The sequence below is a fragment of the Pseudomonas sp. SWRI18 genome (genome assembly GCF_014268345.1).
In the GTDB taxonomy this organism is placed as follows: domain Bacteria; phylum Pseudomonadota; class Gammaproteobacteria; order Pseudomonadales; family Pseudomonadaceae; genus Aquipseudomonas; species Aquipseudomonas cedrina.
Window position 1 is genome coordinate 112,191 of record NZ_JACCQQ010000003.1, and the last position, 227,027, is coordinate 339,217.

General features: G+C 60.8%; 211 protein-coding genes, 1 other RNA gene, 1 pseudogene and 1 riboswitch (1 of these 214 only partly in view). Of the genes and pseudogenes, 108 read left to right on the top strand and 105 right to left on the bottom strand.

All coding sequences use genetic code 11. The features are described 5' to 3' along the window. Positions 1-397 precede the first annotated feature (397 nt). A complete protein-coding gene (locus H0Z09_RS05355) occupies positions 398-2,428 on the top strand; it encodes a methyl-accepting chemotaxis protein (RefSeq protein ID WP_186688197.1) in 2,031 nt (676 codons plus the stop codon). A 26-nt stretch (positions 2,429-2,454) separates the two neighbouring features. Here the strand turns inward: H0Z09_RS05355 and H0Z09_RS05360 are convergent, their stop codons facing one another. Together H0Z09_RS05360 and cra are read right to left on the bottom strand one after the other, a co-directional pair. Further along, complete coding sequence (locus H0Z09_RS05360) at positions 2,455-3,231, bottom strand: TatD family hydrolase (RefSeq protein WP_186688199.1); 777 nt, start codon at positions 3,229-3,231, stop codon at positions 2,455-2,457. A gap of 2 nt (positions 3,232-3,233) precedes the next feature. Beyond that, positions 3,234-4,229, bottom strand: a complete 996-nt coding sequence (gene cra, locus H0Z09_RS05365) for a catabolite repressor/activator (protein ID WP_186688201.1) — start codon at positions 4,227-4,229, stop codon at positions 3,234-3,236. Positions 4,230-4,521: 292 nt separating this feature from the next. Between cra and ptsP the strand changes: the two genes are divergently transcribed. From ptsP to H0Z09_RS05385, 4 genes are all read left to right on the top strand, one after another. Beyond that, complete coding sequence (gene ptsP / locus H0Z09_RS05370; protein ID WP_186688203.1) at positions 4,522-7,380, top strand: phosphoenolpyruvate--protein phosphotransferase; 2,859 nt, start codon at positions 4,522-4,524, stop codon at positions 7,378-7,380. Next, on the top strand, positions 7,381-8,301 hold the full coding sequence (gene pfkB, locus H0Z09_RS05375; protein ID WP_186688206.1) for a 1-phosphofructokinase: 921 nt from the start codon (positions 7,381-7,383) through the stop codon (positions 8,299-8,301). A gap of 11 nt (positions 8,302-8,312) precedes the next feature. Further along, on the top strand, positions 8,313-10,019 hold the full coding sequence (locus H0Z09_RS05380) for a PTS fructose-like transporter subunit IIB (protein ID WP_186688208.1): 1,707 nt from the start codon (positions 8,313-8,315) through the stop codon (positions 10,017-10,019). 162 nt (positions 10,020-10,181) lie between these two features. Continuing rightward, complete coding sequence (locus H0Z09_RS05385) at positions 10,182-11,723, top strand: alkaline phosphatase D family protein (protein ID WP_186688210.1); 1,542 nt, start codon at positions 10,182-10,184, stop codon at positions 11,721-11,723. Positions 11,724-11,857: 134 nt separating this feature from the next. Here H0Z09_RS05385 and H0Z09_RS05390 read toward each other — a convergent pair whose 3' ends face one another. The 6 genes from H0Z09_RS05390 to H0Z09_RS05415 all read right to left on the bottom strand — a co-directional run bounded on the left by H0Z09_RS05390 (position 11,858) and on the right by H0Z09_RS05415 (position 19,575). After that, positions 11,858-14,383 carry a PepSY domain-containing protein gene (locus tag H0Z09_RS05390; protein WP_186688212.1) on the bottom strand — a complete coding sequence of 842 codons (2,526 nt, stop codon included), beginning with the start codon at positions 14,381-14,383 and terminating at the stop codon, positions 11,858-11,860. Between the two features lie 127 nt (positions 14,384-14,510). Then, positions 14,511-15,674: a type III PLP-dependent enzyme gene (locus H0Z09_RS05395; RefSeq protein ID WP_186688214.1), complete on the bottom strand. Its 1,164-nt coding sequence runs from the start codon at positions 15,672-15,674 to the stop codon at positions 14,511-14,513. Positions 15,675-16,149: 475 nt separating this feature from the next. Beyond that, positions 16,150-17,307 carry an ABC transporter ATP-binding protein gene (locus H0Z09_RS05400; protein ID WP_181080583.1) on the bottom strand — a complete coding sequence of 386 codons (1,158 nt, stop codon included), beginning with the start codon at positions 17,305-17,307 and terminating at the stop codon, positions 16,150-16,152. Continuing rightward, positions 17,304-17,957 carry an ABC transporter permease gene (locus H0Z09_RS05405; RefSeq protein WP_038443408.1) on the bottom strand — a complete coding sequence of 218 codons (654 nt, stop codon included), beginning with the start codon at positions 17,955-17,957 and terminating at the stop codon, positions 17,304-17,306. The genes H0Z09_RS05400 and H0Z09_RS05405 overlap by 4 nt, the downstream gene beginning before the upstream one ends. 11 nt (positions 17,958-17,968) lie before the next feature. Further along, positions 17,969-18,865, bottom strand: a complete 897-nt coding sequence (locus H0Z09_RS05410) for a glycine betaine ABC transporter substrate-binding protein (RefSeq protein ID WP_186688216.1) — start codon at positions 18,863-18,865, stop codon at positions 17,969-17,971. A gap of 20 nt (positions 18,866-18,885) precedes the next feature. Continuing rightward, positions 18,886-19,575 carry an ABC transporter permease gene (locus H0Z09_RS05415; protein ID WP_178114967.1) on the bottom strand — a complete coding sequence of 230 codons (690 nt, stop codon included), beginning with the start codon at positions 19,573-19,575 and terminating at the stop codon, positions 18,886-18,888. 359 nt (positions 19,576-19,934) lie between these two features. Here H0Z09_RS05415 and H0Z09_RS05420 point away from each other — a divergent pair, with 359 nt between their 5' ends. The 3 genes from H0Z09_RS05420 (at position 19,935) to H0Z09_RS05430 (ending at position 22,834) form a co-directional block, all read left to right on the top strand. Then, the gene (locus tag H0Z09_RS05420) at positions 19,935-21,518 is read left to right on the top strand and encodes a peptide chain release factor 3 (protein WP_049710031.1); all 1,584 of its coding nucleotides are present in this window, start codon (positions 19,935-19,937) and stop codon (positions 21,516-21,518) included. A 255-nt stretch (positions 21,519-21,773) separates the two neighbouring features. Continuing rightward, positions 21,774-22,193: a hypothetical protein gene (locus H0Z09_RS05425; RefSeq protein WP_186688218.1), complete on the top strand. Its 420-nt coding sequence runs from the start codon at positions 21,774-21,776 to the stop codon at positions 22,191-22,193. Between the two features lie 395 nt (positions 22,194-22,588). After that, complete coding sequence (locus H0Z09_RS05430; protein ID WP_186688221.1) at positions 22,589-22,834, top strand: hypothetical protein; 246 nt, start codon at positions 22,589-22,591, stop codon at positions 22,832-22,834. A gap of 112 nt (positions 22,835-22,946) precedes the next feature. Here the strand turns inward: H0Z09_RS05430 and H0Z09_RS05435 are convergent, their stop codons facing one another. The 12 genes from H0Z09_RS05435 to H0Z09_RS05490 form a co-directional block, all read right to left on the bottom strand. Continuing rightward, positions 22,947-23,918, bottom strand: coding sequence for a peptide ABC transporter ATP-binding protein (locus tag H0Z09_RS05435; protein WP_186688223.1), 972 nt, complete (start codon positions 23,916-23,918; stop codon positions 22,947-22,949). Then, positions 23,918-24,886 carry an oligopeptide/dipeptide ABC transporter ATP-binding protein gene (locus tag H0Z09_RS05440; RefSeq protein ID WP_186688232.1) on the bottom strand — a complete coding sequence of 323 codons (969 nt, stop codon included), beginning with the start codon at positions 24,884-24,886 and terminating at the stop codon, positions 23,918-23,920. The genes H0Z09_RS05435 and H0Z09_RS05440 overlap by 1 nt, the downstream gene beginning before the upstream one ends. Before the next feature lie 10 nt (positions 24,887-24,896). Continuing rightward, positions 24,897-25,808, bottom strand: coding sequence for an ABC transporter permease subunit (locus tag H0Z09_RS05445; RefSeq protein WP_099494034.1), 912 nt, complete (start codon positions 25,806-25,808; stop codon positions 24,897-24,899). A gap of 10 nt (positions 25,809-25,818) precedes the next feature. After that, a complete protein-coding gene (locus H0Z09_RS05450) occupies positions 25,819-26,829 on the bottom strand; it encodes an ABC transporter permease subunit (protein WP_003171721.1) in 1,011 nt (336 codons plus the stop codon). 76 nt (positions 26,830-26,905) lie between these two features. Continuing rightward, positions 26,906-28,504, bottom strand: coding sequence for an ABC transporter substrate-binding protein (locus tag H0Z09_RS05455; RefSeq protein WP_076951132.1), 1,599 nt, complete (start codon positions 28,502-28,504; stop codon positions 26,906-26,908). An 81-nt stretch (positions 28,505-28,585) separates the two neighbouring features. Beyond that, entirely contained in the window at positions 28,586-29,983 is a 1,398-nt protein-coding gene (locus tag H0Z09_RS05460) for an OprD family porin (RefSeq protein WP_186688235.1), read from the bottom strand. Positions 29,984-30,154: 171 nt separating this feature from the next. Beyond that, a complete protein-coding gene (locus H0Z09_RS05465; protein WP_186688237.1) occupies positions 30,155-31,759 on the bottom strand; it encodes an ABC transporter substrate-binding protein in 1,605 nt (534 codons plus the stop codon). A gap of 305 nt (positions 31,760-32,064) precedes the next feature. After that, complete coding sequence (locus H0Z09_RS05470; protein ID WP_186688239.1) at positions 32,065-33,693, bottom strand: ABC transporter substrate-binding protein; 1,629 nt, start codon at positions 33,691-33,693, stop codon at positions 32,065-32,067. Between the two features lie 258 nt (positions 33,694-33,951). Beyond that, a complete protein-coding gene (locus tag H0Z09_RS05475; RefSeq protein WP_186688241.1) occupies positions 33,952-35,553 on the bottom strand; it encodes an ABC transporter substrate-binding protein in 1,602 nt (533 codons plus the stop codon). Between the two features lie 141 nt (positions 35,554-35,694). Continuing rightward, on the bottom strand, positions 35,695-38,817 hold the full coding sequence (locus H0Z09_RS05480) for a DUF6543 domain-containing protein (protein WP_186688243.1): 3,123 nt from the start codon (positions 38,815-38,817) through the stop codon (positions 35,695-35,697). Between the two features lie 187 nt (positions 38,818-39,004). Beyond that, positions 39,005-39,271, bottom strand: coding sequence for a hypothetical protein (locus tag H0Z09_RS05485; protein ID WP_186688245.1), 267 nt, complete (start codon positions 39,269-39,271; stop codon positions 39,005-39,007). Positions 39,272-39,439: 168 nt separating this feature from the next. After that, entirely contained in the window at positions 39,440-40,153 is a 714-nt protein-coding gene (locus tag H0Z09_RS05490; RefSeq protein ID WP_186688259.1) for an SIMPL domain-containing protein, read from the bottom strand. A 205-nt stretch (positions 40,154-40,358) separates the two neighbouring features. Here H0Z09_RS05490 and H0Z09_RS05495 point away from each other — a divergent pair, with 205 nt between their 5' ends. The 3 genes from H0Z09_RS05495 (at position 40,359) to H0Z09_RS05505 (ending at position 43,997) form a co-directional block, all read left to right on the top strand. Next, on the top strand, positions 40,359-41,621 hold the full coding sequence (locus H0Z09_RS05495; protein WP_186688262.1) for an ATP-binding protein: 1,263 nt from the start codon (positions 40,359-40,361) through the stop codon (positions 41,619-41,621). Beyond that, entirely contained in the window at positions 41,614-42,174 is a 561-nt protein-coding gene (locus tag H0Z09_RS05500) for a response regulator transcription factor (RefSeq protein WP_003171731.1), read from the top strand. Before H0Z09_RS05495 ends, H0Z09_RS05500 begins: the two co-directional genes overlap by 8 nt. Positions 42,175-42,272: 98 nt before the next feature. Then, on the top strand, positions 42,273-43,997 hold the full coding sequence (locus tag H0Z09_RS05505) for an ABC transporter ATP-binding protein/permease (RefSeq protein ID WP_186688265.1): 1,725 nt from the start codon (positions 42,273-42,275) through the stop codon (positions 43,995-43,997). A gap of 194 nt (positions 43,998-44,191) precedes the next feature. Here the strand turns inward: H0Z09_RS05505 and H0Z09_RS05510 are convergent, their stop codons facing one another. Further along, entirely contained in the window at positions 44,192-44,629 is a 438-nt protein-coding gene (locus H0Z09_RS05510; protein WP_017138275.1) for a DUF1043 family protein, read from the bottom strand. Between the two features lie 147 nt (positions 44,630-44,776). Here H0Z09_RS05510 and H0Z09_RS05515 point away from each other — a divergent pair, with 147 nt between their 5' ends. From H0Z09_RS05515 to zapE, 3 genes are all read left to right on the top strand, one after another. Continuing rightward, positions 44,777-45,406: an alpha/beta fold hydrolase gene (locus H0Z09_RS05515; RefSeq protein WP_186688268.1), complete on the top strand. Its 630-nt coding sequence runs from the start codon at positions 44,777-44,779 to the stop codon at positions 45,404-45,406. A gap of 24 nt (positions 45,407-45,430) precedes the next feature. Continuing rightward, positions 45,431-46,783: a tryptophan--tRNA ligase gene (locus tag H0Z09_RS05520; protein WP_186688271.1), complete on the top strand. Its 1,353-nt coding sequence runs from the start codon at positions 45,431-45,433 to the stop codon at positions 46,781-46,783. A 79-nt stretch (positions 46,784-46,862) separates the two neighbouring features. Continuing rightward, a complete protein-coding gene (gene zapE, locus H0Z09_RS05525) occupies positions 46,863-47,957 on the top strand; it encodes a cell division protein ZapE (protein WP_095014702.1) in 1,095 nt (364 codons plus the stop codon). A 60-nt stretch (positions 47,958-48,017) separates the two neighbouring features. Here the strand turns inward: zapE and H0Z09_RS05530 are convergent, their stop codons facing one another. Beyond that, positions 48,018-48,227, bottom strand: a complete 210-nt coding sequence (locus tag H0Z09_RS05530) for a hypothetical protein (RefSeq protein WP_186688274.1) — start codon at positions 48,225-48,227, stop codon at positions 48,018-48,020. 254 nt (positions 48,228-48,481) lie between these two features. Then, positions 48,482-49,402, bottom strand: a complete 921-nt coding sequence (locus H0Z09_RS05535) for a GlxA family transcriptional regulator (protein ID WP_178114970.1) — start codon at positions 49,400-49,402, stop codon at positions 48,482-48,484. Positions 49,403-49,622: 220 nt separating this feature from the next. On the opposite strand from H0Z09_RS05535, the gene H0Z09_RS05540 reads away from it, so the two are divergent. Beyond that, entirely contained in the window at positions 49,623-50,759 is a 1,137-nt protein-coding gene (locus H0Z09_RS05540) for an acyl-CoA dehydrogenase family protein (RefSeq protein WP_186688277.1), read from the top strand. Between the two features lie 113 nt (positions 50,760-50,872). Here H0Z09_RS05540 and H0Z09_RS05545 read toward each other — a convergent pair whose 3' ends face one another. Then, positions 50,873-51,913 (bottom strand): NADP(H)-dependent aldo-keto reductase, encoded by a 1,041-nt coding sequence (locus H0Z09_RS05545; protein WP_186688287.1) that lies wholly within the window; start codon positions 51,911-51,913, stop codon positions 50,873-50,875. A gap of 249 nt (positions 51,914-52,162) precedes the next feature. On the opposite strand from H0Z09_RS05545, the gene rplM reads away from it, so the two are divergent. From rplM to H0Z09_RS05585, 8 genes are all read left to right on the top strand, one after another. Then, complete coding sequence (rplM, locus tag H0Z09_RS05550) at positions 52,163-52,591, top strand: 50S ribosomal protein L13 (protein ID WP_003171742.1); 429 nt, start codon at positions 52,163-52,165, stop codon at positions 52,589-52,591. A 14-nt stretch (positions 52,592-52,605) separates the two neighbouring features. Beyond that, a complete protein-coding gene (gene rpsI, locus H0Z09_RS05555) occupies positions 52,606-52,998 on the top strand; it encodes a 30S ribosomal protein S9 (RefSeq protein WP_003171743.1) in 393 nt (130 codons plus the stop codon). Positions 52,999-53,264: 266 nt separating this feature from the next. After that, complete coding sequence (gene petA / locus H0Z09_RS05560) at positions 53,265-53,858, top strand: ubiquinol-cytochrome c reductase iron-sulfur subunit (protein WP_003188524.1); 594 nt, start codon at positions 53,265-53,267, stop codon at positions 53,856-53,858. Further along, positions 53,858-55,069: a cytochrome bc complex cytochrome b subunit gene (locus H0Z09_RS05565; protein ID WP_003171746.1), complete on the top strand. Its 1,212-nt coding sequence runs from the start codon at positions 53,858-53,860 to the stop codon at positions 55,067-55,069. The genes petA and H0Z09_RS05565 overlap by 1 nt, the downstream gene beginning before the upstream one ends. Then, complete coding sequence (locus H0Z09_RS05570) at positions 55,069-55,845, top strand: cytochrome c1 (protein ID WP_186688290.1); 777 nt, start codon at positions 55,069-55,071, stop codon at positions 55,843-55,845. Before H0Z09_RS05565 ends, H0Z09_RS05570 begins: the two co-directional genes overlap by 1 nt. A 149-nt stretch (positions 55,846-55,994) precedes the next feature. Next, positions 55,995-56,612: a glutathione S-transferase N-terminal domain-containing protein gene (locus H0Z09_RS05575; RefSeq protein WP_027604841.1), complete on the top strand. Its 618-nt coding sequence runs from the start codon at positions 55,995-55,997 to the stop codon at positions 56,610-56,612. A 17-nt stretch (positions 56,613-56,629) separates the two neighbouring features. Continuing rightward, positions 56,630-57,049, top strand: a complete 420-nt coding sequence (locus H0Z09_RS05580; RefSeq protein ID WP_076951148.1) for a ClpXP protease specificity-enhancing factor — start codon at positions 56,630-56,632, stop codon at positions 57,047-57,049. A gap of 158 nt (positions 57,050-57,207) precedes the next feature. Beyond that, the gene (locus tag H0Z09_RS05585; RefSeq protein WP_186688293.1) at positions 57,208-57,957 is read left to right on the top strand and encodes a FadR/GntR family transcriptional regulator; all 750 of its coding nucleotides are present in this window, start codon (positions 57,208-57,210) and stop codon (positions 57,955-57,957) included. A 10-nt stretch (positions 57,958-57,967) separates the two neighbouring features. On the opposite strand, the gene H0Z09_RS05590 is transcribed toward H0Z09_RS05585, so the two are convergent. Further along, complete coding sequence (locus H0Z09_RS05590) at positions 57,968-58,171, bottom strand: hypothetical protein (protein WP_186688296.1); 204 nt, start codon at positions 58,169-58,171, stop codon at positions 57,968-57,970. Between the two features lie 454 nt (positions 58,172-58,625). Between H0Z09_RS05590 and kdgD the strand changes: the two genes are divergently transcribed. The 4 genes from kdgD (at position 58,626) to garD (ending at position 64,149) form a co-directional block, all read left to right on the top strand. Then, positions 58,626-59,537: a 5-dehydro-4-deoxyglucarate dehydratase gene (gene kdgD / locus H0Z09_RS05595; RefSeq protein ID WP_186688299.1), complete on the top strand. Its 912-nt coding sequence runs from the start codon at positions 58,626-58,628 to the stop codon at positions 59,535-59,537. A 53-nt stretch (positions 59,538-59,590) separates the two neighbouring features. Next, positions 59,591-61,036, top strand: a complete 1,446-nt coding sequence (locus H0Z09_RS05600; RefSeq protein ID WP_186688302.1) for an aldehyde dehydrogenase family protein — start codon at positions 59,591-59,593, stop codon at positions 61,034-61,036. A gap of 183 nt (positions 61,037-61,219) precedes the next feature. Then, entirely contained in the window at positions 61,220-62,584 is a 1,365-nt protein-coding gene (locus tag H0Z09_RS05605; protein ID WP_186688306.1) for an MFS transporter, read from the top strand. Positions 62,585-62,595: 11 nt separating this feature from the next. Then, positions 62,596-64,149 carry a galactarate dehydratase gene (gene garD / locus H0Z09_RS05610; RefSeq protein ID WP_186688618.1) on the top strand — a complete coding sequence of 518 codons (1,554 nt, stop codon included), beginning with the start codon at positions 62,596-62,598 and terminating at the stop codon, positions 64,147-64,149. Here garD and H0Z09_RS05615 read toward each other — a convergent pair. From H0Z09_RS05615 to H0Z09_RS05625, 3 genes are all read right to left on the bottom strand, one after another. Continuing rightward, positions 64,142-64,867, bottom strand: coding sequence for an HAD-IB family phosphatase (locus H0Z09_RS05615; RefSeq protein WP_186688307.1), 726 nt, complete (start codon positions 64,865-64,867; stop codon positions 64,142-64,144). The genes garD and H0Z09_RS05615 overlap by 8 nt on opposite strands. After that, positions 64,864-65,628, bottom strand: a complete 765-nt coding sequence (locus tag H0Z09_RS05620) for a 1-acyl-sn-glycerol-3-phosphate acyltransferase (RefSeq protein WP_076951155.1) — start codon at positions 65,626-65,628, stop codon at positions 64,864-64,866. The genes H0Z09_RS05615 and H0Z09_RS05620 overlap by 4 nt, the downstream gene beginning before the upstream one ends. A 127-nt stretch (positions 65,629-65,755) precedes the next feature. Beyond that, positions 65,756-66,355 (bottom strand): GNAT family N-acetyltransferase, encoded by a 600-nt coding sequence (locus H0Z09_RS05625; protein WP_186688309.1) that lies wholly within the window; start codon positions 66,353-66,355, stop codon positions 65,756-65,758. A gap of 307 nt (positions 66,356-66,662) precedes the next feature. On the opposite strand from H0Z09_RS05625, the gene H0Z09_RS05630 reads away from it, so the two are divergent. Next, positions 66,663-67,604 carry an AEC family transporter gene (locus H0Z09_RS05630; protein WP_186688311.1) on the top strand — a complete coding sequence of 314 codons (942 nt, stop codon included), beginning with the start codon at positions 66,663-66,665 and terminating at the stop codon, positions 67,602-67,604. Positions 67,605-67,713: 109 nt separating this feature from the next. On the opposite strand, the gene H0Z09_RS05635 is transcribed toward H0Z09_RS05630, so the two are convergent. The 6 genes from H0Z09_RS05635 to gatC form a co-directional block, all read right to left on the bottom strand. After that, the gene (locus tag H0Z09_RS05635) at positions 67,714-68,097 is read right to left on the bottom strand and encodes a carboxymuconolactone decarboxylase family protein (RefSeq protein ID WP_076951158.1); all 384 of its coding nucleotides are present in this window, start codon (positions 68,095-68,097) and stop codon (positions 67,714-67,716) included. Continuing rightward, entirely contained in the window at positions 68,094-69,140 is a 1,047-nt protein-coding gene (locus H0Z09_RS05640; protein ID WP_186688635.1) for a calcium/sodium antiporter, read from the bottom strand. Before H0Z09_RS05640 ends, H0Z09_RS05635 begins: the two co-directional genes overlap by 4 nt. A gap of 58 nt (positions 69,141-69,198) precedes the next feature. Continuing rightward, positions 69,199-69,570 carry a septal ring lytic transglycosylase RlpA family protein gene (locus H0Z09_RS05645; RefSeq protein ID WP_186688638.1) on the bottom strand — a complete coding sequence of 124 codons (372 nt, stop codon included), beginning with the start codon at positions 69,568-69,570 and terminating at the stop codon, positions 69,199-69,201. Positions 69,571-69,730: 160 nt separating this feature from the next. Beyond that, complete coding sequence (gene gatB, locus H0Z09_RS05650; RefSeq protein ID WP_186688312.1) at positions 69,731-71,176, bottom strand: Asp-tRNA(Asn)/Glu-tRNA(Gln) amidotransferase subunit GatB; 1,446 nt, start codon at positions 71,174-71,176, stop codon at positions 69,731-69,733. Between the two features lie 10 nt (positions 71,177-71,186). After that, on the bottom strand, positions 71,187-72,638 hold the full coding sequence (gatA, locus tag H0Z09_RS05655; RefSeq protein ID WP_186688313.1) for an Asp-tRNA(Asn)/Glu-tRNA(Gln) amidotransferase subunit GatA: 1,452 nt from the start codon (positions 72,636-72,638) through the stop codon (positions 71,187-71,189). 16 nt (positions 72,639-72,654) lie between these two features. Continuing rightward, positions 72,655-72,942 (bottom strand): Asp-tRNA(Asn)/Glu-tRNA(Gln) amidotransferase subunit GatC, encoded by a 288-nt coding sequence (gene gatC / locus H0Z09_RS05660; protein WP_010213142.1) that lies wholly within the window; start codon positions 72,940-72,942, stop codon positions 72,655-72,657. A gap of 210 nt (positions 72,943-73,152) precedes the next feature. On the opposite strand from gatC, the gene mreB reads away from it, so the two are divergent. The 8 genes from mreB to tldD all read left to right on the top strand — a co-directional run bounded on the left by mreB (position 73,153) and on the right by tldD (position 84,381). Beyond that, positions 73,153-74,190, top strand: a complete 1,038-nt coding sequence (mreB, locus tag H0Z09_RS05665; RefSeq protein WP_002555108.1) for a rod shape-determining protein MreB — start codon at positions 73,153-73,155, stop codon at positions 74,188-74,190. A gap of 140 nt (positions 74,191-74,330) precedes the next feature. Then, positions 74,331-75,467 (top strand): rod shape-determining protein MreC, encoded by a 1,137-nt coding sequence (gene mreC / locus H0Z09_RS05670; protein ID WP_186688641.1) that lies wholly within the window; start codon positions 74,331-74,333, stop codon positions 75,465-75,467. Continuing rightward, positions 75,467-75,955 (top strand): rod shape-determining protein MreD, encoded by a 489-nt coding sequence (gene mreD / locus H0Z09_RS05675; RefSeq protein WP_186688315.1) that lies wholly within the window; start codon positions 75,467-75,469, stop codon positions 75,953-75,955. The genes mreC and mreD overlap by 1 nt, the downstream gene beginning before the upstream one ends. Before the next feature lie 51 nt (positions 75,956-76,006). Continuing rightward, positions 76,007-76,603 carry a Maf family protein gene (locus tag H0Z09_RS05680; RefSeq protein ID WP_186688317.1) on the top strand — a complete coding sequence of 199 codons (597 nt, stop codon included), beginning with the start codon at positions 76,007-76,009 and terminating at the stop codon, positions 76,601-76,603. Positions 76,604-76,674: 71 nt separating this feature from the next. After that, positions 76,675-78,132, top strand: a complete 1,458-nt coding sequence (gene rng, locus H0Z09_RS05685; RefSeq protein ID WP_076951166.1) for a ribonuclease G — start codon at positions 76,675-76,677, stop codon at positions 78,130-78,132. A 77-nt stretch (positions 78,133-78,209) separates the two neighbouring features. Further along, on the top strand, positions 78,210-82,025 hold the full coding sequence (locus H0Z09_RS05690; RefSeq protein WP_186688319.1) for a YhdP family protein: 3,816 nt from the start codon (positions 78,210-78,212) through the stop codon (positions 82,023-82,025). Positions 82,026-82,073: 48 nt separating this feature from the next. Beyond that, entirely contained in the window at positions 82,074-82,922 is an 849-nt protein-coding gene (locus H0Z09_RS05695; protein WP_186688322.1) for a carbon-nitrogen hydrolase family protein, read from the top strand. Between the two features lie 16 nt (positions 82,923-82,938). Then, positions 82,939-84,381: a metalloprotease TldD gene (tldD, locus tag H0Z09_RS05700; RefSeq protein WP_186688325.1), complete on the top strand. Its 1,443-nt coding sequence runs from the start codon at positions 82,939-82,941 to the stop codon at positions 84,379-84,381. A 45-nt stretch (positions 84,382-84,426) separates the two neighbouring features. Here the strand turns inward: tldD and yjgA are convergent, their stop codons facing one another. Then, positions 84,427-84,948 (bottom strand): ribosome biogenesis factor YjgA, encoded by a 522-nt coding sequence (yjgA, locus tag H0Z09_RS05705; protein ID WP_076951170.1) that lies wholly within the window; start codon positions 84,946-84,948, stop codon positions 84,427-84,429. A 108-nt stretch (positions 84,949-85,056) separates the two neighbouring features. Between yjgA and pmbA the strand changes: the two genes are divergently transcribed. From pmbA to H0Z09_RS05735, 6 genes are all read left to right on the top strand, one after another. Further along, the gene (gene pmbA, locus H0Z09_RS05710; RefSeq protein WP_186688328.1) at positions 85,057-86,403 is read left to right on the top strand and encodes a metalloprotease PmbA; all 1,347 of its coding nucleotides are present in this window, start codon (positions 85,057-85,059) and stop codon (positions 86,401-86,403) included. 145 nt (positions 86,404-86,548) lie between these two features. Continuing rightward, on the top strand, positions 86,549-86,944 hold the full coding sequence (locus H0Z09_RS05715; protein WP_186688331.1) for a FagA protein: 396 nt from the start codon (positions 86,549-86,551) through the stop codon (positions 86,942-86,944). Further along, positions 86,937-88,313 (top strand): class II fumarate hydratase, encoded by a 1,377-nt coding sequence (locus H0Z09_RS05720; RefSeq protein WP_076951173.1) that lies wholly within the window; start codon positions 86,937-86,939, stop codon positions 88,311-88,313. The genes H0Z09_RS05715 and H0Z09_RS05720 overlap by 8 nt, the downstream gene beginning before the upstream one ends. 27 nt (positions 88,314-88,340) lie before the next feature. Then, on the top strand, positions 88,341-88,769 hold the full coding sequence (locus H0Z09_RS05725) for a hypothetical protein (protein WP_076951174.1): 429 nt from the start codon (positions 88,341-88,343) through the stop codon (positions 88,767-88,769). A 1-nt stretch (position 88,770) separates the two neighbouring features. Then, complete coding sequence (locus tag H0Z09_RS05730; protein ID WP_076951175.1) at positions 88,771-89,382, top strand: superoxide dismutase; 612 nt, start codon at positions 88,771-88,773, stop codon at positions 89,380-89,382. 32 nt (positions 89,383-89,414) lie between these two features. Continuing rightward, positions 89,415-90,308 (top strand): ZIP family metal transporter, encoded by an 894-nt coding sequence (locus tag H0Z09_RS05735; protein WP_186688333.1) that lies wholly within the window; start codon positions 89,415-89,417, stop codon positions 90,306-90,308. 37 nt (positions 90,309-90,345) lie between these two features. Here the strand turns inward: H0Z09_RS05735 and H0Z09_RS05740 are convergent, their stop codons facing one another. The 10 genes from H0Z09_RS05740 to H0Z09_RS05785 form a co-directional block, all read right to left on the bottom strand. Next, on the bottom strand, positions 90,346-90,618 hold the full coding sequence (locus tag H0Z09_RS05740; protein WP_186688335.1) for an HPr family phosphocarrier protein: 273 nt from the start codon (positions 90,616-90,618) through the stop codon (positions 90,346-90,348). A 16-nt stretch (positions 90,619-90,634) separates the two neighbouring features. Then, positions 90,635-91,492, bottom strand: coding sequence for an RNase adapter RapZ (gene rapZ / locus H0Z09_RS05745; protein WP_076951178.1), 858 nt, complete (start codon positions 91,490-91,492; stop codon positions 90,635-90,637). A gap of 2 nt (positions 91,493-91,494) precedes the next feature. Beyond that, positions 91,495-91,959 (bottom strand): PTS IIA-like nitrogen regulatory protein PtsN, encoded by a 465-nt coding sequence (gene ptsN / locus H0Z09_RS05750; RefSeq protein WP_076951179.1) that lies wholly within the window; start codon positions 91,957-91,959, stop codon positions 91,495-91,497. A gap of 10 nt (positions 91,960-91,969) precedes the next feature. Continuing rightward, a complete protein-coding gene (raiA, locus tag H0Z09_RS05755) occupies positions 91,970-92,275 on the bottom strand; it encodes a ribosome-associated translation inhibitor RaiA (RefSeq protein ID WP_057724572.1) in 306 nt (101 codons plus the stop codon). A 76-nt stretch (positions 92,276-92,351) separates the two neighbouring features. Further along, a complete protein-coding gene (locus H0Z09_RS05760; protein ID WP_076951180.1) occupies positions 92,352-93,845 on the bottom strand; it encodes an RNA polymerase factor sigma-54 in 1,494 nt (497 codons plus the stop codon). 198 nt (positions 93,846-94,043) lie between these two features. Beyond that, positions 94,044-94,769, bottom strand: a complete 726-nt coding sequence (lptB, locus tag H0Z09_RS05765; protein WP_003171806.1) for an LPS export ABC transporter ATP-binding protein — start codon at positions 94,767-94,769, stop codon at positions 94,044-94,046. Then, positions 94,769-95,302 carry a lipopolysaccharide transport periplasmic protein LptA gene (gene lptA, locus H0Z09_RS05770; protein ID WP_076951181.1) on the bottom strand — a complete coding sequence of 178 codons (534 nt, stop codon included), beginning with the start codon at positions 95,300-95,302 and terminating at the stop codon, positions 94,769-94,771. The genes lptB and lptA overlap by 1 nt, the downstream gene beginning before the upstream one ends. Then, positions 95,289-95,861, bottom strand: a complete 573-nt coding sequence (gene lptC, locus H0Z09_RS05775; RefSeq protein WP_076951182.1) for an LPS export ABC transporter periplasmic protein LptC — start codon at positions 95,859-95,861, stop codon at positions 95,289-95,291. The genes lptA and lptC overlap by 14 nt, the downstream gene beginning before the upstream one ends. Positions 95,862-95,869: 8 nt before the next feature. Further along, positions 95,870-96,394: an HAD family hydrolase gene (locus tag H0Z09_RS05780; protein ID WP_076951183.1), complete on the bottom strand. Its 525-nt coding sequence runs from the start codon at positions 96,392-96,394 to the stop codon at positions 95,870-95,872. Continuing rightward, positions 96,395-97,369 carry a KpsF/GutQ family sugar-phosphate isomerase gene (locus H0Z09_RS05785; RefSeq protein ID WP_076951184.1) on the bottom strand — a complete coding sequence of 325 codons (975 nt, stop codon included), beginning with the start codon at positions 97,367-97,369 and terminating at the stop codon, positions 96,395-96,397. A gap of 308 nt (positions 97,370-97,677) precedes the next feature. On the opposite strand from H0Z09_RS05785, the gene H0Z09_RS05790 reads away from it, so the two are divergent. From H0Z09_RS05790 to hisC, 10 genes are all read left to right on the top strand, one after another. Continuing rightward, a complete protein-coding gene (locus H0Z09_RS05790) occupies positions 97,678-98,487 on the top strand; it encodes an ATP-binding cassette domain-containing protein (protein WP_076951185.1) in 810 nt (269 codons plus the stop codon). Then, positions 98,487-99,284 carry a lipid asymmetry maintenance ABC transporter permease subunit MlaE gene (gene mlaE / locus H0Z09_RS05795; RefSeq protein WP_076951186.1) on the top strand — a complete coding sequence of 266 codons (798 nt, stop codon included), beginning with the start codon at positions 98,487-98,489 and terminating at the stop codon, positions 99,282-99,284. The genes H0Z09_RS05790 and mlaE overlap by 1 nt, the downstream gene beginning before the upstream one ends. Continuing rightward, a complete protein-coding gene (gene mlaD, locus H0Z09_RS05800; protein WP_003171814.1) occupies positions 99,284-99,751 on the top strand; it encodes an outer membrane lipid asymmetry maintenance protein MlaD in 468 nt (155 codons plus the stop codon). Before mlaE ends, mlaD begins: the two co-directional genes overlap by 1 nt. An 11-nt stretch (positions 99,752-99,762) precedes the next feature. Further along, positions 99,763-100,410 (top strand): ABC transporter substrate-binding protein, encoded by a 648-nt coding sequence (locus tag H0Z09_RS05805; protein WP_076951188.1) that lies wholly within the window; start codon positions 99,763-99,765, stop codon positions 100,408-100,410. Then, a complete protein-coding gene (locus H0Z09_RS05810) occupies positions 100,407-100,712 on the top strand; it encodes an STAS domain-containing protein (RefSeq protein ID WP_186688337.1) in 306 nt (101 codons plus the stop codon). The genes H0Z09_RS05805 and H0Z09_RS05810 overlap by 4 nt, the downstream gene beginning before the upstream one ends. Before the next feature lie 114 nt (positions 100,713-100,826). Next, a complete protein-coding gene (locus H0Z09_RS05815; protein ID WP_003188597.1) occupies positions 100,827-101,066 on the top strand; it encodes a BolA family protein in 240 nt (79 codons plus the stop codon). 24 nt (positions 101,067-101,090) lie between these two features. Further along, positions 101,091-102,356, top strand: coding sequence for a UDP-N-acetylglucosamine 1-carboxyvinyltransferase (gene murA, locus H0Z09_RS05820; RefSeq protein WP_186688339.1), 1,266 nt, complete (start codon positions 101,091-101,093; stop codon positions 102,354-102,356). Positions 102,357-102,498: 142 nt separating this feature from the next. Beyond that, positions 102,499-103,134: an ATP phosphoribosyltransferase gene (hisG, locus tag H0Z09_RS05825; RefSeq protein WP_003171824.1), complete on the top strand. Its 636-nt coding sequence runs from the start codon at positions 102,499-102,501 to the stop codon at positions 103,132-103,134. Positions 103,135-103,259: 125 nt separating this feature from the next. Beyond that, the gene (gene hisD, locus H0Z09_RS05830; RefSeq protein WP_186688341.1) at positions 103,260-104,579 is read left to right on the top strand and encodes a histidinol dehydrogenase; all 1,320 of its coding nucleotides are present in this window, start codon (positions 103,260-103,262) and stop codon (positions 104,577-104,579) included. Positions 104,580-104,582: 3 nt separating this feature from the next. After that, positions 104,583-105,635 carry a histidinol-phosphate transaminase gene (gene hisC / locus H0Z09_RS05835; protein WP_186688344.1) on the top strand — a complete coding sequence of 351 codons (1,053 nt, stop codon included), beginning with the start codon at positions 104,583-104,585 and terminating at the stop codon, positions 105,633-105,635. Between the two features lie 128 nt (positions 105,636-105,763). On the opposite strand, the gene H0Z09_RS05840 is transcribed toward hisC, so the two are convergent. Together H0Z09_RS05840 and upp are read right to left on the bottom strand one after the other, a co-directional pair. Further along, positions 105,764-107,038 carry a uracil-xanthine permease family protein gene (locus H0Z09_RS05840; RefSeq protein ID WP_076951194.1) on the bottom strand — a complete coding sequence of 425 codons (1,275 nt, stop codon included), beginning with the start codon at positions 107,036-107,038 and terminating at the stop codon, positions 105,764-105,766. 2 nt (positions 107,039-107,040) lie between these two features. Then, entirely contained in the window at positions 107,041-107,679 is a 639-nt protein-coding gene (upp, locus tag H0Z09_RS05845; protein WP_076951195.1) for a uracil phosphoribosyltransferase, read from the bottom strand. A gap of 163 nt (positions 107,680-107,842) precedes the next feature. Between upp and H0Z09_RS05850 the strand changes: the two genes are divergently transcribed. The 4 genes from H0Z09_RS05850 to H0Z09_RS05865 all read left to right on the top strand — a co-directional run bounded on the left by H0Z09_RS05850 (position 107,843) and on the right by H0Z09_RS05865 (position 109,874). Then, entirely contained in the window at positions 107,843-108,400 is a 558-nt protein-coding gene (locus H0Z09_RS05850; protein WP_034102221.1) for a hypoxanthine-guanine phosphoribosyltransferase, read from the top strand. A gap of 3 nt (positions 108,401-108,403) precedes the next feature. Further along, positions 108,404-108,871 carry a WbuC family cupin fold metalloprotein gene (locus H0Z09_RS05855; RefSeq protein ID WP_186688346.1) on the top strand — a complete coding sequence of 156 codons (468 nt, stop codon included), beginning with the start codon at positions 108,404-108,406 and terminating at the stop codon, positions 108,869-108,871. 35 nt (positions 108,872-108,906) lie between these two features. After that, positions 108,907-109,395, top strand: coding sequence for a hypothetical protein (locus H0Z09_RS05860; RefSeq protein WP_186688350.1), 489 nt, complete (start codon positions 108,907-108,909; stop codon positions 109,393-109,395). Positions 109,396-109,586: 191 nt separating this feature from the next. After that, positions 109,587-109,874: a PA4642 family protein gene (locus H0Z09_RS05865; protein ID WP_076951198.1), complete on the top strand. Its 288-nt coding sequence runs from the start codon at positions 109,587-109,589 to the stop codon at positions 109,872-109,874. Positions 109,875-109,970: 96 nt separating this feature from the next. On the opposite strand, the gene mqo is transcribed toward H0Z09_RS05865, so the two are convergent. Then, positions 109,971-111,479 (bottom strand): malate dehydrogenase (quinone), encoded by a 1,509-nt coding sequence (mqo, locus tag H0Z09_RS05870; RefSeq protein ID WP_186688352.1) that lies wholly within the window; start codon positions 111,477-111,479, stop codon positions 109,971-109,973. A gap of 724 nt (positions 111,480-112,203) precedes the next feature. After that, positions 112,204-112,437, bottom strand: coding sequence for a hypothetical protein (locus tag H0Z09_RS05875; RefSeq protein ID WP_076951200.1), 234 nt, complete (start codon positions 112,435-112,437; stop codon positions 112,204-112,206). Positions 112,438-112,631: 194 nt separating this feature from the next. Between H0Z09_RS05875 and H0Z09_RS05880 the strand changes: the two genes are divergently transcribed. Next, complete coding sequence (locus tag H0Z09_RS05880; protein ID WP_076951201.1) at positions 112,632-113,219, top strand: YajG family lipoprotein; 588 nt, start codon at positions 112,632-112,634, stop codon at positions 113,217-113,219. 58 nt (positions 113,220-113,277) lie between these two features. Here the strand turns inward: H0Z09_RS05880 and H0Z09_RS05885 are convergent, their stop codons facing one another. Continuing rightward, positions 113,278-113,487, bottom strand: a complete 210-nt coding sequence (locus tag H0Z09_RS05885; RefSeq protein ID WP_076951202.1) for a hypothetical protein — start codon at positions 113,485-113,487, stop codon at positions 113,278-113,280. A gap of 182 nt (positions 113,488-113,669) precedes the next feature. Between H0Z09_RS05885 and H0Z09_RS05890 the strand changes: the two genes are divergently transcribed. Next, on the top strand, positions 113,670-113,927 hold the full coding sequence (locus H0Z09_RS05890) for a hypothetical protein (RefSeq protein ID WP_186688355.1): 258 nt from the start codon (positions 113,670-113,672) through the stop codon (positions 113,925-113,927). Positions 113,928-113,995: 68 nt separating this feature from the next. On the opposite strand, the gene H0Z09_RS05895 is transcribed toward H0Z09_RS05890, so the two are convergent. Continuing rightward, positions 113,996-115,159: a 1-acyl-sn-glycerol-3-phosphate acyltransferase gene (locus H0Z09_RS05895; RefSeq protein WP_186688358.1), complete on the bottom strand. Its 1,164-nt coding sequence runs from the start codon at positions 115,157-115,159 to the stop codon at positions 113,996-113,998. Positions 115,160-115,292: 133 nt separating this feature from the next. Here H0Z09_RS05895 and H0Z09_RS05900 point away from each other — a divergent pair, with 133 nt between their 5' ends. The 4 genes from H0Z09_RS05900 (at position 115,293) to H0Z09_RS05915 (ending at position 117,425) form a co-directional block, all read left to right on the top strand. After that, positions 115,293-115,475: a CPXCG motif-containing cysteine-rich protein gene (locus H0Z09_RS05900; protein WP_186688360.1), complete on the top strand. Its 183-nt coding sequence runs from the start codon at positions 115,293-115,295 to the stop codon at positions 115,473-115,475. 11 nt (positions 115,476-115,486) lie between these two features. Then, positions 115,487-115,747: a DUF2007 domain-containing protein gene (locus tag H0Z09_RS05905; protein WP_076951206.1), complete on the top strand. Its 261-nt coding sequence runs from the start codon at positions 115,487-115,489 to the stop codon at positions 115,745-115,747. Positions 115,748-115,783: 36 nt separating this feature from the next. Beyond that, positions 115,784-116,404, top strand: a complete 621-nt coding sequence (locus H0Z09_RS05910) for an SOS response-associated peptidase (RefSeq protein ID WP_186688363.1) — start codon at positions 115,784-115,786, stop codon at positions 116,402-116,404. 202 nt (positions 116,405-116,606) lie between these two features. Further along, positions 116,607-117,425 carry a M48 family metallopeptidase gene (locus H0Z09_RS05915; RefSeq protein WP_076951208.1) on the top strand — a complete coding sequence of 273 codons (819 nt, stop codon included), beginning with the start codon at positions 116,607-116,609 and terminating at the stop codon, positions 117,423-117,425. A 94-nt stretch (positions 117,426-117,519) separates the two neighbouring features. Here H0Z09_RS05915 and H0Z09_RS05920 read toward each other — a convergent pair whose 3' ends face one another. The 3 genes from H0Z09_RS05920 to H0Z09_RS05930 form a co-directional block, all read right to left on the bottom strand. Next, positions 117,520-118,104 carry a TMEM165/GDT1 family protein gene (locus H0Z09_RS05920; RefSeq protein WP_076951209.1) on the bottom strand — a complete coding sequence of 195 codons (585 nt, stop codon included), beginning with the start codon at positions 118,102-118,104 and terminating at the stop codon, positions 117,520-117,522. Positions 118,105-118,193: 89 nt separating this feature from the next. Then, positions 118,194-118,313, bottom strand: a riboswitch (yybP-ykoY riboswitch). Positions 118,314-118,364: 51 nt separating this feature from the next. Next, a complete protein-coding gene (locus tag H0Z09_RS05925; RefSeq protein ID WP_186688364.1) occupies positions 118,365-119,363 on the bottom strand; it encodes a class I SAM-dependent methyltransferase in 999 nt (332 codons plus the stop codon). 30 nt (positions 119,364-119,393) lie between these two features. Further along, positions 119,394-120,359, bottom strand: coding sequence for a 2-hydroxyacid dehydrogenase (locus tag H0Z09_RS05930; protein WP_186688365.1), 966 nt, complete (start codon positions 120,357-120,359; stop codon positions 119,394-119,396). Between the two features lie 85 nt (positions 120,360-120,444). Between H0Z09_RS05930 and H0Z09_RS05935 the strand changes: the two genes are divergently transcribed. From H0Z09_RS05935 to H0Z09_RS05955, 5 genes are all read left to right on the top strand, one after another. Further along, positions 120,445-121,077, top strand: coding sequence for a LysE family transporter (locus tag H0Z09_RS05935; protein WP_010213066.1), 633 nt, complete (start codon positions 120,445-120,447; stop codon positions 121,075-121,077). A gap of 246 nt (positions 121,078-121,323) precedes the next feature. After that, on the top strand, positions 121,324-123,006 hold the full coding sequence (locus tag H0Z09_RS05940) for a fatty acid--CoA ligase (protein WP_186688366.1): 1,683 nt from the start codon (positions 121,324-121,326) through the stop codon (positions 123,004-123,006). A gap of 330 nt (positions 123,007-123,336) precedes the next feature. Beyond that, complete coding sequence (locus H0Z09_RS05945) at positions 123,337-125,196, top strand: DUF1302 domain-containing protein (RefSeq protein WP_186688367.1); 1,860 nt, start codon at positions 123,337-123,339, stop codon at positions 125,194-125,196. A 43-nt stretch (positions 125,197-125,239) separates the two neighbouring features. Beyond that, positions 125,240-126,604, top strand: coding sequence for a DUF1329 domain-containing protein (locus H0Z09_RS05950; protein ID WP_186688368.1), 1,365 nt, complete (start codon positions 125,240-125,242; stop codon positions 126,602-126,604). Between the two features lie 455 nt (positions 126,605-127,059). Further along, positions 127,060-129,789, top strand: coding sequence for a LuxR C-terminal-related transcriptional regulator (locus H0Z09_RS05955; protein ID WP_186688369.1), 2,730 nt, complete (start codon positions 127,060-127,062; stop codon positions 129,787-129,789). A 9-nt stretch (positions 129,790-129,798) separates the two neighbouring features. Here the strand turns inward: H0Z09_RS05955 and H0Z09_RS05960 are convergent, their stop codons facing one another. Genes H0Z09_RS05960 through H0Z09_RS05975 form a run of 4 tightly spaced genes read right to left on the bottom strand, consistent with a single transcriptional unit; the run spans position 129,799 to position 133,244 of the window. After that, the gene (locus tag H0Z09_RS05960; RefSeq protein WP_186688370.1) at positions 129,799-130,359 is read right to left on the bottom strand and encodes a PqiC family protein; all 561 of its coding nucleotides are present in this window, start codon (positions 130,357-130,359) and stop codon (positions 129,799-129,801) included. A gap of 17 nt (positions 130,360-130,376) precedes the next feature. Then, complete coding sequence (locus tag H0Z09_RS05965; RefSeq protein ID WP_186688377.1) at positions 130,377-132,032, bottom strand: MlaD family protein; 1,656 nt, start codon at positions 132,030-132,032, stop codon at positions 130,377-130,379. Further along, positions 132,013-132,657 carry a paraquat-inducible protein A gene (locus H0Z09_RS05970; protein WP_186688379.1) on the bottom strand — a complete coding sequence of 215 codons (645 nt, stop codon included), beginning with the start codon at positions 132,655-132,657 and terminating at the stop codon, positions 132,013-132,015. The genes H0Z09_RS05965 and H0Z09_RS05970 overlap by 20 nt, the downstream gene beginning before the upstream one ends. Next, positions 132,654-133,244 carry a paraquat-inducible protein A gene (locus tag H0Z09_RS05975; RefSeq protein ID WP_186688381.1) on the bottom strand — a complete coding sequence of 197 codons (591 nt, stop codon included), beginning with the start codon at positions 133,242-133,244 and terminating at the stop codon, positions 132,654-132,656. Before H0Z09_RS05975 ends, H0Z09_RS05970 begins: the two co-directional genes overlap by 4 nt. Before the next feature lie 162 nt (positions 133,245-133,406). Between H0Z09_RS05975 and H0Z09_RS05980 the strand changes: the two genes are divergently transcribed. Beyond that, positions 133,407-134,051 (top strand): MBL fold metallo-hydrolase, encoded by a 645-nt coding sequence (locus H0Z09_RS05980; RefSeq protein ID WP_186688383.1) that lies wholly within the window; start codon positions 133,407-133,409, stop codon positions 134,049-134,051. A 193-nt stretch (positions 134,052-134,244) separates the two neighbouring features. Beyond that, positions 134,245-135,018 (top strand): OmpA family protein, encoded by a 774-nt coding sequence (locus H0Z09_RS05985; protein WP_076951223.1) that lies wholly within the window; start codon positions 134,245-134,247, stop codon positions 135,016-135,018. A 67-nt stretch (positions 135,019-135,085) separates the two neighbouring features. On the opposite strand, the gene H0Z09_RS05990 is transcribed toward H0Z09_RS05985, so the two are convergent. The 4 genes from H0Z09_RS05990 to H0Z09_RS06005 form a co-directional block, all read right to left on the bottom strand. Next, positions 135,086-135,667 (bottom strand): BON domain-containing protein, encoded by a 582-nt coding sequence (locus H0Z09_RS05990; protein ID WP_012722284.1) that lies wholly within the window; start codon positions 135,665-135,667, stop codon positions 135,086-135,088. After that, positions 135,664-136,257, bottom strand: a complete 594-nt coding sequence (locus H0Z09_RS05995) for a phosphoheptose isomerase (RefSeq protein WP_003171862.1) — start codon at positions 136,255-136,257, stop codon at positions 135,664-135,666. Before H0Z09_RS05995 ends, H0Z09_RS05990 begins: the two co-directional genes overlap by 4 nt. A 92-nt stretch (positions 136,258-136,349) precedes the next feature. After that, a complete protein-coding gene (locus tag H0Z09_RS06000; RefSeq protein ID WP_076951224.1) occupies positions 136,350-136,721 on the bottom strand; it encodes a YraN family protein in 372 nt (123 codons plus the stop codon). Further along, on the bottom strand, positions 136,721-138,532 hold the full coding sequence (locus H0Z09_RS06005) for a penicillin-binding protein activator (RefSeq protein WP_186688386.1): 1,812 nt from the start codon (positions 138,530-138,532) through the stop codon (positions 136,721-136,723). The genes H0Z09_RS06000 and H0Z09_RS06005 overlap by 1 nt, the downstream gene beginning before the upstream one ends. Positions 138,533-138,741: 209 nt before the next feature. Between H0Z09_RS06005 and rsmI the strand changes: the two genes are divergently transcribed. The 18 genes from rsmI to lpxC all read left to right on the top strand — a co-directional run bounded on the left by rsmI (position 138,742) and on the right by lpxC (position 158,247). After that, complete coding sequence (gene rsmI, locus H0Z09_RS06010; RefSeq protein ID WP_186688390.1) at positions 138,742-139,614, top strand: 16S rRNA (cytidine(1402)-2'-O)-methyltransferase; 873 nt, start codon at positions 138,742-138,744, stop codon at positions 139,612-139,614. A gap of 96 nt (positions 139,615-139,710) precedes the next feature. Then, positions 139,711-140,065: RNase P RNA component class A (rnpB, locus tag H0Z09_RS06015), an RNA gene on the top strand. A 354-nt stretch (positions 140,066-140,419) separates the two neighbouring features. Next, positions 140,420-140,875, top strand: coding sequence for a division/cell wall cluster transcriptional repressor MraZ (gene mraZ / locus H0Z09_RS06020; protein ID WP_003171868.1), 456 nt, complete (start codon positions 140,420-140,422; stop codon positions 140,873-140,875). A 2-nt stretch (positions 140,876-140,877) separates the two neighbouring features. Further along, positions 140,878-141,819: a 16S rRNA (cytosine(1402)-N(4))-methyltransferase RsmH gene (rsmH, locus tag H0Z09_RS06025; protein ID WP_090220122.1), complete on the top strand. Its 942-nt coding sequence runs from the start codon at positions 140,878-140,880 to the stop codon at positions 141,817-141,819. Further along, positions 141,816-142,109, top strand: coding sequence for a cell division protein FtsL (gene ftsL / locus H0Z09_RS06030; RefSeq protein ID WP_076951227.1), 294 nt, complete (start codon positions 141,816-141,818; stop codon positions 142,107-142,109). Before rsmH ends, ftsL begins: the two co-directional genes overlap by 4 nt. Then, a complete protein-coding gene (locus H0Z09_RS06035; RefSeq protein WP_186688644.1) occupies positions 142,109-143,851 on the top strand; it encodes a penicillin-binding protein 2 in 1,743 nt (580 codons plus the stop codon). Before ftsL ends, H0Z09_RS06035 begins: the two co-directional genes overlap by 1 nt. Continuing rightward, on the top strand, positions 143,851-145,314 hold the full coding sequence (locus tag H0Z09_RS06040; protein ID WP_186688392.1) for a UDP-N-acetylmuramoyl-L-alanyl-D-glutamate--2,6-diaminopimelate ligase: 1,464 nt from the start codon (positions 143,851-143,853) through the stop codon (positions 145,312-145,314). The genes H0Z09_RS06035 and H0Z09_RS06040 overlap by 1 nt, the downstream gene beginning before the upstream one ends. Beyond that, on the top strand, positions 145,307-146,677 hold the full coding sequence (murF, locus tag H0Z09_RS06045) for a UDP-N-acetylmuramoyl-tripeptide--D-alanyl-D-alanine ligase (protein WP_186688394.1): 1,371 nt from the start codon (positions 145,307-145,309) through the stop codon (positions 146,675-146,677). Before H0Z09_RS06040 ends, murF begins: the two co-directional genes overlap by 8 nt. After that, positions 146,677-147,759 (top strand): phospho-N-acetylmuramoyl-pentapeptide-transferase, encoded by a 1,083-nt coding sequence (gene mraY, locus H0Z09_RS06050; RefSeq protein WP_076951231.1) that lies wholly within the window; start codon positions 146,677-146,679, stop codon positions 147,757-147,759. Before murF ends, mraY begins: the two co-directional genes overlap by 1 nt. A 6-nt stretch (positions 147,760-147,765) precedes the next feature. After that, on the top strand, positions 147,766-149,112 hold the full coding sequence (gene murD, locus H0Z09_RS06055; protein WP_186688396.1) for a UDP-N-acetylmuramoyl-L-alanine--D-glutamate ligase: 1,347 nt from the start codon (positions 147,766-147,768) through the stop codon (positions 149,110-149,112). Then, the gene (gene ftsW / locus H0Z09_RS06060) at positions 149,109-150,332 is read left to right on the top strand and encodes a putative lipid II flippase FtsW (RefSeq protein ID WP_186688397.1); all 1,224 of its coding nucleotides are present in this window, start codon (positions 149,109-149,111) and stop codon (positions 150,330-150,332) included. Before murD ends, ftsW begins: the two co-directional genes overlap by 4 nt. Further along, the gene (gene murG / locus H0Z09_RS06065) at positions 150,322-151,392 is read left to right on the top strand and encodes an undecaprenyldiphospho-muramoylpentapeptide beta-N-acetylglucosaminyltransferase (RefSeq protein WP_186688398.1); all 1,071 of its coding nucleotides are present in this window, start codon (positions 150,322-150,324) and stop codon (positions 151,390-151,392) included. The genes ftsW and murG overlap by 11 nt, the downstream gene beginning before the upstream one ends. Continuing rightward, positions 151,385-152,830 carry a UDP-N-acetylmuramate--L-alanine ligase gene (gene murC, locus H0Z09_RS06070; RefSeq protein ID WP_076951235.1) on the top strand — a complete coding sequence of 482 codons (1,446 nt, stop codon included), beginning with the start codon at positions 151,385-151,387 and terminating at the stop codon, positions 152,828-152,830. The genes murG and murC overlap by 8 nt, the downstream gene beginning before the upstream one ends. Further along, positions 152,827-153,792, top strand: coding sequence for a D-alanine--D-alanine ligase (locus tag H0Z09_RS06075; protein ID WP_186688399.1), 966 nt, complete (start codon positions 152,827-152,829; stop codon positions 153,790-153,792). The genes murC and H0Z09_RS06075 overlap by 4 nt, the downstream gene beginning before the upstream one ends. Positions 153,793-153,795: 3 nt before the next feature. After that, positions 153,796-154,665, top strand: a complete 870-nt coding sequence (locus H0Z09_RS06080) for a cell division protein FtsQ/DivIB (protein ID WP_186688400.1) — start codon at positions 153,796-153,798, stop codon at positions 154,663-154,665. A 15-nt stretch (positions 154,666-154,680) separates the two neighbouring features. Then, entirely contained in the window at positions 154,681-155,943 is a 1,263-nt protein-coding gene (ftsA, locus tag H0Z09_RS06085; RefSeq protein WP_025855584.1) for a cell division protein FtsA, read from the top strand. 74 nt (positions 155,944-156,017) lie between these two features. Beyond that, complete coding sequence (ftsZ, locus tag H0Z09_RS06090) at positions 156,018-157,223, top strand: cell division protein FtsZ (RefSeq protein WP_017526184.1); 1,206 nt, start codon at positions 156,018-156,020, stop codon at positions 157,221-157,223. A 112-nt stretch (positions 157,224-157,335) separates the two neighbouring features. Next, positions 157,336-158,247, top strand: coding sequence for a UDP-3-O-acyl-N-acetylglucosamine deacetylase (gene lpxC, locus H0Z09_RS06095; RefSeq protein WP_003171886.1), 912 nt, complete (start codon positions 157,336-157,338; stop codon positions 158,245-158,247). A gap of 129 nt (positions 158,248-158,376) precedes the next feature. Here lpxC and H0Z09_RS06100 read toward each other — a convergent pair whose 3' ends face one another. The 6 genes from H0Z09_RS06100 to H0Z09_RS06125 all read right to left on the bottom strand — a co-directional run bounded on the left by H0Z09_RS06100 (position 158,377) and on the right by H0Z09_RS06125 (position 167,916). Next, positions 158,377-159,879, bottom strand: coding sequence for a sensor domain-containing diguanylate cyclase (locus H0Z09_RS06100; protein ID WP_186688402.1), 1,503 nt, complete (start codon positions 159,877-159,879; stop codon positions 158,377-158,379). Positions 159,880-159,965: 86 nt separating this feature from the next. Then, positions 159,966-161,288 (bottom strand): OprD family outer membrane porin, encoded by a 1,323-nt coding sequence (locus tag H0Z09_RS06105; protein WP_186688404.1) that lies wholly within the window; start codon positions 161,286-161,288, stop codon positions 159,966-159,968. A gap of 289 nt (positions 161,289-161,577) precedes the next feature. Then, positions 161,578-162,942 carry a heavy metal sensor histidine kinase gene (locus H0Z09_RS06110; protein WP_186688406.1) on the bottom strand — a complete coding sequence of 455 codons (1,365 nt, stop codon included), beginning with the start codon at positions 162,940-162,942 and terminating at the stop codon, positions 161,578-161,580. After that, positions 162,932-163,624: a heavy metal response regulator transcription factor gene (locus H0Z09_RS06115; RefSeq protein WP_076951240.1), complete on the bottom strand. Its 693-nt coding sequence runs from the start codon at positions 163,622-163,624 to the stop codon at positions 162,932-162,934. The genes H0Z09_RS06110 and H0Z09_RS06115 overlap by 11 nt, the downstream gene beginning before the upstream one ends. Positions 163,625-163,654: 30 nt before the next feature. Then, positions 163,655-166,753 carry a multidrug efflux RND transporter permease subunit gene (locus H0Z09_RS06120; protein WP_186688408.1) on the bottom strand — a complete coding sequence of 1,033 codons (3,099 nt, stop codon included), beginning with the start codon at positions 166,751-166,753 and terminating at the stop codon, positions 163,655-163,657. Continuing rightward, a complete protein-coding gene (locus H0Z09_RS06125) occupies positions 166,750-167,916 on the bottom strand; it encodes an efflux RND transporter periplasmic adaptor subunit (protein WP_186688411.1) in 1,167 nt (388 codons plus the stop codon). Before H0Z09_RS06125 ends, H0Z09_RS06120 begins: the two co-directional genes overlap by 4 nt. Positions 167,917-168,131: 215 nt before the next feature. On the opposite strand from H0Z09_RS06125, the gene H0Z09_RS06130 reads away from it, so the two are divergent. Beyond that, complete coding sequence (locus H0Z09_RS06130; RefSeq protein ID WP_186688413.1) at positions 168,132-168,365, top strand: hypothetical protein; 234 nt, start codon at positions 168,132-168,134, stop codon at positions 168,363-168,365. A gap of 163 nt (positions 168,366-168,528) precedes the next feature. Further along, positions 168,529-169,299: a transporter substrate-binding domain-containing protein gene (locus tag H0Z09_RS06135; protein ID WP_186688415.1), complete on the top strand. Its 771-nt coding sequence runs from the start codon at positions 168,529-168,531 to the stop codon at positions 169,297-169,299. Between the two features lie 173 nt (positions 169,300-169,472). On the opposite strand, the gene H0Z09_RS06140 is transcribed toward H0Z09_RS06135, so the two are convergent. The 5 genes from H0Z09_RS06140 to H0Z09_RS06160 all read right to left on the bottom strand — a co-directional run bounded on the left by H0Z09_RS06140 (position 169,473) and on the right by H0Z09_RS06160 (position 174,011). Beyond that, entirely contained in the window at positions 169,473-170,216 is a 744-nt protein-coding gene (locus H0Z09_RS06140; protein WP_186688416.1) for a YkgJ family cysteine cluster protein, read from the bottom strand. Between the two features lie 109 nt (positions 170,217-170,325). Continuing rightward, a complete protein-coding gene (locus tag H0Z09_RS06145; protein ID WP_186688418.1) occupies positions 170,326-170,808 on the bottom strand; it encodes a GNAT family N-acetyltransferase in 483 nt (160 codons plus the stop codon). Positions 170,809-170,811: 3 nt separating this feature from the next. Next, positions 170,812-171,714: a chemotaxis protein gene (locus H0Z09_RS06150; RefSeq protein ID WP_186688420.1), complete on the bottom strand. Its 903-nt coding sequence runs from the start codon at positions 171,712-171,714 to the stop codon at positions 170,812-170,814. 228 nt (positions 171,715-171,942) lie between these two features. Further along, positions 171,943-172,917, bottom strand: a complete 975-nt coding sequence (locus tag H0Z09_RS06155; RefSeq protein ID WP_186688422.1) for a D-glycerate dehydrogenase — start codon at positions 172,915-172,917, stop codon at positions 171,943-171,945. A gap of 125 nt (positions 172,918-173,042) precedes the next feature. After that, positions 173,043-174,011 (bottom strand): LysR family transcriptional regulator, encoded by a 969-nt coding sequence (locus H0Z09_RS06160; RefSeq protein WP_186688424.1) that lies wholly within the window; start codon positions 174,009-174,011, stop codon positions 173,043-173,045. 181 nt (positions 174,012-174,192) lie between these two features. On the opposite strand from H0Z09_RS06160, the gene H0Z09_RS06165 reads away from it, so the two are divergent. Genes H0Z09_RS06165 through H0Z09_RS06180 form a run of 4 tightly spaced genes read left to right on the top strand, consistent with a single transcriptional unit; the run spans position 174,193 to position 178,977 of the window. Further along, positions 174,193-175,728 (top strand): efflux transporter outer membrane subunit, encoded by a 1,536-nt coding sequence (locus H0Z09_RS06165; RefSeq protein ID WP_186688438.1) that lies wholly within the window; start codon positions 174,193-174,195, stop codon positions 175,726-175,728. A 10-nt stretch (positions 175,729-175,738) separates the two neighbouring features. Further along, positions 175,739-177,916, top strand: a complete 2,178-nt coding sequence (locus tag H0Z09_RS06170; protein ID WP_186688441.1) for an FUSC family protein — start codon at positions 175,739-175,741, stop codon at positions 177,914-177,916. After that, positions 177,906-178,106 (top strand): DUF1656 domain-containing protein, encoded by a 201-nt coding sequence (locus H0Z09_RS06175; RefSeq protein WP_186688444.1) that lies wholly within the window; start codon positions 177,906-177,908, stop codon positions 178,104-178,106. Before H0Z09_RS06170 ends, H0Z09_RS06175 begins: the two co-directional genes overlap by 11 nt. Positions 178,107-178,116: 10 nt before the next feature. Continuing rightward, a complete protein-coding gene (locus H0Z09_RS06180; protein WP_186688447.1) occupies positions 178,117-178,977 on the top strand; it encodes an HlyD family secretion protein in 861 nt (286 codons plus the stop codon). Between the two features lie 103 nt (positions 178,978-179,080). On the opposite strand, the gene H0Z09_RS06185 is transcribed toward H0Z09_RS06180, so the two are convergent. Genes H0Z09_RS06185 through H0Z09_RS06195 form a run of 3 tightly spaced genes read right to left on the bottom strand, consistent with a single transcriptional unit; the run spans position 179,081 to position 180,773 of the window. Continuing rightward, on the bottom strand, positions 179,081-179,482 hold the full coding sequence (locus H0Z09_RS06185) for a DUF4440 domain-containing protein (RefSeq protein WP_186688450.1): 402 nt from the start codon (positions 179,480-179,482) through the stop codon (positions 179,081-179,083). Beyond that, positions 179,483-180,295: an SDR family oxidoreductase gene (locus H0Z09_RS06190; RefSeq protein WP_186688453.1), complete on the bottom strand. Its 813-nt coding sequence runs from the start codon at positions 180,293-180,295 to the stop codon at positions 179,483-179,485. A 13-nt stretch (positions 180,296-180,308) separates the two neighbouring features. After that, positions 180,309-180,773: a multidrug transporter gene (locus H0Z09_RS06195; protein ID WP_186688456.1), complete on the bottom strand. Its 465-nt coding sequence runs from the start codon at positions 180,771-180,773 to the stop codon at positions 180,309-180,311. A gap of 180 nt (positions 180,774-180,953) precedes the next feature. Between H0Z09_RS06195 and H0Z09_RS06200 the strand changes: the two genes are divergently transcribed. Beyond that, positions 180,954-181,367, top strand: a complete 414-nt coding sequence (locus tag H0Z09_RS06200; RefSeq protein ID WP_076951258.1) for a hypothetical protein — start codon at positions 180,954-180,956, stop codon at positions 181,365-181,367. Positions 181,368-181,671: 304 nt separating this feature from the next. Further along, positions 181,672-181,974: a hypothetical protein gene (locus tag H0Z09_RS06205; RefSeq protein WP_186688459.1), complete on the top strand. Its 303-nt coding sequence runs from the start codon at positions 181,672-181,674 to the stop codon at positions 181,972-181,974. 96 nt (positions 181,975-182,070) lie between these two features. On the opposite strand, the gene H0Z09_RS06210 is transcribed toward H0Z09_RS06205, so the two are convergent. The 13 genes from H0Z09_RS06210 to yaaA form a co-directional block, all read right to left on the bottom strand. Next, complete coding sequence (locus H0Z09_RS06210) at positions 182,071-183,522, bottom strand: mannose-1-phosphate guanylyltransferase/mannose-6-phosphate isomerase (RefSeq protein WP_186688474.1); 1,452 nt, start codon at positions 183,520-183,522, stop codon at positions 182,071-182,073. 195 nt (positions 183,523-183,717) lie between these two features. Further along, on the bottom strand, positions 183,718-184,374 hold the full coding sequence (locus H0Z09_RS06215) for an alginate O-acetyltransferase AlgF (protein WP_076951261.1): 657 nt from the start codon (positions 184,372-184,374) through the stop codon (positions 183,718-183,720). A gap of 16 nt (positions 184,375-184,390) precedes the next feature. Continuing rightward, positions 184,391-185,560, bottom strand: a complete 1,170-nt coding sequence (locus tag H0Z09_RS06220; protein ID WP_186688477.1) for an alginate O-acetyltransferase — start codon at positions 185,558-185,560, stop codon at positions 184,391-184,393. Positions 185,561-185,571: 11 nt separating this feature from the next. Beyond that, positions 185,572-187,104, bottom strand: a complete 1,533-nt coding sequence (locus H0Z09_RS06225) for an MBOAT family protein (RefSeq protein ID WP_076951263.1) — start codon at positions 187,102-187,104, stop codon at positions 185,572-185,574. A gap of 226 nt (positions 187,105-187,330) precedes the next feature. Next, positions 187,331-188,440, bottom strand: coding sequence for a mannuronate-specific alginate lyase (locus tag H0Z09_RS06230; RefSeq protein ID WP_186688480.1), 1,110 nt, complete (start codon positions 188,438-188,440; stop codon positions 187,331-187,333). 8 nt (positions 188,441-188,448) lie between these two features. Next, positions 188,449-189,897, bottom strand: coding sequence for an alginate O-acetyltransferase (locus H0Z09_RS06235; protein ID WP_186688482.1), 1,449 nt, complete (start codon positions 189,895-189,897; stop codon positions 188,449-188,451). Positions 189,898-189,908: 11 nt separating this feature from the next. Further along, positions 189,909-191,498, bottom strand: coding sequence for a mannuronan 5-epimerase AlgG (gene algG / locus H0Z09_RS06240; RefSeq protein ID WP_186688485.1), 1,590 nt, complete (start codon positions 191,496-191,498; stop codon positions 189,909-189,911). Next, positions 191,498-192,985: an alginate export family protein gene (locus H0Z09_RS06245; RefSeq protein ID WP_186688487.1), complete on the bottom strand. Its 1,488-nt coding sequence runs from the start codon at positions 192,983-192,985 to the stop codon at positions 191,498-191,500. The genes algG and H0Z09_RS06245 overlap by 1 nt, the downstream gene beginning before the upstream one ends. Beyond that, positions 192,982-194,499, bottom strand: a complete 1,518-nt coding sequence (gene algK / locus H0Z09_RS06250) for an alginate biosynthesis TPR repeat lipoprotein AlgK (RefSeq protein ID WP_189672075.1) — start codon at positions 194,497-194,499, stop codon at positions 192,982-192,984. Before algK ends, H0Z09_RS06245 begins: the two co-directional genes overlap by 4 nt. Positions 194,500-194,516: 17 nt before the next feature. Continuing rightward, on the bottom strand, positions 194,517-195,683 hold the full coding sequence (locus H0Z09_RS06255) for an alginate biosynthesis protein Alg44 (RefSeq protein ID WP_076951267.1): 1,167 nt from the start codon (positions 195,681-195,683) through the stop codon (positions 194,517-194,519). Between the two features lie 38 nt (positions 195,684-195,721). Continuing rightward, complete coding sequence (gene alg8, locus H0Z09_RS06260) at positions 195,722-197,203, bottom strand: mannuronan synthase (protein ID WP_186688489.1); 1,482 nt, start codon at positions 197,201-197,203, stop codon at positions 195,722-195,724. A gap of 83 nt (positions 197,204-197,286) precedes the next feature. Beyond that, positions 197,287-198,603 (bottom strand): nucleotide sugar dehydrogenase, encoded by a 1,317-nt coding sequence (locus tag H0Z09_RS06265; RefSeq protein ID WP_186688491.1) that lies wholly within the window; start codon positions 198,601-198,603, stop codon positions 197,287-197,289. Between the two features lie 897 nt (positions 198,604-199,500). Then, a complete protein-coding gene (yaaA, locus tag H0Z09_RS06270) occupies positions 199,501-200,280 on the bottom strand; it encodes a peroxide stress protein YaaA (RefSeq protein ID WP_186688493.1) in 780 nt (259 codons plus the stop codon). Positions 200,281-200,412: 132 nt separating this feature from the next. Between yaaA and H0Z09_RS06275 the strand changes: the two genes are divergently transcribed. The 5 genes from H0Z09_RS06275 (at position 200,413) to moaE (ending at position 204,604) form a co-directional block, all read left to right on the top strand. Further along, positions 200,413-201,537: a polysaccharide deacetylase family protein gene (locus H0Z09_RS06275; protein ID WP_186688495.1), complete on the top strand. Its 1,125-nt coding sequence runs from the start codon at positions 200,413-200,415 to the stop codon at positions 201,535-201,537. Positions 201,538-201,876: 339 nt separating this feature from the next. Beyond that, positions 201,877-203,271, top strand: coding sequence for a PhoH family protein (locus H0Z09_RS06280; protein ID WP_012722339.1), 1,395 nt, complete (start codon positions 201,877-201,879; stop codon positions 203,269-203,271). A 168-nt stretch (positions 203,272-203,439) separates the two neighbouring features. Then, positions 203,440-203,913, top strand: a complete 474-nt coding sequence (gene moaC / locus H0Z09_RS06285; protein ID WP_186688497.1) for a cyclic pyranopterin monophosphate synthase MoaC — start codon at positions 203,440-203,442, stop codon at positions 203,911-203,913. Then, entirely contained in the window at positions 203,910-204,152 is a 243-nt protein-coding gene (gene moaD / locus H0Z09_RS06290; protein WP_186688508.1) for a molybdopterin converting factor subunit 1, read from the top strand. Before moaC ends, moaD begins: the two co-directional genes overlap by 4 nt. Positions 204,153-204,154: 2 nt before the next feature. Then, positions 204,155-204,604: a molybdopterin synthase catalytic subunit MoaE gene (moaE, locus tag H0Z09_RS06295; protein ID WP_186688511.1), complete on the top strand. Its 450-nt coding sequence runs from the start codon at positions 204,155-204,157 to the stop codon at positions 204,602-204,604. A gap of 131 nt (positions 204,605-204,735) precedes the next feature. Here moaE and rhlB read toward each other — a convergent pair whose 3' ends face one another. Then, positions 204,736-206,196, bottom strand: coding sequence for an ATP-dependent RNA helicase RhlB (gene rhlB, locus H0Z09_RS06300; RefSeq protein WP_186688514.1), 1,461 nt, complete (start codon positions 206,194-206,196; stop codon positions 204,736-204,738). 95 nt (positions 206,197-206,291) lie between these two features. Further along, positions 206,292-206,948: an alpha/beta hydrolase gene (locus H0Z09_RS06305; protein WP_186688516.1), complete on the bottom strand. Its 657-nt coding sequence runs from the start codon at positions 206,946-206,948 to the stop codon at positions 206,292-206,294. 344 nt (positions 206,949-207,292) lie between these two features. On the opposite strand from H0Z09_RS06305, the gene H0Z09_RS06310 reads away from it, so the two are divergent. The 4 genes from H0Z09_RS06310 to H0Z09_RS06325 all read left to right on the top strand — a co-directional run bounded on the left by H0Z09_RS06310 (position 207,293) and on the right by H0Z09_RS06325 (position 211,462). After that, positions 207,293-208,324, top strand: a complete 1,032-nt coding sequence (locus tag H0Z09_RS06310; protein WP_016978213.1) for an amino acid ABC transporter substrate-binding protein — start codon at positions 207,293-207,295, stop codon at positions 208,322-208,324. A 72-nt stretch (positions 208,325-208,396) separates the two neighbouring features. Next, positions 208,397-209,578 carry an amino acid ABC transporter permease gene (locus H0Z09_RS06315; RefSeq protein WP_186688519.1) on the top strand — a complete coding sequence of 394 codons (1,182 nt, stop codon included), beginning with the start codon at positions 208,397-208,399 and terminating at the stop codon, positions 209,576-209,578. A gap of 10 nt (positions 209,579-209,588) precedes the next feature. After that, positions 209,589-210,686, top strand: coding sequence for an amino acid ABC transporter permease (locus H0Z09_RS06320; protein WP_016978216.1), 1,098 nt, complete (start codon positions 209,589-209,591; stop codon positions 210,684-210,686). A gap of 11 nt (positions 210,687-210,697) precedes the next feature. Further along, positions 210,698-211,462: an amino acid ABC transporter ATP-binding protein gene (locus tag H0Z09_RS06325; RefSeq protein ID WP_003171943.1), complete on the top strand. Its 765-nt coding sequence runs from the start codon at positions 210,698-210,700 to the stop codon at positions 211,460-211,462. 51 nt (positions 211,463-211,513) lie between these two features. On the opposite strand, the gene H0Z09_RS06330 is transcribed toward H0Z09_RS06325, so the two are convergent. Both H0Z09_RS06330 and H0Z09_RS27255 read right to left on the bottom strand, forming a co-directional pair. Further along, positions 211,514-211,996, bottom strand: a complete 483-nt coding sequence (locus H0Z09_RS06330) for a type II toxin-antitoxin system MqsA family antitoxin (RefSeq protein ID WP_186688522.1) — start codon at positions 211,994-211,996, stop codon at positions 211,514-211,516. Next, positions 211,993-212,085: pseudogene (locus H0Z09_RS27255) on the bottom strand (type II toxin-antitoxin system MqsR family toxin); the annotation flags it as partial. The gene H0Z09_RS06330 and the pseudogene H0Z09_RS27255, both read right to left, overlap by 4 nt. A 175-nt stretch (positions 212,086-212,260) precedes the next feature. On the opposite strand from H0Z09_RS27255, the gene H0Z09_RS06335 reads away from it, so the two are divergent. After that, on the top strand, positions 212,261-213,514 hold the full coding sequence (locus H0Z09_RS06335) for a CynX/NimT family MFS transporter (protein ID WP_186688525.1): 1,254 nt from the start codon (positions 212,261-212,263) through the stop codon (positions 213,512-213,514). A gap of 358 nt (positions 213,515-213,872) precedes the next feature. On the opposite strand, the gene H0Z09_RS06340 is transcribed toward H0Z09_RS06335, so the two are convergent. From H0Z09_RS06340 to H0Z09_RS06395, 12 genes are all read right to left on the bottom strand, one after another. Then, positions 213,873-214,493, bottom strand: coding sequence for a DUF1120 domain-containing protein (locus H0Z09_RS06340; RefSeq protein WP_186688528.1), 621 nt, complete (start codon positions 214,491-214,493; stop codon positions 213,873-213,875). 39 nt (positions 214,494-214,532) lie between these two features. Then, entirely contained in the window at positions 214,533-215,156 is a 624-nt protein-coding gene (locus H0Z09_RS06345) for a DUF1120 domain-containing protein (RefSeq protein WP_186688531.1), read from the bottom strand. Positions 215,157-215,195: 39 nt separating this feature from the next. Continuing rightward, positions 215,196-215,846 (bottom strand): DUF1120 domain-containing protein, encoded by a 651-nt coding sequence (locus H0Z09_RS06350; protein ID WP_186688534.1) that lies wholly within the window; start codon positions 215,844-215,846, stop codon positions 215,196-215,198. A gap of 10 nt (positions 215,847-215,856) precedes the next feature. Beyond that, positions 215,857-216,984 carry a DUF1120 domain-containing protein gene (locus H0Z09_RS06355; RefSeq protein WP_186688537.1) on the bottom strand — a complete coding sequence of 376 codons (1,128 nt, stop codon included), beginning with the start codon at positions 216,982-216,984 and terminating at the stop codon, positions 215,857-215,859. Between the two features lie 11 nt (positions 216,985-216,995). After that, positions 216,996-219,431 (bottom strand): fimbria/pilus outer membrane usher protein, encoded by a 2,436-nt coding sequence (locus tag H0Z09_RS06360; RefSeq protein WP_186688551.1) that lies wholly within the window; start codon positions 219,429-219,431, stop codon positions 216,996-216,998. A 134-nt stretch (positions 219,432-219,565) separates the two neighbouring features. After that, positions 219,566-220,312 carry a fimbria/pilus chaperone family protein gene (locus H0Z09_RS06365; RefSeq protein WP_186688554.1) on the bottom strand — a complete coding sequence of 249 codons (747 nt, stop codon included), beginning with the start codon at positions 220,310-220,312 and terminating at the stop codon, positions 219,566-219,568. A gap of 2 nt (positions 220,313-220,314) precedes the next feature. Continuing rightward, positions 220,315-220,944, bottom strand: coding sequence for a DUF1120 domain-containing protein (locus H0Z09_RS06370; protein ID WP_186688558.1), 630 nt, complete (start codon positions 220,942-220,944; stop codon positions 220,315-220,317). 79 nt (positions 220,945-221,023) lie between these two features. Next, a complete protein-coding gene (locus H0Z09_RS06375; protein ID WP_186688561.1) occupies positions 221,024-221,647 on the bottom strand; it encodes a DUF1120 domain-containing protein in 624 nt (207 codons plus the stop codon). A gap of 36 nt (positions 221,648-221,683) precedes the next feature. Further along, the gene (locus H0Z09_RS06380) at positions 221,684-222,307 is read right to left on the bottom strand and encodes a DUF1120 domain-containing protein (RefSeq protein ID WP_186688564.1); all 624 of its coding nucleotides are present in this window, start codon (positions 222,305-222,307) and stop codon (positions 221,684-221,686) included. Positions 222,308-222,514: 207 nt separating this feature from the next. Beyond that, the gene (locus H0Z09_RS06385) at positions 222,515-222,703 is read right to left on the bottom strand and encodes a hypothetical protein (RefSeq protein WP_186688567.1); all 189 of its coding nucleotides are present in this window, start codon (positions 222,701-222,703) and stop codon (positions 222,515-222,517) included. A gap of 112 nt (positions 222,704-222,815) precedes the next feature. After that, entirely contained in the window at positions 222,816-223,451 is a 636-nt protein-coding gene (locus H0Z09_RS06390; protein ID WP_186688569.1) for a DUF1120 domain-containing protein, read from the bottom strand. Between the two features lie 11 nt (positions 223,452-223,462). Beyond that, a complete protein-coding gene (locus H0Z09_RS06395; RefSeq protein ID WP_186688571.1) occupies positions 223,463-224,089 on the bottom strand; it encodes a DUF1120 domain-containing protein in 627 nt (208 codons plus the stop codon). A gap of 421 nt (positions 224,090-224,510) precedes the next feature. Here H0Z09_RS06395 and H0Z09_RS06400 point away from each other — a divergent pair, with 421 nt between their 5' ends. The 3 genes from H0Z09_RS06400 to H0Z09_RS06410 all read left to right on the top strand — a co-directional run. Then, positions 224,511-225,341, top strand: coding sequence for a response regulator (locus tag H0Z09_RS06400; RefSeq protein WP_186688573.1), 831 nt, complete (start codon positions 224,511-224,513; stop codon positions 225,339-225,341). Between the two features lie 197 nt (positions 225,342-225,538). Next, on the top strand, positions 225,539-226,174 hold the full coding sequence (locus H0Z09_RS06405; protein ID WP_076951468.1) for a response regulator transcription factor: 636 nt from the start codon (positions 225,539-225,541) through the stop codon (positions 226,172-226,174). Between the two features lie 408 nt (positions 226,175-226,582). After that, positions 226,583-227,027 carry the 5' portion of a nuclear transport factor 2 family protein gene (locus H0Z09_RS06410; protein ID WP_186688575.1) on the top strand. 26 nt of this gene lie beyond the right edge of the window, so the window shows 445 of its 471 coding nt (coding positions 1-445); its start codon is at positions 226,583-226,585; its stop codon lies off the right edge, out of view.

A 227,027-nucleotide genomic window follows, 5' to 3' on the forward strand; every position in this document is an offset into this window, starting at 1 on the left:
CGCGGGGCGGCTAAACCGGCGTCCTGCCGGTTTACCCCCCAAATCAATATCGAATTACGGCCAGCGTGGTTGACGGGGCGCCTCAGATCAAGATCAAAAACAAAGCGCGGCGGCCTTAGAGCCGACCGGTATTGATGTCGAACTCGGTTCAAAATGTGGGAGCTGTCGAGCCCCAGCGAGGCTGCGAAGGCGGCGGCACTGCTGGCATTTTTTTCGCCTGACCCACCGCTTTCGCAGCCTCGCTAAAGCTCGACAGCTCCCACAAAAAAGCAGATCTGCAGAGTTCCCCCACCCATTAACCTTAAATTACAAAACTCCCCCTCAAAGTGAGCTATACAGATGCTGGCTAACTGCCGCCCTGTGCCTCAATAAAAATAAAAGAAAAGGGAGTTCACCTGTGAAGCGCTTGCTCTATCCCGCCGTCGCGCTGATGAATCGCCTGAGTTTCGGCATGAAGTTCAGCTTGATCAGTGTGCTGTTCCTTCTGCCGATGCTGGCGACCAACTATTATCTGGTGCGCGATTCCTGGCGTGAATTCCAGGGCACCCGTGTGGAATTGCAAAGCCTCGACCTGCTCGGCAGCAGCCTGGCCCTGCGTCGCGACCTGGAAACCCTAAACAACCAAGTACAAATCAACGCCACCCTCGGCCAGTCCGGCAAGGCCGGCGACCTTGAGGGGCAGATCAACGCGTTGGAGCAGAGTGTGCTGAACCGCCTGCAAGGCCTCAACGCCATGGCCAGCGACCCTGAGCAAATGGCTGCGTTTGACGACAAGCGCGATGAGTTGATCGCGGCCTTCAAGGCCCAGCAACAGGAAACCTCGCTGCTGAGCAAAAGTGCGCTGATCGGCAAGTTGCTCAACAAGGCGCAGATGCTCAGCCAGATCATCGCCAGCCAATCCGGTTTGAGCCGCGACCCCCAGGGCGATCTGCGCCAGCTCACCGAACTGATCACCAGCGTCACCCCGCAGGTCACCCAGACCCTGGGTGAAGGTCGGGCAATGGGTGCTTATTCGCTTGGCCAGGGGTTTCTCAATTCTTCAGCCAGCACGCGCTTTGATGAGCTGTTGCAGCAATTGGAAAAACTCCAGGCGGAATATGGCTTGAAGTTGCAGGATGCCTTGGGCTCCAGCAACGCCGCGCTCACTGCCCTGGAGAGCTTGGCCACGGCCAGCAACGCCAGCTTGAAGCAAGGCAGTGTGCTGTTTGAAGATCAGGTGGTGATGGCGCAAACCCTGGATGCGCCGTGGCAGGGGTTCTACGACAGCGTCAGCCAGTTGATGGCCAAGACCTACGCGCTGGATGACGCCACCCTGGCCTTTCTCGCACAGCAATTGGAGCAACGCCTGGCGCAGAATCGCACGCATATGCTGGTGCTGGTCTCCGCGCTGACGATGGTGTTCTTGCTGATCTTCTATTTATACGCAGGCTTCTACGCCTCCACCCGCACCACGCTGCGCCGCTTGGGCGCCATGATGGACAAGGTGGCGGCCGGCGACATGACGGTCACCTTTGTGGCCGACAGTCGCGATGAGTTGGGCGATCTGGGCCAGGTGTTCAACGGCACCGTGGCGAAGATCCATGACCTGATCGAACGTGTCGGCCACACCGTCAGCCAGGTGGAGCGCCAGGCCGGCCAGGTGGAAACGGTCTCGGCCCAGAGCAATCAGGCGGTATCCGGGCAGCGTTTCCAGATCGAGCAAGTCGCCACGGCCATGAACCAGATGTCGGCCACTGCCCAGGAAGTCGCACGCAGCGCGGCGGCGGCGGTCAGCAGTGCCCGTAGCGTCAACGACGAAACCGTCGGCGGTCGTGGCCTGGTGCAGTCCCAGCAAGTCAGCATCGCACGGCTGGCTTCGGAGATTGATCAATCGGCGGGGGTGATCAACCAGTTGGCCACGGACAGCCAGTCCATCAGCAGTGTGTTGGAGGTGATCAAGAGCATTGCCGAGCAAACCAACCTGCTGGCACTCAATGCCGCCATCGAGGCGGCGCGGGCGGGTGAGCAGGGCCGTGGTTTTGCGGTGGTCGCCGATGAGGTGCGGACCCTGGCCCGGCGCACCCAGGACTCCACAGAGGAAATCGAGCAGATGATCAGCCGCTTGCACAGCGGCGTGGCAGCGGCGGTGAAGGCCATGGGCAGCAGCCATGAAATGGCGAACGGCACGGTTGGGCAGTCGGAAAAGGTGCAGCAGGCCCTGGAAAATATCCTTGGTGCTGTAGGAATGATCCTCGATCAGAACCAACAGATCGCTGCCGCGGTGGAGCAGCAAACCGCTGTCGCCCACGACATCGACCAGAATATCGTCGCGATCAATCGCGCCGGTGAGCATGCGGCGCAAGGCGCGCAGCAGACCGAAGCGGCGAGCCGGCAACTGTCTGCGCAGGTGATCGAGTTGAAGCAATTGATCGGTGCGTTTCGCGTATAGCGCAGGTGTCGGCACTCAGGCAGGCTTCACCAGCCGAACAGCTCGCAGGCGTTGCGTGTACTCGCCTCTGCCAGCGCTGGCGGGCTGATGCCCATGCGTTCGGCCAGCGCCGCGCAGATAGCCGGCAGATGCTCGGGGCTGTTGCGTTGGCCCGGGTACATGGCGGGCGCCATATCGGGTGAGTCGGTTTCCAGCACCACCGCGTCCAGCGGCAGCTGTGCCAGCACCTTGTGCATGCGCAGCGCCTGGGGCCAGGTGGCGGCGCCGCCCAGGCCCAGTTTGAAGCCGAGCTTGATGTATTCGCGGGCTTCTTCGCGGCTGCCGGCAAACGCATGGATGATGCCGCCGCGGGGCAGGCGAATGCGCTTGAGGGTCGCGATCACCGCCGCGTGGCTGCGCCGCACATGCAGCAACGCAGGCAGTTGGAAATCCAGCGCCAGCTTGAGCTGGGCTTCAAACAGGCTTTGCTGGCGTTCGCGGTCCGGTTGCTCGACAAAGTAATCCAGGCCGATTTCACCGACCGCACACAGTTGCCGATGGCCGTGCAGGCGAGTCAGCCAATCGCCCAGTTCACTCAGGTCAGCGGGGCGATGCTCATCGAGGTACACCGGGTGCAGGCCAAAGGCGGCGAACAATCCCGCGTCCGTTTGCACCAGGTCCCACAACCGTTGCCAGTTCCGCTGATACACCCCCAACACCACCATGCGCCGCACGCCCAACGCACGGCTGTGGGCGAGGACTTCGCGGCGGTCGCTGTCGAAATCCGCGAAGTCCAGGTGGGTATGGGTGTCGATCAGCTCCACGCTCAGGCCTCGTGAATACGCTGTTTGAATGTGCGGCCGATGGCGTGTACGCCGGGTTGGTAGTGTTCTTCTTCAATAGCGGCCAGGGCCAGGCGCAGAGCGGTATCGGCGATCAACTGATGCTGCTGGGCCATGGCGTTGACCGGCAGTGGCAGGAAATCCAGCAACTGGGTATCACCAAAGGTGCCCAGGCGCAGCGGGCGCGATTTGAGCGGGAAGTCATGCAGCGCATCGAACACACCCTGCAACAGCACGTAGGAAGTGGTGACCAGCGCGTCAGGCAAATGCCCCAATTGATGCAGAAGCTGCTCCATCAATTGTCGGCCGCAGTCCCGGCTGAAGGCTTCGCCGTGTTCGACGATCACCTCGCCGATGAAACCCTGGAGTGCTTCACGGAAACCGGCGGCACGCGCCTGGCTGATGCTCAGCTCGGGCCGTGCGCCGATCAGCACGATCTGCTTGGGCACCGGTTGCAGCAGGCTGCTGGTCAATTGCTGGCACGCTTGGCGGTCGTCGCTGACCACCGAGCAAAACTGATCCGACGCCATCTCCCGGTCGATCGCAATCACCGGCAAACCCTTGGCTTGCAGTTCGCGGTAACTGTCATCGCTGGCCGGCAGGCAACTGGCCACAAACAACGCATCGCAGCGCCGGGCGCGGAACAGTTGCAGCAATTGGCGCTCGCTGCCGGCGTCGTCATCCGAACTGGCGATCAGCAACTGATAGCCGCGCGCCCGTGCGCCTTGCTCCAGGAGCTTGGCGATGCGTGCGTAACTGGGGTTTTCCAGGTCGGGCAGGATAAACCCCAAGGTGCGCGTATGCCGACTGCGCAGCCCGGCGGCCTGGGGATTGGGGGTAAAGCCATGGGCTTGGACGACAGCGCGCACCCGTTCGACGGTGGCATTGCTGATGCGTTGCTGTTCGGCCTTGCCATTGATGACGTAGCTGGCGGTGGTCACGGACACACCGGCCAGACGTGCGATATCACTGAGTTTCAAACCGGGATTTCCTTGTTTTCTGGAGCTCGCCCCGACATTTTGTCCAATCGTAACCGATTCCTGTACGCGACTTATGTCCTGGCTCAATCGCCGAGTGGTCCTTCAAGGATGCGCAATTAACGCGTAGTCTTCCATAAAATCTAGATTAAACGTTTCAGCCAGCGTATTTTTACGACGTTCGCGACTGAGTGGCTACTGCCCATCGACTGCTCGGTCAGTTATTTTGAACACCCCTTACACTGTTTGTTTAAAACAATACCTAGTGCACGACCGCACTAACTAGGAGAACGGCATGCTTGAGCTCACTGTAGAGCAGATTTCCATGGGCCAGGTGGCTGTGGATAAATCTGCTGCCTTGCACCTGCTCGCTGAAAAACTGGTGGCCGACGGCCTGGTCGCCGAGGGTTACCTGAGCGGTTTGCAAGCCCGTGAAGCCCAAGGCTCGACCTTTCTCGGCCAAGGTATCGCCATCCCCCACGGCACCCCCGAAACCCGCGACCAGGTATTCTCCACCGGCGTGCGCCTGCTGCAGTTCCCCGAAGGGGTGGACTGGGGCGACGGCCAGATCGTGTACCTGGCCATTGGCATTGCCGCCAAATCCGACGAGCACCTGCGCCTGCTGCAACTGCTCACCCGTGCCCTCGGCGAAACCGATCTGGGCCAGGCTCTGCGCCGTGCCGGAACGGCCGAAGCGCTGTTGAAGCTGCTGCAGGGCGCGCCGCAGGAACTGGCGCTGGATGCGCAGATGATCAGCCTTGGCGTGTCCGCCGATGACTTCGAAGAGTTGGTATGGCGCGGCGCACGGCTGTTGCGTCAGGCCGATTGTGTAAGCAATGGTTTCGCCGCCGTGTTGCAGCAGGTCGACGCGCTACCCCTGGGCGATGGCCTGTGGTGGCTGCACAGCGAGCAAACGGTCAAGCGTCCGGGCCTGGCGTTCGTCACCCCGGACAAGCCCATGCGCTACCTCGGCCAGCCGCTCAATGGCCTGTTCTGCCTGGCTAGCCTCGGTGAGGCCCACCAGACGCTGCTGGAACGCCTGTGCGCCTTGCTGATTGAAGGTCGCGGCCAGGAACTCGGCCGCGCCACCAGCAGCCGCGCGGTGCTCGAAGTGCTGGGCGGCGAACTGCCGTCGGACTGGCCCAGCGCGCGCATCACCCTGGCCAACGCCCACGGCCTGCATGCGCGCCCGGCGAAGATCCTGGCGCAATTGGCGAAAAGCTTTGACGGCGATATCCGCGTGCGCATCGTCGATGGCCCGGTGGGCGCGGTGTCGGTCAAAAGCCTGAGCAAGCTGCTGAGCCTCGGCGCGCGGCGTGGCCAGGTGCTGGAATTCGTCGCCGAGCCGACCATTGCCGATGACGCGCTGCCCGCGTTGCTGGCCGCGGTGCAAGAAGGCCTCGGTGAAGACGTCGAGCCGCTGCCGACCCTGAGCGAACAGCCGCAAGTGCTCGATATCGAGCCGCTGCTCAGTGCGCCGCAGGCCGGCAGCCAGGTCCAGGCCATCGCCGCCGCGCCGGGCATTGCCATCGGCCCTGCGCATATCCAGGTTCAGCAAGTCTTCGAATACCCGCTGCGTGGCGAGTCCTCCGCGATTGAACGCCAGCGCCTGCAAAGCGCCCTGGCCGAGGTGCGTCGGGATATCCAGGGCCTGATCGAACGCAACCCTGCCAAGGCCATCCGCGAGATTTTCATCACCCACCAGGAAATGCTCGACGACCCGGAACTCACCGATGAAGTCGACACCCGCCTCAAGCAGGGCGAGAGCGCGCAAGCGGCGTGGATGAGTGTGATCGAAGCGGCCGCCAAGCAGCAGGAGTCGTTGCAGGATGCCTTGCTCGCCGAGCGCGCCGCTGACCTGCGGGATATCGGCCGCCGGGTACTGGCGCAACTGTGCGGTGTTGAAACCGCCCCGGAACCCGGCGAGCCTTACATCCTGGTCATGGACGAAGTCGGCCCGTCCGACGTTGCGCGGCTTGATCCCGCGCGCGTGGCCGGCATTCTCACCGCCCGTGGTGGCGCTACCGCCCACAGTGCCATCGTCGCCCGTGCCCTTGGCATTCCGGCCCTGGTCGGCGCCGGCCCGGCGGTCTTGCTGCTGGCCTCCGGCACGCCACTGCTGCTCGACGGCCAGCGCGGCCGCCTGCATGTGGACCCCGACGCCGCCACCCTGCAACGCGCCACGGTCGAGCGCGATACCCGCGAACAACGCCTGCAGGCCGCCGCCAAGCAGCGCCATGAACCGGCGCTGACCCGTGACGGCCACGCCGTGGAAGTGTTCGCCAACATCGGTGAAAGCGCCGGTGTCGCCGGCGCGGTGGAGCAGGGGGCCGAAGGCATTGGCTTGCTGCGCACCGAACTGATTTTCATGGCTCACCCGCAAGCGCCGGACGAAGCCACACAGGAAGCCGAGTACCGCCGCGTTCTTGACGGCCTTGGCGGGCGCCCGCTGGTGGTGCGCACCCTCGATGTAGGCGGTGATAAACCGCTGCCTTACTGGCCAATTGCCGAGGAGGAAAACCCCTTCCTCGGCGTGCGCGGCATTCGCCTCACCTTGCAACGCCCGCAGATCATGGAAGCGCAATTGCGCGCACTGCTGCGTTCGGCGGACAACCGTCCGCTGCGCATCATGTTCCCCATGGTCGGCAGCGTTGATGAATGGCGTGCGGCCCGCGACATGACCGAGCGCCTGCGCCTGGAAATCCCGGTGGCGGACCTGCAGCTGGGCATTATGATCGAGGTACCATCGGCCGCCTTGCTTGCGCCGGTGCTGGCCAAGGAGGTGGACTTCTTCAGCGTCGGCACCAACGACCTGACCCAGTACACCCTGGCTATCGACCGTGGTCACCCGACCTTGTCCGCCCAAGCGGATGGCTTGCACCCGGCGGTCCTGCAACTGATCGACATCACGGTGCGCGCTGCCCACGCCCATGGCAAATGGGTCGGTGTGTGCGGCGAGTTGGCGGCGGACCCGCTGGCGGTGCCGGTGCTGATCGGCCTGGGCGTGGATGAGTTGAGCGTGTCGGCCCGCAGCATTCCCGAAGTGAAGGCGCGCGTGCGCGAATTCAGTCTGAGCGAGGCCCAGAGCCTGGCGCAAAAAGCACTCGCGGTGGGCTCGCCTGCCGAAGTGCGTGCCCTAGTGGAGGCCGTGTAGATGGCACATATCCTGACCCTGACGCTGAACCCGGCGTTGGACCTGACCGTGCGCCTGCCGCGCCTGGAGCCGGGTGCAGTCAATCGCAGCGAAACCCTGCTGACCCATGCCGCCGGCAAGGGTGTGAACGTGGCGCAGGTCTTGGCGGACCTCGGCCATCAACTGAGCGTGGGCGGTTTTCTCGGTGCGGCGAACCCCGAGGCGTTCGATGCGCTGATCGCCCGTCGCGGCTTTGGCGACGCGTTCATCCGCGTGCCCGGCGAAACCCGCAGCAATATCAAGATTGCCGAACAGGATGGCCGGGTCACCGATATCAATGCGCCCGGGCCGCTGGTGAGTGAGCAGGCACAAAAGGACTTGCTCAAGATGATCGCGATCATCGGCCCCGGGTTCGACGCGGTGGTGGTCGCCGGCAGCTTGCCGCGCGGCGTCAGCCCGCAGTGGTTTCAAGCAATGCTGCAACAGTTGAAAGACCTCGGCTTGAAAGTCGCCCTGGACACCAGCGGCGAAGCGTTGCGCGCGGGTTTGCAGGCCGGCCCGTGGCTGGTCAAACCCAACACCGAAGAGCTGGCCGAAGTCCTTGGTAATCCCACCGATGCAATCAGCCAACTGCATCAACAGGGCGTGGAACATGTGGTGGTGTCCGACGGTGCGGCGGGCGTGACCTGGTACAGCTCGGGTGCAACGCTGCATGCCACGCCGCCCAAGGTGGAGGTGGCCAGTACCGTAGGCGCCGGCGACTCGCTGCTGGCCGGGATGCTGCACGGTTTGCTCAGTGGCGATACACCGGAGCACACCCTGCGCCGCGCCACGGCGATTGCCGCAATGGCGGTGACGCAGATTGGCTTTGGTATCAGCGATGACGCGCAATTGGCGCGCCTCGAAAGCGGCGTCCAAATACGCACGCTCACAGAACAATAAGAGGGTTTGTGATGAAGTTAGCCATTGTTACCGCCTGCCCGAACGGCATGGTCACCAGTGTGCTGTGCGCCCGCTTGCTGGACGCCGCCGCACAGCGCATGGGCCTGCACACCAGTGTTGAGGTGGTGGATGTGCAGCGCCCGGAACGCCAGCTGTCCCAGGCCACCCTCGACGACGCCGAATGGGTGCTGCTGGTCAGCAGCACGCCGGTGGATATGCAGCGGTTTGTCGGCAAGCGCGTGTTCCAGATCACTCCGGCCCAGGCGTTGGCGGACGTTGACGCGGTATTGCGTCGCGGCGCCGAAGAGGCGCAGGTGTATGTCGCACCGCAGGGGGCGGCCAAACAGGCGCCGCGCATCGTTGCGATTACCGCATGCCCTACCGGTGTGGCCCACACGTTCATGGCCGCCGAAGCCTTGCAGCAGACGGCCAAGCGCTTGGGCTACGACTTGCAGGTCGAGACCCAGGGCTCGGTGGGCGCACGTACGCCCTTGAGCCCGCAAGCCATCGCCGACGCCGACGTGGTGTTGCTGGCGGCCGATATCGAAGTCGCCACCGAGCGCTTTGCCGGCAAGAAGATCTACCGTTGCGGCACCGGCATTGCCCTCAAGCAATCCGAAGCCACGCTCAACAAGGCCCTCGCCGAAGGTGCGGTGGAGAGCGCAGCCGGCGGTGCGGTGGCCAAAAAAGAAAAGACCGGCGTGTACAAGCATTTGCTTACGGGCGTGTCGTTCATGTTGCCGATGGTGGTGGCGGGCGGGTTGTTGATTGCCCTGTCGTTCGTGTTCGGCATTCACGCGTTTGAACAGGAAGGCACCCTGGCGGCGGCGCTGAAAACCGTGGGTGACCGTGCATTCATGTTGATGGTGCCATTGCTGGCGGGTTACATCGCCTACTCGATTGCCGACCGTCCCGGCATTGCGCCCGGCATGATCGGCGGCTTGCTGGCCGGCACCTTGGGCGCGGGGTTTATTGGCGGGATCTTCGCCGGTTTCCTCGCCGGCTACTGCGTCAAGCTGATCACGCGCGCGGTGAAGTTGCCCCAGAGCCTGGAGGCGCTCAAGCCGATCCTGATCATTCCGTTGCTGGCGAGCCTGTTCACGGGCCTGGCGATGATCTACCTGGTGGGCCCGCCTGTGGCGCGCATGCTGACCGGCCTCACCGACTTCCTTGCCACCATGGGCACCACCAACGCAGTGCTGCTGGGTGTTCTGTTGGGCGGCATGATGTGTGTCGACCTGGGCGGGCCGATCAACAAGGCGGCGTATGCGTTTTCCGTCGGGTTGCTGGCGGCGTCCAGTGGCGCGCCGATGGCGGCGACCATGGCGGCCGGCATGGTGCCGCCGATCGGCATGGGCATCGCCACGTTCCTGGCGCGACGCAAGTTCGCCCAGACTGAGCGTGAGGCGGGCAAGGCGGCGATGATCCTCGGCATGTGCTTTATCTCAGAGGGCGCGATTCCGTTTGCCGCCAAGGACCCGCTGCGCGTGATTCCGGCCAGCATTGCCGGCGGCGCCTTGACCGGTGCCCTGTCGATGTACTTCGGCTGCAAACTGGCAGCGCCCCATGGCGGCTTGTTTGTACTGGTGATTCCGAATGCGATGAACCACGCGCTGTTGTATCTGCTGGCGATTGTCGCCGGTAGCCTGCTGACCGGGCTGGTGTATGCGTTGATCAAGCGGCCGGAAGCGGTGGAGCTGGCGGTCACACCAGCGTAAAAAATGTGGGAGCTGGCTTGCCTGCGATAGCGGTGGGTCAGCTTGCACATTTGTTACTGATACACCGCTATCGCAGGCAAGCCAGCTCCCACAGGGTAGTGTCATCTCTGATTCATCCGCACATGCTTAAGTCTCCCTTTTGATACTCAAGAGGGCACCCGCATGAGCCACTTCGATCTTGGCCGTCGCCGCGTGATGCAAGCTGTCGGCGCCGGTCTGTTACTGCCGGGCCTGGCGCCGGCGGTGATCGCCTCGGTCAAGGACCGGCCGCATCTCACCGACGGCGTGCAGTCCGGTGACCTGCTTGGCGACCGCGCCATGATCTGGAGCCGCAGCGACCGCCCGGCGCGCATGGTGGTGGAGTGGGACACCCGCAGCGTGTTCAGCAACCCCCGCCGATTCGTCTCGCCCCTGGCTGACAACCGCACCGACTTTACCGCCCGCGTCGAACTCACCGGGCTGCCCACCGACCAGGCGATTTTCTACCGCGTGCACTTTGAAGATGCCCAGACCGGCGTCCCCAGCGAACCCTGGTTCGGCCACTTGCGCAGCGTGCCGCAACAGCGCCGCGACATCCGTTTTGTGTGGAGCGGCGACACGGTCGGCCAAGGCTTCGGCATCAACCCGGACATCGGCGGCATGCGCATCTACGAAGCCATGCGCCTGCGCCTGCCGGACTTTTTTATCCACAGCGGCGACACCATCTACGCCGACGGCCCGGTGCCGGCGCAACTGGCCACCGAAGGCGGGCGCATCTGGCGCAATATCACCACCGAAGCCAAGAGCAAAGTCGCGCAAACCCTCGACGACTATCGCGGCAACTATCGCTACAACCTGATGGACGAAAATGTGCGCCGCTTCAACGCCGAAGTGCCGCAGATCTGGCAGTGGGACGACCATGAAGTGGTGAACAATTGGTCGCCGAGCAAGCAGCTCGATGAGCGCTACCAGGTCAAGGACATCAACACCTTGGTGGGCCGTGCGCGCCAGGCCTGGCTGGAATATTCACCGATGCGCCGGCAGGCCGCCGACGGCGGCGGGCGGATTTATCGCAAGCTTGGTTATGGTCCGTTGCTGGATGTGTTCGTGCTCGACATGCGCAGCTATCGCGGGCCCAACGATGACAACCTGGGCGCTGAAAAAGCCTTCCTCGGTCGTGAGCAACTGGACTGGCTCAAGCGTGAACTCAAAGCCTCCCAGGCGCAGTGGAAAATCATCGCCGCCGACATGCCCATCGGCCTTGGCGTGCCCGACGGCGAAGTAAGCCCCGGCGTGCCGCGCTGGGAGGCGATCGCCAACGGCGAGCCGGGTGCGCCGCAAGGCCGTGAGGTGGAAATCGCCGAGTTGTTGGGGTTTCTAAGGGCACAACAGGTGCGCAACCATGTGTGGCTGACGGCGGATGTGCACTACTGCGCGGCGCATCATTACCATCCGGACCGCGCGGCCTTCCAGGATTTCGAGCCGTTCTGGGAATTTGTCGCCGGGCCGCTGAACGCGGGCAGTTTCGGGCCCAATCCGCTGGATAAGACCTTCGGGCCGCACGTGGTGTTCGAAAAAGCGCCGCCGGCGCAGAACACTTCACCGTTTGCCGGGTTTCAATTTTTTGGCGAGGTGCAGATTGATGGGCAGACGGCGGAGTTGACCGTGATTTTGCGCGACTTGGATGGAGTCTCGGTGTTCGAGCAAAAGCTGCAACCCACCTGATTTGGAATGCGATCAAAACTGTGGGAGCGGGCTTGCTCGCGAATGCGATGGGTAAGTTACATCACAAGTGACTGACACGCCGCATTCGCGAGCAAGCCCGCTCCCACATGGGGTCTTCAGCGCTAACAAAAGTATCAATACACATCCCGACGATAGCGACCTTGTTCGATCAGCCGCTCCACGGCCTCGCTCCCCACTATATCCACCAGCGCCTGATCCACCCCGGCCGCCATCCCCTGCAAACTCCCGCACACGTAAATCGCCGCGCCTTCGTTGAGCCACTTGCGCAACACCTCGGCTGATTCGCGCAGGCGGTCCTGCACGTAGATTTTCTCCGCCTGATCGCGGGAAAACGCCAGGTCCAGCAACGCCAGATCACCGCTGGCCAACCAGCCTTGCAGCTCGTCCTGGCACAGGAAGTCATGGGCGATATTGCGTTCGCCAAACAGCAGCCAGTTGCGCTGCTGGCCGTCGGCAATGCGTGCCTTGAGCAAACTGCGCAGGCCGGCCAGGCCGGTGCCGTTGCCCACCAGGATCAGCGGCACCGGGGCGTCCGGCAGGTGGAAACCACTGTTGCGGCGCAGGCGCAGGCTGATGCTCGAACCCAGGGCGGCGTGCTCGGTGAGCCAGCCGCTGGCCACACCCAGGCGGCCGTCGGGGTGGTGTTCCTGGCGTACGATCAGCTCCAGCGCACCTTCGCTAGCAATCGAGGCGATGGAGTATTCGCGCATGCCCAGGGGCACCAGCGCGTTTGCCAGGGCCTGAGCGTGCAGACCCACCAGATGGGCGCGGTTGTCCGGCAGTTGGCGCGTGGCCAGGGCCTGGTCGAGCGTCTGCGGCATGCCGTCGATCAGTACACCGTCGCTGCCGGCCAGGCCCAGGCCTTCGAGGAAGTGTTCGATGGCCCAGGAGCAGTTGCGTGGCAGCACTTCCACCAGGTCGCCAGCGTGCCAACGGTGTGGCGATGGCGAGCTGAGGCCGAGCAGATAGACTGGCGAGCCGCTGCTGCCGGGGTTGAGCAGGCGGCGTTGGCTCAGTGTCCAGTTTTCATACTGTGCAGTCGGCCAGGCCGTTGCGGGTGCGTGGCCGGTCAGTTGCCCGAGCTGCTGTTGCCAGTGCAGCAGCGCCGTGGTGTCGCCGCTGTCCACTTCCACGGGGGCGAACAACGGGTTGCCACCCTGGTTGGTCAACCAGAAATGCAGGCGTCGGGCAAAGCCGCAGAAGTGTTCGTATTGGCGATCGCCCAGGGCCAGCACCGAGTAGTTCAGGCCCTTGAGCGACAGGTCCTGCCCCAGCACGCTGCGCTCGAAACCACGGGCGTTGTCCGGGGCTTCGCCGTCGCCGAAGGTGCTGACCACAAACAGTGCATTTTCCGACTGGCGCAGGTCGTCCTGGCTGACGCTGCCCAAAGGCTGCACCTTCACCGGCAAACCGGCCGCCTGCAATTGGCCGGCGGTCTGCCAGGCCAATTGCTCGGCAAAACCGCTCTGGCTGGCAAAACCGATCAGCCAGGCCGGGGCATCGCTGGTGTGGGGCGCGAGGCCTTTACGCGCATCACGCACCTGGCGCTTTTTGCGCCGACGGTCCAGGTACAGCAACCAGCCGGTGATGAAGAACAAGGGCATCAGCACCGAGCTGAGCGTGAGGATGATCCGCCCCGCGAGGCCAAAGTAACTGCCAGTGTGCAGCGCGTACACGCTGGTCAGCAGCCGAGAACCGAGTGACTTGCTGGCATACCTGTCGTGGGCAGTGACCTCGCCGGTGGCCGGATCCAGGTTAATCTGGTTCACGGCGCGATCGTGGGGCGAGTCTTTCAGCAGGTAGTAGACGGTGGCCGGTTGCCCGGCGACGGCGGGCATGCGGATGGTATAGGCGCTCAAACCTGGGCCGGCGTTGCTGTAGATGCTGCTCCAGATCGCGTCGTAGTTGGCCACTTGCGCCGCGCCCTCCGGCGTCGGGCCGCGCTTGCGCACCCGTTCGTTCTGGGGCGCGTCGGAGAGCAATCGGATCAGGCCCTGGCTGTACCAATCGTAGGACCAGGTCAGGCCGGTCAGTGCCGACAGCAGGTAGGCCAGCAGGCACCAGGTGCCGAACACCGAGTGCAGGTCCCAGTTGAAGCTGCGGCCCTTTTTGCGCCAGTCCACGGCCAACCAGGCTCGCCAACTCGCCACTTGGCGTGGCCAGCGCAGGTACAAGCCGGACAGACAGAAGAACACCAGGATCAGCGTGCAGGCGCCGGTGATCTGCCGGCCGGTTTCGCCCATGACCAGGAAACGGTGAAACTGCAGGATAAACTCGAACAGGTCCTGGCCGACGACGTCGCCCACGAAGTTGCCGGTGTAGGGGTCGAAGTAGCGCAACTGGGCGCGCGGCTCACCCGCCGCTGAGGTGAAGAGCACCCGCGCGGCGTTGCCGCTTTCGCTTTCCACCCAGAGCCGTGAGACGGTCTGGCCTGCGCTGGCCTCCAGCTTGCGCACCAGTTCGGCGGGCGGCAGTACCCCGGCTTCACGTTTCTCCACGCTCAGCACGCTCGGGTTCAGCGCTCGCAGTATTTCATCCTGAAACGAGACCGCAGCCCCGGTGATCCCCATCAAGGCCAGCACCAGCCCGGCGGTAATGCCGAAGAACCAGTGCAACTGGAACAGGGTTTTCTTCAACACGTCTGACGGCCTCGTCTATCTGAATATGTAGGACAGGGCGCGCATTATGCCGTGCCTTGTCGAGAAACATTCCTTTTAAGCACAAAAAAGCCCACGACAGGTCGTGGGCTTTTGCTTGCCGCTGCGTTTATACGTAAAACGATTTCAATGGCGGAAAGCCATTGAACTCAACCGCGCTGTAGCTGGTGGTGTACGCGCCGGTCGACAGCCAGTACAAGCGGTCACCGATCGCCAGGTTCAGCGGCAGGCCGTACTTGTAGTTTTCGTACATGATGTCGGCGCTGTCGCAGGTAGGACCGGCGATGACCACTTCTTCCATCTCGCCTTTCTTCTCGGTCCAGATCGGGAACTTGATGGCTTCGTCCATGGTTTCGATCAGGCCGGAGAACTTGCCCACGTCCGTGTATACCCAACGCTCGACGGCGGTACGCGACTTGCGCGCCACCAGCACCACTTCGCTGACCAGGATGCCGGCGTTGGCGATCAACGAACGGCCCGGCTCCAGGATGATTTCCGGCAGGTCGTCGCCGAAGTCTTCCTTGAGGAAACGAATGATTTCTTGCGCGTAGGTTTCCAGGCTGTTGGTGCGGGTGATGTAGTTGGCCGGGAAGCCGCCGCCCATGTTGATCAGCTTGAGGTGGATGTTGTCTTCTTCCTTCAAGCGTTCGAAGATCACTTTGACCTTGGCGATCGCCGCGTCCCACACGCTGATGTCGCGCTGTTGCGAACCGACGTGGAACGAGATGCCGTAAGGCACCAGGCCCAGGTCACGGGCCAGGATCAGCAGGTCCATGGCCATGTCGGTCTGGCAGCCGAACTTGCGCGACAGCGGCCAATCAGCCGTGGTCGAGCCTTCGGTGAGGATGCGCACATACACTTTCGAACCCGGCGCGGCCTTGGCGATATTGCGCAGGTCGGCTTCGGAATCGGTGGAGAACAGGCGCACGCCTTTCTCGTAGAAGTAGCGGATGTCCTTGGATTTTTTGATGGTGTTGCCGTAGCTGATACGGTCGGCGCTGACGCCACGGTCTATGACCTTGTCCAGCTCGTAGATCGAGGCGATGTCGAAGCTCGAGCCTTTATCCTTGAGCAGGTCGATGATCTCGACGGCAGGGTTGGCCTTGACCGCGTAGTAGACTTTGGCGAATTCGAAACCGGCGCGCAGGTCATCGTAGGCCTGGCTGATCATCGCGGTGTCGATCACCACGAACGGGGTTTCCTGTTTGTCGGCGAACGCCTTCATTTTGTCAAAGGTGGCGCGCGCGAAATAATCTTCGACGTTGATCGACATGCTGGAGACTCCTAAGGGCAAACTGAAATTAGCAATGGGTGCAAATGAACGTCCTCCGTATCCCCACTTTGGTTCGCCTACTTCCCAAGGCATGTCGCCGAAAGCAAAAAGGCCATGGGAATGACTGCTTCCCTTGGCCTTGCTGTCTCGTCGTCAGTACTTGAGCCGGATGGATCGTTTCCAGCATGGACGTTCGGCGCGAACTTTAGGGCTTGATGGGCGTGGGATCAACTAAAAATGTCGCGTTTTTGCACGCGTTCGTCGCGCGACCGCGTGCAGCTACTTATGTAACCGACCGGTGTGACGGAATGATGTTCCCCGGATGGGGAGATTTGAGGTGTTTCAGACCCAGTGAAGATCCAATGTGGGAGCGGGCTTGCTCGCGAATGCGGTGCACCAGTCAACCTATCTGGCGACTGACACTCTGCATTCGCGAGCAAGCCCGCTCCCACAGTTTTAACCGAGTGGTGTCATATCAAGCCAGGGCCGTCTCGGCAGGGGAGACAATGCTGGTCTTGCCCCCACGGGACTTACCAGAGCTCAAGTACTCGGCAATCGACTCCTGAGTCACCTCACCCAAAAACACCCGCTCCGCATCCATCACCGGCAACCACGAACGGTTGAACTCATACATGCGCGACAGCAGGATGCGCAAATGTTCGTCATACGCCGCCGTGGCGTTGAACTCGCGCAGGTACTGGCCGCACGTACCGGTCTGACGGTGCAGGTCGCGACGTCGTACGTAACCCAGCGCCTTGTTCTCGGCACAGGTGACCACCACGTAGCGACGGTCCAGTTCGTCCATCAGTTCCAGCGCTTCGGCCACCGGGGTTTCCGGGCTCACCGACGGCGCATTGTCCGCCGCGTCTTCGGCCTTCACCAGCAACAGGCGCTTGAGGGTGCTGTCCTGGCCCACGAAGTTGCTGACGAATTCATCGGCCGGATGCGCCAGCAGGGTGTCCGGATGATCGATCTGCAGCAGCTTGCCGGCGCGGAAGATCGCGATCTTGTCACCCAGCTTGATGGCTTCGTCGATGTCGTGGCTGACCATGATCACGGTCTTGTTCAGCGCGCGTTGCATCTCAAAGAACTCGTTCTGGATCATTTCGCGGTTGATCGGGTCGACCGCGCCGAACGGTTCGTCCATCAGCAGCAGCGGTGCATCCGCCGCCAGCGCACGGATCACGCCGATCCGCTGCTGCTGGCCGCCGGACAATTCACGCGGATAGCGATGCAGGTACTGCTTGGGTTCCAGCTTGATCATGCTCATCAACTCGCGGGCGCGGTCGTGGCATTTCTGCTTGTCCCAGCCCAGCAACTTGGGCACGACCACGATGTTTTCCTCGATGGTCATGTTGGGGAACAGGCCGATCTGCTGGATCACGTAGCCGATGTTGCGACGCAGGGTCACTTCGTCGAGGTCGGTGGTGTCTTCGCCGTTGATCAGGATCTTGCCCGAGGTCGGCTTGATCAGGCGGTTGATCATTTTCAGCGTGGTGCTCTTGCCGCAGCCCGAAGGCCCCAGGAATACGCAAATTTCGCCTTCGTTGACGGTCAGGCTTACGTCGTTGACGGCGGACACAGTCTTGCCGTTGCTTTGAAACGTCTTGGTCAGGTTTTGAAGTTCGATCATTTGAGCAATCCTTTTGGAGTCAGCGAGCGTTGTAGCCATTGCAAGAGCAGGTCGGCGAAGATGGCCAGGAGACTGACCAGCACGGCGCCGACGATCAGCATCGACATGTCGCTGCGGCTGATGGAAGCCAGAATAAGTACACCCAGGCCACCGGCACCGATGGTGGCGGCGATGGTCATTACACCAATGTTCATCACCACGGCGGTGCGCACACCGGCAAGGATCACCGGCACCGCAATCGGCAGCTCGACCATGCGCAGGCGCTGGCCGAAGGTCATGCCGATGCCTTTGGCGGCTTCGCGAATACCCGGCTCCACGCCGGTGAGGGCCAGGTAGGTGTTACGCATGATCGGCAGCAGCGAGTAGAGGAACACGGCGGTGATCGCCGGCATCGGCCCCAGGCCCTGGCCGAACTTGGAGTAGAACGGCAGCAGCAGGCCGAACAGGGCGATGGAGGGTACCGTCAGCAACACCGTGGCGCTGGCTTGCAGCGGGCCGGCCAGAGTCGGGAAGCGGGTCATCAACACGCCCAGGGGCACGCCTGCGACGATTGCCAGGATGACCGCAATGCCGACCAGCGTAATGTGCTGCCAGGTCAGGTGCAGGACTTGGGCCCAATCAAGATGGGAAAAGGCGTTCAGAAATTCCATGTCTTTTCCTCTTATTGATTGATCGGATGCTGGCGCAGGAAATCGGCGGCAACAGCGGACGGGCTTTCGTGGTTGACGTCGACCCGCGCATTCAGCTCGCGCATGGTGGTGTCGTCGAACAGATCGGCCAGCGGCTTGAGTTCAGCCGCCAGTTGCGGATGCTGGTCGAGATACGCCTGGCGGATCACCGGCGCGGCGGTGTAGTCCGGGAAGTAGTGCTTGTCGTCTTCCAGCAGCTTCAGTTTGAAGGCGTTCAGGCGACCGTCGGTGGTGTAGACCAGGCCGGCAAACACCTGGCCGTTACGCAGCGCGGTGTAGACCAGCCCCGCGTCCATCTGCCGGGTGTTTTTGCGGGTCAGGTTCATGTCGTACAGCTTGACCATGCCGCCCATGCCGTCGGAACGGTTGGCGAACTCGGTGTCCAGGGCGACCAGGCGCGTGCCCTTGGTTTTTTCCGCCAGGGCTTGGGTCAGGTCGCTGATGCTGTTGATGTGCGGAAATTCCTTGGCCACGTTGTCGGGCAAGGCCAGGGCGTAGGTGTTGCTGAAGCGCGACGGCGAGAGCCAGACCAGGCCTTTTTTCGCATCGAGTTCTTTCACCCGTGCGTAGGACTGTTCGCTGTCGAGTTTCTCGTCGATATGGTTGTAGGCCACCAGAGAAACCCCGGTGTATTCCCACAGCAGGTCCAATTGCCCGCTTTCCTGGGCGCTACGCGCCAGGTTGCTGCCCAGGCCGCCGGTTATCTGGGCGTCATAGCCCTTGGTGCGCAGGTACTGGGACGTGATCTCGGCCAGCAGGGTCTGTTCGGTGAACACCCGCGCGCCGATGCGGATCACCGGTTTTTCAGCGGCGTGCGCGATGCCTGCAAACAGCAGGACGCAGCCTAATATCAAACTTAATTTTTTCATGTGAATTCCTTTGCAGGGCGTTAAGACGCACGCAACCCGCGTTCCAGCCAGAGGCGGCTGGCCAGGGTCACCAGACCGTCAAGCAACAAGGCGAGCAGCGCGGTGCACGCGGCGCCGAGCAGCAATTGCGGCTGGTTGTTCAGGGCGATGCCGGGGAAGATCAGGCTGCCCAGGCTGTTGGCGCCAATCAGGAACGCCAGCGGCGCGGTCCCGACGTTGATCGCCAGGGCCACGCGCACGCCGCCGATGATGATCGGCACGGCGTTGGGCAGTTCCACGCGCAACAGCACCTGGCGCGGCGTCATGCCGATGCCGGTGGCGGCTTCTTTCAGGGAACCCTGGACGTTTTTCAGGCCTTCGTAGGTGTTACGTACGATGGGCAGGAGGGAAGCGAGGAACAGCGCGAAGATCGCCGGGCCGCTGCCGATGCCGAGGACACCGAGGGCAATGGCCAGTACGGCCAGGGGAGGAATCGTGTTGCCGATGTTGAAGATCTGCATGAAGCGTTCTGCGCGTCCGACCATGTTCGGCCGGCTGAGCAGGATACCGGCGGGGATGCCCACAACGAGGGCCGCCAGCATGGAGACAAGAACGAGGATCAGATGAGCTTGCAGGTAAAACACTAAATCGTCGCGGTACAGTTCGATCGTATTGATGCCGATCCAGTGGACCAGCAGGGCCAGGAGCGCGACGACAACCGCGCCTCCCATAAGCCCTTTGCCATAGCGAATAGCCACAGGCGGACTCCTTTTTTCTTCTGTCGACGAACACATTCGCGCGTGGCATGCCATGGCTGGCTGTCAGCGGAATAGGGTCGCGAAATGCAGCTCGCCAATGCCGTCAAAAGCGGCATGAGTTCGAGCCATAAGCGCTGCCTCGTCAGGCTAACTTGCTGATTTTTCAGCCCCTGGTACGAGTGCGTTGGCAGGGGAATGGACGTCTCCACCTTTTAAAAGGTTCCACACTTGGCCGCATTTAGCCACCCCCAAACGGGTGAACGGTGGTCCGGCACGCCCGGTTTGCGCTATACTCGCCGCCCTTTTTTGACTCACCTGCCAGGCGATTTCCCATGACCCACCAGGCCGCCGAAGTCGCGAAACGCCGCACTTTCGCCATTATTTCCCACCCCGATGCCGGTAAAACCACCATCACCGAGAAGCTGTTGCTGATGGGCAAGGCGATCGCGGTGGCCGGCACGGTGAAGTCGCGCAAATCCGACCGCCATGCCACCTCCGACTGGATGGAGATGGAAAAACAACGGGGTATTTCCATTACCACGTCGGTCATGCAGTTCCCGTATCGCGACCACATGGTCAACCTGCTCGACACCCCGGGCCACGAAGACTTCTCCGAAGACACCTACCGCACCCTGACCGCGGTGGACTCGGCGCTGATGGTTCTGGACGGCGGTAAAGGCGTCGAGCCACGCACCATCGCCTTGATGGACGTGTGCCGGCTGCGTGACACGCCCATCGTCAGTTTCATCAACAAACTCGACCGCGACATCCGCGACCCGATCGAGCTGCTGGATGAAATCGAAGCCGTCCTGAAGATCAAGGCCGCGCCGATCACCTGGCCGATCGGTTGCTACCGCGATTTCAAGGGCGTGTACCACCTGGCCGACGACTACATCATTGTCTACACCGCCGGCCATGGCCACGAACGCACCGATGTGAAAATCATCGAAAAGCTCGACTCCGACGAAGCCCGCGCCCACCTGGGTGACGAGTACGACCGCTTCGTCGACCAGTTGGAACTGGTGCAGGGTGCCTGCCATGAATTCAACCAGCAGGAATTCCTCGACGGTCAGTTGACCCCGGTGTTCTTCGGCACTGCATTGGGCAACTTCGGCGTCGACCACGTGCTCGACGCCGTGGTGGATTGGGCACCCAAGCCCTTGGCCCGTGTGGCCAACGAGCGCACCGTCGAGCCGGTTGAAGAGAAATTCACCGGTTTTGTGTTCAAGATCCAGGCGAACATGGACCCCAAGCACCGCGACCGCATCGCTTTCATGCGCATCTGCTCCGGCCGCTACGAAAAAGGCATGAAGATGCGCCATGTGCGCACCGGCAAGGACGTGCGCATCGGCGACGCCCTGACGTTCTTCTCCTCCGAGCGTGAACAACTCGAAGAGGCCTACGCCGGCGACATCATCGGCCTGCACAACCACGGCACCATCCAGATCGGCGACACCTTCACCGAAGGCGAAGCGCTGGGCTTCACCGGTATCCCGCACTTCGCCCCGGAACTGTTCCGCCGCGTGCGCCTGCGTGACCCGCTCAAGTCCAAGCAACTGCGCCAAGGCTTACAGCAACTGGCGGAGGAGGGCGCTACCCAGGTGTTCTTCCCCGAGCGCAGCAACGACATCATCCTCGGCGCCGTCGGCGTGCTGCAGTTCGATGTGGTCGCCAGCCGCCTGAAAGAGGAATACAAGGTCGAATGCTCCTACGAGCCCATCACCGTGTACTCCGCGCGCTGGATCGATTGCAGCGATAAGAAGAAGCTGGAAGAGTTCTCCAACAAGGCCGTGGAAAACCTGGCGATCGACGGCGGTGGGCACCTGACCTACCTGGCGCCGACGCGGGTGAACCTGGCGCTGATGGAAGAGCGTTGGCCGGATGTGAAATTCCGCGCGACGCGTGAGCACCATTGATTAGGCCTCTAATCTTGAGCAACTAACTAAAAACCCTAAAGATTTATCTTTAGGGTTTTTTTTTGACTTCGTAAGCGGCTAAAAATCAACTGTGAAGTTTGACAGTAGATTTTTATGGTGTTCGGCCGTTAGATAGGCAGGAAGGTCGTGAGGCCTACCGCCAGTGCTTATAAGTAGAAGTCCAATAGCATGTTTTGGTTTGGGATTTGAAGGTGCGGATCTTTATATCAGGTTACCTAGCATGGAGATGGGATCATGGTTAGTCATGAGGACGAACAGGTACAGAATGCTATTGGGCATTTTGAATATCGTTTTGAAGACGGGGGGCTTGTAACCCCGCCGTATATGTACGTATATCTTGAAGAGGGGCCGCAACCGATCCCACCGATTTTTAAAGGTCGGGACACTCAAAGCGGTATTCGTGAAACGGGCTTTACCTTTGTATTCGACTCGAATGATTTTTGGGGTGTCAATATTCCTGTCGGTCAGGGATTTCGTGTGCAGCATTTTGTGATGGGGGGCAGTACTGAAATTACCTTCGGTTTTGTTACTGGAATGATAAATCCTTCAGAGAAAGCCGGATTTTTTAAGTTTGATCTCAATGTGGATGTTCAGGGATCGATGAGACGCGTCGAAGGGTTCTTCATATTGAAGCAAAACATTACCGCATTATAGTCTCTAAAGGTTCTCTCGCCTGGCTCCAGCATTGTGCAATCAGTGATAATAAAAGGTGAGCATCATTAAGATCTTAGCGATTGAGAGAAGGGCGAAGCTGTGATGGCTTCGCCCTTTTTGTTGGCTTTGAAATAATGTGGGAGGGGGCTTGCCCTAATGCTGATCAGTTAAGCGAACGCAATGCTTAAAGCAACGAAGATCAAATGTGGGAGCGGGCTTAACTGACTGGCATTAGGGCTTGCCCCCGATGGCGGTCTATCAGTGACATGTAACGTCCTGACCCACTGCTATCGGGGGCAAGCCCCCTCCCACATTCTGATCTCTGTAAGGCTGGGAATTGGCGAGAACCCTGCATCGGGTCTAGCTTTCACACACTGACTGCGAAGGAGTCCACCGTGCGAAATGTTCGATACGTTATTTGTTTGATGCTATTGGCAGGCCCAGGGCTGACAACGCTGCCGGCACTGGCCGGCGATGGCACCCCCCAATGGAAGGACACCGGCCCCGTCACCAAAAAAAAGGCCAACGAAGTCAACTCCGGCAGTTGGAAACCACAGCCCCAGCCCACAGATGTCAGGGATCCGGAAAACCCCGTCAACGAAGGGGAAGACAGTGAGACCTTTGACGACGGCGAAACCTGAGACGCGGCGCGCACCCAAAAAAGAAGCCCCTCCCGCCAGGCTGATGCGCAACCTGACGGGAAGGGCTGTAGAACGCTGTATTACGCAATGCCCCTGTGGGAACAGTGTTGCTTCAGGCGACGAATTGCTCCGCGTAGTGGCACGCCACCTGGCGGTTATCCAACGGCCGCAACTGCGGTTCCTCGGTGCTGCACCGCGCCGTCGCATACGGGCAGCGCTTATGAAACGCGCAACCCGATGGCGGGTTCAATGGGTTGGGCAGTTCGCCGACGATTTTGATCTTCGGCTTGTTCGGATCCGGATGAATGGTCGGGGTGGCCGACAGCAGCGCCTGGGTGTACGGGTGCAGCGGGCGGGCGTAGATGTCTGCCTTGGGGCCGACTTCCACCGGGCGGCCGAGGTACATCACCATCACGTCATCGGCCACATGCTGCACCACGGCCAGGTTGTGGGAGATGAACACGTAGGCGGTGTTGAACTCCTGCTGCAGGTCCATGAACAGGTTGAGTACCTGGGCCTGGATCGATACGTCGAGCGCCGAGGTCGGTTCATCGGCCACCAGCACCTTGGGTTGCAGCATCATCGCGCGGGCCAGGGCGATACGCTGGCGCTGGCCGCCGGAGAACATGTGCGGGTAGCGCTGGTAATGCTCGGGGCGCAGGCCCACTTGCTTCATCATCGCCTGCACTTTCTCGCGGCGCTCGGCGGCGGACAGGTTGGTGTTGATCAGCAGCGGCTCGCCGAGCTGGTCACCGACTTTCTGCCGTGGGTTCAACGAGGCATACGGGCTCTGGAACACCATCTGCACGTCTTTGCGCAATTGCTTGCGCTGGGCCTTGTCGGCGCCGGCGACTTCCTGGCCGGCGATTTTCAGCGAGCCCGAAGACGGCTCTTCGATCAGCGTCAGCGCACGGGCCAGGGTGGACTTGCCGCAACCCGACTCGCCGACCACGGCGAGGGTCTTGCCGGCTTCCAGTTCAAACGACACACCATTGAGCGCGCGTACCAGCGCATGGCCCTTGAACAGGCCACGGGACACTTCGTAGTGCCGGGTCAGGTCGCGGGCGGTAAGAACGACGGCCATTACGCCACCTCCTGGTTCAAGGGGTAGAAGCAGCGCGCCAGGCTGTTGGTTTTCGGATCAAGCGCTGGGCGCTCGCTGCGGCAGTTGTCGCGTACGTACGGGCAACGCGGCGACAGCAGGCAGCCTTGCGGGCGGTCGTAACGGCCGGGCACGATGCCCGGCAGCGTGGCCAGGCGTGTGGCGCCGAGGCTGTGCTCGGGAATCGCCTTGAGCAACGCTTCGCTGTACGGGTGCGCCGGGATGTCGAACAACTGCGGCACCTGGCCGACTTCCACCGCTTGGCCGGCGTACATCACGCACACGCGCTGGGCAGTTTCCGCCACGACTGCGAGGTCGTGGGTGATCAGCACCAGGCCCATGTTCTGTTCTTTCTGCAGGGCCAGCAGCAGTTCCATGATCTGCGCCTGGATGGTCACGTCCAGGGCGGTGGTCGGTTCGTCGGCGATCAGCAGCTTCGGCTCGCCGGCAATCGCCATGGCGATTGCCACACGCTGGCTCATACCGCCGGACAGTTGATGCGGATAAGCGTCCATACGGCTGGCAGCGCCCGGGATCTCGACTTTTTCCAGCAACTCGATGGCACGCTTGCGCGCTTGCTTGCCGGACATTTTCAGGTGCAGGCGCAGCACTTCTTCGATCTGGAAACCCACGGTGTAGCTGGGGTTCAGCGCGGTCATCGGGTCCTGGAACACCATTGCCAGGTCTTTGCCGACGATCTGGCGGCGCTGGCGGTTACTCAGCTTGAGCATGTCCTTGCCGTCGAAGTTCAGCGCGTCGGCGGTGACGATGCCGGGGTGCTCGATCAGGCCCATCAGCGCCATCATGGTCACGGATTTACCCGAGCCCGACTCGCCAACGATCGCCAGGACTTCGCCTTTGTCGACCGAAATGTCGAGGCCATCGACCACCGGCACGGCAGTCTTGTCGCCGAAGCGCACGTTGAGATTCTTGATTTCTAACAGTGACATGGGAATCTCCTCAGGCGGCGTTCTTGAGTTTCGGGTCGAGCGCATCGCGCAAGCCGTCGCCCATCAAGTTGATTGCCAGCACGCTGAGCAAAATGGTCAGACCCGGCAGGCTCACCACCCACCAGGCGCGTTCGATGTAGTCACGGGCCGAAGCCAGCATGGTGCCCCACTCAGGGGTTGGCGGTTGTACGCCAAGGCCCAGGAAGCCCAGGGCCGCGGCGTCGAGGATCGCCGAAGAGAAACTCAGGGTGGCCTGGACGATCAGCGGCGCCATGCAGTTAGGCAGCACGGTGATGAACATCAGGCGCGGCAACCCGGCGCCGGCAAGGCGGGCGGCGGTCACGTAGTCACGATTCAGTTCGCCCATCACCGCGGCGCGGGTCAGGCGCACGTAGGACGGCAACGACACGATGGCGATGGCGATCACGGTGTTGATCAGGCCAGGGCCGAGAATCGCGACAATGGCCACGGCCAGCAGCAGCGAGGGCAGGGCCAGCATGATGTCCATCAAACGCATGATGGTCGGGCCGAGCAAACGCGGGAAGAACCCGGCGAACAGGCCCAGCAGGATGCCCGGGATCAGCGACATCACCACCGACGACAAACCGATCAGCAGCGACAGGCGCGAACCCTGGATCAGGCGCGAGAGCAAGTCACGGCCCAGTTCGTCGGTACCCAACAGGAACTGGATCTGCCCGCCCTCCAGCCAGGCCGGCGGGGTCAGCAGGAAGTCGCGGTACTGCTCGCTCGGGTTATGCGGTGCAACCCACGGCGCGAAGATCGCGCAGAACACGATCAGCAACATGAACAACAGGCCGGCAACCGCGCCTTTGTTCTTGGAGAAGGCTTGCCAGAATTCTTTGTACGGGGACGGGTACAGCAGGCTTTGATCGACTGCTGACACTTGAGTAGGTGTGGTCATGGTCATGATCTCAGCGCTGGTGACGGATGCGTGGGTTGGCGAAGCCGTAGAGGATATCCACCACGAAATTCACCAGGATCACCAGGCAGGCGATCAGCAGGATGCCGTTCTGCACCACCGGGTAGTCCCGCGCGCCAATGGCTTCGATCAGCCATTTGCCGATGCCGGGCCAGGAGAAGATGGTCTCGGTCAATACCGCACCGGCCAGCAGCGTGCCGACTTGCAGGCCGACCACGGTCAGTACCGGAATCAGCGCGTTACGCAGGCCGTGCACGAACACCACGCGTGCCGGCGACAGGCCCTTGGCCTTGGCGGTGCGGATGTAGTCTTCGCGCAGCACTTCGAGCATCGACGAGCGGGTCATCCGCGCGATCACCGCCAGCGGGATGGTGCCGAGCACGATGGCCGGCAGGATCAGGTGGTGCAGTGCGTCCCAGAACGCGTCCGGCTCGTCAGCCAGCAGCGTGTCGATCAGCATGAAGCCGGTGCGCGGCTCAATGTCGTAGAGCAGGTCGATGCGCCCGGACACCGGGGTCCAGCCCAGGCTGACCGAGAAGAACATGATCAGGATCAGGCCCCACCAGAAGATCGGCATCGAATAGCCCGCGAGGGAGATGCCCATCACCCCGTGGTCGAACAGGGATCCTCGCTTCAAGGCCGCGATCACCCCGGCCAGCAGGCCCAGGATACCGGCGAACAACAGGGCGGCCATGGACAGTTCCAGGGTCGCCGGGAAGAGGGCGGTGAATTCGGTCCACACGCTGGTACGGGTACGCAGCGATTCGCCAAGGTCGCCCTGGGCGAGCTTGCCGACATAATCCAGGTATTGCGCATACAGCGGCTTGTTAAGGCCAAGGCGCTCCATTGCCTGTGCGTGCATCTCGGGGTCGACGCGGCGTTCGCCCATCATGACTTCTACGGGGTCGCCTGGAATCATGCGTATCAACGCAAACGTCAGCAACGTGATGCCGAAGAACGTGGGGATCAATAACCCCAGTCGGCGGGCAATAAAACTAAACATCTTGTGGTGTACCTCAATCAGCCGGTTAGGCAGGTCCGGCGCCGTCAATAGCGACGGCGCCGAGCGTTTTTCTTATTTACTTCACCTGGGTGGTGGCGAAGTTATTTGTACCCAGAGGGCTTTGGGTGAAGCCTTCTACGTTCTTGCGCATGGCGGTGAACAGTTTCGGGTAAGCCATGGGAAGCCATGGTTGGTCCTTGTCGAAAACGTCCTGTGCCTGTTCATAGAGTGCGGCGCGCTGGCCGGGTTCAGCGATGGCGCGAGCCTTGTCGATCAAGTCTTGAAACTCTTTGTTACACCAGCGTGCGTAGTTTTCGCCGTTTTTCGCTGCATCGCAACTCAGGTTTGGCGTGAGGAAGTTATCCGGGTCGCCGTTATCACCTACCCAGCCGGCCGAAACCATGTCGTGCTCACCGTTTTTAGCACGCTTGAGCATCTCGCCCCATTCCATGACTTTGATATTCACTTTCAGGCCAATCTGCGCCAGATCCGCCTGCATGCGCTGGGCGCCGAGCATCGGGTTCGGGTTGGTCGGGCCGCCGCCGTTACGGGTGAACAGGGTGAACTCGGTGCCTTCCGGTACGCCGGCTTCCTTGAGCAGGGCGCGGGCCTTGTCCAGGTCGCGGGGCGGGTTTTTCAGTTTGTCATTGAAACCCAGCAGGGTCGGCGGATAAGGGCCGGTACCGACCACTGCATTGCCTTTGCCGAACAGGGCTTCGGTATAACCGGCCTTGTCGAACGCGATGTTGATCGCGTGGCGTACCCGCGCATCGCTCATGTATTTGTGGGTGGTGTTCAACGCGGTGTAACTGGTGGTCATCGCCGCCAGTTCATCGACTTTCAGGTTCGGGTCTTTCTTGATGCTTGGAATGTCATCCGGCTTGGGGAACAACGCGATCTGGCATTCGTTGGCCTTGAGCTTCTGCAGGCGCACGTTGTTATCGGTGCTGATCGCCAGGATCAGCGGGTCAACTGCCGGTTTGCCGCGGAAGTAGTCAGGGTTGGCCTTGAACCGAGCCTGGGCGTCTTTTTGATAACGGATGAAGATGAACGGGCCCGTGCCGATGGGCTTGGCGTTGAGGTCATCGGTCTTGCCGGACTTGAGCAACTGGTCGGCGTATTCCTTCGAATGGATTGAAGAAAATGCCATGCCCAGGTCGGCCAGGAACGGTGCTTCAGGACGGGTCAGGGTGAAAACGACGGTGTGATCGTCAGTCTTTTCTACGCTCTTGAGCAGTTCCTTGAAGCCCATGCTTTCGAAGTACGGGTAGCCCACGAGGGACTTTTTATGCCACGGGTGATTCGGGTCCAGCTGGCGCTGGAAACTCCAAAGCACGTCGTCGGCGTTCAGGTTGCGCGTGGGTTTGAAGTAGTCGGTGGTGTGGAACTTGATGTCGTCACGCAGGTGAAAGGTGTAAGTCAGGCCATCGGCGCTGATCTCGGGCAGGGCCTTGGCCAGCGCGGGAACGACTTCGGTGGTGCCGGGCTTGAAGTCCACCAGGCGGTTGAACATGGTTTCAGCAGCGGCGTCAGCGGTCACGGCCGTGGTGTACAGGACCGGGTCAAAACCTTCCGGGCTGGCTTCGGTGCAGACCACCAGTGGTTTGGCCGAAACGCCGATCGCCACGCTCAACAGCGCGGCAGCCATGGCGGCTTGTAGCGGGAGCATTTTCATTCGGAACCCTCTGCAATCGATGGGACCAGTAAAAACGTAGACGGCGGGCTCGTCCTGAGCCCGCCGTTTACCTGGCGCTAATTAAAGAATGTTGAACGGGATGGTGGTGACCAGACGGAACTCTTTGATGTTGCCGTCAGCTTGTTGCGCGCTGGCGCGGTGAGTCACGTAGGTGCCACGGATGGTAGTGGCCTTGAGTGGGCCGCTCTGAATCGCGTAGGACGTACCAACGCCGTATTCCTGGTGTTTCTCGCCGTCCATCAGGCGCAGGTCGCTGCGGCTTTCACCCGCGGTACCGTAGGCGGTACCGTTGTAGTGAGTACCGTCGATGCCCCAGCCGCGAGCCGAGTAAACGTTGAACTTCAGGCCTGGCACACCGTATTCGGCCATGTTGATGCCGTAGGCGATCTGGAAGGACTTCTCGTTCGGGCTGTTGAAGTCAGAGGTCAGGGAGTTGGCCAGGTAGATGCCGTTGGTTTCGTGCAGGTAGTCGAAGTACTCGTCACCGTTCACTTCCTGGTACGAGAAGGTCAGGCTATGAGCCTGGTGGGTCAGACCCAGGGACAACGAGTAAGTATCGTTGTCGATGTTGCCCATCTTCTTGCTGCCGGTGTCGGTGGTCTTGTAGTAGTTCAGGCCAGTGGTCAGTGCCAGGGTCTGTGCATCACCCAATTCGTGGGTGGCACCGAAGTAGTACTGGTTCCAGAAGTCTTCGACGTTAGCCGCGAACACGCTGGTCTTCAGGCTCTTGAACGGCTGGTAGTTGAAGCCCAGGGTTTTGACCTTGTCGGTTTCCTGGCCATTGCCGTACTCGGAACGGAATTTCGACAGGCTTTGTTCGGTACGCGGCGAAACGCGATCGAAGATACCGCCCTGGAACGACAGGTTGCTCAGCTCTTCGCTGTTGAAGCTCACACCCTCGAAGCTCGAAGGCAGGGCACGGTTGCCGATGGTGTCGACGATGCCGCTGCTGAAGTTCTGGCGACCGGCGGTCAAGGTGGTGTTCGAGACACGGAACTTGACGTTGGCCAGGCCAAGCTTGCTCCACTGGTTAACGGCATCGCCGTCGGAGTCGGCCAGGGTACGGTTGGAGCCGTTCTTGATGTCACGCCGGCTGGCATCCAGCACGATGGCGTTGTAGGCGGCAACTTCGGTCGCAACGCCAACGGTGCCTTGGGTAAAGCCTGAGGAATAGTTCAGGATGGTGCCTTGCACCCAGTTCTCGCGGCGCGAGTCCTGAAGGGTTTGATTATGTTTTGTATAGCTGAATTTTTGACCACGGAACCGTTGTTCGCTGGAGTACCAGTTACGCGTGGTACCGCCCAGGCTTTGACCGTCGATAAAGCCCTTGGCCTCGCTTTGCGCGCTGGTGCCGGCCAGTGTGGTCGGAACGAAGTCCTGGCTGGCGGGTTCAGCGTAGGCGGTGGCCGTGATGCTGCTGATGGCCAGGGCCAGAAGCGCTTTGCTGCTCAGTTTCATGTGTGAAGCTCCTTTGGTTCTCTTTTTAATGCCGGTCTTTTTTGGTGATCCGGCTATTGGGTGTGTAACTCTTTTCAAGCTATGCAAACGTTTGCCGTAGGAAAAATCCTAATAAGTGGCTGCACGTTTGCTGGAGAGCCAACGTCGCTCTCCTGCAATCCGGTTATTTTCTTATGGGGTAATGCTGACGCCCGAGAACACGTTGCGGCCGAAGGGGCTTACTTTGAAGCCTTCGACTTTGGCGCTTAACGGCTGGTTGACCGTCGAGTGGGCGACCGGCGTGATCGGCACCTGCTGCTTGAGCAGTTGCTGCGCCTGTTTGTACAGAACGGTCCGTTGTTCGCGGTCGGTGACGACCTTGGCTTGCTTGATCAGCTTGTCGTACGCCGGGTCACACCACATGGAGTAGTTGTTCCCGCCGATGGCGTCGCAGCTGTAGAGGGTGCCCAGCCAGTTGTCCGGGTCGCCATTGTCGCCGGTCCAGCCGATCAGGCTGATATCGTGCTCACCGTTCTTGGTGCGCTTGATGTATTCGCCCCACTCGTAGCTGACGATCTTGACCTTGAGGCCGATCTTGGCCCAGTCGCTTTGCAGCATCTCGGCCATCAGCTTGGCGTTGGGGTTGTACGGACGTTGCACCGGCATCGCCCACAGGGTGATTTCGGTGCCTTCCTTTACGCCGGCAGCCTTGAGCAATTCCTTGGCTTTCTCCGGGTTATAGGCGGCGTCCTTGATGCTGTCGTCATAGGACCACTGCGTCGGCGGCATGGCGTTGACCGCCAGTTGCCCCGCGCCCTGGTACACGGCATTCAGGATGCTCTGCTTGTTCACCGCCATGTCCAGCGCCTGGCGCACTTCGAGCTGGTCGAACGGCTTGTGGCGCACGTTGTAAGCGATATAGCCGAGGTTGAAGCCCGGCTTGGTCAGCAGTTGCAGTTTAGGGTCGGCCTTGAGCGCATCGACGTCAGCCGGGCGCGGATGCAGGGTCACCTGGCATTCGCCGGCCTTGAGTTTTTGCACGCGCACCGATGCGTCGGTGTTGATCGCGAAGATCAACTGGTCGAGCTTGACCCGGCTCGGGTCCCAGTACTGTTTGTTGCCCACGTAACGGATCTGCGAATCTTTCTGATAGCGCTGGAACACGAACGGGCCAGTGCCGATCGGCTTCTGGTTGATGTCGCTCGGCCTGCCGGCCTTGAGCAGCTGCTCGGCGTATTCGGCCGACAGGATCGCAGCAAAGCTCATGGCAATGTTCTGCACGAACGCGGCGTCGACCGTGTTCAGGGTCATGACCACGGTGAGCGGGTCGGTTTTCTCGACCCTGGCGATGTTCTTGTTCAGGCTCATCCCGTTGAAGTACGGAAACTCGGTGGGGTAGGCCTTGCGAAACGGATGGTCGGGGTCAAGCATGCGGTTGAAGGTGAACAGCACATCGTCGGCATTGAAATCCCGCGTTGGCTTGAATTCCTTGTTGCTGTGGAATTTCACCCCTTCGCGCAGGTGAAAGGTGTAGGTCAGGCCGTCGTCGGAAATATCCCATTTGGTTGCCAACCCAGGCACCACATTGGTTGCACCTTTTTCAAACTCGACCAGACGGTTGTACAGCGGCTCGGCCGCATCGTTATCGGTGGCGGTGGTGTATTGCGCCGTATCAAAACCGGCCGGGCTGCCTTCGGAGCAGAACACCAGGCTCTGCTTGTCGGCGGCTTGGCCCATCGTGGCCACAGCCAGCAGGCTGGTGCCGAAAATTGCGGATAGAACGGTGGTATGGCGCATGACGATCCCGATCCTTGTTTGTAGTTGTCATCAGCGAGCAACCGCCCTGGCAAATCGGCCAGGGCGACATCACTGATCCCACACGCAGCAAGTGCCTTTCCGTAGTAGGTGCATCTGCTGTCCTACGACGTTAGGGGTCGAGGACCTGGCAGTAAATGCACTAAATCGGATTGACCTTGTAGGCAACGGAGACACGGATCGCAGTTCGTTGCTGTAGGACGCAACTATTACGAGCGTGGTCTGTTTCCTACGGGCCAGGCGGATGCAATAACGGCGACGTTATGAAACGCCGCCGCCAGGGCTTCTTACTTGCCGCTTACGCTCACGCCGTAAAAGGAGTTCAAGCCAAACGGGCTGATCTTGAAGTCCTGCACGGTAGAGCGCATGGGTTGATACACCGTCGAGTGCGCGATAGGTGTCATCGGGACAGCATCTTTGAGGATATGTTGCGCCTGCTTATACAGCTCGGTGCGTTTGGCGACATCCGATGTGGCCTTGGCTTCTTTCACGATGCCGTCGAATTTCTTGTCGCACCATTTGGAGAAGTTGTTACCCTGCAGCGAGTCGCAGCCGAACAGCACGTTCAGCCAGTTGTCCGGATCACCATTGTCGCCGCTCCAGCCAATGATCATGGCCTGGTTCTCGCCACCTTTGGAGCGCTTGATGTACTCGCCCCACTCGTAGCTGGTGATTTTTACGTTCAGACCGATCTTCTTCCAGTCGTTCTGCAGCATTTCAGCCATCAGCTTGGCGTTCGGGTTGTACGGACGCTGAACCGGCATGGCCCACAGAACGATTTCGGTGCCTTCCTTGATGCCGGCTTCCTTGAGCAGCGCCTTGGCTTTCTCAGGGTCGTACTTGGCATCCTTGATGGTGGTGTCGTACGACCATTGGGTCGGCGGCATGGCGTTGACGGCCAACTGACCGGCGCCCTGGTACACGGAGTCGATGATCTGCTGCTTGTTCACCGACATGTCCAGCGCCTGGCGCACGCGCAGGTCGGCCAGCGGGTTTGGCTGGTCGCTGCCCTTGACCTTGTCCATCACGTTGTAGGCGATGTAGCCCAGGTTGAAACCGGCCTGGTGCGGCAGTTTCAGGTCCTTGTCTTCGCCCAGCGCCTTGAGGTCGGCCGGGCGCGGGAACAGGGTGATCTGGCATTCGTTTTTCTTGAGCTTCTGGATACGCACCGACGGGTCGGTGGTGATGGCGAAGATCAGGTTGTCGATCTTCACGTCCTCAGGTTTCCAGTAGTCCTTGTTGCCGGTGTAGCGAATATTGGAATCTTTCTGGTAGCTCTTGAACACGAACGGACCAGTGCCGATTGGCTTCTGGTTGATGTCGGCAGGTTTGCCTTCCTTCAACAGTTGCGCGGCATATTCAGCCGACTGGATCGACGCGAAGCTCATCGCCAGGTTCTGGATGAAAGCGGCGTCCACGGTGCCAAGGGTGAACTTGACCGTGTTGGCGTCGACTTTCTCGATGTTCTTGATGTTGGTGTCCATCCCCATGTCCGTGAAGTACGGGAACTCGGTGGGGTAGGCTTTGCGGAACGGATCGTCCTTGTTGATCATGCGGTTGAACGTGAACAGCACGTCATCGGCATTGAAGGTACGGGTCGGCTTGAAGTACGGCGTGGTGTGGAACTTGACGCCATCACGCAGGTGGAAGGTGTAGGTCAAGCCATCCGGGGACACGTCCCAGCTGGTGGCCAACCCAGGAATCACGGCGGTGCCGCCGCGCTCGAACTGGGTCAGGCGGTTGAACATGGTTTCGGCCGAGGCATCGAAGTCTGTTCCGGTGGTGTACTGGCCTGGGTCAAAACCGGCCGGGCTCCCTTCGGAGCAGAACACCAGGTTAGTCGCCGCATGGGCGAAAGGGGCTGCGGCCATAAGGCCAGCGCTAACTAAGAGCGGAAGGACTGCGTGTTTAAGCATGTTGGCCTCATGATTTGTTGTCATTTTTGGTGGTGAGGGCGACCTCGTGAGTCGGCCTGCGGATACTTATGCAGGCGCCATACCCATTGCAAGATCTTGAACCGTTGCCGGGGGCAAACAGTGGTACGAACGTACAGGAATGTCGCAATTATGAAAGTTTTGACATATTTGCGCATATTTCGAGGGTTTTTTCGGTGCACGCTTCGCACCAAAAAGTCCCAGCCGAGGCGTCTAGCGCACTCGGTTGGGGCGCGGCTGTTACTTATCTAGACTCACGCCGTAGAACGGCGTCAGCCCAAACGGACTGATCTTGAAGTCCTTGACTTCCTTGCGCAGCGGCTGGAAAACCGTCGAGTTCGCAATAGGCGTTATAGGTACTTGTTCTTTAAGGATTTGCTGCGCCTGTTGATACCACTTGATGCGCTGCTCGCGGTCGTTGCTGACTTTGGCTTGCTGTACGAGCTTGTCGTAGGCCGGGTTACACCATTTAGCGTAATTGCTGCCCTTGACGGCGGCACAACTGTAGAGCACGCCCAGCCAGTTATCCGGGTCGCCGTTGTCGCCGGTCCAGCCGTAAATCATCGCATCGTGCTCGCCGTTTTTGGCGCGCTTGATGTATTCGCCCCACTCATAGCTGACGATGTTGGCCTTGATGCCAATTTTTTCCCAATCCTGCTGGATCATTTGCGCGGACATGCGCGCGTTCGGGTTGGACGCGCGTTGTACCGTCATCGCCCACAGGTTGATGGCGGTACCGGGTGCAACCCCTGCTTCTTTTAGTAGCGCCCGAGCCTTGGTCGGGTCGTGCGGCGCGTCCTTGATGGTCGGGTCATAAGACCACTGCGCAGGCGGCAGGGCGTTCTGCGCCAATTGCCCGGCGCCCTGGTACACGGCCTTGATGATCGCCGGCTTGTCGATCGCCATGTCCAGCGCCTGGCGCACCTTGAGTTGGTCCAGCGGCGGGTGGGTCACGTTGTAGGCCAGAAAGCCCAGGTTGAAACCGGCTTGCTGCAGCACGCGCAGATTCGGGTCCTGCTTCATCACCTCGATATCGGCGGGGCGCGGGTAGCCGCTGACTTGGCATTCGCCGGCCTTGAGCTTCTGCAGGCGCGACGCGGCATCCGGGGTAATGGCGAACACCAGGTTGTCGAGCTTCACATCCTCGGGTTTCCAGTAGCTTTTATTGGCCACGTAGCGGATCTGCGCATCCTTCTGGTAGCGCTTGAACACGAACGGACCGGTGCCCACCGGCTTCTGGTTGATGTCGGCCGCGGTGCCTTGCTTGAGCAATTGCGCGGCGTATTCGGCCGATTGCACCGAGGCGAAGCTCATGGCCAGGTTTTGCACGAATGACGCATCGACGTTATTGAGGTTGAAGCGCACGGTGCGATCGTCGAGTTTGTCGACGCGCTTGATCGTGGTGTTCAAGCCCATGTCGGTGAAATACGGCGACTCGGAGGGGTAGGCCTTGCGAAACGGGCTTTGCGCATCGAGCAGGCGATTGAAGGTGAACAGCACGTCATCGGCGTTGAAATCGCGGGTAGGGGTGAAGTACTCGGTGGTGTGGAACTTGACGCCCTGACGTAGGTGGAACGTATACGCCAGGCCGTCCTCGGACACTTCCCAGCGCGTCGCCAGGCCAGGTTCGACTTCGGTGCCACCGCGCTTGAACTGGGTCAGGCGGTTGAACACGGTTTCGGCGGACGCATCAAAATCGGTGCCGCTGGTGTACTGGCTGGGGTCGAACCCGGCGGGGCTGGCTTCGGAGCAGTAGACCAGGGTGCTGGCCGCCTGGGACAGCGGCATGAAGGCCAGGAGGCCGGCGGCGAGGAGGAGCGGTTTTAAGGCGATTCTTTCCATGGAGACCTCTGTAGTGGCAGGCATATGCAACTGCGCAAACGAAAACGACGGTAACCGAGGTTACCGTCGTTCAAGGGCCTCAGGTAAGAGGCGATTGATCATGACGTGTTGATACAGACGTGTTGCGCATCGCCTGGATGTTTATAGCTCTTGCGTGAATAAGCTCCTCATGGTGGGCGCAAGGCTATTGCCAGCGTAGTCCCGACTCGTGAACTCACTGATCGTGTATTCCGGCACCGCCGGGTCGCTGCCAAGTGCTCGATGCCTGAAAGGGCTTGTGCCCCTGTTCAGGACGCGTTCCATCCCACGCTCGAAGGCCTGCGGACTGTCGAATGTCGCCAGGCCGAAGTTGGGGTCAAAGTAAAACCATTTTGGGGTTTCGCCTTCCATCTTTACACCGGCCAGAACGGCATGGTCCGTCGAAGTGATTCGCAGGGCCTTTGAGTCGGCGGCGTTGGCCAAGTCTGCAATGATTTCGCTATACGCTACCTGCTTGATGGGGGCCGCGTGGAAGTCTTCCAGTTCCGTCATCGCCTCTTGAAGCGTACTCAGGTTTTTTATGAAGTTGGCGCTGGCGGCATCATTGGGGCTGGCCGCCGCTTTGAATAAATTAGCCAGGAAGGTCCTTTCCTGTCCGGACTCAAGCGCCATCCCCATGGTATTGCTCATTGCAGCACATTCTCCCTGGGAGGCCAGGTTAGCCTGGCTCAGGTAAAACTCTTGAGGCATTGGCGTCACACTGCCGCCAGCGCTTTGTATATCGCGTTGAAAAGCGGGATAGGCTTCTTGAATCAATTTTATTTTCAGGCGTTCGATGGCTCGCGACAAGGTGCCGACTTCTTCGGCCGACCGCCAAGGTTCAGAGGCCATTTTCATGAGGTCGGGGAGGGTCATGGAGGGGCTGTACCCGGGCACATTGTTCAAATTGCCTGAATTATAGCCGTTATCAAAGTTTGCCCGGTTCTTCGGCGTGCGTGAGGCGTTGTACTTGTTTTGAAACTCCTTGAACTCATTTTTCGTGAGGCCGGGTTGCGCGTCCCCTTTGTTCAACCAGTTGTAAAGCCGATCGGTAAAGCCATTGATGGATTTTTGGCTCCTGGGGCTGACCGGTAACTTTTGCTCCGGCGATGCAAAAGGATCTTCAGCCTCCCCGGCGAAACCACCGACTGAAAACAGTGTATTGAGGACGCCATCGAAAGTCTTGGACGCTCCGTCCTTACGTTCTGCCTCGGTGTCGCCGGACGAGGCTTTTTCCGCGCCCAAGGCTACTTCGGCCAGGCCGGTGACGACCGCGATGGCCGCTGCCGGCGCCGCGATGGGTGCCAGCTTCGCCAATAAACCTGCGGCCACAGTAATGTCGTTGAGCCAAGTGTCCCGAATCACCTCGCTGTTGGACTTGATCACAACGTCGGCGTCGCTTTTCATGCGCTCTTTGGCAGACGTTGCCAGTGTGGAAAATACGTCCTCTTCGATTGCCGAGTGACTGTTATTGACCGCCGGGTCTTTCAATGTGCCGTTGGCCATCTTTTCAAAGTGGGTGTCCAGGCCTTCTGTCTTGTCGCCTACGTGGGTGAACCACAGAACGGGCATCAACACTTTTGCCGCGCGGGCAGCAAAGCCGGCTTCATGGTCCTGGCGATAAATCAACGGGAAATGCGCGGCCAACGCTTCGCGCTTTTTTGGATCCTGGGTCTGCTCAACGATCCATTGGTTCAGTTTTTCCAGAGAGTCGAACCTCAGAAAGGCCGGCTCGGCGCCTGGTATGTAGAGCACCTGGCGGCCATCGTCGGGCGCGCTGAACCGCAGAATGTCACTGGAAGTGAAACCGTGGATGTTAAGGGCATGTACCTGGACCTGGTCTTTTGCCGGTGCCTTGGCCTTGAGTTGTTCGACGGTCAGTGGCGTTTTTTCATCAATTGGCAGGTTGGAGGCTGCACCCATCACCAGGCGGTAATCTTCGTGGCTGAATTTATGCTCGGGGGCTTGCAGTGTCCGCTCGGAGGTTGGCCTGGCTTCATTGGCCTTGAGTTGCTTGCGGGCCTGGTTGACGAATTCGCCTTTGATAACGGTCTCATAGTCGCTGGTCTGAGTATTCCAGAAATGGTCGATTTTCTGAGTCATTTGCGCCTGGAAGTCAGTTTTCCAGCTCGCGTGCATGAGCGCGGACGGCGCGAGGGGGAATTGATTGTGGGCCCCATATCCGTCCATCGCGCCTTGGCCGGGACCGTTCATGTATAAGCCGGCTTCCTGATCCAGATTGCCGGGAACACCATCATGCTCGTTGAAGTTTTTCAGCAAGGCGTCCGGCAAGCGCTGCGAGGAGGCCAGGTCGTCATCACTGTGTTCCCAGCCTGTCACGGTGGCGGTGTCAGATGAGAGTGGCGTGTTGGCGCCTCTGAAGCGATTCAAGTAGATCGTGTCCGCATCCACCTGTTTACCGGTCAATTGGAAAATAATCTGTTCTGCCCATTTTTTCGCTTCCGCCCGTGTATTGGGCAGGTGGGTGCCGACGTTGACGGCCAGGCGCTTATATTCCAATGCCTGCGGGGCATTGCGGTAGTAGATGGCGGCTTGTTGTTTTTGTATGTCCAACGCTTGCGGCGAGCGGCTGCCGGCAGGGCGCGCGCGGTCGTCGGCGGCAATAGGGTCAAAGGCATCCTTGTCTTGCAACTGCCTGATTTGCGCGTTGGCCTGGGAGGGGTTGGCGGGTAGCGGTATGCCCTGAAACTTCGCCACCACCTTTGCACTGACCTCAGTGAAACCATCGCGTAATCGTACGCGTAAAACGCCCTTGTCCTCTGGCCAGATGACTTTCGCTGCGGCTAAGATCGGGCCTGACACTTGCCCCCAGCCTGATGCATCAGAGAGTGAAAAGGTTTTCACTGTGCCACCCGCATCGGCAGACAGGGTGCCTTTGAACGGATCGATAGAAAGCAGGCTAGTGGGGTCGATTTTCTGCTCGCGCAACCAATTTTGAACAACCGGATGCTCCAATTGCGCGCGGTACAGTTCAAGCCACTGGCCCAGGGTGCTCTGGGGCGGGACCTTTACCAGCCCCGCATTGCCGTGAAGCGCTTTGCTTTGCACGGCCTTGAGGTAGGCATCGAGCAGCGCTTTCTCGTGAGGGGATACGGATGCCGCCGCGCCCGTTTCTGTTTGCGTTACCTGTATAGGGGGTGATTTGGTTTCCCTTTTCGACCGGGTCGATACATCGCTGATGTGCTGTGACGGTAAAGAGGTCGCGTAGTGGGAAGTGATAGACATGTTGGGGCCTCGTAAACTAAACAAACGTATGTGCAGTACTCCCTGTCGCTGCGGCATGGTTTGAGTAACGAGGGCCGGGTTGTGGGTTCCGATGAATACGCTGCGATATATGACGTGGCCGACTCGGAAAAAATCCGTCCTCTTTGTCCGCACAACTGTAGAGCACGCCAGCCAGAGGGGGCTGTTTTCAAATCTTCATCCGGTGTCGGTGATGGAGGTTATTTTTGCCATGGCCACTGGCGAGTGCCTCGTGGGCCGATGCCTCGTGCCACTCACCATCGGCGTTGGAATGCAGGGTCATCACCGGCTTACGGGTGTGTGGGTCGATGACCTGTACGTAGTCGTCGCGCAGTTTGAAGTCGCTTCGGATCTTATAGACTTTGGGTGTGCCTGTGGCGTCGGTGTAGCGAATGAACCACCGGTCCGCGCCGGAAGTACCTTTGACCTGATACATGTTATTTGAATTGCGTGTGGCCCCTGCAATGGGACGCAATGGGCGTCTTTCAGGGTTCGCTATGTGCGTGGGAAATCTACCGGTAAGCGTTCCGCCGTCCTGGGGGCGAACAAGTTGCATAAAAAAACGGCGCATACCCGAGGCAGCGCCGCCTTTTCCTATTGCATGTTATTGCAGGACTTCAATCACTCCCTCGGCACTCATGCCAACCTGGCTGGTGCCGGCTTCCACTTGCGGCGCCGGAGCTGAATCCATGGCCTGGGCTTTCATCATCATCGCCCCGCCTCGGGCAAACGGCTGTGGGTAACCATTAGTGTTGAAGTTCAGATTCACGATTTTGTACCCCTTGCCGCCCAACGCATCGGTGGCCAGTTGCGCGCGGGCCTTGAACGCGGCGACTGCGTCCTTGAGCAGGGCATCTTCGCTGCTCTTGCGCGTTTCGTCGGCGATGGCAAAGTCCATGCTGTCCATTTTCAAGGTGTTGAGGAGTTCACCGGTCAGTTTCGAGAGTGCCGGGAAATCGGCGCTTTCCAGGCGCAGTTCGGCGCGCTCACGCCAGCCGGTGATCTTCTGGTTCTTATTGTCGTAGATCGGGTAGCTGTTGCGGCTGCCCTGGCGCAGAGTCACGTCCTTGACTGCGCGGGCCTGGTCCAATGCCTGGTTCATGGCGGTGGTGATTTCGGCGGCGAGCTTGGCCGGGTCGCTGTTCTGGGATTCGGTGTACAGCGTGACGATCATCTTGTCGCGCGCCACTTCCTGGCTGGCCTCGGCGCGCAGGGCAATCTGGTTGTAATGCAGCTCATCGGCGGCCACGGCTGGAAGGCTGGCCAGGACGCTGGTGCTGAGGGCGATGACGGCTGCGCTGCAAATGAAACGAGGCATGAGAGCTCCTTGGGGTATGAGTGCTGGTTAAGACTGTAGACGGTGGCGTCGGGTTCTTCGGGTTTACACATTACCTACAGGTTGTAGCGTCGCCGACGAACGGTCGTTCGCCGGGCCTGCGGCAAAGAGCCACACGGGCCGTGCCAGCAGGCCGGCTTCGTTTATACTCCTGCCGATCCGCCTGCAGCGCTCACCGGGAGAGCACATGCTCGCCGCCGTAAAATTGACTTCCGCCACCCGCCAGAACCTCTGGCGCCTGACGTTCATTCGAACCCTGGTCCTGGCCGCACAGGCCGGCTCCGTCGGGCTCGCCTATTGGTTCGACCTGCTGCCCCTGCCGTGGCTGCAACTGGGCGTGACCCTCGGTTTCTCCATTGTGCTCTGCGTATTCACCGCCATCCGGTTGCGCACCACCTGGCCGGTCACCGAACTGGAATACGCCCTGCAATTGGCCTGCGACCTGTTTATCCACAGTGTGTTGCTGTATTTCTCCGGCGGTTCCACCAATCCGTTTGTTTCTTATTATCTGGTGCCGCTGACCATCGCCGCCGTGACCTTGCCGTGGCGTTATTCGGTGGTGCTCTCGGGCATCGCCCTGACCCTGTATACCCTGCTGCTGGCGCAGTTCTATCCGCTGCAAACCTTCCCGATCGCCCGGGAAAACCTGCAGATCTACGGCATGTGGTTGAGCTTTGCGCTGTCTGCCGCCGTGATCACCTTCTTCGCCGCGCGCATGGCCGAAGAGCTGCGCCGCCAGGAAGAACTGCGCGCCATTCGCCGTGAAGAGGGCCTGCGCGACCAACAACTGCTGGCCGTCGCCACCCAGGCCGCCGGCGCCGCCCATGAATTGGGGACGCCGTTGGCCACCATGAGCGTGCTGCTCAAGGAAATGACCCAGGACCATCACGACCCGGCCCTGCAGGATGACCTGGGCGTGTTGCAGGAACAGGTCAAGCAGTGCAAGCAGACCTTGCAGCAACTGGTACGCGCTGCCGAGGCCAATCGCCGCCTGGCCGTCGAGATGCAGGACGTGACCCAGTGGCTCGACGAAGCGCTGAACCGTTGGCACTTGATGCGCCCCGAAGCCAGTTACCGTTTTCATCTGCTGGGCCAGGGCAGCGTGCCGCGCATGGCGCCGCCACCGGATCTGACCCAGGCCCTGCTCAATCTGCTGAACAATGCCGCCGACGCCTGCCCCGAGGGCCTTGGCGTAGAGTTGGATTGGGATGCCGAGGACGTGACCATCAGTATTCGTGACCACGGCGCGGGCGTGCCGTTGGCCATCGCCGAGCAGATCGGCAAACCTTTTTTTACCACCAAGGGCAAGGGCTTCGGCCTCGGCCTGTTTTTGAGCAAGGCCAGCGTGACCCGCGCGGGCGGCTCAGTGAAGCTCTATAGTCATGAGGAAGGTGGCACGCTCACCGAGCTGCGCCTGCCCCGTGTCGCACGAGGAGATATCGATGAGTGACGAGATCCAAGTCGAAGGCGAAGAACTGCCGCACCTGTTGCTGGTAGATGACGACGCCACCTTTACCCGCGTGATGGCCCGCGCCATGAGCCGTCGCGGTTTTCGCGTGAGCACCGCAGGGTCTGCCGAGGAAGGCCTGACCATCGCCCAGGCCGACCTGCCGGACTACGCCGCGCTCGACCTGAAGATGGACGGCGACTCCGGCCTGGTGCTGCTGCCCAAGCTGCTGGAACTCGATCCGGAAATGCGCGTGGTCATCCTCACCGGGTACTCGAGCATTGCCACCGCCGTCGAAGCCATTAAGCGGGGCGCCTGCAACTATTTGTGCAAACCGGCGGACGCCGACGACGTACTGGCTGCCTTGCTCTCCGAGCACGCCGACCTCGACACCCTGGTGCCGGAAAACCCGATGTCGGTGGACCGCCTGCAGTGGGAACACATCCAGCGCGTGCTGACCGAGCACGAAGGCAATATCTCCGCCACCGCCCGCGCCCTGGGCATGCACCGCCGCACCTTGCAGCGCAAACTGCAAAAGCGTCCGGTACGACGCTGAACCTAAGCTGAACAGTCTGCTTCAGGCCGTACGGCGCCATGAACCGATCCCCTATGATCGGTTCGAACGCCTGTAAGTTTTCCTACCGAGCCTGAACGATGAATCAGAACGCTGAGTACTCCGCGGTCAACGATGCTGTGCGTGGGCGGTTTTTCCGCCGAACCTGGGCGATGATCACACCGTATTGGCGCAGTGAAGAGAAGGGCAAGGCCTGGTTGTTGCTTGGCACAGTGATCGCCCTGTCGCTGTTCAGCGTGGCGATTTCGGTGTGGCTCAACCACTGGTACAAGGATTTCTACAACGCCCTGGAGAAGAAGGACACGGCGGCCTTCTGGCAATTGATCGGCTATTTCTGCGGTATCGCGGCGGTGGCCATTCTTGGCGCGGTGTACCGCCTGTACCTGACGCAGATGCTGACCATTCGCTGGCGCGCCTGGCTCACCGAGAAGCATTTTGCGCGTTGGCTCGACCACAAGAACTTCTACCAGCTGGAGCAGGGCGGTTACACCGATAACCCGGACCAGCGCATTTCCGAAGACCTCAACAGCTTCACCTCAAACACCTTGGGGCTGGGCCTCGGGCTGCTGCGCAATGTCGTCAGCCTGGTGTCGTTCTCCGTGATCCTGTGGGGCGTGTCGGGCAGCATTGACGTATTCGGCATCACCATTCCCGGCTACATGTTCTGGTGCGCATTGCTCTACGCCGGTGTCGGCAGTTGGCTGACCCATTTGATCGGCCGTCGTTTGATCGGGCTGAGCAACCAGCAGCAGCGGTTTGAGGCGGATCTGCGCTTTTCCATGGTACGGGTGCGGGAGAATGCCGAAAGCATCGCGCTGTACAACGGTGAACCGAACGAAAAGCAGCGTTTGAGCGCGCGGTTCGGCAGGGTCTGGCATAACTACTGGGACATCATGAAAGTGACCAAGCGCCTGACGTTCTTTACCGCCGGCTACGAACAGATTGCGATCGTCTTCGCCTTTGTCGTGGCGGCGCCGCGCTATTTCGCGGGCAGGATCGAATTGGGCGAGCTGATGCAAATCAACTCGGCGTTCGGCAATGTGCAGGGCAACTTCAGTTGGTTCATCAGTGCCTACACCGACCTGGCCGCCTGGCGCGCAACCAGTGATCGCCTGCTCAGCTTCCAGCAGGCCATGAACGACAACGAGCAACGTCCGGCGACTATCGATGTGCACGCGCAGGGCGATCGCCTCGTGGTGCAGGGGCTGGGCTTGAACGTGGCCGATGGTCGTCACCTGCTGACGGACGCCAACATGTGTGTGGAGCCGGGTGAGCGCCTGATGCTCAGTGGGCGTTCCGGCAGCGGTAAAAGCACCTTATTGCGCGCGATGGGCCATTTATGGCCTGCGGGGCACGGCAGTATCCGCTTGCCGGCGGCGCGCTATCTGTTCCTGCCGCAGAAGCCGTATTTGCCGATTGGCACGCTGAAGGCGGTGTTGAGTTATCCACAGGACGAAGACGTCTATCCGGCAGAACGTTATGCACAGGTCCTGCAAACTTGCCGCCTGCCGCATCTGGCGGGTCGGCTGGATGAAGCCAATCACTGGCAGCGCATGCTCTCGCCGGGTGAACAGCAACGCCTGGCCTTCGCCCGCGCCTTGCTGTTTGCGCCGCAGTGGCTGTACATGGACGAAGCGACGTCGGCGATGGATGAAGAGGATGAAGCGACGCTGTACCAGGCGCTGATCGATGAGTTGCCGGGGCTGAGCATTGTCAGCGTCGGGCATCGCAGCAGCCTCAAGCGCTTTCATGGGCGGCATGTGCGCATTGAAGGCGGGTGGTTGCAGGAACAACCCGTATCCTGAGGCAGGAGCGCGGTCAAACTGTGGGAGCGGGCTTGCTCGCGAATGCGGTATGTCAGTCAAACCATCTGTGACTGGCCCACCGCATTCGCGAGCAAGCCCGCTCCCACATTTGGATCTCCACAAGGCTTGAGGTCATCCAACAAAAAGCCCGGCTGATCATCGATCAGCCGGGCTTTTTGTGTGCTTGAAGCGCCTTACTTCTTCAAGCCGTAATGCTCATCCAGCATGCCCGGGGCGTTCGGCGTCTTTGGCGCGTAGTCCCGTGGAGGCTCCTGGTTTTCCCGGGGTGGGGTCAGGCGTTCCCGTGGCGCTTGCGGTGCATCGGAATGCAGCGCGGCCAGCAGACGCTGGCGGGTAATGTCGTCGAGGGCCAGGCGGTTGGCGCCATCGGCGAGGTGATCCTGTACTTCCTGGTAGCTCTGGGTGAGCTTCTTGACCAGGGTCGCGGTGCTGTTGAAGTGGGTAACAACCTCGTTCTGATAACTGTCAAAACGTTCCTGAATGTCATCCAGCTGACGCTGCGTGCGGTTAGGCGCGGCATTCGGCAGCAGGCGAGCAACCAGGAATCCAATGGCGACACCGGCAACCAGGGCAAGAGTCGGCAACAACCAAACTAAGAGCGAGTGTTCCACGAGTCCTTCCTCTATAAACGGCTTTGCTTTACGTTAACGGCTCGGACCTGCGCTGTATACCGCGATTAACCTCGCAATGATGCCATGCACAGACTTTTAGCTAGACGAGTCGACCCTTTGAGAGGTCACGGAGTTCATCTCTTGCTCATGCGTGAAGCCCCTGTTTTGATCGATGGCCCGGTGGGCCAATTGGAAGCCCTGTACCTGGATCACCCCGAGCCACGTGGCCTGGCGCTGATCTGTCATCCTAACCCGGTGCAGGGTGGGACCATGCTCAATAAAGTGGTCTCGACCCTGCAACGCACCGCCCGCGATGCCGGATTGATTACTTTGCGTTTCAATTATCGTGGCGTCGGCGCGAGTGCCGGTACGCATGACATGAGTACCGGTGAAGTCGACGATGCCGAAGCCGCCGCCGCCTGGCTGCGGGCAAAACATCCCGACCTGCCGATCACCTTGCTCGGCTTTTCATTTGGCGGTTACGTGGCCGCAAGCCTCGGTGGCCGTCTGGAAGCCAAGGGCGAAAAATTGTCCCATTTGTTCATGATTGCGGCAGCTGTGATGCGTCTGCGCGATACCGACGTGCTTCCCCAGGGCTGTCCCTTGACGCTGATCCAGCCGGAAACCGACGAAGTGGTCGACCCGCAGCTGGTCTACGACTGGTCCGCGGCCTTGAATCGCCCCCATGAGCTGCTGAAAGTGGCAGAATGCGGGCACTTTTTCCATGGCAAGCTCACCGATCTCAAGGATCTGGTGCTGCCGCGCCTCTCGAATTGACAGCAGTCTGATAAGCGATTACCCATGACGACGCGTACCCGTATCCTCACCGGCATCACCACCACCGGCACGCCCCACCTGGGCAACTACGCCGGTGCGATCCGCCCGGCGATCCTTGCAAGCGAAGACGCCAATGCCGACTCCTTCTACTTCCTGGCCGACTACCACGCCCTGATCAAATGCGATGACCCGCAGCGCATCCAGCGCTCGCGCATGGAAATCGCCGCGACCTGGCTGGCCGGTGGCCTGGATGTGAACCGGGTGACGTTCTATCGCCAGTCGGACATCCCCGAGATCCCCGAGCTGACCTGGCTGCTGACCTGTGTGGCCGCCAAGGGCCTGCTCAACCGTGCCCACGCCTACAAGGCCTCGGTGGACAAGAACGTCGAAACCGGCGAAGACCCGGATGCGGGCATCACTATGGGCCTGTACAGCTACCCGGTGCTGATGGCGGCGGACATCCTGATGTTCAACGCGCACAAGGTGCCGGTCGGCCGCGACCAGATCCAGCACGTGGAAATGGCCCGCGACATCGGCCAGCGTTTCAACCACCTGTTCGGCAACGGTAAAGAATTCTTCACCATGCCCGAGGCGTTGATCGAAGAAAGCGTCGCCACCTTGCCGGGCCTGGATGGCCGCAAGATGTCCAAGAGCTACGACAACACCATCCCGTTGTTCACCAGCGCCAAGGACATGAAAGAGGCGATCTCGCGGATCGTCACCGACTCGCGCGCGCCTGGCGAAGCCAAGGACCCGGACAATTCGCACCTGTTCACCCTGTACCAGGCGTTTGCCAGCAAGGCCCAGGAAGAAGAATTCCGTGGCGAACTGCTGCAAGGTTTGGGCTGGGGCGAGGCGAAGAATCGCCTGTTCCAGCTGCTTGATGGCCAGTTGGGCGAAGCCCGCGAGCGTTATCACCAACTGATGTCGCGCCCGTCGGACATGGAAGATCTGCTGCTGGTCGGCGCGAAAAAAGCCCGTGCGGTTGCGGCACCGTTCCTGGCCGAGCTGCGTGAAGCCGTGGGCCTGCGTTCGTTCGTCAACGAGACTGCGGCGCCGGTCGCTACCAAGAAGAAAGCCGCGAAAGCTGCGCGCTTCGTGAGCTTCCGTGAAGACGACGGCAGCTTCCGCTTCCGCCTGTTGGCTGCTGACGGCGAGCAATTGCTGCTGTCGCGCAACTTCGCCGACGGCAAAGCGGCGGGCGCGGTGACCAAGCAATTGCAAAGCGGTCATTTGGACATACGCACCCAAGCCCAGAGCTTCAATGTGTGGCTGGACGATGCCGTTGTGGCCGACAGCGCCGAGTTCGCCGACAGCGCCTCCCGCGATGCCGCCATCGCGGCCTTGCGTATCGCGTTGGCCCGTTCCGAGGATTAACCCGACCAAGGGTTGATTGCCATTATCCGGGGCCGTCGTTACAGTGACGGCCCGTTTTTGTTGCCTTGCTAACGAAATTATGACGCCCCTAGAACGATATCAAGCTGATCTGAAACGCCCTGAATTCTTCCATGACGCTGCCCAGGAAAACGCGGTGCGTCATTTGCAGCGCCTGTACGACGACCTGGTCGCGGCCTCGCAAAGCAAGCCGGGGATGTTCAGCAAGCTGTTTGGCAAGAAAGACCACACGCCGGTCAAGGGCCTGTACTTCTGGGGCGGCGTCGGCCGTGGCAAGACTTACCTGGTCGACACCTTCTTCGAAGCGCTGCCGTTCAAGGAAAAGGTCCGCACCCACTTCCACCGCTTCATGAAGCGCGTGCACGAAGAGATGAAGACCCTGCCGGGCGAGAAGAACCCGCTGACGATCATCGCCAAGCGTTTCTCCGAAGAAGCGCGAGTGATCTGCTTCGATGAGTTCTTCGTCTCCGACATCACCGATGCCATGATCCTTGGCACCCTGATGGAAGAGCTGTTCAAGAACGGTGTGACCCTGGTTGCTACCTCGAACATCGTGCCGGACGGCTTGTACAAGGACGGCCTGCAGCGCGCGCGCTTCCTGCCGGCGATTGCGCTGATCAAGCAGAACACCGAGATCGTCAACGTCGACAGCGGCGTCGACTACCGCCTGCGTCACCTGGAACAAGCGGAGCTTTTCCACTTCCCGCTCAACGAAGCGGCCCACGAAAGCCTGAAGAAGAGCTTCCGCGCCTTGACGCCCGAATGCACCCAGGCCGTGGAAAACGACAAATTGATGATCGAGAATCGCGAAATCATCGCGCTGCGCACCTGCGATGACGTGGCCTGGTTCGAATTCCGCCAACTGTGCGACGGCCCGCGTAGCCAGAACGACTACATCGAACTGGGCAAGATCTTCCACGCGGTGATCCTCAGCGGCGTGGAGCAGATGAGCGTCACCACCGACGACATCGCGCGACGCTTTATCAACATGGTCGACGAGTTCTACGACCGCAACGTCAAGCTGATCATCTCGGCTGAAGTCGAACTCAAGGATCTCTACACGGGGGGGCGTTTGAACTTCGAGTTCCAGCGTACGTTGAGCCGCTTGCTGGAAATGCAGTCCCACGAGTTCCTGTCCCGTGGGCATAAGCCTTAGTCCTGCTGCAGATGAAAAGCCTGCAAATTTGCAGGCTTTTCATCGGGTATTGATCAGTTGCTACTCGAATTTTTTTTTGGTGGGGCCAGATACTTGTCGCCACTCTGGTCCTTTGCGCTTATACACGGCTCCCTCCTCGTCAGTCATGTAGGTATTGTCTTCTCTTTCTTCCTCTTCTCCTTTTTTCTTCTTCTTTTTGTCTTTTTCGTCCATGGGCGTCTGGTCCATGCTTGGGTATACAGGGGATGTATTGCCGGTGATGGAAAGCATAATGAGTATCCAGTAAAGAAGTGGATTTGAACGGGCCTTTTTTAAAGCCTATGGGCACTTAGGAGATCTTCTCCTGTGGGTAATGTGCCCGCTCCCTGCATGGAGTGAATTCATTTTTCTCTTGGTTTGCTGTAGGCATTGCACGTCATAACGGGTCTGAATACGCGAGTGCGCTTGTAGGAGTGTGTCGGACTTTGCGCTAAACCCCGCGCCATTGCGGTTTCGCGGGGTCTTCGTATGCCTGTAGGGCGTGGCTAGGCAGCCTGCTGGAACTGCTGCCGATACTGGTTCGGCGACAACTCCGTGTGCTGCCTGAACAGCCGCGCAAAAAAGCTCGCGTCGTCGTAACCCACTTCGTAGCTGATGGTCTTGATGCTCTTGCGGCTGCCCGAAAGCAGTCCTTTGGCCGTCTCGATGCGCAGCCGTTGCAGGTAATGCAGTGGCTTGTCGCCGGTGGCGGTCTGGAAGCGGCGCATGAAGTTGCGGATGCTCATGCCGTGTTCCCGGGCGACATCTTCGAAGCGGAATTTGTCGGCGAAATGCTCTTCGAGCCAATGCTGGATCTGCAGGATGATCACATCCTGGTGCAGCTTCTGCCCGCCAAAACCGATGCGCCCCGGTGAATAGCTGCGCTGCACTTCGTAGAGAATGTCGCGGGCCACGGCCTGGGCGATGTTGGCGCCGCAGAAGCGCTCGATCAGGTAGATATAGAGGTCGCAGGCCGAGGTGGTGCCGCCGGCGCAATACAGGTTGTCGGCGTCGGTGAGGTGTTTGTCCTGGTTGAGCTGCACCTTGGGGAAGCGTTCGCTGAAGGCGTTGAAGAAGCGCCAATAGGTGGTCGCCTCCTTGCCGTCGAGCAGACCAGCTTCGGCCAGCCAGAACACCCCGGTGGCTTCGCCGCATAACACGGCGCCACGTGCATGCTGTTCACGCAGCCACGGCAGCACTTGCGGGTAGTGTGTGCACAAGGCATCGAAGTCATCCCAGAACGCCGGCAACACGATGATGTCGGCGTCTTCCAGGCCGCCATCCACCGGCATGATCACATCGCTGAAACTGCGCACCGACTTTCCGTCGGGGCTGACCAGGCGCGTTTCAAACGCAGGGGTCAGGCCCAGGCCTTGTTGCTTGCCGTAACGCAGGCTGGCGAGGTGGAAGAAATCCTTGGCTTGCATGAGGGTCGAAGCGAATACCCGATCAATGGCCAAAATGCTGACGCGCCGCAGGGGCGTGGAGATTTGGTTAGACATAATTTCATTTATTCTTATAGGGGAAAGTGGTCACCAGACGGCTGGATCGTCTTATTTTTTGTCGCATGTGTCCAGTGTCCTGTGATGCCCTCAGGGCATAGTCTCTGTGGGCTGGTTTTTGTCCGACAATCCACGCAGGTGACCCATGATTCCCAGAACCTTGTTCAGCCCGGAACACGAACTTTTCCGCGAAAGCGTGCGTACCTTTCTCGAAAAAGACGCCGCGCCGTTCCATGCTCAATGGGAGAAACAAGGCCATATCGACCGCAGCTTGTGGAGCAAGGCGGGGGAGGCGGGGATGCTGTGCTCCCACCTGCCGGAAGAGTATGGCGGGCTGGGCGCGGACTTTCTGTACAGCGCGGTAGTGATCGAAGAGATCAGCCGGCTGGGCCTGACCGGCATCGGTTTTTCCCTGCACTCGGATATTGTCGCGCCTTATATCCTGCATTACGGCAGCGAGGCGCTGAAGCACCACTACCTGCCCAAGTTGATCTCCGGCGAGATGGTCACGGCCATTGCAATGACCGAACCGGGGGCGGGTTCCGACCTGCAAGGGGTCAAGACGACTGCCGTGCTGGACGGCGATGAGTATGTGATCAACGGCTCCAAGACGTTTATCACCAATGGCTACCTGGCCGACCTGGTGATCGTCGTCGCCAAGACCGATCCCAAGGCGGGCGCGAAGGGCATCAGCCTTTTCCTGGTGGAAGCCGACACGCCCGGCTTCGCCAAGGGCAAGCGCCTGGAGAAGGTGGGCATGAAGGCCCAGGACACGTCGGAGCTGTTCTTCCAGGACGTGCGTGTGCCCAGGGAAAACCTGTTGGGCCAGGCGGGCATGGGCTTCGCGTATCTGATGCAGGAGTTGCCTCAGGAACGTTTGACGGTGGCGATTGGCGCCTTGTCATCCGCCGAGGCGGCGTTGCAATGGACCTTGGAATACACCCGTGAGCGCAAGGCGTTTGGCAAGGCGATTGCCGACTTCCAGAACACGCGCTTCAAGTTGGCGGAGATGGCCACCGAGATCCAGATCGGCCGTGTATTCGTCGACCAGTGCATGGCGTTGCATCTGGACGGCAAGCTGGACGTGCCCACGGCGGCGATGGCCAAGTACTGGGCCACCGACCTGCAATGCAAGGTCCTCGATGAGTGCGTGCAGCTGCACGGCGGCTACGGTTTCATGTGGGAATACCCGATTGCCCGGGCCTGGGCGGATGCGCGGGTGCAGCGCATTTATGCGGGGACCAATGAGATCATGAAGGAGATCATTGCGCGGGCGCTTTGATCTTGTGTGGTTGCTGAGGGCCTCATCGCGGGCAAGCCCGCTCCCACATTTGCCCGTATTCACACATCACAATGTGGGAGCTGGCTTGCCTGCGATAGCAATCTAAAAATCAATCAAGGCGCAGGATTCGGGTGATCCTTCTGAATCGCCTCAATCCCTTCCAGCACCTCTTTCGACAATTTCAGCTCAGCACTGGCAATGTTGCTGTCCAACTGCTCCAGACTTGTCGCCCCGATGATGTTGCTGGTCACAAACGGTTGCTGCGTCACAAACGCCAGCGCCATCTGCGCCGGGTCCAGGCCATGTTCGCGTGCCAGCGCCACGTAACGACTGCACGCCTCTTCCGACTGCGGGTTGAAGTAGCGGCTGAAGCGGCTGTACTCCGTCAGGCGTGCCTTGGCTGGGCGCGCGCCGCCTTCGTACTTGCCACTGAGCATGCCGAACGCCAGCGGCGAATAGGCCAGCAGACCGCATTGTTCACGTATGGCGACCTCCGCCAGGCCCACTTCGAAACTGCGGTTGAGCAGGTTGTAGGGGTTCTGGATCGACACCGCGCGTGGCCAGCCACGGGCTTCGGCCAGGGCCAGGAACTTCATGGTGCCCCACGGCGTTTCGTTAGACAGGCCGATATGGCGGATCTTGCCGGCCTTGACCTGCTCATCCAGCGCCTCGAGGGTTTCCTCCAGCGGGGTGAGGTCGTCTTCGTCCTTGTGCTTGTAGCTCAGTTGGCCGAAGAAGTTGGTGCTGCGCTCCGGCCAGTGCAGCTGGTAGAGGTCGATCCAGTCGGTCTGCAGGCGCGTGAGGCTGGCGTCGAGTGCCTGGGCGATGTGCTTGCGGTTGTGGCGCAGGTAGCCGTCGCGGATGTAGTCGATGGTGTTGCCGGGGCCGGCGATCTTGCTGGCGAGGATCCAGTCGGCGCGGTCGCCACGGCTCTTGAAGTAATTGCCGATGTAGCGCTCGGTGGTGGCATAGGTGTCGGCCTTGGGCGGCACGGGGTACATTTCGGCGGTGTCGAGGAAGTTGATCCCCGCACCCTTGGCCCGCTCGATCTGCGCGAAGGCCTCTGCCTCGCTGTTCTGTTCACCCCAGGTCATGGTGCCCAGGGCTATCGCGCTCACGTTCAGATCCGTACGGCCCAGCTGTCGATAATCCATCGGGTACTCCTTCAGGGAAAACAATCATAAAAGCAGGTTGAATTTTTTTTCGCAATCTGCATAATTGCCCACCTCTTTCTGCAGTGGAAGTGATGCGCCGCCTGCCGAAGAATCTTGCCGTTGAACGGACGCGCTGACCCGAGCCCCCGATAGCGTCTGTATCCGGCTGCCTTTGACCTTGTCAAAGTAAGCACTATTCAGTAAGATCCGCCGTCTAATTTACAGGGCGGCCCCTGAGGCTATTAAAGAATGACAACTTTTACTGCAAAACCGGAAACAGTTCAGCGCGACTGGTTTGTCGTCGACGCCGCTGGTCAGACCCTGGGTCGTCTGGCCACTGAAGTCGCCAGCCGTCTGCGTGGCAAGCACAAGCCTGAGTACACCCCTCACGTTGACACCGGTGACTACATCGTGATCATCAACGCTGAGCAGGTACGTGTTACCGGCAACAAAGCGCAAGACAAAATGTACTACCGTCACTCCGGTTTCCCAGGCGGTATCAAGTCTTCCAACTTTGAAGGCCTGATCTCCAAGAAGCCTGAAGCCCCGATCGAAATCGCGGTCAAAGGCATGCTGCCTAAGGGCCCACTGGGTCGCGATATGTTTCGCAAGCTGAAAGTCTATGCGGGCGCTGTACACCCTCATGCTGCTCAGCAGCCCCAAGAACTGAAGTTTTAACGGAATAGTTCATTATGTCGGCGACTCAAAATTACGGCACTGGCCGTCGCAAAACCGCAACCGCACGCGTTTTCCTGCGTCCGGGCACTGGTAACATCTCGATCAACAACCGCACTCTGGACAACTTCTTCGGCCGCGAAACTGCCCGCATGGTAGTTCGTCAGCCGCTGGAACTGACCGAGACGGTTGAAAAGTTCGACATCTACGTCACCGTTATCGGTGGCGGTGTAAGTGGTCAAGCTGGCGCAATCCGCCACGGTATCACTCGCGCGCTGATGCAGTACGACGAAACCCTGCGTGGCGCTCTGCGCAAAGCTGGCTTCGTGACTCGTGATGCCCGTGAAGTTGAACGTAAGAAAGTCGGTCTGCGTAAAGCGCGTAAGCGTCCGCAGTACTCGAAGCGTTAATTCGCTTTACGTTCCACAAAAACGCCCAGCCTCCTCACGGAGCTGGGCGTTTTTTATTGCCTGCGATTTATGCATAAAAATCGCCGTGACAACTTGCCACATCCGTAGACCCCCTATACTACAAGGCCTGGGGGCTGAGCGCCGGGCAATTCCCTTGTCATACGTGGGGCTTTTCATTACCATTCGGCAAAATTTTTATAAGCAAAGATTCAATACTTAGTAGACGCCTGATTTAACAGGCCAAAAAGCTGATGGGAGAGGACTGAATGAGCAATGACGGCGTGAATGCAGGCCGGCGTCGCTTCTTGGTAGCAGCCACATCCGTGGTGGGTGCTGCAGGAGCGGTGGGGGCTGCGGTCCCGTTCGTGGGGTCATGGTTTCCCAGTGCCAAGGCGAAAGCCGCAGGTGCACCGGTGAAGGTGAATGTCAGCAAGATCGAGCCAGGGCAGCAGATGATTGCTGAATGGCGCGGCCAGCCGGTGTTCATTGTTCGTCGTACCGAGGAAATCCTGGGGAATCTCAAGAAGATCGAGGGCCAGTTGTCTGACCCCACATCCGAGAAATCCGACCAACCCGCCTACGCCAAGAACGAAGCACGTTCGATCAAACCGGAGATCCTGCTGCTGGTCGGTCTCTGCACTCACCTGGGTTGTTCGCCTACTTTCCGCCCGGAAGTGGCCCCTGTGGATTTGGGCAAGGATTGGGTCGGCGGCTATTTCTGCCCTTGCCATGGCTCCCACTACGACCTCGCCGGCCGCGTCTACAAGTCCCAGCCTGCGCCTTTGAACTTGCCGGTTCCTCCGCACAACTACGAATCTGACGACATCATTGTCATTGGTCTCGACAAGGAGAACGCGTGATGAGCAAGTTCATGGATTGGGTGGATGCGCGCTTCCCCGCCACTAAAATGTGGGAAGACCATCTCAGCAAATATTACGCGCCAAAAAACTTCAACTTCTTCTACTTCTTCGGCTCCCTGGCACTGCTGGTGCTGGTCAACCAGATCGTTACCGGTGTCTGGCTGACGATGAGCTACACCCCGTCGGCGGAAGAGGCGTTTGCTTCCGTCGAGTACATCATGCGTGACGTCGAGTACGGCTCGATCCTGCGCCTGCTGCACTCCACGGGCGCGTCGGCGTTCTTTATCGTCGTCTACCTGCACATGTTCCGTGGCTTGCTCTACGGCTCATACCAGAAGCCCCGCGAACTGGTATGGGTCTTCGGCATGCTGATCTATCTGGCGCTGATGGCCGAAGCCTTCATGGGTTACCTGCTGCCGTGGGGCCAGATGTCGTACTGGGGCGCCCAGGTGATCATCTCGCTGTTCGGTGCGATCCCGGTGATCGGCAATGACCTGACCCAGTGGATCCGGGGTGACTACCTGATCTCGGGCATCACCCTGAACCGCTTCTTCGCCTTGCACGTGGTGGCCTTGCCCATCGTGATCCTGGGCCTGGTGGTGTTGCACATCCTGGCGCTGCATGAAGTGGGTTCCAACAACCCGGATGGCGTGGACATCAAGAAGCACAAGGACGAAAACGGCATCCCGCTGGATGGTATTCCGTTCCACCCTTACTACACCGTCAAAGACATTGTCGGCGTAGTGGTGTTCCTGTTCGTGTTCTGCTCGATCGTGTTCTTTTTCCCGGAGATGGGCGGTTATTTCCTGGAGAAGCCCAACTTCGAACAGGCCAACGCCTTCAAGACACCGGAGCACATCGCCCCGGTCTGGTACTTCACGCCGTTCTACGCGATCTTGCGGGCGATTCCCGACAAGCTCATGGGCGTGATCGCCATGGGCGCGGCCATTGCGGTGCTGTTCGTGTTGCCGTGGCTCGACCGCAGCCCGGTCAAGTCCATGCGCTACAAAGGCTGGCTGAGCAAGATCTGGCTGTGGGTGTTCTGCATTGCGTTCGTGATCCTGGGCGTGCTGGGCGTACTGGCGCCGACCCCTGAGCGGACACTGCTGTCGCAGGTCTGCACCTTCCTGTACTTCGCCTACTTCATTCTGATGCCGTTCTACACCCGGCTCGAGAAGACCAAACCGGTTCCGGAAAGGGTGACTGGCTGATGAAAAAGTTATTTGTTGCATTGATGCTTGCGGCGCTGCCGCTGCTGTCTTTCGCTGCCGAGCACGGCGCGGAGCTGGAAAAAGTCGATATCGACGTGTCGGACAAGGCCGCCATGCAGGACGGTGCGCGCACCTTTGCCAACTATTGCATGGGCTGCCATAGCGCCAAGTTCCAGCGCTACGAGCGTGTGGCCGACGACCTCGGCATCCCGCATGAAATGATGCTGGAGAAACTGGTGTTCACCGGCGCCAAGATCGGCGACCACATGAACATCGGCATGAAGCCTGCCGACGCCAAGACATGGTTCGGCGCGGCACCGCCGGACTTGACCCTGGTGGCGCGTGTGCGCGGCACCGACTGGCTCTATGGCTACCTGAAATCCTTCTACGAAGACCCGGCGCGCCCCTACGGCGTGAACAACCGCGTGTTCCCGAATGTCGGCATGCCGAACGTTCTGGTCGGCCTGCAAGGCAAGCAAGTGGTAGGATGCAAGCAGATCCAGGTCGTTGAAGACGGCAAGAAGCAATACGATCCGCTGACCGGCACGCCTTTGACCCATGAAGCGTGCGATCAACTGAAGATAGAAACCCCAGGTTCGTTGACAGACGAGCAGTTCGACACGAAGGTCAAGAACCTCGTGACCTTCCTGGCCTACTCGGCCAACCCGGTCAAACTGCAGCACCAGCGCATCGGTACCTATGTGTTGTTGTACCTGGCCTTCTTCTTCGTATTTGCCTACTTGCTCAAACGCGAATACTGGAAGGATGTGCATTGATCCAACCGTAAGCAATTGCTGTTAATCTTGCGCGCCCAGCGGCATCTCTGAATACGTAGCGATCTGGTTGTACCGGATGCTGCAGAGGTGCTCTCTGGGCGCGCTCGTTTTTGAGCTTTCGATAATTTCAACAAGCGAGGAGGACCGCCATGGGCGTGACCAACCGGTTGGCCTGTTACTCCGACCCCGCCGACCACTATTCCCACCGAGTACGCATCGTGCTCGCAGAGAAGGGTGTCAGCGCCGAGATCATCAGTGTGGAGGTGGGTCGTCACCCGCCGAAGCTGATCGAAGTGAACCCTTACGGCAGCTTGCCCACCCTGGTCGATCGTGACCTGGCGTTGTGGGAGTCAACCGTGGTGATGGAATATCTGGATGAGCGTTACCCGCATCCGCCTTTGCTGCCGGTGTACCCGGTGGCACGCGCCAACAGCCGCCTGCTGATCCATCGGATCCAGCGTGACTGGTGCGGGTTGGTGGATTTGATTCTGGATACGCGCAGCAAAGAAGCCGCACGGGTGCAGGCGCGTAAGGAATTGCGCGAAAGCCTGACCGGCGTTTCGCCGTTGTTCGCCGATAAACCTTTTTTCCTCAGTGAGGAACAAAGCTTGGTGGATTGCTGCCTATTACCGATACTCTGGCGCTTGCCAATTCTGGGTATTGAACTGCCGCGGCCGGCCAAGCCGCTGCTTGATTACATGGAGCGCCAGTTTGCGCGTGAGGCTTTCCAGGCGAGTCTGTCTGGCGTCGAACGCGATATGCGCTAAGGCTTAAGGAGCCGCTGATGAACTCCAGTCGACCTTACCTGGTCCGCGCGCTCTATGAGTGGATTGTGGACAACGATTGCACCCCGCACATGCTGGTCAATTCCGAATTTCCTGCGGTTCAGGTACCGCAGGGTTTTGCCAGTGACGGGCAGATTGTATTGAACGTATCGCCCAGCGCCGTGCGCCACCTGCACATGGACAACGAAGCGGTAAGCTTCGAAGGGCGTTTCGGCGGTGTGCCGCACACCCTGTACGTGCCAATTGGCGCTATCCTCGGCATTTACGCCCGGGAAAACGGCCAGGGCATGGTGTTCGATCTGGAGTCACCTTTCGAGGATGACGAAACGGTCGAAAGCACAGACGGCGACGATCTGCCGCCGCCGGACTCCGAGCCACCGCGTCCCAGCGGCCGGCCGAGCCTGAAAGTGGTGAAATAACCGGCGTTCTCCTCGGAGCGGGCCAAAAAAATGCCTCGACCTGTGTCGGGGTATTTTTTTGCGCGCAGGATATGCATGAAAGTCGTGCCTGGACGGTGATCGTACAACAGCCATGGGCTATGATGCGTGCTCAAGTTCGCCGAGAAAAATGGATCACCATGGATAACGCCGCCACCGCCCCTCGTCTTCCCCGCAAGCGCCGCAGCCTTGCCCAGGAATTGGTCACGGTGTTGTCCGAACAGATCCGCGACGGCCAGCTCAAGCGTGGCGACAAACTGCCCACCGAGTCGGCGATCATGGAGGCTCATGGGGTCAGCCGAACCGTGGTGCGTGAAGCCATCTCACGCTTGCAGGCGGCGGGGCAGGTGGAGACGCGGCACGGTATCGGCACCTTTGTGCTGGATACGCCCAGCCCAAGCGGTTTCCGCATCGATCCGGCCACGGTGGTGACCTTGCGGGATGTGCTTGCGATTCTGGAATTGCGGATCAGCCTGGAAGTGGAGTCCGCCGGTTTGGCCGCCTTGCGCCGCAGTGACGAACAACTGGCCGCCATGCGTGCAGCACTCGATGCCCTGAATGAAAGTGCGGCGCACGCAGGCGATGCGGTGGCCTCCGACTTCGCGTTCCATCTGGAAATCGCCCTGTCCACCGGCAACCGCTACTTCACCGACATCATGACCCACCTGGGCACCAGTATCATTCCGCGCACCCGCCTGAATTCGGCGCGCCTGGCCCATGATGACCAGCAGCACTACATGGGGCGCTTGAGCCGCGAGCACGAAGAGATTTATGAGGCGATCGCGCGCCAGGATTCGGATGCGGCGCGGGCGGCGATGCGGCTGCATTTGACGAACAGTCGGGAGCGGCTGCGCCATGCCCATGAAGAGGCGGAGGCGCAGCGACAGTAACGCGAGAGTTTCAGGCGGACCCCATGTCATATTCGATACCTACTACGACATCATTTTCCATGACATACGTTTTGTCGTTCACACGGAATTTGGTGCCATCTTGAACGACGGAATCGCCTATCGAGATAGTCTCGCTAATGTCAACGCAACCCTCTTGGGCTTGAGGCTGATTGACCCCGTTGACTTTAAAAGTGAGCTTACGATTATTCGCCATTGTTACACCTCATTTATCAGAAAATGTTTGCCTACCAGTCGCTTACACTGTGCAGTCAGTGCTACTGCGTGCTGGGTATCGCAACGTTAGGGTGATCTGAAATGGGGTGATACTGTCAGAATTCACAGTTCTGACGAGCGGTATCAAGCCAAGCAATGGGCTTTGATCACCTCCATGACTGCGGATTGTTGGCTCGTGGCCCTCAACGTACATTTATGTACTTACCACCAGTCATTTGCGCACGGCGGGAGCAAGTTCCCTCGTCAGAGGTTGTCGATTGCCAGCTCGCTCTCGGCTGATATCCGTAAACCAAGCACGACTCAACACCCCCCAAAAGTGAAGACTGACGATTTGCAGTTGACGAATCTTTTTATAGTTGTACGATGACGTACGACATCACCAAAACCAACAATAACCTTTCGACAGAAAGTCTTTTACCCAGGGTGTTCGAATAATGAATCCACAAGAACTGAAGTCCATCCTTTCCCACGGTCTGCTGTCTTTCCCCGTGACCGATTTCAATGCCCAGGGTGATTTTCACCAGGCGGGCTACATCAAGCGCCTGGAATGGCTGGCCCCGTATGGCGCCACCGCCTTGTTCGCTGCCGGCGGCACCGGTGAGTTTTTCTCCCTCGCCGCCAGCGAATACTCCCAGGTGGTGAAAACCGCCGTCGATACCTGCGCCACCAGCGTGCCAATCCTGGCCGGCGTGGGCGGTGCGACCCGCCAGGCTATCGAGTACGCCCAGGAAGCCGAGCGTCTCGGCGCCAAGGGCCTGCTGTTGCTGCCTCATTACCTGACCGAAGCCAGCCAGGACGGCGTTGCCGCCCATGTTGAAGCCGTGTGCAAGTCAGTCAAGATCGGCGTTGTGGTCTACAACCGCAACGTTTGCCGCCTGACCGCGCCGCTGCTGGAACACCTGGCCGAGCGCTGCCCGAACCTGATCGGCTACAAGGATGGCCTGGGTGATATCGAGTTGATGGTGTCGATCCGCCGTCGCCTCGGCGACCGTTTCAGCTACCTTGGCGGCCTGCCGACCGCAGAGGTTTACGCCGCTGCCTACAAGGCCCTGGGCGTGCCGGTGTATTCCTCGGCGGTGTTCAACTTCATTCCGAAAACCGCGATGGACTTCTACCACGCGATTGCCCGCGAAGATCACGCCACCGTCGGCAAGATCATCGATGACTTCTTCCTGCCGTACCTGGACATCCGTAACCGCAAGGCCGGGTACGCCGTGAGCATCGTCAAGGCCGGTGCGAAAATCGCAGGTTATGACGCCGGCCCCGTGCGTACGCCGCTGACCGATCTGCTGCCGGAAGAATACGAAGCCCTGGCCGCGCTGATCGACAAGCAAGGCCCGCAATAACTATCTATAAGGCCGCTGAGCAATCAGCGGCCTTTTGCGTCAGGAGAAGATTCGTGTCCCAAGCCCAACGTTTTGAAAACTACATCAACGGCCAATGGGTGGCCGGCGCCGACTACTGCGTCAACCTCAACCCGTCGGAGTTGTCCGATGTCATTGGCGAGTACGCCAAGGCGGATGTTGCTCAGGTTAATGCTGCCATCGACGCTGCGCGTGCCGCATTCCCGGCCTGGTCCACCTCCGGGATCCAGGCGCGTCACGATGCCTTGGATAAAGTCGGCAGCGAAATCCTCGCGCGCCGTGAAGAGCTCGGCACGCTGCTGGCCCGTGAAGAGGGCAAGACCCTGCCCGAAGCCATCGGCGAAGTGACCCGCGCCGGTAACATCTTCAAGTTCTTCGCCGGTGAATGCCTGCGCCTGTCGGGCGACTATGTGCCGTCGGTGCGTCCGGGCGTCAACGTCGAAGTCACCCGTGAAGCCCTGGGCGTGGTCGGTTTGATCACCCCGTGGAACTTCCCGATCGCCATTCCCGCATGGAAGATCGCTCCAGCCCTGGCCTACGGCAACTGTGTGGTGATCAAGCCGGCTGAACTGGTGCCTGGCTGCGCCTGGGCCCTGGCGGAAATCATTTCCCGCGCCGGCTTCCCGGCCGGTGTGTTCAACCTGGTGATGGGCAGCGGTCGTGTGGTCGGCGATGTGCTGGTCAACAGCCCGAAGGTCGATGGCATCAGCTTTACCGGTTCCGTCGGTGTCGGTCGCCAGATCGCCGTCAGCTGCGTGTCGCGTCAGGCCAAAGTGCAGTTGGAGATGGGCGGCAAGAACCCGCAGATCATCCTCGACGACGCCGACCTCAAGCAGGCCGTCGAGCTGTCCGTGCAGAGCGCGTTCTACTCCACCGGCCAGCGTTGCACCGCCTCCAGCCGCCTGATCGTCACCGCCGGTATCCACGACCAGTTTGTCGCGGCCATGGCTGAGCGCATGAAGTCGATCAAGGTCGGCCACGCGCTCAAAAGCGGCACCGACATCGGCCCGGTGGTTTCCCAGGCCCAGTTGGACCAGGACATGAAGTACATCGAGATCGGCCAAGGCGAAGGCGCGCGGCTGGTCAGCGGTGGCGGCCTGGTGACGTGCGACACCGAGGGCTATTACCTGGCGCCGACGCTGTTTGCCGACAGCGAAGCCCAGATGCGCATCAGCCGCGAAGAAATCTTCGGCCCGGTGGCCAACGTCGTGCGCGTGGCGGACTACGAGGCGGCGCTGGCCATGGCCAATGACACCGAGTTCGGCTTGTCGGCAGGTATCGCCACCACGTCGCTCAAGTACGCCAACCACTTCAAGCGCCACTCCCAGGCCGGGATGGTGATGGTCAACCTGCCCACCGCCGGCGTGGATTATCACGTGCCGTTCGGTGGCCGCAAGGGCTCCTCCTACGGTTCGCGTGAGCAAGGTCGCTATGCGCAAGAGTTCTACACCGTGGTGAAGACCAGCTACATCGGCTCGTAACACGCAACACCCTGCGTCAACCGGCTCTTGTGGGAGCTGGCTTGCCTGCGATGGCATCAACCCGGTGCAACTGACATACCGAGGTGACTGCATCGCAGGCAAGCCAGCTCCCGCAGGAAGCGGTTCTCGCTGGCAAAAATACTGATTACCCGCAAAAAAAATAATTAGTGGGAGTACTTCTACATGCAAGCGACCAAGCCGACCCATGTCCGCTATTTGATCCTGCTCATGCTTTTTCTGGTGACCACGATCAACTACGCCGACCGGGCCACTATCGCCATCGCGGGCTCCAGCCTGCAAAAAGACCTCGGCATCGACGCGGTCACCCTCGGTTATATCTTCTCCGCATTCGGTTGGGCCTACGTGGCCGGGCAAATTCCCGGTGGCTGGCTGCTGGACCGGTTCGGCTCGAAAAAAGTATATGCCCTGAGCATCTTCACCTGGTCCCTGTTCACCGTGCTGCAAGGCTATGTGGGTGAATTCGGTGTCTCCACCGCCGTGGTTGCGCTGTTCATGCTGCGCTTCATGGTGGGCCTGGCCGAAGCGCCTTCTTTCCCGGGTAACGCACGCATCGTGGCGGCCTGGTTTCCTACCGCCGAGCGCGGCACGGCGTCGGCGATCTTCAACTCGGCGCAATACTTCGCCACTGTGTTGTTCGCACCGTTGATGGGCTGGATCGTCTACCGCTTCGGCTGGCAGCACGTGTTTATCGTGATGGGCGTGATCGGTATCGTGTTCTCGCTGATCTGGCTGAAAGTGATCCACAGCCCGCGCCAGCATCCGATGATCAACGAGGCCGAGCTCAATCACATCGCCGCCAATGGCGCGATGGTCGACATGGACCAGGACAAGGGCAAGGGTAAGAAAACCGACGGTCCGAAGTGGGATTACATCCGTCAGTTGCTGACCAACCGCATGATGCTCGGCGTTTACCTGGGCCAGTACTGCATCAACGGCATCACGTATTTCTTCCTGACCTGGTTCCCGGTGTACCTGGTGCAGGACCGTGGCATGACCATCCTCAAGGCCGGCTTCATCGCTTCGCTGCCGGCGATTTGCGGTTTTATCGGTGGCGTGCTCGGCGGTGTGATCTCCGACTACCTGCTGCGCAAGGGCCATTCGCTGACCTTCGCCCGCAAGGCGCCGATCATCGCCGGCCTGCTGGTTTCCAGCAGCATCATTGCGTGCAACTACGTCGACGTTGAATGGATGGTAGTGGGCTTCATGGCGTTGGCCTTCTTCGGCAAAGGCGTTGGCGCGCTCGGTTGGGCGGTGGTGTCCGACACGTCGCCGAAACAAATCGCCGGTCTCAGTGGCGGCCTGTTCAACACCTTCGGTAACCTGGCCTCGATCACCACGCCAATCGTGATCGGCTACATCATCAGCACCACCGGCTCGTTCAAGTGGGCATTGGTGTTCGTCGGCGCCAACGCGCTGGTGGCGGTGTTCAGCTACTTGGTCATTGTGGGCCCGATCAAGCGTGTAGTACTCAAAGAGCCGCCAAGCAAGGGGCCAGAGTTGACCAACCTAACCCAAGCGCATTCCTGAGAGGCACCGTGATGCAGTTGATTGAACATGCCGACTCGCCGCGCTCGATTCGTTTGCACGAGCGCGACAACGTGGTGATCGTGGTCAATGACCAGGGCGTGCCGGCCGGGACCGAGTTCCCGGACGGCCTGGTGACCGTGGATTTCATCCCCCAGAGCCACAAGGTGACCCTGGAAGATATCCCCGAGGGTGGTGAGATTATTCGCTACGGCCAGACCATCGGTTATGCCCTGGCGCCGATTCCGCGCGGCAGTTGGGTGCAGGAAGACCAGTTGCGCATGCCTACCGCGCCGCCGCTGGACAGCTTGCCGCTGTCCACCGAAGTGCCGCAGGCCCAGGCGCCGCTGGAAGGGTTCACGTTCGAGGGTTACCGCAACGCCGACGGCACGGTCGGTACGCGCAATATCCTCGGCATCACCACCACGGTGCAGTGTGTGACCGGCGTGCTCGACCATGCGGTCAAGCGCATCAAGGACGAGTTACTGCCCAAATACCCGCATGTCGATGACGTGGTGGCGTTGACCCACAGCTACGGCTGCGGGGTCGCGATCACTGCGACGGATGCCTACATCCCGATCCGCACCGTGCGCAACCTGGCGCGCAACCCGAACCTGGGCGGCGAAGCGCTGGTGATCAGCCTGGGCTGCGAGAAATTGCAGGCCGGGCAGGTGATGCATGACAACGACAGCTCGGTCGACCTGAGCGAGCCGTGGTTGTACCGGTTGCAGGACTCCAGCCACGGCTTTACCGAAATGATCGAGCAGATCATGGAACTGGCCGAGGTGCGCTTGAAGAAGCTCGATCAGCGCCGCCGCGAGACCGTGCCGGCGTCCGAGCTGATCCTGGGCATGCAGTGCGGCGGCAGTGATGCGTTCTCCGGCATCACCGCCAACCCGGCGCTGGGCTATGCCTCGGACTTGCTGCTGCGAGCCGGGGCGACGGTGATGTTCTCCGAAGTCACCGAAGTGCGTGACGCCATCTACTTGCTGACTTCTCGTGCAGAAACGAAGGAAGTTGCCGAAGAGTTGGTCAGGGAAATGGACTGGTACGACCGTTACCTGGCCAAGGGCGAGGCCGATCGCAGCGCCAACACCACGCCGGGCAACAAGAAGGGCGGGTTGTCGAATATCGTCGAGAAGTCCCTGGGCTCAATCGTCAAGTCCGGCAGCAGCGCGATCAACGGCGTGCTCGGCCCGGGCGAGCGTTTCAAGGGCAAGGGCCTGATCTTTTGTGCGACACCGGCCAGTGACTTTGTGTGCGGCACCTTGCAACTGGCGGCCGGCATGAACCTGCACGTGTTCACCACCGGGCGCGGCACGCCGTACGGGCTGGCGATGGCGCCGGTGGTGAAGGTGTCGACGCGTACGGAGCTGGCGCAGCGTTGGCCGGACCTCATCGATATCGACGCCGGGCGCATCGCTACCGGGCGTGCGAGCATCGAGGAGCTGGGCTGGGAGTTGTTCCACTTCTATCTGGACGTGGCCAGCGGCAAGAAACAGACGTGGGCTGAACGGCACAAACTGCATAACGACATCACCTTGTTCAACCCCGCGCCAATCACCTAGGCCTGTCGTCACGCCAGGAACGCTCGTTCATCAATGTCTGGATGTGAGCGTGAACCTGCCTGGGAGTGTCAGCTCGAAGTACATGCCCGGACATCTCGGGCATTGGTTGCTTCGTGTAATAGTCAGCACAAACAAAACCGTCCACCCAACCGTTGGCATACACCTGATAGTCGGATCTGGCATCTCCGACTATCAGGGCTCGACCCGTTAGCCGACCTTCCTTGCGCCACTGCTGCACGATTCTGCTCTTGCCTCTGCCGGGGTTTATCAGCGGCGACGGCCTGGGGCACATTGCTCGCGAACCGGCCCAGAAAAGACGGTTGGCGATGACATTTTTGGCTTCGATATTCAGTGAGCGAGCAATGGGGGCGATGCACTCTGCGTAGCCTCCCGAGAGGATGTAAAGGTGCGTGCCCTCTCGTTGCAGGTTGTGCATTGTCTGCTCCAGGGAGGGGTCGAGGCTGCCAATGATCGTGTCGACGTAACGCTGAATATGATGTTTGCGGATATATGGGATCATCTTCATCACAGACAGCATTTCCCAGAGGCTGGCCTTGCCCGACAAAGCCTTGGCCGTGATGAGTTGCAGTTGCTCCAGCATTGGCTGGGCATTAGGACGTTCACCAATGGCCGACTTGACGATCTCCAGGGTGCTTTCGTGGTTTACCAGGGTCTGGTCGAAGTCGAAAATGACGTGCGTATCGCGGGGCGTTGTCATCGGTGTGCCTGCGCATCTATTCGGCGGTAGTGGTGTTTGTCTTCTCGGGTCCACCGCGTTGCAGCGATGCCCAGGTGTTCGGCGATGCGTGCTTGTATCAGGTCGGAAAATGCTTGGCCGCTTTGGTCTTCCTTGCGTTCGACCTGCTCCAGATAGGTCATTTCGGCGATCATCCAAGGCATGGCCAGCAGGCGCAGGAAGCACGCCAGCCCTGAGGCGTGAAGGGGGCTTGCGACCAGGCCAAAGGGGAGAATCAGGCGTCCAGCCAGTGGTACCACAGGCAATCCGCGGCTCAGCAGCCCGGGGCGGAAGCGATACAAACCACGGCCATTGTTAATAGTTGCTTCGGGATTGGTGTAAAGGGCGGTGCCTTGGCGGCTGGTTCGCAGGTTACGAAGATTGAGCGAAAACGTCTTCTTATCTGCACCGTTCCAGAAGTGGCCGCCCGCGCACTTGATCAAAAGGAATGCAGTGAGGCTGATAACCTTGTTGTAGCCGCTGGAGGCCACAAGTGTTGCGCCAGGCATTGCCAGTATGGCAAACGGATCAATAACGCTTACGTGATTGGCGGCCACCACACAACCATCGGTAAGTGTTGCGATTTGTCGCGTTGTAAGTGCGCATCTGATCCTGAGGCCTATTATCCAGAGAATACCTCGGTACATGACGCGCTTGACGGAAAGTGGAAGCGGCCAGGCGATAAGGCTCAGCACAACTATCAGGAAGATGCGAAGGACGGCCAGGGTATAGCCGAAGGGCATGTAAAGTTTCCTGAGGAAACTGGGGTAAGTCCAAGTTTCTCGACTACATAGGTCCGCTACGGACTGCAAGGGGCGATCTGGAGCCGGTTGGGTTTTCAAGGGACCGAATACTCAGTGATGGTTTTCGTTAAGCTGACTTGGCGTGTTCAGGTTTTTTCATTCGGCGCGAGAACCGTGTGATGCGTTCAAGATTCGCAGGCGTTATTTCCTGGAATCGCTCACGTGTAAGATCAATTTTCAGGTGGGGACCGTAAGCGGTATCAATCACTTCTCCCGCGACCTCTGGCATATGCAAAAATGCTTTGTTCATTTCCAGCGCACGGTAGTGCTTGATATTGGTAAGTGTGTAGATCTGCTCAAACCCCAAGTATTGAAAACCGTATTCGAGTGCCAAGTGAATCGCAATAAAGGGGTAGGGTGTGCCCCAGTACTTTTTCAGGAAGCGGTTGCCGAAGTTGACGCCATAGTCTTTTTTTGCAAATCCTGCATAACCAATGAATGGTCCTTCCAGACCCAGGCTCACAGCCCAGCGTGACCAGTTCTGTTCGGTAAGCTCTTTTGTGAATATTGAAATTTCATTGGCGGCGGCTTCCCTTCCCCGCGTAGTGCCTGCCGAAATGAACTTCATCGTTTCAGGGTCACCGAGCAGATCGGTGTAGCCCTCAATGTCCTGATCGTCCCAGCTCCTGATATGCACGTTGTGCAATTGACTGAAGGATCTACGCATAGTCACCCCTTGTGTTTCGAACACATGATGGTTCGCTGCTGGATTATTAAAATGTTACAGGGGGAATTTTCAGGGGGGATGTCGATGAAACAGAGGCGTAGATTCTTATCGGCGTGTAGGAGCTCGTGTAGAGTTTTGTGGGATGGGCTGAGCTTAGCCAAGAACCCTGAGTTACATCCTACAAATGAATCCAGTTCCCTGTTTTTGGTTTTTATTTGCAGACCTATTGTTAAATGAAATGTCAGCCGCGCACCCCAGTGCTCTATTATTACGGCTCCCTGATAACAGGACTCAAGGCTGATACAGCATGCTCGCCATTTTCCTTACGACGCTCACCATCACCGCGCCGGTGTTCGCGATGCTGTTCCTCGGTGTGCTGCTCAAGCGCATCAACTGGATCAACGACAACTTTATTCACACGGCATCGTCCCTGGTGTTCAACGTCGCCATGCCGGCGCTGCTGTTTTTGGGCATCCTGCATGCCGACCTGCATTCGGCGCTCAAGCCGGGCCTGCTGATCTACTTTTCCATCGCCACGCTGTTGAGTTTTGCCCTGGCCTGGGGCTGGGCGATTTTTCGCTGCAAGCGCGAAGACCGGGGCATCTACACCCAGGGCGCGTTTCGCGGCAATAACGGCGTGATAGGCCTTGCACTGGCTGCCAGCATGTATGGCGACTACGGTATTTCCCTCGGCGCGATCCTCGCGGCACTGGTGATTCTGTTCTACAACACGCTGTCGACCATTGTGCTGGCGGTGTACAGCCCGGTGATCAAGTCCGATCCGTGGAGCATCTTCAAGAGTGTGGTGGCCAATCCGCTGATCATCAGCGTGTTTCTGGCGGCGCCGTTCGCCTATTTTCAGATCGGCCTGCCGGGCTGGCTGGAAAAATCCATGCAGTACCTCGCCGACACCACCTTGCCGCTGGCATTGATCTGTATTGGCGGCACGTTGTCCCTGGCGGCGCTACGCAAGAGCGGCAAGATGGCGCTGAGCGCGAGCCTGATGAAGATGGTCTGGTTGCCGGTGGTCGCCACGGTGGGCGCTTGGCTGCTAGGGTTCCGTGGGCCGGAGCTGGGGATTCTGTTCCTGTATTTCGGTGCGCCGACGGCCGCAGCCAGCTTTGTGATGGCCAGGGCGGCCGAAGGGAATCATGAGCTGGCGGCGGCGATTATTGTGATCACCACGCTGATGGCGGCGGTGACCACCAATATTGGGATCTTCGTGTTGCAGGCCGGTGGCTGGATCTGAGATTTTCAGCGCCCTCAAGGGCCAATCGCAGGCAAGCCAGCTCCCACATTCAGAGTTGTGAGCACATTCAAGTGTGGGAGCTTGCTTGCCTGCGATAGCTACCTGACAGTCACTGCAGTTCTGCCTGATACGCCTCAATCACTTCCTGCGCCGCCCGAAACGCATCAATCGCCGCCGGCACGCCCGCATACACCGCGCAATGCAGCAGCGCTTCGCGAATCTCCTCCACCGTACACCCATTGTTCAACGCGCCGCGCACGTGCCCCTTCAGCTCCTGTGGGCACTTGAGCGCGGTAAGGGCGGCAAGGGTGATCAGGCTGCGGGTCTTCAGCGGCAACCCTTCGCGGTTCCACACGCTGCCCCAGGCGTGTTCGTTGACGAAATCCTGCAGCGGCTGGGTGAATTCGGTGGCATTGCCCAGGGCGCGGTCGACGAACACATCGCCCATGACTTGGCGACGCATTTCAACCCCGGGCTTTTTCTGATCGGTCATTGCGATTCCCTCTTGTGTTGGCGGCGCCAGGCTCGCAGTGTGCTGAACAACAGGAAAGCCACCAGCACTGGCAGTACGTAATACAGCATCAGCTGTTCAAGCTTGTTGGCCAGCGGCATGCCGGTGGTGAAGGCCATCACGTGCAGCCCGTACGCCAGGTACAGGCCCAGCAGCACCAGGCCTTCGGCGCGGGTCATGCGGTAGCCGGTGTAGAACACCGGCAGGCACAGCAGTATCACGCCAAGCATCACCGGCAGGTCGAAATCCAGCGCGTTGGGCGAGACCGAGAGTGGCGAGGGCGCAAGCAGCGCGGTCAGTCCCAATACGCCAAGCAGGTTGAACAGGTTGCTGCCGATCACGGCGCCCACGGCGATTTCCCGCTGGCCACGCAGGGCGGCGATCAACGACGTGGCGAGGCACGGCAGCGACGTGCCGACGCCGATCAGCGTCAGGCCGATCACGCGCTCCGACAGGCCCAGATCGCTCGCCACATCGACCGCCGCGCCCAGCAGCAAATGCCCAGCCAGCACCAGGATCAGCAACCCGCCGAGCATCAGCAGCACGCTGCTCAACCAGGGCGCCCGGGCCACCGTGTCCAGCGTGCGTGGGCGCCGGGAATGGCGGGTCTGGTAGTGCAGCACGCCGAGGTAGGCGACCAAGGCAACCAGCAGCAACAGGCCGTCGACCGGGGTGAGCTCTTCATTGGCGGCAAGAATGAACACCAGCAACCCGGCGAGGATCATCACCGGAATATCCAGGCGCACCAGTTGTCGCGAGACCCGCAGCGGAATGATCAACGCCGACAGGCCCAGCGTTACCAGGATGTTGAAGATGCTGCTGCCGATCACACTGCCCACGGCGATATCGGTATTGCCGGCCAGGGTGGCCTGCAGGCTGACAGTCATCTGCGGGGCGCTGCTGCCGAAGGCGACGATCGTCAGCCCGATGATCAGCGGCCGCACCTTGAGGCTCGCGGCCAGGCGCACGGCGGCGCGCACCAGGATTTCGGCGCCGACGATCAGCAGCAAAAGGCCGCCGGCCAGTTCCAGCAGGCTCCAGGGGGAGAGGGCGGTTAGTCCGAAAATGGCCAGGGCTCCATTGTCAGTTACTCATGGCTTGTACGCGCACGCGTGCCGTACCGCTGCCGAGCATACCCAGTTGCTCGGCTGCCTTGCGTGAAAGGTCGATCAGGCGCCCACGGGTATGCGGGCCGCGATCATTGATGCGCACCACCACGGATTTGTCGTTGTTCAGGTTGGTGACCTTGACCTGGGTGCCAAAGGGCAAGCGCCGATGGGCGGCGGTCAAGGCGTTCTGGTTGAAGGGTTCACCGCTGGCGGTGCGTTTGCCATGGTGCTTGGCGCCGTAATAGGAGGCGGTGCCGGTTTCATCGTAGCCGTTGGGGTCGATGACACCGCTGGCGCAGCCGGTCAGCAGGGCGAACAGGGCCAAAAGGCCAAGTAGACGCTTGATGTTCAAATTTGCCCCCGTATCAAATGTGGGAGCGGGCTTGCTCGCGAATGCGGTGGATCAGTGAATGAATATTGGGCTGACACACCGCATTCGCGAGCAAGCCCGCTCCCACAAGGGATCCGGGTCGAGCATGAAATCTCCCCCGGACCATTCATTGCTATCAGCCTTCGAGCTTGCTTTTCAGCAATTCGTTGACCTGTTGCGGGTTGGCCTTGCCCTTGGAGGCTTTCATCGCCTGGCCGACAAAGAAGCCGAACATCTTGCCGCGCTTGGCTTCGTCCGCCGCGCGGTATTGCTCGACCTGCTCGGCGTTGGCCGCGAGCATTTCATCGAGTACGGCCGAGATCGCGCCGCTGTCGGTGACTTGCTTGAGGCCGCGCTTTTCGATGATCTCGTCCGCGCTGCCTTCGCCGCCGGCCATCGCTTCGAACACCGTCTTGGCGATCTTGCCGGAGATGGTGTTGTCCTTGATGCGCAGCAGCATGCCGCCCAGTTGCTCGGCGGACACCGGGGCCTCGTCGATTTCCAGGCCCTGCTTGTTCAACAGGCTGCCCAGCTCGACCATCACCCAGTTGGCTGCCAGCTTGGCGTCACCGGCAACACTCACGACCTTTTCGAAGTAATTGGCTTGCTCGCGGCTGGAGGCCAGGACGCTGGCATCGTAGACCGACAGGCCGAACTGCGCCTGGAAGCGCTCGCGTTTCTGCTGCGGCAATTCCGGCAGAGTGGCGCGGATATCGTTGAGGAACGAATCCTCCAGCACCACCGGCAGCAGGTCCGGGTCCGGGAAGTAACGGTAGTCGTTGGCTTCCTCCTTGCTGCGCATGGCGCGGGTTTCGTCTTTGTTCGGGTCATACAGGCGGGTTTGCTGGATGACCTTGCCGCCGTCTTCGATCAAGTCGATCTGGCGACGCACTTCGCAGTTGATCGCCTTCTCGATGAAGCGGAACGAGTTGACGTTCTTGATCTCGCAGCGCGTGCCGTATTCGGCCTGGCCCTTGGGGCGAATCGACACGTTGCAGTCGCAACGCAGCGAACCTTCGGCCATGTTGCCGTCGCAGATGCCCAGGTAGCGCACCAGGGCGTGGATGGTCTTGACGTAGGCCACGGCTTCCTTGGCGCTGCGCATGTCCGGCTCGGAGACGATCTCCAGCAGCGGCGTGCCGGCACGGTTCAGGTCGATGCCGGTCGCGCCCGGGAATTCTTCGTGCAGGCTCTTGCCGGCGTCTTCCTCAAGGTGCGCACGGGTGACGCCAACGCGCTTGATAGTGCCGTCTTCCAGCGGGATATCCAGGTAGCCCTTGCCGACGATCGGCAGCTCCATCTGGCTGATCTGATAGCCCTTGGGCAGGTCCGGGTAGAAGTAGTTCTTGCGCGCGAACACGTTGTGCTGACCGATCTCGGCGTCAATCGACAGGCCGAACATCACCGCCATGCGCACTGCTTCCTGGTTCAGCACCGGCAGCACGCCGGGCATGCCCAGGTCCACCAGGCTGGCCTGGGTGTTGGGGCCTGCGCCGAACGTGGTGGAACTACCGGAGAAAATCTTCGATTGGGTGGCGAGCTGGGTATGAATCTCCAGCCCGATCACAACTTCCCATTGCATAGTGTTCTCCTCAGAAGCCGGTAGGGATGCGGGTGTGCCAGTCAGTGTTCAACTGGTACTGGTGCGCCACATTGAGCAGGCGGCCTTCCTGGAAATACGGGGCGAGCAATTGCACGCCCACCGGCAGGCCGTCGACGAAACCGGCGGGCATGGACAAGCCCGGCAAGCCCGCGAGGTTGGCGGTGATGGTGTACAGGTCTTCCAGGTACTCGGCGATCGGGTCGCCGGTCTTGGCGCCGATCTTCCAGGCCGGGTTCGGCGTGGTAGGGCCGAGGATCACGTCAACTTCTTCAAAGGCAGCGATGAAGTCGTTCTTGATCAGGCGGCGGATCTTCTGCGCCTTAAGGTAGTAAGCGTCGTAGTAGCCGGCCGAGAGGGCATAGGCACCGACCATGATCCGGCGTTGTACTTCGGCCCCGAAACCTTCGCCACGGGAACGCTTGTACAGGTCGTTGAGGTCTTTGGGGTTTTCACAGCGATAGCCGAAACGCACGCCGTCGAAACGCGACAGGTTGGAAGAGGCTTCCGCCGGCGCGATCACGTAGTACGCGGGAATCGCGTGCTGGTTGTTCGGCAGGCTGATTTCCTTGATCACGGCACCGAGGCCTTCCAGCGTCTTGACGCTGTTGTGCACCAGTTCGGCGATGCGCGGGTCGAGACCAGCGCTGAAATATTCCTTCGGCACGCCGATGCGCAGGCCCTTGAGCGAGGTGTTCAGGGCTGCGCTGTAGTCCGGCACGGGCTCGTCGATGCTGGTGGAGTCCTGCTTATCGAAACCCGCCATGCCTTGTAACAAAATCGCGCAGTCTTCGGCGGTGCGCGCCAGCGGGCCGCCCTGATCGAGGCTGGAGGCGTAGGCGATCATGCCCCAGCGGGAAACGCGACCGTAGGTCGGCTTCAATCCGGTGAGGTTGGTGAACGCGGCAGGCTGGCGAATCGAACCGCCGGTGTCCGTGGCGGTGGCGGCCGGCAGGAAGCGTGCGGCCACCGCGGCGGCCGACCCACCGGACGAACCGCCGGGTACGTGCGCAAGGTTCCACGGGTTTTTCACCGCGCCGTAGTAGCTCGACTCGTTGGCCGAACCCATGGCGAACTCGTCCATGTTGGTCTTGCCCAGGGTCACGGCGCCAGCGGCGGCCAGCTTGGACACCACGGTGGCGTCGTAGGGTGCCTTGAAGTTGTCGAGCATCTTCGAGCCGCAGCTGGTGCGAATGCCCTGGGTGCAGAACAGGTCTTTGTGGGCGATGGGGGCGCCCAGCAGTACGCCATTTTCACCGTTGGCGCGACGTGCGTCGGCGGCCTTGGCCTGGCTCAAGGCCAGCTCCTCGGTGAGGCTGATGAAGCTGTTGACCTTTGGATCGAGCTCGGCGATGCGCGCAAGCAGGGTCTTGGTCAGCTCTTCGGAAGAAAACTTTTTGTCGGCGAGACCGCGGGCGATCTCGGCCAGAGTCATGTGATGCATTGCAGGCTCTTTCCCTTTAGTCGATGACTTTCGGAACCAGGTACAGGCCGTTTTCGACCGCTGGCGCGATGGACTGGTAGGCCTCGCGATTATTACTTTCGGTCACGACGTCTGCGCGCAGGCGCTGGCTGGCTTCCAGCGGGTGAGCCAGGGGCTCGATGCCGTCGGTATTCACGGCCTGCATCTGGTCGACCAGCCCGAGAATGCTGTTCAGGGCTGCGGTGGTCTGTGGAAGATCGGCATCATTGAGGCCAAGCGAGGCCAGATGCGCGATTTTTTCCACGTCGGAGCGTTCAAGCGTCATGGGAATCTCCAGTGGAAAACAGAACGGAGGCTATCCGTGTGTTAGATTGTCGGAACACTACCGCATTTCTACGGTCTCACGGCCGCGATTGTGGGGTTGGGTGCACAGAAAGTCGGCCAATTTAGCACATTGGCGCCTTGCCCAAAATCCCTGTCGTTGTTAGAGTTTGCCGCACTTTTTTACCCACGCGTTGCCTAGGGTCCCTTTCCCATGTTCAAGAAACTGCGTGGCATGTTTTCCAGCGATCTTTCCATTGACCTGGGCACTGCCAACACCCTTATTTACGTGCGCGAGCGCGGTATCGTCCTGAATGAGCCATCGGTTGTGGCCATTCGGACCCATGGTAATCAGAAAAGTGTCGTTGCCGTCGGCACCGAGGCCAAGCGCATGCTCGGCCGCACACCAGGCAATATTGCTGCCATTCGTCCGATGAAAGACGGCGTGATCGCCGACTTCAGTGTCTGCGAGAAGATGCTGCAGTACTTCATCAACAAGGTTCACGAAAACAGTTTCCTGCAGCCCAGCCCTCGTGTGCTGATCTGCGTTCCCTGCAAGTCCACCCAGGTGGAGCGCCGCGCCATCCGCGAATCGGCCCTCGGCGCCGGTGCCCGTGAAGTGTTCCTGATCGAAGAGCCGATGGCCGCTGCGATCGGTGCCGGCCTGCCGGTTGAAGAAGCACGCGGTTCGATGGTGGTGGATATCGGTGGTGGTACCACTGAGATCGCCCTGATCTCCCTGAACGGTGTGGTGTATGCCGAATCCGTGCGCGTGGGCGGCGACCGCTTCGACGAAGCGATCATCACGTATGTGCGTCGTAACTACGGCAGCCTGATCGGCGAGTCCACCGCCGAGCGCATCAAGCAGGAAATCGGTACCGCCTACCCGGGCGGCGAAGTGCGCGAAGTCGATGTTCGCGGCCGCAACCTGGCCGAAGGCGTGCCACGTGCCTTCACCCTGAACTCCAATGAAGTGCTGGAGGCCCTGCAAGAGTCGCTGGCCACCATCGTTCAGGCGGTGAAGAGCGCCCTGGAGCAATCGCCGCCGGAATTGGCCTCCGACATCGCCGAACGTGGCCTGGTACTGACCGGTGGTGGCGCCTTGCTGCGCGACCTCGACAAGCTGCTGGCCCAGGAAACCGGCCTGCCGGTGATTGTTGCCGAAGACCCGCTGACCTGCGTCGCCCGTGGCGGTGGCCGTGCACTGGAAATGATGGATAAACACACCATGGACCTGCTCTCCAGCGAATAAGTCGTTGCGGGTTTGCCCATGTTTCGCCCGCAGGCAGCACTTTGCAGTGCTGCCTGCTGGCGTTTATCTTCTTCAATCTGCATCCGGGCCGGTTAGATGCCGTATGAATAAAGAGAACATTTGCCTGGGAGGAGCGGCTTATTAAACCGCTTTTCGCCAAAGGCCCCTCATTGGGCGTGCGCCTGTTGGTGCTGGTCGTGCTTTCGGTCGCGCTGATGGTGGTCGATGCCCGCTTTGCGCTGCTCAAGCCGGTGCGCAGCCAGATGTCGCTGGTGCTGATGCAGACTTACTGGATCACCGACCTGCCGCAACGTCTGTACCAGGGCGTGGCCAGCCAATTCGGCAGCCGCACCGAGCTGGTTGCCGAGAACGAAAAACTCAAGACCGAAAACCTGCTGCTGCAGGGGCGCATGCAAAAGCTCGCGGCCCTCACCGAGCAGAACGTTCGCCTGCGCGAGTTGCTCAATTCTTCCGCGCTGGTCAACGAAAAGGTCGAAGTGGCCGAGTTGATCGGCATGGACCCGAACCCCTTTACCCATCGCATCATCATCAACAAGGGTGAGCGCGACGGTGTGGTCCTCGGCCAGCCGGTGCTCGATGCCCGCGGCCTGATGGGCCAGGTGGTCGAGCTGATGCCGTACACCTCGCGGGTATTGCTGCTCACGGACACGACCCACAGCATTCCGGTGCAGGTCAACCGCAACGGCCTGCGCGCGATTGCCAGCGGCACCGGCAACCCCGAGCGCCTGGAATTGCGGCATGTGGCCGATACCGCCGACATCAAGGAAGGCGACCTGTTGGTCAGCTCCGGCCTGGGTCAGCGTTTCCCGGCGGGCTACCCGGTGGCGACGGTGAAGGAAGTGATCCACGATTCCGGTCAGCCGTTCGCCATTGTGCGCGCCGTGCCTACCGCCGCCTTGAACCGCAGCCGCTACCTGCTGCTGGTGTTCAGCGACAACCGCACCCCGGAAGAGCGCGCCAACGACGCCGCCCAGGCCCAGGAAGCGGAAGACAAGAAGAACGGCACTGCGCCGATCATTCCTTCCACTGTACCCAAGCCTGCCCCGGGAACACCGGCCACACCTGCGGTGACCCCGGCAGTGGGCGCGCCTGCCGTGACGCCCGTCAAACCGGCGGCGCACCCGGTCAAACCGGCCGCGACCAAGCCTCCCGCGTCGACGCCTGCCACCACCACGCCGGCGGCTAAACCGCCTGCTGCCGCCCCTGCCGCGCGCCCAGCGACCGCCCCGACAACCACGCGGCAGAGGGAGGAATAATGGCCAGTACTCATTCGCGCAACGGCTGGATCGTCTGGCTGACCTTCGCCGTCGGCCTGCTGCTCAGCGTCTCGCCACTGCCACAGTTTATGGAGATCCTGCGCCCGCTCTGGCTGGCCTTGCTGCTGGCCTTCTGGTCGCTGAACCTGCCGCATAAAGTCGGCATGGTCACCGCCATGTTCCTGGGTTTGGCGCAAGACGTGTTGTATGGCACCTTGCTGGGCCAGAACGCGTTGATCCTGACCCTGATTACCTTCCTGGTGCTGTCGTTGCAGCAGCGCCTGCGCATGTTCCCGATGTGGCAGCAGTGCCTGGTGATCCTGGTGATCTTCGGCCTGGCGCAGCTTGTTCAGCTCTGGCTGAGCGCGTTGACCGGTAATCGTCAGCCTACGCTGGCGCTGGTATTGCCGGCCCTGGTCAGCGCCTTGCTATGGCCATGGATCAGCTTCGGCCTGCGTGGTTTACGTCGCCGCTATAAGATCAATTGAATGGATTGCGAGGCTCTGCCTGGTTATCGAACCCTACAGGGAGAGTCTGCAATGAATTCGCTATACCTGGCCTCGGGCTCCCCGAGGCGGCGTGAACTGCTGACCCAGATCGGTGTGCCCTTCACCGTGGTCAGCGCCGCTATTGATGAAACCCCTCTTACAAACGAATCCGCCGTTTCCTACGTCGAGCGCTTGGCGCGCGGCAAGGCTGCGGCAGGTTTTGCTGCGCTTGAACACACTGTCGGCGCCTGTGTGCTAGGGGCTGATACGGCGGTGATCGTCGATGGCCGGATCCTCGGCAAACCGGTGGACCAGGCCGATGCCCTGGCGATGTTAATGGCGTTAGCCGGACGTGAGCATGAGGTGCTTACCGCCATTGCCGTCACGGATGGCCAGCGCTGTGAAACCCGATGCGTAAGCAGTCGTGTGCTTTTTCGGGGGATTACTGCCGAGGAAGCGACAACCTACTGGCACAGTGGCGAGCCCCAGGACAAGGCGGGCGGCTATGCTATTCAAGGACTGGGTTCAGTGTTTGTCGCCGGCCTCAATGGCAGTTATTCCGCCGTGGTCGGCCTGCCAGTTTGCGAAACCGCGCAACTGCTCGGCCAATTCGGCATACCCTGTTGGCAAAACCTAACCGTGCGCTGAACGCTTCTACTTGAGCGCCCAGCCTTAAGCGATCGGTCACTATTGTGAAAACGCCTGAACGAGACCCAGCCATGAGTGAAGAGATTCTGATCAATATCACGCCGATGGAATCGCGCGTGGCGGTGGTAGAGAACGGTGTTCTGCAAGAAGTCCACGTGGAGCGCACCCAGAAGCGCGGGATCGTCGGCAACATCTACAAGGGCAAGGTGGTGCGCGTGTTGCCGGGGATGCAGGCTGCCTTCGTCGATATCGGCCTGGACCGAGCCGCGTTTATCCATGCCTCGGAAATTTCCCTGCGCGAAGGCCCGGCGGTCGAAAGCATCAGCGCCCTGGTGCACGAAGGGCAGAGCCTGGTGGTACAGGTCACCAAGGACCCCATCGGCTCCAAAGGCGCGCGCCTGACCACGCAGCTGTCGATTCCGTCGCGCTACCTGGTCTACATGCCGCGCACCGCCCATGTCGGCATTTCCCTGAAGATCGAAGACGAAGCCGAGCGCGAACGCCTCAAGAAGGTGGTCAGCGATTGCGTGGCCGCCGAAGGCATCAAGGAGGCCGGTGGTTTTATCCTGCGCACCGCCGCGGAGGGCGCGGGCGCCGATGAAATCCTGATGGACATCCGTTACCTGCGCCGGTTGTGGGACCAGATCGACGTGCAGATCAAGACCATCAGCGCGCCAAGCGTCATTTACGAAGACCTGGGCCTGGCTCTGCGCACGCTACGCGACCTGGTCAGCCCGAAGATTGAAAAAATTCGCATCGACTCGCGGGAAACCTTCCAGCGCACCACACAGTTTGTCGCCGAGCTGATGCCGGAAATTGCCGACCGCCTGGAACATTACCCAGGCGAACGGCCGATCTTTGACCTGTATGGCGTCGAAGATGAAATCCAGAAAGCCCTGGAACGCAAGGTGCCACTCAAGTCCGGCGGCTATCTGGTGGTGGACCCGGCGGAAGCCATGACCACCATTGACGTCAACACGGGCGCGTTCGTCGGTCATCGCAACCTTGAAGAGACGATCTTCAAGACCAACCTCGAAGCGGCTACGGCGATTGCCCGCCAACTGCGCCTGCGCAACCTGGGCGGCATCATCATCATCGACTTCATCGACATGGAAGATGAAGAGCACCAGCGCCAGGTGCTGCGTACCCTCGAAAAGCAGCTGGAACGCGATCACGCCAAGACCAACATTATCGGCATTACCGAACTGGGCCTGGTGCAGATGACCCGCAAGCGCACCCGCGAAAGCCTCGAACAGGTGCTGTGCGAGCCATGCAGCAGTTGCCAGGGGCGCGGTAAATTGAAGACGCCGGAAACGGTTTGCTACGAGATTTTCCGTGAAATCCTACGAGAGGCGCGAGCCTATCAGGCCGAAGGTTATAGAGTACTCGCCAACCAGAAAGTGGTGGATCGGCTGCTGGACGAAGAGTCCGGCAACGTTGCCGAGCTGGAGGGGTTTATCGGGCGCACGATTCGCTTCCAGGTCGAAACCATGTATTCCCAGGAACAATACGACGTGGTGCTGCTCTGATCCCCAATCGTTTTCCCTTTTACGCGACGGACAGACCGTGATCTGCCGTCCGACTACCGCCTTGAGGGTCGCCTGACATGGAGCGTCTGATACGCTTTTTTGCCGCTTTGACCCGTTGGGGCCTGGGCCTCTGCGCCTTGCTGCTGGTATTGGCGGCCGTGTATGTGAGCCTGGGCCGTGAATTGACCCCACTGGTGGCCGAATACCGTGGGGAAGTCGAAGCCAAGGCCCAGGCTGCGGTGGACATGCCCCTGCATATCGGCAGTCTTGAAGGCCGCTGGAGCGGCTTCGCCCCGGTATTGCTGGCCCATGATGTGATGGTGGGCGAGGGCAGCAGTGCCCTGCGCCTGGACCAGGTCGAAGTGGTGCCGGATATCTGGGCCAGCCTCATGGCGCGCGAAGTGCGCATTGCGCATTTGCAAGTCAGTGGCTTGCAGCTCAGCGTCAAGGAAGACAAGGACGGCAAATGGGCCCTTCAGGGCCTGCCGATGCGCGACGACCAGCCGCTGGACCCGGAGCAGTTGCTCACGCGCATGCAGCGGGTCAAGCGTGTGTCGCTGCTCGACAGCCAGGTCACGTTGCAACCGTTTGACCAGGCACCCGTGACGCTGACGTATGTCGGGCTGAGCCTGCACACCGGCATGACCCGCCAGCGTCTGGACGCGCGCTTGACCCTGCCCGATGGCCAGCCGCTCGCCTTGAGCCTGCGCACGCGTATTCGCGCCAGCCAGTGGAAGGACGGCGAAGTCCAGGCCTACCTGAGCCTGCCGCAAAGCGATTGGGCCAAGTGGATCCCGGCCAAGCTGACCCAGCAGTGGACACTCAGCCAATTCAAGGCCGGTGGCGAATTCTGGCTGACCTGGGCCAAAGGCACCGTGCAAAGCGCTGTGGTGCGCCTCAACTCGCCTCAGGTCAAAGGCCGTTACGCCGAGCGCAAGCCTGTGCACATCGAAAACCTTGCGCTCACCGCCTACCTGCAGCGCAGCGACACCGGCCTCAAGGTGCTGTTCGACTCCCTGGCGATGAACCTGGGGGAAACCCGTTGGGAATCCCGCCTGCAACTCCAGCAGACCCTGGCTAGCGACAAGGACCAGGAAGTCTGGAAGCTCCAGGCCGACCGCCTGGACCTCACGCCGCTCACGCCACTGCTCAATGCCCTGGCGCCGCTGCCGGAAGGTTTCGCCAAAACCCTCGAGCACCTCAAGGCCACTGGCCTGCTGCGTAATGTGCTGGTGGACTTTCGCCCTCAAGACACCACCGATCAAAAAGTCAGCTTCGCCGCCAACCTCGAGCGCATCGGTTTTGATGCCTACTCTGGCGCGCCCGCCGCGCGTAACGTATCGGGCAGTATCAGTGGCGACCTGGGCCATGGCGAGTTGCGCATGGACAGCAAAGACTTCTCCCTGCACCTTGACCCGATCTTCGCCAAGCCCTGGCAGTACCTGCAGGCCAATGCACGCCTGACCTGGAAGCTGGACAAGCAAGGTTTCACCCTGATCGCCCCGTATATCAAGGTGCTGGGCGAGGAGGGCAAGATCGCCGCCGACTTCCTGATTCGCCTGCATTTCGACCATAGCCAGGAAGACTACATGGACCTGCGCGTCGGCATGGTCGATGGCGACGGGCGCTTCACCCCCAAGTACCTGCCGGCGGTGTTGAGCCCGGCACTCGATGAATGGTTGCGCACGGCGATTCTCAAGGGGGCGGTGGACCAGGGCTTCTTCCAGTACCAGGGTTCGCTGAACCACGACGCGTTGCGGGCTTCGCGCAATATCAGCCTGTTCTTCAAGGTGCATGACGCCGAGCTGGCGTTTCAGCCCGGCTGGCCCCATGTGAGCAAGGTCAACGGCGAAGTGTTTGTCGAGGAGAGCGGCGTACGCATCCTGGCGAGCAAGGGCCAGTTGCTCGACACCAAGGTCAAGGACATCTACGTCAATATTCCCCACGCGCCTGCCGGCAAGGACAGCCATCTGTTGCTGACGGGTGGTTTTGCCGGCGGTTTGGGCGATGGCCTGAAGATCCTCCAGGAAGCACCGATCGGCACGGCATCGACGTTTGCCGGCTGGAAAGGTGAGGGCGATCTGCAAGGCAATCTCGACCTGGATATCCCGTTGACCAAGGGCGCCGAGCCGAAAATCGTGGTGGACTTCAAAACCGATAAGGCGCGACTGCAACTGGCGGAGCCCACCCTTGACCTGACCCAGCTCAAGGGCGATTTGCGCTTCGACAGCACCAAGGGCCTCAGTGGGCAGAACATCACGGCCCAGGCGTTCGACCGGCCGATCACCGCGCAGATCTTTGCCGACGGCAAGCCGGGTACTGTCAGCACGCGCGTGGTTGCCAAGGGCCAGGTGACGGTCAAGCGGCTGGCGGATTGGCTGAACGTCACTCAGCCGTTGCCGGTCTCCGGTGATATTCCCTACCAGTTGCAACTGGACCTGAGCGGCGCCGACAGCCAACTGATGGTGAGCTCGAACCTCAAGGGCGTGGCGGTGGATTTGCCCGCGCCGTTCGGCATGCCGGCCAGCCAGGGCCGTGACAGCGTATTTCGCATGACCCTGCAGGGCGCCGAGCGCCGCTATTGGTTCGATTACGGCGAGTTGGCGAATTTTACTTTTGCCGCGCCGCCGGACAAATTCAATGATGGCCGGGGAGAGCTGTTCCTCGGTGATGGCGAAGCGGTGCTGCCAGGTGCCAGGGGCTTGCGTATTCGCGGCGTGCTGTCGGAACTGGATATCGATCCCTGGAGAAAGCTCGTCAACCAGTATGCCGGGAACGATCCTGGCGGCAGTGCCAAGCAATTGCTCAGCGGCGCCGATTTCAAGGTGGGCAAGCTGACCGGTTTCGGCACCCAGTTTGATCGAGTGAACTTGCAATTGGACAGTAAGCAGGCGGCGTGGGGCTTGCAGTTCGACAGCCAGCAGGCCAAGGGCACGGTCAACCTGCCGGACGCCAAGGGCGCACCGATTGCGATCAACCTGCAATACGTGAAACTGCCGGCGGTGGACCCGACGGTGCAGGCGGACGAAAACGCTCCGGACCCATTGGCGAGCATCGATCCGAAGGATATTCCGGCGCTGGATATCGCCATTGACCAGTTGTTCCAAGGCCCGGACCTGGTCGGCGCCTGGTCGCTGAAAATCCGCCCGACCGCCAAGGGCCTGGCGTTCACTAACCTGGACCTGGGCCTCAAGGGCATGCAGCTCAAGGGGGCCGGTGGTTGGGAGGGCGCAGCGGGCGCCAGCGGCAGTTGGTACAAGGGCCGCCTGGACGGCAAGAATATTGGTGATGTGCTCAAGGGGTGGGGTTATGCACCGACCGTCACCAGCCAGGATTTCCATCTGGACGTGGATGGTCGCTGGCCCGGTTCGCCGGCCTATGTAGGGCCCAAGCGCTTCTCGGGCAGCCTGGACGCGGCATTTCGCAACGGTCAGTTCGTGGAAGTGGAAGGCGGTGCCCAGGCCCTGCGGGTATTCGGCCTGTTGAATTTCAACTCCATCGGGCGCCGGTTGCGCCTGGACTTTTCCGACTTGCTCGGCAAGGGCCTGAGCTATGACCGGGTCAAAGGCTTGCTGGCCGCCAGTGACGGTGTGTTCGTGACCCGTGAACCGATCACCATGACCGGGCCATCGACCAACCTGGAGCTCAACGGCACCCTGGACCTGGTCGCCGACCGGGTTGACGCCAAGCTGCTGGTCACCCTGCCGGTCACCAATAACCTGCCGATCGCCGCGCTGATCGTGGGCGCGCCGGCGATTGGCGGTGCGTTGTTCCTGATCGACAAGCTGATCGGTGACCGTGTTGCGCGCTTCGCCAGCGTGCAATACAAGGTGGAAGGCCCATGGAAAGACCCGAAAATCACTTTCGACAAGCCATTTGAAAAGCCAAACTGAGAGCCTGTGGAGTAGCATGGCCACCTATCCTTCAGGGAGTGTCGGCCCATGTCCTTTGCGGTAATTCAAATGGTCAGCCAGAGCGACGTGCTGGCCAACCTGGCCCAGGCCCGGCGTCTGCTGGAGCAAGCGGCGGCGGGTGGTGCGAAGTTGGCGGTGCTGCCGGAAAACTTCGCCGCCATGGGCCGTCGCGATGTGGCCGATATCGGCCGCGCCGAAGCGCTGGGCGACGGCCCGATCCTGCCATGGTTGAAACAGACCGCCCGCGACCTCACCTTATGGATAGTGGCCGGTACTTTGCCGTTGCCACCCGAGGATCAACCGCACGCCAAGCCACATGCCTGCTCGCTGTTGGTCGATGATCGCGGCGAGACCGTTGCCCGTTACGACAAGCTGCATTTGTTCGATGTCGATGTGGCGGACGCTCGAGGTCGCTATCGCGAGTCTGATGACTATGCTTTCGGTGGCAACGTGGTGGTCGCGGATACACCGGTCGGCCGCCTGGGGCTGACGGTATGTTACGACTTGCGCTTCCCCGAGCTCTACAGCGAGTTGCGTGCGGCGGGGGCGCAATTGATTAGCGCACCTTCGGCGTTTACGGCCGTGACCGGCGCCGCGCATTGGGATGTGCTGGTGCGTGCAAGGGCCATCGAAACCCAGTGCTACCTGCTGGCGGCCGCCCAGGGCGGTGTGCATCCGGGCCCACGGGAAACCCATGGGCACGCGGCGATTGTCGACCCGTGGGGGCGTGTGCTGGCACAACAGGACAAAGGCGAAGCGGTGTTGTTGGCCGAGCGCGATAGCAGTGAACAGGCGTCGATTCGGGCGCGCATGCCGGTGGTCAACCACCGGCGCTTTTTCTCGCAGGGCGCACAGCGGCCTGCTTCGGAACGATGAATTTAAGGCCATACCTATGAGCGAGTTGTTGTCCTCAGTCAGTGAACACCTCCTGGCACCCGGTGGCGTGACCATCGAAAGTCTGCAAACCGTGCTCGGCGATCTGGCCGGGCCGGGCATTGACGCGGCCGATCTGTATTTCCAGGGCCAGATCTCCGAGTCCTGGTCGTTGGAAGACGGGATCGTCAAGGAAGGCAGTTTCAATCTTGATCAGGGGGTCGGCGTTCGCGCGCAATCCGGTGAGAAAACCGGTTTCGCCTACAGCAACGCGATCACCCTGGAAGCCTTGGGCCTGGCGGCGCGTGCTGCGCGCTCGATCTCGCGCGCCGGGCAAAATGGCACGGTGCAGGCATTCAGCACCCAGGACGTGGCCCAGTTATACGCACCGGATAACCCACTGGAAGTGATCAGCCGCGCGGAAAAGGTCGAGCTGCTCAAGCGTGTCGACGCGGCCACCCGTGCCCTGGACCCACGTATCCAGCAGGTCACCGTGAGCATGGCCGGCGTGTGGGAACGTATCCTGGTGGCGTCCACCGATGGCGGCCTGGCGGCGGATGTACGGCCGCTGGTGCGTTTCAACGTGAGTGTGATCGTCGAGCAGAACGGTCGTCGCGAGCGCGGTGGCCATGGCGGCGGCGGGCGTACCGACTACCGTTATTTCCTCAGCGATGACCGCGCCATGGGGTATGCCCGTGAAGCGTTGCGCCAGGCGCTGGTCAACCTGGAAGCGATTCCGGCACCGGCGGGTACCCTGCCGGTAGTGCTGGGTTCGGGCTGGTCCGGTGTGCTGCTGCACGAAGCGGTCGGGCATGGCCTGGAAGGGGACTTCAACCGCAAGGGCAGTTCGGCCTACAGCGGGCGCATGGGCGAAATGGTTGCGTCCAAGCTCTGCACTATCGTCGATGACGGCACCCTGGCCGGGCGTCGTGGCTCGCTGAGCGTGGATGATGAGGGGACCCCAACCGAGTGCACCACCCTGATCGAAAACGGCGTGCTCAAGGGCTATATGCAAGACAAGCTCAACGCTCGCCTGATGGGGGTTGCCCGCACCGGTAACGGCCGCCGCGAATCTTATGCGCACCTGCCGATGCCACGCATGACCAATACCTACATGCTCGGTGGCCAAAGCGATCCGGCGGAAATCATCGCTTCGGTAAAGCGCGGCATCTACTGCGCCAACCTCGGTGGTGGCCAGGTGGATATCACCAGCGGCAAGTTCGTGTTTTCCACCAGCGAGGCGTACCTGATCGAAGACGGCAAGATTACCGCGCCGGTCAAAGGGGCAACGTTGATCGGTAATGGCCCGGAGGCGATGAGCAAGGTGTCGATGGTCGGCAACGACCTGTCGCTGGACAGCGGTGTGGGCACGTGCGGTAAGGATGGGCAGTCGGTGCCGGTGGGTGTCGGCCAGCCAACGCTGAAGATTGATGCGATCACCGTGGGTGGCACGGGGTCGTGAGCCGTGGAGCTTCGGGTGGCGAAGACCGCCACCCGCGGAAGAGGATCAGCGCAGACCGCGTTGAGTCTCGTCCAGCTCTCGGATGTATTTGAAGATTTTACGGCTGGTGGCCGGCGCTTTGTTATGCGCCTGCTCATGCTGGGCCTGACGGATCAGGGAGCGCAGTTGCTGGCGGTCCGCATCCGGATAGTCCAGCACGAATTTCTCCAGCACGGCGTCATCGCCCTCAATCAGGCGGTCACGCCAACGCTCCAGGTTATGGAAGCGTTCGTTGTACTGGCGAGTGGAGGCATCGGTTTGATCAAGCAAGGCCAGAATGGCGTCAGTGTCCTGATCGCGCATCAGTTTGCCGATAAACATGATGTGCCGTTTACGCGCGATATTCGCGGTGTGCTTGGGCGCATCCGCCAAAGCCCGGCGCATTTCGTCGGTCAACGGCAGTTTTGCAATCAAATCCTTCTTGAGCGTTGTAAGGCGCTCGCCGAGGTCAACCAGAGCATGCAGCTCACGTTTGACCTGGGTTTTGCTTTTCTCCCCATCGAGGGAGTCGTCGTAAGAATCAACCATGGTGGCAGTCCGCAAAGAAACGCCGCCATGATAACCAGTCGGGGGCCGCTTGTCCGGCCCGGTCGCTCGATGGCCTTAACCGAAAGCAGAATTTGAGTGGAGAAAACCATGAGTGCAGCCCAAAGCGTCGGTCCGCAAGCGTTACCGGCACTGCAGGAACAAGTCGAGCAGATCCTTGCCGAGGCCAAGCGCCAGGGGGCCAGCGCCTGTGAAGTGGCGGTGTCGCTGGAGCAAGGGCTGTCGACGTCGGTCCGTCAGCGGGAAGTGGAAACCGTTGAGTTCAATCGCGACCAAGGGTTTGGCATCACCTTGTATGTAGGGCAGCGCAAAGGGTCGGCGAGTACCTCGGCCAGCGGCCCGGAGGCGATCCGCGAAACCGTGGCCGCTGCATTGGCCATCGCCAAGCACACCTCCGAAGATGAAAGCTCAGGCTTGGCCGACAAGGCGCTGATGGCCCAGGACCTGCAGGATTTCGATCTGTTCCACGCTTGGGACATCACGCCAGAGCAGGCCATCGAGCAGGCTTTGGTCTGCGAAGCGGCGGCATTCGACGCCGATGCCCGCATCAAGAACGCTGATGGCACCACGTTGAGTACCCATCAGGGTTGCCGCGTGTACGGCAACAGCCATGGTTTTATCGGCGGTTATGCTTCCACGCGCCATAGCCTGAGCTGTGTAATGATCGCCGAGGCCAATGGCCAGATGCAGCGCGATTACTGGTACGACGTGAACCGCCAGGGCGACCTGCTCGCTGACCCAGTCAGCATTGGCCAGCGCGCCGCGCAACGTGCGGCAAGTCGCCTGGGTGCGCGCCCGGTGCCAACCTGCGAAGTGCCGGTGCTGTTTTCCGCAGAGTTGGCCGGTGGGTTGTTCGGCAGTTTCCTGGGGGCGATTTCCGGTGGCAACCTGTACCGCAAGTCGTCGTTCCTCGAGGGTGCGATCGGCCAGAAACTGTTTCCAGAGTGGCTGACCATTGACGAACGCCCCCACCTGATGCGCGCCATGGGCAGCACATCGTTCGACGGCGATGGCCTGGCGACTTACGCGAAGCCTTTCGTCGAGAACGGCGAGCTGGTTTCCTACGTATTGAGCACCTATTCCGGCCGCAAACTCGGCCTGCCAAGCACTGCCAACTCCGGCGGCGTGCACAACCTGTTCGTCACCCATGGCGAGGAAGACCAGGCCGCCCTGTTGCGGCGCATGGGGCGTGGCCTGCTGGTGACCGAATTGATGGGCCATGGCTTGAACATGGTCACGGGTGATTACTCCCGTGGTGCCGCGGGTTTCTGGGTGGAAAACGGCGAGATTCAGTTTGCCGTCCAGGAGGTGACCATCGCCGGCAACATGCGCGACATGTTCAAGCAGATCGTCGCGGTGGGTAATGACTTGGAACTGCGCAGCAACATTCGCACAGGGTCGGTGTTGATCGAGCGGATGACCGTCGCCGGTAGCTGATTCATCCATTGCTCCACCCAAAGGCGCGCCGTCTTGAAGATGGCGCGCTTTTTTTTGTGTGTGTGACAAGGGATTATCACGCCACCCTTGTTTTGATTCTTAATATCATTTAATAATAAATCTCATTACCGAATGAGTGTGGATCATGAAGCCTGTCCTGCATGAGGATCCTTATCTTGAGAGCTGGCGCTGGATGAGCCGACAGATTCGTTGCGGCCTCGACCCCAACGAGCCGCGTCTGATCGAACACTACCTCAATGAGGGCCGCTACCTGGCGTGTTGCACCGCCACCCATCCGTGGACGATCGCTGAAACCTCATTCCGTCTGCTACTCGATACCGCCAGCGATATCGTGCTGCCCTGGCATTGGCGTTCCATGTGCCTGGATCAGGCCTGGCGCCCACTGCGCGATCTGGAAAAGCTCTCCCACTGTGCCTGCCGCCTCAAGCGCTGGCAGACCTTCGCTTGGCAATTGGCTACGTGCCAATTGTTGCCCTCTCTTTCCGTTACTGACCTGGTCCAAGGATCCTCCGATGAGTAATACCCGTATCGAACGCGACAGCATGGGCGAACTGCAGGTGCCCGCCGAGGCTTTGTACGGCGCCCAGACCCAGCGCGCGGTAAACAATTTCCCGATCAGCCATCAACCCATGCCGGCGCAATTCATCCGCGCATTGATCCTGGCCAAGGCCGCCGCCGCCAAAGTCAACGTCGACCTCGAACAAATCAGCGCAGGGCAGGGCAAGGCTATCGTCGATGCCGCCCAAGGTTTGCTCGAAGGTGATTTCATGCGGCACTTCCCGGTGGATATCTTCCAGACCGGCTCCGGCACCAGCTCCAACATGAATGCCAACGAGGTGATTGCGACCCTCGCGACCCGTTTGCTGGGCGAGCCGGTAAACCCCAACGATCACGTGAACTGCGGCCAAAGCAGCAACGACATCATTCCGACCACTATCCACGTCAGTGCCGCGCTGGTGCTGCATGAGCATACGCTGCCGGCCTTGCTGCACCTGGTTCAGGTGATCGAGCAAAAAGCCGAAGAGGTCCACCCGTTCATCAAGACCGGCCGCACGCACCTGATGGACGCCATGCCGGTGCGCATGAGCCAGGTGCTCAACGGCTGGGCGCAGCAGCTCAAGGCCAACATCGGGCACTTGCAGGACCTGCTGCCAAGCCTGCAAGCGCTGGCCCAGGGCGGCACGGCGGTCGGCACCGGGATCAACGCACACCCGCAGTTCGCCGCGCGTTTCAGCCAGCAATTGAGCACCCTGACCGGCGTGACCTTCACCCCAGGCAAGAACCTGTTTGCACTGATCGGCTCCCAGGACACCGCCGTTGCCGTCTCCGGCCAGCTGAAAGCCACCGCCGTGTCGCTGATGAAGATTGCCAACGACCTGCGCTGGATGAACTCCGGCCCGCTCGCCGGCCTCGGTGAAATCGAACTCGAAGCCCTGCAGCCGGGCTCCTCGATCATGCCCGGCAAGGTCAACCCGGTGATCCCGGAAGCGACCGCCATGGTCGCCGCGCAGGTCATCGGCAACGATACGGTGATCACCGTCGCCGGCCAGTCGGGCAATTTCGAGCTGAACGTGATGCTGCCGATCATTGCCCAGAACCTGCTCAGCAGTCTCCAATTGCTGGCCAATGCCAGCCGTTTGCTCGCAGACAAGGCCATTGCCAGCTTCAAGGTCAACGAAGCCAAGCTCAAGGAGGCGTTATCGCGCAACCCGATCCTGGTCACCGCACTCAACCCGATCATCGGTTACCAAAAGGCTGCCGAGATAGCCAAGACGGCCTATCAGCAGGGTCGCCCGGTGATTGATGTCGCCCTCGAGCACACCGACTTGCCGCGCAGCCAACTGGAAATCCTGCTGGATCCGGAAAAGCTCACCGCCGGCGGCGTGTAATCACCGACCCTGCTTTGGAGGCTCACCATGGAGCACTGGAAACGCACGATCGAACGGGCCAATCGCTGTTTTATGGCCGGCGAACTGGTGGATGCTCGCGAGGCCTACTTGCAAGCCCTGGCCCTGGCCCAAGTGTTGTTCGAACGCTGGGCGGACGCCGACGAAGCGGTGGCGGCCTGCGTCATTTCCCATCACAACCTGGCGGATCTGCACCTGCGCCTGAACCAGCCGGAAGAGAGCGCCGAATACCTCTGCGCGATTCACCAGCGTCTGCTGCAAACCATGCAGGACTCGCGGTTGAGCCCGCAATTACGCGAAGCGGCCCTGCGTCAGAGCAGCAAGACTTACGTCGAGCTATTGAACTTCATCAGCGATCACGGTGAGTACCCGCGCACCCATCGCTTGCTGGGTGGCGCTGCGGTGCAACCGACCACTTCCCACTACGGAGCACATTGATATGACTTACACCTTGCCTGCCTTGCCTTACGCCTATGACGCCCTGGAACCGCATATCGATGCGCAGACCATGGAAATTCATTACACCAAGCACCACCAGACCTACATCAACAACCTCAACGCGGCCGTAGAAGGCACCGAGTTTGCGGGCTGGCCGGTGGAGAAGCTGGTGTCCAGCGTGCAGCAGCTGCCGGAAAAAATGCGCGCTGCGGTGATCAACCAAGGCGGCGGGCACGCCAACCATTCGTTGTTCTGGGCGGTGATGTCGCCCAAGGGCGGCGGTAAACCCGAGGGCGAGCTGGGCAAGGCGATCGACGAGCAGTTGGGTGGATTCGATAGCTTCAAGGAAGCATTCACCAAGGCGGCCCTGACCCGTTTCGGCAGCGGCTGGGCGTGGCTGAGTGTCACCCCGCAAAAGACCCTGGTGGTGGAAAGCAGCGGTAACCAGGACAGTCCGCTGATGAACGGTAATACGCCGATCCTCGGCCTGGACGTCTGGGAGCACGCCTACTATCTGCTGTATCAGAACCGCCGCCCCGAATACATCAATGCCTTCTACAGTGTTATCAACTGGCCGGAAGTTGCCGCGCGCTATCAGGCCGCTGTTGCCTGAATTCAACCTCATAACAAGATCTAAGGCCGACTATGGGCATTGAAACACTGGCGATCAGCAGCGGGCGAATGTTTCGTTATGCATTTGGTTCGCTGCTGCTATTGGCAGGTTCTGCATTGCTGGTAGCCCACGGGCTGGCCTGGCTGGACCTGGAACCGCGTATTCTGCGCGCCCTGCAGGGCGGGGCCATCTGCGCGCTCGGCACGGCGCTCGGTGCCGTTCCGGTGCTGGTCATCCGGCGCATGCCGGTGGCGCTGAGCGATACGTTGCTGGGCTTTGGTGCTGGGGTGATGCTGGCGGCGACGGCGTTCTCGCTGATCGTGCCAGGCATTAGCGCGGCTGAGAGCCTGGGACTGACGCCCTGGGGCGCCAGTGGCTTGATCTGTTTCGGCATTATGCTCGGAGCATTCGGGCTGTACCTGGTTGACCGCCAGGTCTCCGGTGCCAGCCCGGAAATGCTGGTGGGCACGCCAGACAAGCCGGTGATCCCGCCGCGCATCTGGCTGTTCGTGTTTGCCATCATCGCCCACAACATTCCGGAAGGCATGGCGGTGGGCGTCTCCGCCGGTGGCGGAATGCCGGATGCCGATAGCCTGGCGATGGGCATTGCGTTGCAGGATGTGCCTGAAGGCCTGGTGATTGCGCTGGTATTGGCCGGGGCGGGGATGTCACGGGTCAAGGCGTTCCTGATCGGTGCTGCGTCAGGCCTGGTGGAGCCGGTGTTCGCTGTACTCTGCGCGTGGTTGGTAAGTCTGGCCGAGGTGCTGCTGCCTTTGGGCCTGGCCCTTGCCGCAGGTGCGATGCTGCTGGTGGTGACCCACGAAGTCATTCCTGAATCGCGGCGCAATGGTCACGAAAAGCTCGCCAGCCTTGGGCTGTGTATCGGTTTTTGCCTGATGATGGTGATGGATACCGCTTTGGGCTGAAGTCGTTGCGACCTCATGCCCGTCTCAGAGGGTGAGTTCACTCACCCTCATCGAAGTAGTTGTTGATCAGCGCCACCAAGGCGTCCATCGCTTCCTGCTCCTGCTCGCCTTCGGTCTTCAAGTGAATCCTGGTGCCCTTGCCGGCCGCCAGCATCATCATGGCCATGATGCTCTTGCCGTCGACCATGGCGTCCGGGGTGCGCCCGGCGCGGATCTGGCAGGGGAACTGGCCGGCGACGCCGACGAACTTGGCCGAGGCCCGGGCGTGCAAACCCAGCTTGTTGATGATTTCAATTTCACGAGCGGGCATCGCGGGTGTGTTCCTTTCAGCTAAGGTCGCGGTGGCGGACCTGGACGTTCTTGAGGGTTTTTTGCAGCACCTGGCCCAGGCGCTCCGTCAGGTAGACGGAGCGGTGGTGACCGCCGGTGCAGCCGATGGCAATGGTGACATAGGCCCGATTACTGGCGGCGAAGCGCGGCAGCCATTTGAGCAAGTAGCTGGAAATGTCCTGGAACATCTCCTCTACATCCGGTTGTGCGGCCAGGTAATCGGCCACCGGCTGGTCCAAACCGGATTGTTCACGCAGCTCCGGCTTCCAGTAGGGGTTTGGCAGGCAGCGCACATCGAATACCAGGTCGGCATCCACCGGCATGCCTCGCTTGAAGCCAAACGACTCCACGAGAAACGCCGTGCCCGGCTCCGGCTGGTTCAACAGGCGCAGCTTTATGGCATCGCGCAACTGGTAAAGGTTAAGGCTGGTGGTGTTGATCTTGAGGTCGGCCAGGTCAATGATCGGCCCCAGCAGCTTGGTTTCGTCCTCAATGGCTTCGGCCAGCGAACGCTGGGCGCTGCTCAGAGGGTGACGCCGGCGGGTCTCGGAGAAGCGCTTGAGCAGGGTCTCTTCGTCGGCGTCCAGGTACAACACGTCACAATGGATATGCTTGGCGCGCACCTCCTCGAGCAGTTCGGGGAACCGCGAGAGGTGGCTTGGCAGATTGCGGGCGTCAATCGACACCGCGACCAGCGGCTGCGCCAGCTCCGTGTGGATCAGCGCGCGCTCGGCCAGTTCCGGCAGCAGGCCGGCGGGCAGGTTGTCGATACAGTAGAAACCGTTGTCCTCAAGAACGTTGAGGGCGGTGCTTTTACCCGAGCCGGAACGGCCGCTGACGATGATCAAACGCATGGTTACTGCCCGTTCTGTTCATCCAGGACAACCTGGTACAGCGCCTCGTTGCTGCTGGCACTGCGCAGCTTGTCGCGTACTTCCTTGCGGTCGAGCATGCTGGCGATCTGCCGAAGCAGTTCCAGGTGTGCATCGGTGGCGGCTTCCGGGACCAGCAGTACGAACAGCAGGTCGACCGGTGCACCATCGATGGCGTCGAAATCGATAGGAGCGTCCAGGTGCAGCAGCGCGCTGACCGGTGTCTCGCACCCTTTGAGGCGGCAGTGAGGAATGGCGATGCCGTTGCCAAAACCGGTGGAACCGAGTTTTTCACGGGCAATCAGGGCCTCGAAGACATCTTGCATCTCCAGTTCAGGCACTTGGCTGCTGATCAGGTTGGCAATTTGTTCGAGGGCGCGCTTTTTACTGCCGCCCGGCACGTTCACAAGGGAACGGCCGGGGGTCAGGATGGTTTCAAGTCGGATCATGGGGGGAGAGTTAACGACCTGTACCTTGCATCAGGTGCAGATTCTTTTCCTTATGCTTTTTGAGTTGGCGGTCAAGCTTGTCGGTGAGCAAGTCGATCGATGCATACATGTCTTCATGCTCGGCGTTAGCAACCACTTCGCCACCGGGAATCTGAAGGGTCGCCTCGATTTTCTGCTGAAGCTTATCGACCTTCATGATGACCTGCACATTGGTGATCTTGTCGAAATGTCCTTCAAGCTTCTTCAGCTTCTGCTCGACGTATTCGCGCATTGGAGGGGTGACTTCTACATGGTGTCCACTGATGTTGACTTGCATACAGCTTCTCCTTCGTTGCCAGTGCATAAAGCGACAGGTAAGGAATACCTGCCACTGGAACGCTGCGGCCCGCCCGTCACATCAAACGCTTACGCTCGCTGGAAGGCGCGATCCCTAGGGACTCGCGGTACTTGGCGACGGTTCGACGGGCGACCTGAATGCCTTGTGCCTCCAGTAAACCAGCGATCTTACTGTCACTCAATGGCTTTTTCTGATTTTCCGCGGCAACCAGTTTCTTGATGATCGCGCGGATCGCCGTGGACGAGCATTCGCCGCCTTCGGAGGTGCTCACATGGCTGGAGAAAAAGTATTTCAGCTCATATATACCTCGTGGGGTATGCATGAATTTTTGCGTCGTTACCCGGGAAATCGTCGATTCGTGCATGCCTACCGCCTCGGCGATGTCATGCAGCACCAGCGGCTTCATCGCTTCGTCGCCGTATTCCAGGAAACCGCGCTGGTGCTCGACGATCTGGGTGGCGACTTTCATCAGGGTTTCGTTGCGGCTCTGCAGGCTCTTGATGAACCAGCGCGCTTCCTGCAGCTGGTTACGCATGAAGGTATTGTCGGCGCTGGTATCGGCGCGGCGTACAAAACCTGCATATTGCGGATTGACCCGCAGACGCGGCACCGACTCCTGGTTCAACTCCACCAGCCAGCGCTCGTTGTCCTTGCGCACGATCACGTCGGGGACTACGTATTCGGCCTCGCTGGATTCGATCTGCGAGCCGGGGCGCGGGTTGAGGCTCTGTACCAGCTCGATGACCTGGCGCAGGTCGTCTTCCTTGAGCTTCATGCGGCGCATCAACTGGCTGTAGTCGCGGCTGCCCAGCAGGTCGATGTAATCGGTGACCAGACGCTGGGCCTCGGCGAGCCAGGCGGTCTTGGCCGGCAGCTGGCGCAGTTGCAGCAACAGGCATTCGCTGAGGTTGCGCGCGCCGATACCGGCGGGCTCGAATTGCTGGATGCGGTGCAGGACGGCTTCGATTTCGTCCAGCTCGATGTCCAGCTCCGGGTCGAACGCCTCGAGGATTTCCTCAAGGGTCTCGTCCAGGTAGCCTTGATTGTTGATGCAGTCGATCAGGGTCACGGCGATCAAGCGATCGGTGTCCGACATCGGTGCAAGGTTCAATTGCCACAGCAGATGGCTCTGCAAGCTCTCGCCAACCGACGTGCGGGTGGTGAAGTCCCACTCGTCATCGTCATTGCTGGGCAGGCTGCTGGCGCTGGTCTGGTAGACGTCTTCCCAGGCGGTATCGACGGGAAGTTCGTTGGGAATGCGTTCGTTCCAGTCGCCTTCCTCAAGGTTGTCCACCGTGGGGGCGGTCTCCTGGTAGGAGGGTTCCTGCACGTCGGAATTGGGTTTTTGCTCGATGTTGTCGGCCAGTGGGTCTGCATTATCGAAGTCGTCGCCTTCTTCCTGGCGTTCGAGCATCGGATTGGACTCCAGGGCCTCCTGGATTTCCTGTTGCAGGTCCAGGGTCGACAATTGGAGCAGGCGGATGGCCTGTTGCAGCTGCGGTGTCATCGTCAGCTGCTGGCCCATTCTCAGGACTAGCGATGGTTTCATGGCAGGGGCTTAACACCTTATTCGCCGGCGCAATGCGCCATCCACGACAGGGCGCGTGAGCGCCAAACATAAGCAAATTATATGCCTGATATCGGGGGCTTTGCCTAGAGCGCGGTAACAATAAAAATCCGGAGGTTTTCATTGACTCCCGCGCACCTTGGCAAACGGCCTTTCACCGCGTTTTTCAGACAGGCCGGCTTACAGGCGGAACTCATGACCCAGGTACACTTCCTTGACCAGTTCGTTGGCCAGGATGGTGGCGGAATCGCCTTCGGCGATCAGCTGGCCATCGTTGACGATATACGCGGTTTCGCAGATATCGAGAGTCTCGCGGACGTTGTGGTCGGTGATCAGCACGCCAATGCCCTTGGCCTTGAGGTGATGGATGATCTGCTTGATATCGCCCACCGAGATCGGGTCGACGCCGGCAAACGGTTCGTCCAGCAGGATGAACTTGGGTGCGGTGGCCAGGGCGCGGGCGATTTCCACACGACGACGCTCACCACCGGAGAGGCTCATGCCGAGGTTGTCGCGAATGTGGTTGATGTGGAATTCCTGCAGCAGGCTTTCCAGCTCCTTGCGGCGGCCGTCACGGTCGAGTTCCTTGCGGGTCTCGAGGATGGCCATGATGTTGTCGGCGACCGACAGTTTGCGAAAGATCGACGCTTCCTGCGGCAGGTAGCCAATACCGGCGCGGGCACGGCCGTGCATCGGCTGGTGGCTCACGTCCAGGTCATCGATCAATACACGACCCTGGTCCGCCTGGACCAGCCCGACGATCATGTAGAAGCAGGTGGTCTTGCCGGCGCCGTTGGGGCCAAGCAAGCCGACGATCTGGCCGCTGTCGATCGACAGGCTGACGTCGCGCACGACCTGACGGCTTTTGTAGGCCTTGGCCAGATGCTGGGCTTTCAGGGTTGCCATTACTCGGCCTTCTTCTTCGGCTGGATGACCATGTCGATGCGTGGGCGTGGCGCGCTGACCTTGGTGCCGTTGGCGCGGCCCGCCTGCGCAACCTGGGTCTGGGTGTTGTAAACGATCTTCTCCCCTTCGGTGGAGTTACCGTCAGCACTCAGTACCTTGGCCTGGTCGATCAGAACGATGCGATTTTGCTGCGCATGATATTGGATAGTCTTGCCATAGCCCTTCATAGGGCCAGGATCTTCAGCCTTTTGCTTCTGTTCGAAGTAAGCCAGATTGCCTACCGAAGTCACCACGTCGATGTCGCCGGACTGCGTGCGAGTCAGTGTCACCGTGTTGCCGGTGATCTTCATCGAGCCCTGGGTGATGATCACGCCGCCTGTATAGGTGGCGACGCCTTGCTTATCGTCCAGTTGCGCATCGTCAGCCGAAATGTGGATCGGCTGCTGGCTATCGTTCGGCAGAGCCCAGGCGCTCACGCTTCCCAGTGCTGCGCCCAGGCCGAGCAAAATAGGGAGAGTTTTAACGAGCCTCATACTGTCCTCTTACGTTCGATAGCAGGTGTATCCTGCTTTCTTTCAAATACGCTTTCATTCCCTTGCCAGTCGATACACCGCCAGCGCCGTCGATTCTAACGTTTTGCTCGGTCTGCGCATATTGCTTCTGCGGGAATACGGTCATGCGACTGCTGGTAATCACGGTCTCACGTTTTTTATCATCAGTGCGCGCGATGCGCACCGAGTCGATCAGTTCCACCTCGGTACCGTCCGGGTTGACCTCGCCACGCTTGCTGGTGACGTGCCACGGGAACTCGGTGCCGCGGTAAATGTTCATGTCGGGGTTGGTCAGCAGCGTGATTTCACTGGCTTTGACATGCTCGACCTTATCCGAGGTCATTTCGTATTGCACCTTGCCATCGGGCAGGAACTGCACGCTCCTGGCATTAGTGGCGTAATAGTCGATAGCGCCTTCGTCAACCTGCGCGGCAGGCTGGTCGAGAAAGCGCTCCGGGCTGATATTCCAGTAGCCCACCGCCAGGAACAGCGCGGCGATGACCCCGAATAGCAGGAAGTTGCGAATCTTTTTGCTCAGCATAAAACGCTCTATAAGTAGGCGGCGTTGGCCGCTTCAAGGCTGCCCTGGGCACGCAGGATCAGCTCGCAGAACTCGCGGGCGGCGCCTTCACCGCCACGGGCGGTGGTGATGCCATGGGCGTGCTCGCGAACAAACGCCGCCGCATTGGCGACGGCCATGCCCAGGCCCACACGGCGAATCACCGGCAGGTCGGGAAGGTCGTCGCCCAGGTAGGCGACCTGCTCATAGCTTAGGTTGAGTTGGCCAAGAAGCTCGTCCAGGACCACCAGTTTATCCTCGCGGCCCTGATACAGGTGAGCAATTCCCAGGTTTTGTGCGCGGCGTTCCACAACCGGGGTTTTCCGGCCGCTGATAATCGCCGTTTGCACGCCCGCCGCCATCAGCATCTTGATGCCCAGGCCGTCGAGGGTGTTGAAGGTCTTGAATTCGCTGCCGTCCTCGAGAAAATACAGGCGTCCATCGGTCAGCACGCCGTCAACGTCGAAAATCGCCAGCTTGATGTTCTTGCCGCGTTGCAACAGGTCGCTGCTCATTTACATCACTCCCGCACGCAGCAAGTCGTGCATGTTCAGGGCGCCAATCGGACGGTCGTCACTATTGACCACCACCAATGCGCCGATCTTGTGGTCTTCCATGATCTTCAATGCTTCGGCTGCGAGCATTTCAGGGCGAGCGGTCTTGCCGTGGGGCGTCATCACCGCATCAATGGTGGCGGTGTGAATATCGATGGCGCGGTCCAGGGTGCGGCGCAAATCACCGTCGGTGAATACGCCGGCCAGGCGTCCGTCGGCTTCCAGGATTACAGTCATGCCCAGGCCCTTGCGGGTCATTTCCATCAGCGCGTCCTTCAGCAGCGTGCCGCGCTGGACATGGGGCAGTTCATCGCCCGAGTGCATGACGTTTTCGACTTTCAACAGCAAACGACGGCCCAGGGCGCCGCCCGGGTGCGAAAACGCGAAGTCCTCAGCAGTAAACCCACGGGCTTCCAGCAGCGCCACGGCCAGGGCGTCGCCCATGACCAGCGCGGCGGTGGTGGAGGAGGTCGGCGCCAGGTTCAGCGGGCAGGCCTCATGGGCCACGTGAACGTTGAGGTTCACTTCGGCGGCCTTGGCCAGCGTCGATTCCGGATTGCCGGTGACGCTGATCATCTGGATGCCCAGGCGCTTGATCAGCGGCAGCAGGGTCACGATTTCGTTGGTGGTGCCGGAGTTGGATAGGGCCAGGATGATGTCATCCTTGGTGATCATGCCCATGTCGCCGTGGCTGGCCTCGGCCGGGTGCACGAAGAACGCGGTGGTCCCGGTGCTGGCCAGCGTGGCGGCGATCTTGTTGCCGACGTGACCCGACTTGCCCATGCCGACCACGACCACGCGGCCCTTGCTGGCCAGAATCATCTCGCAGGCGCGTACGAAATCTGCGTCGATATGGGCCAGCAAGCCTTCCACGGCTTCAAGCTCGAGGCGGATGGTGCGTTGCGCGGATTGGATAAGGTCGCTGGATTGGCTCATGTCTGGAATCGTATAGCCTGACGAAAAGTCGGCGATTATAACGGTAATGATCAATTCCCTCACGCAAGTTCGTCAGGGTTTATGCGTGATGCGCTTGAGATTCATCTCAAGCAACGTTTTTTCCTTGTCTTCAATCCGAACTAGCGCTGTTCCGGCCTTGGGCGCCTTGTACCAGCAGTGATATAGTTCGCCGCCAGTTCGGTCCGCCCTGCCCATGCGGCAACTAATGCGCAGCTATTGCACCAACGTTGCAAACGTTTGTCGCAAGCGTGGTGTCTGAGTGAGAGGCTGCATCCCAAGGAGTTTAGATGAGTGCCGATAACGCCTACGCGGTCGAGCTGAAGGGACTTTCCTTCAAGCGCGGGACGCGCAGCATCTTCAATAATGTCGATATCCGCATTCCCCGCGGCAAGGTCACGGGCATCATGGGGCCTTCCGGCAGCGGCAAGACCACCCTGTTGCGCCTGATGGGCATGCAATTGCGCCCCAGCGCCGGCGAAGTGTGGGTCAACGGCCAGAACCTGCCGACCCTGTCGCGCAGCGATCTGTTCGACGCGCGCAAGCACATGGGTGTGCTCTTTCAGAGTGGCGCACTGTTCACCGACCTCGATGTGTTCGAGAACGTGGCCTTTCCGTTGCGGGTGCATACCCAGCTGCCTGATGAAATGATTCGTGACATTGTGTTGCTGAAATTGCAGGCCGTAGGCCTTCGCGGTGCCATCGACCTGATGCCCGACGAACTGTCCGGCGGCATGAAGCGTCGTGTCGCCCTGGCGCGTGCCATCGCCCTCGACCCGCAGATACTCATGTACGACGAACCCTTTGTCGGTCAGGATCCCATCGCCATGGGCGTGCTGGTGCGTCTGATCCGGTTGCTCAACGATGCGCTGGGCATTACCAGCATCGTGGTGTCCCATGATCTTGCAGAAACCGCGAGCATTGCCGATTACCTATATGTAGTGGGCGATGGCCAGGTGCTGGGCCAGGGCACGCCCGAGGAACTGATGAACGCCGACAACCCGCGCATTCGCCAATTCATGACCGGCGATCCCGATGGCCCTGTGCCTTTTCACTTTCCGGCAGCGGATTACCGCTCAGATCTTCTGGGGAAGCGCTGATGCGCAAGACATCTCTCATCGAGAAGGTTCGCCTTTTCGGTCGCTCGGGCATCGACGTTGTCGAAGTGCTGGGCCGTTCGACGATTTTCCTGTTTCACGCCTTGCTTGGCCGTGGTGGCATTGGCGGCGGTTTTGGCCTGCTGATCAAGCAGCTGCATTCAGTTGGCGTGATGTCGCTGGTCATTATTGTGGTGTCGGGTATCTTCATCGGCATGGTGCTGGCGTTGCAGGGCTTCAATATCCTTTCCGGCTACGGTTCGGAGCAGGCCGTTGGGCAGATGGTCGCCCTGACGCTGTTGCGCGAACTCGGGCCGGTGGTTACGGCATTGCTGTTTGCGGGTCGCGCCGGTTCTGCGCTGACCGCCGAAATCGGCAACATGAAGTCCACCGAGCAATTGTCCAGCCTGGAAATGATTGGCGTGGACCCGCTCAAGTATATTGTTGCGCCGCGCCTGTGGGCCGGCTTCATTTCCCTGCCTCTGCTGGCGATGATCTTCAGCGTGGTGGGTATCTGGGGCGGTTCGTGGGTGGCGGTTGACTGGTTGGGCGTCTACGACGGCTCCTACTGGGGCAACATGCAAAACAGCGTGACCTTCAGCGGTGACGTGCTCAACGGCATCATAAAGAGCATCGTCTTCGCCTTTGTAGTGACCTGGATCGCCGTATTCCAAGGCTACGACTGTGAACCCACCTCAGAAGGGATCAGTCGCGCCACCACCAAGACCGTTGTGTACGCCTCGCTGGCGGTACTGGGCCTTGACTTCATTTTGACCGCCTTGATGTTTGGAGATTTCTGATGCAAAACCGCACTGTGGAAATCGGTGTCGGCCTTTTCTTGCTGGCTGGCATCCTGGCTTTACTGTTGTTGGCCCTGCGAGTCAGCGGCCTGTCGGCCAGCCCCACCGCCGATACTTATAAACTTTACGCGTACTTCGACAATATCGCCGGTTTGACTGTCAGAGCTAAGGTGACCATGGCCGGTGTAACGATCGGCAAGGTCACGGCAATCGATCTGGACCGCGACAGCTTCACCGGTCGAGTGACCATGCAACTGGATAAGAAGGTGGATAACCTGCCGACCGACTCCACTGCATCTATCCTCACCGCGGGTTTGCTGGGCGAGAAATACATCGGTGTCAGCGTGGGCGGGGAAACAGCCCTGCTCAAGGATGGTTCGACAATCCACGACACACAGTCGTCGCTGGTGCTTGAAGACCTGATCGGTAAATTCCTGCTTAATACGGTCAATAAAGACGCCAAATGAGGAATCTGTACATGATCTCTACCTTGCGACGTGGCCTCCTGGTACTGCTTGCAGCGCTGCCCTTGATGGCCAACGCAGCAGGTTCTGCGCACGAACTGGTGCAGGACACGACCAACAAGATGTTGGCTGACCTGTCAGCCAACAAGGAAAAGTACAAACAGGATCCCACCCAGTTCTACAACGCGCTCAACACGATTGTTGGCCCGGTGGTCGATGCCGAGGGCATCTCGCGCAGCATCATGACGGTCAAGTATTCGCGCAAGGCAACGCCTGCGCAGATGCAGACCTTCCAGGAAAACTTCAAGAAAGGCCTGTTCCAGTTCTACGGGAACGCGCTGCTTGAGTACAACAACCAGGGTATTACCGTCGCACCCGCCGGCGATGAGTCAGGTGATCGCACCAGCGTGAACATGAGCGTCAAGGGCAACAACGGCGCCGTCTACCCTGTGCAGTACACGCTGGAGAAGGTCAACGGCGAGTGGAAGCTGCGTAACGTGATCATCAACGGCATCAACATTGGCAAGCTGTTCCGTGATCAGTTCGCCGATGCCATGCAGCGCAATGGCAACGACCTGGACAAAACCATCAATGGTTGGGCCGGCGAAGTCGCCAAAGCCAAGGAAGAAACCGATAAAGCTGCCGGGAAGCCCGCGCAATGACCGAGTCGGCCGTTCGTCTCGGCGACGCCGGCGAGTTGTTTATCAGCGGCGTGCTGGATTACCGCACCGGGCTCGGCCTGCGCAAGCAGGGCCAGGCACTGATCAAGACCAGCACTGCGCCTGCGTTGGTGCTGGATTGTTCGGCGGTGACCAAGTCCAGCAGTGTCGGTTTATCGCTGCTACTGTGCTTCATGCGTGACGCGCAAGCAGCCAAAAAATCGGTCAGCATCCGCGCAATGCCGGAAGACATGCGCGAAATTGCCGAGGTTTCCGGCTTGAACGAGTTGTTGATGCATCCTTAATACACATTATTAGAGAAGCCCCCCGTCAGAGTCCTGCCATGCGGGGTTCGCAGGCGCGGGGCTTTTTTGTATGATGTGCGACCCGCGCGCACTGGGCGCCGATAGAGGTTGAGCATGCAGGCCCTAGAAGTTAAGAGCTTTCTTGAAGGAAAGCTGCCGGAAACGACCGTAGAAGTTGAAGGCGAAGGCTGCAACTTCCAGCTGAACGTGATTAGCGATGAACTGGCGGCACTTAGCCCCGTCAAGCGTCAGCAGCAGATCTATGCCCATTTGAACCCGTGGATCACCGATGGCAGCATCCATGCGGTCACTATGAAATTTTTCAGCCGCGCGGCCTGGGCCGAGCGCACCTGAGCCCCCAAGGCGTCGAGAGTTCTTATGGATAAATTGATTATTACCGGCGGTGCCCGCCTTGATGGCGAGATTCGCATCTCCGGTGCAAAAAACTCCGCCTTGCCGATCCTGGCAGCGACCCTGCTGTGTGATGGCCCGGTGACCGTGGCCAACCTGCCGCACCTGCACGACATCACCACCATGATCGAGCTGTTCGGTCGTATGGGCATCGAGCCTGTGATCGACGAAAAGCTCTCGGTTGAAATCGACCCACGCACCATCAAGACCCTGATCGCCCCGTACGAACTGGTGAAAACCATGCGTGCGTCGATCCTGGTGCTCGGCCCGATGGTGGCGCGTTTCGGCGAAGCCGAAGTTGCACTGCCTGGCGGTTGCGCCATCGGCTCGCGTCCGGTTGACCTGCACATTCGTGGCCTGGAAGCCATGGGCGCAATCATTGACGTCGAAGGCGGCTACATCAAGGCCAAGGCGCCGGAAGGCGGCCTGCGTGGCGCGAGCTTCTTCTTTGATACCGTCAGCGTGACCGGTACCGAGAACATCATGATGGCCGCTGCCCTGGCCAAAGGCCGCAGCGTGCTGCAAAACGCCGCGCGCGAGCCGGAAGTGGTTGACCTGGCCAACTTCCTGAACGCCATGGGCGCGAAGGTTTCCGGTGCCGGCACCGACACCATCACCATCGATGGTGTTGAGCGTCTGCACACCGCAACCTACAAAGTCATGCCCGACCGCATCGAGACCGGTACCTACCTGGTTGCCGCCGCCGTCACCGGTGGCCGTGTCAAGGTCAAGGACACCGATCCGACCATCCTGGAAGCGGTCCTGGAAAAACTGCGCGAAGCCGGTGCCGAAATCACTACCGGTGAAGACTGGATCGAACTGAACATGCACGGCAAGCGGCCTAAAGCCGTTAACGTGCGTACCGCTCCGTACCCGGCGTTCCCGACCGACATGCAGGCACAGTTCATTTCCCTGAACGCAATTGCCGAGGGCACCGGTGCGGTGATCGAGACCATCTTCGAAAACCGCTTCATGCACGTGTATGAACTGCATCGCATGGGCGCGAAGATCCAGGTCGAAGGCAACACCGCCATCGTGACCGGCACCGAAAAACTCAAGGGCGCGCCAGTCATGGCGACCGACCTGCGGGCTTCGGCCAGCCTGGTGATCTCGGCGCTGATTGCCGAAGGCGATACGCTGATCGACCGCATCTACCACATCGACCGTGGTTATGAGTGCATCGAAGAGAAACTGCAGATGCTCGGCGCCAAAATTCGCCGCGTACCAGGCTAGTCCCTGGGGTTGTAATGGTGGTGGGAGGGTACGCTCTCTCACCACAGGATTTGTTTCAAATCGAGGCTGTAATGGCCTCGATCTGTGTCTGGCGCCGTATGCGACCAGGCAGCAATAGCCTGATGAAGGATTGACGTTTCCCATGTTGACCATCGCACTGTCCAAGGGCCGCATCCTTGACGACACTTTGCCGCTTCTGGCTGAAGCGGGCATCGTGCCAACCGAGAATCCGGACAAGAGCCGCAAGCTGATCATCCCCACGACCCAGGACGACGTTCGTCTGTTGATCGTACGGGCTACCGACGTGCCGACCTACGTTGAACATGGCGCGGCCGATCTGGGCGTGGCCGGCAAAGACGTATTGATGGAATACGGCGGCCAGGGCCTGTACGAGCCTCTGGACCTGCGTATCGCCCTGTGCAAGCTGATGACCGCCGGCCGTGTCGGCGACGTCGAGCCAAAAGGGCGCCTGCGCGTGGCCACCAAGTTCGTCAACGTTGCCAAGCGCTACTACGCCGAGCAAGGCCGTCAGGTCGACATCATCAAGCTCTACGGCTCGATGGAGCTGGCGCCGCTGATCGGCCTGGCCGACAAGATCATCGACGTGGTCGACACCGGCAACACCCTGCGCGCCAATGGCCTGGAACCCCAGGATTTCATTGCCGACATCAGCTCCCGCCTGATCGTCAACAAAGCTTCGATGAAAATGCAGCACGCCCGTATCCAGGCGTTGATCGACACCCTGCGCACCGCAGTGGAGTCTCGACACCGCGGTTGACTCACCTGCGTAGCCAAAGGCTGCGCCCGTCTATCCGCCTCATAGCCAGAATTCTCAGGTGCCCAAGCGGAGCGAACGGTAGTTTAGGGCGCCTGAGTTTTTGCCAATCCTATGAGGCCCTCGCTATGACCACGTCCACTGCAATTGCCCGACTCAACGCTGCCGACCCGGATTTCGCCCATCATCTGGATCATCTGCTGAGCTGGGAAAGCGTGTCCGACGACTCGGTCAACCTGCGCGTGCTCGACATCATCAAGGCCGTGCGCGAGCGCGGTGACGCGGCCCTGGTGGACTTTACCCGCCAGTTCGACGGCCTGGACGTCCAGTCGATGTCCGACCTGATCCTGCCCCGTGAACGTCTGGAACTGGCCCTGACGCGCATCACCGCGCCACAGCGCGAAGCCCTCGAAGTGGCGGCTGCGCGGGTGCGCAGCTACCACGAAAAACAGAAACAGGACTCCTGGAGCTACACCGAGGCCGACGGCACCGTACTGGGCCAGAAGGTCACGCCGCTGGACCGTGCGGGCCTGTACGTGCCGGGTGGCAAAGCCTCATACCCCTCGTCGGTGCTGATGAACGCGATCCCGGCCAAAGTGGCGGGCGTGACCGAAGTGGTCATGGTCGTGCCGACCCCGCGCGGCGAAATCAACGAACTGGTGCTCGCGGCTGCCTGCATCGCCGGTGTCGACCGGGTCTTCACCATCGGTGGCGCCCAGGCGGTCGCGGCGCTGGCCTACGGCACCGAAAGCGTGCCGAAGGTCGACAAAGTGGTCGGCCCCGGCAACATCTACGTCGCCACCGCCAAGCGTCACGTGTTTGGCCAAGTTGGGATCGACATGATCGCCGGCCCGTCGGAAATTCTGGTGGTGTGCGATGGCCAGACCGACCCGGACTGGATCGCCATGGACCTGTTTTCCCAGGCCGAGCACGACGAAGACGCCCAGGCGATCCTGGTCAGCCCCGACGCCGAGTTCCTCGACAAGGTGGCCGCCAGCATCGACAAGCTGCTGCCGACCATGGATCGCACCGAAATCATCGAAAAGTCGATCAATGCCCGTGGCGCGTTGATCCTGGTGCGCGACATGGACCAGGCTATCGAAGTGGCCAACCGTATCGCCCCGGAACACCTGGAATTGTCCGTGGCTGACCCGCAAGCCTGGCTGCCGTCGATTCGTCACGCCGGCGCGATCTTCATGGGCCGTCATACCAGCGAAGCCCTGGGCGACTACTGCGCGGGCCCCAACCACGTGCTGCCGACCTCCGGCACCGCGCGGTTCTCGTCGCCGCTGGGGGTGTATGACTTCCAGAAGCGCTCGTCGATTATCTTCTGCTCGCCACAAGGCGCTTCCGAGCTGGGCAAGACCGCATCGGTCCTGGCCCGCGGCGAGTCCCTGAGCGCCCACGCCCGCAGCGCCGAATACCGCATCCTTGAAGAGGGGAACTGAGACATGAGCAAATTCTGGAGCCCCTTCGTCAAGGATCTCGTGCCTTACGTACCCGGCGAGCAGCCGAAACTGACCAAGCTGGTCAAGCTCAACACCAATGAAAACCCCTATGGTCCGTCGGCCAAGGCATTGGCGGCGATGCAGGCCGAGTTGAACGACAACCTGCGCCTGTACCCGGACCCCAACAGCGACCTGCTCAAGCAGGCGGTGGCCAGGTATTACGGGATCGACGCCGGCAAAGTGTTCCTCGGCAACGGGTCCGACGAGGTCCTCGCGCATATCTTCCACGGCCTGTTCCAGCACGATTTGCCACTGCTGTTTCCGGATATCAGCTACAGCTTCTACCCGGTCTACTGCGGCCTCTATGGCATAAAGTCCGACCCGGTGCCGCTGGACGAACAGTTCCAGATCCGCGTGGCAGACTATGCCAAGCCCAACGGTGGGATCATCTTCCCCAACCCGAACGCGCCGACCGGCTGCGTGCTGGCGCTGGACGCGGTGGAACAGATCCTCAAGGCCAGCCCGGATTCGGTAGTGGTGGTGGATGAAGCCTATATCGACTTCGGTGGCGAGACGGCCATCAGCCTGGTGGACCGCTACCCCAACCTGCTGGTGACACAGACGCTGTCCAAATCGCGCTCACTGGCCGGTTTGCGCGTAGGCCTGGCCGTGGGCCACCCGGACCTCATCGAGGCGCTGGAGCGGGTCAAGAACAGCTTCAACTCCTATCCGCTGGATCGTCTGGCGATTGTCGGCGCGGCGGCGGCGTTCGATGACCGCGAGTATTTCGAGAAAACTTGCCGATTGGTCATCGACAGCCGAGACAAGGTGGTCGCACAGCTCGAAGGCAAAGGCTTTGAAGTCCTGCCGTCGGCAGCCAACTTCATCTTTGCGCGTCACCCACGGCACGACGCCGCCGGCCTGGCGGCCAAGTTGCGTGAGCAAGGGGTGATTGTGCGGCACTTCAAGCAGGCGCGGATTGCGCAGTTCCTGCGGATCAGCATCGGTACGCCGGAGCAGAACCAGGCGTTGATCGATGGGCTGGGTGAGCTCTAAGCCACACTGAAGATCAAAAATGTGGGAGCGGGCTTGCTCGCGAAAGCGGAGTGTCAGTCGATACATGTTTGACTGATGCACCGCCTTCGCGAGCAAGCCCGCTCCCACATTTGGTTTTGTCGCGTTACTTAGAGCAACGGCTCATCCGGCTTCTTGGTCTTCCAGCCATCATTGCCCGGCAGCAGCAGGTTCAAGCCAATCGCTACCACCGCACACAGGGCGATGCCCTTGAGGCCGAAATCATCCGGGCCGTCGCCGGTACCGACCAGCACACCGCCAATCCCGAATACCAACGTCACCGACACAATCACCAGGTTGCGCGCCTCGCCGAGGTCGATCCTGTGGCGGATCAGGGTGTTCATGCCCACCGCCGCAATCGAACCGAACAGCAGGCACAGGATCCCGCCCATCACCGGCACCGGTATGCTCTGCAGCAATGCGCCGAACTTGCCGATAAACGCCAGGCTGATGGCAAACACTGCCGCCCAGGTCATGATCTTCGGGTTGTAGTTCTTGGTCAGCATCACCGCACCGGTCACTTCGGCGTAGGTGGTGTTTGGCGGGCCGCCAAACAGGCCGGCGGCCGTGGTGGCAATGCCGTCACCCAGCAGGGTGCGGTGCAGGCCGGGCTTCTTCAGGTAGTCGCGACCGGTCACGCTGCCCACCGCAATCACACCGCCGATATGTTCGATCGCCGGGGCCAGGGCCACCGGGACGATAAACAGGATCGCCTGCCAGTTGAATTCCGGCGCGGTGAAGTGGGGCAGGGCGAACCAGGGCGCGGCGGCGATCTTCGCCGTGTCGACCACGCCAAAGTAGAACGCCATGGCAAAACCCACCAGCACGCCGGAAATGATCGGCACCAGGCGGAAAATGCCCTTGCCGAATACCGCGACGATCAAGGTGGTGAGCAGCGCAGGCATGGAGATCATCATGGCGGTCTGGTAATGGATCAGCTCGGCACCGTCGCCGGACTTGCCCATTGCCATGTTCGCGGCAATCGGCGCCATCGCCAGGCCGATGGAAATGATCACCGGCCCGATCACCACCGGCGGCAGCAGCCGGTCGATAAAACCGGTGCCTTTGATCTTCACCGCCGCGCCGAGGAAGGTGTAGACGAACCCGGCCGCCATCACCCCGCCCATGGTCGCCGCGAGGCCGAACTGGTCCTTGGCGAGAATGATCGGGGTAATGAAGGCAAAGCTCGACGCCAGGAAAACCGGCACCTGGCGCCCGGTCACCACCTGGAACAACAGCGTGCCCAGGCCCGCGGTGAACAGTGCGACGTTTGGATCAAGGCCTGTGATCAGCGGCATCAACACCAGCGCGCCAAATGCCACGAAGAGCATTTGTGCGCCAGACAGGATCTGGCGCCAAAGCGGGTCGTTGAATTCATCCTGCATGCTCAACCGTCCTTCTGCTTGGTGCCGAAGATCTTGTCACCGGCATCGCCAAGGCCTGGGATGATGTAGCCGTGTTCGTTCAAGCGTTCGTCGATGGACGCCGTGTAGATCTGCACGTCCGGGTGAGCTTTCTCGACGGCGGCAATGCCTTCGGGCGCCGCCACCAGCACCATGGCGCGGATGTCCTTGCAGCCGGCTTTTTTCAGCAGGTCGATGGTGGCGACCATGGAACTGCCGGTGGCGAGCATCGGGTCGATGATCATGGCCAGGCGCTCATCGATTTCCGGGACGAGTTTTTCCAGGTAGGTGTGGGCCTGCAAGGTTTGTTCATTGCGGGCCACGCCCACGGCGCTGACCTTGGCGCCCGGGATCAGGCTGAGGACGCCTTCGAGCATGCCGATACCGGCGCGCAGGATAGGCACGACGGTGATCTTCTTACCGGCGATTTTCTCGACCTGGACGGTGCCCGCCCAGCCTTGAATATCGTAGGTTTCCAAGGGCAGATCCTTGGTGGCTTCGTAAGTGAGCAACGCTCCGACTTCCTGAGCAAGCTCACGGAAATTCTTCGTGCTAATGTCGGCGCGGCGCATAAGGCCGAGTTTGTGTCGGATCAGCGGGTGGCGGATCTCGCGAGTGGGCATGGGAAAGGCTCCGGCGGCGGGCAAAAAAACCGGCCTAGATTAATCTATCCGAGGGTGTTGTCCTATAGACATCACCTACGTTAGTCCATAAAGGCTTGCTCGGAGCGCATGAGAAGCGTACCTTCGCCCGCTTTTCTTGCCACAGCACCCCTTGGAGAGCGCCATGTCCGCTGATCTCGAGCATATCCGTCAAATCATGCGCGAGGCTGACTGCCTGTACACCGAAGCGCAAGTCGAAGAGGCGATCGCCAAGGTCGGCGCACACATCACCCGCGAAATGGCCGACACCAACCCAGTGGTTTTCTGTGTGATGAACGGTGGTTTAATTTTCGCCGGTAAATTGCTGACTCATCTGCAATTCCCGCTGGAAGCGTCCTACCTGCACGCCACCCGCTATCGCAACGAAACCACCGGCGGCGACCTGTTCTGGAAAGCCAAGCCGGAAGTCTCGTTCATCGATCGCGACGTGCTGATCATCGACGACATCCTCGACGAAGGTCACACCCTGGGCGCGATCATCGACTTCTGCAAACACGCCGGTGCGCGTAAAGTGCACACCGCCGTGCTGATCGACAAAGACCACGACCGCAAGGCGCGCCCGGACCTGAAGGCCGATTACGTTGGCTTGCCGTGCATTGACCGCTACATCTTCGGTTACGGCATGGACTACAAAGGTTACTGGCGCAACGCCAATGGCATCTTCGCCGTCAAAGGGATGTAAACCATGACCCGCTTTCTTGATCAGACGTTGTTTGCCGAGCTGGCCGAGAAAGCGGCCGCCAGCCCCCGTGGCCGGCATCACCACAATTTCCACCAGATGGACGAGCCGTGCCACCGCCTGGCCGTGGGCCTGCAACCCAGCACCTATGTGCCGCCGCATCGGCACCTGAGCGTGGACAAAGCCGAAACCTTGCTGGTGCTCCAGGGTAGCCTGGGCTTGCTGGTGTTCAGCGAAACCGGCGAAGTGCTCGCCAGGCGCGTGATGCAGGCGGGCGGTGAATGTTCCGGCGTCGATCTGCCGCCCGGTGTGTTTCACGGCCTGGTGGTGCTGGCGCCTGACACCGTGATGTTCGAATGCAAGGCCGGGCCTTATCGTCCGGTAGGCGAGGGTGAATTGGCTGAGTGGGCGCCGCGTGAAGGCGATGCGGGCGTGGCCGAGTATCAACGCTGGATGCTCGCCCAGTTCGATTGAGCTACAGTGCTGGGCTATCTCGCACGGAGCGGCCCATGAACCTGTTTTTGATACGCACCTGCGCCGCCCTGGCGCTGACCCTGAGTTTGCCCCTGGTTGCCGCCCCGGCGCTGATGCACAGCCAGTTCCTGCCGCCCGACGACCTTACCCTGCGTACCGAAACCCCTGACCAGCAGCAATTGCTGCAGGTCACCGAGTACGCGGTGGTGGTGGGCAACCAGCGCCAGTCCAATCAGCAACCGATCCCGGTGACCTCGCCGCTGGTGGTCCGCCTCAAGGGCAAGTCCCTGAACAAAGGCGCGACCATCAGCCAGGTGGTGCTCAATTTTGACGCCGAGAGCAAAAGCCTGAAAAAGCCGGTGTACGACGACAAGAGCAAAACCTTGACCTTGTCTTACCCCGTTGCCCAATACCGAGTCATCGTTGATTTGCTGCGCAATGACGCGGTGTATGTACAGTTTCTCAGTTATGCCAATGGGCATGTCTGGGCGGATCTGCATACCGGTTCTGTTCGCGCACGGTAGCAAGAACCCAGAATAAGCAAATGTGGGAGCGGGCTTGCTCGCGAATACGGTGTATCAGTTAAAGATAAGTTGGATGACCCACCGCATTCGCGAGCAAGCCCGCTCCCACATGGGGTCTGCGTCGCTTCCGAAGCTTGCGCGCCGCAGGTAAACTGCTGCTCCGTGTAATGTTTGCAGGCTGGAGTCGGTAAATGCGTAAAGATAAGAAACAGGTGATTGGCGACGAAATCGGCGACGATCAGATCAAGTTGTTCCTGAACTTCGAGCCGGTCGACGCAACCTCACCTTCCCTGCACAAACTGATCAAGGCCTACCGTGGCCTGCGTATCGACGATTTCGAGCGTTTCCTGGGCTTTTTCAAGGAAGCCGGCCTGGACCTCGACGGCAAGGATGAGCAAGGCCAGACGTTCGTCGACCTGATCAGGGACCAGCGCAACGCCGCTGAGTACATCGAGCTGATCGACAACGCTCGCGGCTGATTTTCCGAGCCCATGAAAAAACGCCCCGAGGGGCGTTTTTGCTCGTTCCCACGCTCAGCGTGGGAATGCATCTCTGTGACGCTCTGCGTCAAAACCTCAAGCGTAGCTCTCGGTCTCGGCGGCAGGCTCAACCAGTTCCAGGCTGATGTTGTTCTGCGTGTTGATCTTGCGATACAGCTCGGCATCCGTCTCCAGGACTTTCTCCCGGGCCGGGAAGATCTCGTGCAGTTTGGCCGCCCATTCACCTGCGGCTTTTTCCGGGAAGCAGCGCTCAATCAGTTCCAGCATGATCGAAACGGTCACCGAAGCACCCGGGGACGCGCCCAGCAGTGCCGCCAGCGAGCCGTCCTTGGCCGCCACCAGTTCGGTGCCGAATTGCAGCACGCCGCCTTTTTTCGGGTCTTTCTTGATGATCTGCACCCGTTGGCCGGCCACTTCCAGGCGCCAGTCTTCGGCTTTCGCCTCAGGGTAGAAGCGACGCAGGGATTCCAGGCGCTGTTCCATCGACTGCATCACTTCGCTGACCAGGTACTTGGTCAGGTCCATGTTGTCGCGGGCCACGGCGAGCATGGGGCCGATGTTGCCGGCGCGAACCGACAGCGGCAGGTCCATGAACGAGCCGTGCTTGAGGAACTTGGTGGTGAAACCGGCGTATGGCCCGAACAGCAAGGATTTCTTGCCATCCACCACGCGGGTGTCCAGATGGGGGACGGACATCGGCGGCGAACCCACGGCGGCCTGGCTGTAGACCTTGGCCTGGTGGTGCTTGACCACTTCCGGGTTGTCGCAACGCAGCCATTGGCCGCTGACCGGGAAGCCGCCAAAACCTTTGCTTTCTTCGATACCCGAGGCTTGCAGCAGCGGCAGCGCCGCCCCACCGGCGCCCAGGAACACGAATTTGGCATCCACTTCACGGCTGTTGCCGCTGTTGACGTCCTTGATGCTGACGGTCCAGCCGGCGCCGTTGCGCTTGAGGCCCGTGACACGCTTGCAGTATTTGACCTGGGCATCGGCCGAGCTGGTCAGGTGGCTGAGCAGCTGAATCGTCAGGGCGCCGAAGTTGACGTCGGTGCCGTTCATGACACGGGTGGCGGCGATTTTTTCATCGAGCGGGCGCCCCGGCATCATCAGCGGCATCCACTCGGCCATCTCGTCACGGTCTTCGGTGTAGTGCATGTCCGAAAACGCATGGTGCCGGCTGAGGGTTTCAAAGCGCTTCTTGAGGAAATCCACGCCTTTCTCACCCTGTACGAAGCTCAGGTGCGGCACCGGGCTGATAAAGGATTTGGACGAGCCAAAGGTGCCCTTTTTGGTCAGGTACGCCCAGAACTGCTTCGACACCTCGAACTGGGTGTTGATGTGCACGGCTTTCTTGATGTCGATGGAGCCATCGGCGGCCTGGGGTGTGTAGTTCAGCTCACACAGCCCGGCGTGACCGGTACCGGCGTTGTTCCACGGGTTGGAACTTTCCGCGGCACCCGAATCCATCAGCTCAACGACTTCCAGCTTGAGGCCGGGGTCGAGCTCTTTGAGCAGTACGGCCAGGGTGGCACTCATGATGCCGGCCCCTACCAGTACGACGTCGACTGCTTCGTTATGCGCCATTTAACGCGTCTCCAAAATCTGCAGCACCAAATTGACGGCATGGCTGCCAGGAGTGACGGGGCGGTTCACGTGTTGCCCCAGGTTACCCATGGCCAGGATCGCCATGTCCGATTCGCAATCTTTGCATGTTCAGCGCGCGCTTGCTGCCAGCTAATCTGCCTATGAACGCATTCATGGGCGCCTGTGGCAATTCGACTTATGGTCAAAGCGTGCGATTCATGCAATCAATCCGTAGCGGACAGGCTCAAGCTCCGGTTGTCGAGGCGTACTCGGTCCTGTGGGGTTGGGCTGTTCCAGACGCTGATGGTGCTTGTACAAACGCCAAACTATTCATTTGCTCGCCACACTCTTGTGAAGTTGTGAATACCCGTTTTTTTCACGCTCTTTTGAAGACGTGAACCTCAAAAAAGGGCTGCCCCCGTCTGGCACCTGGCCCGCAACACCTTTGCCGACATGGCAAAACGGGCAAACAACTCAAGTGGCCGAGCGCAATGGCAGCTCTGGCAGATTCGGTAAAGGCGGGTGGTTTGCAAGGAATACAGCAAGCGCGCCAGCTTCACACGATCTGTGTGGGCGGCTCTCTGTGGGCGATTCTTGGGGTTAATGCCGGGGCATTAACGATGCTGCGAGGCCCGATCAGGAGACGTCCTTATAATCGGGGGGAGATTGTAGCGAAGAACGCCAGGGAAATGGGCGTGTTTTATGACTTTTATTAGGTGTTCGGTCAGGCGGCCAACGGCTGGTGCCGTTGCGACCGCGCAGGGCGTGGGCTGACACGGGCACGGGCCGGCAGCGGATGGTGCATCCAGCTCAAGCGAATTTCATCGATTTCCACCCAGCCCTCGCCTGCGGGAGGTTGGCGGCATTCTTTGAAGGCCTGGCAACGGCCTTGCGCATCGAGCAGGGCGAACTGACGAAGGGCGGGCTTGCGCGCGAACAATGACCAGAGAAAATGCATAGTGATCAGCCTCCTGAAATTAAGGTCAAGCATGCCTGCCCAGCATGACGGGCCCATGTAACGGGTGTGACATATCGGTGACATCGAACCGCTCCCGAGGGAAGGGGTCACAGGTTGTAACTGATGCTGGTTCCCCGCAGTGGCGCCCCGCTATACTGCCGGCCTGTCGGTACCTGATTTCTGGAGAGAAGAGCATGTTGCAACGCCTGTTGTTCGGTTTGATCACTGTGACCAGTTTGACCCTGGTTGGCTGCGCCAACAGCCCGCAACAACTGACCCCGGAGCCGAAGATCACCACGCAACTGGCTCCCGTGGGCCACGGCCAGCCGGTGTCGGTGCGTGTGGTGGATGGTCGTCCATCGCCTACGCTCGGTTCGCGCGGCGGACTGTACCCGGAGACTGCGCTGATTTCGGTGAACGCTCAGGACGTGCTACCCAAGCTGCAGGCCCAGGCTGAAGCTGCCGTGCGCTTGCTGGGGTTCACGCCCAGCCCCAACGCGCCGGGCGCGCCGCAGTTGACGGTCACCCTGGCCGAATTGAAGTATCAGTCGCCTAAAGAAGGCCTGTACGTGACCGAAGCCTCCATCGGCGCGACCTTCAAGTCCGACGTCTCCGCCGGTACCCGCCGTTACAGCGGTCGCTACGCAGCGTCGCTGAACCAGCGTTTCGGCATGTCGCCGAACCAGGACACCAACACCAAGCTGGTCAGCGATGTCCTGAGTGACGCCTTGACCCGTCTGTTCAAGGACCCAAGCATCGGTTCGCTGCTCAGCGCGCAATAATCGATCCTGTAAAAAACCGGGCATCAGCGATGAGCCCGGTTTTTTTTCGCCTGCAGTTTTACGCGGCGGTGTCGATACAGAAATCCAGCAGGCTCACCCCCGTCAACAGATCGGTCTCCGGCAAGTCCGCATGTTGGTGCCCGCCAAGGGCGCAATACACCAGCCAGTGGCGGTCCTGCACGTTGAACGCCAGGCCGCCGATCAGCGCCTCTTGCTCATCGCTCTGGGCGATCAGGTACAACCGATCCTGGTTTTGCGCGTGCAGCATGACAAGCTCCTAAAGCGTCGAAGGGCAACAGAGTGGACTGTTAAGGTGACGTTCAGGTGACGCTGTAAATTACTGGATACAGTTGTCGTCAATGGGGAGGGAGTGTTTCAGGCGCCGGAGGCCACTATCGTTCAGGTTTGTATCTGAACCGATACCCAGACACTGTTTTACCGAGGTTTGCGATGGCGTTGCCCGCACTGTTGATCAATGTTGTTGCTTTAGCGGTGGCCTGCCCTGGGGCGGCGCTGCTGTTCATTACCCGCCTGCGCGAACAGCGCGCGATGGCCGACCTGAGCGCGCAAAGCGAAGACCGCGCGATCGACCAGCCGATGTTGTTCCTGGATGTGCGCACCGCACGGGCGCATCGCCTGGCTTATCGCGTCGGGTTTGCGTGCCTGGCGCTGGCATTGGCCACTTCCTGGCTTAGCACCCACCTGTAAAAACACTGCTAAACAAATGTGGGAGCAGGCTCCCACACAAGCCCGCTCCCACATTTTTTGATCGGTGTTTACAGTGGAATCCCGGCCTTGACCCGATACTGATTACGCACCGGCGTTGCATATTGCACCACCAGGTACGGCCGGTGCTCGGCCGGGCATTCATTCAGGCGACGCTCCCATTCCGCCTCTGCTTTGGCCAACTCGTCCGCCGGGAATATCTCGGCCGCCGTCGGTACCTGCAATTGCGGGTCGGCGTCGTTCCATTGTGCATACGCCAGGTAATGCACCGGGAACAGGCGGTAACCGCCGAGAATCTGCCGGTCCATTTCCACGGCCAACAGCTTGGTGTCTTCGAAACGCTCGGTGATCGGCGGTGCGAAGTTGATGTGAACCCTTCCCTTGTAGCCGGTGATGCCAAGGGCGATGCTCACGTCATCCTCACCCGGTGCCTTGCAATAAGTGCCCGTTGTGGCGCGGATATACAGCTCGCGTGCCTTGGCGGTATCGCAGGGGTCGTACTCGTAGCTGATGGACACCGGCGTCAGGTTCAACGACTGGATCACCTCGGCGAACGGCTCATCCTTGCGGCTGACGTGGAACATCTTGAGGATCGCCGACTCAGTGCGATCGTCCCCATCCTTGGCGCGCCCTTCGGCCTGGGCGATCCAGATCGATTGGCAATCGTTGCGGATCGAATGGTTGATGTAGGCCGACAGCAGATTGAACGCTGCCATCTTTTCCTTCCGCCCGGTGATCGAGCGGTGCACGATGAAGCTCTTGTTCAGGCGCATCAGGTCGCTGACAAACGGTTTTTGCAGCAGGTTGTCACCGATGGCGATCCTTGGCGTCGGCAGGCCGGCGTGGTACACCGCGTAGTTGACGAAGGCCGGGTCCATCACGATATCGCGGTGGTTGGCCAGGAACAGGTAAGCGGTACCGGACTTGAGCTGCTCGACGCCGGTGTAGGTCACCCCGTCGGTCGCGCGGTCAATGGTGTGATCGACGTAGTATTCGACTTTGTCCTGCAGCGTGGCCACGGTGGTGACGCCGGCGAATTCTCGGCGCAGTTTTCGGGCGATCATCGGCTTGAGCAGCCAGCCCAGGGCGCCGGCAAAGCGCGGGAAGCGGAAGTGGGTCAGGATGTCCAGAAAGGCCTGGTCTCTGAACAGACGTGCCAGCACTGCCGGGACTTCGCTGTCATTGTAAGGTCGGATGGTATCGAATTCGCCCATCATGCTCTCTTGTTAGAAACGGCTAGGGTAAGTAGAAGTAAATGCCAGGGTGCGCCTGAGTAATGGGCTCAGCCGAACGATAACCCTGTGAATAGACCGGCGATTATACGCACAAGTCACCTTGGAGGCTGCGATGCTGGAAACTGCTACGTACGATTGCCCTTATTGTGGTGAAGAGGTCGAAACCACGGTGGATTTGTCCGGTGGGGACCAGGTCTATATAGAAGACTGCCAGGTGTGCTGCCGCCCCATCACGTTCGATCTGCAAGTGCATGGCGAAGAGTGGATGCTCGAAACCCGAAGCGAAAACGAATAACAGGTACGCCGATGCAGCGAATCTACGAACCGGAAAATCTGATGGAGGGCGAGCTGCTGCAACAGATGCTCGCCAGCGAAGGGATCGAGGCGCATCTGGTGGGTCGCCATTTGCTCGGCGGCACCGGCGAGTTGCCCATCTTCGGCCTGCTGGGCCTGGAAGTGGACAACGACCAGGCCGCCTACGCCCGCGAACTGATCACCGCCTATATTGGCGCGCAACCCGTGCCGGGCGATGAACCCGACAGCTTCCCGGACGTGCTGGTCTGTTAGGCTGTACGTCGGTTTACCCAAGAGTCGTGTTGCCCCATGTGTGGACGTTATGCCCTGTTTCGCTGGAACCCCGCCTTTGCGGCCTTGCCGGGTTTTCCGGCCGACCAGCAGGCCCAGTGGAACATCTCCCCGAATGATTCGGTGCTGATCCAGCGCGCCAGCGACGGCCAGCGCACCCTGGCCCGTGCTCGCTGGGGCCTGACGCCGCCGTGGTTGACGGATCTTTCGCGCACGCCGGCCCACGCCCGCGCCGAAACCCTGGCCGAACAACCGATGTTCCGCGAAGCGTTCCGCCAGCGCCGTTGCCTGCTGCCGGCCAACGGCTTCTACGAATGGCGCGGTACCCAGCGCAAACGCCCCTACTGGCTCACACCGGGGGAGGGCTCCACGCTGTTTTTTGCGGCGATCTGGGAAGCGTATCCGGTGCAGGAACAGGTGTGGCTGAGCACGGCGGTGGTGACGCAAGCGGCGCAGAGCCAACGCCGGCCACTGATTCTGGATGCAGCCGGGCAGCAAGCCTGGCTCAATCCCGAGACGCCGCTGCCGGTGTTGCAAGGCTTGCTGGCCAGCGAGCCTGCTGCGCTGCGCGAGCGGGTGCTGGCCAACATGGTCAATGATCCCAAGCTCAATGGGCCGGAGTGCCTGACCCCGGCTTGAACAGATTGGCTATTTTTTGCCTTTGCTGGCCTCGAAGGCGCCTTCAAATCGCCGCAAATCTCTAAACCTTGAACTGTTTGATCTTTCGCCGCTGTCGGCCAGGTGAGATGTATCCGAAAATCAGCGTTTAAACATCAGGTGTATCTAGCGCCGATACAAATCTGCGCCTACGATACCCGCCATGTTTTCAGGGAGCGTGTTCATGAAGAAGTCATTGGTGATAAGTGGGTTGGTTGCGGCGATGCTGCTGGCCGGGTGTCAGTCGGTCAATACCACCAGCGGCGGCGCCGTTGGGGTCGAGCGCAAGCAGTACATGTTCAGCATGCTGTCGAGTCAGGAAGTCGACCAGATGTATGCCCAGTCGTACCAGCAGACCTTGGGCGAAGCCAGCAGCAAGGGCCAGTTGGACAAGACCAGCGCCAACGCCAAGCGCGTGCAGGCCATTGCCAAGCGGCTGATCGCCCAGGCGCCCACCTTCCGCCCCGATGCGGCGCAGTGGAAATGGGAAGTGAACCTGATCAAGAGCGACGAGATGAACGCCAACTGCGGGCCTGGCGGCAAGATCTTCGTGTACAGCGCCTTGATCGATAACCTCAAGCTGACCGATGACGAACTGGCGGCGGTGATGGGCCATGAAATCGCCCACGCCTTGCGTGAACATGGTCGTGAAGCCATGTCCAAGGCGTACGGGATCGAGATGGCCAAGCAGGGTGCCGGCGCGTTGTTCGGTCTCGGCCAGGACAGCCTGGCGCTGGCCGATACCGTGGCCAACTACGGCATGACCTTGCCCAACAGCCGCAGCAACGAAAACGAAGCCGACCTGATCGGCCTGGAGCTGTCGGCCCGCGCCGGCTACAACCCGAACGCGGCGATCACGCTGTGGAACAAGATGGCCAAGGCTTCGGAAGGTTCGCCACCGGAGTTCATGAGCACGCACCCGGCGTCCGACAGCCGCATCGCGTCGTTGCAGGCGGCGATTCCGAAAGTGATGCCGCTTTACCAGCAGGCCAAAAAATCCTGATCCACCGATAAGCACATGGCTGGATTTTTGTAGTGAGCGAGCTTGCCTCGCGCGGGGCAAGCCCGCTCACTACAGAACTGTGTTCATGAGCGCCTTAGATCCACCCGCTGCTTTGCATGGCCTTGTACACCGCCACAACCGCCAGAATGAAAAACGCGGTCGCCGCGAGTCGTCGAATCAAGGTCAACGGCAATTTCTCCGCCGCAAAATTCCCCGCCAGCACCACCGGCACGTTGGCAATCAGCATGCCCACGGTCGTCCCGATAATCACCAGCCACAGCTCTGGGTACTGCGCCGCCAGCATCACGGTGGCAATCTGCGTCTTATCACCGATTTCGGCGAGGAAAAACGCAATCAACGTGGTCAGGAACGGTCCGAATTTGCGGCTGGTACTGGCTTCATCCTCGTCGAGTTTGTCCGGCACCAGGGTCCAAAGCGCCGTGGCGCAGAAGCTCGCTGCTAGGATCCAATGCAACACCGCATCCGAGAAGAAGCTTCCGAACCAGGCCCCCACGGCACCGGCGGCCGCATGGTTGGCCAGGGTCGCGGCAACGATGCCGGCGATGATCGGCCAGGGTTTGCGAAAGCGAGCAGCCAGGATGAGCGCGAGCAGTTGCGTCTTGTCGCCGATTTCGGCCAAGGCAACGATCGCGGTGGGAACGAGCAGTGAATCCAGCATCAGGTAGGTTTCCAGGGGCGGGTCGACACGGCTATGACACGTACAGCCTTCCCGCCCCGGGTAAGGTGTGCGTGTCATAGGTCTTGTCAAACCCCGGTCCGTCTGTGCGGACTCCTGGGTCGCATACGCCATGGTCTGTTGACCAAGTATGTTGACGTATGCCGGACGAGCGTGGCGCTCGTGGGAGACTACTCCCCTAGGACGGAGCGGATTCTGCCTAGGCAAAACCCGTTCGGCAAGCGTTCTTTTTCAAACGGGCCTCAGCCGCGCTTGGCCCGGTAGATGCGGAAACCGTTGCCTTCGGCCTTGATTGCGCAGATGCCCAAGTGCTCCTCGATCAAGGGCTGGTACTTGAGGAAACTGTTCGCAACCAGGCGCAGTTCGCCGCCTTTTGCCAGGTGTTTTCCGGCTTTTCGCAGAAGATTCTCCGTGGCGAAATAGTCGGTGTGCACACCTACATGGAACGGTGGGTTGGTCAGAATCGCATTCAAACCCTGCGGTGCCGCGTCGATGCCATCACCGGTCAGCACTTCGGCTTCCAGACCGTTGGCGGCCAGGGTCAGGCGGCTGCTGGCGGCGGCGAACGCATCCACATCCAGCATCGTCACGGTGTTGTGCGGGTAGCGCCGCTTGACCGCAGCCCCCAGCACGCCGGCACCGCAACCGAAGTCCAGCAGATGGCCGCTGGGCAGCTTGTCCAGATGCTGCAGCAACAACTCGGTGCCGCGATCCAGACGGCCGTGGCTGAACACGCCCGGTAAGCTCACGACTTTCAGAGGGCCTTCGGCCAAGGGCACTTCGAAGACCTGCGCCAGGCTCTCCAGCTCGACGGCCTGCGGCGCGTTGGCCACGGTAATCTGCCACAGCTGGCAATGCCGCGCGCTGTCGAGCTTGCGCGGTTTACCCAACGGGCTCATCTGCTTGGCGGCGCTTTCGATGCCGCCTTTTTTCTCCCCCACCAGGAACAGCTCGGCGCCGGGCAGGCGCGCGGCCACCGCATTGAGCAGGTAGTCGGTGAGGTCCTTGGACTTGGGCAGGAAGATCACCGCCGCCTCAAACTCGCGCTCGGGCACATTCACGCCGAACTGGCTGCGCTCCGGGAAGCGGGCGTCGAGAGCCGCCTGGTCGCCGGCATGCCAGCACCAGCCGTGAGCGTTGGGCAAGCGCCCCAGCAAGTCGTCGGCAGGCAAACCCACCAGCAGCAGCTTGCCCTGAAAAAGTTCGGTCTGGCGAAGCAGTACTTCACTGCGCGGATCCATGGTCTGCTCCTTGAAAAGGGGCGCAGTTTATCAACTCACGACGCGCAGCGGGGCGCCGCCGAAAAAGCCGCGGGCGTTTTCGGCCAGTTGGCCGACGATGCGCTGGCGCGCTTCGCGGCTGCCCCAGGCATTGTGCGGCGTGACGATCAGCCTTGGAATCTCGCCGGCCAGCAGCGGGTTGCCGTAGACCGGTGGTTCCACGCTCAGCACATCGGTCGCCGCGCCGCCCAAGTGGCCGCTGCGCAACGCATCCGCCAGGGCCTGCTCGTCGATCAAGCCGCCGCGAGCGGTATTGACCACAAACGCGCCAGGCTTGAGCAGCGCCAGTTCACGGGCGCCGATAAAGCCGCGGGTGTGTTCGTTGAGCGGGCAGTGCAAGGTCAGCGCGTCGACCTGCGCCAGCAGTTCATCCAGCGGCACGCGATCAGCGCGGGCAGGGCGCCCGGGGATCGCGCCGAGCAGCACGCGCATGCCAAAGGCTTTGGCCAGGCGCGCCACGGCGCTGCCCAGCTCACCGTGGCCGAGCAGGCCGAGGGTTTTGCCCTCCAGCTCGACAATCGGGTGGTCCAGCAGGCAGAACTGCTTCGCCTGCTGCCACTTGCCGGCGTTCACATCCCGTTGATAATCCTGCAAGCGCGTTGCCAGGTTGAGCAACAGCATGATCGTGTGCTGGGCCACCGAGGGCGTGCCGTAGCCTTGGCAGTTGCTCACGGTGATGCCATGGGCGCGGGCGGCGTCGAGGTCGATGTTGTTGGTGCCCGTGGCGGATACCAAGATCAGTTGGAGTTCCGGGCAGGCCGCCAGGGTTTCAGCGGTGAGCGGGATTTTGTTACTGATGACCACTTGGACGCCTTGAAGGCGTTCGGCCACGTTCTGCGCGGTGGTGTCCGAAAACAACTGCAGCTCGCCGAGGCTGTCGCGCAGCTCACTGAGGTCAAGGTCCCCCAGGTCCAGAGACGGGTGGTCAAGGAAGACGGCGCGGCGATTGTTCGTCATCAACTGTACCTTTTGCGACAGGGGTTTGAAGGCGTAATCTGCCGAGCCTACCAGATGAAATAAACCGTTACGCAAGGGAGTGAGCATGTACGCCGCCGAGTTTTTGACCGTAGCCCTGATTCACCTGTTGGCGGTGGCCAGCCCCGGCCCGGATTTCGCGGTGGTGGTGCGTGAAAGCGTGACCCATGGCCGCCGTGCCGGGACTTGGACCGCGCTGGGGGTGGGCTCGGCGATTTTCCTGCATGTGGGTTACTCGCTGCTCGGCATCGGCTTGATCGTGTCCCAGTCCATCGTGCTGTTCAATGCGTTGAAATGGGCCGCGGCGGCCTACCTGCTCTATATCGGCTTCAAAGCCCTGCGTGCGCAGCCGGCCAAGCCTGCCGCCGAGGGTGAGCTGCATCGCGAAGCGGGCGAACGCACTCCGCGTGGCGCGTTTACCGCAGGCTTCGTGACCAATGGCTTGAACCCCAAGGCCACGTTGTTCTTCCTCTCGCTGTTCACCGTAGTGATCAACCCGCATACGCCGCTGGCGATCCAGGCGGGTTATGGGGTGTATTTAGCGGTGGCGACGGCGCTGTGGTTCTGCCTGGTAGCGATGCTGTTCAGCCAGCAGCGCGTGCGCGCCGGGTTTGCGCGGATGGGGCATTGGTTTGATCGGACGATGGGGGCGGTGTTGATTGCCATTGGTGTAAAGCTGGCCTTCACCAGCATGAAATAAACACCGTAACTGTGGGAGCGGGCTTGCTCGCGAAAGCGGTGGGTCAGTCATTACATCATTGCCAGAACTGCCGCTTTCGCGAGCAAGCCCGCTCCCACAATTGCTCTCTGCAAGGCTTCAATGCTGGCGCAAAGCTAGCATTCACTGCCTCCTACAAATCATTCCTTTGGCTGATTTGACTGAAACATAAGGTCTCTAAAGTGCAGGTCTTCAAGCCAAGACCGTGCAGTCATAAAAGGGATTCGTATGTTGCAGACCCGTGTCATTCCGCCCGCCGAAGGTGCGTATCAATACCCGCTCTTGATCAAGCGCCTGCTGATGTCCGGGACCCGCTACGAGAAGACCCGGGAGATCATCTACCGCGACAAACTGCGCTACACCTACCCGACCCTGATCGAGCGGGTGGCGCGCCTGGCCAATGTGCTGACCGAGGCCGGGGTCAAGGCCGGTGATACCGTGGCGGTGATGGACTGGGACAGCCATCGCTACCTGGAATGCATGTTTGCCATCCCGATGATCGGCGCGGTGATCCACACCATCAACGTGCGTCTGTCGCCGGAACAGATCCTGTACACCATGAACCACGCCGAGGACCGCTTCGTGCTGGTCAACAGTGAGTTCGTGGGGCTTTACCAAGCCATCGCCGGGCAGCTCACCACCGTCGACAAGACCCTGCTGCTCACCGACGGCGAGTCCAGGACCGCCGAGTTGCCCGACCTGGTGGGCGAGTACGAAACCCTGCTCGCCGCCGCCAGCCCGAAGTACGACTTCCAGGACTTCGACGAACACTCCGTCGCCACCACCTTCTACACCACCGGTACCACCGGCAACCCCAAGGGCGTGTACTTCACCCACCGCCAACTGGTGCTGCACACCATCGGCGTGGCGACCATCATGGGCAGCGTCGACAGCGTGCGCCTGCTGGGTACCAACGACGTGTACATGCCGATCACACCGATGTTCCACGTGCATGCCTGGGGCTTGCCATACGTGGCGACCATGCTGGGGCTGAAGCAGGTTTATCCCGGCCGCTACGACCCTGAGTACCTGGTGGAGCTGTGGCGCAAGGAGAAGGTCACCTTTTCCCACTGCGTGCCGACCATCCTGCAAATGGTGCTCAACGCCAAGGCCGCCCAAGGCGTGGATTTCGGCGGCTGGAAAATCGTCATCGGCGGCAGTGCGCTCAACCGTACGCTGTATGAAGCGTCCAATGCGCGTGGCATTCAGTTGACCGCGGCCTACGGCATGTCCGAAACCGGGCCGCTGGTGTCCTGCGCCCACCTCAACGAGGAGCTGATGGCCGGCACCGAGGATGAACGCACCACTTACCGCATCAAGGCCGGTGTGCCCGGGCCCCTGGTGGAAGCGGCGATCATGGACGGCGAGGGCAACTTCCTGCCCGCCGACGGTGAGTCCCAGGGCGAGCTGGTGCTGCGCGCGCCGTGGCTGACCGAAGGGTATTACCGGGAACCGCAGAAGGGCGCCGAGCTGTGGGCCGGCGGCTGGATGCACACCGGCGACGTCGCGACGCTGGACGCCTTTGGTGTGATCGACATCCGCGACCGCATCAAGGACGTGATCAAGACCGGCGGCGAGTGGATCTCGTCCCTGGCCCTCGAAGACCTGGTCAGCCGTCACCCGGCGGTACGCGAAGTAGCGGTGGTGGGCATCGCCGATCCGCAGTGGGGCGAGCGCCCGTTTGCCCTGCTGGTGGTGCGTGATGGCCATGTGATAGGGGCCCGTGAGCTCAAGGAGCACCTCAAGCCGTTCGTGGAGCTGGGTCATTTGAGCAAGTGGGCGATTCCGAGCCAGATCGCGGTTGTTACCGAAATTCCCAAGACCAGTGTCGGCAAGCTCGACAAAAAACGTATCCGCATTGACATCATCGAATGGCAGGCCAACAACAGCACGTTCCTGTCCACCCTCTGACACCCTCGCCGTGCCCATTCGGGCACGGCAATGCTCTAACTCGCAGCTTTACTTGTGATTTGCGAATTTTCAGCCATCCTTCCCGCGTCGGCCTTCGCCGACATGGCGAAAGGGTCGTGGCAGACGGGTCGGTGATGCAAATCACACTTTAGAGGGATCAAGCACTACCCCCTGCTGGCTATAGTCCCTACCAGAGTTTTTCATGGATGTTTCGCTACGGGCCAAGGGGGCCTGGTTGCCGAGCGGCATTGGAATCGTTGTATTCCGGCCGTTACAAGCATCACGGAAAGTACTCACTGCCATAACAATAATGCACATGGAGTAGCGTCGATGACCCAAGTAAACCAGTTCTGGCGCCGGGCGAAATTGCCCCTGGCCGTCAGTCTCGCTTCTACGCTCGCCGGGCCCGCATTCGGCGTCAGTTTCAATATCGGTGAAATCGAGGGGAGCTTTGACTCGTCGCTTTCGGTGGGGGCAAGCTGGTCCACAGCCAAACCCAACCAGGATCTGATTGGCGCCAACAATGGCGGCAACGGTCTTTCCCAGACTTCCGATGACGGCCACTTGAACTTCAAGCGTGGGGAAACCTTCTCGAAGATATTCAAGGGCATCCACGACCTGGAATTGAAATACGGCGACACCGGCGTGTTTGTGCGCGGCAAGTACTGGTATGACTTCGAACTCAAGGATGAAGACCGCCTGTTCAAGGACATCAGCGACAGCAACCGCAAGGAGGGCGCCAAGTCCTCGGGCGGGCAGATTCTTGATGCGTTCGTTTACCACAACTACTCGATTGCTGATCAGCCGGGCAACGTGCGGTTCGGTAAGCAAGTCGTCAGCTGGGGTGAAAGTACCTTTATCGGTGGTGGTATCAACTCCATCAACCCGATCGACGTGTCCGCGTTCCGTCGTCCGGGGGCTGAGGTCAAGGAAGGCTTGATTCCGGTCAACATGTTCTATGTGTCCCAATCGCTCACCGACAATCTGTCGGCGGAAGCGTTTTACCAGTTGGAATGGGACCAGACGGTTACCGATAACTGTGGGACGTTCTTCTCGCAGCCGGACGTCATCTCTGATGGCTGCGACAACAACCTGCGAGTATTGAGCAAGCGCTCGCGCATTTCGCCTCTCGCTTATCCCACGCTCAACGCTACCGGGGTAGATGTGAATGAGGAAGGCGTGCTGGTGCGTCGCGGCCCTGACCGCGATGCTCGGGACAGCGGCCAGTTTGGCGTGGCGATGCACTACAACTTTGAACCGCTGGACACCGAGTTCGGCGCGTACTTCATGAACTATCACAGCCGGGCGCCGATTTTCAGTGCGCAGGGTGCGCCAGCGTCGGCCTATAACCGTCCTCTGGGTCCCTTGGCGGCATTGCGTCCTGTGATTGTGGCGGGCAGCTCTAACTACTTCGTCGAATATCCGGAAGACATCCGTCTCTACGGCTTGAGTTTTTCCACCACGCTGCCTACAGGAACCGCATGGAGCGGTGAGTTGAGCTACCGGCCGAACGCGCCGGTGCAACTGAGCACCACCGACATCCTTTACGCTGGCGTCACGCCGATTCCTGGCTTTGGCAATGCCTCCGTGCTCAAAGGCTCGCCGGGTCAGGACCTGCATGGCTATAACCGTAAGGAAGTGACACAGTTCCAGACCACTTTCACGCACTTCTTTGATCAAGTGATGGGCGCCAGCCGCTTGACCACGGTGGGTGAGATTGGGGTGACTCACGTGGGCGGCCTTGAGAGCAAATCAGAGGCACGTTATGGCCGCGACCCGGTGTTTGGTCCAGGTACGTTGCCCGGTGGTTTCTGCGCTGCGCTTAATAACTCGACCGCCGTGGGCGCCGGGTTGGGCAATGCCAACGGCCTGAACACCAACTGCAACAATGACGGCTTCACCACCGCCACTTCCTGGGGCTACCGCGCTCGGGCGATCTGGGAATACCCGGACGTCTTCGCCGGCGTAAACCTCAAGCCCAACGTAGCGTGGTCCCATGACGTCAAGGGTTACTCCCCTGGTCCTGGCGCCAACTTCGAAGAAGGCCGCAAGGCCGTCAGCCTTGGGCTGGACGCCGAGTACCAGAACACCTACACCGCGAGCCTGAACTACACCAACTTCTTCGGTGGCGATTTCAGTACCGTGAATGACCGAGACTTTGTGGCCTTGAGCTTCGGCGCGAACTTCTAAGCACACTCTTTTCAAGTGCATGTATTTTCAGGAAGACCAGAGTATGAAAATAACCAAAAGTCTGTTGCACGTGGGTGTGCTTGGGCTGTCGATCCTGGCGAGCAACGTCATGGCGGCAGTGTCGGCGGACGAAGCCGCCAAGCTGGGCACGACCTTGACGCCGATGGGCGCCGAAATGGCGGGCAATGCGGCCGGCACTATCCCTAAATGGTCGCCGATGCCCACCACTGCCGGAGCCGTGGACGCCAAAGGCTTCCTGGCGAACCCGTACGCCAGTGAACAACCGCAGTTCACCATCACCGCGCAGAACGTCGAGCAGTACAAGGACAAGCTGGCGCCGGGGCAGTACGCGATGTTCAAGCGTTACCCGGACTCGTTCAAGATGCCGGTCTATCCGACTCACCGTGGCGCCACGGTGCCTGCCGAGGTGTTTGCCTCCATCAAGAAAAACGCCACCAACACCAACCTGGTATCCGGCGGCAACGGTCTGGAAAACTTCGAGACGGCCGTGCCGTTCCCGATCCCGAAAACCGGCGTGGAGGTGATCTGGAACCACATCACGCGTTACCGCGGCGGCAGCGTGACCCGTCTGGTGACCCAGGCCACGCCGCAGACCAACGGCTCCTACAGCCTGGTGTACTTCCAGGATCAGTTTGTGTTCCGCGACAAGATGAAGGATTTCGATCCGAAGAATCCGGGCAACGTGCTGTTCTACTTCAAGCAGGAAGTCACCGCGCCGGCGCGTCTGGCCGGTGGCGTGTTGCTGGTGCACGAAACCCTGGACCAGGTGAAGGAGCCGCGCTCGGCGTGGGTCTACAACGCCGGTCAGCGCCGTGTGCGCCGGGCGCCGCAAGTGTCCTACGACGGGCCGGGCACTGCCGCTGACGGGCTGCGCACCTCCGACAACCTCGATATGTACAACGGTGCGCCGGATCGCTACGACTGGAAGCTGGAAGGCAAGAAAGAGATATACATCGCCGCCAACAGCCACAAGATCGACGATCCGAAGCTCAAGTACGCCGACATCATCAAGGCCGGTCACATCAACCAGGACCTGACGCGCTACGAGTTGCGCCGCGTCTGGCACGTGACCGCTACCTTGAAGGAAGGCCAGCGCCACATCTATGCCAAGCGTGACTTCTACATTGACGAAGACACCTGGCAAGCAGCCGTGATCGATCACTACGACGGCCGTGGCCAGCTGTGGCGCGTGGCAGAAGCGCATTCGGAGAACTACTACGACAAGCAAGTGCCGTGGTATGCCCTGGAAACACTTTACGACCTGCAGTCCGGTCGCTACCTGGCCCTGGGCATGAAGAACGAAGAGAAGCGCGCCTATGACTTTGGCTTCACAGCCACGACCGCCGACTTCTCCCCGGCGGCCCTGCGTCAGGCCGGTGTTCGCTAAGCTGGGTTAACGCGCCAATGTGGCAGCTGGCGCCTGTGGGGGCTGGCTTGCCTGCGATAGCATGGATATCTACACAACGCTCAACGACTGAAAAATCTTCCTGTAGTGAGCGGGCTTGTCCCGCGCTGGGTGGCGGAGCCGCCCCAGTAAAGGCATCGCCGAGCCTCAGGTAGAATCCGGTCGCCTGGTTTGGGGCTGCTTCGCCGCCCAGCGCGGGCGGTGCGACGATTCGCCAAGCCCGCTCACTACAAAGATCTGTAGATACCTATGCTGCGATAGCATCACCTCGGTATTACTGAAACACTGAGGTGAAGCAATCTCAGGCAAGCCAGCTCCCACATTTTTTGTCGCAGTCTTTTCAGCAAGATTCAGTAAAAACCTACAAACCTGCCGCTTTTACCGCTAGTCTGCGGACATCTGCAATGCCGACAACAGCCTTCTACAAGAGCCCGGCGATGACTGATCTGTCCCGAATCCAAGGGCCTGCCGGAGTGGTAATCCCAACCCTGGAGGGCCGCTTCTACAGGCCACCCTTGCCTGACGGCTACGTGCTGCGACCTCGCTTGTGCGAACGCCTGAGCGCGGGGCTGCAAGGGCGATTGTTGCTGGTCAGCGCACCGGCTGGATTTGGCAAGAGTTCGTTGGCGGTGGAGTTCTGCCAGGGCTTGCCGGCCCATTGGCAAAGCCTGTGGCTGGGCCTGAGTCCGCGAGACAACGACCCCGGTCGTTTCCTCGAGCGCCTGCTCGAGGGTTTGCAACAGTTCTTCCCGCAACTCGGCGCCCAGTCCCTGGGCCTGCTGAAAATGCGCCAGCGTCACCAACCCTTCGCCTTTGAAGAATGGCTGGATGGCCTGCTCGATGAACTGACCGTGCACCTGTCCACCCGCGCGCCGCTGTTGCTGGTGCTGGATGACTATCATCTGGCCCAAGGGCCCGTGCTCGACCGTTGTCTGCAGTTTTTTCTCAACCATTTGCCCGATGGCCTGGTGGTGCTGGTCACCAGTCGCCAGCGCCCGGACTGGCATCTGGCGCGGTTGCGTTTGTCGCGTCACCTGTTGGAGTTGCACGAACAAGACCTGCGCCTGACGCACAGCGAATCCCTGGCGGTGCTGGATCGCCACAGCAGTTCGTTGCGCGGCGAAGCCCTCGACAATCTTATTCGCCGCAGCGAAGGCTGGGTCGCCGGCCTGCGTTTCTGGTTGCTGGCCGCCTCCGAAGCCGGCGGCGACGGCGCCTTGCCACAGAGCCTGCACGGCGGCGAAGGGCTGATCCGCGATTACCTGCTTGAAGAAGTGATCGATTGCCTGCCGGCCGAAGTGCAGGCGTTCCTGTACGACACAGCGCCCCAGGACCGTTTTTGCAGCGGGCTCTGCGACGCGGTGCGCGAAGCCCATGACAGCGCCGAAATCCTGCGTTACCTGCAAGCCCATCAGGTGTTCCTGGTGCCCCTGGACGAGCAGGGCCACTGGTACCGTTATCACCACTTATTTTCCGACCTGCTGCGCACGCGGCGCGCAAGCAGCAATGTGCTGCCGGCGGCCAGCCTGCACCTGCGCGCGTGCCGCTGGTTCAATGCCCAGGGCCTGATCGACGAGGCGGTGGAGCAGGCGTTGCGCGCGGGGCACCTGGATGTGGCGGCCAACCTGGTGCAGAACCTGTCCGAAGAACAACTGCTGGCCGAGCAGAATGTGGGCATGCTGCTGCGCTGGAAAATGGACTTGCCCGACAGCCTGCTGATCAGCACGCCGCGCTTGATCGTGCTGTACAGCTGGGCATTGGGCCTGGCCTGCCAGTTGGATGCGGCGGAAGAACTGTCCAGCTACCTCAGCCGCTTTCTGCCAGCACCGTCGGCCACCGCGCAAAAATCGATGCTGGCCCAGTGGTTGGCGCTGAGCGGGATCATCGCCCGGGGCCGGGGGGATCGCGAGCTGACCCTGCGCTATTGCAGCGAGGCACTGGAAAGCTTGCCGCAACGGCGTTACGGCCAGCGCTTGATGTGCCTATCGACGCTCTCCAACCTGGCGATTGTCGATGCCGACCTGTGGCGTGCGCGTGGCTTGAATCGCGAATCCCTTGAGCTGGCGCAGCGCGTCGGCAACCCGCTGTTCGAGGCCCTGGCCCATTACGACCGGGCGCGGGTGTTGCAGGCGCGCGGCGAAGTCCTGCGCTCCCTGGACGAAGTGCGCCAGGGCCTGCAACGCCTGCACGGCCTGGCACCGCAGCGGCTGTATGCGGTGCGGGCACGGTTATCGCTCTATGAAGGTTACTTGCTGCTGTTGCGGTTCCAGCCCGAGGCCGGTCTGGCCCGCTTGCGCGCCGGGCTCGCCGAAGCGCGCGCTTGCCGCGACATCAGTGTGTTGATCGGGCACTGTGTGATCGCCAGTTTCGAGGGGCGTCGTGGTGACTTCGCCAGAGCCTTCGCCGAACTGGCCGAGGCCGAGCGGCTGATGCACATCTGGGACGTTCCGCCGATCTACTACCTGGCGATGATCACCCTGATCAAATGCGAGTTATGGCTGGCCCAGGGCCGCACCGACCTGGCAGACGCCTGGCTGACCCGCCTGGCGCAAACCTACAACGGCGAACAGGCCGCCGCTGCGCCCGAATTCCACCCGCATCTGCCCCAGCACATCGCGCTGCAGCAAGCGGCGCTGGATGCCATCCGGCATCAACCCGCTGCGGCATTGCAGCGGCTTGAAGCGTTGGCGCAACAGGCCCACAACAGCGGTCGCCAGATGATTGCCCTGATGGCGTTGACCCAGCAGGCGCAATTGCTCCTGGAAAGTGGCCAGGAGGCCAAGGCGCGCCCGGTGCTGACCCACGCCCTTGGCGCCGCTGACGGCGGTGCGTTGCAACCCTTCCAGCGCCTGCTGGAAAGTCACCCTGCCTGGATGCGCGAGCAACTGCGCAAGGATTCTCACGGGTTGCTGAACCAGAGTCTGTTGGCGCTGCTGCCTACGGTCGTGGCACCTGAGGCCGCGCCGGCTCACGAAACCTTGAGCACGCGAGAGTTGGCGGTGCTGAAACTGATTGCCCAAGGCTGCTCCAACCAGGAGATCAGTAACCAGCTGTTCATCTCACTGCACACCGTGAAAACCCACGCCAGCCACATCAACAGCAAATTGGGCGTCGAGCGGCGGACCCAGGCGGTGGCCCGTGCCAAGGCAATGGGCCTGCTGGCGTAACCCTGCGGTCTACGGAGCGCTCGGGCACTGGCCCGATGCGCTGGCGACTACCTGGCGAACCTGCGCCGCGAAGCGCTTGAGGTTGTTCTGGTGGGCGAGCACCAGGTCGTCAATGCTCGGGCCCGCCGGGGACTGCAAGGTGGTCCGGCAGATCAGCGGCGCGCGATCACTGGCGGTTGCCGGCCGCAGCCGCCACTTGACGTCGAACAGTGCGTACTGGCCGGGCACGGAGTCAAAGCGCTGAACTTCCAGGCGTAACAGCATCGGTTGCCGAGCATGGCTGCTGGCGAATTGGTCCACCAGCGCGCTTCGCAACTCATCCACGAGGCTGGCCGCCCACCACTGGGTATCGAGGATCGTCACGCCACTATTGCCCTGGCGAATCACGATCTGCGGTCGGTCGACTTGCGGCGGCACAACGATGCTTTCAATGCGGATCGCACCCGCGTCGCTTCCCGTGGTGTTGCTCCATTGCGCCGGGGTCAGGGTATGAAAGCTGATGGGGGTGCTGCTGCATGCCCCCAACGCGAGCAATGCACTGAGCAGGGTGATCTTCAACGGTGACGTCATGGCGCTTGCTCCACGGTTCATTTGCGCGGCGGCCCTTGCAGGTCCAGGGGCGCGGCGTTGTCGGGGCGGCCGCGAATCAAGGATTCCGGGTGTCGACCCAGGTAGTCCGACAGCTCGCGCAAGGAGCGCGACATGCGACCCAATTCATCCAGGGTCTGGGTCAGCTGTTCACGTTGCGGTGAATCTTCAGCCAGGGTCGAACTGGCCGATTGCAACGTCTTGCTCACGTCTGCCAGGGTGTTCTGGACGCTGGGCAGGGTCTTGGCGTTGAACTGGGTCAGCCCTTTGCGCAATTCCACAAGGTTACTGTCGAGGTTGCCGGCGATGCGCTCGATCGGCAGCTGGTTGATCTTGTTGACGATGTTTTCGAGTTTTTCCTGCAGTTGCTCCAAGTTGCCAGGAATGGTCGGAATGCTGACCGGGCGCAGTGTGGGGTCAAACGCGACCTTCTCGGCTTTCGGGTAGAAATCCAGGGCGATGTACAACTGGCCGGTCAGCAAATTGCCGCTGCGCGCCTGGGCCCTCAGGCCGTTTTCGATAAACGTGCCGATCAGCCGCACACCAGCGGCTTCGTCATTGGGGTCATGATTCATTGTCTTGAGCAATTTGGTATGGGCCTGGCCAAGCAATTGTGGGTAGATCACGATGCCGACATTGAGCGGAAAGCTGCGTTTTTTCGCGTCGAAATCCAGGTTGATCGACACCACCCGGCCAAACTCGACCCCAAGGAATTCCACCGGTGCGCCGACCTTGAGCCCGCGTAACGCCTGGTCGAAGCGCAGGCTCATGTATTGCCCCTCGCCATTGGGCGGGGCGAGGGCGCTGAGCTGATCGTCGAATAACTCAAAGGTGCGTTCTTCACCGGCCGGCTTGTCGTTGGGGCTATAAGGCGGTGCCAGGAATGCGATACCGCCGACCAGCAGGGAGGACAGCGACTCGGTTTTCAAGGCAAAACCATTGGCGCCGACACTCAGGTCGACCCCGCTGGCGTTCCAGAAACGCGTATTCTCGGTAACGTAGACATCGTTGGGCGCATGCACGAATACCTCGATGTCGACGCCCTTGCCTTCGGCGTCCAGCTTGTAGGCCACCACTTGGCCGACTTCGATTTTGCGGTAATACACCGGCGAGCCAATATCCAGCGAGCCCAGGGCCTGGGTGTGCAAAGTGAAGCGCTTGCCCGGTTCGCCATAGGTGATGGGCGGCGGGTTTTCCAGGCCGATAAACTGTTTGGCGCGGGTCTCGGACTGGCCGATATCGGCGCCGATGTAGTCGCCGGAGAGCAGGGTGTCGATGCCCGACACGCCGCCGGCACCGATGCGCGGGCGCACGACCCAGAACTGCGAGTCGGCGCGGGTGAAGCTTTCGGCCTGCTTGGCTAGTTTCACGGTCGCGTTGACGCTTTTCTGGTCATCGCTCAAGGCCACCTCGGTCACTTGGCCAATCACCACGTTGCGGTATTTGACCTCGGTTTTATTCGCCGTCAGGCCGCTGCCGGTCTTGAAATTGAGGGTGATGGTCGGGCCCTGCTGGAGCACGCTGTGGACCACCAGCGAAATCCCCACCAGCACCGCGACGATGGGCACGATCCAGACCAGCGAAACGCTGAAGCGCCGGGTTTTGATGGCAGGCGTGCCTGGCGTTTGCGGCCTGTCAGGGGTGGGTGACGTCATCCGAGGTCTCCTTGGTGGGTGGGGTTTCCCAGATCAGCCTCGGGTCGAAGCTCATGGCGGCCAGCATGGTAAACACCACCACCAGGCCGAAAAACAGAATGCCCAGGCGCGGCTCGATGGTGCCCAGCGCCTGGAACTTGACCAGCGCGGCCACCAGGGCAACCACGATCACATCGAGCATGGACCAATAGCCGATCAGTTCGACAAACCGAAACATTTTTGAGCGCTCCTTGCGCGCCCAGGCGCTATTGCGCTGCACGGTGACCAACAGCAGCGTCAACGACACGAACTTGATCCCCGGCACTGCGATGCTGGCGATGAAAATGATCAGCGCGATGTCCCACGCGCCATGCTGCCAGAACTCCAGCACCCCACTCATGATGGTGCTGTCCGCACCCGAACCGAGCATGGTGGTGTTCATTACCGGCAGCAGGTTGGCCGGCACATAGAAGGCCAGTGCCGCCAGCATGTAGGCCCAGGTGCGGGCCAGGGAATTGACTTTGCGCGAGTGCAGGGGCGCACCGCAACGCTCGCAATCCGTCGCTCCGTTACTGATGTCGGCAGACAGGCCGCAGCTGTGGCACAGGCACAGGTCAAGCTCGCGGGCAGTCGGCGGTGGGGTCATACGGTGTCCCATAGGTCGCGTACGTCGCGCCCGGCAATACGAATCAGCAACAGGCTGAGCACCGCCAGGGCAAACAGGCCGATGCCGGGCATTACGTCCAGCATGCCGGCCAGCTTGAACACCGCCACCATCGCGCCGAGCAGGCAGACCTCCAGCATGCTCCAGGGCCTCAAGGCTTCAAGCCAGCGCATGCACAGCTTGAAGACGGGCGAGCGTCTGCCCGCGAGGGCGAAGCTCAGCACCCACGTCAGCAGCAACAGTTGGAAAACCGGGGCGATGATGATGGAGATCGCGGCCACCAAGGCGATAAAGGTAATCGGCCCCAGGCTCAGCGCAACCACCGAATCCCAGAGGGTTGCGCTGTTTTTCAGGCCTTGCAGGCTGATACTCATCACCGGATAGAAATTGGCGAAAGTCCACAACACGGCGGCGGTCAGGGTCAAGGCCAGGCGTTGTTGCACCGACAGGCCGTTGTAACGCTGAAGCACGCCGGCACAACGCACGCATTCGGCTTTTTGATGTTTGGCGAGCGTGACTTTCTCGTACACACAGTCGCAGTGCTCGCAGATGATCAGTTGATTGGCCATGGGGCTGGCTCCAGCGCGGCATGGTTGCGGTATTGGATTGTTCTGCAATGGCGCTCGGAAAGTCTAGCAGTTGGTTCTCGGGCGGCGGTGCTCCCTTTCGGGCCGGGGCTGTCGTCAGCCATACTCTGTGCCGAATATGCCATAGAGCTCGCAGGAGCACCGATGAATATTGAACACGCTGCACTCATCCGCGAAACCTTCCCTGTCGGCCCTTTGCAATGCAACTGCACCATCATCGGCGACCCGATCACTAAAAAGGCCATCGTGGTCGACCCCGGCGGCAACCATGAGCTGATCCTGGCGCGGCTCGATGCGCTGGGCCTGAAGGTGGTCAGCATCATCCACACCCATGCACATCTGGATCACTTCCTGGCATCCGGCCAGTTGAAGGAAAAAACCGGCGCGACGCTTCACCTGCACAAAGAAGATCAATTCCTCTGGGACAATCTGGAAATGCAATGCCAGATGTTTCGTGTGCCCAATACCCCGGTGCCTTCGCCGGATCGCTGGCTGGAAGATGATGAAGAGCTGGCCTGCGGCTGCGGCGTGGCGCTGCATACGCCGGGGCACACACCGGGTTCGATGAGCTTCTGGTTTGCCGATGCCGGGCTGCTGATTGCTGGCGACACGCTGTTTCGTCGCGGTATCGGGCGTACGGATTTGTGGGGCGGGGACCAGGCGACCATCGTGCGTTCGATCAAGCAGCGGTTATACACGCTGGACGAGGGCGCGACGGTGGTGACCGGCCACGGCCCGGATACGCGACTGGGTGATGAAATGCGTGAGAACCCGTTTGTGCGAGCGTGAAAAAATCGGTCGCCGGGCAAAGGCTGCTCTGCGACGGGCACGCTTTGTAGCAAAAACTCAGCGGGTGTTCAGCGTGCGTCTGCTACGGTTTCTGTAGTCACGGAATTTTTACCGTTTGTCGCGTTCCAAACTCGGCACAGGTCCATTGCCAATGTCCTTTGCACCTTAGAATGCAAAAGTAGGAGCTCCCTTCATGTTCACTTCGCGTCGTCTGCTGGTTGTCGCTACCGCCGTAGCCTTGTTGTCCGGCTGCGCATCCCCTAACCCCTATGACGGCAGCAGTCAGGGACAGGCGAGCAATGAATCCGGCGGTATGAGCAAGACCGCCAAGTACGGTGGCCTGGGTGCCCTTGCCGGTGCCTTGGCGGGTGCGGCCATCGATCACAACAACCGTGGCAAGGGTGCGCTGATCGGTGCCGTGGTTGCGGGTGCCGGCGCTGCGGGCTATGGCTATTACGCCGATCAGCAAGAGAAGAAACTGCGTGAAAGCATGGCCAATACCGGTGTTGAGGTTCAGCGCCAGGGCGACCAGATCAAGCTGATCATGCCGGGCAACATCACCTTCGCGACCAACTCGGATGCCATTTCCAGCAGCTTCTACCAGCCGCTGAACAACCTGGCCAACTCCCTCAAGCAGTTCAACCAGAACACTATCCAGATCGTCGGCTACACCGACAGCACGGGTAGCCGCCAACTGAACATGGACCTGTCCCAACGCCGTGCGCAGAGCGTCGCCAATTACCTGACCTCCCAAGGTGTAAGCCCGACCAACCTGAGCGCCCGCGGTGCCGGCCCGGATAACCCGATCGCCAGCAACGCCGACGTCAACGGTCGCGCGCAGAACCGTCGTGTGGAAGTGAACCTCGGCCCGATCCCAGGCCAACAGTACGGCCAGCCAGGTGCGCAACAACAGGCACCCCAACAGAACAACCAGTTCCAGGGCAACCCGTACTCGCAATACCAGTAAGGTTCGCCAATAAAAAGGGCGCCGTGCAATCACTGCACGGCACCCTTTTTTGTGCCTGGCGCTCACATCAATCGATGTATTCGAAGACCTTGACGATTTTCTGCACACCGGACACACCCTGCACCAGGTTGGCAGCGCGAGTCGCTTCCGCCTGGGTGAGCAAGCCCATCAAATAAACGATGCCGTTGTCGGTGACCACCTTGATGCGCGATCCCGGAATCGCGTTATCAGTGAGCATCTGCGCCTTGATCTTGGTGGTCAGCAGGGCGTCGTTGCTGATGGCCAGCAGGGTAATCGGGTCCATCACCTGCAGTTCGTTGTGGACTTTTTTCACGCGCTGTACCGCGGCGGCGGCTTGCTCGGCCTGGGCCTTGAGGTCGGCGCGTGGCGTCTGGCCGGCCAGCAGTACGACGCCGTTGAAGCTGGTCACCACAATGCGCGAGGCACCGTTGCCCAGGTCCGGAGCGGCCTTGGCGACGTTGACTTCGACCTTGGTTTCGATCAGCGAGTCATCAATCTTGCTGCCGAAGGTGCGGGTGCCCTTGTCGTCCTGAATAGGGGTGTCACGTGTTGCGGTGATGGCCGTGCTGCAGCCGCTGATAGCGAGGCACAGGGTGATGGCCAAAAGGCTGAGGCGGTTAACGGTCATTCTTCACTCCCAAACAGTTGGCTGTCGATCAGATCACACAGGCAGTGGATCGTCAGCAGGTGGACTTCCTGGATACGTGCGGTGACATTGGCCGGGACGCGAATCTCGACGTCTTCAGGCAAGAGCAGCGAGGCCATGCCGCCGCCATCGCGTCCGGTCAATGCTACGACAATCATTTCGCGATCATGTGCGGCCTGGATCGCTTGAATAATATTCGCCGAGTTGCCGCTGGTAGAAATCGCCAGCAGCACGTCACCTGGTTGGCCCAGGGCGCGGATCTGCTTGGAGAAGATCTCGTTGTAGCTGTAGTCGTTGGCAATCGAGGTGATTGTCGACGAATCGGTGGTCAGGGCGATGGCCGGCAGGCTCGGGCGCTCCCGTTCAAAGCGGTTGAGCAGCTCGGATGAGAAATGCTGGGCGTCGCCGGCCGAACCGCCGTTGCCGCACGAAAGCATTTTGCCCTCGTTGAGCAAGGCATTGACCATGACCTGACTGGCTTGCTCGATGTGCGGTGCAAGTACGTCCATCGCCTGTTGCTTGGTGTCGATGCTGGCCTGGAAAAGCTGGCGAATTCGGGATTGCATGTCCATCTGTGTGACCTTAATTAGCGCGGCTGTTTGGCACAGGAATGTGCAGCCCGCAAAGCAAAGAGCAAAAGTGTGGGGTGAAGATGTCCGGCGAATCAGCTGTCGAAGGCATCTTTGAGCCAGTTCAGTTCAGCGATGCCAGACGGTGTGCTTTCAATGGCAACCACATCGAAACGGCAGGGGGAATCAGCCCAGCGATGCTCTTTTTGCAGGTAAAACTGCGCGGCAAGTATCAGCTTCTGACGCTTTCGCCCGTCAATACTGGCGAGCGCGCCACCCCATTGTGCGTGTTTTCTGTAGCGCACTTCGACGAATACTACTGTATCGCCGTCAAGCATGACCAGATCAAGCTCGCCGCGTTTACACAACCAGTTCTGCGCCAATAGGCGCAGACCCTGCTGTTGCAAGTGCTTCAGCGCTTGAAGTTCGGCGTCCTTGCCGCTTTGTGCGCTGGACCGCTCGGGCATCAGCGCGGGGTGTCCGGCAAGCGCTGGATTTCGCCGCCGACAAACTTGGCCCATGGCATCTGGCGATCAACGCGCTGGTTGGCGCTGATGCCCAGGTTGCCCGAAAGACCGTCGACACGGGTATCCGGCAGTGCCTTGAGCTGCCCGAGACGTGGCGCCAGGCGGTAGGCATCGACACCCATCGCGTACAGGCGGCCGAGGCTGCCATTGGCTTGCGGCCATTGGGCGGCAACCTGGTTGCGCAGCGGATCGGTGGTGTTGAGCAACCAAGGGGTTTCGCAGAACATCACGTTGGTCATGTCCAGGTATTGGTTCTTGTCGCCGCTGGCGCTGAACACGTGGGAGGTGGCGTACACCGGCACATCACCGGCGTATTGGAAATTCAGGGTCGGCTTGATCTGCTGGGCCAGTTGCGGCGTCACGGCCAGGAAAATGAATTCGATGTCCTGGCGACGCGATGGCTGCGCTGCAACGTCGGTGCCGACCGTGCTTTGCAGGCTCTTGGCGCGACCTTCGCTTTTACGCAGCTGGAACAGGTCAGCGATCTGCTGGGCGAGGGCGACGGGCTGATCGACATACTCAACGCCCATCACGGTGCCGCCATTGGCTTCCCAATCCTGACGGAAGGCCTTGTACACGCGCTCGCCCCATTCGCCACGCGGCACCATCGCTGCGGCGCGATGCAGGCCATCGGCACGGGCACGGCGCGATACTTCGCGGGCTTCGTCTTCAGCGGCCAGGCCGAACTGGAACAGCTGTGCCGGGCCTTGATCGCCCTCGCTGTAGTTCAGCGCCAGGGTGGTGATTGGCAACTGAGGGCGTGCGCTGAGCTGTTTGACCAAAGGCTTTTCCAGCGGACCGACCACCAGTTGCACGCCGGCGGCCTGGGCCTTGGCGTAAAACTCATCGATGGAAGTCAGGCGCGAGCTGTCATAGAACTCGATCACCGGCGGCTTCTGTCCGGCTTGTTCAGCCTGGTAGTGCGCCGCCATGAAGCCTTCACGCAGTGCCTTGCCGACGGAAGCCAGAGGGCCGTCCTGTGGCAGCAGCAGGGCGATCCTGGTCAGGGGCTGGCTGGCCAGCTCCTTGAGTTTGGTCAGCGGCGTCGGCAGTTGCACGGCAGCCGGGTGGCCCGGGTTCTGCGCGCGCCAGGTGTCGATGGCCGCCTGTTGCTGCTCCAGCGTACCGGCGCCCTTGACCGATTGGGCCAGGGTGATCCAGCCGTCCAGCACCGGGTTGCCGCTGGCTTGCAGTTGTTCGGCCGGCAGGGCGGCAATCAGGGTCCAGATGGCTTCGTGATTGCTGTTGGCCGCATCGCCGCTGAGCAGAGGGGCCATGGCGACGCGCTCGCGGGCGGCGGCCAGGGTCTGGTCGTCGGCTTCATAGGCGCGGGCGTGCACGCTGCCGGTACGGATCTGCTGTTCAGGCGGCAGCTCCTTCAGGCTTTGCAGGCTCGGGTGGTTCAGGGCGGTCAACGCCGCCTTGGGCTGGTTGCGCGCCATCGCCAGTTCGGCGGCCAGCGTGCTGGCAAACACTTGCGCGGCGGGCTTGAGAGCATCCAGGGGCACCTGCGCAAGAATCTGCGACGAGCGTCCCGGGTTGTTCTGCTTGTAGGCCAGGTCTGCCGCACTCAGGCGCAGCATCGCGGCCTTTTCCGGCGTGTTGGCGGTCGTGGCCTGTTCGAGCAGTTGCTCGATACTGGCGTCCGGGGTCCGTGGAAGGTCGCCAAGGCTGGACGAGGGCGAGCTGGCGCAAGCGGCCAACAAGGCAGCAAGGCAGAGGGCGGAGAGCAGCCGCAGGCAAGCGATCATGTAAGTGTTCCTGATACCGATCAAATTAGCGTGGAAGTGTACCCAAGCACTGGCCCAGGCGCGATGTTACTGGTGTGAAACCGTCGATTTAGGTCGTGCAAATGTTGCAATTGGCGTTAAACGGCTGAAAGGGCATCGGCAGCGATGGCATATTTTCAAGGCGGCTACGCGCTACAATGTGATTTTTGCCAACCATCGAGGTGTGCGTTTTGACTGCTCCAGGTCCTTTGAATTCCACTGCAGGCTCGCTTTTTGTCGTGGCGACGCCCATTGGCAACCTGGACGACATCAGTGCGCGTGCGCTTAAGGTGTTGCGCGACGTTAAATTGATTGCGGCTGAAGACACGCGGCACTCCCAACGATTGATGCAGCACTTTGGTATCAGCACACCACTGGCGGCCTGCCATGAGCACAACGAACGCGAAGAAGGCAGCCGTTTTATCGTGCGCTTGCTGGCTGGCGACGATGTGGCGCTGATCTCCGACGCGGGCACGCCGCTGATTTCCGACCCTGGCTACCACCTGGTGCGCCAGGCGCGGGCGGCAGGTATCAATGTAGTGCCTGTTCCGGGCGCGTGCGCGCTGATCGCAGCGTTATCGGCGGCGGGCCTGCCGTCCGACCGGTTTATCTTCGAAGGCTTCCTGCCGGCCAAGGCCGTTGGGCGGCGTGCGCGCCTGCAGGCGCTGAAGGAAGAGCCGCGCACCTTGATCTTCTATGAAGCCCCGCATCGCATCCTTGAATGCCTGCAGGACATGGAGCTGGTGTTTGGCGGCGAGCGTCTCGCACTGCTGGCCCGTGAGCTGACCAAAACCTTTGAAACCCTCAAGGGCCTGCCGCTGGAAGAACTGCGCGCCTTTGTCGAAGGCGACAGCAACCAGCAGCGCGGCGAGTGCGTGGTGCTGGTGGCGGGCTGGACGGCGCCGGAAAGCGAAGATGCCGTGGGCACCGAGGCCATGCGCGTCCTGGACCTGCTGCTCAAGGAAATGCCGCTCAAGCGCGCGGCGGCCCTGGCCGCGGAAATTACCGGGGTGCGCAAAAATGTGCTGTACCAGGCGGCGCTCGATAAACAGAAAGCCGATTAGTTCCGGGATTGAGCCGGTATTTCGTCTGAAGGTGATGGCAGTTCTGAACTTTTAACACTTGTCCTAAGTCCGCCGTGCCGTTAACCTGCGCGGCGGAGAGTCGATTGGACAGTCGCTGCCCTCTATGAAAATTAGGGGGGGGAGGAAAGTCCGGGCTCCATAGGGCGAAGTGCCAGGTAATGCCTGGGAGGCGTGAGCCTACGGAAAGTGCCACAGAAAATAACCGCCTAAGCACTTCGGTGCCGGTAAGGGTGAAAAGGTGCGGTAAGAGCGCACCGCGCGACTGGCAACAGTTCGTGGCATAGGTAAACCCCACTTGGAGCAAGACCAAATAGGGTCCCAAGGCGTGGCCCGCGCTGGGACCGGGTAGGTTGCTAAAGATGTCCAGTGATGGCCATCGTAGACGAATGACTGTTCACGACAGAACCCGGCTTACAGATCGACTCTCCACCTTTTTCCTTTTGCCTGAGTCTCGGGCAAAAACCCGGTAGTAACGCAAGAATCCCTCCCTGCCAAATCATTGGCAGATGCGCCTTCGTAATACCAAAAAAATCTTACTCTTAATAAATTACTTTAACTTTGAGCCATAGCTCTTTGAGCTGTCTGCGCTTGCTGGGTCAAAAACACCGTCGAACTCTGGTTTCTCCTCCGTTTACGCTCCTAAATCTCCGTTCTGTAAGGCTTTTCCTTGAATCCGCGCCTTGACGGTGTGGTGGGCGCATTCCTATAGTGTGCGCAAGTGGCGGAAAGTGGCACAAAGTGGGTTTTTTGAACGTAAAACGCTAAAATTTGGAGAAACGCATCTGTGTTTCGCGGAGCTAACGCTATCAGTCTCGATGCAAAAGGCCGTCTCGCCATGCCGAGCCGGTATCGTGACGAGCTCATTTCGCGAAGTTCCGGACAGTTGATCATCACCATTGATGCCGTCGACCCTTGTTTATGTGTTTACCCGCTCGATGAGTGGGAGTTGATCGAAACCAAACTGCGCGCCCTGCCTTCATTGCGTGAAGAGAACCGCCGCCTGCAGCGTTTGCTGATCGGTAATGCCGTCGACCTTGAGCTCGATGGCAGCGGTCGTTTCCTGGTGCCTCCGCGTTTGCGCGAGTACGCCAAGCTGGATAAGCGCGCAATGCTGGTCGGCCAACTGAACAAGTTCCAATTGTGGGACGAAGATGCCTGGGATGCTGTTTCCGCAGCTGACCTGGCGGCTATTCAACAACCGGGCGCCATGCCTGATGAACTGCGTGATTTGATCCTGTGACTATTGATAGCGGCTTTAACCACATCACCGTACTGCTTGACGAAGCCGTTGAGGCTCTCGCCGTACGCGCGGATGGCTGCTATCTGGATGGCACCTTCGGCAGGGGCGGGCATAGCCGCCTGATACTCAGCCGGCTCGGGCCCGACGGTAAACTCCTGGGGTTCGACAAGGACCCCCAGGCGATTGCCACCGGGCAAGCGCTAGCGGCCGAAGACGGCCGCTTTGTCGTTGTGCAACGCAGCTTTGCCGAGCTGGGCGCCGAAGTCGCCGCGCGTGGCATGGCGGGCAAGGTGGCCGGGGTTTTGCTCGACCTGGGCGTCTCCTCGCCGCAGCTTGACGACCCGGAGCGCGGCTTCAGCTTCATGAATGACGGCCCGCTCGACATGCGCATGGACCCGACCCGTGGGGTCAGCGCCGCACAGTTCATCGCCACCGCGCCGGTGGAAGAAATCGCCCGTGTGTTCAAGGAATACGGTGAAGAACGCTTCGCCGGCCGCATGGCCCGCGCCGTGGTCGAGCGTCGCGAAATCCAGCCGTTCGAGCGCACCGCCGACCTGGCCGAAGTGCTCAAGGTTGCCAACCCTGCCTGGGAAAAGGGCAAGAACCCGGCCACCCGTGCGTTCCAGGGCCTGCGTATTCACGTCAACAACGAATTGGGCGACCTTGAGGCCGGCCTCGAGGCGGCCCTCGAGGCGCTGGAAGTGGGCGGTCGCCTGGTGGTGATCAGCTTCCACTCCCTGGAAGACCGGATCGTCAAACTGTTCATGCGCCGCCTGGTCAAGGGCGAGTCCGACAACCTGCCGCGCAACCTGCCGGTACGTTTCGAAGCCTTTGTGCCGAAAATCAAAATCCATGGCAAAGCGCAGTTCGCCTCCGAAGCCGAACTCAAGGCCAACCCACGTTCCCGTAGCGCCGTCATGCGCGTTGCCGAGAAGTTGCGGTGAGCAAGCTTTTCGCCAAACCCCTCCCGGGCGGCAGCTTCTTCATGATGCTGCTGTACGTTGGCGTGCTGGTGTCCGCGATTGCGGTGTCCTACAGCGCGCACTACAACCGCCAATTGCTCAATACCCTGTATGGGGAATTGAGTGTGCGTGACAAGGCGCAGGCCGAGTGGGGCCGGCTGATCCTGGAGCAAAGTACCTGGACGGCCCATAGCCGTATCGAAGTGCTGGCCACCGAACAGTTGAAAATGCACATTCCGGGCGCGGCCGACGTTCGCATGGTGGCGCCATGATGAAGCTCGAAGGCGCACTCTACCCGTGGCGCTTCCGCCTGATGCTGGGTTTGCTGGCATTGATGGTGGGTGCGATCGTCTGGCGCATTGTCGATCTGCAAGTGATCGACCGCGACTTCCTGATTGGCCAGGGCGACGCCCGCAGCCTGCGGCATATCCCGATTCCTGCGCACCGTGGCCTGATCACCGACCGTAACGGCGAGCCCCTGGCCGTCAGTACCCCGGTGACTACGCTGTGGGCCAACGCCAAGGAACTCCAGGTCGCCAAGGACAAGTGGCCGCAGTTGGCGGCTGCCCTCGGCCAGGAGCCCAAGGCCTTGGCCGAACGCCTCGAAGCCCAGGCCAACAAGGAATTCATCTACCTGGTCCGTGGGCTCACCCCCGAACAAGGCCAGCAAGTACTCGACCTTAAGGTTCCCGGTGTCTATGGCATCGAGGAATTTCGTCGTTTCTACCCGGCGGGTGAAACCACCGCGCACATGGTTGGCTTTACCGACATTGACGACCACGGCCGTGAAGGGGTGGAACTGGCCTACGACGAATGGCTCGCCGGGGTTCCCGGCAAACGACAAGTCATCAAGGATCGGCGCGGCAGACTGATCAAGGATGTCCAAGTCACTAAAAACGCCAAGGCCGGCAAGCCCTTGGCGTTGTCGATTGACCTGCGCCTGCAATACCTGGCGAACCGCGAGCTGCGTAACGCGATCATCGAGAACGGCGCCAAGGCCGGCAGCCTGGTGATCATGGACGTGAAGAGCGGCGAGATCCTGGCCATGGTCAACCAGCCGACCTACAACCCGAACAACCGTCGCAACCTGCAGCCGGCGATGATGCGCAACCGCGCGATGATCGACGTGTTCGAGCCGGGTTCGACCATGAAAGCCATCTCCATGAGTGCCGCCCTGGAAACCGGACGCTGGAAGCCCAGCGACAAGGTCGAGGTGTATCCGGGTACCTTGCAGTTGGGCCGCTATACCATCCGCGACGTATCGCGCACCGAAGGTCCTGTGTTGGATCTGACAGGTATCCTGATCAACTCCAGTAACGTGGGCATGAGCAAGGTCGCCTTTGATATCGGCGGCGAAGCCATCTACCGCCTGGCGCAGAAAATCGGCCTGGGCCAACCCACCGGTCTTAACTTTCCGGGCGAGCGCGTAGGCAACCTGCCGAACTACCGCGACTGGAAAAAAGCCGAGACCGCCACGCTTTCCTACGGCTACGGCCTGTCGGTGACCGCGATCCAGCTGGCTCACGCTTTCTCTGTATTGGCCAATAATGGCCGGATGGTTCCACTGAGCCTGATCCACGTCGACGAAGCGCCGCAAGCCACCCAGGTGATCCCGGAAAACGTCGCCAAGACCATGCAAGGCATGCTGCAACAAGTGATCGAAGCACCGCGCGGCGTGTTCCGTGCCCAGGTGCCGGCGTATCACGTGGCCGGCAAGTCGGGCACCGCGCGCAAGACATCGGTGGGCACCAAGGGCTACGCCGAAAACTCCTACCGTTCGTTGTTCGCCGGCTTCGGGCCGATGAGTGACCCACGTTACGCCGTCGTGGTCGTGATCGATGAGCCGAGTAAAGCCGGCTACTTCGGTGGCCTGGTATCGGCGCCGGTGTTCAGCAAAGTGATGTCCGGCACCCTGCGCCTGATGAACATCACGCCGGACAACCTGCCGCCGACCCAGCAAGCGAACGCCGGTGCACCGGTCGCTGCGGTAAAAGCCAATGGAGGGCGCGGCTGATGTCTCTTAGCCTGAACAAGATTTTTGCCCACGCCGGTCGCGATCTGTTGATCCGCGAGTTGAGCCTGGACAGCCGTAATGTGCGCGCCGGTGACCTGTTCCTGGCCGTGCCTGGCGGTAAATTCGATGGCCGCGCGCATATCGCGGATGCGTTGCAACGCGGCGCGGCAGCCGTGGCCTATGAAGTGGACGGCGCCACCGTGCTGCCGATCACCGACGTGCCGCTGATTCCGGTCAAAGGCTTGGCCAGGCAATTGTCAGACATCGCCGGGCGTTTCTACGGCGAGCCCAGTCGGCACCTCAACCTGGTCGGGGTTACCGGTACCAACGGCAAGACCAGTGTGACCCAGCTGGTTGCCCAGGCCCTCGACCTGCTGGGCCAGCACTGCGGCATCGTCGGCACCCTGGGCACGGGCTTCTATGGCGCGCTGCAAAGCGGCCTGCACACCACGCCGAACCCTATTGCCGTGCAAGCGACCCTGGCCGACCTGAAGAAGGCCGGTGCCAAGGCGGTTGCCATGGAAGTATCGTCCCACGGCCTGGACCAGGGCCGCGTGACCGCGCTGGCGTTCGACGTGGCGGTGATGACCAACCTGTCTCGGGATCATCTGGACTACCACGGCACCATGGAGGCGTACGCCGCCGCCAAGGCCAAGCTGTTTGCCTGGAATGACCTGAAATGCCGGGTGGTCAACCTCGATGACGCGTTCGGTCGCCAACTGGCTGCCGAGCAAAGCGAGTCGCGCCTGATCACCTATAGCCTGGAAGACGCCAGCGCCTACCTGTATTGCCGCGAAGCGCAGTTCAATGACGAGGGCGTGCGCGCCACCCTGGTCACGCCTCAGGGCGAACACCACCTGCGCAGCACTTTGCTCGGTCGCTTCAACCTGAGCAACGTCCTCGCCGCCGTCGGCGCGTTGCTCGGCCTGGATTACGCGCTGGATGAAATTCTCAAGGTCTTGCCCAAGCTGGAAGGCCCGGTCGGTCGCATGCAGCGCCTGGGGGGTGGCACGCAGCCGCTGGTCGTGGTCGATTACGCACATACACCGGATGCACTGGAAAAAGTCCTGGTGGCACTGCGTCCACACGCCAAGGGCAAGTTGCTGTGCCTGTTCGGTTGCGGCGGTGATCGCGATCGCGGCAAGCGCCCGTTGATGGCCGAGATTGTCGAGCGCCTGGCCGATGGTGTGCTCGTCACCGACGACAACCCCCGCAGCGAAGACCCGGGCCAGATTTTCGACGACATCCGTACGGGCTTCAACGACGTGTCCAAGGCCGCCTTCGTTGCCGGTCGCGGCGCAGCCATCGCCCAGTTGATCGCCAGCGCCAGCGCGGACGATGTGGTGGTGCTGGCCGGTAAAGGCCACGAGGACTATCAGGAAATCAACGGCGAGCGCCATGCGTTCTCCGACCTGGTCGAGGCTGATCGCGCCTTGGCCGCCTGGGAGGTCGCTCATGCTTAAGGCAATGACATTCAGCGAGTTGGCCCAGGCCCTGTCGGCCCGTGTGTTGTCGAGCGATTGCAGCTTTAACGGCGTCAGTATCGACAGCCGCGCCATCAAGCCGGGTCAACTGTTCGTGGCGTTGGCCGGGCCGCGCTTCGATGGGCATGACTACCTCAATGACGTCGCCGCCAAAGGTGCCGTGGGTGCCTTGGTACAGCGCGCCGTGGCGGACTCCACTTTGCCGCAATTGCTGGTGGCCGATACCCGTCTGGCCCTCGGCCAACTCGGCGCGCTGAACCGTGCCGCCTTTGACAAGCCGGTTGCCGCCATCACCGGCTCCAGCGGCAAGACCACCGTCAAGGAACTGTTGGCGGGTGTGCTGCGCACGCGCGGGCCGGTACTGGCCACCCGTGGCAACCTGAATAATGATTTCGGCGCACCGCTGACCTTGCTCGAACTGGCCCCGGAACACACGGCGGCCGTGATTGAGTTGGGCGCGTCGCGCATCGGCGAAATTGCCTACACCGTGGCGCTGACCAAACCCCGGGTTGCGATCATCAACAATGCCGGTACCGCCCATGTCGGCGAGTTCGGCGGCCCGGAGAAAATCGTCCAGGCCAAGGGCGAAATCCTCGAAGGCCTCGATGCATCGGGCACGGCGGTATTGAACCTGGATGACAAGGCCTTCGAGACCTGGCGTGAACGCGCCGCCGGTCGCAAGGTCCTGACGTTTGCCGTGCTCAACGCGGCGGCCGATTTTCACGCCTCCCACCTCAGCGTCGATGCCCGTGGCTGCCCGTCCTTTACCTTGCACACCCCGCAAGGCAGTGGGCACGTGCAGTTGAACCTGCTGGGTAACCATAACGTCGCCAATGCCCTGGCCGCCGCCGCTGCCGCCTACGCCCTGGGCGTGTCGCTGTTCGGTATCGCCACCGGCCTGGGCGCGGTGCAGCCGGTCAAGGGCCGTACCGTGGCGCAACTGGCAACCAACGGCATGCGCGTGATCGATGACACTTACAACGCCAACCCGTCCTCGGTTAACGCGGCGGTCGACCTGCTGAACGGCTTTGCCGGGCGCAAGGTGCTGGTGCTGGGCGATATCGGCGAGCTGGGCGAGTGGGCTGAACAAGGCCACCGCGAAGTCGGCGCCCACGCCGTCGGCAAAGCCGACGCGCTCTACGCCGTCGGCCCCAACATGGCCCATGCCGTCAAAGCCTTCGGCCCCGGTGCGCGGCATTTCGCGACCCAGGCTGAGCTGATCCAGGCGCTGACGGCCGCTGAGCAAGACACACACACAACCATTTTGATCAAGGGATCGCGCAGCGCGGTGATGGAAAACGTCGTCGCGGCCTTGTGTGGCTCAAGTACGGAGAAACATTAATGCTGCTGCTGCTGGCTGAGTATCTGCAACAGTTCCACAAAGGCTTCGCGGTCTTTCAGTACCTGACCCTGCGCGGGATCCTGGGTGTGCTGACCGCGCTGTGTTTGTCGCTGTTCCTGGGGCCGTGGATGATCCGCACCCTGCAGAACCTGCAAATTGGTCAATCGGTTCGCAATGACGGCCCGCAGTCGCACCTGTCCAAATCCGGTACGCCGACCATGGGCGGCGCGCTGATCCTGTCGTCCATCGGTATCAGCACCTTGCTGTGGGCTGACCTGCACAACCGCTATGTCTGGACCGTGTTGCTGGTCACCCTGTTATTCGGCGCCATCGGTTGGGTCGACGACTACCGCAAAGTGATCGAAAAGAACTCCAAGGGGCTGCCAAGCCGCTGGAAGTATTTCTGGCAGTCGGTGTTCGGCCTCGGCGCCGCGATCTTCCTGTACAGCACCGCGCCGAGCGCGGTCGAGACGACCTTGATCATCCCGATGCTCAAGGACGCCAGCATTCCACTGGGCATCGGCTTCGTGGTGCTGACCTACTTCGTGATCGTCGGCTCCAGCAACGCGGTGAACCTGACCGACGGCCTCGACGGCCTGGCGATCATGCCGACGGTGATGGTGGGCGGCGCGCTGGGCATCTTCTGCTACCTGTCGGGTAACGTGAAATTCGCTGAATACCTGCTGATTCCGTACGTACCGGGCGCGGGTGAACTGATCGTGTTCTGCGGCGCGCTGATCGGCGCCGGCCTGGGTTTCCTGTGGTTCAACACCTACCCGGCGCAAGTCTTCATGGGCGACGTCGGCGCGCTGGCGCTGGGCGCGGCCCTGGGCACCATCGCGGTGATCGTGCGCCAGGAAATCGTGCTGTTCATCATGGGCGGCGTGTTCGTGATGGAAACCCTGTCGGTGGTCATCCAGGTGGCCTCCTTCAAATTGACCGGGCGACGTGTGTTTCGCATGGCGCCGATTCATCACCACTTTGAACTCAAGGGCTGGCCCGAGCCGCGCGTGATTGTCCGTTTCTGGATCATCACCGTGATTCTGGTATTGGTCGGCCTTGCCACCCTGAAACTGAGGTAGAAACGAGTGTCCCTGATCGCTTCAGACCACTTCCGCATCGTTGTCGGCCTCGGCAAGAGCGGCATGTCCCTGGTTCGCTTCCTGGCGAACCGGGGCACGTCGTTTGCCGTGGCCGATACGCGGGAAAATCCACCGGAGCTGGTCACGCTGCGCCGTGACTACCCGCACGTGGAAGTGCGTTGTGGCGAGCTGGATGTCGAGTTTCTGTGCCGCGCCGATGAGCTCTACGTGAGCCCGGGCCTGGCCCTGGCGACACCGGCCCTGCAAGCCGCAGCGGCGCGTGGCGTGAAGCTGTCCGGCGATATCGACCTGTTCGCGCGTAACGCCAAGGCGCCGATCGTGGCGATCAGCGGTTCCAACGCAAAAAGCACCGTGACCACCCTGGTCGGCGAAATGGCGATGGCTGCCGGCAAGCGTGTGGCGGTAGGCGGTAATCTCGGGATGCCCGCACTGGACCTGCTCAGCGATGACGTCGAGCTGTACGTGATGGAGCTGTCGAGCTTCCAGCTGGAAACCACTCACGACCTCGGTGCCGAAGTGGCAACCGTATTGAATGTCAGTGAAGACCACATGGACCGTTACAGCGGCCTGCCGGCCTATCACTTGGCCAAGCACCGGATCTTCCGCGGAGCCAAGCAATTTGTGGTCAACCGCCAGGATGCCCTGAGCCGTCCGCTGATGGGCGAGGGCATGCCGTGCTGGACCTTCGGTCTGAGCAAGCCCGACTTCAAAGCGTTCGGCATTCGTGAAGAGAACGGCGAGAAATACCTGGCCTTCGAATTCCAGAACCTGATGCCGGTGCGCGAGCTGAAAATCCGTGGCGCGCATAACCAGTCGAACGCCCTGGCGGCGTTGGCACTGGGCCACGCCGTGGGCTTGCCGTTCGACGCCATGCTGTCGAGCCTGCGCAGCTTCGGCGGCCTTGAGCATCGTTGCCAGTGGGTGCGCGACCTTAACGGCGTCAGCTACTACAACGACTCCAAGGCCACCAACGTCGGCGCGGCCCTGGCAGCGATCGAAGGTCTGGGCGCCGATATCGACGGCAAGCTGGTGCTGATCGCCGGTGGCGATGGCAAGGGCGCCGACTTCAAGGACCTTAAAGGCCCGGTGGCCGCGCATTGCCGCGCCGTGGTGCTGATGGGCCGCGATGCCGACTTGATCGCCGCCGCCCTGGGCGACGCCGTGCCGCAAGTGCGCGCCACCTCCCTGGACGACGCCATCGCCCAGTGCAAAACCCTGGCCCAGCCGGGCGATGCGGTGCTGCTGTCACCCGCGTGTGCGAGTTTCGACATGTTCAAGAACTACGAAGAGCGCGGTCAGCTGTTCGCTCGCGCCGTGGAGGCCTTGGCATGAATATCGACTGGCGTAACATCATCAAGCCGTACCCTTCGCCGATCATTACCGGGCGTGGCATCGACCTGGATTTCCCGATGCTCGCCGGTTGCCTGGCGTTGCTGGGCCTGGGCCTGGTGATGATCACGTCGGCCTCTTCCGAAGTGGCCGCCGTGCAGTCGGGCAACACGCTTTACATGATGATCCGCCACCTGGTTTACCTGGTGATCGGTCTTGGCGCGTGCGTCGTCACCATGATGATCCCCATCGCCACCTGGCAGCGCCTGGGTTGGATGATGCTCATCGGCGCGTTCGGCTTGCTGGTCATGGTGATCCTGCCCGGCATCGGCCGCGAGGTGAACGGTTCGATGCGCTGGATCGGCTTTGGTGCGTTCAACGTGCAGCCGTCGGAAATCGCCAAGGTGTTCGTGGTGATCTACCTCGCCGGCTACCTGGTGCGGCGTCAGAAAGAAGTGCGTGAGAGCTGGATGGGCTTCTTCAAGCCGTTCATCGTACTGCTGCCCATGGCCGGCCTGTTGCTGATGGAACCCGACTTCGGTGCCACGGTGGTCATGATGGGCGCGGCGGCGGTTATGCTGTTCCTGGGCGGCGTTGGTCTTATACGGTTCGCCTTGATGGTCGTGCTGGCGGTGGTTGCCGTTTATCTATTGGTCCTGGCGCAGCCCTACCGGATGGCCCGCCTGATTACCTTTACCGATCCCTGGTCTGATCAGTTTGGCGCGGGTTACCAGTTGACCCAGGCCCTGATTGCCTTTGGTCGAGGCGGGTGGTTTGGCGTAGGGCTGGGGAACAGTGTGCAGAAGCAGTTCTACCTGCCGGAAGCCCACACCGACTTCGTGTTCTCGGTCCTTGCCGAAGAGCTGGGTGTGGTGGGCTCGCTGTGCACCGTTGCGCTGTTTGTATTTGTCTGTGTACGCGCCATGTACATCGGCCTGTGGGCCGAAAAGGCCAAGCAATTCTTCGCCGCTTACGTTGCCTACGGGTTGGCATTCCTTTGGATCGGCCAATTCCTGATCAATGTCGGGGTAAATGTCGGGCGGCTGCCTACCAAGGGCCTGACCTTGCCGTTCCTGAGCTATGGCGGCAGTTCGCTGGTGATTTGCTGCATTTGTCTGGGCTTGTTGCTGCGCATCGAGTGGGAGAGTCGAACCCACCTGGGCAGCGAAGAGATGGAGTTCAGCGAAAGCGACTTCGCCGAGGAGCCGACCCATGGGCGCTAACGTGCTGATCATGGCCGGCGGCACCGGGGGCCACGTGTTCCCGGCCTTGGCGTGCGCGCGGGAATTCCAGGCCCGTGGCTACAGCGTCCACTGGCTGGGCACGCCGCGCGGCATCGAGAACGAATTGGTACCCAATGCCGGCTTGCCGCTGCACTTGATCAACGTCACCGGCCTGCGGGGCAAAGGCAAGTTGTCTTTGCTCAAGGCGCCTTTCGTGTTGCTCAAGGCTGTGTGGCAGGCGCGTCGGATCATTAGCGAATTGAAGCCGGTGTGTGTACTCGGCTTTGGTGGTTACGTGACCGGTCCTGGTGGTGTTGCCGCCAAGCTCGCCGGCGTCCCAGTGATCGTGCACGAACAGAACGCCGTCGCCGGCACTGCCAACCGCCTGTTGGTGCCACTCGCTGCGCGGGTGTGCGAGGCCTTTCCGAAGACGTTTGGCGCCTCGGACAAACTGCGTACCACCGGTAACCCGGTGCGTACTGAGCTGTTTATGGATATCGCTCGTGAAGCGTTGGCTGGGCGCAAGGCTCACCTGCTGGTTCTGGGCGGGAGCCTGGGCGCCGAGCCGTTGAACAAATTGCTGCCGGAAGCGGTAGCGCAACTTCCTGAAGAAGTGCGCCCGGAAATATTCCACCAGGCCGGCAAGCATCACGCTGAAGTCACCGCCTCGCGCTATCGCGAGGCCGGTGTAGAGGCGAACGTCCAGCCCTTCATCAAAGACATGGCCCACGCCTATGGCTGGGCCGACCTGGTGGTCTGTCGCGCTGGCGCGCTGACCGTCAGTGAACTGGCTGCTGCCGGTCTGCCGTCCTTGCTGGTGCCTTTGCCCCATGCCATCGACGACCACCAGACCCGCAACGCCGAATATTTGGCCGGGGAGGGCGCTGCCTTCCTGCTGCCGCAAAGAACGACTGGCGCCGCCGATTTGGCCGCACGCCTGACCGAGGTTTTGATGCAACCGGAACGACTCAATAGCATGGCGAGCACCGCAAGCCGCCTGGCCAAACCTGACGCAACCCGCACCGTGGTCGATATCTGCCTGGAGGTGGCCCATGGTTGAGAATCAGAAAGCCATGCCGCAGCCGGAAATGCGCCGCATCCGCCGTATCCACTTCGTCGGCATCGGCGGCGTGGGCATGTGCGGGATTGCCGAAGTATTGCTGAACCTGGGCTACCAGGTGTCCGGCTCTGATTTGAAGGAATCGCCGGTCACCGATCGCCTGAAGTCCTTTGGCGCCCAGATCTTTATCGGCCACCGTGCCGAGAACGCCGCCGAGGCTGACGTGCTGGTAGTGTCCAGTGCCGTGAACACCTCCAACCCCGAAGTGGCCACCGCCCTGGAACGCCGCATTCCCGTGGTGCCCCGCGCCGAGATGCTGGCCGAGCTGATGCGTTATCGCCACGGCATCGCCGTCGCCGGTACTCACGGCAAAACCACCACCACCAGCCTGATCGCCTCGGTGTTCGCGGCCGGTGGCCTGGACCCGACGTTCGTCATCGGCGGTCGCCTGAATGCAGCCGGCACCAATGCCCAGCTCGGCACCAGCCGCTACCTGATCGCCGAAGCCGATGAAAGTGACGCGAGCTTCCTGCACCTGCAGCCGTTGGTCGCCGTGGTCACCAACATCGACGCCGACCACATGGCTACCTACGACGGCGACTTCAACAAACTGAAGAAAACCTTCGTCGAGTTCCTGCACAACCTGCCGTTCTATGGCCTGGCCGTGGTGTGCCTGGACGATCCGGTGGTGCGCGAAATCCTGCCGTTGGTCAAGCGCCCGACCGTCACCTATGGCTTCAGCGAAGACGCCGACGTGCGCGCAATCAATGTGCGCCAGGAAGGCATGCAAACCTATTTCACCGTACTGCGCCCCGACCGTGAGCCGCTGGATGTATCGGTGAATATGCCGGGCAACCACAACGTGCTCAACTCCCTGGCGACCATCTGCATCGCCACCGATGAAGGCGTCAGCGATGAAGCCATCGTCGAAGGCCTGTCGCGTTTTGCCGGGGTCGGCCGACGCTTCCAGGTCTACGGTCAACTGCCGGTCGAGGGCGGTGACGTGATGCTGGTGGATGACTATGGTCACCACCCCACCGAAGTCGCGGCCGTGATCAAGGCCGTACGCGGTGGCTGGCCGGAGCGTCGCCTGGTGATGGTCTACCAGCCGCACCGTTACAGCCGTACGCGCGACCTGTACGACGATTTCGTCAATGTATTGGCCGATGCCAACGTGTTGTTGCTGATGGAGGTGTACCCGGCCGGTGAAGAGCCGATCCCGGGCGCCGACAGCCGCAAGCTGTGCAACAGCATCCGCCAGCGTGGCCAGTTGGACCCGATCTACATCGAGCGAGGCGTGGATCTGGCGCCGATCGTCAAGCCGCTGCTGCGTGCCGGTGACATTCTGCTGTGCCAGGGCGCCGGTGACATTGGCGGCCTTGCGCCTAAATTGTTGGCGAGTCCGCTGTTTGCCGCGCAGAAGGGGAAGTCGAAATGATCACTGACTACGGCTCCCTGTTCTCGACCATCGCACCGGCTGATTTCGGCCGCGTCGCAGTGTTGTTCGGCGGTAAAAGTGCTGAGCGCGAAGTGTCGCTCAAGTCCGGCAACGCCGTGCTCCAAGCGCTGCAAAGTGCCGGTGTAAACGCATTCGGCATCGATGTGGGCGATGACTTCCTCGCCCGCCTGCAGGCCGAGAAGATCGACCGCGCCTTCATTATTCTGCACGGCCGTGGCGGTGAAGACGGCAGCATGCAGGGCCTGTTGGAGTGCGCGGGCATCCCTTACACCGGCAGCGGCATCCTTGCGTCGGCGCTGGCCATGGACAAGCTGCGCACCAAGCGGGTGTGGCACAGCCTGGGCATTCCGACTCCGCGTCACAGCGTGCTGTGCAGCGAGGACGATTGTATTTCTGCGGCCAAGGAACTGGGCCTGCCTTTGATCGTCAAACCAGCCCATGAAGGCTCCAGTATCGGCATGGCCAAAGTGAACTCGGCCGCCGAATTGATCGACGCATGGAAAGCGGCAAGTACCTACGATTCGCAAGTGTTGGTGGAACAGTGGATCCAGGGTCCCGAGTACACCATCGCCACCCTGCGTGGCCAGGTATTGCCGCCTATCGCATTGGGCACGCCCCACACCTTTTACGACTACGACGCCAAATACGTGGCTTCCGATACCCAGTACCGGATCCCGTGCGGCCTCGATGCAAGCAAAGAACAGGAATTGATGGACCTCACGGCGAAAGCCTGTGAGGCGCTGGGTATCGCCGGTTGGGGGCGGGCAGACGTGATGCAGGACGACCAGGGGAATTTCTGGTTCCTGGAAGTCAACACTGCGCCGGGCATGACCGACCACAGCCTGGTGCCCATGGCCGCTCGCGCAGCCGGCCTGGATTTCCAGCAGTTGGTGCTGGCGATCCTGGCGGCAAGCGTCGCCGAAGAAAGGAACCGAGGCTAAGACATGAAAGGCGCATCGCTTCGTCATCAGCCCCCACAAGCACCGAGCCGCAAGCCGGTGCCGCGGGGTGCCAGCCGAATGGTGGCTAAAGAGCCGATGTCGGCGCGCCTGCCCAAAGCCAACTTTGGTTTTATCAAGGCGCTGTTCTGGCCTGTGCTGCTGGTGGTGTTGGGCTTTGGCACTTACGAGGGCGCGCAGCGTCTACTGCCGTATGCCGATCGGCCGATCACCAAGATCAGCGTGCAGGGCGACTTGAGCTACATCAGCCAGCAAGCGGTACAGCAGCGGATCGGGCCTTTCCTGGCGGCGAGCTTTTTTACCATCGACCTGGCGGGGATGCGTCGAGAGCTGGAACAGATGCCGTGGATCGCCCACGCCGAAGTCCGCCGTGTATGGCCGGACCAGGTAACGATCCGCCTGGAAGAGCAACTGCCCGTGGCCCGTTGGGGTGACGAAGCGCTGTTGAACAACCAGGGCCAGGCGTTCACCCCGCGTGAGCTGGCCAACTATGAGCACCTGCCGCAGCTGTTCGGGCCGCAGCGGGCGCAGCAGCAAGTGATGCAGCAGTACCAGGCCTTGAGCCAGATGCTGCGGCCGCTGGGCTTCTCCATTGCACGCCTGGAACTGCGTGAACGGGGCAGCTGGTTTTTGACGACCGGGGCAGGCAGTTCCGGCCCGGGCATCCAGTTGTTGCTGGGACGCGACCGCTTGGTGGAAAAGATGCGCCGTTTCATCGCCATCTATGACAAGACCTTGAAAGAACAGATTACGAACATTGCGAGCGTCGACCTGCGTTACGCCAACGGCCTTGCCGTCGGCTGGCGTGAACCGGCTGCGCCCACGGCAGCGCAACCCGCTGTCGCGAAGAATTAAGAAGAGGCAGGACCCATGGCTAACGTGCAAAGCGGCAAAATGATCGTCGGTCTCGATATCGGCACCTCCAAGGTGGTGGCGCTGGTGGGCGAGGTCGGGGAAGACGGCACGATCGAAATCGTCGGTATTGGCACGCATCCGTCCCGGGGCCTGAAGAAGGGCGTGGTGGTGAACATCGAGTCCACCGTGCAATCGATCCAGCGCGCCATCGAAGAAGCGCAGCTGATGGCCGGTTGCCGGATCCACTCGGCGTTTGTCGGCGTGGCCGGCAACCATATCCGCAGCTTGAACTCCCACGGCATCGTGGCGATCCGCGACCGTGAAGTCAGCTCGGCCGACCTTGAGCGCGTCCTCGACGCCGCCCAGGCCGTGGCGATCCCGGCTGACCAGCGCGTGCTGCACACGCTGCCGCAGGACTACGTGATCGACAACCAGGAAGGCGTTCGCGAGCCGCTGGGCATGTCCGGCGTACGCCTGGAAGCCAAGGTTCACGTGGTGACCTGCGCCGTCAACGCCGCCCAGAACATCGAAAAATGCGTGCGCCGGTGCGGCCTGGAAATCGACGACATCATTCTCGAGCAGTTGGCTTCGGCCTACTCGGTACTGACCGACGACGAAAAAGAACTGGGCGTGTGCCTGGTGGACATCGGCGGCGGCACCACCGACATCGCGATCTTCACCGAAGGTGCGATCCGTCACACCGCGGTGATCCCTATTGCCGGCGACCAGGTCACCAACGACATCGCCATGGCGCTGCGTACACCGACCCAGTACGCCGAAGAAATCAAGATCCGCTACGCCTGCGCCCTGGCCAAGCTGGCCGGTGCCGGCGAGACCATCAAGGTGCCGAGCGTGGGCGACCGTCCACCGCGCGAACTGTCGCGCCAGGCCCTGGCCGAAGTGGTCGAGCCACGCTACGACGAACTGTTCACCCTTATCCAGGCTGAACTGCGCCGCAGCGGCTACGAAGATTTGATCCCGGCCGGCATCGTGCTGACCGGTGGTACCTCGAAGATGGAAGGCGCGGTCGAGTTGGCCGAGGAAATCTTCCACATGCCGGTTCGCCTGGGCGTGCCCCATGGCGTCAAGGGCCTGGGCGACGTGGTGCGCAACCCGATTTATTCCACTGGCGTGGGCTTGCTGTTGTACGGGCTGCAAAAGCAGACCGACGGCATTTCCCTGTCGGGCCCGAGCAACCGTGACAGCTACCGCAGCGACGACGAGGCGAAAGCGCCGTTGTTCGAGCGCCTGCAGGCATGGGTCAAGGGCAACTTCTAACGATTTACCGCGACACCGCAACACGCAACAAAGCAGTAGGCGAAAAAACTAGAGATAACGAAAGGAGAGGGAACATGTTTGAACTCGTAGACAACATCCCCGCTAGCCCGGTCATCAAAGTGATCGGTGTCGGCGGTGGCGGCGGCAACGCTGTCAACCATATGGTCAAGAGCAACATTGAAGGCGTTGAATTCATCTGCGCCAACACTGATGCCCAGGCGCTGAAAAGCATCGGCGCGCGGACCATCCTGCAACTGGGCACAGCCGTGACCAAGGGCCTCGGCGCCGGCGCCAATCCGGAAGTCGGCCGTCAAGCCGCCCTGGAAGACCGCGAGCGAATTGCCGAAGTGCTGCAAGGCACCAACATGGTGTTCATCACCACGGGCATGGGCGGCGGTACCGGTACCGGTGCTGCGCCGATCATTGCCGAAGTGGCCAAGGAAATGGGGATTCTGACGGTTGCGGTCGTGACCCGTCCGTTCCCGTTCGAAGGCCGCAAGCGCATGCAGATCGCCGACGAAGGTATCCGTCTGCTGTCTGAAAGCGTCGACTCGTTGATCACCATTCCCAACGAGAAACTGCTGACCATCCTGGGCAAGGACGCGAGCCTGCTGTCCGCATTCGCCAAGGCTGACGATGTACTGGCCGGTGCCGTTCGCGGTATCTCCGACATCATTAAGCGCCCAGGCATGATCAACGTCGACTTTGCCGACGTCCGTACCGTGATGAGCGAAATGGGCATGGCGATGATGGGCACTGGCTGCGCCAGCGGTCCTAACCGTGCGCGTGAAGCCACCGAAGCGGCCATCCGCAACCCATTGCTGGAAGACGTGAACCTGCAAGGTGCACGCGGCATCCTGGTGAATATCACCGCAGGTCCCGACCTGTCCCTGGGCGAGTACTCCGACGTGGGTAGCATCATCGAAGCCTTCGCTTCCGAGCACGCCATGGTCAAAGTCGGTACCGTGATCGATCCGGACATGCGCGACGAGCTGCACGTGACCGTGGTTGCGACCGGCCTGGGTGCCAAAATCGAGAAGCCTGTGAAGGTCATCGACAATACCCTGCACAACAGCCAAGCCAGCCACGCCAGCCAAGCGGCTGCCGCTCCAGCGCCTTCGCGCCAGGAACTGCCGTCGGTGAACTACCGTGACCTGGACCGTCCGACCGTGATGCGCAACCAGGCGCAAGCCGGTGCCGCGGCGTCCCGTAGCCCGAATCCGCAAGATGATCTGGACTACCTGGATATCCCGGCATTCCTGCGTCGTCAGGCCGATTGATGGAATGTATCAGGGCTATGAAGGTGATTGGTGTTCAGCAAAGGTCTGGTCTGCTATTATCGCCAGCCTTTGTTGATACCAGTTCGCAATTTGCGCTCAAGCGGTCCAAGCCATGATTAAACAACGCACCCTGAAGAATATTATCCGTGCCACAGGTGTAGGTCTGCACTCCGGGGAGAAGGTATACCTGACCCTCAAGCCCGCACCTGTCGACACCGGCATCGTGTTTGTTCGTGCCGACCTGGACCCTGTGGTGCAGATTCCTGCTCGCGCGGAAAACGTTGGCGAAACCACTATGTCGACCACACTGGTCAACGGTGACGTCAAAGTGGACACGGTGGAGCACTTGCTCTCGGCCATGGCCGGTTTGGGCATCGATAACGCCTACGTCGAGCTCTCCGCGTCCGAAGTCCCAATCATGGATGGCAGCGCTGGACCTTTCGTATTCCTGATTCAATCTGCCGGCCTGGAAGAACAGGACGCAGCCAAGAAGTTCATACGCATTCTGCGGGAAGTGACAGTAGAAGACGGCGACAAACGCGCCACCTTCGTCCCGTTCGAAGGCTTTAAAGTGAGCTTTGAGATCGATTTCGATCACCCGGTATTCCGCGACCGCACCCAAAGTGCAAGCGTGGATTTTTCCAGCACTTCGTTTGTAAAAGAAGTCAGCCGCGCCCGTACCTTTGGTTTCATGAGTGACATCGAGTACCTGCGCAAGCACAACCTCGCACTCGGCGGCAGCGTTGAAAACGCCATTGTGGTCGACGCGGATGGTGTACTGAACGAAGACGGCCTTCGCTATGAAGACGAATTCGTCAAGCACAAGATCCTCGATGCAATCGGTGACCTCTACCTGCTGGGCAATAGCCTGATAGGCGAGTTCAAAGGCTTCAAGTCGGGCCACGCCCTTAACAACCAGCTGCTGCGCAAGTTGATTGAGCAGACAGACGCTTGGGAAGTCGTGACCTTCGAAGATGCCAGCACCGCACCGATCTCTTACATGCGTCCCGTTGCGGCGGTGTAAGTAACAACTCTCTTTCTTTAGTTTTAAAAGGCTGCCTTCGGGTGGCCTTTTTTTATGTGCGCGGTCTTGGTCGCGAAGAAGCTCGACAGCTCCTACAGGGGGCTTGCTGTGTCAGGTGGATGGCTTGACTCAAAGATCCTGAAGGGTGGCAGCATCCACGATCCGATTGCGCCCACTGTGCTTGGCCTCGTACAACGCCTGGTCGGCACTCAGCAGCAATGCTTCCAGCGACTGGCGTTTGCGTTTGTCCCAGGTGCTCAGCCCAATACTCACCGTAATCGGTCGTTCATCGCCCGCCACCCGTGGCAGGTGTTCGACGCTGCTGCGGATGTGCTCGGCGATGACCCAGGCACCTTGGGTGTCGGTATGCGGCAGTACCACCGCAAACTCTTCCCCGCCATACCGCGCGGCCAGGTCGGCAGGTCGACGGATGTTGCTGCCGATCACCTGGGCAACGGTGCGTAATGCTTCGTCGCCGCCTTGATGGCCGTGTCGATCGTTGAAGGCCTTGAAGTGGTCCACATCGATCATCAGCAACGTCAGCGGCTCGGTCGAGCGTTGCGCGCGGTCCCATTCCAAGCGCAGGCGTTCGTCCAGGATGCGGCGGTTGGCCAGGCCGGTCAGTGCGTCGATGGCTGCCAGTTCTGACAGCACCCGTTCCGCGCGGAAGCGGCGTCGCAGTTCGCGGCGTAACATCCAGGTGAGCCACAGCAGGCCGACACAGAGGATGCCGGTGGCGCTGCTGGTCAACAGCGCTGCGCGCCTCCAGGGCGCGAATACGTCGTCATTGGACAGGGCTACCACAACAATCAGTGGCAGCTCGCCGACGTTGGTGAAGGTGTACAGGCGTTCCTTGCCGTTAATGGCCGAGATGGCCTGGAAGCTGCCACTGCCTTCACGCAATATGCGTTTGAAATTCGGCCGCTCGCTGAGGTCCTTGTCGATCATGTCGCGTTCGAGCAGGGGCTGCTGGGCCAACAGGACGCCACGGTTGTTGAGCAGGTTGACGCTGCTGCTGTTACCGATCGTCAGGGTGCTGAACAGTTGATCGAAATAAGCCAGGCGCATGGTCGCTACGGCTACGCCGAGGAACTCGCCGCTGGGCCCCGACACGCGCCGGCTGAAAGCAATGCGCCATACCTGTTCGCAGTCGCAATGGACCCTGAATGGCCGGCTGATAAACAAGCCTGCCTGCAGCTCCCTCACATGGACCTGGAAATAGTCGCGGTTGGCGAAATTACGTGGCGTGGGTTGCAGGGTCGACGAGTCCGCGATCACGGTGCCGTCGGCGTCCAGCAGCAACACTTCGCCTTTGAACGGCGCAGCGGTGGATAAATCAAACTGAACGAGGTGTTGGATACTCGGCGTCACCTGGGCCAGGTCTTCACGCTGTTTGGCTGCGATCAGCCCTTTGAGCGCCAGGTCGTACAGCTCGACGTTACGCAGCACATCGGCATTGATCAATTGGGCGATGTTGGTGGTTGAACGCTTGGCCGCCTGCAAGGTACTGGCGTGCTCGCGGATCAACAATGCCGCGACGATGATCACGATCAGGGCGACAGTGACGCCGCTGCCGAGCATCAGCAGCAGCTCCGGATGTGCAGGTGAGAGACGGGCGGGGCGTTGGCTCATCGGGCAGACTTCAGCGGTGAGGATGCTGGCAGTTTAGTTCTACCCGATGAAAATTAGATGCAGGGTTGAAAAGAAATCTTCGTTCGTCAGAACACGTTGATCGGGTAGTCGACGATCACCCGGTACTCATCCACGTCCCTGTCCACCGCCGAGTAGCCGTTGCTGCCGCGGTTGACCGCCCATTGCAGGCGCACCGCCAGGTCCTTGGCCTTGCCGCCCTGAACCACGTATTTCACGTCGATGTCCCGCTCCCAATGCTTGGCATCCTTGCCGTCGGCGCTGTACCAGGCGCTGTAGCCACGGCTTTGCGGGTCGACCTGGCTCAGGTCGGTCTTGCCGCTGATATAGGACACGGCCGAGGTCAGGCCGGGCAGGCCCAGGCCGCCGAAGTTATAGGCGTACTTGAGTTTCCATGAGCGCTCGTTGGGGCCGTTGAAGTCTGAATATTGCTGGGAGTTGTCCAGGTACACGCTGTCGCCTTGGGCGATGTAGTCGAACGGCGTGTTGCCGTTAACCCGCTGATAGGCGGCGGTAACGCTGTGATGGCCCGCATTCACGGTGAAATGCAGGCTGTAGGTGTTGTTGTCGATAGCCCCGAGCAGCGACTGACCGGTGTCCTGGGTGTGGTAGTAGTGCAGGCCGGGGTTGAGGCTGATCATCTCGTTCAGCGCATAGGTGTAATCCAGGTCGTAATAGTACTGCTGCCACACGTCCTTGAGCTCGGAGGCGTAGAGGTTGCTCGACAGCCCGTCAATACCGCTGAACGACACGCCCGCCCAGTTCATGTGCTGGCTGCCGGCGTCGTTTGCCAGGGCACCGTAGCTGGTGCCGATGCGGCGGTGACCGCTCTGGTTGTAGAGCTTGGTGAAGCTGGCCTGGCCCCCTTCGAATATCCAGCCGTCGAGGCTGTGGTTGGTCAGGCTCACGCCGCGGAAGGTTTGCGGCAGCATGCGGGTCATGCCGCCGGCGATCACCGGATTGTTTAGGAACAGGTCGCCCGCCTTCAGCTCGGTATCGAACGCGCGCATCTTCAAAGTGCCACCGGCCGTGGAGAACGAATCGGGCGCTTTTCCGCTGCCGCTACCGTACGGAAGGATGCTGGAGCCGTCAGTGCCGCCACCGCCGTCCAGCTTGAGCCCGAGCATGGCGTGAGCGTCCAGGCCGAAACCGACGGCGCCTTGGGTGTAGCCGGATTCGAAGGTGCCGATGAAACCTTGGCCCCACTCCTTGCTGTCGTCGGTGTGGAGGTCTCGACGGTCGCGGTTCATGTAGTAGTTGCGGGCGTTGAGGTTCAGGTGGGAACCCTCGACGAAACCGTCGCCGGGGTTGGAGCCTGCCGCGTGGGCGAGGGGGGAAATCGTTGCTGCAATCGCGAGGAATAACGGGGTGAACGTCAGCGAGTTCTTCACCGGTAAAGCTCCTTTGGTCAAACGCAAACGGCCAGTGTCGTGAGGTGTGCCTGGCCTTTTTCACGGCAAAAAAAAGCCGCTGAAGTCAGCGGCTTTAAGACAGATTCCCAGTGTAGAGCCCTGGAAATAAGTCGAGGGAAATTCGGGTAAGCGGAGACTGCCTTTGCCGTCGCGCTCATCGATGCGTCAAATTAACGCAGGCGAGCGGTACGATACAGAGTGTAACAAGATAATGACTGTTGCCCAAATCGCAACAGTGCTGGGGATGATTTACCAATGAGGGAGCTGGCTACACGGGCAGGGTAATGCCGAAGGTGTTGCCGCCGTGCTCGCTGCGTACGAACACATCGCCGCCGTGCATCAGCGCAATCGCTTTGACGATGGCCAGGCCCAGCCCGTGGTTTGCTCCGCTATTGCTGCGTGACGCATCCACCCGATAAAAGCGTTCGAACAGGCGCGGCAGATGTTCGCTGGCAATTTCATCGCCGGGGTTGGTCACGCCGATCGCCACCTGATGGTCGTGGACCTCGATGTTCACAGCGATGATCTGCCCGGGCGCGGTGTGTTGCACCGCGTTGCTCAGCAGGTTGATCAGCGCGCGGCGCAGGTGGGCTTTTTCGATGTGTACCGTCGCATCGCCGCGTACCTGTACCTCGACTTGGGCGTCTTCGAGAATGAAGTCCAGGTAGTCGAGGGTGGTCGCCACTTCATCGGCCAAGGAGCTTTTGATCAGCTTGGTGGCCTTGCTGCCCTGGTCGGCACTGGCGAGGAACAACATGTCGTTGATGATCGAGCGCAGGCGCTCCAACTCTTCAAGGTTGGATTGCAGCACCTCGAAATAATGCTCGGCCGAACGCCCACGGGTCAGCGCCACCTGGGTCTGGCCGATCAGGTTGGTCAGCGGTGAGCGCAGTTCGTGGGCCACATCGGCGTTGAACGACTCCAGGCGCGAATAGGCCTGCTCGACGCGGTCCAGGGTGGCGTTGAACGAGTTGACGAACTGGCTCAATTCCGGCGGCAGCGGCGACAGTTGCAGGCGACCGGAGAGCTTCGGCGGTGCGAGTTTCTGCGCCTCATCCGAGAGTTTGCCCAGCGGTTTGAGGCCGATGCGCGCTACCCAGAAACCCAGCAACGACGCCAGCACCACACCCACCAGCGCCAGGCTGATCAATGCCACCAACAGGTGATGCTGGGTAGCACGGAAATTTTCGGTATCGATGGCGATCATGAACCGCAGCGGCGGGCGCTGATCCTTGGCCGGGAACTGGCTCACCAGCACCTTGAGCGGGTATGTACGGCCCGGCACGCGCAGGTCGCGCTTACCGGTCGGCCCTTCGGCGAAGGCGCGGATCTGCGCATCGGGGTTGCCGTATTCATAGTTCGTGTCGCTGCTCACCACCCAGAAGCGGATGCGCTTGTCTTCCTCGCCCAGCAACTTGAGCTTGGCCTGTATTTTCACCCAATGCTCGGGCGTGCCGAAGCGGTTTACCGAAGACTCCAACACGCTGTAGCGCGCATCCAGCTCGGCGCCCGGCAGCAAACCCAGGCTGCGGTCCACCTGCTGATACAGCGCGCCGCCGATCAACAGGAAGATCAGCGCCGCCACCAGGGTGAACATGCCGCTCAGGCGCAGGGCGATGGAGTTAGCCACCACTTGCATGCTCCTGCTGGCGACTCTCCAGCACGTAGCCCATGCCGCGAATGGTGTGCAGCAGCTTGGTATCGAATGGCCCGTCGAGTTTGGCGCGCAACCGCTTGATCGCCACCTCCACCACGTTGGCGTCGCTGTCGAAATTGATGTCCCAGACCATTTCCGCAATGGCGGTCTTGGACAGGATCTCGCCCTGGCGTCGCGCCAATACGCTGAGCAGCGAGAACTCCTTGGCGGTCAGGTCCAGGCGCTGGCCATTACGGCTTGCCTTGCGGCTGATCAGGTCGATCCACAGGTCGGCGACGGTCACCTGCACCGGTTCATGCCCGCCGCTGCGGCGGGTAAGGGCTTGCAGGCGGGCCACCAGTTCGAGGAAGGAGAACGGTTTGCCCAGGTAATCATCGGCGCCTTCGCGCAGGCCACGGATGCGGTCTTCCACACGCTCGCGGGCGGTGAGCATGATCACCGGCGTCTGTTTGCGCGCACGCAGCGCACGCAGTACGCCAAAGCCGTCGAGGCGGGGTAACATCACGTCGAGCACGATCACCGCGTATTCGTTTTCCAGCGCCAGGTGCAAGCCCTCGACGCCTTCACGCGCCACGTCGACGGTGTAGCCTTGTTCCGTCAGGCCGCGGTGCAGGTAGTCCGCGGTTTTTTCTTCATCTTCAATAATCAGGACGCGCATGAGCTTTTGCTCCAGGGCGGGGGCCCAGCCTCAATGTGTGGTCGCCAGCGCTGGCATGGGTTTGGGCCTGTGGAAAAACTTCTCCAGATACAAGTATATGACCGGTGTGGTGAACAGCGTCAGCGCCTGGCTCACCAGCAGCCCGCCGACCACCGAAATGCCCAGTGGCTGGCGCAGTTCCGCACCGGCGCCGTAACCGAGCATCAACGGCAGGGCACCGAGCAGGGCGGCCAGGGAGGTCATGATGATCGGCCGGAAACGCGTGATGCAGGCTTCGAAGATTGCATCATGGGGCGACAGCCCGCGTGTGCGCTGGGCGTCCAGGGCGAAGTCGATGAGCAGGATACCGTTCTTCTTGACGATACCGATCAGCAGCACCAGACCGATCAGCGCCATGATCGAAAAATCCTGGCCCAGCAGCCACAGCATGACCAGCGCACCCAGGCCTGCCGAGGGCAGCGTCGAGATGATCGTCAGCGGGTGCACGAAGCTTTCATACAGCACGCCCAGGATGATGTAGACCGCCACCAGCGCCGCGAGGATCAGCCACGGCTGGCTGGCGAGCGAACTCTGGAACGCCTGCGCCGCGCCCTGGAAATTGCCGATGATCGAGGCCGGCATGCCAATCTCGTTTTTTGCCTGGTTGAGCAGAATCACCGCATCACCCAACGCAACACCGGGGGCCAGGTTGAACGACAGGTTGGCCGCCGGGAACATACCATCGTGGCTGATGGACAGCGGCCCGACCGTGGGCGCGTCGACGCGGGCCAGCGCCGACAGCGGCACCATTTCGTTGGTCAGCGGCGAGCGCAGGTAGAAGTAATTCAGGCTCTCGGCCTTGCCGCGCTGCCGGGTGTCCAGTTCCAGCACCACCTGGTACTGGTTGATTTCGGTCTGGAACTCGTTGACCTGGCGTTGGCCGAAGGCGTCATAGAGCGCCTGGTCGACGTCGGTGGCGGTCAAGCCGAAACGCGCGGCCGCACGGCGGTCAATGGAAATGTGGGTGATGCTGCCGCCCAGTTGCAGGTCGTTGGAGATATCACGGAACGCCGGGATGGAACGCAGTTTTTCGGTCAGGCGCTGGGTCCAGGTATTGAGCGTCGCGCCGTCATTACTTTTAAGCACGTATTGATACTGGCTGCGGCTGGGGCCGGAGCTGAGGTTGATGTCCTGGCCGGCGCGCAGGTACAGCACGATGCCCGGCACCTTGGCCAATTTGGAACGGATGCGGTCGATGAATTGGCTGGCGGAAACGTCCCGGTCGCCACGCGGCACGAGGGAAATCCAGAAGCGACCGTTGGCGATGGTCTGGTTGCTGCCGGTCACGCCGACGGAGTGGGAGAACGCCCGCACGGCCGGGTCATCCTTCATGATTTGCGCCAGCGCCTTGTGCTTGGCCACCATGTCCGGGTAAGACACATCCGCCGCCGCCTCGCTGGTACCGAGGATGAAACCGGTGTCCTGGACTGGAAAGAAACCCTTGGGGATGAACACATAGCCGGCTACGGCAAGCGCCAGGGTCAGCATGAAGATGCCGGCCATGGTGCGTTGGTGGGCCAGGGCGCGGCGCAAGGTTTTTTCGTAGGCCGCCAGCAGTCTTTCGCCGAAGCCGGGTTTGTCATGGTGCCTATGGCTGGGCGCGTTCATGAACAAGGCCGCCAGGGTCGGCGCCAGGGTCAGGGACACCACCACGGAAATCAGAATGGTCGAAGTGGCGGTCAGGGCAAACTCCTTGAACAGCCTGCCTACCACGCCTCCCATGAACAGCAGCGGGATAAACGCCGCCACCAGCGACACGCTGATGGACACCACGGTGAAGCCAATTTCGCTGGAACCCTTGAGCGCCGCCTCGCGTTTGTCCAGGCCGGTCTCGAGATGGCGATGGATGTTTTCCACCACCACAATCGCATCGTCCACCACAAAGCCCACGGCCACTACGATCGCAACCAGGGTCAGGTTATTCAGGCTGAAGCCCATCACGTACATCAGGGCGAAACTTGCGATCAACGATACGCCCAGCACGCTCGACACAATGATGGTCGCCGACCATTGGCGCAGGAAAATCGCCATCACCCCGACCACCAGCAATACGGCAATCAGCAGGGTCATTTCCACTTCATGCAGGGAGGCGCGGATGGTGGTGGTGCGGTCCATCAGCACGCTGACCTGCACCGATGCCGGCAACATGGCTTGCAGGCGTGGCAGTTCGGCCTGGATACGCTCCACGGTCTCGACAATGTTGGCGCCGGGTTGGCGGGTAATCACTAGGTTCACGCCGGGCGTGTCCACGGCCCAGGCCTGGACGTAGGCGTTTTCCGAGCCGTGGACGACCTTGGCCACATCACGCAGTTGAACCGGCGCGCCGTCCTTGTAGGAAACGATCAGGTCACCGTATTCATCCGGTTGGAACAACTGGTCGTTGGTCGCCAGGGTCGACACGCTGTTCTTGCCATACAGCGCGCCCTTGGCCAGGTTCAGGCTTGATTGCTGGATCGCCAGGCGGATGTCGGCCAAGGTCAGGCCGATGGCGGCGAGTTTGTCGGCAGACGCCTGCACGCGAATCGCCGGGCGTTGCTGGCCGGTGATGTTGATCTGGCCTACTCCGTCGATCTGGCTGATCTGACGGGCCAGCAGGGTTTCCACCAGATCGCTCAGTTCGGTGCCGGGCATGTCGTGGGAGCTGACACTGACGATCAGCACCGGGCTGTCCGCCGGGTTCACCTTGCGCCAGGTCGGCAGGCTCGGCATATCGCCCGGCAGCTTGCCGGAAGCGGTGTTGATGGCCGCCTGCACTTCCTGCGCGGCGGTATCGATGCTTTTGTCGAGGGTGAATTGCAGGGTCAACAGGGTGGAGCCCAGCGCACTGCTGGAGGTCATCTGCGTCATGCCGGGGATTGCACTGAATTGCACCTCCAGCGGTGTCGCAATCGAGGAGGCCATGGTGTCGGGGCTGGCGCCGGGCAACTGTGCGGTCACCTGGATAGTGGGAAACTCCGCCTCCGGCAGGGGGGCGATGGGTAATTTGGGGAACGCGATCAACCCGAGCAGCACCAGGGCGAAGGTCAGCAACAGCGTGGCGACCGGGCGATCGATGCACCAGGCGGAAATCGATCCCCGCGCTGTCGTCATGGCTGCACCCTGGCGTCAGCGGTCTGGATCGTTTGCGGCGGATCCTTGAGGATCTCGACCTGAGCGCCAGCCTTGAGCCGCGACTGGCCATCGCTGACCAGTACATCGCCCGCCTGGATGCCCTTGAGGATGTTGCGGTCGCTGTCCTGGTACACCACCTGCACCGGCAGGATTTCCACTTTGTCACCGTTGACGCGGTACACGAAGTGCGAGTCGAGGCCGCGTTGCACTACGCCTGGCGGGACGGCCAGGGCGTTGCGGTCAAGGGCGGTCTGGATCTTGATGGTCACCAACTGGCCTGGCCAGAGTTTTTGCGTGTTATTGGGGAATTCGGCTTTGGCGCGGATGGTGCCGGTGGTGCCGCTGATCTGGTTGTCGATCAGGCTCAGGCGGCCCTCGCCCAACAGGTCGGAGTGCTCGCCTTCGGTATCGGCACCCATGTAGGCGTCCACCCGGGCAGGCTCGGCGGCGGCGATCAGGCCCTGCAACGTCGGTAGCATTTGCTGGGGCAGGGAGAACTCGATGGCAATCGGGTCGATCTGGGTGACCGAGAACAGCCCCTGGGCATCGCTCATGCGCAGGAAGTTACCTTCATCCACGTTGCGAATACCGACGCGGCCTGTGACGGGAGAGCGAATCTGCGTGTAGGACAGTTGCACCTGGGCCGCATCAATGGCGGCCTGATTCCCTTGCAGTGTCGCTTTGAGCTGGTTGACCAGCGCCTGTTGCTGGTCGTAGGTCTGCTTGGAAATGCCGTCATCGATGCTCAATGCCTTGTAGCGCTTGAGGTTGACCTGGGCCACTTGCAGTTGCGCCTGGCTCTCGCCCAATTGTGCCCTGGCCTGGTCGAGACTGGCGCGGATCGAGCGGTCGTCGATAGTCGCCAACAAGTCGCCGGCATTGACCCGTTGCCCCTCCTTGACCAGCAATCGAGTGAGGATGCCGTCGATTTGCGGGCGGATCACTACGCTGTGCAGCGACAGCACCGAGCCGATCCCCGTCACGTAACGCGGCAAATCCTGCTCCACCACCGTCATCACCCGTACCGGCACGGCGGCGGAAGCGACCAGCCTGGTCTTGGCGGGGCGGGTCAGCGCCCAGGCGGCAGTCGCCAGAAGGGCGAGGACACCCACGGTCAATACAGTTTTTCTTTTAATGTGCATGCTGTAAGGCGCCCAGGCAGGGATCGGGGGAGAAGGGTGAGTATTTATAGCCTGCCGACCCAGTCAGTAAAGTGACTGCCATCTGACAGCCGTGTCAGTTAGCTCCTGACCATTCGTACGACGCTGGTCAAAGATCGCGGCTGCGCAGGTATACTTCCTACATATAGGGCCCATCAATGGGGTCCGCATCCTTGTCTGTATGCCCCGGAGCGTTCATGAAATCCCCGACACATTCCCCTGTCGAAGCGACCGAACCGGTCGATTCGGCCAACGCCGACGGCGTTGAGAAAGCCGAGATCCCGACGTTCAAGTTTCCTTTCAAGCCGGGTGAACTGGCCGGGGCCAGGAATGACGCCCAGCCCTGGTACAAGAACGGCGCCAAGAACGGCCACACCAAGACTCCGGGCATGGCCCCGCCGGGCACGCGTCGCTCGATGGGCAAACGCTAGGAATAATCAGCAACAAACATTGCAGGATGCTACCTACAGCTCCCGCTGAAATTTCCGCTTGTAGGCCCGCGATCGTTTCTTGAAAGCTTGCACCGCTTGTGTCCCGCCCCGACGTTTCAACGGGGCTGGGCAGAAGGCGCTCTTTCCGGAAAGGACGTTTCCTGTGGCCCTGATACACCTTTGTGTCGCGCTTGCCCTGTTGCTTGCGGTGGATGCCGTTGCCGGCGTTGATCAACCGCGAAGTGAGCTCCGGTTCGCCGTTGCCGCGCAGTTTCCTCCCTTCCAGAGCCGTAACCCGCAAGGGCAGTTGGTCGGTCTGAATATCGAGCTGGGCAATGCGCTGTGCCAGCAGCTGAATGTGCGCTGTACTTGGGTCGACCAGGTTGTGGTCGAAAACTTCGATGACCTTGAAGCCCGCCAATTCGACGCCATCATGGGCATCGCCCCTACCTCCAGGCGGCGCCGCCGGGTGAGTTTCACCGATATCCTCTATCCCTTCACCACGCGCCTGGTCGCACGCCGCACCTCGGGCCTGATGCCGCTTGCGGCTTCGCTCAAGGGCAAGCGGGTCGGCGTATTGTTGGGCAGCAACCGCGAGGCCTTTGCCCGGTCGCAATGGGCGCGCGAGGGTGTGATCATCAAGAGCTTCTGGCTCAACGACGAGCTGGTCCGCAGCCTGGTGGCAGGCGATATCGATGCGACCCTGCAGGGCACGGTGGAAATTCGCAACGCGCTGCTCGATACCGCCGCAGGCGAGGATTTCGCCTTCCTGGGTCCCGCCGTATCCGCCGAACTGCTGGGCGAGGGGGTGGCGATCGCGCTGCGCAATACCGATACGGCGTTGCGTACCGAACTCAACCGCGCCCTTGAACAGCTGATGCACAATGGTGAGTACCAGCGGATTCTTGCGCCTTACCGTCTCAACACGCCCTAATCTGCATACATAACCTTGTAGTGAGCGGGCTTGCCCCGCGCTGGGCTGCGAAGCGGCCCCGAACCAGGCGAACCGGATTTACCTGAAGGTCGGCGGTGTCTTTATTGGGGCCGCTTCGCAGCCCAGCGCGGGGCAAGCCCGCTCACTACAGAGATTCGTCAAGCGGGCAAGGATTACGCAGCCCGTAGCGAGATAAACGCATAGTTGGCCGGCACCTCGGTTGCAATCTGCGCCCCGGCCTCCAGTACCTGTTTGGCGATGTCCATCCCCGATACATGAAACACCCACTCATTGGCCACGGACGGGCGCTCTGCCGCCCGTTCAATCGCCAGGGCAAATGCGTCCATGTCCGGCAGGTAGGCGGTAAATCCGTCACCCTTGAGCGCCGTGGTCTTGATGCCCAGCAGGGCGCATACCGCCTCCTTGGCCTGTACATCATCGCGGTCCGCCTGTCGCGAGCGGCGGATCAACTCCGCCAGTTCCTGGTCTATCAACTCGCCTCCAACGATCAGCGCCGGCCCCTGTTCCCAGGACTCCGGCGGGCAATCCTTGGCGGCGGGGTTCAGCGGGATATGCGGGTTGATCTCCATCGGGTAGATGCGGCACACCAACGGGCGACGCGCATAGATGCGGCACAGGTTGTCTTCGTCAAGATTCCGGCAGCGGCCGGCGTTGTAGGCAGCAAAGGTGATCGCCACGAACGCCTCGGTGTTGCCACTGGGTACCACCACCGAACGGCGTTCGGCATGTTCGCGTTGCTGCTGGGGCAAGCCCAGGCCATTGCCCAGGAACCCCTCCACCAGAACAATGACAGTACCGCCGTCGGCTGCCCACATCCGGGCTTCCGCGAGGGTCAGGGGCACGTGATGGTCGGAGCAGCATTTGCCGCAACCGACGCAGGAAAAGTGAGTGTTCATGGCAGATCTGTCACCAGGCTAGGTCAGAGAGGCACGCAGGATCGGTGACGGGTTTTTACCTCTGTTCACCGTTTTGTCTCTCTGGAAGCAAGTTATACGCCAGTGCCGATCAATCCTTGGGCACTGCGTCGCGTAGGACAAATCTCATACCCGCGCTTTCATACAGCTGCCGTGCGCGCAGGTTGCCCTCCATGACCTTGAGGTCCACGTAGGGCTCGCCGCGCTGTTTGAAGACCTGGAAGCTGTGCAGCAGGAGCGCGCGGCCCAATCCCTGGCCTTGGGCGCAAGGGTGAACGCAGAGGTTCTTGATGAACGCACTGGTCCAGCACTGTGCCACGCCAAGAATGCCTTCGGCGTTGCTGGCCACCAGGCACAGCGTGGGATCGAACTCGGCATCGGTGATGAACTGACGCTGCCAGGTTTGCAGGTTGGGAACGCGGCCGCCGCCCTGGTCCTGGGCCAGGCGCAATACCGCGTGAATCGCCGGGGCCAGGTCGTCGCGGTAATGGTCCAGCTGGGTACCCACCGGCCATTGCGGGGCGGGCAGGCTGCCGGTGAGGTCGCGGCGCAGCAGTTGGAAATACGCGGTCACTCGTTACTGTCCCTGTTGTGCCACGCTCTGCGCCGCCACCACCAGGCACTTGGTCAGCTCGGGCGAGGAGAACTTGGTCAGCACCGCATTGGCGCCGGCCAGGCGGGCTTTTTCGCTGTTCATTGCGCTGTCCAGAGAGGTGTGCAGCAGCACATAAAGGTGCTGGAAGTCCGGGGTCTCGCGCAGGGTGCGGGTAAGGGCGTAGCCGTCCATTTCAGACATCTCGATATCCGATACCACCACATTGATCTGTTCGGCCGTGCCCTGCAGCTCCAGCAGCACATCGATGGCTTCCTTGGCACTGCGCGCGGTGTGGCAGGTGAGGCCGAGGTTGCGCAGGGTGTGCACCGATTGCTGCAGGGCGACCTGGCTGTCGTCCACCACCAGGATGCGCGCATGGCCCAACACTTCGGCTTCATCCATGGTCAGGTCGGTCGGTGCCACTTCAATCGGTGCCGGGGCAATGCCGTGAATGACTTTTTCGATATCCAGCACCTGCACCAGGCCGCCTTCGACCTGGGTGACCCCGGTAATGAATGCGCGGTTACCGCCGGAGCCATAGGGCGGTGGGCGAATGTCGGTGGTCAGGCAATGCACGATCTTGCTCACCGCCTGCACATGCAGGCCCTGCTTGGAACGGCTCACATCGGTGACGATCAGGCAGCCGCCGTCCGGGTCCGCCAGCGGCATTTCCCCCAAGGCGCGGCTCAGGTCGATCACCGCCAGCGAGTTGCCGCGCAAGGTGGCGATGCCTTTGACGTGAGGGTGGGACTCCGGCAGCTTGGTCAGCGGCGGGCAGGGGATGATTTCGCTGACTTTCAGCAGGTTGATGGCCATCAGCTTGCCGCTGCGCAAGGTAAAGAGCAGAAGTGAAAGTGAGTCTGCGCGGGCTTTGGTGGTGGACATAAAAACCTTCTGTGGATCAAGGATGGTGATCTATAGAGGGTTATCGACTTGGGGGCGCCAGGCTTTAACCGGATTTTGTGTGGTACTCGATCGTTCCCACGCTCTGCGTGGGAATGGATCCTGTGACGCTCCGCGTCACCCTTGCGCAGGGCCCTGAACCGGGCGTCGACAGGTGGACGCAGAGCGTCCGGTGCGGCATTCCCACGCAGAGCGTGGGAATGATCAGGGTCAGCCCCTCCAGACTTGCGGGTTCACCAGATCCTGCGGACGCTGACCCAGCAGGGCGCTGCGCAGGTTGTCCAGGGCGCGGTTGGCCATGGCTTCACGGGTTTCGTGCGTGGCCGAACCGATATGCGGCAAGGTCACGGCATTGCTCAACTGGAACAGCGGTGACTCGGCCAGTGGCTCCTGCTCATACACATCCAGCCCGGCACCACGGATGCGCTGGGTTTGCAGGGCTTCGATCAGCGCCGGCTCATCGACCACCGGGCCGCGGGAGATGTTGATCAGGATCGCGCTGGACTTCATCAGTCCCAGCTCGCGGGTGCTGATCAAATGACGGGTCTTTTCGCTCAATGGCACCACCAGGCAGACGAAATCCGCCTCGGCCAGTAACTGGTCCAGGCTGCGAAACTGCGCGCCGAGTTCTTGTTCAAGCGCCGTCTTGCGGCTGTTGCCGCTGTACAGGATCGGCATGTTGAAACCCAGCCGCCCACGCCGGGCCACGGCCGCGCCGATATTGCCCATGCCGACGATGCCCAGCGTCTTGCCATGCACATCGCAACCAAACAACGGTGCGCCGACGCTAACTTTCCACTGGCCGGCCTTGGTCCAGGCGTCGAGTTCGGCCACCCGGCGCGCGCTGCTCATCAGCAAGGCGAAGGCCAGGTCGGCGGTGCTTTCGGTGAGGACGTCGGGCGTGTTGGTGAGCATGATCCCGCGCTCAGTGAAGTACGGCACGTCATAGTTGTCGTAGCCCACCGACACGCTGGACACCACCTCCAGCTTGCCCGCGCCCTGCAACTGCTCGCGCCCCAGCTTGCGGCCCACGCCAATCAGGCCGTGGGCGTGGGGCAGTGCTTCATTGAATTGAGCGTTGATATCCCCCAGCTTGGGGTTGGGCGCGATCACCTCGAAATCCTGTTGCAGGCGTTCGATCATTGCCGGGCTGACGCGGCTGAAGGCGAGGACAGTCTTTTTCATGGCAGGCGGGCTCATCGACTACGGAAGAATGCCAAGCACGCTAACATTCCTGTGCACAATTGTCAGGACACAGCAGAGCTGAAGTGGGCAGCTCCCACATTGAAATGATGTTGTGTGAGGGGGGGTCAGTTCGCCAGGCGAGCGCCGCTCAGGCTGCCGCTCAATTCATACGCCACCAACTCCGCCTGGTGCGCCGCCAGAATCTCCGGCAGCGAACCGCGCAGGTATTCGACCCAGGTCTTGATCTTGGCATCCAGGTACTGACGCGACGGGTAGATGGCGTACAGGTTCAGCTCCTGGGACCGGTAGTTGGGCATGACCCGCACCAGGGTGCCATTGCGCAGCCCCTCGATGGCCGCGTACACCGGCAGCAGGCCGATGCCCATGCCGCTGGTGATCGCGGTTTTCATCGCATCGGCCGAGTTCACCAGGAACGGCGACGTGTTGATGGCCACGCTTTCCTGGCCTTCGGGGCCGTTGAAGGTCCATTTGTCCAGCTGGATCACCGGGCTGACCAGGCGCAGGCACGCGTGGTTGAGCAGGTCATGGGGGCGATGGGCGCAGCCCTTGGCTTTCACGTAATCCGGCGAGGCACAGGCGATGCTGTAGGTGATGCCCAGGCGTTGGGACACGAAACCCGAGTCCGGCAGTTCGCTGGCCAGCACGATGGACACGTCATAGCCCTCATCGAGCAAGTCCGGCACACGGTTGGCCAGGGTCAGGTCGAAGGTCACGTCCGGGTGGGTACGGCGGTACCGGGCGATGGCGTCGATGACGAAATGCTGGCCGATGCCGGTCATGGTGTGCACTTTCAGCTGCCCGGAAGGGCGCGCGTGTGCGTCGCTGGCTTCCGCTTCAGCTTCTTCGACATAGGCCAGGATCTGCTCGCAGCGCAGCAAATAGCGTTTGCCGGCCTCGGTCAGGGCGATGCGCCGGGTGGTGCGGTTGAGCAAGCGGGTTTGCAGATGGGCCTCGAGGTTGGAGACCGCGCGCGACACATTGGCGGTGGTGGTATCCAGTTGCACCGCGGCTGCGGTGAAGCTGCCGGCTTCGGCCACGCAACTGAAGGCGCGCATGTTTTGCAAAGTGTCCATGGAGTGTTCTCAGGGGAGATAGCAAATTGTGACAGAAAGTTGCGCCGTCCAGTGATCCCTACGAACGGATTATCGCTTGAACGGTAACAAAGATTCACAGGAATGCCCGCTTATCGTCCCTGATGCCGCCGCCTAGAATTGCGCCACCTTCCCGCACCACCACCTCAGGAATTCGCTTGCCGTGCCGCGTCCCATCAGCAGAGAGCTGAAGACTCTCATTAACAGAGGGCTGCAGGCTCTCAGTGTCTGGGCCTTATCATCAGTAATCAGCGGCTGCATCGGAACCGGAGGAATCGCACCCCAAGGCCAGTCCATCGAGGCTAACAACCTGACCATCGACGAAGCTATCCAGAACGCCGCCAAGGACGCCCACTGGCCCACCGCGCAATGGTGGCAAGCCTACGGCGACCCTCAACTCGATCGCTGGGTCGACCTCGCCACTCAAGGCAGCCCAAGCATGGCCGTGGCCGTCGCACGGGTGCGTGAAGCGCGGGCGATGGCCGGGATCGCCGAGGCCGCCGAGTCGTTGCAGGTCAACAGCGACATCACCCTCAAGCGCCACAATTGGCCGAAGGATCAATTCTATGGTCCCGGCGAACTGAGCGGTGCCAACACCTGGGACAACAATGCGTCCCTGGGCCTGAGCTATGCCCTGGATCTGTGGGGCCGCGAAAGCAACGCCAGCGAGCGTGCCGTCGACCTGGCGCACATGAGCGCTGCGCAAGCGCGCCAGGCCCAGCTCGAATTGCAGAACAACGTTGTGCGCGCCTATATCCAGCTGTCGTTGCACTACGCCAACCGCGATATCGTCGCGGCGACCCTGGCGCAACAGCAGCAGATGCTCGACTTGGCCAACAAACGCCTGAGTGCCGGGATCGGCACCCAGTTCGATGTCAGCCAGGCCGAAACGCCGTTGCCGGAAACCCATCGCCAACTGGATGCCCTCGACGAAGCAATCGCCCTGAGCCGTAACCAGCTCGCAGCGTTGGCCGGTAAAGGCCCGGGGGAGGGCGCGCAGTTGCAGCGCCCGACCTTGTCCCTCGCGGCTGCGCTGAAACTGCCGTCGAGCCTGCCTGCGCAATTGCTCGGGCAGCGCCCGGACGTGGTCGCCAGCCGCTGGCAAGTCGCGGCCCAGGCCCGTGGCATCGATGTGGCGCATGCAGGGTTCTATCCCAACGTCGACCTGGTGGGCAGCCTCGGCTACATGGCGACCGGTGGCGGCATGCTCGCGTTTCTGGCGGGCAGGAAATTCAACTACACCGTCGGCCCTGCGATCACGCTGCCGATTTTCGATGGTGGGCGCTTGCGTGCGCAACTGGGTGAAGCCAGCGCCGGTTATGACATCGCTGTCGCCCAGTACAACCAGACCCTGGTCAATGCCCTCAAAGGCATCAGCGACCAATTGATCCGTCGCGAATCGATGGATAAGCAATCATCCTTTGCCGCGCAATCGGTAGCGTCGGCGCGCAAGACTTACGACATCGCAATGATCGCCTACCAGCGCGGCCTCACGGATTACCTCAATGTGCTGAACGCGCAAACGTTGCTGTTCCATCAGCAACAGATCCAGCAACAGGTGCAGGCCGCACGCCTGAGCGCCCACGCTGAACTGGTCACCGCCCTGGGCGGCGGCCTTGGTGCCGGCGACGACGTGTCGCAACCCGCCAAGGCCCTCCCGAGCAAGACCCCGGCGGCGCTGGCCGTGTTTGATCACTGAGTAGGATCCGATGACCCCCTTGCCTGCACCGCTGCGCTGGTTGTACGCCCTTGAATGGCGCCGTGGCTTTTTCGACTGGGCACGCAGTGACGGCGTGACCTGGGTATATATCTTCAAGGTGCTGATCGCGGCGTTCCTCACGCTGTGGTTGGCGATGCGCCTGGAATTGCCGCAACCGCGCACGGCGATGATCACAGTATTTATCGTGATGCAGCCGCAGAGCGGCCAGGTGTTCGCCAAGAGTTTCTATCGCTTCCTCGGCACCCTGGCAGGGTCGGCGGTGATGGTGTTGCTGATCGCCTTGTTTGCCCAGAACACGGAGTTGTTCCTCGGTGCGCTGGCAATCTGGGTGGGCGTCTGCACAGCGGGTGCGACACGCAATCGCAACTTTCGCGCCTACGGTTTCGTGCTGGCCGGCTATACGGCGGCGATGGTCGGCCTGCCCGCTCTCGCCCATCCGGAGGGCGCCTTTATGGCGGCGGTGTGGCGGGTGCTGGAAATCTCCCTGGGGATTTTGTGCGCCACGCTGGTCAGCGCGGCGATCCTGCCGCAAACCGCCAGTGCGGCCATGCGCAACGCCCTGTACCAGCGTTTCGGCGTGTTCGCGCTGTTTGTCACCGATGGCTTGCGCGGGCGCAGCCAACCTGAAGCGTTCGAGGCCAGCAACGTGCGCTTTATCGCCGAAGCTGTGGGCCTGGAGGGGCTGCGCAGCATCACCGTGTTTGAAGACCCGCATATGCGCCGGCGCAATGGCAGGCTCAGCCGCCTCAACAGCGAATTCATGAGCATCACCACGCGCTTCAATGCCTTGCACCAGCTGCTTGAACGACTGCGCAAGGATGAAGCGGACCATGTTGTTGCGGCAATCAAACCCGGCCTGCAGGACCTTGCCGAAGTGCTCGATGGTTTCTCGGGCCGCGCGCTCACCAGCCCTGATGCGGTGCGCCTGGTCGACCAACTGAGTGCCTATAAGGACGGCCTGCCCGCCAAGGTCCGCAGCCTGCGCGCCACTTTCCAGGAAGCTGGTCCAAGCGAAGCCGAGCAGTTGGATTTCCACACCGCCTACGAGCTGCTCTATCGCTTCGTCGACGATCTGCACAACTATGCGCAAACCCACGCTTCGCTCGCTGATCACCGCCATGCGCGCGAGCAATGGGACGAAACGTTTATCCCGAAAACCAACTGGCTGGCCTGCGCCGCGTCTGGCATTCGTGCGTCATTTATCCTGATCGTGCTGGGCAGTTATTGGGTGGCCACCGCCTGGCCGAGCGGCGCAACCATGACCCTGATCGCCGCGGCCACCGTCGGCCTGTCCGCCGCGACACCGAACCCCAAGCGCATGGCATTCCAGATGGCGTGCGGCACGTTGATCGGTGCGTTGGTGGGCTTTGTCGAGATGTTCTTCGTGTTTCCCTGGATCGATGGCTTCCCGCTGCTGTGCGTGATGTTGGCGCCGGTGATCATCTTTGGCGCCTTCCTCGCGTCACGCCCGCAATACGCCGGCGTCGGCGTCGGCTTGCTGATCTTTTTCAGCACCGGATCGGTGCCGGACAACCTGACGGTCTACAACCCCTACACCTTCATCAACGACTACATCGCCATGGTCATCGGCATGCTGGTGTGCGCGGCGGCGGGGGCGATCATCCTGCCGCCCAACAGCCGCTGGCTCTGGCGGCGGTTGGAGCAGGACCTGCGCGAGCAAGTGGTGTACGCCATCAGCGGCAAGCTCAAGGGGCTGGCATCAAGTTTCGAAAGCCGTACCCGCGACCTCTTGCACCAGGCGTACGGCCTCGCCGTCGGCCAGCCGCAGGTACAGCGCGACCTGCTGCGCTGGATGTTCGTGGTGCTGGAGGTCGGCCACGCGATCATTGAACTGCGCAAGGAGCAGGCGATTCTACCGGTGCACCCCGCCTATGCCGAATCCCAGCCATGGCGCCAGGCGATCCGCGTGATGGGACGCTCACTGGTGCGGCTGTTCCTGCAACCCAGCGCGAGCAATCTGGAGCGCGGCCTGATCGCTGTCGACCACGCGATCAGCCGCGTGCAGGCCACCGACGAACCCTTCGCCCCGCACTTCGACACCTCGGCCCTGCGGCGGGTGAAAAGCTACCTGCACTTTATCCGCACCTCGTTGCTGGACCCGCAATCACCGCTGGCGGCCCTCAAAGGAATCCCGAATGCCTCGTGAAATCGCATTCCACGGCCTGTACATGCCAACCATGACCCTGATGTTTTTGATCGCCGCCGTGCTGGCCTGGGCGCTGGACCGCTTCGCGGCCGGGTTCGACCTATACCGTTTTTTCTGGCACCCGGCGTTGCTGCGCCTGAGCCTGTTCGTTTGCCTGTTCGGCGCCCTGGCGCTGACCGTCTACCGTTGAGACTGCCCCGATGAAAAAGTTTTTCAGCCTGCTCGCGACCTTGCTGGTACTGGCCCTGGCGATCTGGATTGGCCGTACGTTGTGGGTGCACTACATGCAAACGCCGTGGACCCGCGATGGCCGTGTACGGGCCGATATCATCAACGTGGCCGCCGACGTCACCGGCGAAGTGGTCGACGTGCCGGTGCGCGATAATCAGCTTGTCAAAAAAGGCGACCTGCTGATGCAGATCGACCCCGAGCACTACCGCATCGCCGTCAAACAGGCGCAATCGCTGGTCGCCTCGCGCAAAGCCACCTGGGAAATGCGCAAGGTCAACGCCCACCGCCGCGCCGACCTCGATGCCCTGGTGATTTCCAGGGAAAACCGCGACGACGCCAGCAACATCGCCGACTCGGCGCTCGCCGATTACCAGCACGCGTTGGCCCAGCTGGAAGCGGCCGAGCTCAACCTGAAACGCACCCAGGTGGTGGCGGCGGTGGACGGCTACGTCACCAACCTCAACGTGCACCGCGGCGACTACGCACGCATCGGCGAAGCCAAGATGGCCGTGGTCGACATGAACTCGTTCTGGGTCTATGGCTTCTTCGAAGAAACCAAACTGCCCCATGTGAAAATCGGTGACAAAGCCGATATGCAACTCATGAGCGGCGAGACGTTGAAGGGGCACGTGGAAAGCATCTCGCGTGGCATCTACGACCGTGACAACCCTGAAAGCCGCGAGCTGATCGCCGATGTGAACCCGACGTTCAATTGGGTAAGGTTGGCACAGCGAGTGCCGGTGCGGATTCATATTGATGAGGTGCCGGAGGGCGTACTGTTGGCGGCAGGCATTACCTGCACCGTCATCGTGAACCAGACACAAAACTAAACTGTGGGAGCTGGCTTGCCTGCGATAGCGCAGTGTCAGTCAACGTATACCCAACTGACCCGCCGCTATCGCAGGCAAGCCAGCTCCCACAGTTTTTACCGAGTCAGGCCTTGATAAAGGTCTCATGCAAATGGCGCCACAGCAGCGCGCCACTGGCTTGTTTTTCGAAGACCACCGTGGCGCGGCGATCGGTCTGCGTGCCGCTGTCATCGATCTGATGCTCGCGGTAGGTCACGGTGGCGCCGCGTGCATGGCGATCAATTCCCGCCATCTCGCTCAAGGTGATTTTCAACCCCGGCCGCATGCCGCCCAGGCGCGTGAACAGCGCATTGACGCCGGCCGCATTCACCCGCGTGCCTGTGGCGGGGGCGACCATGCTGAATTCAGGCGAGAAGCGCGCCAGCAAATTTTGCAGGGTGCCCTCAGGCGCAACGCCCGCAAACCATTGCTCGATCTCGACGTGGGTCTGGATCACTTCTTCGAAAAAGTCGCTGTAGTCGATCATTTATAAACTCCTGTCCAATCCAAAGCGTTTGTTCAACACTTTCTCCAATAACCCTTTAGGCAATAGCGCCGCCATCAACGGCAACGCTCGGCTGCCATTGCCCGAACGCAGCAGGCGGGGCGGTTTTGGCTGGTGTACGGCCTTGAGCACATCCGCCGCAAATTCGTTGGCCGGGGTCGGTTTGTCCTGGGAGGCTTGGCTGCGTGCGCGAATACCCTCGCGCAACAGCCACCAGGGGGATTTTTCGTTGATCAACAGCTCTGCCTGGGCGCCGGCGTTTTTTGCAAAGCTTGTATCGATGGCGCCGGGCTGAACTTCCATCACCCGCACGCCAAACGGCGCCAGCTCCATGCGCAATGCATCACTCAGCGCATGCACTGCCGCCTTGGAGGCGCAGTAGGCGCCAGCAAACGGCGTCACCAGCACACCGGAAACGCTGCCGATGTTCACGACCAGGCCTTTGCTGCGGCGCAGCGCCGGGAACAGCGCCTGGGTCACGCCGACGATGGAGAACACATTGGTCTCGAATTGGCGCTGCATGGCCTCGGTACCGCCGTCGAGCAGCGGGCCCATCGCGCCGTAGCCGGCGTTGTTGACCAGCACATCCAGCTCTGCGAACTGCTCGGCCAGGCGCTGCAAAGCGGCACTGTCGTTGACGTCCAGTTCGAGCGCATTGAAGCCTGCGGCGGCAAGGGCGGCGACGTCTTCCGGGCGGCGGGCGCTGGCCCATACGTTGTTGCCGGCGGCTTTGAAGGCGTCCGCCAGGGCGCGGCCAATGCCGCTGGAGCAACCGGTGATCAGTACGTTGGGCATGGGTCAGTCCTTGTCAGTCCGAGAAACTGCCTTGCAGGTGCTCGGCACGAAATTCCAGGGTCTGCGGGCGGTAGCCGGGGCGCAGGGGCGGTGTGGGCAGGCAATCGTCCCAGGTCGCGCCGGCCTGCAATTCGCCGGGGCCGCGATAGCGTGGGGCAGCATAGACGTTGTCAGCGAGGTTGACGGTGTCCCCCGGTGCATAGGCGGCGAGGCGCCAGCGCAGTTCGGTGAGCGGTACATCGTTGCCGTTGTTGAGGGTCAGCTTGAGCGGTCGGTCGGCGGGGCATTCCTCTGGTGCATAGAGGATGCGCAGTTCCAGGCGCGCCAATTGCGACGCCTCACGGTTATCCAGCCATACCATCCACATCGCCACGAAGCCCAGGCCGACGGCGGCAGCCAACGACACCGGCAAGGCCTTGGCAGGGTAGCGCAGCAGCAGGATCAGCCAGGTGATGATCAGGAGAACGCCGAAAAACATGATGACAACCTCATATGCAGATAAAACATCCTACCTGCGGGTCGGGCCTGGTGCCTATCGCGGGTATCAGTTTTCGCTTGCGAGGGAACCTGACAATTCATTTTTTCCACAAAGCCGGCATAGGGAAATGCCAGATATCCAGGAAAATATTAATCGCAGTCTGATCAAGCGAGACAAACCATGATTGCTTCAGCCCTTCTTGTACCGGCCGTCACCACCGCATTAGCGTCGGCGGTGACCTCTTTTATCACCGCCCAGCGGGCACCCATGCCGAACCCTGCTGACGCGTCGAAGCAAGGTAATGCAGAGGCAGTTAGACACCCCCCTGGTCGTATGCAGGACCAGAAGCTTACAAATCTGGGGCAAACCCTGCTGCAAACGCCTTCAACAGAACTACGCAACAGCGGTATGAACGCCAGGCACGCCAAAGGGCTTGGTATTGCTGTGGGAGGCATGGCAGCCCAAGAGGCGGGACAGAAGATGGCCACCAGCGGTGGTACGTTGTCCAAAGTGATGGGTGCCGCCATGATCGTGGGGGGCAAAGTTGCCCAGGAGTATGGCGCCGATAAATTCGCGGGTGCTGGACGAACCTGACGGCATTGCGACGCGCACAGGTTCACCCGAGGAACCGGTTGGAATTTTTTCCCACATAGGTTGAGCACGGAAATGCACGCTAAGCCATAAAGGAACCCAATCGCAGCCTTATCGAGTGAGATGCCCTATGACCGTTTCAACCATCCTTACCCCTGTTCAGGCTACTTCCGTTGCACCTGCGCCTGCACCTGCATCCGCGCCCACCGAGCAAGGTTCCGTCAATCAAGCGGGTAGGAACGAGGTCGACAGGCGCCACTTACCCGCTAGCCGAAACATGGGGCTCACGAACCTTCGGCAAAGAGCTATGCAAGGTTTGAGCGAGCGGGTTAGTTCGCACTTTCCCGTGGCGCTTAACGTTAAAGATGATTCGGGGAGCGAAAAAGCCAAAGGGGCAGCCATCACGATGGCCGGAGCGGCAATGCAGGGAGTTGGCGGGAGAATTGCTGCCAGTGGAGGGTTTGGAGCAAAGGTCTTGGGAGGGGCTATGGTGTGGGGTGGCAGGGCGGCGGAAGAATATGGCAAGGACAAATATGAGCGCGCGGGCGACACCTCAAACAACTCCGGCAGTTACAACATTTATGACCCGAATAACTGGGGCGGTCGCTGACAGGCTCTGACAGCCATTGCACTAAAAAAGCCCCCGCCCAACCGGCTGCGGATAGGGGACGCAGTCGGCTGGACGGGGGCTTCTTGTACGACTGTTTTACTGCGCGATAGTTTTCACCGACACGCCACGCTCAACCGGCGTCGAGCGACCGTAGATATCTTCGAACCGCTCGATATCGTCTTCGCCCAGGTAGCTGCCCGACTGCACTTCGATGATCTCCAACGGGATCTTGCCCGGGTTGCGCAGGCGGTGCACCGAGGCGATCGGAATGTAGGTGGACTGGTTTTCGGTGAGCAGGAACACGTTCTCGTCGCAGGTCACTTCGGCCGTGCCGCTGACCACGATCCAGTGTTCCGCGCGGTGGTGGTGCATCTGCAGCGACAGGCACGCGCCCGGCTTGACCGAGATGTGCTTGACCTGGAAGCGACCGCCCATGTCCACCGAGTCGTAGGAGCCCCACGGACGATAGACTTCGCAGTGGTTCTGGGTTTCGCTGCGGCCCTGGTCATTGAGGGTCGAGACCATCTGCTTGACGCCCTGGACCTTGTCCTTGTGGGCAATCATCATCGCGTCCTTGGTTTCCACCACCACGATGTTGTCCAGGCCGATCACCGACACCAGTTTGCCGTTGCCGTGGATCATGCAGTTGCGGCTGTCCTGGATCACCACGTCGCCTTTGCTCACGTTACCGTGGATATCTTTATCGTTGACCGCCCACAGCGACGCCCAGCAGCCCACGTCGCTCCAACCGGCGCTCAGCGGCACCACGCAGGCGCGCTGGGTTTTTTCCATCACGGCGTAGTCGATGGAATTGTCCGGGCAGCAGGCGAAAGTGGCTTCGTCAAAGGTGACGGTGTCGGCATCCTGCTGGCTGCGCTCAAGGGTCAGCAGGCAGGTGTCGTAGATGTCCGGATCGTGTTTTTTCAGCTCTTCGAGGAAGCGGCTGGCACGGAACAGGAACATGCCGCTGTTCCAGAAGTAACCGCCGCTCTTGACGAACTCGACGGCGCGTTTTTCATCGGGCTTTTCCACGAACTGTTCGACGCGGCTCACGCCCTCGGGCAGCAGCGCATCGTTGGTGGACTTGATGTAGCCATAACCGGTTTCCGGACGGGTCGCCGGCACGCCGAACAGCACCATCTCGCCGCGTTCGGCCGCTACGGTGGCCAGGGCCAGCGCACGTTGCAGGGCTTTCTGATCGTCGATCACGTGGTCGGCCGGCAGCACCAGCATCAGTTCGTCACGGCCTTCATTGACCAGCATCATCGCGGTGAGGGCCACGGCCGGCGCGGTGTTGCGGCCGAACGGCTCCATCAGGATGCGCTGGCATTCCAGCTTGCGCGCGGCCAGTTGCTCGTTGACGATAAAACGGTGGTCCTTGTTGCAGACCACGATCGGGGAGTCCATGCCTTCGAACACCAGGCGTTCCAGGGTTTGCTGGAACAGGGTGTGCTCGCCGGTCAGGGCCAGGAATTGTTTCGGGAACTGTTTGCGGGAAAGCGGCCAAAGACGTGAGCCGCTACCACCGGAAAGGATTACTGGAATCATGGGGGTTTCTCCTTGAATCGATTTGGGTCAGAGCTACGAAGGTTTGTCGTTTCACTCTTGTTTTTGTCTCGGTCCGAACTGACGCCTCGATCCTTGTGGGAGCTGGCTTGCCTGCGATGGCGGTGTTGGATTCACCATTGCTATCGCGGGCAAGCCCGGCTCCCACAGGGGGCATAGGTCAGTTCAGGAATTCATTCAGCGGGTCGACACTGGGCGCTTGACCCAGACTGGCGACAGGTTCGAACCGGAACCGGTGACGTACAGCACCGCCGCTTCACCGCGCTCCAGGGCAACCGGCTTCACATCGCCGACCTTCTTGTCACCGTCATACAACGCCAGGCTCACCTTCACCGGGTTGATTTCGCGTTCGCCGCGGCTTTTGGCTGCGACCGCCTTGACCACGTCAGTCTTGCCATCGGCGGTTTTCAGGGTCAGCGCTTTGTCGCTGAGGTTCTGCACACGCACCAGGGATTTCTGCTTGTTCTTGAACGGCGGTTCTTCGATCAGCTGCGGCTGGCCGCTGCCGCTGTTGACCAGGGTGTAGTAGTGGTCGGCAGCCAGTTTGACCGGTACGGTCTGGCTGCCGACCTTGGCGCTGTAGTCACCGCCGGGCATGAAGCTGAAATCGCTGCTGGCCAGTGGCGCGACTTCGCTCAGGTTGGTGCTGCCCACCGTCGCGCTGACTTCCTGGTTCGAAGCGTTGTAGATACGCACGAAGCTCGAGCCTTTTGGTGCGGTCGGGCCATACAGGGCGGCGTCACCGCCGGCGAAGGCGGACATCGATACGAAGCTCAAGCCGGCAGCGATGGCCAGGGTCTTGGCGAGACGACGCGGAGTTGTAGTGAAAGTCATGTGAGTTACCTCTCTTTCAGTTTTGCGCCCGGTCGGGCGTCTCGGATTTAGTGTTGATTGCCATGTTTTGTTGGCGCGAACCGGCTTGTTTAAGCTGCGCAACCCACGAGGGGTCGGCATCGCCGATTTCGTTGTTGATAGGCAGATAACGTTCAGGGAACTCCCAGACCAGCACCTGTGGCGGGCTGTTCTTGAAGTCGTCGCTTTTTAGGTAGCTGAGCATCGGTAGGATCGGGCCGTGGCCGTCTTCGGCGTAGCTGACCACGTCGCGGCCCAGGGCTTGCTTGAGCGCGCCCACGAAGTTCCAGTTGGGGTTGGCGCTGTAGCTGGTGCCCACCAGGGCCACCGGGGTCTCGCTGTCGCTGAACAACGCGTCGTCGCCTTTGGTTTCAGCCAGGTGCGTCACGCGTTTTTCCAGCGGCTCTTTAGGCGGCATCAGGTTTTCGAACAGCGGGTCCAGCGGCAGGAACAAACGCAGGTCGCCTTTATGCGGCACAGTTGTTTCGGCCTCGGTGACAAACTGCTGTGGCTCGCCGCTCAGCGGGGTCTTGTCGGCAATCGCCTTGGCCAACTGCTTGGCCGCGATTTCCGCGCCGTCCGGGGTCCAGTGGGTGTCGGTGCGCAGGAACACTTGCTTGCCGCCCAGCTTGGCTTGTTGCAGGGGGCCAAGCAGGTCCGGGGCGATGATCTTGTCGGCCGCAACGCGGGCATGGAAGTCCTGGTACAGGTTGGCGTGGATGCTCGCCGGCTTCACCTCATCCAGGTGTTCCGGGTACAGGCGCACCTTGGCCGGCACGATCGCCATCACCAGTTGAATGCCTTGGGCCTTGAGCTTCTGGCGTACGCCTTCGACCAGCGCGTAGTTGCCTTCAAGGTTCTGGTCTTCGTTGACGGCGGGGTTGAACTCCTCGTCGCTGTACAACCAGTGATCGCGGCCCAGCACCACGCCAGGGCGGCCTTCATTGAACAGCTTGTAGTCCAGCGCGGCCCACAGGTTGGTGCCCAGGCGCTTGATCGGGAACTCCTCGTCGTAGTGCGTCTCGACGGCCTTGGCCCAGCGGCCGTTGAGTACGGTCGCGTCGGCATTGGTGCTGAAGCCGAAGAAACTGCGCAGCGACCAGGCGCCCAGGGCCAGCAACAGCACCAGGAACAGGCCGATATAGAGGACGCGTAATGAACGGGTCATGGTCGGCTCCCTCAGAATTGGAAGTAAAGGAACGGCGAGAAACTCTGCGCCGACAGTTTGAGAATCGACGCCACGAACAGCAGCAGCACCGCAGCGCGCATGGCGTAGCGTGGCCAGTCAGCGGTCCAGTAGGCCGGTTGCACGGCGGCGTCACGGCCCACGGTAAAACCGGGCTCGTGGATGCTCCCTGGGTTGTCGCCCGGTACGGCCTTGATCAGGCTCGGGTCGGCTGGCTTGGTCTTCTCGGCGGGGCGATTGGTGTAGAAGTCGCGCAGGCCGAAGAACGCCAGGGTTGCGTAGGCCACCACCAGGGTCGCCACTTGCAGCCCGGTGAGGTTGGCGCGGTTGAGTTCCGACAGCGACCACTCGCCAAAGCTGAACATCGCACCGTACATACGCCCGGCAACGTGCAGGTTCTCGGCGCGGAAGATCACCCAGCCCATCACCACCAGCAGGAAGGTGAAGGCCCAGCGCAGCACATTGAAACTACGCGGCGCGGTATTGAGGCCAATCGCTTTCTCGATCGCCAGCCACATGCCGTGCCAGGCACCCCACACGATGTAGGTGATGTTCGCACCGTGCCACAGGCCACCGAGCAGCATGGTCAGGAACAGGTTGCGGTAGGTGGTCAGCGTGCCTTTACGGTTGCCGCCCAGGGTGATGTACAGGTAGTCACGCAGCCAGGTGGAGAGGCTGATGTGCCAGCGCCGCCAGAACTCGGTGATCGACTGACTGATGTAAGGCTGCTTGAAGTTTTCCATGAAGCGGAAACCCATCATCAAGCCCAGGCCGATCGCCATGTCGCTGTAGCCGGAGAAGTCGAAGTACAGCTGCGCGGTGTAGGCCAGCGCGCCGAGCCAGGCATCGCCGGTCGTCGGGTTCTGCAAGGCGAAACAATGGTCGGCCACCACCGCCAGGGTATCGGCGATGAACACCTTCTTGATGAAACCCTGCATGAACCGCGTGCAGCCCTCGGAGAATTTATCCAGGGTGTGGGTGCGGTTGTTGAACTGGTCGGCCAGGTCGCGAAAGCGCAGCACGGGGCCCGCGATCAAGTGCGGGAAAATCGCCACGAACGCCGCGAAGTCGATGAGGTTGCGGGTCGCCGGGGTATCACCGCGATACACGTCGATGATGTAGCTGATGGACTCGAAGATGTAGAACGAGATCCCGATCGGCAACAGCACGTGGGTGAGGATGAACGGCTCCAGGCCCATCGACTTCATCATCACGTTGATGCTGTCGACGCCGAAGTTGGCGTACTTGAAGTAGCCGAGGATGCACAGGTCGACCGCCACGCCGAGCAGCAGCCAGCGCTGGGCCGGCTTGGTGCGCACGCCGGCCGCACCGACTTTTAGGCCGATCCAGTAGTTCCACAGCGTCACGGCGGCGAACAGCGCCAGGAAGTCCACTCGCCACCAGGCGTAGAACACGTAGCTGGCCAGCAGCAGCAGCAGGTTGCGATAGCGTTGCCCGCTCAAATAGTACAAGCCGAGAAAGATCGGCAAGAACAGAAACAGGAACACATTGGACGAGAAAACCATCCCGATCTCTCCATGTTTAAACCAACAGTCAAGGGCCGCAGCCCCCCCAAACCCCCCACGAAAATCGGGGAGGGCGGTATTACATTCCTACTGACGAAACCGGGTTAACTGTGGGAGCGGGCTTGCTCGCGAATGCGGTAGTTCAGTAACAGATGTGTCGATTGACACACCGCTTTCGCGAGCAAGCCCGCTCCCACATTGGGAACCCATTTCTTCAGTTAATTCGTCAGGAACCTTTGTTGCCTTTTTCATGCGTCGGGTCGTAGACCTTGGTCAGGTCACCCCCCAGACGGAACGTCTTGAACGGCTGCATCCCATGCTTGCGCTCGATCACATCCGGCGCGCAGGTGTAGAGGGTGCAGAAGGGCTCAAGCCAGGCGTATTTCATGTCCTCCTTGAGGTCCTTCATGTCCTGTTCTTTGCCGTTCTTCTGCTCGAAGATCTCCGGGTCTTTCACGCCGGCCAGCACTTTTTCGCCGAGGCGCTTGAGCGCGCTGTTGTTTTCCTGGCGCAGGTCCACACCGTTAACCAGGGCAAAACTGGCGATCATCGACAGCGGCGGCAGGGCGTAGTTGTGGTACGACAACGCCCGCTGCTGACGCTTCAATTCATTCGGCAGGAAGCCCTGGTCATCGACCTGGTTCACGCCGACCTTGTATTCCTTGACGGCCCAATCGAACAGGTCGCGGCGGTTGGTGGCGATGGATGTCGCCATCACCGACCAGGCGGCCCAGTAGGAATGGTTGTTGGTTTTTTCCAACGGCAGGTTGTCCCAGTCGCTCACCACTTGATCGGCCAGTTTGTTGAACCAGGCTTCGATCAGCTGTGCTTCCTGCGGATGGTTGGCCAGCGGGTGCGACTCGGAGAACTTCAGGCGCACATAGGCCGAAGCCATGCTGCCCAGTGCCCATTTGCGCATCGACTTGCCGGTGTGGTTGAAGTCCTTGGACATCAACGCATCAGCCTTGGCCCACGACACCAGCCAGTTCAGCGTACATTCGAGCTGTTCCGGGCGACCATCGCGCATGAACTGCATCACGCGTTTGCTGGTGTCTTTTTCCAGCTTGGTGATGTCGGCGGTGCTGTCGCGAAAGGCCTTTTCCGATTGCACATTCAGGGTCGAACGCGCCTTGTCGGAACCTTCGTACTTGCTGCGAAACTGCAGAGGCCCGGTGTAGGGCGTCGGCATGGTGTCGCAGTTTTCCTTGAAGTCGCCGGTCTTGAACGCTTCGATCGGTGCGAAATAGCCCTGGGGCGGACGCAGCGGGGCGGCGGCGTTGGCTGCGCCAGCGAAGATCGCCAGGCCCAGCAACGATGGAATCAGTAATTTCTGCATAAGTAACCTCATTGCCCCGTTGAAGCGGTCTGTTGACCACCGGCGGGGAATACGTTGCGTGTGCAAATTTTCGCTTCGACTTTCTGCGCGGCAGCGCCCGCTTCAGGGCCCTGCACTTCCACGGCCAGCAAGTTCTGCGAGGCCCAGTCTTCATCGGTGCGCAGTTCAAAGGCGAAACGCCCGTCTGTATCGGATGTTTCGGGTTTCTCGATCTTGATGTCCTCGTGGCGCCCGTTCATGTACCAGAGGGTGGCTTGCAGGGTTTTCACCGACGGGTCGGCGAAGCGGATATCGACCTGATGATTGGCGTTGCGCAGGTCTTTGTTCGAACTGTTAACCATCAATTCGTTCTTGCCGGGTTTCAATGTAGTGCTCGCGGACATCTGCGCCGTCTTGCCCTCGCAACCGTTGTCCAGCAGCGCCATCATCTGGCGGTAGATGGTTTCCTGGTCGAGGCGGTACAGCGGCGAGAACTCCCAGATCAGGATCTTCGGCGGGTTTTTCTGGAATTCTTCGCTGCCCAGGTACTGGATCATCGAGCCTTCCAGGCCACCGCCGGGGAAGGCGACGTTGAGGATGTCGGCACCGATCTCCTCCTGCAGGAAGCCGGCGAAGTTGTAGTTCTTGCCGCTGTGGCTGGTGCCCACCAGCGTGATCTGCGGGTCGCCCGAATCGCCGAACAGGTCGCCATCGCCCGCTTCGCCCTTGGGCTCGGTGGTGAACTGGTCCATGTACTGGATCGCGTAGCTGGTGCCGCACAGTTGCCCGGCCATGTTGTGCAGGGTGCCGGTCTTGCCCATGCGCCCGGAGCGCTTGGTTTCGAATTCGCGCTTGGGAATCCCGGCGTACTCAGGCATCTGCTTGATCTTGGCCGCGACGATTTTCGCCGTGCGCTGGGCACCGTAAGGGGTCCAGTGCTGGTCGCCACGGAAGTAGAAGTCGTGGGCCGGCAATTCATCCGGCAGTTGCTCGTTGGTCAACGGCGACAGGTCCGGTACCACGTAGCCCATCTTGGCGAAACGGCCGAGCATGGTCTTGTAGTTGCCCAGCGCCTTGTCGAAGTCGAACTTGGCTTTCTCTTCGGGGTTGAGCTTGTTGCGGTTCACCAGGCCACGGGTCGGCTGGTAGACCACCACCAGTTCCACGCCCTTGCTCTTGAACGCATCGTGCAACTGTTGCATGCGCTTGTAGCCGGACGGGGTGGTGTCGAATTCGGTCCGCAGGTCTTCCTGGGTACGGAACAGCCAATCGCCCTGGGCTTGCACCAGGGTGGTGAAGTTCTGCTGATAACGCGTGGTGTAGTTCTTCGCGTCATGGGCGGCCGGGCACAGGCTGCAGCAAGGTTCGGCGGTGAAGGTCGGCGCCTTGATTTCGTCGGCGCGCACGCCCTGGCTGGCCGCGAGCAGGCCGAGGGTCAGACCCGAGAGCCTCAGCAGTTTGATCATGTGTGGGTGCATAAGGGTCATCCTCAGTCCTGCAATTCGGTCTGGCGTTCGACAGGGTCGATCAGCACGGCTTTCTGCTGGCGCACCAGCAGGTCGAGAATCTCTTCCTGGCGATCGCCCAGCACGCCGGAGAAGCTGATACCGCTGGTTTTGGTCGGCGCCAGCATCGACACGCGATACAGCTCGACACTCAACGGCGAGTCGATGGACAGCGGCCCGCTGCCGTTACCTGCCAGTTCACCGCCGACCACGATCAGCGACACCTTGGCGTCGAACGGGTCGAGCGCGATGTCGCGGTCGGTGTCGGTCAAATCCTTGATATGGCCGTAGAGCCCGGTCAGGCCGTTGGCCATCGAGGTGTTCTCGTAGAGCTTGATGTTCACGCTGTTACGCACACGAATGCCGTGACGACGATTGGCGATCACCTTGTTGCCCCACAGCAGGTTGTCACCGCTCTCATAGAGGGTGATGCCGTCGGTGTGGTTGCGGTAGAGCTCGTTGTCGGCTACCAGGTTGTTGACGCTGTTACGGTCGAGCACCAGCCCCGAGAGCTTGTTGTCGTAGCTGCGGTTGTTGAAGATGAAGCTGTCGTTCACTTCCCGGGAAATGATGATGCCGTGCTTCTTCTTCGTGCCGTACACGGTGTTGTCCGCGATGATCAGGCCGTGGGAACGGTCGTGGGGGTCAATGCCGTAGACGATGTTGTCTTTGTAGGTGTTGCTCTTGATCACAAAGCCGGTCGTCTCGTAGCAGTAGAAGCCGTACCACATGTCCGAGAACTCGGAATCGATGATCCAGCCGGTCGGCTCCGCGCGCTTGAGCACCTTGGCCATGTTTGGCGTGTACTGGGAGATACTCACCCCGTACGACTTACTGTTGGCGTAGCCGAAACTGGCCATCTTGGTGTTGGAGATGTACGTCTCGGTGCCGCCCCAGGCCAGCAGGAACGGGCGGAATTCCTTGGGCGACTTGAACAGCGCGGGGCCGTTGGCCTTTTCGCTCCAGCCGGTGACTTTGGTGTCACGCACGAACAGCTGGCCGTCGTTGATCAGGAACGAACCGGCTTCCTGGGACAGGCGCAGCTCCTGGGTGTTCTTGTCGATGTCCAGGATGCCCTTGCGCCCGACCACGATCGGCAGCTTGGCCAGGAACACGCCCGGCGAGGTTTCGCTCAGGTACTGCTTGGGCACTTTGCCCAGCAGGTCCTTGAGGTTCATGTAGCCATCGTCGATGAAGATCGCCTGGGGGATGCCGTGCTGGCGCACCACCCATTCGGCCATCTTGTTGTCACCGCCGATGAAGTCCTTGAGGGCGTCTTCCTGCATCATGCGGCGGATGCTGATCTTGCCTGGTTTGGTGCGCACGATCTTCTTCTCGATCGCCGCCGCGGTGTAGCCCGACAGGTCCGGCAGGGCCGGCTTGGCCATTTCCAGCGGCGCGGTCGGCGGGCTGGAAATGGTATAGGTCTTGGCCTGCTGCAGCTCTTTGGCGATGGTCGGCGCTTTAGCCTGCGGCGCGACATCGGCCATGGCGGCGCCGCTTGCCAGCAGCATCGCTGCCGCCAGCAGGGCCGAGCCTTTGAGGGCTTGAGGGTTCATTGCGCAGGCTCCCATCAGAATTTCCAGATCACGTCGACGAACGCGCGATGCATGTAGGAGTCGACGTTGCTGCCATAGGCATCACCTGGCTTGAACACACCGGCACGAAAACGCACCAGGGCCGAAGGCTCGTCGAACGACTGGCTGATTGCTGCCGGCAACAGGCCGGACTTGAAGTACTTGGTGACCACCAGGTCCATCTCCTGGCCCAGGTCTTTCTTGCCGTCTTCAAGCGGCAGGGAAGTGCTGGACAGGATCGCGCCGGTCACGTCGTCGGTGTTGTTTTGCACGGCATCGATGCCGTTGCTGCCCACCGGCTTGTTGCCGTCCACGCGCCAGAACTTGTGGTACACCAGGCTGGCGTCATAGTCCTCGCGCAGCTGCCAGGAACCGAACAGGCTCATGGACTGCATGTTGTTCATCTCGCCACGGAATGCTTCGCCGAAACGGTGCACGCGAGACTGGGTGCCGGTCCAGTTCGAACGGTTGCTTTGCAGGCCGTTCTGCTCGTACTCGGCACTGGCGCGGGCATAGGCCGCGCCCACTTGCCACTGCGGGTCCAGACGCAGGCGCACGCCGAGGTCGGTGGCCCAGCCACTCACATCGTCGCTGCGCTTGGCTTGATCGGGGCGGCTGCCGTCGGCTTTCAAGGCGTTGACCTTGTCTCGGTCGCCCTGCATGCCGGTGATGCTGGCCCAGTAGTTCACAGTGTTGGTGTTGCGCCAGTTGTAGGCGTCGCTGTTGGCTTCGATGCCGAGCCAGGTCAGGTCGCCGTTCGAGCGCTTGTCCAAGGAGTCGGTGGGTTGGCCCGGTTCCGGGTAATCGAGCTTGCCGTTGTCATGGGTGTGATGGCCGCGCAGGCCGATCCACTGGCCCGGCATCCACTGGTAGGACGCGTCGGCGTACAGGTGCTGACGGTCCTTGTCCTGGGGCGACAGTTCCTTGAGGTCGGTGCGGTATTCGCTGAAACGCTCGGCGACGCCGACATTGGCCTTGAGCAGGGTGGTGTCGAAGGTCCAGTTCAGCGCCTCGATGTTGGTGTCGCGCCATTGGCCGTCGTCATTGCGCAGGCGTTGGCGACCCAGCTTGAGAATCTCGCCGGGGTACGGCGTGAAGCCGCTGTAGCCGACCCAGAATTCGCGTAGGGCCAGGTAGTTTTTCTTGGCCTTGCGGTCGTTGTTGGTGGTTTGCTGGTTGGCGTCATCCGCCGATTGTTGCAGGGTGTCGGTCTCGATGATGTCGCTCGATACCACCGCCTGGCCCATGGCGTAGGCGCTCCAGGCGCCACTTTCGCCGTAGACCCAGGGGCGCAGGTCCAGGCCGATGCCGTTGACGTCACCGCCTTTCTGCGTGCCCAGGTCACGGTCATCTTCGGACTGGGCGGTGGCCTTCACTTCCAGGCCGAAGTTCTTGGCTTCGGTCAGGGCGGCCAGGGTCGGGCACGACCACAGCAGGGCAAAAGTCAGGCCGATGCCGGCCTTGACGAATGGATTGAGCTTCATAGGGATTCCTCGCCTTCTTCTTCTTCATCCAGGGCGTGCAGTTGCAGCGTGCTCTGGGCCAGGGTGCCGCGGGCGGCCAGTTCCTGCTGCACCAGGCGTTGGCCTTGCGCGCGTTGTTCCGGCGTGAGCGGGGCTTCGAGCTGCGTGGCCAAGTCATTGGCCTCTGGCGTGTCCTGGGCTTTAGCCAATTGGCTGAAGACATAGGCGTTCAATGGGTCGGGCTTGGTGCCCTTGCCTTGGGAAAACAATTGGGCGATGGCGAAATCGGCACTGTTCTGGCCGTTGCGCGCAGCGGTCAGCAAGTGGTCCAGGGCTTTTTGCGGATAGACCTTGCCCAGGTAGCCGCGGCGGTAGATCTGGCCGAGGTAGTAATCGGCGGCCACTTCCTTGCCGACGGCTTTTTCGAAATGGGCTTCGGCGGCCTTGGCGTCAGCCGGGACCCACTTGCCTTCGTAGTAGAGCTTGCCCAGCAACAGCTCGGCGCGCGGCTGGTCGGCGGCGCGGCCGTTGTCCAGGTACTTCATCATCTGGTCGACGTCGCCCAGTTCCGGGAAGTCGTAGAGCAGTTGCGCCAGGCTGACCCACGATGCCGGGTAGCCAGGGGCGATTTTTTCCAGCAGGGCCTGGGCGGTTTTCTCGTCGGTCTTGCCCAGGGTCGAATCGCCCAGCACACGGGCGACGCTGTCGACACGTTGTGCGGTGACGGTGCCACGGCTGTAGCCGGCTTCCATCTGCTTGAGCAGCTCGGCCTGTTTTTCCGGCTCGGCTTTTTTCTGGTAGACCGTGGCCAGCTCGACATAGCAGATATCGGTGGTGTTCAGCGCCGCTTTGCAGATGCGCTCTACGTCATCCAGATGCTGGTCGTAGGTGTCCTGGGTGCGATACAGCAGCACCTGGGCCAGGCCGGCTTCCGGGTAGCCGGCGGCTTGCCACTGGCTGATCTGCTGCTGGGCGTTGACGTTCGGGAAGCTGTGCGGGTATTGCAGGTACAGCATCGCCAGTGGGATCAGCGTGTTGCCTTCGCCATTGGCAAAGGCCTTTTTCAGCAGGCCTTCGGCTTCATGGTGTTCGGCTTCGGTGCTGCCTGGCTTGGCCACCAGCAGGCGGCCGAGACGGGCCTGGGCGCGTGGCGAGGTTTGCGCCGCCGCACGATAGGTGGCCTCGGCCTGTTTGATCTGCGCCGGATCGCGGGTGCCCACCTGGATATCGGCCAGGCCCACCTGGGCCTCGCTGTAGCCCAGGTCTGCCAGTTGCTGGTAATTCTGCTGGGCGGTGACGGTGTCGCCGCGCTTGAGGGCTTCGTTGGCCAGGCGTTGGTCGGGCAGGCCGGCGCAACCAGCAAGGCTAATCGCCAACGCCAAAGTGCACACCGATCCAATGTGGGAGCGGCGGTTCGACGCTTCGACTTGCTCGCGAAGAGGGCGTGTCAGTTGCTGCATGTGTTGGCTGACACACTGCTTTCGCGAGCAAGCCCGCTCCCACAGGGATAGCGGTGTATTTGAGATAGGAGTCATCACAGGCATGTCCTCGCTTACAGACCGTGAGCCATGGCTTTATCGATCAGCCAGTTCAGCGATGGGCCACGGTCGCTGGTCACTTCCACCGGGCGGCCGGCGTAGGTGCTGTCCAGCGGTGCATCAGGCTTGATCTGCACGCGGATGTCGGAAGACAGGTCGGCGCTGTTCAGGCTGGTGCTGCTGACGATGGTGCCGGTGCGGGTCTGTTCTTCATCGGCGACCTGGAAGGTCACCGGCGTGCCTGGGCGCACGTCGCCGAACTGGCGATAGGAGAAGCGTGCTTCAACGTTGGCCTGGGCACCGCGTGGAACCAGTTGGAAGATCACATCGCCTTTGCTGGCGTACTGACCGTCGGCGACCATTTGCTGGGCAACGATGCAGTCGCACGGCGACGTCAGGGTGCCGGTCATTTGCTTGCCGAACAGCTCTTCAACCTTGGCCGGTTGCAGTTGGTCTTCGTCCAGGTGGCCCTTGAGCACGTCCAGCATGCTGGTGCTGAAGGTTGCCAGTGGCGCGCCTTTGGCCGCGATGGCGTCACCTTTGAGCAGGCTTTGCACGGTGCCGTCGCGTGGCATGGTCACGTTCATGCCCGGTACGCTGACCAGCCCGGCCTGGGCGTGGCTGACGAAATACATGCCGTAGAGGGACTTGAAGACAAAACCGAACGCGGCAAGGCCCACCAGGAAGATCGCCAGGCTGAACGTCACGGCGCGCAGACGGCCAAAGGCGCTCATGTTGCTGCCGCTGTCCTTGTTCTTGCGCGCCTTGGTGAAGTTGTCGCGTTGCAGGGTGGCCAGCACGTCGCCCATGGTCACGATGTCACCGGACAAGTGCGAGGTGATCAGGTGGCGCAGGGTGGAAATATCCTGGGCATCGAGGTTCTGGAACTGGCAACCGGTGCGGCCGGTCTGGCGGTCGTAGGAGCGGATCTGCAACTCCACGTCCATGGCCAGGCCGAGGTTATCGATCACAAACTGCAGGCGGCCCTTGTGCACTTCACCCACGGTCAGCGGCTGCGTGGCGGTGAACGCCAGGCCGCCGGCGGACAGGTCGAGCACGCGTGCTTCGGTCGGCGTGCGGTCAGTGTTGAAGAAGCGCAGCTTGGCCGGGATTTTGACCCGGGCGTGCTGGCGCTGGGCTTCGGATTCGTGGACAACGTTGGCGTTTACTTGGCTATTCATGGTGTGTGTAGTTCCTAGTTAATTCAGGCTTGGCAGGGTCAGACCATCATCAGCAACACGGCAACGAAAATGCTGCCGGCGGAGAAGGTCATGGTCCGAGACGACCAGGTGTTGAACCAACGTTGAAAGCTGGCCAAATCGCGGGTCAGTTTGGTGTCCTGGCGGGTCCAGGACTGTTGATCAAGGCGGAAGAACACGTAGATCTTCACCAGCGCGCCCATGATCTGGTTGTAATAGAGAATCGCCGGGTACGCGGGGCCGATCTTGTGGCCGGAACACGACAGCAGCAGGGTCAGGATCAGGCGGGTGATGCCGATCCACAGCAGGTAGACGAGGATGAACGCGCCGCCGTACTTGAAGGTGGCGATCAGCGCCACGGTCAGGCCGAGCAGGGAGGTCCACATCGACACGCGCTGGTCGAACAGCACCACGCTGGTGAACAGACCCAGGCGGCGTACACCCAGGCCCAGGGCGCGGGAGTTCTGGCGCAGGTTGTTGCCGTACCAGCGGAACATCAGCTTGCGGCTGGCCTTGATAAAGCTCTTTTCCGGCGGGTGTTCCACGGTGTGGATTGCGGCGTCCGGTACGTAGAAAGTGTCGTAGCCCAGGCGCATCAGGCTGAACCAGCTGGACTTGTCATCACCGGTGAGGAACTTGAAGCGGCCCAGGCGCCAGTGTTGCAGCGAGTCGCTTTCCACGTCGGCGATAAAGCCCGGGTCGGTGACGACGCTGGCACGGAACACCGACATGCGACCGGTCATGGTCAGTACGCGCTTGGACAGGGCCATGGAGCACATGTTGATGTGGCGCTGGGCGAAGCGCAGTTTGTGCCACTCGCTCATGATGTAGCCGCCGCGCACTTCGCAGAACTCGTTGGTGGTCAGGCCGCCGACATTGCCGAACAGTTGGAACCACGGCACGGTCTTGCGTACCACGCCTTCGGCGAGCACGGTGTCGCCGTCGATCACGGCAACCACTGCGCGGTCATCCGGCAAGTGGCGCGAGATGGCGCGGAAGCCGAAGGCCAGGCCGTCGCGCTTGCCGGTACCGGCGATACGCACGAAGTCGAGCTTCACATGCTCCGGCGGGTTCATGCGTTCCCACAGGCTTTTCACCAGCAGCTCATCGGACATTTCCACCAGCGAGCACACGACGGTGGTGGGGAAGCCGCACTCGATGGCTTCGCGGATCACCGAGCTGTAGACCTGCGCGGTGGTCAACGCATCGATACGGAAACTGGTGACCATCAGGAACACATGGGACGGGTCGGCGGTCTTGCCCAGTTTGCGCACTTTGCGGCGCAGGTGCGGGTACACCACATACAGGAACAGCATGCCGCGAAAGAAATGCGTAGCACCCATCGAGTAGCGCCAGATACCGACGGCACCAATCAGGAAAATAAAATTCTTCGACTCGGAGTCGAACGTACTCGCCGGCAGCAGCAGGGCGAGTCCCATCAGCAGGCTCAGGAAGAACAACCAGCCGGCGGATTGAAGGAGTACGTGTTTTAACTTGGACATAAGCGTCATCCGAAGGTGAAGAAGGCTCCAGGCTGCAAGCGCTGGGGATTGGTACGCTTGCAGCCCGGAACTTGCCGTTGCTGTTACCAGCAAATGCCTTCGGTGCGACCGCCCGCACTGGTGGCCTTGGACATGAAGCCCACCAGGTCGATCACTTGCTTGCCGTCCGGTGCGTTCTGCGCCAGGGCACGGAACTTCTCATCACGGTTGCCCAGGATGATCACGTCGGAGTTGTTGATCACGTCGTCGAAGTCCGAGTTGAGCAGGGACGACACGTGCGGGATCTTGCCTTCGATGTAGTCTTTGTTCGCGCCGTGCACACGGGCGTACTCGACGTTGCTGTCGTAGATGCTCAGGTCGTAGCCCTTGCCGATCAGCATTTCGGCCAGTTCGACCAGCGGGCTTTCGCGCAGGTCATCGGTACCGGCCTTGAAGCTCAGGCCCAGCAGCGCGACTTTGCGCTTGTCGTGGCTGGACACGATGTCGAAGGCGTTCTGTACCTGAGACTCGTTGCTGCGCATCAGCGAGTTGAGCAATGGCGCTTCCACGTCCAGGGAGCTGGCGCGGTAGGTGAGGGCGCGCACGTCTTTTGGCAGGCACGAACCACCGAAGGCGAAGCCTGGGCGCATGTAGTACTGGGACAGGTTGAGGGTCTTGTCCTGGCAGACCACGTCCATCACTTCGCGACCGTCGACGCCGACAGCCTTGGCGATGTTGCCGATCTCGTTGGCGAAGGTCACCTTGGTGGCGTGCCACACGTTGCAGGTGTACTTGATCATCTCGGCAACGGCGATGTCCTTGCGGATGATCGGTGCGTCGAGTTCTTCGTACAGCGACTGCAGGACATCGCCGGAGGCTGTGTCGAATTCGCCGATGACGGTCATCGGTGGCTGGTCGTAGTCGGCAATGGCGGTGGATTCACGCAGGAACTCCGGGTTGACCGCAACACCGAAGTCGACACCGGCTTTTTTGCCGGAACAGTCTTCAAGGATCGGGATCACCACGTTGGCGACGGTGCCTGGCAGGACGGTGCTGCGTACGACCACGGTGTGGCGGGTGGCTTTGTCACGCAGGACCAGGCCGATCTCGCGGCATACCGCTTCGATGTAGTCGAGTTCCAGGTCGCCGTTTTTCTTGCTCGGCGTACCGACGCAAATCATCGACAGGTCAGTATCGCGAATGGCTTCGGCGAAGTTGGTGGTGCCGCGCAGCCGGCCGGTTTCAATACCCTGGCTCAACAGCTCGCCCAGACCGGGTTCAACGATTGGCGATTTGCCTGCATTGATAAGGTCAATCTTGTCCTTGGAGATGTCTACGCCAACCACTTCGTGGCCGCGGGCAGACAGGCAACCGGCACATACCGCGCCAACGTAACCCAAACCAAATATGCTGATGCGCATCGCATTTACCTCATTGTCATTGAAGACGGTGTTAATCATGCCAATTGATGGCGAGTTCATTTTTGCAAGCGTCACTGAATGCCACGGAAGTTGAGCGAATAGACGCCGACTTACCGCGTACAGGCATGTTAAGTAGTGAGTGACTAACTATTGCACTCAAGTTGTGCGCAACTTGGCCTTGTTATTGGGGCTTGCCCTTAAATGCAGCCGGCCTTCTTGGGGGAAGGTGCCGACGCCAGTGCCGCAAGGTGCAGATAGAGGCTAAGAGCCTTTAAGTATCAACACCTTGGGTGTCATCACTGACACATTTTGGGTAAGCGCTACCTTGGCCTTCGGGATAGCAATTGATCCTTATCGCCGCCCTCAACTCATCTCATTCGATGATGTGACCCGTGAGTCAAAGTTGATGGGGCAACTTGGCTGCTTCCTTGGGTCGCTATGTAAGTCATCTCTTACAGAAACAGAGAATTTCGTTACCGGTGGTATGAGCCGTGCGTTCAGACGAAGTTCCTGGCCGCTCATCCTGTTTGCGGAAATTTTTTGAAATATTGGCTGAGATGGCACTAATACTATATTGATAGCACTTGCAATTTGGGCCAGTAGTTACAGGTAGTTGGCGCGAAGGGATAGTTTTGTGCCACTAGTGTTTAAAAAAAGTGGTGCCACTACGAAAAAAACCGGCGGATGTCGAGTGAAAGAATTGTTAGATGTGCTTCATGATGTTTTTTGACGTCAAAGATATGACGTTTCATGAGTTTAACGCGGGCAAAAATGTGGGAGCGGGCTTGCTCGCGAAAGCGGAGTCTCAGTCGCTACATGTGTGACTGAAAATCCGCTTTCGCGAGCAAGCCCGCTCCCACAGTAGCCTTCATCGTCTGGAAAAAAGCAGGTAAGGCCTTATTCCGGTGCGTGATCGCGCAGGAACACCAGGTTGTCCGGCTTGGACTGCTGCGCATCGAAGCGATAGCCCTGCGCATCAAAGGCCTTGAGCTTGGCCGGGTCGTTGATGCGCTCCTGGATGACAAAGCGGCTCATCATGCCCCGCGCCTTTTTGGCGTAGAAGCTGATGATCTTGTACTGGCCGTTCTTGAGGTCCTTGAACTCGGTGTTGATGATGCGTGCATTAAGCGCCGTGCGCTTGACCGCCGAGAAGTACTCGTTGGACGCCAGGTTCAGCAGCACGTCGTCACCCTGTTCGGCCAGCGCTTCGTTCAGCCACTCGCTGATGCGCGTGCCCCAGAACGCATACAAATCCTTGCCCCTGGGGTTGGCGAGCTTGGTGCCCATCTCCAGGCGGTACGGCATCATCAGGTCCAGGGGGCGCAGCAGGCCATACAGGCCGGAGAGCATGCGCAGGTGGTCCTGGGCGTAAGTGAAATCGGCATCGCTGAAGGTCTCGGCATTCAGGCCGGTGTACACATCACCTTTGAACGCCAACAGCGCCTGCTTGGCATTGGCCGGCGTGAACGCCGGGGTCCAGCTGCCGAAGCGCGCGGCGTTGAGGCCGCCGATCTTGTCGGAGACGTGCATCAAGTCGCTGATCTGCGCCGGGCTGAGCTCCCGCAACTGCTCGATCAGTTGCTGGGAATGGTCCAGGTACTGCGGCTGGGTGAAGCGCTGGGTCGTGGGCGCAGTCTCGAAATCGAGGGTCTTGGCGGGGGAAATCACCATCAACATGAAGTCGTTTCCTTAAATCGTGGCGTGTAACGTGAGCGCGATTCTAGGGGCATGGGCGTTTTGACTCCACCTATGATGGCGATAGGCATGATCCGCTATAGTGGCCAACGACTCTGGAGAAGGAGACCCTGTGTGCGAATCGCGCTTTTATTATCGGCATGCCTGCTGTGCCTGAATGCCCAGGCTGCGCCAGTGGACGTGGCCAGCCTCGACCGTGGCACCTGGCCCGAGCAGCTCGGCACGCCAGCGCTGTTCGATGTGGCTTCGCGCGCGGAAATCCTGATGTTCGCCCGCAGCCTGCTGGCCAGCGAGGCCTTGGACGACGCGGCGCTCAAACAGCGCCTGGGCTTGAAGATCATCAACCGGGCCGCCATCGAAGACCTGCGCCGCCAGCTCTGGCAGCGCTTGCTGGAAAACTACAGCTTTGCCCAGGAAAGCTGCGAGGTCGATGCTTCGTTCTGCTATCTGGTCGAAAGCATGGACGACCTGCGCGAGCAGGCCGGTAAGTTCGAAGTGGGCGAGGACTCTTTCTATATAGGCTGGGCTGCGCCGAGCCATACGTTTCATGAGCGCTATCTGGACGAGCTGCTGCGCAAGGCCGCGCTGTTCCCGCAGATCAGCAGCGAAGTCGCGCGTTTCGGCGAGCATGAGCGCAATGGCGACGAATTCAACGACCGCCTGTTCCTCCTGACATTTGACGGCGGTCCCGCGCCGGTCAGCGGCAACACCGACTGGCTCACCGATTACCTGCACAAGCAAAAGATGAACGCCACGTTCTTTGCCCTCGGCAGCAGCCTGCAAACCCGCGTGGAACGTAGTTCGGTTGCGCAGGTGCAGGCGTTGTACCAGGGCCAGTGCGTGGGCACCCAGGGCTGGCAATATCGCTCCCACAGCCACTGGGTGGATTGGCAGGGCTCCGTCACCCGCAGCGCCTCGCTGGTGCAAAACCTGATGCCGGAGAATTACGTGCCGCTGTTCCGTCCGCCCTACGGCCAGCGCCGCGCCGACAGCCAGGGTTTTTTCCAGGCCCAAGGCTTGCAGGTGGCGCTGTGGGACATCGATTCCCAGGACGAGCCGGGCAAGCTCAAGGCCCAAGAGTCGGCGCAACGCGTGCTTACATTGATGCTGCTGTGGCGCAAGGGCGTGATTGTGTTTCACGACACCCAGGACAAGGCACGAGTCGCTTTGCCGATCTTGTTGCAGGCGACGGCGCAGAGTGGGCTGGGTTGGCAGGACTGCCGGGAGGCGTTTCGCTGAAGTGCCCGGCCCTGTTGGGTACGGGGGATTTTCGGGGTGATTTTGCGCGACATTTCGATGCAGGCGGACTTCCGACTTTAGCGGGCTGCCTGGCACTCGGCTAGTGCTATTCGTCATCCTGAAAAATAAACTTCAAAAAAACGTCAAAGTGCTTTTTCCTGTCATGGGTTTTGCGGTATTACGAAGTCAGATCGCCGAAACCTGCAACACAGGTGGCGTCTTCCAAGACTCCTGCTGTGGGCAATGCACTTGACGTCACTCAGGTGTGTTCGGTGGTCGATTCGAGGCGCAGCACCGCCCAGGTATTGCGTCGAATGGCTCCCACAAAGGTGACCGAGTATGGATGATCATGGACGTAACCCTTCTTCCGACCAGCCAATCCTTTATGTGCTTGATACCAACGTACTGATCCACGATCCAAACGCACTGCTTAACTTCGAAGAACACCACGTCGCCATCCCCATGATCGTGCTTGAGGAACTCGACAAGCTCAAAAGCGGCCATCACAGCGTGGCCGCCGAATGCCGCCAGGCCATCCGCCTGATCGACAAGACACTGGGCGAAGCGTCGCCGGAGGATGTCGAGGTCGGCGTACCGATCCAGCGTGGCAAGAGCGGGCCCAAGGGCTTGCTGTCGATTCTGATGAGCAAGCGCAGCGAGCCCAACAGCCTGCTGCCGGAAAACCTCAACGACAACAAAATCATCAACCAATTGATCGACCTGCACGCGCGCGACAAGGACCTGCGCCTGGTGCTGGTGACCAAAGACATCAATATGCGCCTCAAGGCCCGCGCGTGTGGGATCGCCGCCGAGGACTACAGCACCGACCAACTGGTCGACGACGTCTCGATGCTGTCGCGTGGTTATCACACCGTGACAGGCTCGTTCTGGGACCTGGTCAGCAAGGTGGAAACCCGTCAGGATCATGGCCGCACCTGGCACCAGGTACAGCTGATCGACAACCTGCCGGCTGTGCACATCAATGAATTCATTATCGATGAACAAGGCTTTGTCGGCTGGATCAAGGAAATCCAGGTCGACAAGCTGCTGATCCTCGACCTGCATCAGGAACCCCTGTTGCACCAGGAAGCCTGGGGCCTGAAACCGCGTGATATCTACCAGAGCCTGGCGCTGTATGCGCTGCTCGATCCGGACATCCACCTGGTCAACCTGACCGGCGCCGCGGGCTCGGGTAAAACCATCCTCGCCCTGGCCGCCGCCATCGAGCAGACCATGGTCACCAAGCGCTATCGCCGCATCATCGCCACCCGCAGCGTGCAGGGCCTGGACCAGGAAATCGGCTTTTTGCCCGGCACCGAAGCGGAAAAAATGGAGCCGTGGCTGGGCGCGATCACCGATAACCTCGAAGCCTTGCACATGGATGACGAAAACACCCATGGCAGTGTCGACTACATCCTCAGCAAAGTGCCGTTGCAGTTCAAATCCCTCAACTACATCCGAGGCCGCAGCTTCCAGCAGAGCCTGATCCTGATCGATGAATGCCAGAACCTGACCCCGCATCAGATGAAAACCATCATCACCCGTGCCGGCGCCGGTTCCAAAGTGGTGTGCCTGGGCAACCTGGCACAGATCGACACCCCTTACCTGTCCGCGACCAGCTCCGGGCTGACCTACCTGACGGAACGCTTCAAAGACTTCCCGAACGGCGTGCATATTGCGCTGCAAGGGGTACCTCGCTCGATTCTGGCCGAATACGCCGAGTCTCACTTGTAAAACGCGGTCATTGTGGGAGCGGGCTTGCTCGCGAATGCGGAGTGACAGTCGATCAATCCGGCGGCTGACACACCGCATTCGCGAGCAAGCCCGCTCCCACATAGGCCTTGCTGCCACATTTAATCCTGGTTGGGTTTACAATCGCTGCTCCTGATCAGGAGTATCCCTGTGCTGACTCATCTCGATTCCCAAGGTCGCGCCCATATGGTCGACGTCACCGACAAGTCCGTGACGTTCCGTGAGGCGGTGGCCGAAGCGCGGGTGCGCATGTTGCCCGAAACCCTGCAAATGATTGTCGACGGCGCCCACCCCAAGGGTGACGTATTCGCCGTGGCCCGCATTGCCGGGATCCAGGCGGCGAAAAAAACCAGCGACCTGATCCCCCTGTGCCATCCGCTGATGTTGACCGGCGTCAAGGTCGAACTCCGCGCCGACGGTGCAGACTCGGTGCACATCCTGGCGCGCTGCAAACTCTCCGGCCAGACCGGCGTGGAAATGGAAGCGTTGACCGCCGCCAGCGTCGCGGCATTGACCATCTATGACATGTGCAAGGCCGTGGACCGTGGCATGACCATCGAAAGCATTCGCCTGCTTGAAAAACTGGGCGGTAAAAGCGGGCACTTCAAGGCGGAGCAGGCATGAGCATCAACGTATTGTTTTTTGCGCGTTACAGCGAAGCGGTGGGCCTGGATTCCCTGGAAGTGGAAGGCGAGTTCGCAACCGTTGATGCAGTGCGCCAAGCGTTGGCGGGTGATGAAGGGTTCGAAGTGCTCAAGGAATCCAGCTTGATGTGCGCCCGCAATCAAGAACTCTGTAGCCTTGATGAGCCCTTGCAGGCCGGCGATGAAGTCGCTTTCTTCCCGCCCGTGACCGGAGGCTGAGCATGGCCATCCGTGTGCAGGTCGAAGCGTTTGATCCCGGTGCCGAAGTCAACGCGATGCACGCGGCCAATGTCGGCGTAGGCGCGGTGGTGAGTTTTGTCGGGTATGTGCGCGACTTCAACGAAGGTCGCGACGTGTCGGGGATGTTCCTGGAGCACTATCCCGGCATGACCGAAAAGGCCCTAGCCAAGATCGCCGTGGAAGCCGAGCAGCGCTGGCCGTTGCTCAAGCTGGAAGTGTTGCACCGCATCGGCGCGTTGGAGCCGGGGGAGCCAATCGTGTTTGTCGCGGCCGCCAGTGCACACCGGCAGGCGGCATTTGATGCCTGCGCGTTTGTGATGGACTACCTGAAGACGCGGGCGCCGTTTTGGAAGAAGGAAAATACCCCTGAAGGCCCACGCTGGGTGGAAGGGCGGGGCAGCGACCATGCCGCCGCTGATCGCTGGAAATAATCGGCCCAACATAGAACCCAATGTGGGAGCGGGCTTGCTCGCGAAAGCGGAGTGTCAGTCGATACATGCATGACTGATACACCGCTTTCGCGAGCAAGCCCGCTCCCACAGTTTTGACCGCATTCCAATCGTTAAGGGCGTTTGCGCTCCACGGCCCGCAACAAATGCGTCGAAGGCGTCTCGCAACTGATCTTGCGCCCCAGCAGCGTCTCGATCGACGGCAGCTGGTACGAATCATCTTCCCCGGCAAAACTGATCGACACACCCGCCGCGCCGGCACGGCCGGTACGGCCAATGCGGTGAACGTAGTCGTCCGGCACTTCCGGCAGGGTGAAGTTGATCACGTGGCTGATGCCGTCGATGTGAATCCCGCGCCCGGCCACGTCGGTGGCCACCAGCACGCGGATCTTGCCTTCGCGAAAGCCTTCCAGGGTCTTGATGCGCTTGTGCTGCGGCACATCGCCGGACAGTTGCGCGGCGTTAACACCGTCGCGCACCAGGCGCTCTTCGATGCGGCGTACTTCGTCCTTGCGGTTGGCGAACACCATCACGCGTTCCCAGCCGTTGTCGTTGATCAGGTTGTAGAGCAGCTTGTACTTGTCGGCACCGGCCACGGCGTAGATGTGTTGCTCGACGTTTTCGCTGGCGACGTGGAGCGCTTCGATCTCGACGATGGACGGGTCGGTGGTCCATTGCTTGGCCAGGTTCATCACGTCTTCGGTGAAGGTCGCCGAGAACAGCAGGGTCTGGCGCTCGGCTTTTGGCGGGGTCTGGCGGATGATCTGGCGCACTTGCGGGATGAAACCCATGTCGAGCATGCGGTCGGCTTCGTCCAGCACCATCACTTCGACCATGTCCAGGTGCACGTCGCCGCGCTGGTTGAAGTCCAGCAGGCGGCCCGGGGTGGCGACCAGGATGTCGCAATGGCGGGCTTCGAGGTGCTTGAGCTGCTTGTCGAAGTCCATGCCGCCAACGAAGGTCATCACGTTGAGGCCGGTGTACTTGGTCAGGTCGGCGGCGTCCTTGGCGATCTGCACCACCAGCTCCCGGGTCGGGGCGATGATCAGTGCACGCGGCTCACCCATGTAGCGTTCTTTCGGCGGCGGCGTCTGCAGCAGTTGGGTGATGATCGAGATCAGGAACGCGGCGGTCTTGCCGGTGCCGGTCTGGGCGCGGCCGATGGCGTCCTTGCCGGCAAGGGTGAAGCCGAGCACCTGCGCCTGGATCGGCGTGCAGTACGGAAAACCCAGGTCCTGGATGGCGTGCATCAGTTCCGGGGCCAGGTCGAAGTCGTGGAAGCGGGTCTTGCCTTCCTGGGGCTCGACGACGAAGTCTTCGAGTTTCCATGGGATGACGACCGGCTTTGGGGCACGTTCGCGGCGCGGCTTTGGCGCGACTGGTGCGGCAGTGGCCTCAAGCGGTTTTGCCTGTTCAGGCGCGGTCACCTTCGGCTGGGCAACAGGAGCTGTCCTGGCGGGCTGTTTGCCGTCATTGCGGCTGCCGGTTGGCGGGACAGGAGCACTGGGAACTGGCGCGAGCGGCTCAGCCTCGCTTTTGCCGAACATCTTCTTGAGTGCTTTGAGCACGGTCATCTCATCAATTGGTTAAGGAATGTACGCCGGCCAGTGTAATGCAAGAATCGGGCGCGGCGTAGTGCGTCTGTCATACGGCTACAAAAACGCCCGGTTCAGCCCAGGCGCGCGGTCAACCAGGCGCCGATATCGCGTATCTCCTCGGGTAACACTTCGTGACCCATTGGGTATTCCTGCCATGTCACGGTGACACCACGGCTCTTCAAGTGCTCGAAGGCGCTGCGGCCCATGGCGTTCTGAACCACCTCGTCGTACTGGCCGTGCAGGCACAGCGTCGGAATGCGCTGCTGGCTGGCGGATAACTCCAGCTCATTATCGAAGGTTGGCGCGTAGGTGGAGAGGGCGATCACGCCACCCAACGGGCCTTCCCAATTCAGGAAGGCGGTGTGGAAGACCACGGCGCCGCCTTGGGAAAACCCCGCGAGGAAAATCCGCGAAGCGTCTATTCCGGTTCTCTTCTGCGCTTCGATCAGGTCCGTCACCATCTTTGCCGACACTTCCAGCTCTTCCAGGCTGATCGAACGGGCCGGGCTCATGGCCTTAATGTCGTACCAGCTGGGCATCTCGTAGCCGCCATTGATGGTCACCGGCCGGGTCGGTGCCTGGGGCAGAACGAAGCGGGTGGTCAGCAAGCTTTCCTGCAGCGCTTCGGCCACCGGCAGGAAGTCGTAGCGATCGGCACCCAGGCCATGCAACCAGATTACGCAGGCGTCTGCGGGCTTGGCGGGCTGAAGAATCAAGGGTTCGGTCATGTCTGCTCCATTAATGTGCGCGCGCTCCGATTGGGTGCGTCGGGACGGTGCGCCTTTGGCTGATCTGTTAAGATAATGTCGCAAGGCTGAATCTTTTGGGCTTGATCATGGGCTGAAACCGCTCAGCCATCACTCTGGTACGCGCCTTGCTACGTGTAGGTCGATGTCAGAACTTTCCTGAAACGGTAACACTATCAGTGACCGCCGGTTATAGGAAAGTCGCTGGATTACCGCGACAACTTCATGCCGCTTGACCCCAAAAAAAGCCAACACGGGTCGATATCGCCTCATAAGGGTGCGCTGAAGTTCGAGCTCCGACACAACAAGAGCAACTGGAGGTTTGAATGAAGGTATTGAAATCCACCCTGGCCATCGTGACTGCGGCGGCTGTACTGGGTGTCAGTGGTTTCGCCCAAGCTGGCGCCACGCTGGACGCCGTGCAAAAGAAAGGCTTTGTGCAATGTGGCGTGAGTGACGGCCTGCCGGGTTTCTCGGTACCGGATGCCAGCGGCAAGATCCTGGGGATCGACGCTGATGTGTGCCGCGCCGTGGCCGCTGCCGTTTTCGGCGACGCGACCAAGGTCAAATTCAGCCAGTTGAACGCCAAGGAGCGTTTCACCGCGCTTCAATCCGGCGAAGTCGACATTCTGTCCCGCAACACCACCATGACCAGCTCCCGCGATGCCGGCATGGGCCTGAAATTCCCGGGCTTCATCACTTACTACGACGGCATCGGCTTTCTGGTAAACAACAAGCTGGGCGTTAAAAGTGCCAAGGAACTGGACGGTGCCACCATCTGCATCCAGGCCGGTACCACCACCGAGCTGAACGTTTCCGACTACTTCCGCGGCAACAACCTCAAATACACCCCGATCACCTTCGACACTTCCGACGAAAGCGCCAAGTCGCTGGAATCCGGGCGTTGCGACGTATTGACCTCCGACAAGTCCCAACTGTTCGCCCAGCGCAGCAAGCTGGCCGCGCCGAAAGACTACGTGGTGCTGCCGGAAACCATTTCCAAGGAACCTCTGGGCCCGGTCGTACGTAACGGCGACGACGAGTGGCTGGCTATCGTGCGCTGGGTGGGCTACGCCATGCTCAACGCTGAAGAAGCCGGTATCACCTCCAAAAACGTCGAAGCTGAAGCCAAGTCCACCAAGAACCCGGACGTGGCTCGTCTGCTCGGCGCCGACGGCGAATACGGCAAAGACCTGAAAGTGAAGAAAGACTGGGTCGTGCAGATCGTCAAGCAAGTGGGTAACTACGGTGAAGTGTTCGAGCGCAACCTGGGCAAGAGCACCCCGCTGGAAATCGACCGTGGCCTGAACGCACTGTGGAACAACGGCGGCATTCAATACGCACCCCCTGTGCGCTGATCGCTGATGGTTCTGTCACCCGGTGGGCCAACCGCCGGGTGATGTTCTGTTCCATTCTTTTCGGGGCACTTCATGCAAAATCAAATCGGCGCACCCAAGCAGAAGCTCAGCTTCAGCGATCCCAAAGTGCGTGCGTGGCTCTTCCAGATCATCACGATTGTGGCGGTGGTCTCGCTGGGCTGGTACCTCTTTCATAATACCCAGACCAACCTGCAGCACCGGGGCATTACCTCGGGGTTCGACTTTCTTGAGCGCAGTGCCGGTTTCGGCATCGCGCAGCACCTGATCGACTACACCGAATCGGACAGCTATGCCCGGGTGTTTGTGATCGGTTTGCTCAATACCCTTTTAGTGACCTTCATCGGCGTGATCCTGGCCACACTGCTCGGGTTCGTGATTGGCGTGGCGCGGTTGTCGCCGAACTGGATGATCAACAAGCTGGCGACTGTGTATGTGGAAGTGTTCCGCAACATTCCGCCGCTGCTGCAAATCCTGTTCTGGTACTTCGCGGTGTTCCTGACCATGCCGGGGCCGCGTAACAGCCATAACTTCGGCGATACCTTCTTTGTCAGCAGCCGTGGCTTGAATATGCCTGCGGCGCTTGCCGCTGATGGCTTCTGGCCGTTTGTGGCCAGTGTGGTGGTGGCGATTATCGCTATCGTGCTGATGGCGCGTTGGGCCAATAAACGCTTCGAAGCGACCGGCGTGCCTTTCCACAAGTTCTGGGCGGGCCTGGCGCTGTTCATCGTGATCCCGACCTTGTGCGCGCTGATCTTCGGCGCACCGCTGCATTGGGAGATGCCCAAACTTGCGGGCTTCAACTTTGTCGGCGGCTGGGTATTGATCCCTGAACTGCTGGCACTGACCCTGGCGCTGACCGTCTACACGGCCGCGTTTATCGCCGAGATCGTGCGTTCGGGCATCAAATCCGTCAGCCACGGCCAGACCGAGGCCGCGCGCTCCCTGGGCCTGCGCCCCGGGCCGACGTTGCGCAAGGTCATCATCCCCCAAGCCCTGCGGGTGATCATTCCGCCGCTGACCAGCCAATACCTGAACCTGGCGAAAAACTCTTCGCTGGCCGCCGGTATCGGTTACCCGGAAATGGTTTCGCTGTTTGCTGGCACGGTGCTCAACCAGACCGGGCAGGCGATCGAAGTCATTGCTATCACCATGAGCGTGTACCTGGCGATCAGCATCAGCATTTCCCTGCTGATGAACTGGTACAACAAGCGCATTGCGCTGATCGAGCGGTGAGGAAACGCCCATGAGTTCACATACATTCAAACCGGATATGCCGCCGCCGAACAAGGTGTTCGGGCCGATGGCATGGATGCGCGCCAACCTGTTCTCCAGCTGGCTCAACACGCTGCTGACGTTGCTGGCGTTCTACCTGATCTACCTGGTGGTACCGCCGATCCTCAGTTGGGCGATCATCGACGCCAACTGGGTCGGCACCACCCGCGCCGATTGCACCAAGGAAGGCGCGTGCTGGGTATTCATCCAACAGCGCTTCGGCCAGTTCATGTACGGCTACTATCCCGGCGACCTGCGCTGGCGCGTGGACCTCACCGTGTGGCTGGCGATTGTCGGCGTGGCGCCGTTGTTCATCTCGCGTTTCCAGCGCAAGGCGGTCTACGGCCTGAGCTTTTTGGTGCTGTACCCGATCATCGCGTTCTTCCTGCTGCACGGCGGCGCGTTCGGGCTGACCAACGTGGCCACCAGCCAATGGGGCGGCCTGATGCTGACCCTGGTCATCGCCACCGTGGGCATTGCCGGCGCGTTGCCGCTGGGCATCATGCTGGCGCTGGGGCGGCGTTCGAACATGCCGGCGATTCGGGTGGTCTGCGTAACCTTCATCGAATTCTGGCGCGGCGTGCCGTTGATCACTGTGCTGTTCATGTCTTCGGTGATGCTGCCGCTGTTCCTGCCTGAAGGCATGGGCATCGACAAGCTGCTGCGCGCATTGATCGGCGTGATCCTGTTCCAGTCGGCCTACGTGGCCGAAGTGGTGCGCGGTGGCTTGCAGGCGATTCCCAAGGGCCAGTACGAAGCGGCCGCGGCGATGGGCCTGGGTTACTGGCGCAGCATGGGCCTGGTGATCCTGCCGCAGGCGCTGAAGATGGTGATCCCCGGCATCGTCAACACGTTTATCGCGTTGTTCAAGGACACCAGCCTTGTGATCATCATCGGCCTGTTCGACCTGCTCAACAGCGTCAAGCAAGCCGCCGCCGACCCCAAATGGTTGGGCATGGCCACCGAAGGCTACGTGTTCGCCGCCCTGGTGTTCTGGATTTTCTGTTTTGGTATGTCGCGCTATTCCATTCATTTGGAACACAAGCTCGACACAGGCCACAAGCGTTAGGAGTTGTTGTTATGAGCGAAGCGATCAAACAGCCTGTGAGCCCTGAAGGCATTATCCAGATGCAGGGCGTCAACAAGTGGTACGGCCAGTTCCACGTGTTGAAAGACATCAACCTCAACGTCAAGCAAGGCGAGCGTATCGTGCTGTGCGGGCCGTCGGGTTCGGGCAAGTCCACCACCATCCGCTGCCTCAACCGTTTGGAAGAGCACCAGCAAGGCCGCATCGTGGTCGATGGCGTGGAACTGACCAACGATTTGAAGCAGATCGAGGCGATCCGCCGTGAAGTCGGCATGGTGTTCCAGCACTTCAACCTGTTCCCGCACCTGACCATCCTGCAAAACTGCACGCTGGCGCCGATGTGGGTGCGCAAGATGCCCAAGCGCAAGGCCGAGGAAATCGCCATGCACTACCTGGAGCGCGTGCGCATTCCGGAGCAGGCGCACAAGTTCCCGGGGCAACTGTCCGGCGGCCAGCAACAGCGTGTGGCGATTGCCCGTGCCTTGTGCATGAAGCCGAAAATCATGCTGTTCGATGAGCCGACCTCGGCGCTCGATCCGGAGATGGTGAAAGAGGTATTGGACACCATGATCGGCCTGGCCGAAGACGGTATGACCATGTTGTGCGTGACCCACGAAATGGGTTTTGCGCGCACTGTGGCCAACCGGGTCATCTTTATGGACAAGGGCGAGATCGTTGAGCAGGCGGCGCCGAATGACTTCTTCGACAACCCGCAGAATGATCGGACCAAGTTGTTCTTGAGCCAGATTTTGCATTGATTGCAGCTTAAAGAAACCCGGCTTTTACGCCGGGTTTTTTTGCGTCTGTTCTCAAGGTGTTGTCAGGGTTTCGTGTTCTCTATGTACCGTATTCTTGGAGTTACGCAGGTCTGTACCTTCACTCAGGATTTTCGCATCGACAAGCAAATGTGGGTGACGTTCAAGCAAGCGCATCAGGATGACCAGCGATTTGGGGGGTAATACTTCGCCGCGTTCGTAGCGAGAAACCGCGTTGTGCCCGCCACCCGACAACAGTTCTACGGTTTCCTTTTGTGACAGATGCAGTTTGCGGCGTATTCGTTTCAGCTCTGTGCCGATCATTCGCCGGAAGCTGTGGACTATGTCATCGCACAGGTTCGAATAGCGTTCTGCGTCTTGCGGATCGAGGAGCACTTCTCCACACGCCTCGCATTCCCACCCAGACAAATTGTCGATACGGCGAAGCAAGCCTTTTACTTCCATTGTCTCGCTGCGTCCCGAGAAATGAAGCATCCCGTCCTGCCTTCCGCAACTGCAACATTGTTGTCTTTTCATGTGTTTTTCTCCTTGAAGGAGATCACCGGAGGTCCGTCGCCTGGACGGTAAGTCACCTTTATGTAGATCTCCAAACCGTGCGAGCAAATAAGACACCTGAGTCCAATAATTACCCTCTGAGGGTAATTTTACCAATCGAAAATACTGCTCCTTTTGCCGCTTAGAAACCCTAGTGCGTTGCTCTTGTAGGCACGTCCGAATAGGCTGTGGGACTTTTCGTCCATTGATTAGGGCAAACGCCCGTCCCTCTGCTGGCAGTGAGCAATGACCCCCGAAAGCAAACTTGAAGAACTGTTAATCGACGCCGAAGCCGACGACGAAGCGGTGCAACACAGCCACCCGCGGGTGCTTCGCCCGTGGTTGTTGCTGCTGGGCCTGGTGCTGGTGGCGCTGAATTTGCGCCCGGCGCTGTCGAGTTTGTCGCCATTGCTGAGCGAGGTGTCCGGCAGCTTGGGGCTGTCGGCCGCCAGGGCGGGGTTGCTGACCACCTTGCCGGTGCTGTGCCTGGGTTTGTTTGCGCCGCTGGCGCCGATCCTGGCGCGACGGTTTGGTGCCGAGCGTGTGGTATTGGGGATTTTGCTGACCCTAGCCGCCGGCATCGTCCTGCGCAGCGCTTTCGGTGAAGCCGGACTGTTTGCCGGCAGCCTGGTCGCCGGCGCGAGCATCGGCATCATCGGCGTGCTGCTGCCGGGCATCGTCAAGCGCGATTTCGCCAGCCAGGCCGGCGCCATGACCGGTGTCTACACCATGGCGCTTTGCCTGGGCGCCGCGTTGGCGGCGGGGGCGACGGTGCCGTTGAGTCATTATTTTGGTGACAGCTGGAACATCGGCCTGGGCTTCTGGATGATTCCCGCGTTGGTGGCGGCCCTGTTCTGGCTGCCCCAAGTCGGCCAGAAACAGGGGGCGCACCAGGTGGCTTATCGGGTTAAAGGGTTGCTGCGCGACCCGCTGGCCTGGCAGGTGACCTTGTACATGGGCCTGCAGTCGTCCCTGGCGTACATCGTGTTTGGCTGGGTACCGTCGATGCTGATCAGCCGTGGCCTGAGTGCCACCGAGGCCGGCCTGGCGCTGTCCGGTTCAATTATCGTGCAGTTGCTCAGTGCGCTGACCGCGCCGTGGCTGGCCACCCGTGGCAAGGATCAGCGCCTGGCGATCGTGGTGGTGATGCTGCTCACCCTCGGCGGTCTGTTCGGTTGCCTGTATGCACCGCTCGACGGGCTGTGGGGCTGGGCGATCCTGCTGGGCCTCGGCCAGGGCGGCACGTTCAGCCTGGCGCTGACCTTGATCGTGCTGCGCTCGCGGGATTCCCACGTCGCCGCCAACCTGTCGGGCATGGCCCAGGGTATCGGTTATACCCTGGCCTCCCTCGGCCCGCTGGCCGTGGGCGTGCTGCATGACTGGACCGGTGGCTGGGGCGCCACCGGTTGGGTATTCGGCGTGATCGGCGTCGGTGCGATCATCACCGGCTGCGGCGCCGGACGTGCGCTGTACGTTGGCGTCACCAGCGAAAAAGCCTGACCGGCCCCAATACAAATGTGGGAGAGCCCTCCGAATCTCTGATTTGGCGCTGTCGCGCAGCAAACTGAGGTCTCTGTGGCGAGCGGGCTTGCCCCGCGTTGGGCTGCGCAGCAGCCCCAAAAAACCGGCGCAGAGGAGTGTCTGACACACCGCACTCGTCTTCATGGGGGCTGCTGCGCAGCCCAACGCGGGGCAAGCCCGCTCGCCACAGGGATGTAGCCATCTGAAATTGCTTGTGTGAGGCTCAAATTTCAAAGCGAAACGTTAACCCTTTAAAATCAGTAGGTTATTTTAAGTTTGATAAGAGCGGGCTTGCCCGCGATGGCGGTGGGTCAGTGGATAAATCGAGTGACTGGCGTTACAGGTATTTAACGGTCAGCGTCACCGAGCCGTCGATGGCGACCTCGTTGTCAAGGGTCAGGGTATTGGTGGGCGCGATAAGCCCGCTGATTCGCAGGTCGGCGGTCATCAGTTGAACCGCTATCGGTGCGGCAGTCGTCGTGCTGGCTACCGACAGCAGGTTGTTCGGCATCAGCCAACTGTTGCCAGCCCAGCTCGCACCTTCGTCGTAAGACTCAATGGTTCTGACCGGAACGCCGTCGGCTACAGGTGAAAGCAGCGACAGCTCCATGGAACCGAGCTTCTGCGAGCCATTGATCAGGCCCAGTCCGAAGTTGCCTCTGTTTTCATATTCCGATCCAGCTCGATTGTCTTTGCTTTCCAATGCCATGACCGTGGGCGCATCGCAGGTCACGCTCAGTTGCAGTTTCTGTTCTTTGATTCGGGTCATTCGGTCAACGTTGAGATCCTTGGCCGATAACTTGCCAATATCAACGAGTCCGCCGTTGGACAGTCCGGGCGTACAGGCGCTGGGCGTAATCATGCCTTTGACACTGAGGTCAACGCTTGAGGCGGCAAACGCGCCGCCGCTGCCGGCCAGCAGCAGCGCGACGCTCAGTGTGGTGAAGGTAGTGCGCATGGTGTTGCTCCTTTGACCAGGGAAAGTCGAGGTTGGGAATTACAGGTAATGGACGGTCAACGTCACCGAGCCGTCGATGGTTTGCTCTTCGTTCAAGGTCAGGTTCTGGGCTGGCGCTATTACGGCTCCGACGCGCAAGTCGGTGGTGAGCGTTTGTATCGGCAATGGCGTGGTGGTTGCCAAGGCGGCAAAGGCTGTCAGACCGTCGTCCATCAACGAACCTTCACGTTCCCAGGTCACGCCGCCGTCTCGTGAGCCAACGCCTCTGACGGTTGCACCGTCCGCGATGGGGTTACTCGTACTGATGGTGAGATAACCCAGTTTTTCGCTGCCATTGATCATGCCGATACCGAAGTTGTAGTAATCCATGCTGGATTCGGTATTTTCGCGGTTGTCCTTGGAGGCGATGGCGATCAAGGTCGCGGCGTCGCAGTTCACGGTCATTTGCAGGTTCTGCCTTGGCAGATAGGTGTGTTGGGCAGGTTGCAGGTCCTTGGCGGAAAGCTTGCCGAAATCAACCTCGCCACCGTTGGCCAGGGTTGGCGTACAAGCGCTTGGCGTAATTGAGCCTTTGACACTGAGGTCAACGCTTGAGGCGGCAAACGCGCCGCCGCTGCCGGCCAGCAGCAGTGCGAAGCTCAGTGTGGTGAAGGTAGTGCGCATGGTGTTGCTCCTTTGACTAGGGAAAGTCGCGGTTGGGAATTACAGGTAAACCACTTCCAGCGTGGCGGAGCCGTCCATCACCACGTCCTGGCTCAAGTCCAGGTTTTGCTTGGCGTTGATCACGGCTTCCAGGATGAAGGTGCTGGTCAGGTTCTGGATCGCCGTGGGCCCGGCGCTGCTGCCGTTCACTTCGGTAAAACCGAGGAGGCTGCGCGAACCCATGTCGATGGGGTTGCTGTTGGAGGTGCGCCAGGCCACGGCATTGGTGGTCGATTCGGTGCCGTAAATCACCGGCAAGGCGTCGGCGACGGTCTGCTTCGGGTCGAATTTCAGTGAATACACACCGATCTTGCCGCCGCTGCCGTCGAGGCCGAAGCCGTAGTAAATCTCGCTGTTGACGTAGGCGGTGCCGTCGCGGTTGTCGCGCATGCGCAGGGCGTAGCGCCCGGCGCTGTTGCAACTGACGGTGAGGGTCATTGTTTTGAGCGCCAGCATTGTGGGCCTCGCCTGGTTGAGGTCCTGCTGGGAGATCTTGCCGAAATCCACCAGGCCGCCCGCGGAAAATACCGGCGTGCAGGCCATGGGGGTGATCAGGCCGGTGACGGTCAGTTCGGCGGTGGACGCTGCGTGGGCCGAGCAGGCGATACCCAGGAGGGCAAGACTGGCCAGCGATAGACGAACGGTGTGCATGGGCGTGCTCCTAGAGATAATTGATTTCGAGGGTGGCGGCGCCGTCGAGGCGCACTTCGTTGCCCAGGTCCAGTGAGCCGAGCGGCGCGATGAACGCTTCCAGGCTCGCCGTGGCGCTGAGGTGTTGAATCGAAGAGGGGCCGCTGGTGCTGCCGGGAACGGCGCTGAAACCGATGAAGCGATTGCCGCTGATGGCAATCGGGCTGGCGCTGGCACTGCTCCAGGGGCCGGTGTCGGCGGCGGCATCGGTGCGATACAGCGCGCCGTAGCTGTCGGCCGTGGCGCGCGTCGGATCGAAGATCAGCCGGTAGCGACCGATCTTGTGCTGGCGCGAATCAAGCCCCAGGCCGTAAGCCGTGTTATCGGCGCCGCCTGTGGCGGAGCCCTGGCGGTTGTCCTGCATGCGCAAGGTGAAGGCGGTCGGCGCATCGCACGCCACGTTCACCGCCAGGGACCGGGCGGGCAGGGCGGTGTCGCTGTTCTGGCTCAGATCCAGCACCGACAGCTTGCCGAAGTCCACATGCCCACCGTTGGACAACAGTGGCGTGCAGGCGGCCGGGGCGAAGCGCGCTTGCAGGCGCAGCTCCCGCGAGCGGCCGCTGTGGATCGCATCAAACAGCCCGCCGCTGTCCCAGGTCACCGCATCGCTCACCCGCGCGGCCGCTTCATCGGCCCAGGCGCTGGCGTCGATTTGCAGCGACAGGCTGCGCCCACGCAGCGTCACCCCGTCACGCAAGGGCACAACCCCATGCTCCGGGCGCCAGACCAACTGAGCCCCGCTGGCCACCGGTGGCTGGCCGCTGCCGGCGAGCAGGCCGAGTTCCACGGCATGGCCATCGACCACCGCCTCGCTGACATGCAGGCGATAGGTGCCCTGCTCGGTAAACCGATAGCGCTGCGCACTTGCGCCCGGAGCGCGGTAAAACAGACTCAGATCCTGGTCCTGCGGGCAGTTCAATGTGAGGCTGATGCGTCGCTCGCCCAGTAGCCGTTCGGGCGCGGGCGTCATGGCGACCGCGCGGTTCATCAGGCCGAAATCCAGGCGTGATTCGCTCAGGTTCAGCCGACATTCGTCGTCGCCCCAGGCGCTGGCGCTCAGCAGCAGAAGCAGCGGCAACAGTACGGTGTTAAAACCCATGGCAATCGTCCTCATGGCTGGCGGCACCGGGCCGCCGCGGTTTCGAAATACACCTGGGGGTCGCCTTTGTCCGGCAACTCGAAGTCCAGGCGGCAGGGCTCGCGGCCGCTGGCCTTGATAAACAGCGGGCGCTGGTCGAACACATTGGGCAGAAACACCTGGCTGCCTTCCTGCACCAGGGTGACGAACTCGCCGTCGCCGGTGCTCACCGCCGCGCCGCGTGGCAACGACGTGCCGTCATCGCGGGTCACGCTGAGCAGCGCACGACGGGTGAGAGCCACGCCGAACTCAACCTTGTCCACCGCGCCGCGCCCGGCCGACAGCACCGCCAGGCCGTTGCTGATGTCGGCATTGCGCGGCAGCGAACGGGTTTGCACCTCCACCGGGCTGCGGCCATAGGCACTCAGTTGCGGCACCACCGCCTGGCCCTGCCAGTCGGTCCACACCGGGCCGCTTGGCGTGCTGACCTTGATCCCCGCCATCTCGCCCACCGACATCACGGCAAAGGTGTCGCGCACCGGGTACGGCGAAAAGGTCAGGCCGTCGCCGTGCAGCACCACGCCCCCGCGCGCGCCGCCCTGGTAGCTGGCGCGCTCGGCATCGGAGCGGGTGTAGTTGAAGTCCAGCTGGCTGTAATACGGCAGCGCCGACACGCCGAGGGAGGATTCGACTTCACGGTCGCGGCTGTCGCGTTCCACGCCGACCCGGTAGCTCAGTTGGTCATTGAGTTGCTCGCTCAAGCCTGCGCCGATTCGGTGTTCACCGCCGGCATTGCGGGCCCAGGCACGGGCGCGGCGGTTTTCGCCCAGGGGCAGGCTGATATTCAGGTAGACGCTGTCGTCACTCTGCTTGCGCCCGCCCACTTGCCATTCGGCGCTGGCCGACACCGACACGCGGCCAACACTGGTGCCCCACGACGCCAGGGCGCGGGTGCTGCCGTCGCCGGTATAGGACGACGAACGCGACACCCCGGCGCTGAACGCTCCCAGCATGGGATGCGACCACGACGCCGTGGCGCTTTGCTGATCGCGATAGCGCGAGCGCCGTTGCTCGCGGGTGTCGGTGGTGTAAGTCGAGTCTTCCAGCTCGCGGTAACCCAGCGAACGCCACGACGCGGCGGTGGTGATCGCCCAGCTGTCCGACAACCGTTGCGACCAGGACAGGTCGGTCTGCAGGCCCTGATCCTTACCTCGTCGGCTGGCCTGCGCGCCCTGCACGCCAAACTGCAACTGGCTGTCGCGCCACGGCAACCAACCCAGGCTCGCCCCCGCCGCGCGGTAATCTTCGGCGCCCAGGACGCCCGCGCTCAGGCTCACCTGCGGGTGCAGCGCGCCGCTCCAGCCGGCGCTGACCACCCAGGGCTCGGCGCCTTCGCTGTCGCCGATCTTGCGCACTTGCCCGGCGGCCACCGAGTAACCCGGCGCCGGCAGGCCCAGGCCGAGCATCGCCGCGGGCACGGTAAAACGGCGTTCTTCGCCGTTGCTTTCCTTGACCGTGACTTCAACGTCGGAGCGGCTGTTCAAGCGCCGCACATCGGTCAACGAGAACGGCCCGGCGGGCACTACCGTGGAATGAATCAACGTACCGTTCTGGCGAATTTCCACCTGGGCCGGGCTGTTGGCGATACCGTCGATGGTCGCGCCCTGGTTCTGGTCCTGCAGCGCGGTTTCGGTCAGCACCTGGGCGCCGGTGATCTGTGCGCCGGCCAGCACCGGGTTGTAGAGGTTGATTTGCCCGGCCTGAAATACCGCCTGCTGGGCGGCAAAGGTGCGCTGCGCATACGCGTCCAGGTGAGTAGTACGCGATTGGCCGTCCTGCCAGGTGCGCACCTGGCGGCTGCGCACGATCCAGTCGCCGGCGTTGAAGCCGATTTCGGTATTGGCCGAGCCGAAGCGGTTGCTGGCGTCGCCGTACTCGTTATACAGACCGGTCAGGTCGTAGTTGAGCAGCGCGGCGAAGCCTCCGGTCTGGTAGCCGGAAACATCCTGCACCGCCGGGCGTATGGCGTCGGTCGGCACCACCAGTGACAGGCTCAGGCTGGCCGGCTCCTGCTCGATGACCGTCTGCGGATACAGCTCGAGAAAGCCCAGGCACCGCGTATCGACCGACGCCTCGGGCAGTTTGAGGTTGCCGGCATCCAGCAGGGCGCGGTCGAAACACAGTGCCCCGGTGTTATCGAAGGTCACGTCGACGCGGCCGCGGCGCTGACCATTGACGTTGAGGTTGAGGGCGTGGCGCCCGGCGGTGAAGCGCGGCGCTTGCAGCAGCAGGTTGGCGAGTGCCGGGTCAATGCCGCGTTGGGACAGGGTCTGCGGGTCGAACGAGCCGCCGGCTTCGTCGGCCTGTAACAGGCCCGCCGGCAGCAGTGCCAGGGCCAGGCCCGCCAGGAATGGAGGCGCCCGCCATAGCGAATTGCCGGGCACGGCTTCGCCGTCGCGATCAGTCATGACTGTGCTCACACGTCGTACTCAAGTGATGGAAGCGCGCCGCCGATCCTTCGGAGCGGGCGGGCTTCTGGTGACCTTCAATGGGAGGTCACTTCGTTATCAGGGCGCCGGTGCGAGTCCTTCCGGCGCGGGCATCAGAGCGAAACCGGCGCCTCATAGGGCGCCACGGCAAAGCCGTAGACGGTGGCCGGCTGCAATTGCACGGTGGTGGCGGTGGCCTGGCTGGCGGCCACGCTCAGGGTTTCGCCGGGCAACACGTAAGTGCGCGGCAGCAAGGCCGAGCCGTTGCCGGGCAGCAGGCGCAGTTCCTGGGCCAGGCGCACCACATACGGCGACGGGTTATGCACGCTGAGCTGGCTGTTTTTCAGGCTCCAGGTCAGGCCGGTCCAGGGCGTGCGGTTCGGCGCCAGGCCCTTGGGATGCAGGATCACCGGCAGGTTCTGGCGCACGGTCACGCCGACCCGCGCATGCCCGGCCTGGGCGGTGGAACGACCCTGAGGCATGCCCTCGAAAATCACCCGTTTCAGGCGCTGGGTCACCAACGGTTCCGGCGATTGCAGGATGAAACGGATCAGTTGGCTCTTGGACGGCTCCACGCGGGTCAGCGGTGGCGTGACAAACAGCAGCGGCGCCGAGTCTTCGGGAATGTCCTCCAGGGTCACGTGCAGCAAGGCCAGCTTGGAATCGGTGTTGGTCACCGACACCGAAGCTTCGCCGTCGGCCTCGTTGACGATCACCACGGACGTGTCCGGCACCATGCCGTCGGCCAGCACCAGGCTCGAACCACCGAGCACCAGGGCCAGGCCGCCGACGTAGACGCACAGGTAGCGCAGGCCGAGAAACACCCGGCCGAAAAAGGAAACACAGGGAGTAAGCAACATGACTACAGGTACCTCAGGTCAAGCACGATTGAACCGTCCAGCGGGACCTCTTGATTGAGGGTCAGGTAGGCGGCGGCGTTGATCGACGTATCGATGTGTAAGGTTGCAGTGATCAACCGGTGGGGGTCCGGCACCAGTGTGCCGGGATGAGCAAAGCCCATGTAGTTGTCCGGGTAGGCGTTGGACTCGGGAAACCAGGTCAGGCCCTGGTTGCTGGAGGCCAGCACCAACACCGGCTTGCCGTCACCGATGACATCACGCAGGGCCAGGGACACCGATCCCAGACGCTCGGTAGGCGCATGGATATTGGTGCCCAAGCCGTAATAAAACCCCGGCCCCACTGACGAGTCGGCGCGATTGTCCACTCCAATCAGCACGTACAGCACCGGCTCGTTGCAGCTCACGCTCAGGTCCAGCGTACGGCTGGGCAAGTCGCTGAATTCATATTGATTGAGGCTGCGGGCCGGCACCCTGCCGTGGTCGACGATGCCGTTGTCCGACAGCGTAGGCGTGCAGGCATTCGGGGTGATCGTGCCGGTGACCGTCACCTCGGCGTTGGAAGCGCTGAAGGCGGGCTTGGCCGCCAGGCAGAGAAAACAGAGGGTCACCAGTCGGCTTGAGAGCGTGTTCATGGTTGGGTCTTGGAACCGTGGCAAAGGGAACATCTGTGATAACCAGGGCGCGCAACGCCGGGCGTTGCGCGCGTCTGCGTTACAGGTACTTGACGGTCAGGGTCACGGATCCGTCGATGGCGACTTCGTTGGTCAGGGTCAGGCCGCTGGTCGGGGCGATCGAGGCAAACAGGTTCAAGTCGGCGGTCAACAATCCCACCGGCACGGGAGCCAGGGTGGTGTTGTCGGCGACCGACGTGATGCTGTCGTTGCGCAGGCGTCGCTCACTGGTCCAGGTCAGGCCGCCGTCCGCCGATGCGATGCCCCGGCCGGCCACGCCGTCGGCCAGTATCGAACTGAGGGACATTTCCAGGAAACCGAGCTTTTCGGTGCCGTTGATCAGTCCCAGGCCGAAGCGCGTCGGATCATCGTCGGAACTCGAACCCGGACGATTGTCCTGAGGCTCGATGGCCATCAGTGTCGCGGCGTCACACGTGACGGTCATTTGGAAGGTGTATTCGCCGACACTGGTGGAGGTGTCGGCATTCAGGTCCTTGGCGGAAATCTTGCCGATGTCATACGTACCGCCACTGGACAGGGTCGGCTCGCACGCACTTGGCGTGATCAGACCTTTCACGGTCAGATCAACGCTGGAGGCGGCCATGGCACTGCCTGCTCCAGACAGTAGCGCCAGGGCGAAAAGGTATTTCAACGAAGTGTTCATAGTGTGGCTCCCAGGGAGGAAAGGCTAAGCAAGGGGTTACAAATACTTGAGCTGCAGCGTGGCCTGGCCGTCGATGGGCACTTCATCCACCACCGTCAGGTCCTTGGACGGCACGATGATGGTGAAGGCGCGCAACCGTGCGTTCAGGACCTCTATGGCAATCGGCGTATTGGGGCCGTCGGCGGCGGCGAACGAGGTCAACGCCTCATGCCCCAGATACGGGTTGACGACCCAGTTGGCGCCGCCATTGCGCGAGACAATGGTTTTGACCGCCAGCGCGTCGGCTACCGGCTCGAACAGAGAGAACGCGACGCTGCCCAGTTTCTGCTCGTTATTGGTCATCCCCAGACCGTGGTGCGCGGCGTTGATGGCCGAGGTACCCGCCCGGTTATCGAAGGTGGTCAGGGTAAAAAAGGTCGCGCCTTCGCAAATCACTTCAAGTTGCATTTCCGCCGGGTCGAGCAAGGTGGGCCTGACCTTTTCGAGGTCCTTGGCCGTCAACTTGCCGTGGTCGATCACCCCGTCGTTGGACAGGCGCGGCGTGCATGAACTGGGCGTGATGCTTCCGGTCACGCTGAGGTCGGCGCTGCTGGCGGCGAGCACGCCAGGTGTGCTCGCCGCCAGCAGCAGGGCAAAGGCAGCGCGGGTAGTTTTCTCCATGGGCACGATTCCTTGTGGGGCAGTGATAGTGGCGTGGGCTTAGAGGTGGCGCGGTGTCTCCCCGGGTTTTCAGGGGGTTGAGGGCGACCCCGGCTTCAGGGAAAGCGGGAGGGAATTTATCGCCGGTACCGTCCGGGAGGAATGCAACAAATACGAAACTGCGGGACCAATGCGCGCGCTGTGTTGGGCGCGCTTGGCTTTTTACCGCTACAGGTGCTTGACGGTCAGGGTCACGGAGCCATCGATGGCGACTTCGTTGGTCAGGCCTGCGGCCACTGACATGAGGAGGCCGCGCTCGAAAGAGAGGCCCCTGGCCCAGGTCGCTCCACCGTCGTAAGAGCTGATGGTTTGAGCGGGGACGCCATCGGCCAACGGCGATAGCAGTCGCACTAACATTTTTCCCAGTTTTTCGTCGCCATTGATCAGGCCCAAGCCGAAGTAAAAAGTGTCGTTCTCGTAGTCCGACCCTTCGCGATGTGTGGCTCCTGGATGATCGTTGTGGGTTGAGTTACAGGTAAAACAGTTCCGCCGTGGCGGATCCGTCCAGTGCCACTTCTTCGGTCAGGGTCAGGCCGCTGGTGGGCGCGATCGCGGTGTCCACGTGCAGTTCGCTGGTGACGGTTTGCAGGGCAACAGGCGCCGCTTGCCCTGATTCGTCGTTGCCGAATGCAGTCATTTGCAGGGCTGAAAGCCAAGCCCCCTCAGGCAACTGCCACCAGCTTTGACCGGCGTCCAGGGACATCAGCGGGTGCAGCGTGACGCCGGCCGACACTGGTTTGCGTACCGATAACAGGTAAGTGCCCAGGCGCTGATCGCCATTGATCAACCCCAGTCCATAGCCATGTTCGTAGCTATCCAAGTGCGCGCTACCCGCGCGGTTGTCCCGTCCGCGCAGGGCGAACAGCGTGGGCCCGTTGCAGTTGACGCCCAGTTGCAGTGTGACGGGAGGCAGCCAGGTTGAGCTGTCGGCACTCAGGTCCTTGGCGGCGAGTTTTCCGTAATCCACCACGCCGCCCTGGCTCAAGGTCGGTGTGCAGGCGCTGGGTACGATCAGGCCGGTGACGGTGAGGTCGACGCTGCTGGCGGCAAACGTACTCGGTGCCAGGCTGATCAACAGGCTCAGGGCGAGACTCTGCCTGCGCATGAAGGTACCCATCACAGGTACCTCAATTCAAAGGTGGCGGAGCCGTCCAGTGCGATCGTATCTCCCGCTGGAATCAGGTATTTCGGAAAGATGACCGGGTCTACCAAAAGGTCCAGCGACACGTCCTTGATGAGAGTGGGCACCATCTGGCCCATGGATGCGGTACCAAACGCTGTCAGGGTGTTCGTTCCCCATTTCCAGCCTGGCGTGTAGGCGTCCCAGTTCGCGCCACTGTCAGTGGAGTAGATCGCAAAGACGTTCGGCACGTCTGTGACGATGTTTTCCAATTGCAGGCCGTAGTTGCCGATCCAGTTCGTTGGATCGATAAGCCCCATTGCAAAATACATACTGCGAGAGGGTTGGTTGTTGTCCAGGGAGTACAGCGCGAACAGGCTTGGCGCCTCGCAATTGATCCCCAGCTTGAACATCGCCGTGGGCAATGAGGTCGTGCCAGTGGGGTTCAAGTCCTGCATCGAGATCTTGCCGTAATCCACGATGCCGTCGTTGCTGATACTTGGCTTACAGGCGCTTGGAGTGATGGCTCCGGTGACCGCCAGGTCGACGCTGCTGGCGGCCAGTGCCCAGGGGCAGGCGGCGAGCAGCATCGTCCCGGCGAGGGCGGCGAATGAGGCTTTCATGGGCGAAGATATTCCTGTGCAAGGTGTAAGGGACAGAGAGGGTGCGCGGGTGAGTTGCCCTTGGTTTTAGGGTTTTGAGGGGCACGCGCTGCTTCTAGGGAAAGCGGGAGGGAATGTATCGACGGTACTTATAGGATGGAATGCAACTTATACGAATGTTAGCGACCAATACGCGTACTGGCCCCAGGTTGAACGCTGCCGATTCGGGTTAGGTTAATTACAGTGTGCGGCGATAAGGAGGAAAAACTACGTTGTCGTAGTTGTTGTATCGCGGTGTTTCAATCATTCGGATATTTTTCGCGCTCTTTTAACGCGGCTAATTCATTCAAATGAGTGATCCGCTTTTATAGCGCGCAACTCCTCTAGCGATACCGTGCTCCAAGGCGGGCCTGGAAACCTGTTGCCGCGTGTGAGGGGCAACATGCCGGGCAAATCCCAACGGCCGGGCACACCACCACATCATGATTCGTCCTCTTCTCTGGGTGATGCGCTGACCGGCTGGCGGCGGGCGCGGGTGCTGGTGATTGATGATCATGGCCTGTATCGCGCATTCATGGGCGTGTTGCTCGACGCACTTGGCGTGCGCCACGCCCTGTTCAGCGATGCGCACAGTGCGTTGCGGGCACTGGCGGACGAGCACTTTGACCTGGTCATCAGCGACTGCCGTATGCCGGTGATGGACGGTTACGCGATGACCCGAGAACTTCGGCGCCTGGAGCGCGAAAGCGAGCGAGCGCGAGTACCGGTGGTGGCGTTGACCGGGCGCATGGGCCCGGAAGAAATCCGCCGCTGCGTGGAATGCGGAATGGACGGCTGGCTGCTCAAACCCATCGGCGTTGAACAACTGCGCGATGTGCTGTGCGATTGGCTGCCCATGCCGACACCTGAGCCCGCCCGTTATGTCAATACTTCAGCACCGCGTTCACCAGGCGTTGCCAGCCGCGAAAGCTTGATCGCCGCGTTTGGCTCGTGGGAGGTGGTAGAGCCAATGTTGTGCAAATTGATTCAGGAAGCTAATGAGGACCTTGAAGCGCTATGGCGGGCCCAGGCCACCGAGGATGAACAAGCCACCACTCAACATTTGCATCGGCTGGTGGGCAGCGTGGCGTTTCTGGGCGCTACAACGCTGGAGCAGCGTGCCGTGCGCTTGATTGATCGTGTGCACCTGAGCGGTGTGGCGGCCAACCGCTGTGCGCTCGATCGCTTCTACCAAGACATTGGAAATTATTTGAACTATTTATATGAGCTTTAATTGTTAGTTGCTGCTGAAGGAAAACTTCCATTTGTGTGTAGTACTTTTCTGTATGTCATTTCCTTTAATTTTGTAGGCGTTGGTGTAAGGCCCTTAAAACATGGGCTGCTTCGCAAATTGAGTGTTTTATTGCCAGTTGTTACAAGGGCAATGTCGGGGTATTTTGGTGCTACCTAATTGCCATCATGGAAAATACGATGATTCGCATCATTATTGCCGACGACCACCCTATTGTGCGTGTCGGGCAAAAAGTAGTTATTGAAGCGAGCGGCAAGTGCAAAGTAGTGGGCGAGGCCGACGGCCCCGATCAATTGCTGGCCTTGCTCAAGTGCACACCGTGTGACGTGATCGTGACGGATTTCGCGATGCCGGGCGATCAGCAGGTGGACGGTTATGGCTTGCTGGGTTTATTGCATCGTCAGTACCCCAAGGTGCCGATGATTGTCGTGACCATGTTCGCCAACGTCGCCACGCTCCGCGCGGCCATGGCCCATGGCGCGAAATCGGTACTGGCCAAAAGCGCCTCGGCGCGGGAGTTGCCGCAGGCTATCCACTCTGTGTACCAGGGGCGCACCTTTATCAGTGAGTGCCTGCGCGTGCAACTGGAGCAGGCCTGCGTGGCGCAGCCAACCCAGGCGCCGCAGCTATCGGGCAAGGAGCAGGAGGTGGTGCGTCTGCTGGCCAGTGGCCTGACGGTAACCGAGATCGCCGCGCGGGCCAATCGCAGCATTTCCACCATCAGCAAGCAGAAGAGTACGGCGATGCAGCGTTTGTGCATTTCCACGGATGTGGATTTGTTTGCGTATGCGCGGGATGTGGGGATGGTGCCGTGAAGTGTCGATTAAGTAACGAATTGATGGGTGTGGGTGCGTTAATTTAAATGTCCGTATAGCTGTGGAAGTTCGTATTGCTTGTATGTTGTTAGTTGTGCTCGCGCTTTAGATTGTCGACCTGTTGCTACTGCCTGCAGTGGTAATAGTTGAATATCCCTAGTCTGATTATTCGAATCGAACGCATTGGGTTGCTGTCGCGCGCGCGCGGCTGCCCGGTGCGTGCAGATTCAAAGTGAGCATAAACAATGAAGAACACAATATACGCAGGCACCGGCACCCATCCCACACCGCTGCCGGTACAAGCCATGACATAAGGCCCTGTTCATTCCGTCGGTGAATGAACATGGCCTTCCGCGCCCGCGCAGACTATCGTGCAGCCCTACCGATAAAAAACACGGAAGCTGCCGCATGAGTGACGCCCACACAACCCTGATCACCCGTTTCTACCAGGCGTTCCAGCGCCTCGACGCCGAAGCCATGGCCGCCTGCTACACCGACGACGTGGTGTTCAGCGACCCGGCCTTCGGCGAGTTGCGCGGCCGCGACGCCGGCGACATGTGGCGCATGCTCACCACGCGGGCCAAGGATTTCTCGCTGACCTTCGACAACGTGCGCAGCGACGAGCGCACCGGTGGCGCGCACTGGGTCGCGACCTACCTGTTCAGCGCCACCGGCAACACCGTGGTCAACGATATCCAGGCGCGCTTCGTGTTCCGTGATGGCAAGATCTGTGAACACCACGATCATTTCGACCTGTGGCGCTGGTCGCGCCAGGCCCTGGGTACCAAAGGCCTGCTGCTGGGCTGGACGCCGCTGGTCAAAAATGCCGTGCGTGCCCAGGCCAACAAGGGCC

Bases quoted from the DNA above. Each gene is read 5' to 3' on its own strand.
- H0Z09_RS06225 (WP_076951263.1), bottom strand. From the start codon at position 187,104: ATGGTTTTCTCGTCCAATGTGTTCCTGTTTCTGTTCTTGCCGATCTTT.
- H0Z09_RS05805 (WP_076951188.1), top strand. From the start codon at position 99,763: ATGATCTCTACCTTGCGACGTGGCCTCCTGGTACTGCTTGCAGCGCTG.
- lptB (WP_003171806.1), bottom strand. From the start codon at position 94,769: ATGGCAACCCTGAAAGCCCAGCATCTGGCCAAGGCCTACAAAAGCCGT.
- H0Z09_RS06100 (WP_186688402.1), bottom strand. From the start codon at position 159,879: ATGAGCCAACGCCCCGCCCGTCTCTCACCTGCACATCCGGAGCTGCTG.
- H0Z09_RS06400 (WP_186688573.1), top strand. From the start codon at position 224,511: ATGCCGGGCAAATCCCAACGGCCGGGCACACCACCACATCATGATTCG.
- H0Z09_RS06385 (WP_186688567.1), bottom strand. From the start codon at position 222,703: ATGTTAGTGCGACTGCTATCGCCGTTGGCCGATGGCGTCCCCGCTCAA.
- H0Z09_RS05530 (WP_186688274.1), bottom strand. From the start codon at position 48,227: ATGCTTTCCATCACCGGCAATACATCCCCTGTATACCCAAGCATGGAC.
- H0Z09_RS05475 (WP_186688241.1), bottom strand. From the start codon at position 35,553: ATGGAAAGAATCGCCTTAAAACCGCTCCTCCTCGCCGCCGGCCTCCTG.
- H0Z09_RS05490 (WP_186688259.1), bottom strand. From the start codon at position 40,153: ATGCCTCGTTTCATTTGCAGCGCAGCCGTCATCGCCCTCAGCACCAGC.
- H0Z09_RS05715 (WP_186688331.1), top strand. From the start codon at position 86,549: ATGAAGCCTGTCCTGCATGAGGATCCTTATCTTGAGAGCTGGCGCTGG.
- H0Z09_RS06075 (WP_186688399.1), top strand. From the start codon at position 152,827: ATGATCACTGACTACGGCTCCCTGTTCTCGACCATCGCACCGGCTGAT.
- H0Z09_RS05740 (WP_186688335.1), bottom strand. From the start codon at position 90,618: ATGCCCGCTCGTGAAATTGAAATCATCAACAAGCTGGGTTTGCACGCC.
- H0Z09_RS05940 (WP_186688366.1), top strand. From the start codon at position 121,324: ATGTTGCAGACCCGTGTCATTCCGCCCGCCGAAGGTGCGTATCAATAC.
- H0Z09_RS05760 (WP_076951180.1), bottom strand. From the start codon at position 93,845: ATGAAACCATCGCTAGTCCTGAGAATGGGCCAGCAGCTGACGATGACA.
- H0Z09_RS06200 (WP_076951258.1), top strand. From the start codon at position 180,954: ATGATTGCTTCAGCCCTTCTTGTACCGGCCGTCACCACCGCATTAGCG.
- H0Z09_RS05470 (WP_186688239.1), bottom strand. From the start codon at position 33,693: ATGCTTAAACACGCAGTCCTTCCGCTCTTAGTTAGCGCTGGCCTTATG.
- murA (WP_186688339.1), top strand. From the start codon at position 101,091: ATGGATAAATTGATTATTACCGGCGGTGCCCGCCTTGATGGCGAGATT.
- ptsN (WP_076951179.1), bottom strand. From the start codon at position 91,959: ATGATCCGACTTGAAACCATCCTGACCCCCGGCCGTTCCCTTGTGAAC.
- lpxC (WP_003171886.1), top strand. From the start codon at position 157,336: ATGATTAAACAACGCACCCTGAAGAATATTATCCGTGCCACAGGTGTA.
- H0Z09_RS05465 (WP_186688237.1), bottom strand. From the start codon at position 31,759: ATGCGCCATACCACCGTTCTATCCGCAATTTTCGGCACCAGCCTGCTG.
- gatC (WP_010213142.1), bottom strand. From the start codon at position 72,942: ATGACGCTTGAACGCTCCGACGTGGAAAAAATCGCGCATCTGGCCTCG.
- H0Z09_RS06405 (WP_076951468.1), top strand. From the start codon at position 225,539: ATGATTCGCATCATTATTGCCGACGACCACCCTATTGTGCGTGTCGGG.
- H0Z09_RS05420 (WP_049710031.1), top strand. From the start codon at position 19,935: ATGACCCACCAGGCCGCCGAAGTCGCGAAACGCCGCACTTTCGCCATT.
- H0Z09_RS05725 (WP_076951174.1), top strand. From the start codon at position 88,341: ATGGAGCACTGGAAACGCACGATCGAACGGGCCAATCGCTGTTTTATG.
- H0Z09_RS06325 (WP_003171943.1), top strand. From the start codon at position 210,698: ATGAGCGAAGCGATCAAACAGCCTGTGAGCCCTGAAGGCATTATCCAG.
- H0Z09_RS05950 (WP_186688368.1), top strand. From the start codon at position 125,240: ATGAAAATAACCAAAAGTCTGTTGCACGTGGGTGTGCTTGGGCTGTCG.
- H0Z09_RS05410 (WP_186688216.1), bottom strand. From the start codon at position 18,865: ATGAAAAAATTAAGTTTGATATTAGGCTGCGTCCTGCTGTTTGCAGGC.
- H0Z09_RS05585 (WP_186688293.1), top strand. From the start codon at position 57,208: ATGGATAACGCCGCCACCGCCCCTCGTCTTCCCCGCAAGCGCCGCAGC.
- gatB (WP_186688312.1), bottom strand. From the start codon at position 71,176: ATGCAATGGGAAGTTGTGATCGGGCTGGAGATTCATACCCAGCTCGCC.
- H0Z09_RS05515 (WP_186688268.1), top strand. From the start codon at position 44,777: ATGCGTGAAGCCCCTGTTTTGATCGATGGCCCGGTGGGCCAATTGGAA.
- H0Z09_RS05415 (WP_178114967.1), bottom strand. From the start codon at position 19,575: ATGGGAGGCGCGGTTGTCGTCGCGCTCCTGGCCCTGCTGGTCCACTGG.
- H0Z09_RS06000 (WP_076951224.1), bottom strand. From the start codon at position 136,721: ATGCCCGAGCGGTCCAGCGCACAAAGCGGCAAGGACGCCGAACTTCAA.
- H0Z09_RS05975 (WP_186688381.1), bottom strand. From the start codon at position 133,244: ATGGCCAATCAACTGATCATCTGCGAGCACTGCGACTGTGTGTACGAG.
- H0Z09_RS06335 (WP_186688525.1), top strand. From the start codon at position 212,261: ATGACCCCCGAAAGCAAACTTGAAGAACTGTTAATCGACGCCGAAGCC.
- gatA (WP_186688313.1), bottom strand. From the start codon at position 72,638: ATGCATCACATGACTCTGGCCGAGATCGCCCGCGGTCTCGCCGACAAA.
- H0Z09_RS05385 (WP_186688210.1), top strand. From the start codon at position 10,182: ATGAGCCACTTCGATCTTGGCCGTCGCCGCGTGATGCAAGCTGTCGGC.
- ptsP (WP_186688203.1), top strand. From the start codon at position 4,522: ATGCTTGAGCTCACTGTAGAGCAGATTTCCATGGGCCAGGTGGCTGTG.
- H0Z09_RS05580 (WP_076951148.1), top strand. From the start codon at position 56,630: ATGAACTCCAGTCGACCTTACCTGGTCCGCGCGCTCTATGAGTGGATT.
- H0Z09_RS06360 (WP_186688551.1), bottom strand. From the start codon at position 219,431: ATGACTGATCGCGACGGCGAAGCCGTGCCCGGCAATTCGCTATGGCGG.
- mreB (WP_002555108.1), top strand. From the start codon at position 73,153: ATGTTCAAGAAACTGCGTGGCATGTTTTCCAGCGATCTTTCCATTGAC.
- H0Z09_RS05930 (WP_186688365.1), bottom strand. From the start codon at position 120,359: ATGACGAACAATCGCCGCGCCGTCTTCCTTGACCACCCGTCTCTGGAC.
- moaD (WP_186688508.1), top strand. From the start codon at position 203,910: ATGAGCATCAACGTATTGTTTTTTGCGCGTTACAGCGAAGCGGTGGGC.
- ftsW (WP_186688397.1), top strand. From the start codon at position 149,109: ATGAATATCGACTGGCGTAACATCATCAAGCCGTACCCTTCGCCGATC.
- H0Z09_RS06150 (WP_186688420.1), bottom strand. From the start codon at position 171,714: ATGTCCACCACCAAAGCCCGCGCAGACTCACTTTCACTTCTGCTCTTT.
- H0Z09_RS06170 (WP_186688441.1), top strand. From the start codon at position 175,739: ATGACCCCCTTGCCTGCACCGCTGCGCTGGTTGTACGCCCTTGAATGG.
- H0Z09_RS05460 (WP_186688235.1), bottom strand. From the start codon at position 29,983: ATGAAACTGAGCAGCAAAGCGCTTCTGGCCCTGGCCATCAGCAGCATC.
- murF (WP_186688394.1), top strand. From the start codon at position 145,307: ATGCTTAAGGCAATGACATTCAGCGAGTTGGCCCAGGCCCTGTCGGCC.
- yjgA (WP_076951170.1), bottom strand. From the start codon at position 84,948: ATGGTTGATTCTTACGACGACTCCCTCGATGGGGAGAAAAGCAAAACC.
- H0Z09_RS05720 (WP_076951173.1), top strand. From the start codon at position 86,937: ATGAGTAATACCCGTATCGAACGCGACAGCATGGGCGAACTGCAGGTG.
- rpsI (WP_003171743.1), top strand. From the start codon at position 52,606: ATGTCGGCGACTCAAAATTACGGCACTGGCCGTCGCAAAACCGCAACC.
- H0Z09_RS06080 (WP_186688400.1), top strand. From the start codon at position 153,796: ATGAAAGGCGCATCGCTTCGTCATCAGCCCCCACAAGCACCGAGCCGC.
- H0Z09_RS05590 (WP_186688296.1), bottom strand. From the start codon at position 58,171: ATGGCGAATAATCGTAAGCTCACTTTTAAAGTCAACGGGGTCAATCAG.
- H0Z09_RS06340 (WP_186688528.1), bottom strand. From the start codon at position 214,493: ATGCGCACTACCTTCACCACACTGAGCGTCGCGCTGCTGCTGGCCGGC.
- H0Z09_RS05440 (WP_186688232.1), bottom strand. From the start codon at position 24,886: ATGTCACTGTTAGAAATCAAGAATCTCAACGTGCGCTTCGGCGACAAG.
- H0Z09_RS05985 (WP_076951223.1), top strand. From the start codon at position 134,245: ATGTTCACTTCGCGTCGTCTGCTGGTTGTCGCTACCGCCGTAGCCTTG.
- H0Z09_RS05865 (WP_076951198.1), top strand. From the start codon at position 109,587: ATGCGTAAAGATAAGAAACAGGTGATTGGCGACGAAATCGGCGACGAT.
- H0Z09_RS05450 (WP_003171721.1), bottom strand. From the start codon at position 26,829: ATGTTTAGTTTTATTGCCCGCCGACTGGGGTTATTGATCCCCACGTTC.
- H0Z09_RS05855 (WP_186688346.1), top strand. From the start codon at position 108,404: ATGACCCGCTTTCTTGATCAGACGTTGTTTGCCGAGCTGGCCGAGAAA.
- H0Z09_RS06320 (WP_016978216.1), top strand. From the start codon at position 209,589: ATGAGTTCACATACATTCAAACCGGATATGCCGCCGCCGAACAAGGTG.
- petA (WP_003188524.1), top strand. From the start codon at position 53,265: ATGAGCAATGACGGCGTGAATGCAGGCCGGCGTCGCTTCTTGGTAGCA.
- H0Z09_RS05695 (WP_186688322.1), top strand. From the start codon at position 82,074: ATGTCCTTTGCGGTAATTCAAATGGTCAGCCAGAGCGACGTGCTGGCC.
- H0Z09_RS05680 (WP_186688317.1), top strand. From the start codon at position 76,007: ATGAATTCGCTATACCTGGCCTCGGGCTCCCCGAGGCGGCGTGAACTG.
- H0Z09_RS05495 (WP_186688262.1), top strand. From the start codon at position 40,359: ATGCTCGCCGCCGTAAAATTGACTTCCGCCACCCGCCAGAACCTCTGG.
- H0Z09_RS05690 (WP_186688319.1), top strand. From the start codon at position 78,210: ATGGAGCGTCTGATACGCTTTTTTGCCGCTTTGACCCGTTGGGGCCTG.
- H0Z09_RS05815 (WP_003188597.1), top strand. From the start codon at position 100,827: ATGCAGGCCCTAGAAGTTAAGAGCTTTCTTGAAGGAAAGCTGCCGGAA.
- H0Z09_RS05635 (WP_076951158.1), bottom strand. From the start codon at position 68,097: ATGACCGATCAGAAAAAGCCCGGGGTTGAAATGCGTCGCCAAGTCATG.
- murG (WP_186688398.1), top strand. From the start codon at position 150,322: ATGGGCGCTAACGTGCTGATCATGGCCGGCGGCACCGGGGGCCACGTG.
- H0Z09_RS05935 (WP_010213066.1), top strand. From the start codon at position 120,445: ATGTACGCCGCCGAGTTTTTGACCGTAGCCCTGATTCACCTGTTGGCG.
- H0Z09_RS06370 (WP_186688558.1), bottom strand. From the start codon at position 220,944: ATGAACACGCTCTCAAGCCGACTGGTGACCCTCTGTTTTCTCTGCCTG.
- pmbA (WP_186688328.1), top strand. From the start codon at position 85,057: ATGAGTGCAGCCCAAAGCGTCGGTCCGCAAGCGTTACCGGCACTGCAG.
- H0Z09_RS06115 (WP_076951240.1), bottom strand. From the start codon at position 163,624: ATGCGCGTCCTGATTATTGAAGATGAAGAAAAAACCGCGGACTACCTG.
- H0Z09_RS05445 (WP_099494034.1), bottom strand. From the start codon at position 25,808: ATGACCACACCTACTCAAGTGTCAGCAGTCGATCAAAGCCTGCTGTAC.
- lptA (WP_076951181.1), bottom strand. From the start codon at position 95,302: ATGAGGCTCGTTAAAACTCTCCCTATTTTGCTCGGCCTGGGCGCAGCA.
- ftsZ (WP_017526184.1), top strand. From the start codon at position 156,018: ATGTTTGAACTCGTAGACAACATCCCCGCTAGCCCGGTCATCAAAGTG.
- H0Z09_RS05605 (WP_186688306.1), top strand. From the start codon at position 61,220: ATGCAAGCGACCAAGCCGACCCATGTCCGCTATTTGATCCTGCTCATG.
- H0Z09_RS06280 (WP_012722339.1), top strand. From the start codon at position 201,877: ATGGATGATCATGGACGTAACCCTTCTTCCGACCAGCCAATCCTTTAT.
- H0Z09_RS06210 (WP_186688474.1), bottom strand. From the start codon at position 183,522: ATGATTCCAGTAATCCTTTCCGGTGGTAGCGGCTCACGTCTTTGGCCG.
- algG (WP_186688485.1), bottom strand. From the start codon at position 191,498: ATGGGAGCCTGCGCAATGAACCCTCAAGCCCTCAAAGGCTCGGCCCTG.
- rplM (WP_003171742.1), top strand. From the start codon at position 52,163: ATGACAACTTTTACTGCAAAACCGGAAACAGTTCAGCGCGACTGGTTT.
- H0Z09_RS05480 (WP_186688243.1), bottom strand. From the start codon at position 38,817: ATGTCTATCACTTCCCACTACGCGACCTCTTTACCGTCACAGCACATC.
- lptC (WP_076951182.1), bottom strand. From the start codon at position 95,861: ATGCTGAGCAAAAAGATTCGCAACTTCCTGCTATTCGGGGTCATCGCC.
- rng (WP_076951166.1), top strand. From the start codon at position 76,675: ATGAGTGAAGAGATTCTGATCAATATCACGCCGATGGAATCGCGCGTG.
- H0Z09_RS06235 (WP_186688482.1), bottom strand. From the start codon at position 189,897: ATGCACCCACACATGATCAAACTGCTGAGGCTCTCGGGTCTGACCCTC.
- H0Z09_RS05955 (WP_186688369.1), top strand. From the start codon at position 127,060: ATGACTGATCTGTCCCGAATCCAAGGGCCTGCCGGAGTGGTAATCCCA.
- H0Z09_RS05395 (WP_186688214.1), bottom strand. From the start codon at position 15,674: ATGTCGATCAACGTCGAAGATTATTTCGCGCGCGCCACCTTTGACAAA.
- H0Z09_RS06140 (WP_186688416.1), bottom strand. From the start codon at position 170,216: ATGAACACTCACTTTTCCTGCGTCGGTTGCGGCAAATGCTGCTCCGAC.
- H0Z09_RS05435 (WP_186688223.1), bottom strand. From the start codon at position 23,918: ATGGCCGTCGTTCTTACCGCCCGCGACCTGACCCGGCACTACGAAGTG.
- H0Z09_RS05910 (WP_186688363.1), top strand. From the start codon at position 115,784: ATGTGTGGACGTTATGCCCTGTTTCGCTGGAACCCCGCCTTTGCGGCC.
- H0Z09_RS06120 (WP_186688408.1), bottom strand. From the start codon at position 166,753: ATGACGACAGCGCGGGGATCGATTTCCGCCTGGTGCATCGATCGCCCG.
- H0Z09_RS05785 (WP_076951184.1), bottom strand. From the start codon at position 97,369: ATGAGCCAATCCAGCGACCTTATCCAATCCGCGCAACGCACCATCCGC.
- H0Z09_RS05625 (WP_186688309.1), bottom strand. From the start codon at position 66,355: ATGCGTAGATCCTTCAGTCAATTGCACAACGTGCATATCAGGAGCTGG.
- H0Z09_RS05880 (WP_076951201.1), top strand. From the start codon at position 112,632: ATGTTGCAACGCCTGTTGTTCGGTTTGATCACTGTGACCAGTTTGACC.
- tldD (WP_186688325.1), top strand. From the start codon at position 82,939: ATGAGCGAGTTGTTGTCCTCAGTCAGTGAACACCTCCTGGCACCCGGT.
- yaaA (WP_186688493.1), bottom strand. From the start codon at position 200,280: ATGTTGATGGTGATTTCCCCCGCCAAGACCCTCGATTTCGAGACTGCG.
- H0Z09_RS05485 (WP_186688245.1), bottom strand. From the start codon at position 39,271: ATGTATCAGGTCAAAGGTACTTCCGGCGCGGACCGGTGGTTCATTCGC.
- hisC (WP_186688344.1), top strand. From the start codon at position 104,583: ATGAGCAAATTCTGGAGCCCCTTCGTCAAGGATCTCGTGCCTTACGTA.
- H0Z09_RS05980 (WP_186688383.1), top strand. From the start codon at position 133,407: ATGAATATTGAACACGCTGCACTCATCCGCGAAACCTTCCCTGTCGGC.
- H0Z09_RS06245 (WP_186688487.1), bottom strand. From the start codon at position 192,985: ATGAAGCTCAATCCATTCGTCAAGGCCGGCATCGGCCTGACTTTTGCC.
- H0Z09_RS05630 (WP_186688311.1), top strand. From the start codon at position 66,663: ATGCTCGCCATTTTCCTTACGACGCTCACCATCACCGCGCCGGTGTTC.
- hisD (WP_186688341.1), top strand. From the start codon at position 103,260: ATGACCACGTCCACTGCAATTGCCCGACTCAACGCTGCCGACCCGGAT.
- mqo (WP_186688352.1), bottom strand. From the start codon at position 111,479: ATGGCGCATAACGAAGCAGTCGACGTCGTACTGGTAGGGGCCGGCATC.
- mlaD (WP_003171814.1), top strand. From the start codon at position 99,284: ATGCAAAACCGCACTGTGGAAATCGGTGTCGGCCTTTTCTTGCTGGCT.
- hisG (WP_003171824.1), top strand. From the start codon at position 102,499: ATGTTGACCATCGCACTGTCCAAGGGCCGCATCCTTGACGACACTTTG.
- H0Z09_RS05575 (WP_027604841.1), top strand. From the start codon at position 55,995: ATGGGCGTGACCAACCGGTTGGCCTGTTACTCCGACCCCGCCGACCAC.
- H0Z09_RS05405 (WP_038443408.1), bottom strand. From the start codon at position 17,957: ATGGAATTTCTGAACGCCTTTTCCCATCTTGATTGGGCCCAAGTCCTG.
- H0Z09_RS05425 (WP_186688218.1), top strand. From the start codon at position 21,774: ATGGTTAGTCATGAGGACGAACAGGTACAGAATGCTATTGGGCATTTT.
- H0Z09_RS06040 (WP_186688392.1), top strand. From the start codon at position 143,851: ATGTCTCTTAGCCTGAACAAGATTTTTGCCCACGCCGGTCGCGATCTG.
- H0Z09_RS05885 (WP_076951202.1), bottom strand. From the start codon at position 113,487: ATGCTGCACGCGCAAAACCAGGATCGGTTGTACCTGATCGCCCAGAGC.
- pfkB (WP_186688206.1), top strand. From the start codon at position 7,381: ATGGCACATATCCTGACCCTGACGCTGAACCCGGCGTTGGACCTGACC.
- H0Z09_RS06345 (WP_186688531.1), bottom strand. From the start codon at position 215,156: ATGCGCACTACCTTCACCACACTGAGCTTCGCACTGCTGCTGGCCGGC.
- raiA (WP_057724572.1), bottom strand. From the start codon at position 92,275: ATGCAAGTCAACATCAGTGGACACCATGTAGAAGTCACCCCTCCAATG.
- H0Z09_RS05545 (WP_186688287.1), bottom strand. From the start codon at position 51,913: ATGGATTATCGACAGCTGGGCCGTACGGATCTGAACGTGAGCGCGATA.
- H0Z09_RS05730 (WP_076951175.1), top strand. From the start codon at position 88,771: ATGACTTACACCTTGCCTGCCTTGCCTTACGCCTATGACGCCCTGGAA.
- H0Z09_RS05990 (WP_012722284.1), bottom strand. From the start codon at position 135,667: ATGACCGTTAACCGCCTCAGCCTTTTGGCCATCACCCTGTGCCTCGCT.
- H0Z09_RS05520 (WP_186688271.1), top strand. From the start codon at position 45,431: ATGACGACGCGTACCCGTATCCTCACCGGCATCACCACCACCGGCACG.
- H0Z09_RS06160 (WP_186688424.1), bottom strand. From the start codon at position 174,011: ATGGACACTTTGCAAAACATGCGCGCCTTCAGTTGCGTGGCCGAAGCC.
- H0Z09_RS05920 (WP_076951209.1), bottom strand. From the start codon at position 118,104: ATGCTGGATTCACTGCTCGTTCCCACCGCGATCGTTGCCTTGGCCGAA.
- H0Z09_RS06375 (WP_186688561.1), bottom strand. From the start codon at position 221,647: ATGAACACTTCGTTGAAATACCTTTTCGCCCTGGCGCTACTGTCTGGA.
- H0Z09_RS06230 (WP_186688480.1), bottom strand. From the start codon at position 188,440: ATGCAGAAATTACTGATTCCATCGTTGCTGGGCCTGGCGATCTTCGCT.
- H0Z09_RS06255 (WP_076951267.1), bottom strand. From the start codon at position 195,683: ATGAATAGCCAAGTAAACGCCAACGTTGTCCACGAATCCGAAGCCCAG.
- H0Z09_RS05400 (WP_181080583.1), bottom strand. From the start codon at position 17,307: ATGATCGAACTTCAAAACCTGACCAAGACGTTTCAAAGCAACGGCAAG.
- H0Z09_RS06380 (WP_186688564.1), bottom strand. From the start codon at position 222,307: ATGGAGAAAACTACCCGCGCTGCCTTTGCCCTGCTGCTGGCGGCGAGC.
- H0Z09_RS05850 (WP_034102221.1), top strand. From the start codon at position 107,843: ATGTCCGCTGATCTCGAGCATATCCGTCAAATCATGCGCGAGGCTGAC.
- H0Z09_RS05965 (WP_186688377.1), bottom strand. From the start codon at position 132,032: ATGACGTCACCCACCCCTGACAGGCCGCAAACGCCAGGCACGCCTGCC.
- alg8 (WP_186688489.1), bottom strand. From the start codon at position 197,203: ATGTCCAAGTTAAAACACGTACTCCTTCAATCCGCCGGCTGGTTGTTC.
- H0Z09_RS05735 (WP_186688333.1), top strand. From the start codon at position 89,415: ATGGGCATTGAAACACTGGCGATCAGCAGCGGGCGAATGTTTCGTTAT.
- H0Z09_RS05500 (WP_003171731.1), top strand. From the start codon at position 41,614: ATGAGTGACGAGATCCAAGTCGAAGGCGAAGAACTGCCGCACCTGTTG.
- H0Z09_RS05540 (WP_186688277.1), top strand. From the start codon at position 49,623: ATGATTCCCAGAACCTTGTTCAGCCCGGAACACGAACTTTTCCGCGAA.
- H0Z09_RS05915 (WP_076951208.1), top strand. From the start codon at position 116,607: ATGAAGAAGTCATTGGTGATAAGTGGGTTGGTTGCGGCGATGCTGCTG.
- H0Z09_RS05455 (WP_076951132.1), bottom strand. From the start codon at position 28,504: ATGAAAATGCTCCCGCTACAAGCCGCCATGGCTGCCGCGCTGTTGAGC.
- rhlB (WP_186688514.1), bottom strand. From the start codon at position 206,196: ATGACCGTGCTCAAAGCACTCAAGAAGATGTTCGGCAAAAGCGAGGCT.
- murC (WP_076951235.1), top strand. From the start codon at position 151,385: ATGGTTGAGAATCAGAAAGCCATGCCGCAGCCGGAAATGCGCCGCATC.
- H0Z09_RS05615 (WP_186688307.1), bottom strand. From the start codon at position 64,867: ATGACAACGCCCCGCGATACGCACGTCATTTTCGACTTCGACCAGACC.
- H0Z09_RS06185 (WP_186688450.1), bottom strand. From the start codon at position 179,482: ATGATCGACTACAGCGACTTTTTCGAAGAAGTGATCCAGACCCACGTC.
- H0Z09_RS06205 (WP_186688459.1), top strand. From the start codon at position 181,672: ATGCAAGGTTTGAGCGAGCGGGTTAGTTCGCACTTTCCCGTGGCGCTT.
- H0Z09_RS06125 (WP_186688411.1), bottom strand. From the start codon at position 167,916: ATGCACATTAAAAGAAAAACTGTATTGACCGTGGGTGTCCTCGCCCTT.
- H0Z09_RS05890 (WP_186688355.1), top strand. From the start codon at position 113,670: ATGGCGTTGCCCGCACTGTTGATCAATGTTGTTGCTTTAGCGGTGGCC.
- H0Z09_RS06130 (WP_186688413.1), top strand. From the start codon at position 168,132: ATGAAATCCCCGACACATTCCCCTGTCGAAGCGACCGAACCGGTCGAT.
- H0Z09_RS06365 (WP_186688554.1), bottom strand. From the start codon at position 220,312: ATGTTGCTTACTCCCTGTGTTTCCTTTTTCGGCCGGGTGTTTCTCGGC.
- H0Z09_RS05620 (WP_076951155.1), bottom strand. From the start codon at position 65,628: ATGCCCTTCGGCTATACCCTGGCCGTCCTTCGCATCTTCCTGATAGTT.
- H0Z09_RS06190 (WP_186688453.1), bottom strand. From the start codon at position 180,295: ATGCCCAACGTACTGATCACCGGTTGCTCCAGCGGCATTGGCCGCGCC.
- H0Z09_RS06395 (WP_186688571.1), bottom strand. From the start codon at position 224,089: ATGAAAGCCTCATTCGCCGCCCTCGCCGGGACGATGCTGCTCGCCGCC.
- H0Z09_RS06175 (WP_186688444.1), top strand. From the start codon at position 177,906: ATGCCTCGTGAAATCGCATTCCACGGCCTGTACATGCCAACCATGACC.
- algK (WP_189672075.1), bottom strand. From the start codon at position 194,499: ATGACTCCTATCTCAAATACACCGCTATCCCTGTGGGAGCGGGCTTGC.
- zapE (WP_095014702.1), top strand. From the start codon at position 46,863: ATGACGCCCCTAGAACGATATCAAGCTGATCTGAAACGCCCTGAATTC.
- H0Z09_RS06355 (WP_186688537.1), bottom strand. From the start codon at position 216,984: ATGGGTTTTAACACCGTACTGTTGCCGCTGCTTCTGCTGCTGAGCGCC.
- H0Z09_RS06155 (WP_186688422.1), bottom strand. From the start codon at position 172,917: ATGAAAAAGACTGTCCTCGCCTTCAGCCGCGTCAGCCCGGCAATGATC.
- ftsA (WP_025855584.1), top strand. From the start codon at position 154,681: ATGGCTAACGTGCAAAGCGGCAAAATGATCGTCGGTCTCGATATCGGC.
- H0Z09_RS06180 (WP_186688447.1), top strand. From the start codon at position 178,117: ATGAAAAAGTTTTTCAGCCTGCTCGCGACCTTGCTGGTACTGGCCCTG.
- H0Z09_RS05790 (WP_076951185.1), top strand. From the start codon at position 97,678: ATGAGTGCCGATAACGCCTACGCGGTCGAGCTGAAGGGACTTTCCTTC.
- H0Z09_RS06315 (WP_186688519.1), top strand. From the start codon at position 208,397: ATGCAAAATCAAATCGGCGCACCCAAGCAGAAGCTCAGCTTCAGCGAT.
- mlaE (WP_076951186.1), top strand. From the start codon at position 98,487: ATGCGCAAGACATCTCTCATCGAGAAGGTTCGCCTTTTCGGTCGCTCG.
- H0Z09_RS05570 (WP_186688290.1), top strand. From the start codon at position 55,069: ATGAAAAAGTTATTTGTTGCATTGATGCTTGCGGCGCTGCCGCTGCTG.
- H0Z09_RS05970 (WP_186688379.1), bottom strand. From the start codon at position 132,657: ATGACCCCACCGCCGACTGCCCGCGAGCTTGACCTGTGCCTGTGCCAC.
- H0Z09_RS05535 (WP_178114970.1), bottom strand. From the start codon at position 49,402: ATGCAAGCCAAGGATTTCTTCCACCTCGCCAGCCTGCGTTACGGCAAG.
- H0Z09_RS06305 (WP_186688516.1), bottom strand. From the start codon at position 206,948: ATGACCGAACCCTTGATTCTTCAGCCCGCCAAGCCCGCAGACGCCTGC.
- mraY (WP_076951231.1), top strand. From the start codon at position 146,677: ATGCTGCTGCTGCTGGCTGAGTATCTGCAACAGTTCCACAAAGGCTTC.
- H0Z09_RS05995 (WP_003171862.1), bottom strand. From the start codon at position 136,257: ATGGACATGCAATCCCGAATTCGCCAGCTTTTCCAGGCCAGCATCGAC.
- upp (WP_076951195.1), bottom strand. From the start codon at position 107,679: ATGCCCACTCGCGAGATCCGCCACCCGCTGATCCGACACAAACTCGGC.
- garD (WP_186688618.1), top strand. From the start codon at position 62,596: ATGCAGTTGATTGAACATGCCGACTCGCCGCGCTCGATTCGTTTGCAC.
- H0Z09_RS05895 (WP_186688358.1), bottom strand. From the start codon at position 115,159: ATGGGCGAATTCGATACCATCCGACCTTACAATGACAGCGAAGTCCCG.
- H0Z09_RS06390 (WP_186688569.1), bottom strand. From the start codon at position 223,451: ATGCGCAGGCAGAGTCTCGCCCTGAGCCTGTTGATCAGCCTGGCACCG.
- H0Z09_RS05780 (WP_076951183.1), bottom strand. From the start codon at position 96,394: ATGAGCAGCGACCTGTTGCAACGCGGCAAGAACATCAAGCTGGCGATT.
- H0Z09_RS06220 (WP_186688477.1), bottom strand. From the start codon at position 185,560: ATGACCCGTTCATTACGCGTCCTCTATATCGGCCTGTTCCTGGTGCTG.
- H0Z09_RS05505 (WP_186688265.1), top strand. From the start codon at position 42,273: ATGAATCAGAACGCTGAGTACTCCGCGGTCAACGATGCTGTGCGTGGG.
- H0Z09_RS05840 (WP_076951194.1), bottom strand. From the start codon at position 107,038: ATGCAGGATGAATTCAACGACCCGCTTTGGCGCCAGATCCTGTCTGGC.
- moaE (WP_186688511.1), top strand. From the start codon at position 204,155: ATGGCCATCCGTGTGCAGGTCGAAGCGTTTGATCCCGGTGCCGAAGTC.
- H0Z09_RS05380 (WP_186688208.1), top strand. From the start codon at position 8,313: ATGAAGTTAGCCATTGTTACCGCCTGCCCGAACGGCATGGTCACCAGT.
- H0Z09_RS05860 (WP_186688350.1), top strand. From the start codon at position 108,907: ATGAACCTGTTTTTGATACGCACCTGCGCCGCCCTGGCGCTGACCCTG.
- H0Z09_RS05900 (WP_186688360.1), top strand. From the start codon at position 115,293: ATGCTGGAAACTGCTACGTACGATTGCCCTTATTGTGGTGAAGAGGTC.
- H0Z09_RS06265 (WP_186688491.1), bottom strand. From the start codon at position 198,603: ATGCGCATCAGCATATTTGGTTTGGGTTACGTTGGCGCGGTATGTGCC.
- H0Z09_RS06310 (WP_016978213.1), top strand. From the start codon at position 207,293: ATGAAGGTATTGAAATCCACCCTGGCCATCGTGACTGCGGCGGCTGTA.
- H0Z09_RS06005 (WP_186688386.1), bottom strand. From the start codon at position 138,532: ATGATCGCTTGCCTGCGGCTGCTCTCCGCCCTCTGCCTTGCTGCCTTG.
- H0Z09_RS05945 (WP_186688367.1), top strand. From the start codon at position 123,337: ATGACCCAAGTAAACCAGTTCTGGCGCCGGGCGAAATTGCCCCTGGCC.
- H0Z09_RS06035 (WP_186688644.1), top strand. From the start codon at position 142,109: ATGAAGCTCGAAGGCGCACTCTACCCGTGGCGCTTCCGCCTGATGCTG.
- H0Z09_RS05875 (WP_076951200.1), bottom strand. From the start codon at position 112,437: ATGCATTTTCTCTGGTCATTGTTCGCGCGCAAGCCCGCCCTTCGTCAG.
- kdgD (WP_186688299.1), top strand. From the start codon at position 58,626: ATGAATCCACAAGAACTGAAGTCCATCCTTTCCCACGGTCTGCTGTCT.
- H0Z09_RS05810 (WP_186688337.1), top strand. From the start codon at position 100,407: ATGACCGAGTCGGCCGTTCGTCTCGGCGACGCCGGCGAGTTGTTTATC.
- H0Z09_RS05565 (WP_003171746.1), top strand. From the start codon at position 53,858: ATGAGCAAGTTCATGGATTGGGTGGATGCGCGCTTCCCCGCCACTAAA.
- H0Z09_RS05960 (WP_186688370.1), bottom strand. From the start codon at position 130,359: ATGACGTCACCGTTGAAGATCACCCTGCTCAGTGCATTGCTCGCGTTG.
- H0Z09_RS05925 (WP_186688364.1), bottom strand. From the start codon at position 119,363: ATGGATCCGCGCAGTGAAGTACTGCTTCGCCAGACCGAACTTTTTCAG.
- H0Z09_RS06350 (WP_186688534.1), bottom strand. From the start codon at position 215,846: ATGCACACCGTTCGTCTATCGCTGGCCAGTCTTGCCCTCCTGGGTATC.
- mreD (WP_186688315.1), top strand. From the start codon at position 75,467: ATGGCCAGTACTCATTCGCGCAACGGCTGGATCGTCTGGCTGACCTTC.
- rapZ (WP_076951178.1), bottom strand. From the start codon at position 91,492: ATGCGTTTGATCATCGTCAGCGGCCGTTCCGGCTCGGGTAAAAGCACC.
- H0Z09_RS06195 (WP_186688456.1), bottom strand. From the start codon at position 180,773: ATGTTTTTCGGCGTTCTCCTGATCATCACCTGGCTGATCCTGCTGCTG.
- H0Z09_RS06215 (WP_076951261.1), bottom strand. From the start codon at position 184,374: ATGACTTTCACTACAACTCCGCGTCGTCTCGCCAAGACCCTGGCCATC.
- H0Z09_RS06330 (WP_186688522.1), bottom strand. From the start codon at position 211,996: ATGAAAAGACAACAATGTTGCAGTTGCGGAAGGCAGGACGGGATGCTT.
- H0Z09_RS05905 (WP_076951206.1), top strand. From the start codon at position 115,487: ATGCAGCGAATCTACGAACCGGAAAATCTGATGGAGGGCGAGCTGCTG.